Annotated in this window: 185 protein-coding genes and 4 pseudogenes (2 of these 189 only partly in view); 115 read left to right on the top strand and 74 right to left on the bottom strand. The window is 41.3% G+C overall.

From position 1 onward, the window contains the following. Positions 1–31, top strand: partial view of a cysteine hydrolase family protein gene (locus DZ860_RS03345; protein WP_120029474.1) — the 3' portion only. 503 nt of this gene lie to the left of the window's left edge; only the last 31 of its 534 coding nucleotides appear in the window; its start codon lies beyond the left edge, outside the window; its stop codon occupies positions 29–31. A gap of 424 nt (positions 32–455) precedes the next feature. Here DZ860_RS03345 and DZ860_RS03340 read toward each other — a convergent pair whose 3' ends face one another. Continuing rightward, positions 456–2,735, bottom strand: a complete 2,280-nt coding sequence (locus tag DZ860_RS03340; protein ID WP_120029473.1) for an nSTAND3 domain-containing NTPase — start codon at positions 2,733–2,735, stop codon at positions 456–458. 296 nt (positions 2,736–3,031) lie between these two features. On the opposite strand from DZ860_RS03340, the gene DZ860_RS03335 reads away from it, so the two are divergent. After that, entirely contained in the window at positions 3,032–5,206 is a 2,175-nt protein-coding gene (locus tag DZ860_RS03335; RefSeq protein ID WP_120029472.1) for an AAA family ATPase, read from the top strand. 392 nt (positions 5,207–5,598) lie between these two features. Here DZ860_RS03335 and DZ860_RS03330 read toward each other — a convergent pair whose 3' ends face one another. Further along, the gene (locus DZ860_RS03330) at positions 5,599–6,870 is read right to left on the bottom strand and encodes a ComEC/Rec2 family competence protein (protein WP_120029471.1); all 1,272 of its coding nucleotides are present in this window, start codon (positions 6,868–6,870) and stop codon (positions 5,599–5,601) included. Between the two features lie 494 nt (positions 6,871–7,364). Further along, positions 7,365–11,402, bottom strand: a complete 4,038-nt coding sequence (locus DZ860_RS03325) for an NACHT domain-containing protein (protein ID WP_120029470.1) — start codon at positions 11,400–11,402, stop codon at positions 7,365–7,367. Between the two features lie 398 nt (positions 11,403–11,800). Here DZ860_RS03325 and DZ860_RS03320 point away from each other — a divergent pair, with 398 nt between their 5' ends. After that, on the top strand, positions 11,801–16,282 hold the full coding sequence (locus tag DZ860_RS03320) for an NACHT domain-containing protein (RefSeq protein WP_120029469.1): 4,482 nt from the start codon (positions 11,801–11,803) through the stop codon (positions 16,280–16,282). A gap of 421 nt (positions 16,283–16,703) precedes the next feature. Here DZ860_RS03320 and DZ860_RS03315 read toward each other — a convergent pair whose 3' ends face one another. From DZ860_RS03315 to DZ860_RS03305, 3 genes are all read right to left on the bottom strand, one after another. Next, positions 16,704–17,534, bottom strand: a complete 831-nt coding sequence (locus tag DZ860_RS03315; RefSeq protein WP_120029468.1) for a hypothetical protein — start codon at positions 17,532–17,534, stop codon at positions 16,704–16,706. A gap of 217 nt (positions 17,535–17,751) precedes the next feature. Further along, positions 17,752–19,086, bottom strand: a complete 1,335-nt coding sequence (locus DZ860_RS03310) for a relaxase/mobilization nuclease domain-containing protein (protein WP_165862836.1) — start codon at positions 19,084–19,086, stop codon at positions 17,752–17,754. Beyond that, complete coding sequence (locus DZ860_RS03305; protein ID WP_120029466.1) at positions 19,076–19,822, bottom strand: chromosome segregation ATPase; 747 nt, start codon at positions 19,820–19,822, stop codon at positions 19,076–19,078. The genes DZ860_RS03310 and DZ860_RS03305 overlap by 11 nt, the downstream gene beginning before the upstream one ends. Positions 19,823–20,365: 543 nt before the next feature. Between DZ860_RS03305 and DZ860_RS03300 the strand changes: the two genes are divergently transcribed. Beyond that, positions 20,366–20,668 carry a helix-turn-helix transcriptional regulator gene (locus tag DZ860_RS03300; RefSeq protein WP_120029465.1) on the top strand — a complete coding sequence of 101 codons (303 nt, stop codon included), beginning with the start codon at positions 20,366–20,368 and terminating at the stop codon, positions 20,666–20,668. 171 nt (positions 20,669–20,839) lie between these two features. Here the strand turns inward: DZ860_RS03300 and DZ860_RS03295 are convergent, their stop codons facing one another. Continuing rightward, positions 20,840–21,859 (bottom strand): hypothetical protein, encoded by a 1,020-nt coding sequence (locus tag DZ860_RS03295; RefSeq protein ID WP_120029464.1) that lies wholly within the window; start codon positions 21,857–21,859, stop codon positions 20,840–20,842. 155 nt (positions 21,860–22,014) lie between these two features. Here DZ860_RS03295 and DZ860_RS03290 point away from each other — a divergent pair, with 155 nt between their 5' ends. The 4 genes from DZ860_RS03290 (at position 22,015) to DZ860_RS03275 (ending at position 26,468) form a co-directional block, all read left to right on the top strand. Then, a complete protein-coding gene (locus DZ860_RS03290) occupies positions 22,015–23,034 on the top strand; it encodes a hypothetical protein (RefSeq protein WP_120029463.1) in 1,020 nt (339 codons plus the stop codon). A gap of 831 nt (positions 23,035–23,865) precedes the next feature. Further along, a complete protein-coding gene (locus tag DZ860_RS03285; RefSeq protein ID WP_120029462.1) occupies positions 23,866–24,255 on the top strand; it encodes a LexA family protein in 390 nt (129 codons plus the stop codon). Next, positions 24,252–25,520, top strand: coding sequence for a Y-family DNA polymerase (locus tag DZ860_RS03280; protein WP_120029461.1), 1,269 nt, complete (start codon positions 24,252–24,254; stop codon positions 25,518–25,520). Before DZ860_RS03285 ends, DZ860_RS03280 begins: the two co-directional genes overlap by 4 nt. 300 nt (positions 25,521–25,820) lie before the next feature. Next, positions 25,821–26,468, top strand: a complete 648-nt coding sequence (locus DZ860_RS03275) for a hypothetical protein (RefSeq protein ID WP_120029460.1) — start codon at positions 25,821–25,823, stop codon at positions 26,466–26,468. Positions 26,469–26,655: 187 nt separating this feature from the next. Here the strand turns inward: DZ860_RS03275 and DZ860_RS03270 are convergent, their stop codons facing one another. From DZ860_RS03270 to DZ860_RS03240, 6 genes are all read right to left on the bottom strand, one after another. Next, positions 26,656–27,723, bottom strand: a complete 1,068-nt coding sequence (locus DZ860_RS03270) for a hypothetical protein (RefSeq protein ID WP_133305435.1) — start codon at positions 27,721–27,723, stop codon at positions 26,656–26,658. A 46-nt stretch (positions 27,724–27,769) separates the two neighbouring features. Next, positions 27,770–28,687: a hypothetical protein gene (locus DZ860_RS03265; RefSeq protein ID WP_120029458.1), complete on the bottom strand. Its 918-nt coding sequence runs from the start codon at positions 28,685–28,687 to the stop codon at positions 27,770–27,772. Positions 28,688–28,978: 291 nt separating this feature from the next. Next, entirely contained in the window at positions 28,979–29,740 is a 762-nt protein-coding gene (locus tag DZ860_RS03260; protein WP_069447767.1) for a hypothetical protein, read from the bottom strand. A 10-nt stretch (positions 29,741–29,750) separates the two neighbouring features. Next, a complete protein-coding gene (locus DZ860_RS03255; protein ID WP_069447768.1) occupies positions 29,751–30,281 on the bottom strand; it encodes a site-specific integrase in 531 nt (176 codons plus the stop codon). A 71-nt stretch (positions 30,282–30,352) separates the two neighbouring features. Continuing rightward, the gene (locus tag DZ860_RS03250; RefSeq protein ID WP_069447769.1) at positions 30,353–31,684 is read right to left on the bottom strand and encodes a tyrosine-type recombinase/integrase; all 1,332 of its coding nucleotides are present in this window, start codon (positions 31,682–31,684) and stop codon (positions 30,353–30,355) included. A 361-nt stretch (positions 31,685–32,045) separates the two neighbouring features. Then, positions 32,046–32,195 (bottom strand): hypothetical protein, encoded by a 150-nt coding sequence (locus tag DZ860_RS03240; protein ID WP_086459347.1) that lies wholly within the window; start codon positions 32,193–32,195, stop codon positions 32,046–32,048. A 293-nt stretch (positions 32,196–32,488) separates the two neighbouring features. Between DZ860_RS03240 and DZ860_RS03230 the strand changes: the two genes are divergently transcribed. The 6 genes from DZ860_RS03230 (at position 32,489) to DZ860_RS03200 (ending at position 37,730) form a co-directional block, all read left to right on the top strand. Beyond that, entirely contained in the window at positions 32,489–33,118 is a 630-nt protein-coding gene (locus DZ860_RS03230) for a LysE family translocator (RefSeq protein ID WP_120029457.1), read from the top strand. Positions 33,119–33,860: 742 nt separating this feature from the next. Continuing rightward, positions 33,861–34,436 carry a class I SAM-dependent methyltransferase gene (locus tag DZ860_RS03225; RefSeq protein ID WP_120029456.1) on the top strand — a complete coding sequence of 192 codons (576 nt, stop codon included), beginning with the start codon at positions 33,861–33,863 and terminating at the stop codon, positions 34,434–34,436. Between the two features lie 135 nt (positions 34,437–34,571). Continuing rightward, positions 34,572–35,111, top strand: coding sequence for a hypothetical protein (locus tag DZ860_RS03220; RefSeq protein ID WP_120029455.1), 540 nt, complete (start codon positions 34,572–34,574; stop codon positions 35,109–35,111). Continuing rightward, positions 35,101–35,574 carry a hypothetical protein gene (locus tag DZ860_RS03215; protein ID WP_120029454.1) on the top strand — a complete coding sequence of 158 codons (474 nt, stop codon included), beginning with the start codon at positions 35,101–35,103 and terminating at the stop codon, positions 35,572–35,574. The genes DZ860_RS03220 and DZ860_RS03215 overlap by 11 nt, the downstream gene beginning before the upstream one ends. 863 nt (positions 35,575–36,437) lie before the next feature. Next, a complete protein-coding gene (locus DZ860_RS03210) occupies positions 36,438–37,082 on the top strand; it encodes a hypothetical protein (protein WP_120029453.1) in 645 nt (214 codons plus the stop codon). Positions 37,083–37,226: 144 nt separating this feature from the next. Then, on the top strand, positions 37,227–37,730 hold the full coding sequence (locus tag DZ860_RS03200; RefSeq protein WP_120029451.1) for a hypothetical protein: 504 nt from the start codon (positions 37,227–37,229) through the stop codon (positions 37,728–37,730). Between the two features lie 22 nt (positions 37,731–37,752). On the opposite strand, the gene DZ860_RS24610 is transcribed toward DZ860_RS03200, so the two are convergent. Further along, on the bottom strand, positions 37,753–38,709 hold the full coding sequence (locus DZ860_RS24610; protein WP_207890583.1) for an IS110 family RNA-guided transposase: 957 nt from the start codon (positions 38,707–38,709) through the stop codon (positions 37,753–37,755). Between the two features lie 403 nt (positions 38,710–39,112). On the opposite strand from DZ860_RS24610, the gene DZ860_RS03185 reads away from it, so the two are divergent. Further along, positions 39,113–39,394: a type II toxin-antitoxin system Phd/YefM family antitoxin gene (locus DZ860_RS03185; protein WP_000086647.1), complete on the top strand. Its 282-nt coding sequence runs from the start codon at positions 39,113–39,115 to the stop codon at positions 39,392–39,394. Beyond that, a complete protein-coding gene (locus DZ860_RS03180) occupies positions 39,391–39,678 on the top strand; it encodes a type II toxin-antitoxin system RelE/ParE family toxin (protein ID WP_120029449.1) in 288 nt (95 codons plus the stop codon). Before DZ860_RS03185 ends, DZ860_RS03180 begins: the two co-directional genes overlap by 4 nt. A gap of 141 nt (positions 39,679–39,819) precedes the next feature. Here the strand turns inward: DZ860_RS03180 and DZ860_RS03175 are convergent. Further along, positions 39,820–40,109 (bottom strand): annotated as a pseudogene (locus tag DZ860_RS03175) (type II toxin-antitoxin system RelE family toxin). Then, entirely contained in the window at positions 40,099–40,347 is a 249-nt protein-coding gene (locus tag DZ860_RS03170) for a type II toxin-antitoxin system Phd/YefM family antitoxin (RefSeq protein ID WP_120029448.1), read from the bottom strand. Before DZ860_RS03170 ends, DZ860_RS03175 begins: the two are co-directional and overlap by 11 nt. Before the next feature lie 200 nt (positions 40,348–40,547). Here DZ860_RS03170 and DZ860_RS03165 point away from each other — a divergent pair, with 200 nt between their 5' ends. From DZ860_RS03165 to DZ860_RS03105, 13 genes are all read left to right on the top strand, one after another. Then, positions 40,548–40,871 carry a VOC family protein gene (locus tag DZ860_RS03165; protein ID WP_120029447.1) on the top strand — a complete coding sequence of 108 codons (324 nt, stop codon included), beginning with the start codon at positions 40,548–40,550 and terminating at the stop codon, positions 40,869–40,871. A 139-nt stretch (positions 40,872–41,010) separates the two neighbouring features. Continuing rightward, positions 41,011–41,397, top strand: coding sequence for a VOC family protein (locus DZ860_RS03160; protein ID WP_120029446.1), 387 nt, complete (start codon positions 41,011–41,013; stop codon positions 41,395–41,397). A 208-nt stretch (positions 41,398–41,605) separates the two neighbouring features. Further along, positions 41,606–43,309, top strand: a complete 1,704-nt coding sequence (locus DZ860_RS03155) for a protein adenylyltransferase SelO (RefSeq protein WP_120029445.1) — start codon at positions 41,606–41,608, stop codon at positions 43,307–43,309. 588 nt (positions 43,310–43,897) lie between these two features. Beyond that, positions 43,898–44,776, top strand: coding sequence for an N-acetylneuraminate lyase (locus tag DZ860_RS03150; RefSeq protein WP_120029444.1), 879 nt, complete (start codon positions 43,898–43,900; stop codon positions 44,774–44,776). After that, complete coding sequence (locus DZ860_RS03145; RefSeq protein ID WP_120029443.1) at positions 44,770–45,681, top strand: ROK family protein; 912 nt, start codon at positions 44,770–44,772, stop codon at positions 45,679–45,681. Before DZ860_RS03150 ends, DZ860_RS03145 begins: the two co-directional genes overlap by 7 nt. Next, positions 45,681–46,898 (top strand): enolase C-terminal domain-like protein, encoded by a 1,218-nt coding sequence (locus tag DZ860_RS03140; protein WP_120029442.1) that lies wholly within the window; start codon positions 45,681–45,683, stop codon positions 46,896–46,898. The genes DZ860_RS03145 and DZ860_RS03140 overlap by 1 nt, the downstream gene beginning before the upstream one ends. Next, positions 46,898–47,818, top strand: a complete 921-nt coding sequence (locus DZ860_RS03135; RefSeq protein WP_120029441.1) for an NAD(P)-dependent oxidoreductase — start codon at positions 46,898–46,900, stop codon at positions 47,816–47,818. The genes DZ860_RS03140 and DZ860_RS03135 overlap by 1 nt, the downstream gene beginning before the upstream one ends. 16 nt (positions 47,819–47,834) lie before the next feature. After that, positions 47,835–48,806 (top strand): sialic acid TRAP transporter substrate-binding protein SiaP, encoded by a 972-nt coding sequence (locus tag DZ860_RS03130; RefSeq protein WP_120029440.1) that lies wholly within the window; start codon positions 47,835–47,837, stop codon positions 48,804–48,806. Between the two features lie 53 nt (positions 48,807–48,859). After that, complete coding sequence (locus DZ860_RS03125; RefSeq protein ID WP_120029439.1) at positions 48,860–49,372, top strand: TRAP transporter small permease; 513 nt, start codon at positions 48,860–48,862, stop codon at positions 49,370–49,372. Positions 49,373–49,382: 10 nt separating this feature from the next. Then, positions 49,383–50,648 (top strand): TRAP transporter large permease, encoded by a 1,266-nt coding sequence (locus tag DZ860_RS03120; protein ID WP_120029438.1) that lies wholly within the window; start codon positions 49,383–49,385, stop codon positions 50,646–50,648. A gap of 39 nt (positions 50,649–50,687) precedes the next feature. Beyond that, positions 50,688–51,146, top strand: a complete 459-nt coding sequence (locus DZ860_RS03115; RefSeq protein WP_120029437.1) for a NanQ anomerase/TabA/YiaL family protein — start codon at positions 50,688–50,690, stop codon at positions 51,144–51,146. Continuing rightward, the gene (locus tag DZ860_RS03110; RefSeq protein WP_120029436.1) at positions 51,143–52,060 is read left to right on the top strand and encodes a dihydrodipicolinate synthase family protein; all 918 of its coding nucleotides are present in this window, start codon (positions 51,143–51,145) and stop codon (positions 52,058–52,060) included. Before DZ860_RS03115 ends, DZ860_RS03110 begins: the two co-directional genes overlap by 4 nt. Positions 52,061–52,170: 110 nt before the next feature. Further along, positions 52,171–52,875 (top strand): FCD domain-containing protein, encoded by a 705-nt coding sequence (locus DZ860_RS03105; RefSeq protein WP_120029435.1) that lies wholly within the window; start codon positions 52,171–52,173, stop codon positions 52,873–52,875. A 329-nt stretch (positions 52,876–53,204) separates the two neighbouring features. Here DZ860_RS03105 and DZ860_RS03100 read toward each other — a convergent pair whose 3' ends face one another. Then, positions 53,205–54,032 carry a hypothetical protein gene (locus DZ860_RS03100; RefSeq protein ID WP_133305433.1) on the bottom strand — a complete coding sequence of 276 codons (828 nt, stop codon included), beginning with the start codon at positions 54,030–54,032 and terminating at the stop codon, positions 53,205–53,207. Between the two features lie 612 nt (positions 54,033–54,644). On the opposite strand from DZ860_RS03100, the gene DZ860_RS03095 reads away from it, so the two are divergent. Both DZ860_RS03095 and DZ860_RS03090 read left to right on the top strand, forming a co-directional pair. Then, on the top strand, positions 54,645–55,670 hold the full coding sequence (locus tag DZ860_RS03095) for an LLM class flavin-dependent oxidoreductase (RefSeq protein WP_120029433.1): 1,026 nt from the start codon (positions 54,645–54,647) through the stop codon (positions 55,668–55,670). A gap of 94 nt (positions 55,671–55,764) precedes the next feature. Continuing rightward, on the top strand, positions 55,765–56,028 hold the full coding sequence (locus DZ860_RS03090; protein ID WP_120029432.1) for a YgjV family protein: 264 nt from the start codon (positions 55,765–55,767) through the stop codon (positions 56,026–56,028). Between the two features lie 84 nt (positions 56,029–56,112). Here the strand turns inward: DZ860_RS03090 and xylB are convergent, their stop codons facing one another. After that, positions 56,113–57,579: a xylulokinase gene (gene xylB / locus DZ860_RS03085; RefSeq protein WP_120029431.1), complete on the bottom strand. Its 1,467-nt coding sequence runs from the start codon at positions 57,577–57,579 to the stop codon at positions 56,113–56,115. 176 nt (positions 57,580–57,755) lie between these two features. Between xylB and DZ860_RS03080 the strand changes: the two genes are divergently transcribed. Further along, entirely contained in the window at positions 57,756–58,952 is a 1,197-nt protein-coding gene (locus DZ860_RS03080; RefSeq protein ID WP_120029430.1) for a XylR family transcriptional regulator, read from the top strand. Positions 58,953–59,007: 55 nt separating this feature from the next. Here the strand turns inward: DZ860_RS03080 and DZ860_RS03075 are convergent, their stop codons facing one another. Next, a complete protein-coding gene (locus DZ860_RS03075; RefSeq protein ID WP_120029429.1) occupies positions 59,008–60,180 on the bottom strand; it encodes a MalY/PatB family protein in 1,173 nt (390 codons plus the stop codon). A gap of 177 nt (positions 60,181–60,357) precedes the next feature. Between DZ860_RS03075 and xylA the strand changes: the two genes are divergently transcribed. The 10 genes from xylA (at position 60,358) to DZ860_RS03020 (ending at position 72,401) form a co-directional block, all read left to right on the top strand. Then, a complete protein-coding gene (gene xylA, locus DZ860_RS03070) occupies positions 60,358–61,677 on the top strand; it encodes a xylose isomerase (protein ID WP_120029428.1) in 1,320 nt (439 codons plus the stop codon). A gap of 198 nt (positions 61,678–61,875) precedes the next feature. Then, a complete protein-coding gene (locus tag DZ860_RS03065) occupies positions 61,876–63,879 on the top strand; it encodes a glycoside hydrolase family 31 protein (protein ID WP_120029427.1) in 2,004 nt (667 codons plus the stop codon). Positions 63,880–63,899: 20 nt separating this feature from the next. Then, positions 63,900–65,117 (top strand): ABC transporter substrate-binding protein, encoded by a 1,218-nt coding sequence (locus DZ860_RS03060; protein ID WP_120029426.1) that lies wholly within the window; start codon positions 63,900–63,902, stop codon positions 65,115–65,117. Between the two features lie 53 nt (positions 65,118–65,170). Beyond that, positions 65,171–66,070, top strand: coding sequence for a carbohydrate ABC transporter permease (locus DZ860_RS03055; protein ID WP_120029425.1), 900 nt, complete (start codon positions 65,171–65,173; stop codon positions 66,068–66,070). 7 nt (positions 66,071–66,077) lie between these two features. After that, positions 66,078–66,896: a carbohydrate ABC transporter permease gene (locus DZ860_RS03050; protein WP_120029424.1), complete on the top strand. Its 819-nt coding sequence runs from the start codon at positions 66,078–66,080 to the stop codon at positions 66,894–66,896. Positions 66,897–66,903: 7 nt separating this feature from the next. Next, on the top strand, positions 66,904–67,995 hold the full coding sequence (locus tag DZ860_RS03045) for an ABC transporter ATP-binding protein (protein WP_120029423.1): 1,092 nt from the start codon (positions 66,904–66,906) through the stop codon (positions 67,993–67,995). A gap of 639 nt (positions 67,996–68,634) precedes the next feature. Further along, a complete protein-coding gene (locus tag DZ860_RS03035; RefSeq protein WP_165862834.1) occupies positions 68,635–69,369 on the top strand; it encodes an IclR family transcriptional regulator domain-containing protein in 735 nt (244 codons plus the stop codon). Between the two features lie 5 nt (positions 69,370–69,374). Then, positions 69,375–70,298: a DUF1177 domain-containing protein gene (locus DZ860_RS03030; RefSeq protein ID WP_120029420.1), complete on the top strand. Its 924-nt coding sequence runs from the start codon at positions 69,375–69,377 to the stop codon at positions 70,296–70,298. Positions 70,299–70,343: 45 nt separating this feature from the next. Further along, entirely contained in the window at positions 70,344–71,591 is a 1,248-nt protein-coding gene (locus DZ860_RS03025) for a cytosine permease (RefSeq protein WP_120029419.1), read from the top strand. Between the two features lie 9 nt (positions 71,592–71,600). Next, positions 71,601–72,401: a nitrilase-related carbon-nitrogen hydrolase gene (locus tag DZ860_RS03020; RefSeq protein ID WP_120029418.1), complete on the top strand. Its 801-nt coding sequence runs from the start codon at positions 71,601–71,603 to the stop codon at positions 72,399–72,401. A 73-nt stretch (positions 72,402–72,474) separates the two neighbouring features. Here DZ860_RS03020 and DZ860_RS03015 read toward each other — a convergent pair whose 3' ends face one another. Beyond that, positions 72,475–74,430: an alkyl/aryl-sulfatase gene (locus DZ860_RS03015; RefSeq protein WP_120029417.1), complete on the bottom strand. Its 1,956-nt coding sequence runs from the start codon at positions 74,428–74,430 to the stop codon at positions 72,475–72,477. 767 nt (positions 74,431–75,197) lie between these two features. On the opposite strand from DZ860_RS03015, the gene DZ860_RS03010 reads away from it, so the two are divergent. The 17 genes from DZ860_RS03010 (at position 75,198) to DZ860_RS02930 (ending at position 98,943) form a co-directional block, all read left to right on the top strand. Continuing rightward, positions 75,198–76,217: an SEL1-like repeat protein gene (locus tag DZ860_RS03010; RefSeq protein WP_120029416.1), complete on the top strand. Its 1,020-nt coding sequence runs from the start codon at positions 75,198–75,200 to the stop codon at positions 76,215–76,217. A 333-nt stretch (positions 76,218–76,550) separates the two neighbouring features. Beyond that, on the top strand, positions 76,551–77,057 hold the full coding sequence (gene tssB / locus DZ860_RS03005) for a type VI secretion system contractile sheath small subunit (protein WP_120029415.1): 507 nt from the start codon (positions 76,551–76,553) through the stop codon (positions 77,055–77,057). Between the two features lie 41 nt (positions 77,058–77,098). Further along, positions 77,099–78,574 carry a type VI secretion system contractile sheath large subunit gene (gene tssC / locus DZ860_RS03000; protein ID WP_165862833.1) on the top strand — a complete coding sequence of 492 codons (1,476 nt, stop codon included), beginning with the start codon at positions 77,099–77,101 and terminating at the stop codon, positions 78,572–78,574. 2 nt (positions 78,575–78,576) lie between these two features. After that, on the top strand, positions 78,577–79,014 hold the full coding sequence (gene tssE / locus DZ860_RS02995) for a type VI secretion system baseplate subunit TssE (protein ID WP_120029413.1): 438 nt from the start codon (positions 78,577–78,579) through the stop codon (positions 79,012–79,014). Between the two features lie 5 nt (positions 79,015–79,019). Then, complete coding sequence (gene tssF / locus DZ860_RS02990) at positions 79,020–80,789, top strand: type VI secretion system baseplate subunit TssF (RefSeq protein WP_120029412.1); 1,770 nt, start codon at positions 79,020–79,022, stop codon at positions 80,787–80,789. After that, complete coding sequence (gene tssG, locus DZ860_RS02985) at positions 80,753–81,769, top strand: type VI secretion system baseplate subunit TssG (protein ID WP_120029411.1); 1,017 nt, start codon at positions 80,753–80,755, stop codon at positions 81,767–81,769. The genes tssF and tssG overlap by 37 nt, the downstream gene beginning before the upstream one ends. A 3-nt stretch (positions 81,770–81,772) precedes the next feature. Next, complete coding sequence (tagH, locus tag DZ860_RS02980) at positions 81,773–83,278, top strand: type VI secretion system-associated FHA domain protein TagH (protein ID WP_120029410.1); 1,506 nt, start codon at positions 81,773–81,775, stop codon at positions 83,276–83,278. 2 nt (positions 83,279–83,280) lie between these two features. After that, positions 83,281–83,760, top strand: a complete 480-nt coding sequence (tssJ, locus tag DZ860_RS02975) for a type VI secretion system lipoprotein TssJ (RefSeq protein WP_120029409.1) — start codon at positions 83,281–83,283, stop codon at positions 83,758–83,760. Between the two features lie 4 nt (positions 83,761–83,764). Continuing rightward, positions 83,765–85,099: a type VI secretion system baseplate subunit TssK gene (gene tssK / locus DZ860_RS02970; RefSeq protein ID WP_120029408.1), complete on the top strand. Its 1,335-nt coding sequence runs from the start codon at positions 83,765–83,767 to the stop codon at positions 85,097–85,099. A 2-nt stretch (positions 85,100–85,101) separates the two neighbouring features. Further along, positions 85,102–85,875, top strand: a complete 774-nt coding sequence (gene icmH, locus DZ860_RS02965) for a type IVB secretion system protein IcmH/DotU (protein WP_120029407.1) — start codon at positions 85,102–85,104, stop codon at positions 85,873–85,875. Positions 85,876–85,898: 23 nt separating this feature from the next. Then, positions 85,899–88,517, top strand: a complete 2,619-nt coding sequence (gene tssH / locus DZ860_RS02960; RefSeq protein ID WP_120029406.1) for a type VI secretion system ATPase TssH — start codon at positions 85,899–85,901, stop codon at positions 88,515–88,517. 2 nt (positions 88,518–88,519) lie between these two features. Continuing rightward, entirely contained in the window at positions 88,520–90,085 is a 1,566-nt protein-coding gene (locus tag DZ860_RS02955; protein WP_120029405.1) for a sigma-54 interaction domain-containing protein, read from the top strand. Next, positions 90,082–90,741, top strand: a complete 660-nt coding sequence (vasI, locus tag DZ860_RS02950; RefSeq protein ID WP_120029404.1) for a type VI secretion system-associated protein VasI — start codon at positions 90,082–90,084, stop codon at positions 90,739–90,741. The genes DZ860_RS02955 and vasI overlap by 4 nt, the downstream gene beginning before the upstream one ends. 10 nt (positions 90,742–90,751) lie before the next feature. Beyond that, positions 90,752–92,149: a type VI secretion system protein TssA gene (tssA, locus tag DZ860_RS02945; protein WP_120029403.1), complete on the top strand. Its 1,398-nt coding sequence runs from the start codon at positions 90,752–90,754 to the stop codon at positions 92,147–92,149. A 17-nt stretch (positions 92,150–92,166) separates the two neighbouring features. Next, positions 92,167–95,745 carry a type VI secretion system membrane subunit TssM gene (tssM, locus tag DZ860_RS02940; RefSeq protein WP_120029402.1) on the top strand — a complete coding sequence of 1,193 codons (3,579 nt, stop codon included), beginning with the start codon at positions 92,167–92,169 and terminating at the stop codon, positions 95,743–95,745. Positions 95,746–96,279: 534 nt separating this feature from the next. Continuing rightward, positions 96,280–97,140, top strand: a complete 861-nt coding sequence (locus DZ860_RS02935; protein ID WP_243641791.1) for an endo alpha-1,4 polygalactosaminidase — start codon at positions 96,280–96,282, stop codon at positions 97,138–97,140. A 675-nt stretch (positions 97,141–97,815) separates the two neighbouring features. Then, positions 97,816–98,943, top strand: coding sequence for a porin (locus tag DZ860_RS02930; protein WP_120029401.1), 1,128 nt, complete (start codon positions 97,816–97,818; stop codon positions 98,941–98,943). A 484-nt stretch (positions 98,944–99,427) separates the two neighbouring features. On the opposite strand, the gene DZ860_RS02925 is transcribed toward DZ860_RS02930, so the two are convergent. Then, complete coding sequence (locus DZ860_RS02925) at positions 99,428–101,044, bottom strand: methyl-accepting chemotaxis protein (RefSeq protein WP_120029548.1); 1,617 nt, start codon at positions 101,042–101,044, stop codon at positions 99,428–99,430. A gap of 408 nt (positions 101,045–101,452) precedes the next feature. Here DZ860_RS02925 and uvrB point away from each other — a divergent pair, with 408 nt between their 5' ends. After that, a complete protein-coding gene (gene uvrB / locus DZ860_RS02920) occupies positions 101,453–103,429 on the top strand; it encodes an excinuclease ABC subunit UvrB (RefSeq protein WP_120029400.1) in 1,977 nt (658 codons plus the stop codon). Between the two features lie 54 nt (positions 103,430–103,483). Here uvrB and DZ860_RS02915 read toward each other — a convergent pair whose 3' ends face one another. Continuing rightward, the gene (locus tag DZ860_RS02915; protein ID WP_120029399.1) at positions 103,484–104,353 is read right to left on the bottom strand and encodes a LysR family transcriptional regulator; all 870 of its coding nucleotides are present in this window, start codon (positions 104,351–104,353) and stop codon (positions 103,484–103,486) included. Between the two features lie 206 nt (positions 104,354–104,559). Here DZ860_RS02915 and DZ860_RS02910 point away from each other — a divergent pair, with 206 nt between their 5' ends. Further along, positions 104,560–105,396: a bifunctional allantoicase/(S)-ureidoglycine aminohydrolase gene (locus DZ860_RS02910; protein ID WP_120029398.1), complete on the top strand. Its 837-nt coding sequence runs from the start codon at positions 104,560–104,562 to the stop codon at positions 105,394–105,396. A gap of 125 nt (positions 105,397–105,521) precedes the next feature. Here DZ860_RS02910 and DZ860_RS02905 read toward each other — a convergent pair whose 3' ends face one another. Continuing rightward, positions 105,522–106,523, bottom strand: coding sequence for a substrate-binding domain-containing protein (locus DZ860_RS02905; RefSeq protein WP_120029397.1), 1,002 nt, complete (start codon positions 106,521–106,523; stop codon positions 105,522–105,524). Positions 106,524–106,745: 222 nt separating this feature from the next. Between DZ860_RS02905 and DZ860_RS02900 the strand changes: the two genes are divergently transcribed. From DZ860_RS02900 to fucO, 9 genes are all read left to right on the top strand, one after another. Further along, a complete protein-coding gene (locus DZ860_RS02900) occupies positions 106,746–108,335 on the top strand; it encodes an FGGY-family carbohydrate kinase (RefSeq protein WP_120029396.1) in 1,590 nt (529 codons plus the stop codon). 172 nt (positions 108,336–108,507) lie between these two features. Continuing rightward, positions 108,508–110,007, top strand: coding sequence for a sugar ABC transporter ATP-binding protein (locus DZ860_RS02895; RefSeq protein WP_120029395.1), 1,500 nt, complete (start codon positions 108,508–108,510; stop codon positions 110,005–110,007). A gap of 4 nt (positions 110,008–110,011) precedes the next feature. Next, positions 110,012–111,007, top strand: a complete 996-nt coding sequence (locus tag DZ860_RS02890) for an ABC transporter permease (RefSeq protein ID WP_120029394.1) — start codon at positions 110,012–110,014, stop codon at positions 111,005–111,007. 88 nt (positions 111,008–111,095) lie between these two features. Continuing rightward, the gene (locus DZ860_RS02885; RefSeq protein ID WP_120029393.1) at positions 111,096–112,046 is read left to right on the top strand and encodes an ABC transporter substrate-binding protein; all 951 of its coding nucleotides are present in this window, start codon (positions 111,096–111,098) and stop codon (positions 112,044–112,046) included. Positions 112,047–112,401: 355 nt separating this feature from the next. Then, positions 112,402–114,150, top strand: coding sequence for an L-fucose isomerase (fucI, locus tag DZ860_RS02880; protein WP_120029392.1), 1,749 nt, complete (start codon positions 112,402–112,404; stop codon positions 114,148–114,150). A gap of 46 nt (positions 114,151–114,196) precedes the next feature. Beyond that, positions 114,197–115,642 carry an L-fuculokinase gene (fucK, locus tag DZ860_RS02875; protein ID WP_120029391.1) on the top strand — a complete coding sequence of 482 codons (1,446 nt, stop codon included), beginning with the start codon at positions 114,197–114,199 and terminating at the stop codon, positions 115,640–115,642. Beyond that, complete coding sequence (gene fucU, locus DZ860_RS02870; protein WP_120029390.1) at positions 115,635–116,066, top strand: L-fucose mutarotase; 432 nt, start codon at positions 115,635–115,637, stop codon at positions 116,064–116,066. The genes fucK and fucU overlap by 8 nt, the downstream gene beginning before the upstream one ends. A 27-nt stretch (positions 116,067–116,093) precedes the next feature. Further along, on the top strand, positions 116,094–116,741 hold the full coding sequence (fucA, locus tag DZ860_RS02865; protein ID WP_120029389.1) for an L-fuculose-phosphate aldolase: 648 nt from the start codon (positions 116,094–116,096) through the stop codon (positions 116,739–116,741). A gap of 13 nt (positions 116,742–116,754) precedes the next feature. After that, positions 116,755–117,903, top strand: a complete 1,149-nt coding sequence (gene fucO / locus DZ860_RS02860; RefSeq protein WP_120029388.1) for a lactaldehyde reductase — start codon at positions 116,755–116,757, stop codon at positions 117,901–117,903. Between the two features lie 367 nt (positions 117,904–118,270). On the opposite strand, the gene DZ860_RS02855 is transcribed toward fucO, so the two are convergent. Genes DZ860_RS02855 through DZ860_RS02835 form a run of 5 tightly spaced genes read right to left on the bottom strand, consistent with a single transcriptional unit; the run spans position 118,271 to position 123,309 of the window. Next, positions 118,271–119,317 (bottom strand): sialidase family protein, encoded by a 1,047-nt coding sequence (locus DZ860_RS02855; protein WP_120029387.1) that lies wholly within the window; start codon positions 119,315–119,317, stop codon positions 118,271–118,273. Continuing rightward, on the bottom strand, positions 119,310–120,827 hold the full coding sequence (locus DZ860_RS02850; protein ID WP_120029386.1) for a tripartite tricarboxylate transporter permease: 1,518 nt from the start codon (positions 120,825–120,827) through the stop codon (positions 119,310–119,312). Before DZ860_RS02850 ends, DZ860_RS02855 begins: the two co-directional genes overlap by 8 nt. Continuing rightward, positions 120,827–121,306 carry a tripartite tricarboxylate transporter TctB family protein gene (locus DZ860_RS02845; RefSeq protein ID WP_120029385.1) on the bottom strand — a complete coding sequence of 160 codons (480 nt, stop codon included), beginning with the start codon at positions 121,304–121,306 and terminating at the stop codon, positions 120,827–120,829. Before DZ860_RS02845 ends, DZ860_RS02850 begins: the two co-directional genes overlap by 1 nt. A 58-nt stretch (positions 121,307–121,364) precedes the next feature. After that, on the bottom strand, positions 121,365–122,318 hold the full coding sequence (locus DZ860_RS02840; RefSeq protein WP_165862832.1) for a Bug family tripartite tricarboxylate transporter substrate binding protein: 954 nt from the start codon (positions 122,316–122,318) through the stop codon (positions 121,365–121,367). Between the two features lie 46 nt (positions 122,319–122,364). After that, positions 122,365–123,309 (bottom strand): dihydrodipicolinate synthase family protein, encoded by a 945-nt coding sequence (locus tag DZ860_RS02835; protein WP_120029383.1) that lies wholly within the window; start codon positions 123,307–123,309, stop codon positions 122,365–122,367. A gap of 786 nt (positions 123,310–124,095) precedes the next feature. On the opposite strand from DZ860_RS02835, the gene DZ860_RS02830 reads away from it, so the two are divergent. Further along, entirely contained in the window at positions 124,096–124,476 is a 381-nt protein-coding gene (locus tag DZ860_RS02830) for a VOC family protein (RefSeq protein WP_120029382.1), read from the top strand. Between the two features lie 108 nt (positions 124,477–124,584). On the opposite strand, the gene DZ860_RS02825 is transcribed toward DZ860_RS02830, so the two are convergent. Then, positions 124,585–125,076: a peptidylprolyl isomerase gene (locus DZ860_RS02825; RefSeq protein ID WP_120029381.1), complete on the bottom strand. Its 492-nt coding sequence runs from the start codon at positions 125,074–125,076 to the stop codon at positions 124,585–124,587. A 655-nt stretch (positions 125,077–125,731) separates the two neighbouring features. Here DZ860_RS02825 and DZ860_RS02820 point away from each other — a divergent pair. Beyond that, on the top strand, positions 125,732–126,388 hold the full coding sequence (locus DZ860_RS02820) for a LuxR C-terminal-related transcriptional regulator (RefSeq protein ID WP_120029380.1): 657 nt from the start codon (positions 125,732–125,734) through the stop codon (positions 126,386–126,388). A 142-nt stretch (positions 126,389–126,530) separates the two neighbouring features. Here DZ860_RS02820 and DZ860_RS02815 read toward each other — a convergent pair whose 3' ends face one another. The 13 genes from DZ860_RS02815 to pedF all read right to left on the bottom strand — a co-directional run bounded on the left by DZ860_RS02815 (position 126,531) and on the right by pedF (position 143,247). After that, positions 126,531–129,089, bottom strand: coding sequence for a hybrid sensor histidine kinase/response regulator (locus tag DZ860_RS02815; RefSeq protein ID WP_120029379.1), 2,559 nt, complete (start codon positions 129,087–129,089; stop codon positions 126,531–126,533). Then, positions 129,082–130,302, bottom strand: a complete 1,221-nt coding sequence (gene nosP, locus DZ860_RS02810; protein WP_120029378.1) for a nitric oxide-sensing protein NosP — start codon at positions 130,300–130,302, stop codon at positions 129,082–129,084. The genes DZ860_RS02815 and nosP overlap by 8 nt, the downstream gene beginning before the upstream one ends. A gap of 23 nt (positions 130,303–130,325) precedes the next feature. After that, positions 130,326–132,416: an insulinase family protein gene (locus tag DZ860_RS02805; protein WP_133305432.1), complete on the bottom strand. Its 2,091-nt coding sequence runs from the start codon at positions 132,414–132,416 to the stop codon at positions 130,326–130,328. 104 nt (positions 132,417–132,520) lie between these two features. Next, positions 132,521–133,636, bottom strand: coding sequence for a pyrroloquinoline quinone biosynthesis protein PqqE (gene pqqE, locus DZ860_RS02800; protein WP_120029376.1), 1,116 nt, complete (start codon positions 133,634–133,636; stop codon positions 132,521–132,523). Then, positions 133,629–133,901, bottom strand: a complete 273-nt coding sequence (gene pqqD / locus DZ860_RS02795) for a pyrroloquinoline quinone biosynthesis peptide chaperone PqqD (protein ID WP_120029375.1) — start codon at positions 133,899–133,901, stop codon at positions 133,629–133,631. The genes pqqE and pqqD overlap by 8 nt, the downstream gene beginning before the upstream one ends. Beyond that, positions 133,901–134,650 (bottom strand): pyrroloquinoline-quinone synthase PqqC, encoded by a 750-nt coding sequence (gene pqqC, locus DZ860_RS02790; protein WP_207890582.1) that lies wholly within the window; start codon positions 134,648–134,650, stop codon positions 133,901–133,903. The genes pqqD and pqqC overlap by 1 nt, the downstream gene beginning before the upstream one ends. An 8-nt stretch (positions 134,651–134,658) precedes the next feature. Further along, positions 134,659–135,576 (bottom strand): pyrroloquinoline quinone biosynthesis protein PqqB, encoded by a 918-nt coding sequence (gene pqqB, locus DZ860_RS02785; RefSeq protein WP_120029373.1) that lies wholly within the window; start codon positions 135,574–135,576, stop codon positions 134,659–134,661. Positions 135,577–135,666: 90 nt separating this feature from the next. Next, positions 135,667–135,738, bottom strand: coding sequence for a pyrroloquinoline quinone precursor peptide PqqA (gene pqqA / locus DZ860_RS02780; protein ID WP_082930703.1), 72 nt, complete (start codon positions 135,736–135,738; stop codon positions 135,667–135,669). Positions 135,739–135,848: 110 nt separating this feature from the next. Then, positions 135,849–137,999, bottom strand: a complete 2,151-nt coding sequence (locus DZ860_RS02775) for a 4Fe-4S binding protein (protein WP_120029372.1) — start codon at positions 137,997–137,999, stop codon at positions 135,849–135,851. An 83-nt stretch (positions 138,000–138,082) separates the two neighbouring features. Next, a complete protein-coding gene (exaC, locus tag DZ860_RS02770; RefSeq protein ID WP_120029371.1) occupies positions 138,083–139,603 on the bottom strand; it encodes an acetaldehyde dehydrogenase ExaC in 1,521 nt (506 codons plus the stop codon). Positions 139,604–139,895: 292 nt separating this feature from the next. Further along, the gene (locus tag DZ860_RS02765) at positions 139,896–141,662 is read right to left on the bottom strand and encodes a PQQ-dependent methanol/ethanol family dehydrogenase (protein WP_120029370.1); all 1,767 of its coding nucleotides are present in this window, start codon (positions 141,660–141,662) and stop codon (positions 139,896–139,898) included. A gap of 276 nt (positions 141,663–141,938) precedes the next feature. Then, positions 141,939–142,817, bottom strand: coding sequence for a substrate-binding periplasmic protein (locus tag DZ860_RS02760; RefSeq protein WP_120029369.1), 879 nt, complete (start codon positions 142,815–142,817; stop codon positions 141,939–141,941). Next, the gene (gene pedF, locus DZ860_RS02755; RefSeq protein WP_120029368.1) at positions 142,804–143,247 is read right to left on the bottom strand and encodes a cytochrome c-550 PedF; all 444 of its coding nucleotides are present in this window, start codon (positions 143,245–143,247) and stop codon (positions 142,804–142,806) included. Before pedF ends, DZ860_RS02760 begins: the two co-directional genes overlap by 14 nt. Positions 143,248–143,553: 306 nt before the next feature. On the opposite strand from pedF, the gene DZ860_RS02750 reads away from it, so the two are divergent. Genes DZ860_RS02750 through pip form a run of 5 tightly spaced genes read left to right on the top strand, consistent with a single transcriptional unit; the run spans position 143,554 to position 148,201 of the window. Then, a complete protein-coding gene (locus DZ860_RS02750) occupies positions 143,554–144,723 on the top strand; it encodes an ABC transporter substrate-binding protein (RefSeq protein ID WP_243641790.1) in 1,170 nt (389 codons plus the stop codon). After that, the gene (locus tag DZ860_RS02745) at positions 144,720–145,703 is read left to right on the top strand and encodes a PQQ-dependent catabolism-associated beta-propeller protein (RefSeq protein WP_207890581.1); all 984 of its coding nucleotides are present in this window, start codon (positions 144,720–144,722) and stop codon (positions 145,701–145,703) included. The genes DZ860_RS02750 and DZ860_RS02745 overlap by 4 nt, the downstream gene beginning before the upstream one ends. Continuing rightward, positions 145,700–146,428 carry an ABC transporter ATP-binding protein gene (locus DZ860_RS02740; protein WP_120029366.1) on the top strand — a complete coding sequence of 243 codons (729 nt, stop codon included), beginning with the start codon at positions 145,700–145,702 and terminating at the stop codon, positions 146,426–146,428. Before DZ860_RS02745 ends, DZ860_RS02740 begins: the two co-directional genes overlap by 4 nt. Continuing rightward, positions 146,425–147,216 carry an ABC transporter permease gene (locus DZ860_RS02735; protein WP_120029365.1) on the top strand — a complete coding sequence of 264 codons (792 nt, stop codon included), beginning with the start codon at positions 146,425–146,427 and terminating at the stop codon, positions 147,214–147,216. The genes DZ860_RS02740 and DZ860_RS02735 overlap by 4 nt, the downstream gene beginning before the upstream one ends. 1 nt (position 147,217) lies before the next feature. After that, positions 147,218–148,201 (top strand): prolyl aminopeptidase, encoded by a 984-nt coding sequence (gene pip, locus DZ860_RS02730; RefSeq protein WP_120029364.1) that lies wholly within the window; start codon positions 147,218–147,220, stop codon positions 148,199–148,201. Positions 148,202–148,291: 90 nt separating this feature from the next. Here pip and DZ860_RS02725 read toward each other — a convergent pair whose 3' ends face one another. The 9 genes from DZ860_RS02725 to DZ860_RS02685 all read right to left on the bottom strand — a co-directional run bounded on the left by DZ860_RS02725 (position 148,292) and on the right by DZ860_RS02685 (position 159,582). Further along, positions 148,292–150,349 carry an acetoacetate--CoA ligase gene (locus DZ860_RS02725; protein ID WP_120029363.1) on the bottom strand — a complete coding sequence of 686 codons (2,058 nt, stop codon included), beginning with the start codon at positions 150,347–150,349 and terminating at the stop codon, positions 148,292–148,294. 105 nt (positions 150,350–150,454) lie between these two features. Then, complete coding sequence (locus DZ860_RS02720; RefSeq protein WP_120029362.1) at positions 150,455–151,408, bottom strand: electron transfer flavoprotein subunit alpha/FixB family protein; 954 nt, start codon at positions 151,406–151,408, stop codon at positions 150,455–150,457. Next, positions 151,405–152,157, bottom strand: a complete 753-nt coding sequence (locus DZ860_RS02715) for an electron transfer flavoprotein subunit beta/FixA family protein (RefSeq protein ID WP_120029361.1) — start codon at positions 152,155–152,157, stop codon at positions 151,405–151,407. The genes DZ860_RS02720 and DZ860_RS02715 overlap by 4 nt, the downstream gene beginning before the upstream one ends. Before the next feature lie 307 nt (positions 152,158–152,464). Next, positions 152,465–153,373, bottom strand: coding sequence for a hydroxymethylglutaryl-CoA lyase (locus tag DZ860_RS02710; RefSeq protein ID WP_120029360.1), 909 nt, complete (start codon positions 153,371–153,373; stop codon positions 152,465–152,467). Between the two features lies 1 nt (position 153,374). Further along, positions 153,375–155,402, bottom strand: coding sequence for an acetyl/propionyl/methylcrotonyl-CoA carboxylase subunit alpha (locus DZ860_RS02705; protein WP_120029359.1), 2,028 nt, complete (start codon positions 155,400–155,402; stop codon positions 153,375–153,377). Continuing rightward, positions 155,395–156,177 (bottom strand): enoyl-CoA hydratase-related protein, encoded by a 783-nt coding sequence (locus DZ860_RS02700; RefSeq protein ID WP_165862831.1) that lies wholly within the window; start codon positions 156,175–156,177, stop codon positions 155,395–155,397. The genes DZ860_RS02705 and DZ860_RS02700 overlap by 8 nt, the downstream gene beginning before the upstream one ends. A 123-nt stretch (positions 156,178–156,300) precedes the next feature. After that, positions 156,301–157,908: a carboxyl transferase domain-containing protein gene (locus tag DZ860_RS02695; RefSeq protein ID WP_120029357.1), complete on the bottom strand. Its 1,608-nt coding sequence runs from the start codon at positions 157,906–157,908 to the stop codon at positions 156,301–156,303. A 44-nt stretch (positions 157,909–157,952) separates the two neighbouring features. Further along, entirely contained in the window at positions 157,953–159,122 is a 1,170-nt protein-coding gene (locus DZ860_RS02690) for an isovaleryl-CoA dehydrogenase (RefSeq protein WP_120029356.1), read from the bottom strand. 73 nt (positions 159,123–159,195) lie between these two features. Further along, positions 159,196–159,582, bottom strand: a complete 387-nt coding sequence (locus DZ860_RS02685) for a MerR family transcriptional regulator (protein ID WP_120029355.1) — start codon at positions 159,580–159,582, stop codon at positions 159,196–159,198. Positions 159,583–159,791: 209 nt separating this feature from the next. Between DZ860_RS02685 and DZ860_RS02680 the strand changes: the two genes are divergently transcribed. The 7 genes from DZ860_RS02680 to DZ860_RS02650 all read left to right on the top strand — a co-directional run bounded on the left by DZ860_RS02680 (position 159,792) and on the right by DZ860_RS02650 (position 168,255). Further along, positions 159,792–160,970 carry a thiolase family protein gene (locus DZ860_RS02680; RefSeq protein ID WP_120029354.1) on the top strand — a complete coding sequence of 393 codons (1,179 nt, stop codon included), beginning with the start codon at positions 159,792–159,794 and terminating at the stop codon, positions 160,968–160,970. A 151-nt stretch (positions 160,971–161,121) separates the two neighbouring features. Beyond that, complete coding sequence (locus DZ860_RS02675) at positions 161,122–162,615, top strand: CoA-acylating methylmalonate-semialdehyde dehydrogenase (protein WP_120029353.1); 1,494 nt, start codon at positions 161,122–161,124, stop codon at positions 162,613–162,615. Between the two features lie 68 nt (positions 162,616–162,683). Continuing rightward, positions 162,684–163,838: an acyl-CoA dehydrogenase family protein gene (locus tag DZ860_RS02670; RefSeq protein ID WP_120029352.1), complete on the top strand. Its 1,155-nt coding sequence runs from the start codon at positions 162,684–162,686 to the stop codon at positions 163,836–163,838. 48 nt (positions 163,839–163,886) lie between these two features. Continuing rightward, positions 163,887–164,663 carry an enoyl-CoA hydratase gene (locus tag DZ860_RS02665; RefSeq protein ID WP_120029351.1) on the top strand — a complete coding sequence of 259 codons (777 nt, stop codon included), beginning with the start codon at positions 163,887–163,889 and terminating at the stop codon, positions 164,661–164,663. Between the two features lie 11 nt (positions 164,664–164,674). Continuing rightward, on the top strand, positions 164,675–165,820 hold the full coding sequence (locus tag DZ860_RS02660) for an enoyl-CoA hydratase/isomerase family protein (RefSeq protein WP_120029350.1): 1,146 nt from the start codon (positions 164,675–164,677) through the stop codon (positions 165,818–165,820). Between the two features lie 16 nt (positions 165,821–165,836). Further along, positions 165,837–166,724, top strand: a complete 888-nt coding sequence (mmsB, locus tag DZ860_RS02655; protein ID WP_165862830.1) for a 3-hydroxyisobutyrate dehydrogenase — start codon at positions 165,837–165,839, stop codon at positions 166,722–166,724. Positions 166,725–166,974: 250 nt separating this feature from the next. Beyond that, positions 166,975–168,255 carry a DEAD/DEAH box helicase gene (locus DZ860_RS02650; protein ID WP_120029348.1) on the top strand — a complete coding sequence of 427 codons (1,281 nt, stop codon included), beginning with the start codon at positions 166,975–166,977 and terminating at the stop codon, positions 168,253–168,255. A gap of 133 nt (positions 168,256–168,388) precedes the next feature. Here the strand turns inward: DZ860_RS02650 and DZ860_RS02645 are convergent, their stop codons facing one another. Further along, on the bottom strand, positions 168,389–169,222 hold the full coding sequence (locus DZ860_RS02645; protein WP_120029347.1) for a GGDEF domain-containing protein: 834 nt from the start codon (positions 169,220–169,222) through the stop codon (positions 168,389–168,391). 476 nt (positions 169,223–169,698) lie between these two features. Here DZ860_RS02645 and DZ860_RS02640 point away from each other — a divergent pair, with 476 nt between their 5' ends. From DZ860_RS02640 to DZ860_RS02620, 5 genes are all read left to right on the top strand, one after another. Further along, positions 169,699–170,340 carry a helix-turn-helix transcriptional regulator gene (locus DZ860_RS02640; RefSeq protein WP_120029346.1) on the top strand — a complete coding sequence of 214 codons (642 nt, stop codon included), beginning with the start codon at positions 169,699–169,701 and terminating at the stop codon, positions 170,338–170,340. Between the two features lie 172 nt (positions 170,341–170,512). Further along, positions 170,513–171,016, top strand: a complete 504-nt coding sequence (locus DZ860_RS02635) for a hypothetical protein (protein ID WP_120029345.1) — start codon at positions 170,513–170,515, stop codon at positions 171,014–171,016. Between the two features lie 55 nt (positions 171,017–171,071). Then, positions 171,072–171,731 (top strand): fimbria/pilus periplasmic chaperone, encoded by a 660-nt coding sequence (locus DZ860_RS02630; protein WP_120029344.1) that lies wholly within the window; start codon positions 171,072–171,074, stop codon positions 171,729–171,731. A 29-nt stretch (positions 171,732–171,760) separates the two neighbouring features. Continuing rightward, positions 171,761–174,211: a fimbria/pilus outer membrane usher protein gene (locus DZ860_RS02625; RefSeq protein ID WP_120029546.1), complete on the top strand. Its 2,451-nt coding sequence runs from the start codon at positions 171,761–171,763 to the stop codon at positions 174,209–174,211. Then, positions 174,201–175,091, top strand: a complete 891-nt coding sequence (locus tag DZ860_RS02620; RefSeq protein WP_120029343.1) for a hypothetical protein — start codon at positions 174,201–174,203, stop codon at positions 175,089–175,091. The genes DZ860_RS02625 and DZ860_RS02620 overlap by 11 nt, the downstream gene beginning before the upstream one ends. 175 nt (positions 175,092–175,266) lie before the next feature. Here DZ860_RS02620 and DZ860_RS02615 read toward each other — a convergent pair whose 3' ends face one another. The 3 genes from DZ860_RS02615 to DZ860_RS02605 all read right to left on the bottom strand — a co-directional run bounded on the left by DZ860_RS02615 (position 175,267) and on the right by DZ860_RS02605 (position 178,542). Next, positions 175,267–175,692 carry a VF530 family protein gene (locus DZ860_RS02615; RefSeq protein WP_120029545.1) on the bottom strand — a complete coding sequence of 142 codons (426 nt, stop codon included), beginning with the start codon at positions 175,690–175,692 and terminating at the stop codon, positions 175,267–175,269. Between the two features lie 121 nt (positions 175,693–175,813). Continuing rightward, positions 175,814–177,418, bottom strand: a complete 1,605-nt coding sequence (locus DZ860_RS02610) for an ABC-F family ATPase (RefSeq protein WP_120029342.1) — start codon at positions 177,416–177,418, stop codon at positions 175,814–175,816. Between the two features lie 233 nt (positions 177,419–177,651). Next, positions 177,652–178,542, bottom strand: coding sequence for a DMT family transporter (locus tag DZ860_RS02605; protein WP_120029341.1), 891 nt, complete (start codon positions 178,540–178,542; stop codon positions 177,652–177,654). Between the two features lie 123 nt (positions 178,543–178,665). Between DZ860_RS02605 and DZ860_RS02600 the strand changes: the two genes are divergently transcribed. Further along, complete coding sequence (locus tag DZ860_RS02600; protein ID WP_120029340.1) at positions 178,666–179,148, top strand: MarR family winged helix-turn-helix transcriptional regulator; 483 nt, start codon at positions 178,666–178,668, stop codon at positions 179,146–179,148. Between the two features lie 131 nt (positions 179,149–179,279). Here DZ860_RS02600 and DZ860_RS02595 read toward each other — a convergent pair whose 3' ends face one another. After that, on the bottom strand, positions 179,280–179,720 hold the full coding sequence (locus DZ860_RS02595; protein ID WP_120029339.1) for a GlcG/HbpS family heme-binding protein: 441 nt from the start codon (positions 179,718–179,720) through the stop codon (positions 179,280–179,282). Positions 179,721–179,940: 220 nt separating this feature from the next. Continuing rightward, complete coding sequence (gene aceB / locus DZ860_RS02590; RefSeq protein ID WP_120029338.1) at positions 179,941–181,572, bottom strand: malate synthase A; 1,632 nt, start codon at positions 181,570–181,572, stop codon at positions 179,941–179,943. Between the two features lie 314 nt (positions 181,573–181,886). On the opposite strand from aceB, the gene gcl reads away from it, so the two are divergent. From gcl to DZ860_RS02565, 5 genes are all read left to right on the top strand, one after another. Further along, positions 181,887–183,659: a glyoxylate carboligase gene (gcl, locus tag DZ860_RS02585; protein ID WP_120029337.1), complete on the top strand. Its 1,773-nt coding sequence runs from the start codon at positions 181,887–181,889 to the stop codon at positions 183,657–183,659. Between the two features lie 130 nt (positions 183,660–183,789). Then, a complete protein-coding gene (gene hyi, locus DZ860_RS02580) occupies positions 183,790–184,566 on the top strand; it encodes a hydroxypyruvate isomerase (RefSeq protein WP_120029336.1) in 777 nt (258 codons plus the stop codon). A gap of 38 nt (positions 184,567–184,604) precedes the next feature. Next, on the top strand, positions 184,605–185,501 hold the full coding sequence (locus DZ860_RS02575; RefSeq protein ID WP_120029335.1) for a 2-hydroxy-3-oxopropionate reductase: 897 nt from the start codon (positions 184,605–184,607) through the stop codon (positions 185,499–185,501). 260 nt (positions 185,502–185,761) lie between these two features. Further along, positions 185,762–187,072: a glycerate kinase type-2 family protein gene (locus DZ860_RS02570; protein WP_120029334.1), complete on the top strand. Its 1,311-nt coding sequence runs from the start codon at positions 185,762–185,764 to the stop codon at positions 187,070–187,072. Positions 187,073–187,288: 216 nt separating this feature from the next. Continuing rightward, positions 187,289–187,897, top strand: a complete 609-nt coding sequence (locus tag DZ860_RS02565; RefSeq protein ID WP_120029333.1) for a TetR/AcrR family transcriptional regulator — start codon at positions 187,289–187,291, stop codon at positions 187,895–187,897. A 187-nt stretch (positions 187,898–188,084) separates the two neighbouring features. On the opposite strand, the gene DZ860_RS02560 is transcribed toward DZ860_RS02565, so the two are convergent. Then, positions 188,085–189,428, bottom strand: a complete 1,344-nt coding sequence (locus tag DZ860_RS02560) for an NCS2 family permease (protein ID WP_120029332.1) — start codon at positions 189,426–189,428, stop codon at positions 188,085–188,087. Between the two features lie 114 nt (positions 189,429–189,542). Then, on the bottom strand, positions 189,543–189,896 hold the full coding sequence (gene uraH, locus DZ860_RS02555) for a hydroxyisourate hydrolase (protein ID WP_120029544.1): 354 nt from the start codon (positions 189,894–189,896) through the stop codon (positions 189,543–189,545). A gap of 345 nt (positions 189,897–190,241) precedes the next feature. On the opposite strand from uraH, the gene puuE reads away from it, so the two are divergent. From puuE to DZ860_RS02520, 8 genes and pseudogenes are all read left to right on the top strand, one after another. Next, on the top strand, positions 190,242–191,174 hold the full coding sequence (puuE, locus tag DZ860_RS02550) for an allantoinase PuuE (protein ID WP_120029331.1): 933 nt from the start codon (positions 190,242–190,244) through the stop codon (positions 191,172–191,174). 112 nt (positions 191,175–191,286) lie between these two features. Continuing rightward, the gene (gene uraD / locus DZ860_RS02545; protein ID WP_120029330.1) at positions 191,287–191,802 is read left to right on the top strand and encodes a 2-oxo-4-hydroxy-4-carboxy-5-ureidoimidazoline decarboxylase; all 516 of its coding nucleotides are present in this window, start codon (positions 191,287–191,289) and stop codon (positions 191,800–191,802) included. Between the two features lie 196 nt (positions 191,803–191,998). Next, positions 191,999–192,586 carry an ureidoglycolate lyase gene (locus DZ860_RS02540; RefSeq protein WP_120029329.1) on the top strand — a complete coding sequence of 196 codons (588 nt, stop codon included), beginning with the start codon at positions 191,999–192,001 and terminating at the stop codon, positions 192,584–192,586. A 21-nt stretch (positions 192,587–192,607) separates the two neighbouring features. Further along, positions 192,608–193,544: pseudogene (locus DZ860_RS02535) on the top strand (urate hydroxylase PuuD); the annotation flags it as partial. 62 nt (positions 193,545–193,606) lie between these two features. Next, positions 193,607–193,951: pseudogene (locus DZ860_RS24940) on the top strand (urate hydroxylase PuuD); the annotation flags it as partial. A 711-nt stretch (positions 193,952–194,662) separates the two neighbouring features. Continuing rightward, positions 194,663–195,466 (top strand): helix-turn-helix domain-containing protein, encoded by an 804-nt coding sequence (locus DZ860_RS02530; RefSeq protein ID WP_120029327.1) that lies wholly within the window; start codon positions 194,663–194,665, stop codon positions 195,464–195,466. 179 nt (positions 195,467–195,645) lie between these two features. Beyond that, positions 195,646–197,379 carry a GGDEF domain-containing protein gene (locus DZ860_RS02525; protein WP_133305431.1) on the top strand — a complete coding sequence of 578 codons (1,734 nt, stop codon included), beginning with the start codon at positions 195,646–195,648 and terminating at the stop codon, positions 197,377–197,379. Positions 197,380–197,462: 83 nt separating this feature from the next. Beyond that, the gene (locus DZ860_RS02520; protein WP_120029325.1) at positions 197,463–198,797 is read left to right on the top strand and encodes a GGDEF domain-containing protein; all 1,335 of its coding nucleotides are present in this window, start codon (positions 197,463–197,465) and stop codon (positions 198,795–198,797) included. Between the two features lie 249 nt (positions 198,798–199,046). On the opposite strand, the gene DZ860_RS02515 is transcribed toward DZ860_RS02520, so the two are convergent. Continuing rightward, positions 199,047–199,730 (bottom strand): DUF3047 domain-containing protein, encoded by a 684-nt coding sequence (locus tag DZ860_RS02515; RefSeq protein WP_120029324.1) that lies wholly within the window; start codon positions 199,728–199,730, stop codon positions 199,047–199,049. Between the two features lie 321 nt (positions 199,731–200,051). On the opposite strand from DZ860_RS02515, the gene DZ860_RS02510 reads away from it, so the two are divergent. After that, positions 200,052–200,537: a VOC family protein gene (locus tag DZ860_RS02510; protein ID WP_120029323.1), complete on the top strand. Its 486-nt coding sequence runs from the start codon at positions 200,052–200,054 to the stop codon at positions 200,535–200,537. Positions 200,538–200,589: 52 nt separating this feature from the next. Here the strand turns inward: DZ860_RS02510 and DZ860_RS02505 are convergent, their stop codons facing one another. Continuing rightward, on the bottom strand, positions 200,590–201,033 hold the full coding sequence (locus DZ860_RS02505) for a GNAT family N-acetyltransferase (RefSeq protein WP_120029322.1): 444 nt from the start codon (positions 201,031–201,033) through the stop codon (positions 200,590–200,592). Positions 201,034–201,071: 38 nt separating this feature from the next. Then, on the bottom strand, positions 201,072–201,725 hold the full coding sequence (locus tag DZ860_RS02500; RefSeq protein ID WP_120029321.1) for a cold-shock protein: 654 nt from the start codon (positions 201,723–201,725) through the stop codon (positions 201,072–201,074). A 218-nt stretch (positions 201,726–201,943) separates the two neighbouring features. Here DZ860_RS02500 and DZ860_RS02495 point away from each other — a divergent pair, with 218 nt between their 5' ends. Then, positions 201,944–202,465, top strand: coding sequence for a prepilin-type N-terminal cleavage/methylation domain-containing protein (locus DZ860_RS02495; RefSeq protein WP_120029320.1), 522 nt, complete (start codon positions 201,944–201,946; stop codon positions 202,463–202,465). A 67-nt stretch (positions 202,466–202,532) separates the two neighbouring features. Here the strand turns inward: DZ860_RS02495 and DZ860_RS02490 are convergent, their stop codons facing one another. Further along, positions 202,533–203,603 carry a bifunctional transcriptional activator/DNA repair enzyme AdaA gene (locus DZ860_RS02490; RefSeq protein ID WP_120029319.1) on the bottom strand — a complete coding sequence of 357 codons (1,071 nt, stop codon included), beginning with the start codon at positions 203,601–203,603 and terminating at the stop codon, positions 202,533–202,535. Between the two features lie 299 nt (positions 203,604–203,902). Here DZ860_RS02490 and DZ860_RS02485 point away from each other — a divergent pair, with 299 nt between their 5' ends. Then, entirely contained in the window at positions 203,903–204,781 is an 879-nt protein-coding gene (locus DZ860_RS02485) for a DMT family transporter (RefSeq protein ID WP_439333094.1), read from the top strand. A 603-nt stretch (positions 204,782–205,384) separates the two neighbouring features. Then, on the top strand, positions 205,385–206,752 hold the full coding sequence (locus DZ860_RS02480) for a hypothetical protein (protein ID WP_120029318.1): 1,368 nt from the start codon (positions 205,385–205,387) through the stop codon (positions 206,750–206,752). 304 nt (positions 206,753–207,056) lie between these two features. Here DZ860_RS02480 and DZ860_RS02475 read toward each other — a convergent pair whose 3' ends face one another. Beyond that, positions 207,057–207,332 carry a hypothetical protein gene (locus tag DZ860_RS02475; protein ID WP_207890579.1) on the bottom strand — a complete coding sequence of 92 codons (276 nt, stop codon included), beginning with the start codon at positions 207,330–207,332 and terminating at the stop codon, positions 207,057–207,059. A 638-nt stretch (positions 207,333–207,970) separates the two neighbouring features. On the opposite strand from DZ860_RS02475, the gene DZ860_RS02470 reads away from it, so the two are divergent. Beyond that, positions 207,971–208,213: a type II toxin-antitoxin system Phd/YefM family antitoxin gene (locus DZ860_RS02470; protein ID WP_120029317.1), complete on the top strand. Its 243-nt coding sequence runs from the start codon at positions 207,971–207,973 to the stop codon at positions 208,211–208,213. A 7-nt stretch (positions 208,214–208,220) separates the two neighbouring features. Then, a pseudogene (locus DZ860_RS02465) lies at positions 208,221–208,520 on the top strand (type II toxin-antitoxin system RelE/ParE family toxin). 287 nt (positions 208,521–208,807) lie between these two features. Here DZ860_RS02465 and DZ860_RS02460 read toward each other — a convergent pair. Beyond that, positions 208,808–210,151 (bottom strand): TolC family protein, encoded by a 1,344-nt coding sequence (locus DZ860_RS02460; RefSeq protein WP_120029316.1) that lies wholly within the window; start codon positions 210,149–210,151, stop codon positions 208,808–208,810. A 121-nt stretch (positions 210,152–210,272) separates the two neighbouring features. Beyond that, entirely contained in the window at positions 210,273–211,271 is a 999-nt protein-coding gene (locus DZ860_RS02455; RefSeq protein WP_120029315.1) for a metal-dependent hydrolase, read from the bottom strand. Positions 211,272–211,584: 313 nt separating this feature from the next. Between DZ860_RS02455 and DZ860_RS02450 the strand changes: the two genes are divergently transcribed. Together DZ860_RS02450 and DZ860_RS02445 are read left to right on the top strand one after the other, a co-directional pair. Beyond that, entirely contained in the window at positions 211,585–212,343 is a 759-nt protein-coding gene (locus tag DZ860_RS02450) for an RluA family pseudouridine synthase (RefSeq protein WP_120029314.1), read from the top strand. A gap of 550 nt (positions 212,344–212,893) precedes the next feature. Continuing rightward, positions 212,894–214,084 (top strand): MFS transporter, encoded by a 1,191-nt coding sequence (locus tag DZ860_RS02445; protein WP_120029313.1) that lies wholly within the window; start codon positions 212,894–212,896, stop codon positions 214,082–214,084. Between the two features lie 70 nt (positions 214,085–214,154). Here the strand turns inward: DZ860_RS02445 and DZ860_RS02440 are convergent, their stop codons facing one another. Further along, positions 214,155–215,000, bottom strand: coding sequence for a delta-class carbonic anhydrase (locus DZ860_RS02440; protein ID WP_120029312.1), 846 nt, complete (start codon positions 214,998–215,000; stop codon positions 214,155–214,157). Between the two features lie 261 nt (positions 215,001–215,261). Next, positions 215,262–216,647, bottom strand: coding sequence for a GTPase HflX (hflX, locus tag DZ860_RS02435; protein ID WP_120029311.1), 1,386 nt, complete (start codon positions 216,645–216,647; stop codon positions 215,262–215,264). A 284-nt stretch (positions 216,648–216,931) separates the two neighbouring features. Here hflX and DZ860_RS02430 point away from each other — a divergent pair, with 284 nt between their 5' ends. After that, a complete protein-coding gene (locus tag DZ860_RS02430; RefSeq protein WP_120029310.1) occupies positions 216,932–217,435 on the top strand; it encodes an HPP family protein in 504 nt (167 codons plus the stop codon). A 111-nt stretch (positions 217,436–217,546) separates the two neighbouring features. Here the strand turns inward: DZ860_RS02430 and guaD are convergent, their stop codons facing one another. The 5 genes from guaD to DZ860_RS02405 all read right to left on the bottom strand — a co-directional run bounded on the left by guaD (position 217,547) and on the right by DZ860_RS02405 (position 224,847). Continuing rightward, a complete protein-coding gene (guaD, locus tag DZ860_RS02425) occupies positions 217,547–218,881 on the bottom strand; it encodes a guanine deaminase (RefSeq protein ID WP_120029309.1) in 1,335 nt (444 codons plus the stop codon). 46 nt (positions 218,882–218,927) lie between these two features. Then, on the bottom strand, positions 218,928–219,815 hold the full coding sequence (gene xdhC / locus DZ860_RS02420; RefSeq protein ID WP_120029308.1) for a xanthine dehydrogenase accessory protein XdhC: 888 nt from the start codon (positions 219,813–219,815) through the stop codon (positions 218,928–218,930). Positions 219,816–219,910: 95 nt separating this feature from the next. Then, the gene (gene xdhB / locus DZ860_RS02415; RefSeq protein ID WP_120029307.1) at positions 219,911–222,301 is read right to left on the bottom strand and encodes a xanthine dehydrogenase molybdopterin binding subunit; all 2,391 of its coding nucleotides are present in this window, start codon (positions 222,299–222,301) and stop codon (positions 219,911–219,913) included. Continuing rightward, on the bottom strand, positions 222,294–223,736 hold the full coding sequence (gene xdhA, locus DZ860_RS02410; RefSeq protein WP_120029306.1) for a xanthine dehydrogenase small subunit: 1,443 nt from the start codon (positions 223,734–223,736) through the stop codon (positions 222,294–222,296). Before xdhA ends, xdhB begins: the two co-directional genes overlap by 8 nt. 382 nt (positions 223,737–224,118) lie before the next feature. Further along, positions 224,119–224,847 carry a GntR family transcriptional regulator gene (locus DZ860_RS02405; protein WP_120029305.1) on the bottom strand — a complete coding sequence of 243 codons (729 nt, stop codon included), beginning with the start codon at positions 224,845–224,847 and terminating at the stop codon, positions 224,119–224,121. 444 nt (positions 224,848–225,291) lie between these two features. On the opposite strand from DZ860_RS02405, the gene DZ860_RS02400 reads away from it, so the two are divergent. From DZ860_RS02400 to DZ860_RS02390, 3 genes are all read left to right on the top strand, one after another. Next, entirely contained in the window at positions 225,292–226,317 is a 1,026-nt protein-coding gene (locus tag DZ860_RS02400) for an HlyD family secretion protein (RefSeq protein ID WP_120029304.1), read from the top strand. After that, complete coding sequence (locus DZ860_RS02395; RefSeq protein ID WP_120029303.1) at positions 226,314–227,804, top strand: MDR family MFS transporter; 1,491 nt, start codon at positions 226,314–226,316, stop codon at positions 227,802–227,804. The genes DZ860_RS02400 and DZ860_RS02395 overlap by 4 nt, the downstream gene beginning before the upstream one ends. Positions 227,805–227,997: 193 nt before the next feature. Beyond that, entirely contained in the window at positions 227,998–228,381 is a 384-nt protein-coding gene (locus tag DZ860_RS02390) for a DUF2541 family protein (protein ID WP_120029542.1), read from the top strand. Positions 228,382–228,505: 124 nt separating this feature from the next. On the opposite strand, the gene DZ860_RS02385 is transcribed toward DZ860_RS02390, so the two are convergent. Continuing rightward, positions 228,506–230,686: the 3' portion of a carboxypeptidase-like regulatory domain-containing protein gene (locus DZ860_RS02385; RefSeq protein ID WP_120029302.1), read on the bottom strand. It continues 318 nt past the right edge of the window; only the last 2,181 of its 2,499 coding nucleotides appear in the window; the start codon falls outside the window, past its right edge; the stop codon is at positions 228,506–228,508.

Below are 230,686 nucleotides of genomic sequence, written 5' to 3'. Positions count from 1 at the left end.
CGCAATTGAAGTTGGTAGCCTTTTGGCATAGGGCTAACAAAGCGTTTAAGAGGGATTTTGAAAATTGACTTATCTATCTGATTTTAATTGTTATTTTATGATAATTTGAGTTGAGGGGTAACATTCAGGGGAACGGCAGAAATAAATTCACAATAAGTGATTAATATCATTTATTTATGCAATAATTTCAATCTCATACAATATTTCGTTTCGTAAACTAAAGGCTAATAGCTAACGTTTTTCATCGTGTTGAGTGCGACAGAATCGCTTGGTGATCACACTGAGCTAGCCATGATCGCTAGCTCATTGTTGGACAAAAGCTTGTCAGTGGTTTTGCTAAATTAGCATTTAACGGATTAGATGAAGTAGAGCAAAACCTTAACTATCACCCCTGACGAATCCAGCAGTGATAGAGTGGATTGAGCGTAAGGGTGGTTTTAAAGGCTAGCTTTACCCTATTTCAGAAGATTGGCAAATAGACTCTTGATATCTTCGTCACTGAAAATATCGCCTTTTTCACTTTCCTTTGCGAGGGGAGATATTGATTCAGAAAAAGCCTCTTCATGTTCATCTAATTCACTAATTCGGTCATATACCGTATTCTTTGCGTCTTCTACATCACGATTCGTGAGTTTAGATAATTCCTCTAAAAACACAATGTGATCTGACAACTCGCTTTCTAAATCAAGCTGAGCGATGGAGTCTGATGTACAAGAGAGCTCAAAATCCACCCAATAATCGATAAGTTTCTGGATACCAAGTTCTTTTTTGTTAGGTATGTAGGTATCCACACTATCAATTATCATATTCAAATCTTCAATATGAACTCCTTGTTTCAATATCTCTCGAATTTTTTCTTCTATTGCTCTTAATAGTCGATTTGATATTGAAGAGCTTTCTTCGACATGTTCACACACCCAACAATGAAGCTCTGGTAAGTCTCGTCCATCTCTACCTCCATCAATGTCCAAGTTAGAAGACTCCAGCAACTCTAATGCCTTATCAAGAAAAGGCGTATAATTACTGTAAGTCCATAAATCGAACAAAAATTCAACTCTTACCGACAAAGATAGGTCGGTAAAACGGATTGTATATCGTTCAAATAAACTTGCGTGCGGCGTTTTTGACTGAGTTGGCGAACTATCTATTTTTGTGGCAAAGTCAGAAAACTTATGAGCGCAATATTTCAAATCTTCTTGCTCTTTAAAAACAGTTTTCATATGTTCCCAAAGATTTTTCGCCCACATAGCTTTTATTGCCACGGTTGGTAGAAGTCCTAAGAACTCTTTATCGTTAAGGTATGACTTTAAAAAGTCTTGAACTGAAGGGTTAACAAAATCAACGCTACCACCTGAAATCGAAATAAATCCAGATTCAAGACTTCTAAGTGATGAATTGAAGTCTTCCAGAGATGTAGGTTGGCCATGAAAATCACAAACATTTCTATGTAACCTTGAAAACTGACTCCTTAGTTCTTCTATCTTTACCCCAAAAATGGTCTTTTGAAAAAACAGTGTTATTAGTAAATGTTTTGAGCTAGAACTCAAAGAATTGAAAGGTTTACTCCAAATCATTTCAGGATGATCTAACGCATCCAATATATAGCTAGGGTAATCAATGGGAGAAATGTCTTGATTAAACTCACTGGAGACAAAAGCTATCACACGAGGGTTGTAGTTTCGGTGATCGATAATATCGCTTAGTGAATCACTTTCAATAAGGGACTCTATGTATTGCCCTTCCAAAGTCGAAGTAAATAAGTGATTAAATAAAATCTCTGCTCGAACTTTCCGTGTATATTGACCAACATCTAACAGGTATTTAGCAAGATGAAACTTCGTACTATCCACACGATCAGAGATCAACTTTGCTTCTTCAAATATATGGGCACGAGTAGTTAGGATGAACCTCGCGTTGGGAGCTCTAACAACCCTCTTTACAAAAAGTGATAGAGCATTGTCTTTCTGAAGGAGCGTTTGTCGATCTAACTCAATTCTTCCTAAAAAATCATCAAAGAAAAACACTGTTTTCTGCTCATTGTTAAGCTTAGAAAAGCCATCTTCTAAAGAATTAATTGAAACAAATTGCCAATCTTCTTTTAGATAATGATAAGAAACCATTTTTGCTAGTGTTGTCTTCCCAACACCAGGTTGGCCCGATATAACAAGGACTTTTTCCTTTTCTAGTTGCTCAATTGCTTGATGTAAGCTCGGGTTAAGCACATAAACGGCCAACTCTTCTAGAATTTCTTCCTTAGTCGCATGAGTATAGGCTTCAAGCCCAGACAGTAAAATTCGTTCTAATACAGCAGTACTTGAGAGCCACAGCTTCATATGCTTCTTTTCTATATTAGGAAAATCTCGGAGTGCAGCTTCAATATCTTCTTTGCCTAGGATATCGTTGGTACTAAAAACATGAGGGGACAGTACTTGCTCCAATTGAGCGCTTTTCTTTGGAGTAAGTGATTGAGATGTAAAGAACAGATATTGTTTGGGTTTTAGTATATCTAACTTATCTTTCTCTTTTTCCACACTTCTTTTTAAACCCGAAAAGGGTGTGCTCGAGTAGTGCTTGCACTGCAAAATAATATCACCCTCCGCTGTCGAATGACGCCCATCAATCCCACCATCAGGACCAGGGCCAAATGCAGAGAAACTGAGTCCCATTTTTTGTGAGGCAATATCTCGACACAATTCTTCGAAGTCAAGAGGTGATAAGTTATCTAAGTTACTCATGATTAGTTTATTCCATGCCTGTAAGACTGACGATTCGATGTTAACACGAGCTTACTGGGACAGTCTTGCTTCTTGCTGTGTAGCTCAACATGGAGCACTTTCAAGGTGGAAAGTGCCGACTGTAACTGCTCTGTACATATATTTATATCACCGATGTCGATGACATAGATATGTAAAATGTAGCTGTGCCAAAGAGCGCATACAAATGGGATGATATGTTGTAAGATGATGGTGATGTAAGTTTGGTGTTTGCGAATTTTAGAGTTATAGGCATGGCTTAATTTGAGGATGATTCAGTGAATAAATTGATGGTCAATTTGACTAATTGTTATGGCATTAGCAGTTTGTCTCAAGAGTTTGATTTTACTAGAGCTCGTGCCAACCTGCTTTATGCGCCAAATGGGATAATGAAGACGTCTTTGTCTAACACGTTTTCAAAACTCTCTGAGGGGCAGGAACCGGAAGAGAAAATTTACAATCGAGAACCTGCATATGAGGTCACGATTGACGGAGAGCCAATCAAGCAAGATGAGATTTTAGTTATTGAACCATTTAATCCTTCATTTGATGCAAAAAACCTATCCACGCTACTAGTAAATACAGATAAAAAGCAACGTTACGATTTACTATACAAGTCAATCTTCGATGCAAAAAAATCCTTGTTAGTTGAGTTAAACAAGCTTTCTAAAATAAAGAAAGATGACATTGAGTCATTACTTTGCAGCGATGTTGGATGTGAGAACATTTTTGAATCTGTTAGGTGGTTGCAGTCGAGTAACTTAGCAAATGAAGATTATAAAACATTACAGTACAAACAGTTATTTGACGAAAAAGTAATAGCACTACTTAATGAAGAAAACGTCTTAGAGAGCGTCGCTGACTATATTGGTAGGTATAACGAGTTAGTTTCCAATTCAACCTTGTTTAAGGTTGGGGTATTTAACCCTTCAAAGGCTAGCACAATCTCATCATCACTAAAAAAAGAAAGCTTCTTTGAAGCTGACCATAAAGTTATTCTGAATGGTAGAGAGGGGGTGGTCGACAGTCATCAAGAGTTTAACGAAATATTCGAAGTCGAAAAAACAGAGCTTTTATCTGACGAACGGCTACGCAATATTAACCAGAAGCTGTTGAACGGTGTTGCTTCCGTAAAAATCTTTCAAGCAATATTAGAAGAACATCCTGATCTAGCCGTTGAGCTGGCAGATATCGCTCTCTTTAAAAAGATAATGTGGTGTACCTATTACTCAGAAAAGAAAGAGCAGTTTGATAACTTATTGTCTTTATTTGATGCAAACAAAGAAGAATTAGAAAGTATAGAAAATGAAGCCAAACTAGAAGAAACCATATGGTATGAAGCTGCAGATACTTTTAAGGAAAGGTTTCACGTACCATTTTCTTTAGATATTGAAGATCACACCAATACGATATTGGGAACTAAAGCTCCTAACATTGTTTTTAAGTTCGTTAATGAAGAGGGCGAATACGTACAGTTTAACAGGGGGCAGCTTACATCGCTCGATGTATTATCAATAGGCGAAAGAAGGGCGATGTATCTTCTCTACGTGATTTTTGAGTTCAAGGCTAGGCAGTCTAGAGGTCAAAGGACGGTTATAATCGTAGATGATATTGCTGATTCATTTGATTATAAAAACAAATATGCAATTATTGAGTACCTTAAAGAAATAGCTGAGGAAGAGATATTTCGCATGTTGGTGTTAACACACAATTTCGACTTTTATAGAACATTTCAAAGCAGAGTCTTAACAGAGAGATCAAAGCGTTTTACGTCATACATAGCTCAAAAAGAGCCTGATAAATCTATTTCCTTGTTAAATGGTGGGGACAACTACGTATCAAATCCTTTTGATGTATGGCGAAGAAACTTTTCAGGAAATCCAGCAATCATCGTATCAATGATACCTTTTGTAAGAAATTTGATTGAGTACAAAGAAGGTACATCTTCTGAGGATTACATGTTGCTCACGTCGCTCTTACATATTAAAGACAACACTAGGGATCTACGTCTTTCGAACCTAGAAACAGTAATAGCGTCATCTATAAATAACACATCATTCAACTCTGATATTGATAAAGACAAGCTGGTCATTGATTTTATTTATGAAACTGCAGATAGTCTCTGTACTACGACTGTAATTGATGAAATCAGGTTAGAAAATAAGGTAGCATTATCTGTTGGTATTCGACTTAAAGCGGAAGAGTTTCTATGGTCAAAGATCTCTGATAAATCACCTATTCGCGGTGTGCAAACTGGTGTGCTTTATGATCGTTATGTTACTGAATTTAGCGGTTCTACCGATGCCAAAATTAAAGAAATAAAGAGTATTTTAGGGCAAGTCATTTTGATGACACCAGAGAATATCCATATAAATTCGTTTATGTATGAACCATTAATGGATCTTTCTGTACACCATTTAGTCGGCTTATACAGAACTGTCAGTGAACTATAGGGATTGTTACAGCAAAACTTGAAAAAGCTGTCATTAGAACGTTGTAACGATGCCGAACTTACCCCGTGATACATCACGGGGATTGACAGCGAACAGCATGAGAAGAATGAATAACTTTTAGTATGGCAAAAGCCCATGAACAGGGTGTGAATGAGTAAAAAGACTAGCCAATAATGGGGCACTTCTGAGCTAGAAGCGCCTCCATGAAAGTTCTGGACAGGAATCAGTTAGGTCTATTGCTCTAAAGTGTTAACTTCGGATAACTGCAGGTTGGGAAAAACGAAGTAGACGGCTTTGTTGTTCGAGAGCATTGGCTGCTGACGCAGCCAAAAGAAGGCTATTGCCTATTGACCGGAGAAGGGCTCATATGTGTTATATGCCGCATTTAAATCCTATTTAATAGCTTTATTAGCTTTATATGTTGGATAGGACGTTATGCGTTTAATATCTCTACTGTTATTAAACGTAATTGTATTAAAACCCTTACTTTTATGTTCTGAAACAGATTCTGGATTGGGATGATTCCAGCGAATATGATTACCAGCAGAAAAATACACCACACTAGAATCACTAGATGGAGATGGAATCAGATATTGACTCTCTTTATCTCCGTGGTGAGGTGCACATATAAATTCATAATCATTTTTCGACAGCATTGAAACATTATTATTATTGTCTTTACCAATACTACTGTACACATAATCACCTGGATATAAAATATTCTCACCATTAAGTTCAATACAGGTTATTAATTCATTATCATTCTTCTTTACAGACGCTAATGGATGTTCAGTCCGGTAACAATTCAGCGCCATATTTTTAGATTTAACTATCAATTCTTTAATTGGTCGCACTTTTTTATTAATTGACTTTTCTTTTGAATCCAACCAACTTAAACCAAAAGGAATATATATTTCTTTAATCTTTCCTAAAATATTGCTATCCCATCTTATTAATCTAAAATGATCAGAATCCAAATGTGATATAATCAAATATATTTCATCAAGTTTACTAATATCATTTATTAAATCATTTGTTATAATTGAGTTAATGTAGTCTTTCCTTAGTACAGGCTTTCCAGCACCTGCATCTAAAAGATATCCAATTTTTCCATTGTGTAATAATGAACACATGCCTTGTCCGACAGAATATGGAATGATACGAAAATCATCTTCATACTTATGACAAATAACATTTTTGTTACTTACAATATTATCTGTTATAAATGGCAATGCAATTTTACTATTATTAAATTTCGGCTTTCTAAATGACTGAAAAGAAATAGATTCCACAACTATCCGTTTAGGCTCATCAATGCCATAAGACGGATAGACATAACTAGGGCTATCCTCATCATATCTTGCCGTAAGAATTGCAAAAGACTTACCATCTATAAACTTTTGTATAAATCTTCTAACATACGGGAATCTATTTTGATACTTTACATTATCTAATGTTGAATTAGCAATTTCAAAACTTAATAAGTTAACATATTTATCATTTTCATCTAAATCATCAAACTCAAACCCTATAAAACTTACCCCATTAATTATATCTTCTCGATTATAATTATTATCTTGTGGTCTCCAATCTTCATTATAATCTAGAGAATATACTCCTTTATCGACTATACATATAACACGAAATATCTTATCTTCTTTCATATACACCAATTTATAATTTTTCACCTAAGGCATATAACAGCTTATTAGCGGGCAACTTGCCCGTTTAGTACAAACCCGGGACGCCCGATTAGTCCGCGTACACTTGTGCCAGCTTACCATATATCCGAGTAAAATCAGTGATTTGAGTTTCATGATTGCAACTTGAATGGGAGAAAACGGGCGTCCCGCACTAAAAACCAGCTAATTTTTACTATATTCATCTCACTGTGTATTTACACAGATGAAATGCATGAGAAAAATTTAGACCTTGTGGGATGATTCGAGCAGTCGGATGGTCGAAGCGCTAACTCACGTTGGGGCATTTTCGTGTTACTTGCCCCGTCAGTACTGTTCTGGACAATTTCGAGTTAAGGTTTGGGGTTAAAGTCGCCTGCCTCGGATAACCTGAGTTTGGGGAAAGTAAAGTAGACGACTTTGATGTTAGTGAGCGTTGGCTGCTAAAGTAGTAAAAAGCAGGCGAAACTTTACGCAACTTAGTGTTTGGAGCGTTTCTCTTCGGGTACTGAAACATCAATTACAATGGACTCTATTAAACCTAATGATCTTTCTGGTATCACTAAATCAACAGCTTTCTTTAAGTCTTTGGCATTTTTAGGCTTTTCTATACCCTTAGGTGGCTTAGCCATCCCTTTACCATCAAACCAAAATAGTAGATAGATTCCATTGCCTTCAGATGCTGGATCACGAGCATATTGTTTTTCTAACTGTTTCTCAGCTGCCGACCAAATCTTACTATGGTCATCCCTCTTAATTTCAATAGGAAGCTTCATGTGCTTGTAATAGATAGCAATATCTGCTCTTTTCTCATCCACATACATTGCTTCTGGCTCCGCAACAATATCTAGATGTTTCAACTTTGCTCTGAGTAGCTCCAGCAATACATCCCTAGAGGCATTTTCATTTATATGTTGAGAACTAGCTTTTCCATCTGTTTCTTTGTTCCAGAACCATTTATATATATCGGTGTTAGAGTTCCTGATTTCACTTTTTAGTTCATTTAGAATATCAATAATGAGAGCTTTTAGATCTGATGTATTCGCTGGTTCTGAGTTTGCTAAAGTAGAAACAACGCTATGTGTACTAGGATATGAAAATCTAGCCTCTCGTGCTTTTCTGATATGCTCCGCAGTTGCATAGTTTATTTCTGACTGCCATTGTTCTAACTTTTTATGTAATTTTAAGGACTCAAGACATAAAGTGGCTTCATTACTTGTGTCATCTGAGAAAGTTCTAATTAAGCTTCGAATTTGTCGAGCAGTTTCTGTTTCATCATGTTCACCAATGGCTCTGAATCCTTCACTAAATTCTTCTATAATATTATCAAAGTGTTGTGCTAGGAGTATAACGACATCTTTCCTATATCCCGCACTACGGGTGTAGAGCCCATTATCGCATCGTGAAAACACATCAGAGAATAGTAATTTTTTTACATACCATTTTGAGTCAGTATTTCGTGCCAATTCATCAGATAGTCCCTTCACGTAAGAGGCTCTATCGCACATAAAGCCAACCGATAACCACATTGCTCTGGTGAAATTTCTCCTCAAATGGCGCTTTTTCAATGAGTATTCGACTAAAGAGATTAATATCTTAGGTTTTACATTGCCTACGATGTTTTCTAGCATAGTCATTAAAAGCTTGGGATGAATATTACTGTAATCTCTTAATAAGTTGGGGATTATAGTTATTGCAGCTAAGAATATATCTTCATCACCACGAAAACTATAGAGTCCAGACAAAGAGGTTGCTTTTTTATCTAGTTGAATCCTCCAAAATTTATCAACGACCAATTGATAAAGATTGAATTTCTTATCTTTTAACCAATTAAACCAATTGATCGAGTATTCTGTAGGTCTAGTCAACTGATAGGAGAATATCAGTATTATTATATTATCTGGTAGCAATAATAGTGATTTTTTTCCTTTTATTTCTGAAATTATCGATATAGCGGCAAGAAGTAGTGATGCTCGATAATAGACTCTTCCGTCGACGTGGGATTCCGCTATATCTTTTATTGAATTGAATACATCTTTATATATTACACTGCTAAATCCTTCATATAAAACTGGAATGTTTTCACTTCCAACTTCATCTGACAGCCTTTTAATTGGTGCTGCTTTCCGATCTACATCAGAATATTGACCTAACCAAACCTTTGCGTAGTGCTGTAATAGTTCAACCTCATCACCTTTTTTAATTTCACTGGATAACTTTACAATCTCTTTTTTATTTTCTTCTAGTCGCCTTTGATTCTTCTCAAGTAGTTTGCTTTTACGTTGTGCATCTTCTAACCTCCATTCCTGATGTTTTAGATCACAGTAGTTTTGGTTAACGAGAGTTTCTTTAAGAGACTTGTGTTGAAGTGATATTTTTTCTATATCTTCTAAGGTAAAACTAAAGTTACTCAATCCTCGATTGAAGTATATGATACAAAATATTTCAAAGACTATTTTTCGCTTGTGTTCATTTCCAGTTGATATAACGTATTGATACGCTTCTTCTATAAATACTTGTTCACTTAGGGAGTTTGCTGTTAAATCATCAAAGCGCCACATAAAACTATATGCAGAACTGTTCTTCTCAGTTGATACATCAATATGATGAAGAAAAACTTCAAAAAGTTTTTTTTCATTACTGTTCAGTAAGACTCTTAACTTATCTTTATCTGAGTGATCGAACGTATTTTTACTATATTCACCAGTGTTAATACCTAACCAACTGTATATATCTTCAATTTTTGCAGATTCATAAAACTCGGAGAGCAATCTTAATGTCAATGAATTTAGAAAATCGAACTGACGCTGAGATATTTGAGACGTTTCTTTCCACTTTATAGCCGATTTTGCTAGAGCTTTTAAACAACTAGAAGGTGTTTTTTCCACTAGTCTATACACCAGTAGCATATAATAAGAACCGATAAATCCAGAGCAAGGTTCAACTAAATACTTTGTTATATTTCTTGGAGTAACTACAGTTGGATATAGATATTCTAGTAGTGCGCCAAGAAGATATTGCTTTTCATCCTTTATTTCTTTTTCATCGATTTTTTGTAGTATATTTAGATATGTTTTATCTAAGTTTAAGCTGACGCCACAAATAGCTTGAAGAGCATCTTCCCTAAGATGATCTGGATTCTTCTCGTTCTCTACATAGTTTATGAGTATCTGCTCAAGCTCTGGAGAGTTTATGCCTTTTGATGACTCCAATGCACCAAAAAGAACAGTTAAGAAATGAGAATTACCATCGTCGTTGGTTATATGCTCTATGAAGGAACTGACGTTAGATTGCTCAGCAAGTCCTCCCAGCTCTTTTACAGAATAATCGCCTTGCCTAAACCAAGGGTCTAGCAAGGAAAGTTTTTTTAACGCGTTTATTGCGACTACTTTTGTGTGCGGAGTCCAAGAGTATGTATCACCATAAATAATGGCACCATAAGGATCGTGATGTATAACTTTTTCAGCAGAACCTGCCAACAAGGTTACTAGCCAAGCATAAACTCCCCTTAAATCTGGTGCCGTTTTTCCATCAAAACCAGTCAACAGAGTCATCAATCGGCGTAATGATAGTCCTTCCCTAATTCGCCTAGCAAGGTATTTTGCCGTCAGGTATTCTGCTATTTTTCGATGTCTTGGAGTAATACGTTCGTTTTCTAGAGGCAAGAACAATCGGCGTCTAGATGCAACTCGCAGGCTAAACAAGTCACCATCAAGCTCGTGAATTGATGGAAAATTTTTTCTAGCAGCTTTCCTGTTTGTTGAAATGCCTTCTATGTTGGAAAGCATCATGATGGAAGCTAGATACTCGGATGATTTTTGCAAAGTTAAGTCGTTTAACTGTTCATCAAGTGCTTCATTGTGCTCGTCGTTCAATTCCTTCAGCAGAGATCTGCACGCACCATCCATGAGCTCTGCCCTTGTGCTAGGCCACTCTCCCATATCTTTATAAAATTGATAAAGGAGCATAAAATCTCCTGGATTGTTTAGAAAAACCTGGAGGTCGTGAGCTGTTGCTCCTTCTATAAAATCATGAATGTCTTCGCCTTCGATGAGCTTTGGCCAATCTTTTTCAGTTAGTGGTTGTAACGTTAGTTGCACTATTTGGCTGTCAGATATCGAGTACTCAAGTGCTTTCAGGTCTTGTTCTGAATGCCATTCGGCTGTTCGACATGCGATTCTTATCTTGGAGGCTTCTGCTTGCTTGATTTGAGCAACCAAAGCATCCATAACGCCTCGCCCCCGATGTTTGCTCCTTTGTTCATCCAAGCCATCAAGGTACAGAACTTTTTCTTTGTACTGAGAGGGATTTGAGCAGGATAAAAACTCCCCAATGGGAATAAATAAGGCACTTGGCTCGTCTTTCGAGGCTTGTAGAAACGATGTTGTTTTACCCAAGCCAGGCTCACCAACGATTACCAATACTTTATGTTTGAAAAAAAAATTTATTGTTTGATGGTCAATAGAATCTGAAGGTTTCGGATAAGTTTGAGAGAAAAGGCGATTAATTTGAACCATATGCATATCAATTGATTTTATATTATTTAGGCATTATACGATTTTTCGTCGTTGCAGTAAGTTTCACGCCTCACAAAACTATGAGTTTGAAAAGAGGTTGTGTGAATAGCTACCGATTTGATAGTCACATTATCTCATACTAGGTGTATTAGATTAATTAAATCAAAAAGAAGTTTGTGGAACTGTTAAAAGTGCCAGCTCTAGCAAATTTTGGGGCATAAACGAGCCAAGACGGTTAGACCTGAGTTTTACTCCTATTAATGAGGTGTAAGTCATTGATTGGATGTTTGAATTACGTCAACAAAGTATTCTAGTTGTTTGATATATTATTCTTTCCTAGTTGTTATCTTTCAAACCCCAATTTCGCAACCTTCCAGACAGGAAAAGGACATACAAACTTGATTGATTTTTCTTCTATAAATGCGTTCAACAAAGGGCCTAGAGAGTCCTTTGAAGATCTAATTTGTGTGCTTGCTCGTCGAGAGAACCCTAAAAATGGTCTTGAATTCCAACCGAATGATGGTTGTGGAGGAGATGGAGGTGTAGAGGCTCTTTGGATTCTAAACAATGGAAGGAAAATTGGTTATCAAGCAAAGTATTTCACTTCGATTGGTGACTCCCAATGGAGTCAAATGGATGAGTCGGTAGAACAAGCGTTAAAGGTACACCCTGAACTTCAAACTTATATTTTCGCAATACCAAAAGACTTAACTCCACCTAGAGGGACGAAAGGTAAATCTCAGCGAGAAAAGTGGGATGAGCGAGTAAATAAGTGGAAAGGTTGGGCGGAAGAAAAGTCAATTGACATCGAATTCGAGCTTTGGTCCGAAACTACTCTAAAAGAAATGCTCCTTCGAAAAGAGAATGCCGCATTGTTCAAGTTTTGGTTTGGAGGTGATGTACTAAACGATTCTTGGTTTGAAGACCAAGTTAATACTGCGAAACGAGCGTTAGATGACCGTTTCAATCCTCACGATCACGTAGAAGTCTCGGTTGAATCTTTGTTTGACACCATAGCTCGAGGTCCAAGCACGACTGAGCAGTTGATAGGCGCATTCAATGAGCTTGAGGAATCAAGAGTTCCCACTATAGAGTTCTCTTCTGCAGATCTTGCATCAGATGCCGACACACTTTTAATTGCAAATGAGACATGGCAGGAACTTGTTCAGCTTAAAGGTTCGTTTACACACGACTTAAATGAAGAATGGAACATTGAGGTAGCAACGAGTATTTTAGATCGGCTTCAAGACGCTGTTTGGAAACTTGAAAGACAGTACGCTTCGGTAGATAAAGGTATATTGATAGAGGATGATAAAAGCAAACTTGAAAATGTGCGTATACGTCTCCAAGAGCTTTCATCCTCTTGCTTTTCATTAAGAGAAATTCTAAGAAATTCTAACTTTATAGCAGAGTCATTACGCTGCGCTCTAATTTATGGACCTGCAGGTGCGGGAAAGTCTCATATTCTAGGGCAAGTTGCAGAGCAGCGAACTAGTGCAGGATTACCAACAGTCCTAGTGTTAGGCCAGAGTTTCTCGACGTCAGTATTTTGGGAGCAATTCGGCGGAATTTGTGGTCTAGAGGGTAGAACAGTCGATGATGTTTTGGGCCCCCTGAATACAGCTGGCGAACGTAAAGGTGAGCGGACCATTCTGCTCTTTGACGCAATCAACGAGGGTGTTGGTGCACATTACTGGAAGTGTAATCTCCCGGAAATAGTTAACGCGATTCAAAAATACCCTTATCTATCAGCAGTTTTCTCTTGTCGTGATGAGTATCTTCCTTATGCGGTTCCGGATAGTTTGCTCGAAAAACTTCCTAAATATCGGATAAATGGGTTTTCCACTCCGGAGGAGATGGAACGTGCAGCAATTCGATACCTTGATACCAAAGGCATAGCTCGGCCCAATACACCATGGTTATCGCCAGAATTCAACAATCCATTATTCCTAAAAACGACTAGTGAGGCTTTACATGCTAAAGGACTTACGGAATTTCCTCGTGGGTTGAACGGAATATCACAAACTATGGCCCTGTATCTCGATGCGTTGAGTTGGCGCACTGGGATACAAACAGCAAACTCAGCTACCATTTCAAATTCCATTAAAAAATGTGTTGTTCAAGTCGCTAGTATGATGGCTATGAATGGTTGCGATTTCATAGAAGTCGAAGATGCGATAGCAATTGCAGACGAGAGCTTTAAGGGTAGAACTGCGCCAGAAGGAAAAACTTGGCTACAGGTGTTAATAGAAACAAGTTTATTCAGACGCGACCCGCCTCCTTATTCGGAACGTTATGATCCCTTTAATCCCCCATCAGAACTAGTGCGCTTCTCATTTCAGAGGTTCCAAGATCACCTCATGGCGACATCCTTGCTTTCGAAAGTGTCTAGGGAACAGTTAAATACGGCTTTCGATGCGGGCTTTCCTCTGAATTTCCTATTTTATGATGGGAAGCCAGACCATGGTCTTCACTATCAATATACAGGATTGATTAGCGCTCTATCCACAATCTACCCAGAGAAACTCGGGGTAGAATTTGCTAAAACTCTACCCGATTGGGAATTACATTGGGAAAGAGAACAGTCACTGCAGGAGAGCTTTGCGGAAAGCTTCAAGTGGAGGAGTGCAGATGCCTTTTCGAATGACTCGCGAGAATTACTGAACCGATTAGATGGCTACAATGTTGAGCCTCTAGGGTTACTCTTGGAAGTTTCAATGACTATTGACCATCCTTTTAACGCTCTTCGCCTTCATGAACGTCTGAAGCAATGGCAAATGCCAGAAAGAGATAGTCATTGGACACGTTGGATTAATTGGGCGTCGCGAGAAGAACTCAATCAAGTTGAGAGAATTGTCTCATGGGCGTTATCAAAGCATAGTCGCACTGCAGATTTAAAACATTTGGAGTTAGCGTCATTAGTTTTGGTATGGTCCTTATCTTCGTCTAACCAGACATTGCGTGACCAAGCGACCAAAGCACTAACGACGCTATTTTTAGTAAACTCAAACATATTTACCTTCCTGCTCGAAAAGTTGCACGATTGCGATGATCCGTATGTTATAGAGCGACTCTATGCAGCAGCCTTTGGAGCTTGTTGCATCGATCAAAGCTCTGAACGTCTAAATGTTTACTCGCATGAAGTCTTCGGCAAAGTTTTTGCAGACAAACAGCCACCGGTAGCACTACTTACTAGAGACTATGCATTGGGGATAATTGAACTTGCAAATAGCAAGCACGCATTGAGTGAAGGTATTAACTTAGAAGACTGCTATCACCCTCTAGGCTCTGAACCTCCAATATTTGGTCTGACTGAAGATGAAGTAGAGAAAATTGCTGAAGAAAGAGGAGGCAAAGAAATATTTAGTTCTGCTTCAAGTGAGTGGGGGGACTATGGGAAATACAGTATCCCAGGTCGTGTGCGAAATTTTTTAACTACTCCCCTTAGTAGTCCAAAACCAGTTTCGAAGAAAGAACTAAAGCGAGTTTTTTTAGAGGAAGTGGTACATCCCTTCACTGAGCGCGTCGACGCTCTAGAGGAGTTTGAAAAAGCATCCAGTCCCAATTATTTTCAAGCTATATTTTTTGCTCAACCAGAGAATGAGGCTGTCAAAGCGGAAGCTACAGCTCTAGAAGAAGCAATAGTTAATGCTCGCTACCGCTTAGAAAGCTTATTAAGTGAAGACGAGAGGAAAAGACTTTCGTTGGACTATCTTCGTGATGGTGGCTACGAGGAGTTTGATTCGGTTGATATACAACAATGCAGATTATGGATCACTAAAAGAGCCTATGAACTTGGTTGGAACTCAGATCTTTTTCCTAGAGATGGATATGGTACTAGTAACTCAAGACATGAAAATGACCTAGAGCGGATAGGTAAAAAATACCAAAGAATTGCTTTAGACGAAATTCAAGCCCGATTAGCTGACAACTACTGGTTTCTTGAAGGCGGATGGGGAGCTGAAAAGCCGTGTATTTATCGATATAGCCATCATGACTTTCGACGAAATATTGAACCAACTATATTACCTCCCGTAAAACAAGACCTCCACCTTGAAAAATGGATGGTAGAGCCAATTATCGAGCTTCCCGAAGTTACAGAAGAGAATTTGAAGCAGTGGCCTTTTGAAGAAGATCCGACGCTGACGATGATTGAGAAGCTCTCTAGAATTGATGAAAATAATAAGGCGTGGAGTGTGCTGTATGAATTCAATTGTTCTAGCGAAAAATATCAAGGTCGTAGAGTCGGCATGCATGGAATGCGATATGAAGAATTCAGATTCCTTTATTGCGTATTTCTTAAAAAAGGAAGTGTGAGAAAGCTAGCCGAGTTTCTTAGAGAGAATGAAAGTATTGATGTTGACTCTTTTAAACCGAGGGAGTTTACTGACGGTCCGTACCTTCGCGAAGCATATTGGCGCAATACGTGGGAATCTGAAAAGTTTTCAAACTCTCTTTGGAACGGGCCTGAAGAATGTACATTTGCAATACCTACAGTTAACTACCATTGGGAGAGTCATTTAGACAAATCTCTTCCTGATGGTTTTTCGAATTATATGCCACAAAAATGGTTTGCCGATGAACTTGAACTTTCGTTGTCTCAAAATGAACCAAGCAAATGGTTAAACATACATGGTGATGTTGTAATACAAGCTCAAGAGCCTTTTGAGCATCAAACTGCAGTAGTTATTGATGATGAAGCTCTTCATGACTATGTTAGCAAGTTTGACATAGAACCAATGTGGGTAATGATTGCGGAGCGAAACACGTGGCCTAACGGAAACAATGATGAGTCTTGTTGGCGTCGTTCTGAGGGGATTGTGTGGCGTGAGGGAGGAGCTTGGCAAAAAGTCGCTTGGTACAAAGATACAAAACGATAGCCAGACCTAATGCTAAAGACGCCAACTATTACAAGTCAGGTGTATTTCGAACCACAATACTACGGCAAAGCCAGTGAGAATTTTCCTTTCACTGGCTTCTGTTTTTAAACGCTCGAACCGACCATCCAGATTAGTTTTCGTAGGGAAAATCTAATTAACAGTATTTGAACGGTTTTTTCTCTAAGAAGGAATGGGGCAAAATCGTGCCAGATGATGAAGCTGACACGAAGTTGGACAAATGGGGGTTACGCTTTTTGTTGATTGGACAGCTTTCAGATAATTACAGGTATGGAAAACAAACCACTCAGGCCAGAGCCCAGTGGTCCACCATCGCACAATTTCGGTAGATAAGTGGCTTGGGGCTTGTCCAACACTTGAGTATTAGCGCTGGCTGCGCAGCGTCTAAACCATATTGTTATGTTCAAATTTTCGGTCCACGATCTTTTAATTGATTCTCTATCACACGCACAAAGTTCCAACTCTGCTCAAGAAGTTCGTTGACGGTTTCTTCATAAATGCGTACTGGGTTGCCATTTTTGTCATAACCAGCTCTATGTACACAATCATGACGGAGGGAAACTGCTTTAAATAGCCAAGAAACATTTCCAAAATCAATATTCAATACCTCTTTAAACATTGGTTTCACTTTTTTGATGTCATGGAAGATCATGTCTTGCAGATAGCTAGCAACTACCTGCTCAATTGCATTTTGTTTTTGAAATAATTGTTGAAGAGAAAATTTTTGATTCCCAAAGTAAGGAGATGTTTCTACTAACTTTTTAGTTAAAGCCCTACTATTTGTAACGTGATGAATAAAGGTTGAAGCCAGATAAGACTCAGTTGCTGCAACAATGTGTCCATACAACATGATATGTAAGCCAAACAAATGATCTTCGGTGATGTTCTCAGCTAGAAGCCCTTTAACGTGATCAATTTGCATTTCAAATATGCAAAACTGCCTAGAATGACCAATTAACCAATCTAAGTCGGTTTCTGATTCATTATCTGTAGGTGCCATTGTGAAACTAACTTCAATATCATCGTCATTGATACAACAGGTGATACCGGCAAAAGAGTTAGAGCTATACACTTCATGCTCCGCCTCACACTCAAAGCAATAAACTTGTTCAAGCGACTCATTAAGGCTGTCTTTTGTTTTTACTGCAGCATAGTCAGGGGGCGGTACTTGTATCAGTGAAGTAACTGTATGACCACAAGTACAAACAAACTCAATATCAATAAATGAAGACAAATTTTTCTCCTCGAACTGGTCCCCCAATTAACTAGACAATAAACAGATAAGAAAAAATAGGTCAAACCACTTGAAAGTGATTTGTGAGATTGAACATCACTGGCACGGAAAGGGGCACAAACGCGCTAGCAGTGATCATGCCTCGTAATCATTGCTATTTTTTCATTGTTATTTTTGTGGTCATGCCGCGTCATTTCAAATGTAAGAGAATAGGGCGCTATCTCGTCAGTCCTGAATGGTCATTTTGTTTACCATACTTCAGTTCTCGATGTTTTTCAGTTGGGTCATTAGTGACAACGACACGTAGTTCCCATTTGTTTCTCAAGGATTCTTCGAATAGCGTAAGTAAAATGTGGAAGAAAAAGTCACTCAAAAAATTCGCGGCTTTGTATAGTCCTTTCTCGGATTCATATAAGCAGTGTACAAAAGCTCTTTCCCACAAATCGCGAAGAAATTTGCTGTGGTACAGCCAGTAATCAGCTTGTGTTTGCATGGCTTTAGCGTGCCCACGAGCACAAGTTAGGATGAGATACCTAAATTGGTCTTCTTGGTGTGATTTCAGTTGTATTTTAAACTCGTTAGCCAATTCTATTGATTGTCGCCTTATGCTTTCAAACTTAGCCTGAGCAGATCGAACTTGAAAATTATCTGGGTCGTAAAAACGAGTATCTAACGCGTTTTCATTCAAGATACCGTTCTTTACCAACTTACCGAGTGTATATTTATTGCCACTTCGCAATGAGGACGCAGCAAATCTAAACTTATGAAATCGATATGCGAGCCCTTTAAACTTACTTCCATCACTATTTGCTACAAGCTCGATTTCAATTCCTTCGCGTAGTAGAGCAGTCGAAAACTGAATCAAAGAAGCGTGTGGAGGCAACCTCTTTATGGCTTGTTCAACTTTTCGACGCATCATACGCTTGATTGTTTGTTCTTTGCCGTTCTTAGCATCATTTCCATAGCAAGTGTTGAGCTCGTTTGAGCTCAACACTTGCTGTAACCCCAGCTCAATTTCAAGCTCTCTCATGATTGGTTGAGCGTTTAAGTGTGATTGCCAGTTAGAAATAATCTTCCCAGTAAGCAAATTAGTTGTAGAGACGACAATGTGTACATGCTCATTATTCGTATCAGAGTGTTTATAAGCAATGTAACGAGCGTTTTCATAGCCGAGGTGTTTCATGAGTTTGCTTATGGATGCCTTCCATTGCTGGTGGGGTAACTGTTCCCCCTCTGCTAGGGAAACGACAAAGTGTCGGTATGGCTGCTTGGTGTTGTTATTTGTTAGGTGGGCGCTCTGTAGCTCAGCAATCGCGGAGCTCCAATTAATGTTTCTTGCGTCTTGATTACTAGCGTCGAGGGGAATAGAGGCAATTTCGTTTGAACAAATGAATTGCGATGTTCCCCTAGAGAGAGCGCTTTTAGATTGGCTTGATGAGTACTTTATAAGCTGTGTGACGTCATCACTTTGCTTCGCACCATATAGAACTAATTGAGTAGCATCATGTATGGTCTGTTGGGCATTTTTACACTTCAGCTCTTCAAATATCATTACTCGCATCCTCTAACTCAAGTTTGCTTCTGTAGAGTTCACGAAGTACATTGCTGTCGAGGTATTGTATTGCGAGGATTTCCGCAGTTTGAACGTTGTGCGAATCAATAGCTAGATTACGTGTAGTTAGAAGATTTTGTTTCAATGAATGTAGAGCTTCACCTAATTGAATAGCTGTCTCATTGTTACGTAGTGGGTCCTCTTCAAGTAAAGATTCTAAAAGGTTTGCGATGCGTTTTGTCTCGTAAAAGTACTCTGTTATACATCCGCTTTGCTGTGGTTTTATAGTCAACTTTTGAGTGATGACATCTCGAAGAAATTGACTGGCCGATTTGTAGTTATAACTTGCCATGACCTCCAGTAGATGTTGATATTCATCTTGGGTGAGGTTGGTTTTTACCGCTCGACGGTAGAGATCTTTTTCTGCTTTGCGTGGTTTTTTGAAGTTCGCTCGCACTGTGCTTATCAAATCATGAGCCTCAGCCCACTCAACTTGATTGGTGTTTTCTGTTTGCTGATAGAGGCAAAGGGCATGAGCAAGTGCAGTTACAAATGCTTGTTGCTCAGCGATACTCACGCCTGACTCTATAGGCGAAGGAAGAATTCCAGGCAATAGAGTAACCAACTCAAGCTCAGAATAGTTGTGTTCTTTTATTAACCCAGAAATGAATTGCTTCTGTTTTCTTGTTGTGCAGCGAATGACAGTTGCTGCGACTGTGTTTATATTTATATTCATTTTTAACTCTTATTATTGTTGTAATTATTTGGAGTGCTTTGTTTTTTTTAGCGATAACGCCGTAAGGCTGTTAGCGCAACCTCGTATCGCGAGGCATGCTTTCGTGGGTTTTATTTGGAACAAATAATAACTCACGATATCAGCTTGTTACTTTATTTATATTTAAAGCACGTTTTCAATTTGAAGTAAATATAAATATTTTCAATTGATGATATGTTATTTTCATTATTCCTTATGGTGATTTTTGAAAGGCTATTGCGCATAGAAGCAGAGCATTTGCTGTTACAGGCAGAGCCGTTGTCTATATGAGCAGAGCATTTGCGCTGGTGTCATATGTCGTGTCAATTCGGGTTATGTCGATTCACCTTGTTTTAATTAGTTCTAAATTGCTCGGTTATACATATATGAATAAATAAGTAATGTGTATTTATTTTATTGCGGTTGTTTTATTTAAATATGTTGAAAGTGGCTTGATCTTTCGTGGTTTTGATGATTATTATGTATGTAGATTAACTAAAAATAATAATAATAAAGGTTGTTTAAATGAAAGATGGTAATAAAGAAATCGCAATGGAAGTTGGATTAAAAATAGAAACTCGAGAGCAAGTGATTCAACGAGTACAGTTATCAAGAGCGACAGTATACCGTTATGAAGGCGAAGGGAAATTCCCCCCTAGGTTGAAATTTGGTGATAAAACGGGGGGGTATCTATCTCACGAAATTGATTATTTCATTCTCGCTTGTGCACGGGGGGAAGACTTAAAGCGAGTTGTAAAAGAGTTGCGTTATGCTAGGGAAAAAATGATCGAAAACACGCTACTGTTCCAGTGGATGAGATACAGCTAAGTGACCGTGTAACTTAGGGTGGTTGAACTATCCCGCACATAACAATAGTGACTGTCTTAATAAAGAAAATCCGTAGAGCTGGAGTCATAATGCTCTACGGTTTTTTTGAATTTTCATTTGGGTATTGGATTTAAGAAAGTTGCTCCGCTATGTTCAGGACTACGGATACGTTTAACTCAACTTAGTTCCTTGTTGTGTCGTAAAATCAAAGGTATAGCGGTGCTCTATAGGGTTGTTGTTGCAGACTCCGATTAGCCTTGTTCGAAAAGGCAATCCTACAGATTTAATGTCAACACGATAACCGCATATTGGGCATTTTGCCGCAAAAACTTTAATTGTTAGCTGTTTTATTCTGCCATTATCACTACCAGGCTCATTCAGTTCGTACTGTAAGACTGCTGAGCGTAAGTTCAAAGGAAGCATCATTTCGGGCAAGGTCGTAATGTTATTGTTCAGAGCGTCGATAAGATAACGGAAGCATAATAAAAATAAACCGACATACCACATTGTGAAGACAGTTAGATACGTTAAGATTTGTGGTTCAATGAGCTTGAACGAGGATAGCTGGAAAATAATAGCGCAAATGATAATGAGGACGATTGGACTCATAGTAAATAGTACCATTTTCCATCGATGTTTTGTCATGTTGATGTTTTGTAGCCATCGAGTCCAAACTGGCAGCTTAGGCAAGGATTCGATGTAGTAGCTGATTTTGTTTGGATCTGAGGAGGCGCTTTGTTCTTCAGCGGAGCTCTTAATATTGAGCTCTGAGGTATTCACTTTTGTTGCGAGTAGTCGGTAAATAGATTGCTTCCCCTGACCTCCAGCGTTTGCTTCTTTATGGATAACTGGTATCACGTCTAAACCAAGTTTTTTTGCAGCTTGCTCAAGAGATGGTTGGAGTGCATCCAATCTTTCTAGTAATAATTTATATTCTTGGTTCAGTCTACCACTGTTATAAGTCGCAGGTTTTGCATTGGCTAAGAACGCAACTTTGTCAGCCAGTTCACTAGACGTTACATAGCATTCGTCGAGCTGCTGAGCTTCGAAGGCTGCGCTGCCGTTTACAAGTTCAATTATCGCTCTAAATAGATGAAAACGTGCCGTGGTTTTATCACCATTGGTGTAGTGATTCCAAAATTCATCAGCGACTCTAATTGCTGCCGCTAACTCTTCGATGCTTTTTGCCATTACGTCACCTTAACGTTATCCATTAACTTGATATTACCTAGTAATGATGGGTAATGCTCTGTTTGAATTGGTTTTTTTATCTGACTATGTTTGTGTTCTCCGAGGGAGTTCCCCTTATTAAACGTTAAGATAATACCCAAATATTGGAGTGAATAATGAATAAGACAGAAACAAACACGAGTGCATTTGGCCTTTTTGATACTCAACTAATGCATATCGATGATGTCATGAGTGGGCTAGGGTGCAATTGTAATTGCATTAGCTGCGGAGATAAGTTGGTGGCTAAAAAAGGAGATGTTAAACGTCATCACTTCGCGCATCACTCAATGGACGCTAGCGAATGCAGTGAGAGTGTTCTTCATAGGTTGTGTAAACACATTTTAGAACGCGAGAGGCGTATTCTCGCCCCCGAATTCCATCCGATGTGCTCGAAGTCGGACTTGGCTGGCATCGAACACCATAAGGAAGAAATATTCGAATCAGAAGAGTTGAGTTTTAACGAGGTGTTATTGGAACAAGCAGAAGCCGATTTTATTCCCGATGTCACTGCTGTGTATGATGATAGACAGCGTATATTTATCGAGATTGTTGTGACCAATGATGTCTCAGAAGAAAAGTTAGAGAAGGTTAAGCGTTTAGGTGTACCCATGATGGCGGTCTATGTAAACGAGCTTGATATCATGGATGATTTAGACTCGTTAACATTGGGAGTGATTGAGCAGGCTCCTAGAAAATGGATATATCATCCTGTTATTGAGCAAATTCAATCACGGTTGCAGAATGAATTAGATTTCGACATTTCCCTTCTTAATGAACGCATGAGGCTGGCTGTTATTAAGGAGCAAGGGGAAAAAACTTGTCATGAAAACATCTCTTTCAAGCAACATCAGATGCTCTTGCTAGGTTATAACTCGGCTTATGGTTACTCGCGTAAAAAAGCAAGAAACTTCGATTTCTCTGTATTGTATGTGACGAAGCCTTTGCGCTCATCATGCTCAGCTAATTATACCGTTAGAGCTAACGGAGGGCATGAAGCAGAAACAGTCAATTTTGACGATAGTTTGTTACCGCAATTATCGAAGATGAACTTTCCATGCATAGTAGAGCTCGGAATAAAGCCAGTGTTTGTGGCAGGGCGACCCGTAACAATGGTTGATTCGATTACGGTTTGTTAGCTTTTTATAATACGGGGAAGGAATCGTACCTGATGACTAAATTTGGGAAACAAGCCGTTTCCCAAATTAACGATTTAGACATGTTACTCTAAATTATTTGTGTCCAATAGCTTGCTGGCTGGGCGTGTAACACAGAAATGCCCCAAAATAACTTTCGGATAAAAGTGGTAAACGTATGAGTTATTTTCTATTTAACTTACATACCGCCTTATAGTATTATATTCTGACTTCCCTAAGTGTACTTAGGCTGATTGGGAAGATAGGTCAAGGTTCAATTCCTTGGACGTTTGTTGGCTCCGTAGCTCTTATTCTTGTGCTTTTACGTTACTTAAGTATCCAGTTGGCTTCAACTACCACAGTAGACAAAAATCAGGAGGTTCCTATGGGACAAACATTTATAGCTCGTGCTCGTATTTTCTTTAGTTCATTGTTCGAAACAACGTGGGCTATTGGAGTTGGCTGCGTTAGCGGTTACCTATCAACCTAAGTACATTTGCAAATAAAATGGTTATTGAGTGGGTTATTGTAACGCTCTAGCCTTTAGCTATTAGATAGAGCGCTCTCGTAATCTTAGCCGATATGCACGTAGCAAACGTGTTATGTAGGCGTTACCGTAAATCCACTTTCCATACTTATCCCTAATAAGAACCATCATTTTAAGAGCATTGACTCTAACTGATTAATGTCCAATTCTGAGCTTCAAGGGCTGCTGATTGCCTGTGATGCTGGTGGCCTTGGTTAACTTTGCAGCTATCAATCTCGATTAGATTGACAGTATATGATGATTCGCGATAATTGCTGTATATAAAAACAGTAATCATTGGAGTTTTCATGTCACTTGTCAGCGCCAGTGCGGGGATCAGTCAATTTGAAAGTCCTGCCGCAGAATATAAAGCCCTAAAGTCACTAAGTTTAGACGACCTCATTGTTGGTGAGCGTAAGTCTTCGACCTACTTTGTACGCGCACAGGGTGACAGTATGACGGGAGTCGGGATCTATGACGGCGATTTGTTAGTGATAGATCGAGCCTGCATACCGCGTCATGGTGATGTAGTGGTCGCTACTCATGATGGGCTTTTCGTGGTTAAGCTTTTAGATTTACACCAGAAACGCTTGATTAGTGCTAATGAAGAATATGCTCCCGTTGCCATTACCTCAGCCTCACTGATTGAGGGAGTGGTAGTACAGTCTATTCGTTGCCATCGCCCTCTAGCCTCATGATTTTTCTATGTGATGTTCACTCTATGTACTGCTCCGTTGAGGCGGTATTTCGTCCAGACCTACGTGATAAACCCATTGTCGTACTGAGCAATGGTGATGGAATGATCGTTGCGTCCAATAATAAAGCTAAAGCCGTAGGTGTCAAAAAGTTTGCTCCATATTTTCAGCAAAAAGCTTTGCTTGAAGCGGCTGGAGTGGCAGTGTTTAGCTCGAACTATGAGCTTTATGCAGACATGTCTAACAGACTGCATTGCACGCTTGAAGACTCACAGATCTTCACACACTACCATCGCTACAGTATCGACGAAGCTTTCGCTGCCGTTGATAACGTCTCACTTAGTGATGAAGAATGGATAGCCACAGCAAGACAGATTCGTCGCCTGGCATGGACGAATACACGACTGCCTATTGGTTGCGGGCTAGGAAGAACGTTTACTTTAGCTAAGGTCGCTAGCCATGTTGGCAAAACCTTTGAAGGTTACCGTGGTATTGCACTGTTAACGCCAAAGAATGAAAGCCAAATATTACAGCAGTTTCCTGTAAGTGACGTCTGGGGTGTTGGGCGTCGAACAGCAGCTATGCTGATGGCTAGGGGGATCAGAACAGCGGCAGAATTAGCGCAGATGCCTCTTAAGCTTGCCAAACAAGCAGGTTCAGTAAATTTAGAGCGGATTGTTCGTGAGCTTAATGGCGAGTTGGTTTATAACTTCCGTAGTTTTCCCGATATCCAAAGCAAGCAAGAAATAGGGGCAAGTTTAAGCCTCACAGTGCGGGCAGAAACGTATGATGATCTTCATCAAGCTCTCAGCGCCCGAGTAGCAGTAGCTGCGGTTAAAATGCGTAAAGCTGGACTTGGCACTCGGTGTGTGCAATTTCATGTCTCCTCGGGTCAGCATGCCGTGGAGTCTTTTTCTCGCAGTGAAACAGTTAGATTCGTAACAGCCATTGATGACACGCGATTGCTGACACAAGCGATGACAGAGGTACTGAACAATGGTTTATTTCGGGAAGGAGAACGTTACTACAAGATAGGTTGCCGCTGCCTTGAACTGTGTGACATGCAACAGGCTCAAGGAGACATGTTCGCCCCACAGCAAGACTCGCGCCTGATGACTGCAATGGATATCATTAATAGCCATGCAGGTAAGCGAATCGTGCGTTTGGGCTCTGAAGGTTTTGACGCAAAGGCAAAGATGACTCAAGACCGACTTTCCCCTGCCTACTTAACGAAATGGGCTGAGCTACCAACAGTACATTGCCAGTAGAGGGAAACAACGTTGCTCTGATAGATACGTTGGGGCTTAGTTGTAACAGCGTTTTTGCCCCTTTTCGCGTTAGACCTTTGACTCATTCACACCCTGCTAATACGAGCTTGCCTTACTAAAAGTTATCCGAATTCATAACATCAAAAAATTAAACGTCACTGAGCCATCTAAGCTCACAATATGGGTGCTAACTTATTGATTATAAATTGAAATGATAAATGATAGACGGCACCATATGAACATTAAAGGCGACGGTTAGTCGCCTAAGTAGCGTTAGGCAATTATTTAGGTAGGTTTCGAGTGGGTTTTCATAGCGATTACGAAGAAGTTTTGTCAGTGTTGCATAAGGTAGGACCGCTTCAAAAAGTGTTGCTGGTGTTGTTCCTTTTTATGCAAATCAGCGCTATTGCATCACTTTCAGAAACTTTTTTTAAGTGGAAAGGGTTTATCTTAGATGCGGTATCGACCTATCAAGATTATTTAGTTTCGCCATTAATAATGTATAGCGAATTGATTGGTCTGCATTATCAAGAACATGAAGTTCATAGTGCGGTAATTTTGTCGACGATGGTTGTTTTAGGCATGCGTCTTTTAATGCTAGGACAACTGTCCGCCTTTAAGAAGATAAGCGAAGATAGTGGGAATGAAATTCAGCCTCAACTGACGTACTTTAAATTTATGTCCATCTTTTTCCCCGTAAGTTTATGGTTAGCATATGGATTAACCGATAGCGAAATAAGACTCATGCCTCAGGTAGGAATGTTGCTCATATATCCAGTGTTTTTGGTTGGGCCTAAAGTTATCTTGCATTTATTTGGTAGTGAGAATAGTTATTTGGAAAAAGGGCGCTTTAGTTACTTTAAAACTTACTATGCATACTTATTAGCTATTGCTGTTGTTATAGGGATTTTAGGGGCAATTAATTCGGGGTTAACAAGAATTACCTAACACAAGCATTTAAGGTAGCAAGATACTTTTTCTACTCTCACTTCGGCTGGTTGAGACGGTTCTCTTAGCTCGCTTCTGTCCAGTTCCAAGCTGGAACTTTCAGTAATGACAGCCGATCGCCCCGAACTTCAACAAAGCATAATATAACATTACTTAAGTAATGGCATAGTGAGTTCAATTCAAAAGACTATCTAACGCGTTTGCGTATGATTTCTTGAATAATCTTTTGCGCATCATTTTTCATGGGGTCTTCTTTATCTAGCCTGTGAAAAATGGCTTCCCGTATATGTAATTGTGCGGTTGTGAAAATATCCACTGCCTCGTCAATAGTATCGATAGTCAAGTTTATTGACAAATGATACTTTCCAGATGAGGTTTTTTGTATTTTAGTTTCGCGATTTAGTGCTTTATTATCCGCCTCCGGGATCATTACGCAGGTGTCAGGGCCATACCTTTTGCCATGACCGCCACACAATAAATCCTTATCAAGTTGCATCCCTTTCCAGTTTTGAGCGTAATACCACTCGGCAAAATTTTGAAAATTATGCCATTCTTCATCCACGACTACCCCTATGTATGAGGGTTGGCGTAGTTGGTTTGCTTTGCTATAACACCGAGTGAGCATATTGCTCCATGCAAAGTACGCTCGACATTTAACTCTACCCGGCTCAAACGGGTTGTCTCGGTTGGAATAAGTTGATTTATACGGGCCGGTACCATGATACCCAACCCCATGTATAACGGGTTTTAGCTTATCCCATACCTCACCATGTCTAATGTCATGAGCCGCAGCGGTGGTCTCAAATCCTGTTTGGATAAATTTCACCTTCACCAGTTTTGCATGATGGTATTTAACGACTTTCAAGTCCCCATAATTTTTTGTGGTATGTCGGAAGTCAACTTGCATATCTGAAGGGATAACGATTTCGGGCTTGCCTGGAGGACTACCTGGGGGCTTTACGACCCCCTCATTAATTCTTGTAATGGATGTTTCAACTAGGTCATTGGTCTTAATAAACCTGACTGTTACTTCATTGGCAGACACATAATTTACAACCTCAATATCACCATGATAATTCGTGGTAAATATATCCCCTTTTTTTACTGAGGGTTTTTTAGATGGGAGGCGGGGTAGAGAAGGGTCATGAACATTGCCTTTTCTTAAACAGCTACTGAATGTCCACTTCTTTTCATCGGTATTGTCAAAAATCACTAAAATTTTTTTTGAATTGACTACTTCTGAGACTTCAACCATTCCGCAATTCGTGGTCCGAAACCGATCACCGACTTTTATTGGACTCCTACTCATGGCTATCACCCTCTTTCAATCTGCTAATGAGTCGTGCCTTGATGGTCCCATAGGCATCCTTTAACGGATCTACCTTGTTTATTTTTTTTAATATCTCAGCTCTTAATGCCAGTTCGTTTTGAACGGCGAAATCAATAGCGTCATCAAGTTCGTCAAAAGTTTTAGATACCACAATCCGGCACTTTCCAAAGGGTTCCTTATCGTCCAATAGTTTGATGTAACCTAGCGTATTGAGCTTGGAATTTTCACTCTTTGTTAGCAGCACGCAGCGATCCGGTGAATAGACTTTGCTCCTTCCTAATGCGAGTAGGTCTTTATCTACTGCTTTTCCTTTCCAGTCTAGATTTTCGAACCACTCTGCGAAATTTTGGAAATTGTGCCAAACCTCTGCAACTTTCACATCCTTATAGCTGGGATATTTATCTGAATAGCAGCGACTTAAAATGCCTCGCCAAACCTGGTGCGCTGGGGAGTTTGTGTTGTATTTGCCAATTCCCATAAAACCAACACCATATGTATTTTTTGCCATCGGATCATAAGCTGCTCCCTTTCTTATGTTTGAAGCGGAAAATGAATCAATATGGCCTGTATCAATAAATTTGACCTTTACATCATGCACGTGAGTATACTTTTGAATGATTAATCGTCCGCAGAGGTTGGACTCATAGACCGTTCCGGCTTGCATGTCGTCAGGGACGGGTTTCTTTTCAATTCCGTAGGGTTGCATTGGATCACGAATCCCCATTCCAGATCTAATGTATGCAGCAGTTGTGACCGTTTCAAATCCAGTTTTTTCAAATTTAACTAACACCTCTTTTGCATTTTTGTACTGAACGACGGTTATGTTGCCATAATGCTTGGTTGGGTAAATTTGCCCCTCTGTTACGGATCGCTTTGCTCTTGCATTCATGCTTTCTCCCTCATTTAGCAAAAGAATAGATCTCTTTGTCTATGGAGTGTGTGTCGCTAAATAATTATTTTGAGAGTAGATAATAAAATATAGAACGCAAGTTGATGATGAATGCACGTCTGACTTCAAGAATAGCTTCTCAAGACATGAGATAATCCGTTAAATCCTAATTTAGTTATATCTCTGACACATTTATGTCCAAAAGTGTGTTGGTGATCTTCACTACTGATGTGATCACCAAATGGTGCGTTGTAAGGACTTGGAGACAACGCACTTATGGCATATTTTTCGCTATTGATTATGAACTCGTTCGAACAGTTGCTTTAGACTCATGATCTTTTCTTTGAGCTTATGGTTCTTTATCGCTAACGAATCATCGACTACACATACACCTGAGTTTGTTTTGGCTTTGAACTGAGATGAGAAACACCGTACTTCAATATCGACGGTTTGATCCCGACATTTAGGTTTTAAAGTCAGTATTGAGGTCGCTTCATCATAATTGACAAAATGATAGTCGTTTAACAGTAGCCCAACAGTGACTATCATCATTTCCTTATCTGTTGCAGGAATCTGAGTAGCAAGTCCACCCAAGATTGGAATTGTGCTGAGCTTAAAGCCTGGCTCAATTTCAATATTCAACGTTGATATAAGTTGCGGGGGATTGTCAGTGGAAACACAGTCTTTACGAATGTCCGCAGAGAATGTTTGATAGATGAAATACGGAATAGTGATGTCTGAGTTGAGATCTAGATTGTGGTCTTTAAGATAGTCAGAGAAGCAATACTCTTCAAGTCCTAGTAGCGATTTAAAGTGCTCGATACCGCCAAGGATTTTTTTAATGTGCTTTCTACTGATGCCGTGATCAATTAAGTCGTGCTCTTGTAGATAGGGTTCAGATCTTAATAATGAAGAGGCGGTTTCAATCAAACCAATATCTACAGCGGTTAGCCCGCGTACTAGATAACGTGAAATGTCCGCCTGACTCGCGTATGAGCTAGCGTCGTCTAGTGTTTGAATAATGTCTAGACGTAAGTTATCTGTAATTAACATAACGTATCTCCTAGTAAGCAGTTTTTAGGTTTAAGCGGCGAATAGGGTTGTGGCTTGAAATGCCATGACGGCATAGTTGACGAAAGAAAAAGCGAACTGCGGAGATGTGCATTTTTCTTTCAAGGTTGTTTTTGATATTACTGTTTAAGTAAGCGTTATATCTACGGATTGCGTCTTTTGTTATACCACGAGTGGAGCACAGTGATTGCTGCTTGCCTACAATCGATAGAAAGTAATGAATACGGTAGTACAGTACGCTGAGCGTGGGATCGTTATGGCGTTCGATACGCAAGAGAGTAAAGAGTTGCTCACAGTCATTTAGATGCCTCGTCACCATTCCAACATCACCTTTCGTGCTTTCAGCAATGTTGAAGGTACTAAACTTGGCATTTCTTAACCTAACTAGAGATGGTTTAATTGCACACTCGCCTTGGCTAGATTTCTTCGCTGGTGGATTTAAGTTGAGAAAGCGGGAGAAATCACCATTCCTGATGAGGCTGCGAATTGGCGTTGAGATTGTAGGACGGTTGTTCATTTTCATAACGATTACCTTTATTAAATGACGTGCGAAATAAGCCCATTTCTGAGCTCAAAAAATGAAATTTGTGTGAACTAAATGGGCTTGTACTGACTGGCGATGGAATAGTGGTGGCCTGTAGCATCGACAATGTATTGACTCCAAAATGTTAGAATTTCAATACGCTGTTCGAGATATTTAGCGCTGTTATAAGCGGCTCGCGTCTGGTTTTTGTCGAGATGCGCTAAACACATTTCAATCGCATCCGAATTAAACCCTTTCTCATTAAATAGAGTGCTCGCAATGCCTCTAAAGCCATGACTCACCAGTCGACCTTTTAGTGGGGTATTCCCAAGCGCTGAGTTAACTGCTGATGGACTGATATGCGGATATTTTGTATTAGGTTTGTCTGAAGGGAAAACAAACTTGTTGTGACCTGAAATTGGGTGGATGAATTTTAAGATCCAAATCGTGTAGTCGTTGAGTGGCACAATGTGCTCTCGTTTGCTCTTAGTGAAGAACGCAGGAATAGTCCAAAGACGTTTTTCTAGATCAATATCGCACCAGCGCATCGCTGCTAATTCGTCCGCTCGAGAAATGGTGTGAAGTTGCATTTCAAATGCACAACGAGTGACAAACTTCATCTGTGTATTCGACATCGTTTCCATTACATGGCTCAGTTCTTCTGGAACTATTGATGGCATATGTGACGGTATTGCCTTAGCAAATACTTCACGGATATCAGCAAGGCAATTGCTATGAATGAAACCGCAGTTAATAGCGAACTTCATAACTTGATTCGCAAGGGTGCAAGCACGTTTTACATTCTCGAGATTTCCCCTTCTTTGCATAGGACGAATAGCCTCAATGACTTGTAAAGCAGTGATATCCGAGATGGCAACATCGGCCAAATATGGATAAAGGTTGCGTTTGAAAAATAGACGCTTTCGATAAGATGTTCTGACCTTGTGGGTAATTCGTTCAATATCTTGCTTGTCAAAAACTGTACCATTGATGCGCGCAATTTTTTGCTCTTCTTCAATGAGCTTTTGGCGCTTGGTGGATTCATTGACTTCTTGTGTTGCCAACATCTCTTCCGCTACGCTTTTGAACGTTCGATAGTATTTTTGTGTTCGTTCTATACTAACTTGATCGCGACATAGTCGAGGGTCAATGCCATTCGCTAGGTTAGCTCGGTATTCGTCTGCAATCTTTCGAGATTGTGCAAGTGTGAGATTAGGGTAAGCACCCAGTCCGAGTTTGACGCGTTTTTTTGTAATAAGATGGGTATAGATAAATAGCCAGTTCTTACTGCCGTTCGGGCGTATTCTGATGTAGAGGTTTCCCCCATCCGAAAGGGTGTATTCTTTGTCTTTTGGTTTTGCATTTTTGATAGTCTGATTAGACAATAATTCGATTCCCGCCATGTTGTTGTCTCCGTTGATTTCTCTCTGTTCCCCTCAACTTAGCAACCTGAAATAGGGGAACGCAAGGGGGCATTGGAGCTCTGATATTGTCTGAGACGAAATGATATTGCGTGAGGTGTATTTCTTTTTATATCAATAATTTAGATTTGATAGTGAGACGAAATGATGTCATGCTAAACATGTAACGAAGCCCTTAATAGTGATTCGCAACGCGTGGCATTTTTACTATGCGTTGCGTTTAGTGTTTCAGGTGGTATACGGGAGCTTCGGTATGCGTTGCTCACACCTTAACAGGGCGTTATGCGGCAGAGGGGCATAAGGGGCTAGAGCTTGAGTTCTAGCCCAATTAAACAACTACTACTTAGTTCTTACAGCCGTTTTTGTCACATGTGATCTTACTGTGTGAGTCACTCCAATGAGATGCTTCTTTCTTGGTGTCAAAGCCACAACCAGTAGTACCTCCTTTTTTGCCTTTATGAACGACTCCAGTGGGTGTATGTTTTACTGCCATAAACGTACTTCCTATCTATCACCAGTATTGGTGCCCGTATTTTACTTCTGAGAGTAGTTTTAAAGTGTGTGCTTGGTTGCTTATTTCATCTCAAAGTAAGGTAAAATTAAACTTTGCGAGCAACCGCATAACAAACTGTTTAAGAGTGATTCGCAACGCGTGGCATTTTTACTATGCGTTGCGTTTAGTGTTTAAGGTGGTATGCGGTAGCTTCGTTATTGCGTTGCTCACACCTTAACAGGGCGTTATATGCTTTTTTAAGCTCACAGCTTAATTTATTGGAATGGTAGGTAATGGAATATTTATTGGTTCTTCTTCATGCGGCTTTAATTTGGATGTTAGCTGTTGCGACTCCTGGTGCTAATGTACTTTTAACGATCAACACTGCACTTAATTACGACCGAAAAATTGCGGCTTTTTCTGCTTTCGGTGTTAGTTGTGCGACGTTACTGTGGTCGTTTTTTGGTGGTTCCGGCTTAGTTATTCTCTTTTCTCATTTCCCCCAATTATTTGGTTTAATGAAAGTGGTAGGTGGCAGTTATTTATTGTATTTGGGAATACGTCAGATTTATCTAACTCGAAAAATAAAGAGGTTAGGTGAGTTAACAGAAATCAATCAAACGATATCACCATCGAAAAGAAAGGTTTTCATTTCAGCTTTTATCACCAGTATTTTAAATCCGAAAACGGGTTTCTTCGTTGTCAGTTTATTCAGTGTATCTATGCCTGAAAACATGAGTGCAACGATGATATTAGTAATAATGTTAACAATGTCCTCAATTACGCTTAGTTGGCATTTATTTTTAGCTACAGCGTTTTCTCATGAATCAGCTAAAAGTGTTTATGCTCGTATTTCTGGGGTTATGGATTATGTCACCGGTGGATTGTTTACCATTTTTGGCATCAAAGTAATGACCTTATAGTAAGAATGGTTGTTTGCATATAACAAATGCATCAACACGATTTACTACACTCGGCAATCTCAGTTTGCCTTTAGTTTCAGTGATTAAGGCAGTAAAATTCAGCTAGGTCTGCATGGTAGCAAACGTGTTATGCAGGCGTTATGTTTTAATGGAATTTCAATGGCTTAAATGCCTTTGAGTCGTTCTTTTCTCCTTTGGCTATTCGTTGGGAGTAGACTCAGCAAATCGCTATTGTCTGCCCCAATTCTTGAAACACTTGACCCGTAAAACATGCCAAGGTTCGTGGGTTGCTTCATTGGATTTTCCGGGTGGTTTGGTCGTCTTGTTTCTCTGGCTCAAAGTCGCTTTGGGCGTATTTCCCAATAAGCTAATAACCTTGGCAGTTGCCTCGGCAAATAACCATTGTTTTGCGCTGTTTATGCTAAGAAAGGGCGCTTGTTGAAAACGTATCGAGTTGCCTCATTAGCAGGGAAGTGGGTTTACTCGTTTCCGGTTTGGCGCATCTGCCGGTCAAGTGAGTTCGAGCTTGTGATTTGGTTCAGAAATCTAGGTCTGTATCTCAGTTCTTTGCCATGTAAATCAACGAATTGTGCTAAAACATAACAAAGCATTTAAGACGGATTCTCAACGCTTGGCAATTTCAGCCTAGGTCAGCTTCAGTGCTAAATGTGGCAAGGTTTAAGGTTGGGTGGTCGCGTTGTTCACCACTTAATGCGGCGTTATATGATTTAAGGAGAAATCTTTGAGTAATTGGGATGATGTTGCTGGAAAAGTTGAGTTTAATCTTCAATTAATCAGCGAGTTACTTATTAATACCGTTCCATATTCTAGCCAAGTTCTTGATTTTGGTTGTGGGTATGGAAGAGTAACTAATGAGCTTTATGACTTAGGTTATAAAAGTATTTGTGGTGTTGATTCTTCATTGGAAATGATTAATCGTGGGAACAATGAATTCCCGCATCTAGAGCTGAACTACTCAAAAGGTTCACTGCTTCCTTTTTCTGATTCTTCCTTTGATGCCATTGTTACGTGTGCTGTTTTTACGTGCATTCCAGAAGTGCAAGCTAGGGTAAATGTTGTTTCTGAGCTACTAAGAATTTTAAAGCCAAATGGAGTTATTTATTTAGCTGAATTTTGCTCTGATGAAAGTATTTTTTTTACTTCTGGTGTTGGGGTTCCAATGTGGCACGGAACTCAAGCTGAAATTGAAAACATAGTTGATGGGTTTGTACTAGAAAAGTCTATCGTTGTTAATAATCAAACGATGACAGGGCATAATAGTAAGGCTTGTCACGTAGTGGCTAGAAAAATCATATAACAAAGCAATCAACACGATGCTTATTACACTCGGCATTCGTGGTTTAGAGTATAATTGGTTTGGTAATTAAGGCGTTCAGCACGTGTTATTGCGGCGTTATACAACGATTTTAAAAGTTAATTCTGGAGAAATATTTTGGATACAAGTGATTATATTGCTGCAGGAGCTTTAATAGTGGCTCTTTTTTCTGCAGTTTTCGCGTTGTTTAGTTATAGCGTAGCAAATGAAGCCCTAAAAATATCAAAACAACAACATAAAGAACGTTATAAAACGGTAGAGCCTTACCTTATGGAAGCTTATAAGTGGTATAAAGAAGAAGATACATATATATCTTTTGCTTTACGTTTTATTAATAAAGCCACAATAACCAATTCAATTGTTAATGTTGAATTACATTTAGAGTATTTCGATAAAAGTCAGGTTTTTGGTAAAGCTAAAATCGAACCATGCTTTGATGTTAACCCGTTAAACATAGCTGATAATAAGAAAACATTAGAACTGCCTCTAATACTCTCAGAGAAATCTGCTGAGTCTGGGTGGATAACATTTAAACTACCTGATATTTTTAAAAAAAACTTAAACGTTGATCTTTATAAGATTCACGCAACTACCACTAATGGTGAAGTTGTATCAATTGATACACATATAATTAATACGGTTCAAAATGAAAAATAAAATCTCAGTTTCAAATCAGAATAGCCTTGATGTAGTTGCTGATGGAGCTATAGCCAATCAATTTACAGCCGATGGAAGAATTATTCCTGTGATCATTTTAAATACAGAAAAGGATAGACGGTTATGTGATTTGGCAAGTATACACAAGGATTCTGCATTTGGAGATGTTGAGTCTAGATGGGCGCTTAAGCGTTTTAGTAAAAAGTTTGTTTATCTGGTTCTAAGATTCGAAAAGCCCGTTGAGCTTGAAGTTGTTGTTAAATTTGATGTATATACACAAATGAGTTTAATTGACGGTATTATTCAATCTAGAGCTGTATATGTTCAACCTGGTAAAAATGGTGATCGAGTAGGCAATACTATTGATGTTCCTAAAATTCTTGTTGAAATACCGACTAGAACTACATTTGATGATTGGGAATCAATAATGACTAAAACTATTGAGAAAAGATTAAAAAGATAGGGGGTTGGTCGCAAAGAGCTTAAATCTGCTGTTAAAGAATGCATTGCTACAACACGTGATTTATGGGTTCATCGATTAAAATAGTTGTATAACAAATGCATCAACACGATTTACTACACTCGGCATCTCAGGTTGTCGGGTGTTTCTCGTTTTAAGGCGTCAATTTTAAGTATAATTGCATAGTAGTAAACGTGTTATGCAGGCGTTATGTTTTAATGATATTTCAATGGCTTAAATGCCTTTGAGTCGTTCTTTGTCCCTTTAGCCATTCGCTGGGAGTAGACTCAGCAAATTACGATTGTCGCTCAGTTCTTAAATCTCTCAGCCCGTAAAACATGCCAAAGTTCGTGGGTTGCTTCATTCGAGTTTTAGGGTGGTTTGGTCGTCTTGTTTCTCTGGCTCAAAGTCGCTTTGTGCGTATTTCCCAATAAGCTAATAACCTTGGCAGTTGCCTCGGCAAATATCCATTGTTCTGCGCTGCTTTTGCTAAGAAAGGGCACTTGTTGAAAGAGTATCGAGTTGCCTCATTATCAGGCAAGTGGGCTTACTCGTTGTTGGTTTGGCGCATCTGGCAGTCAAGTTAGTTCGAGCTTGTGATTTGGTTCAGAAAACTAGGTCTACACTTCAGTTCTTTGCCAAGTAAATCAACGAATTGTGCTAAAACATAACAAAGCATTTAAGACGGATTCTCAACGCTTGGCAATTTCAGTTCAGGTCATCTTCAGTGCTAAATGTGGCAAGGTTTAAGGTTGGGTGGTCGCGTTGTTCACCACTTAATGCGGCGTTATGCCTATCGACGCTTGAGAACTCTTAATTAGTCCCCATATAATATGTGCATATAGTTTTAGTGGGATAGTGCACTTATGAAATCTCGTGATCTAAACACAATACATGACTTGATCGTTTCAAATTATAGAATTGAAGCGATTGGCGGCGGTAAATTCCTTCATTCTTTTACTCCAGCAACAACACCAACGGTATATAAGTTTATTGCTAATGGGGCTCCCGAAGTAGAAGAGGGGCAGCGTTACAATATTGGTTACTTCGTAGACGAAGAGGACAACCGTATTGTAGATTTATCCGCATTATCAAAGAATACAGAAGTTAACTCAATCATTAGCCTGTTGTTTGCTAAAGAAGAATCTAAAGGTAAGCATGCAATCAATAAAGCTAAAAATGATGAGCGTGTAAAGCATGATGCTGAAGACGGTTACTACTGGGGTAAGAAATACGCATGGCGTGAATATGGGCTTGTAGTCCCAAAACAAGTCTTCTACGACTACCTAAAAGAAATTGAACACCCACATATTGAATGCGAAACAATTAATCCTGATTTGCCTTTTACAGCAAATGAAAAGTCAATTGCATATTTAGACGATGGGCTTGCTGAAGCTATCGAGGCACTAATTGATAGTGCGGAGAAAGTAACTAAAACGCTCTACAAATCTCCTTTATTTTCTCGTCGATTTACTATTCGTGGTATTGCAGCGATTACCGACAAAAAATAGGCATAACAATCTGTTTAAGAGTGATTCGCAACGCGTGGCATTTTTGCTATGCGTTGCGTTTAGTGTTTAAGGTGGTATGCAGGGGCTTCGGTATTGCGTTGCTCACACCTTAACAGGGCGTTATGTAGCAAATGGAGTAATTAGATGGGAAGAGAGATGGCTCCCCAAGAGTTGAGCTACTTCTACCAGAAAACTGGAGAAGCAATATGGCATCTTCAACATGTCGAGGAAGAGTTGATCATGTTGTATGTTATTGGTTCTATTCACCTAAACATTAATGGCATATCCGGCAAAAATGCAGATTTAAAAACCAAACAATATGGTAAAAAAACATTAGGGCAGCTTATAGGTTTGCTTGATGGCACGCCCATTGTCACGTCAGAGTTCATAGAAAAGCTTCGAAGCTACAACGAAATAAGAAAATGGATTGTTCATAACTCGATGCGAGAAACAGGAAACTGCCTATATTCTCAAATTGATCGTGATTTTTTTATAAGTCGTACTGTTGAGTTTACTGATTTATCCGTTGAAATTCAGGATGATATCGTCGATAGATTGTGGGAATTAACACATGCAGCAGGTATCGCAACTGAAGAAGTTATGGCTCGAGCAAATGCTACTGTAGAGCAGTGGAAAAATGCTACATAACAAGAGACTATGGCGTCAATAGTTAATTTTTGGCGCTATCTTTATCCCACATTACACCGTCTCTTAGCATTGAATTTAGTATCACAACCATCTTTCTCATGCAGGCAACGATAGCCACTTTTTTAGGTTTTCCTACCGCCAGTAATCGTTCATATGTGGCTTTAAAAATGGGATTACACTGGATAGCCGACATCATCGCCATGTATAAAACGGTTCTCACTTGAGCTCGTCCGCCTTGGATCATTCGCTTACCTTTGAGGCGACCACTTTCTCTTGTTATTGGAGCAACGCCAATGAGAGAAGACGCTTGTTTATTGGTGATATAACCGAGTTCAGGTACGTTACTGATGATAGAAGCGGCGACTATTTTTCCCACTCCAGGCATGCTTTGTAGTAGCTCATTTTTGGTTTGGTACTCAGGGCAGGTATCGATGAGTTTTGTTATCTTTTCTTCTATTTTGGTTATCTGGTTTTTGAGTGCAGTTAAGATCGGTTTTATAGAAGAAGCAAGAGATTGGGGTAGAACTTGTATTCTGTTTTTCTCCATGGTCTGCATCGAGAGTAATTGATTGCGCCTAGTTACTAAGTCACTCATTAAGCGTATGTTTTCGCTTTTTAACTGAGTGAGTTTCGGTTGAATGGCTTCGGCATAGTGTGCAATAAGCGCCGCGTCTAATCGGTCGTTCTTAGCTCTTTGACCTATAGCGCCAGCGAACCTTTTTACATGCAAAGGGTTGGCGATAACATAAGGCAAATTGGCTTTGTCACAGGCTAGAATAAATGGCATTTCTAGTCGACCAGTCGCTTCGATAACGACTCGTTGAGGTCGATGTTTTTGAATGGTTTTTATTGCCTCGATGATGCCTTTCTCAGTGTTTGGAACCGTGAAGTAAATATCGAGCGGGTGGATGTAAATGTCTAATTGTGACTTGCCAGTATCAACACCGACATTAATATTTTGAAGTGTGTTTGTATTCATAATAAGCTAACTCTTGCTTGCAAATGCGGGCTCGAGACCCAGAAGACTATTCGAGTGTGGTGCTTGGAGTTCTATCAGGCGTTCGTACTTGTTATCGGTCTCTCAATTGAGGAGCCAACATTTAATCGAACTACCAGATAGAAGAACTTTAGTTGCAGCTAAAGTCTGGGTCTCACCTTACCCGATTTGAGTGGTTATTATCCATACAAGCGTTTAAGACGGTTCCCAACGCTCGTCATTCTCGTCTTTCTTCATTTTAAGTGTTTATGTCACAATGGTTTAGGCAAGGTGGTTGGCGTTGCTCACTACTTAACGCGGCGTTATAACACAGAATCAACTTCTTGCTCAAAAGGATTAGTTGAACTATTATTTGTACGTTATTCCGTACTAATGGGAGTTCAATATGAGTCGTATTCATTTCGATCAAGATATTCAGCCTTTGTCTGAGTTTCGTGCCGGTGTAGCTTCATACATCAAACAAATCAATGAGACTCGTCGTCCATTGGTTATTACGCAACGTGGCAAAGGCGTTGCTGTTGTTCTCGATGTTGCTGAGTATGAAGCAATGCAAGAGAAAATCGAATTACTGGAAGAAATGCGCACAGCAGAAGCTCAGTTAGCTTCTGGTCTCGGTGTTTCCAATGATGATGCGCGTGCTCAAGTACTTGGGCGCATTAAGAAATGAAAGTTGTCTGGTCTCCATTAGCACTTCAGAAACTAGGTGATGCAGCGGAGTTTATTTCTTTGGATAATCCACCTGCGGCAGAGAAGTGGGTAAACGAAGTTTTTGATAAAACTGAACTTCTTGTAAGTATGCCTGAAATGGGGCGGTTTGTTTCTGAAATACCCCATACAAATTATCGTGAAATCATCTTTGGTCACTATCGTATTATCTACAGTTTAAGTCACGAAATTCGCATACTAACAGTTCGTAATTGTCGTCAAATTTTATCGGAAGATGACGTGTAAAACTGTGTTATAACAAAGCGTTTAAGACAGATTCCCAATGCTCGGCATTTTCAGTTTGGGTCAGCTTTAGTGTTTAAGGTGGCAAGGTTTTAGGTTCGGTGGTGGCGTTGCTCACCACTTAATGCAGGTATTATACCGCAATCAGTCGTTGAGCCTTGTCATCGCTTTTCTGTACACATCGCTACGTTCGCGCTGCCTACGGCTAAAACGGTAACAATAACTATATCGTCTTGCACTTTGTATACTAAGCGATAGCCAGATTGGCGTAATTTGATCTTATACATGTTGTTTGCGCCGGATAATTTGGAAGCCGGAACGTGTGGATTAGCTAAGCGCTCAATCAGTTTCTTCTTAAATTGCTGTTGCAAAGTAGCGCCGAGTTTTTTCCACTCTTTAAGTGCGCTACTTTTAAATTCAAGATTATAAGTCATCGATACTCACCGAAATGCTTGCTTCAGATTCTCGCTCTTTAGCTAAAGCAAGTAGCTCAATATCTTCAAGTTTGTCCATCATCATTTCGTATGCAGCAGCAGGTACACAGTAAAATACAGGTTCATTTCGGTTTAGTACGGCGACAGGATCACCATAAGCGCTTGAAGCAACCTTCATTGGGTTCGCTTTAAACTCAGTAATACTTGCAGCAACATCAGCTAATATTTTAGAGGTCATTTAAAAGCTCCTTAAAGTGGTCTTTAATGTGGTCATTTTGGTTGCAAACAAGCGGTATAACAAGGTGTTTAAGACGGGTACGCAACGCTCGGCGGTTTCAGTTCAAAGTTTTGCATATGTGTTTATGGCACAATGTCGTGAGTTTTGGTGGTAGCGCCGCTCACCACTTAACACGGCGTTAGAACAATCAAGGAAGATCTATGAATAAATTACATATAGCTATTGCTACAGATTCAATCGAAAAATCTATCAAAGACTACAGTAAACGCTTAGGGGCTGAACCATGCTCTTTTGTCGCAAATGAATATGCTTTATGGAGAACTGAATCACTGAACTTTTCTATTCGACAAGACTCTACGTGCCAGCCTGGTGAATTAAGGCACTTAGGGTGGGAAGATGCATCAGCTAAAGATTTTAGTGAAGAAAAAGATGTAAATGGTATTGTCTGGGAACGATTCAGTGCTGAACAGCAAGCCGATGAAATCAATGAAATTTGGTCACAAGCGAATTACACGCCTAAGTAAATTGTTCTAACAAACAATTTAGAGTGATTCGGCACGCGTGGCATTTGTACTATGCGTCGGTTTAAGAGATTAAGGTAGTAGCGCTACTCACCACTTATTGCGGCGTTAGACGAAATGGATATTCGACAAAGGAAAGTACATGAATTTGAATCAAGTGACTCTAGCGGTAAGCGATATTAATTTGGCTGTGGAGTTTTACAAGAAGCTGGGACTGATACATATAGTTGCCGATGAACATTATGCACGATTTGCGTTTCCGGATGGAGATGCGTCGTTCTCAATTTATCTTGATCCTGATAAAGAGGGGTTGGATAGTCGAGGTGTTATTTATTTTGAGCATCAAAATCTTGATGAAATAGTTGCCGAGCTAAAGTCTAAAGGCATTAGCTTTGATCATGAACCTACAGATCAACCATACCTTTGGCGTGAAGCTAGTTTAAGTGACCCGTCAGGTAATAAAATAAAGCTATATTGGGCTGGTGAGAATCGGCTTAATCCCCCATGGAAACTTGAGCAAAGCGCCTAACACATATGAGCTTTCTGCCCGGCAATAGACATTAGCATCCTGTTGCTGTCTTTTGTTGTTCGCATACTGCGTTAACGATTTTTGATTTAGATCCACTAGATCTTCAAATCGTTGCCTTATCTTCAAACCAAACAATTCTCGCTGAACCAAGCACCTAGAGGTTACTTGAGTATATTGAGCTAGAACAAACAAATGGAGTATTGAGACAATGAGTAACTCACTAGACAAAGAAGCGTCTGCAACGATTTTTACCCTCACTGATTTGGCTAAAGTGGCAGAGTATTCTTTACTCGATACTCTTAATTGCGATCCAGATGCAACGGAAAGCGGTGATGATTACCGCCCAAGACAGGTCTTTTCAGGGCATTATGTTCTGGTTAAACCAACGCCAATCGCAGACTCTATCTATGTCAGCCACAGCCGTGCATTTTTCCAAGAGTTAGGATTAGATGACAGTTTGGCGCAGAGTGAAGGCTTTGCTCAGTTGTTCTCGGGGAATATGAGTAACGTGCCTAAGCCGATGCGTAAGATGGGGTGGGCAACAGGATACGCGCTTTCGATTTTCGGCAATGAGTATATCGACAACTGTCCATTTAAAACGGGCAATGGTTATGGTGACGGTCGTGCAATGTCTGTTTTTGAAGGTGTATTAAACGGCAAACGCTGGGAGATGCAGCTTAAAGGCGGTGGGCCAACGCCGTATTGCCGAGGTGCAGATGGTCGTGCGGTGCTGCGCTCAAGCGTAAGAGAGTTTCTTGCGCAAGAACATATGCATGCACTCGGGGTTCCAACTTCACGCTCGCTGAGTTTATTTGCTTCGCAATCTGAAACCGTTGAGCGCCCTTGGTACAGCGATGGTTCGCAATCGGAGAATCCGGACATTATGGTGTCTAATCCAGTCGCAATAACCACACGCGTCGCGCCTTCGTTTTTGCGGGTAGGGCAGTTGGAGTTGTTTGCTCGTCGAGCACGAGTAAATGAACACTCTAACGCGATGGCCGAGTTAGAGATGCTGGCTCGCTACATTATTGAGCGTGAATATAAAGAGCAGGTTGATAGTTCGCTTCCTTTCGCAGAGCAGTTGCTTGTTTTGGCATCGGAGTTTCGTGGCAGGTTAACTTCATTGGTCACTAATTGGCTGCGTGTCGGTTATTGTCAGGGGAACTTTAATAGTGATAATTGTGCGATTGGCGGGTTTACACTTGATTACGGCCCATTTGGCTTTTGCGAATATTTCGAACCTTTCTTCCAGCCTTGGACGGGGGGCGGTCGTCACTTCGCCTTTTTTAATCAGCCTATAGCTGCCGAAAAGAACTTTGAAAGTTTTTGTTCTGCGTTAAAACCTTTGTTGCAACCTTTCCCTGAAGCCTTGGCAAAACTTGAGAACATCGCAGATGGTTTCTCTGCAGTGATGCAAAGTAAGGTCAGCCGCATGTGGGCAGATAAACTTGGTGTAGAAAGCTTGCCCCCTGAGCTATTTAATCAATGGTTGAAGTTGATGATGAAAAGCCATGTCGATTACACCATCTTTTTCCGTGAGCTTTCAAACATACCGGAGAAAGTGGCTGATATCTCAGAGTGTTTTTACGCGCAATTACCGCCAGAGCTTGAACAAGAGTGGGATGTGTGGCTCAAGGCTTGGCGTAGCTCACTTAACGCAAGTTTAAGCCGAGAAGATATTTCACTTCAGATGAAACGTATTAACCCAAAATATACATGGCGTGAGTGGTTGATCGTGCCGGCTTATGAGCAAGCCGAACTTGGCGATTTTACACTGATTAAAGAGCTTCAAGAGGTGTTAGCTAATCCATATGGAGAGCAATCTCAGCAAGCTGATGATAAGTACTATCAGCTAAGGCCACTTGAGTTTTTTGCTGCTGGTGGTGTTTCTCACTATAGTTGTTCTTCTTAACCAGAACCGTCAGATTAGTGCCAGTGAGAGCCAAGCTATAAGCTTATCACTGGCTAACCACACTTGGACATTTTTAAGGTCTAGTCATACGTGTGGGTTGTGACCTTCATTTCTATCATCTCAATTTTTGTGGTCGAGTCCGCGAGATTTGTCAGCGGCTTCTCCTGCCAAGGCGTTAAGCGAATTACCACCCAACATAAATTAGTTTTTAAGGCTCTGATCGAAGCTAATTAAGCGTTATCTGCTTATGAGTTGGTCGACTATAGCAAGCCACATTTCGACGAAGCTATTCAAACTAATCAAACGACACAAGCTATTCAAACGACTCAAGCTATGTCCGCTTCCTTACTGATCTTGGCTCTCAGTTTTCACTCGGGAGTCATTGGATAAACATAAACAGCAGATTATCAGCGCAGTGGATCTGCAAAACTTTGACCGATCCACTTCTTCTGTGACCAAAATTTGCAAGCGCGATCAAAATTCACACGCATTGTTTACTTGTTGACCATTAAGTGTGATCGCTGTCTAACACTATACTGGTATAACAGGTATAGTGAAACCATCAAAACGAACAATTAGGATATATCGATGGATTTCTCTGGTTTTTATGCGGCGACACTTACTCCATTTAACAAAGATGAGAGTATCAATTACGAAGACTTACAAAAGTTGGTTCAGTTCAACTGTGAGTCGGGTCTTAAAGGGCTATATGTGGGTGGTTCAACGGCAGAAGCCTTTCTTTGTAATACTGAAGAAAGAATTGAGTTGTTGAAAGCTACTGCTGAAGTAACCACAGGTTCAAACATGACCTTAATCGCGCATGTTGGTGATATCTCGACTAAGAAGAGTGAAATCTTAGCAAAAGCCGCGGGTAATCTTCCTTATGACGCCATCTCTGCAGTGACGCCATTTTACTACCCAGTCGGTTTTGAGCAGTTGAAAAAACACTACTCTGATATCGTACAAGCGGCTGGTAAGCCAATGATTGTTTATAACTTCCCTGCATTTTCTGGGATGAGCTTAAGCCGTGATCAAATCAATGAGTTGATTAATCTTGATGGCGTTGTCGCGCTGAAACAGACTTCAGCAGATTTGTATCAGATGGAACAATTAACTCGAGCGAACCCAGAAAAAACCATTTTCAACGGCTTCGATGAGATTTTAGCTTCTGGTTTGGTTGCAGGAGCTAAGGGTGGTATCGGTTCAACTTACAATATTCAAGCGCAGCGCATTTTAGATATTAATACAGCGATTGAAGCGGGTGACGTTGTTAAAGCAACAGCATTGCAGCGTGAAGCTAACCAAGTTATTGACGCGTTAGTTGCGGCAGGTGTTATCCCTGGTTTGAAGTATGTTCTTAAGCTAAAAGGGATTCTATCTTCAGAAATATGCCGTCGCCCAATGAATCAAGTAACGCCAGAAAACCAAGCGAGATTAGCTCAACTGGTTGAGGCTGGCCTATGCTAATTGGTCTTGATATCGGCGGGACCAAAGTGGAGGGGGTAATTGTATCCCCTCACGATGCCCAAGTGGTTCATCGCTTGCGTATTGATACGCCAAAAACAAGCTACATCGAGTTTTTGGCAGCAGTAAAAGAAGTCATCGACGCATTAATGGCGAAAGCTGAGATTCAATCGATTGGTGTTGGGTGTTGTGGTTCGATTAATCGAGCCACAGGTAAGATGCAAGGCGCGAATATTCTTTACCTTAATGGAGAGGATTTCTTAGACGACTTACGTTCAAGCTATTTGATTCCTGTTGCGTTAACCAATGATGCAAATTGCTTAGCTATTTCAGAATTCAAATCGGGCGCGGCAAAAGAAGCAACAGATTCCTGCTTGGCAGTCATCATAGGCACTGGATGCGGTGGTGGTGTGGTTATCCATGGCGATATTGTTGATGGTCAACATGGTCTAGGTGGTGAAATTGGTCATAACCCATTACCGGGGTTTGACCCCGAGATTGATGGGCCCGCTGTGAAGTGTTATTGCGGATCGTTCAATTGTAATGAATCTTTTGTTTCGGGAACGGGGTTTGAACGGACATGGGCGATAAAGCATGCGCCCTTATCTGCCAAAGAAATTTTTGCGGCTTATGTTGCTGGTGACGCCAATGCGGTGGCACATGTTGACTACTATGCGGATTGCTTAGCGCGAGTCCTTGGCACCATAGTGAATATTATTGATCCTGAAGTGATTGTGCTTGGTGGCGGCGTTTCAAATCAAGATGCGATATATCCATTAGTAGAGCAAAAGCTGGCAGCTAATACCTTTAGCAAAAGTGTGACAACGCCAGTTCGTAAAGCCCAACATGGTGATTCAAGTGGTGTACTTGGTGCGGCATATTTACCGATGATGAAAGGACTTATCTAATGGTTACGGTGAAGAATATTCGTCCGGTGATTCTTACTGGGCAGTATGGATTTGATGGGTGTGCTGAGAATGCTCTGCATTTACCTCATGGTCTACGCTGCTGTTCGATGGTTGAAGTGACATTAAGTAATGGCATAAAAGGCATAGGAGAGGGCTACTTAGGTGTATTCGCACCGGATGTATTTCGCTCTATCGTGGAATTGATTGCACCAACGATAGCGGGGAGTGATATTTCTTCTGGTTACCAAACTATTTTGACTAAAGCAAAGAATATGACGGCGTATTGGTCACTGCAAGGTGCAGCTCAACATGTTATTTCCGCCGTTGAAATTGCTTTGGTGGATGCCTACGCCAAGCTTCAAGATAAATCGGCTATCGAGTTATTCGGCGGATCGAAGGTCAATTCAATTGCGATGTATGGTTCAGGTGGCGATTCTTTTCATCCTCGTTACATGGAGCAAGAACTTAAGCAGTTAGCGCAACGTGGTATTCGAACCATCAAGATACGGGCGCGTCATAATCAAATTGATAAAACGGTTTGGACCATCAATGCCGCTAAGCAGTATGGTATTCGAGTTGCCGTGGATATGACCCAAAACCTTGCCGTTAATGGACAAACTCCGATTCAGATCAGTGAGTTTTGCCAACAAGTTAAGCAACAAACGGGCGAGGAGCTGGTGTTTGTTGAAGAGTGCTTGGGTTTAGACAAGCTTGCGCAGTTGCCTTTGTTGGCTCAACAACCGGGTATACATATCGCAGGTGGTGAAATAGTCACGACTAAAGAAGAGTTGTTTGAACGTCTTGACCGTCATTACTACAACATTGTTCAACCCGATGCTTCAGTGCTTGGTGGTATTCAAAACACCATCGAAGTTTGTCGTTATGCGCAAAACCTTGGTGTTGATGCTGTGGTGCATTCTTGGGGCGGAGCAGTAGCCATGATGGCCAACTATATCGCCGCTTTTGCTTCTGGTTGTTCGCTAATTGAGTATCCAATGCCAAGCTTTGCGCTTCGCCCGGCTTTGTTCAATTTTGACCAGTTTATTGAAAATGGACACCTTCGTTTACCGGATTCGCCAGGCATTGGCATTGAACTGAACTCAGATATAGAGCAAGAGTTTAGCTTTAAACCTGAAGCTATTTATCACTGTTCACCGCTGGAAAGTGGCTTAAAAGCTTTGGATAAAAGCCATCAAGATTGGAAGGATGAATCGTAATGAAAGTTTATATTCACCCAGTTTTAAATGAAGCAGAGAAAGATTATTTCCTGACTCATGTTAGCAATACGCTCGAGCTGACATTTAATGATGGCAGTCATCAATTTGAATTATGTAAAGACGCTGACATTGCGATAGGCAATTTCAACACCGATTGGATTGAAAACATGGGCAATCTTCGTACGATTTTGCTCGATTCTGTTGGTATCGATAACTTTAATGGTTATCAGTGGAAAGAGTCTAACCTTGTCTCTGTTCATAATTTGAATGACTTTTTCTCCACGCCAGTCGCGGAAGAAGTAGTCGCTAGCTTGTTGTCTGTCTATCGTCAGCTTCCATCGTTAAAGCAAGCACAACAGCAAAGCGAATGGGTCAAAGATAGCGTTAGACCGACCAAACGTTTACTTGCTGAAGCCAAAGTTTTATTAGTGGGTTACGGCAATATTGGCAAACGAATTGAACAATTGTTAATTCCTTTTGGTTGCCAAATTGCAACGTTCGATCAAGCAGAAATGCAGCAAGGTGGTAAGCAGCGATTGATTGAAACCGTTGCAGAGCACGATGTGATTATCTCCACCATTCCTGCGAATGCAGCAACTGAGAGTATTTTTGACCAAGCATTATTTGTGGCAATGCGCCCAGACGCAACATTCATCAATGTTGGCCGAGGGCAAGTTGTTGACGAAGTCGCACTTGGCGAAAAAGCAGCAGCAGATACCACCTTTAATGCGTGTTTGGATGTGACCATTCAAGAACCATTAAATCCAGCTTCTATATTGTGGCAGTTAAACAATGTTCATCTGACTCAGCACACCGGTGGCGGGTCGACCAACGAAAATTATAAGAAAATTGACATCTATATAAGTCAAATCAACCGATTGTTAAGTGGACAGGCACTTATCAATAAAATCCAATTCTAATAAGGACTATTAGACCATGACGATGAAAACAATCCTAAAAATGAGTGTTATTGCTTCAGCTTTACTTGCTGCGAACGTTTACGCTCAAACAGAACTCAAAGTTGGCTTCAATGAAGCGTACAACAGCCCTATCTACCATGGAATGGTAAAAGCCTCTCAAGAGTTGGAAAAACAATCCGGTGGTGAGTTGACAATGCGTATCTATGAAGGCGGTCAGTTAGGTAGCGTACATGAAATGCTCGAGCAGGTATCTCTGGGTGAGATTGATATGTCGATGCAGGTATTCGGTGGCTACGCACAGTATGTTCCTGAGTTAGGCGCACTAGAGACCGCTTATATCGTTAATGATTTTGACCACCTTAAGAAAATTTTGGCAAGTGAGTGGGGGATGAAAGTTCGTGGTGAGTTAGAAGATAACTTCCAACTTAAGCCTATCGATAGCTGGTACTTCGGTGTGCGCCAAACGACATCTAACCGAGCGATTAACTCAATTGATGATATGAAAGGGTTAAAACTTCGTACGCCAAACGCGAAAGCATTGATTGATTACGCGAAAGCAACCAGCGCCATCCCATCACCCATTGCCTATGCAGAAGTTTACCTTGCGCTACAGACTAACGCGGTAGATGGTCAAGAAAACCCAATTCCATCGATTGAAGCAATGAAGTTTTACGAAGTACAAAAATACCTTGCGATGACTAATCACGTGGTTCAAGACCAAACTATTTCCATTAACTCTGACAGTTGGAATGACCTTTCTGAACAAGAGCAACAATGGTTGGTAGCGGCCCTTAAGGCGGGTGGTGATGAAGCAGAGCGTCTCATTAATGCCGACACAGAAAAGCACCTTGCGCTATTTAAAGAGGCAGGTGTAACAGTGACTTATCCAGATCTAGAACCGTTTCGCGCGGCAATGAAACCATACTACGCAGCATTAGATAAGCAATATGGCGAAAACTTCACACAAACCTTAATTGACGCGAAGTAATTCTGCTTAAGGCGGGGCACGGGACGTGCTCCGCTACTCAATAGGAACTAACTATGTACAAGATAATTACTAAGATGGAGTTGATAGAAAAATATCTGTCTATCTTTCTATTTTTGCTCATGTTGTCGGTGATCGCCATCCAGATCCTGAGTCGCTATTTCTTTAGTTTTGCTATCCCATGGACAGAGGAACTATCTCGTTGGCTATATATTTATATCGTATTTATTGGGGCCAGTGAGGCGATTTCTCGCCGTGACCATATCGCCATTGATATGTTGCCAAATAGATTGGGTGATAAGGCGGGCTTACTTCTCGATATCTTTATTCATGGTGTGTTTGCTGTGATTGCAGTGATTATTGTCCACTACGGCTACATCTTCGCTGAAAGGATGGATCGATTGGGCTCAGTAACCATGGATGTTCAGATGTCGGCCCTATATGGCGCTGTACCCGTTGGCTTTCTTTTAGTCTTTATTAAATCATTTTTAAACGCTGCGATTTCTTTCTCTAAGTTGGTTAAACCACAAAGAGGCGATGCCACAGTGAACTCCCATCTATGTAAGTAAGGTATTGGCTATGTTTGGTATTTTTGGTGGTTGGGGTGCGCTGTTAGCAATCGGTATGCCTGTCGCATTTACCCTATATGTTGTTTCAATCATTTATCTTTTAACTAATGGTGGCATTGCGCTCGCTTCGCAAAAAATTATTGCCGGGTTGAACTCATTCCCGTTACTTGCAGTCCCGTTCTTTATCTTCAGTGGTCTATTGATGAACTCAGCAGGCATCACTGACAAAATGTTTAAATTTGCTCGAGACTTAACTGGGCATTTAACAGGCTCACTTGGTCATGTTAACGTTCTTGCCAGTCTTCTATTTTCAGGAATGTCGGGTTCAGCGCACGCTGATGCTGGTGGCTTGGGGCAGCTTGAAATCAAAGCGATGCGTGATGAGGGTTACGATGATGGCTTTGCTGGTGCGATTACCGCTGCGTCGAGTGTTATTGGGCCTTTAATGCCGCCGAGTATTCCTATTGTTATCTACGGTGTTATGTCTGGTGCATCGATTGGCGCGCTGTTTTTAGCAGGCGTTGTACCTGCGTTATTGTGCGCTGTATCTCTGATGGTGATGGTCTACTTTATCGCCAAGAAAAAAGGTTATCCGGTTTACCCGAGGGCGTCATTCAAAACGATTTGTTACTCCTTTAAAGATGCCTCATTAGCGCTAATGACACCGGTTCTTATTATTGGTGGTATTTTCTCTGGCATCGTTACACCAACTGAAGCGGCAGTCGTTGCTTCTCTGTATGCCATGTTCTTAGGCTTTGTGGTGTATCGCGAATTAACAGTTTCACGTTTTCTAGAAGTGGTCCATGAATCGGTGAATACGTCGGCGGTGATTGGATTTTTGATTGGTGGTGTCGGCCTATTTGGTTATGTCATCGTTAAAGAAGATATTCCTCTTAAAGCAGCTGAGCTATTTTTACAAGTTACTGATTCACCTTTGGTTTTCCTTGTGCTTGTCTCGGTGATGCTGTTTATTTTAGGCGCATTTATTGAAACCCTAGCGCTGTTGCTGATTTTGATCCCTATCTTGCTACCTGTAACCATTCAGCTTGGCATCGACCCAGTACACTTTGGTATCGTCGTCGTGATGAACATGATGTTGGGGATATTGACTCCACCAATGGGGGTCTCGCTCTTTGTGGTTGCGAAAGTCGGTAAGATCCCATACGAAGTACTTGCGCGCTCGGTTTTGATCTTCTTAGTACCACTGATTATTGTCTTGGCTATCATCATTCTCTTCCCGCAAATGGTGATGTTCTTACCAAACTACTTCCTTTAATTTATAGCAGGCAGCAGCGAGTAATCGCTGCTGAATATAATGATCATTGCAAAAGTAAGCCGTTTATCGCACGACAAAGAGTTTGGCGACATCATTAGATTGGTTCTTGAGAAAGATCTCGAGCAAATGCCTAGTGGAATTAATAAAATCAAAGGTGATGATGTTTTTGTTAATCGAATTAGAGGGGTAGCGCGGTCACTGGCAGACTCACAAGCTGAGATACATCGTGAGTATGTCGATATTCATCTGGCGTTAACAACGAAAGAGACACTCGGTTTTGCAGTTGAACCCGCATCGTCTCTGTTTATGACTGAGCAATGTTTTGACAATGATTGTGAGCTTAAAACCAATATAGGTCATGAGCAATTTATTACCCTCGAACCGCATCAATATTGCGTTTTCTACCCTAGTGAATGGCATCGTCCAATGATTCAGGTTGGAAGTGAAGAAGAGTGGGTGGATAAAGTTGTGATAAAAGTAAGGGCATCAATCCTATGACTTTGAGTAAGAGTGAAATTTCTGGAAATTGGGCGACACTGTTGCTCCCGATTAAAAATGAAGTCATTGATTTTGAGCGACTTGAACAACAAATTGACTGTTATATTGCTGCGGGTGTGGATGGGATTTATTCTAACGGTACGGCAGGCGAGTTTTATACTCAGTCCGCAGAAGAATTCCAACAAATCAGTAACTTGTTGGCTCAAAAATGTCATCAGGCAGGTATGGCGTTTCAAATTGGTGCGAGCCATTGTCATCCTCAAGCGGCGTTAGAACGGGTAAAGTTTGCGGCGATGCTTAGTCCAACCGCCATTCAGGTTATTTTACCCGATTGGTTTCCGTGTTCATTGGCTGTTGCGAAAGTCTTTATGCATAAAGTAGAGCAAGTTGCACTGGGAGTTGATCTTGTGCTCTATAATCCACCACATGCTAAAGTTAATCTAACAGCGAATGAACTAGATGAATTGTACGAAGCTATTCCTACGTTGGTGGGGTTTAAATTACCAAGGATCACCGCTGAGATTGAACAGACTGGTTTAGCCGCGAAAGCATCCATTTTTGTCGCTGGGCATTTTCTTGCGACTGATGCATATAAAGGAGCAAAAGGTGCCTATTCCAATGTGTGTTGCTTAAACCCTAAAGCGACCCAAGAATGGACAGAAGAGTGCTTATCACTTAAGCCATCAGCGTTGGAACTAGAGGCTCGTATTCAACAATTTATGGCAGAAGAAATTGCGCCATATATTACCGAGCAGGGTTACTGTAATGCGGCAGTAGACAAATTTATGGCCGCAATGGGAGGTTGGTCGAGTATTGAATCAACAATGCGCTTTCCGTTTGCCTCTATCCCTATGCAAGACATAGAGTTCAAAGCAAAGGTAAAGAATGAATACCTACCCGAATTTAAGATTTAAATAGACGCCGATTATATTACACTAGATAGAATTCTAACGTCATGGTTCAGCCAGGTATCAAAACTATCTGGTGAGATAACAATAATTAAGTATTTAAAGAGGGAACTCTTATGGAGTTAACTTCGTTTCCATTGAAGCCAATGAAAAAAACCAAGCTTTCAGACAGCGTGGCTGAAGAGCTGGAAAAAATGATCATTAATAATACGTTAAAAGAGGGCGATACCTTACCCTCTGAGCGGGACTTGATGGCGGCATTTGATGTAGGCAGGCCTTCTGTGCGAGAAGCGTTGATGAAGCTATCGCAAAAAGGGTTAGTGGAAATTAAAAGTGGCGAAAAAACCCGTGTAACCAAACCTTGCACTGCAACTTTAATAAATAACGTCTCTGGACTTGCTATTGGCTTATTGTCTCAAAAAGATGAAAAACGCCAGTTCGAGCATTTAAGACAGTTGTTTGAAATCGCGATTGTTAGAGAAGCTGCATTAGTTCGTACTGATGAAGATCTAGCGAGACTGAAACAAGAGTTAGATCAGAACAAAGCACATTGCGAAGATTATGATGCCTTTGTTCGATCTGATATTGCGTTTCATCGTTGTATCATTGATATGATTAAAAACCCAATGGTCTCTTCTTTATACGAATCGTTAATTTCTTGGTTAATTATGACGCGTAACCCATCAGAGTACACGCCGTATCACAAGCAAAACTATCAAGAACATGTGATGATTTTCGATGCTATTGAAGCGGGAGATGCCAACCGGGCTGAGCAGTGTATGCGTGAGCATTTAGATAACGTCATGCGAATCGAGAAGTAACCAGAACTTGTTTGGTTGGAGCTCAGATCCTATAAGTGAATAAATCTCTTCTAGAATACATTCGTTCCAATGAGCTAAATGGCTTCCTTTCGTTAAGATGGAAGCCATTTTTAATCACTAATCACTAATCACTAATCACTAATCATTAATCATTAATCATTAATGATTGAGCGCTAACCGCTAAATAAAAATGCAATTAGGGTATAGTGCTCTGTATCGAAACGGTTCATTTTCGATCAAATACAAAGTTGCTCTATTCAACTGTATGTTCAATTAGATGTTTAAGCGTCGTTAAAGTGTACGTTCAAGCGTATGTTTAGTTGTGTGTTTTAGCTATGTTTAAGCATAGCAGCCCAGTCTAAGTTAACTTGTTGTGGTTCGATTCGATTACGCGAACTCTGGCCATGAAAGCCAGTGTGGGCTTGTGCGAATACATAACTGCATTGCCCATTTTTAAAGACTAATAGAAATGGTGCTTGAATTGCATCATTCAAACACTTGTAACGTATCCCTCCGGCGGCAACAGAAAGCGCATTAAATACATTAAGACCAAGGCAGATTGTCACCTTAGGATTAATGATTTCAATTTGTGGCAGAGCGTACTGTTTTGCACAATCTAATAAACTTCGCCATGTCATTGCGGCAGATAACGTCCCCTGTTTAATGAAAGGGTAAAGGTTGGTGGCAAAGGTCTCTTTCAACGTTAAATTGAAATGATGGCTAAGTAATGTATTTAATTGTCGAGAGGTTGGGAGCTTTGGATCTAATCCAAGCGAAACAAGTTCAGGCTTAAAGCCTCGACAGAGATAATCTTTAGAAGCCCAATCTTGCAAAATGATCATAACTTCTGAATTTAAATTTGAAGCCGATTTTGTATAGGGTGACACCCAATCACACTCATAGGCCCCACAAAAAAAATCAGCGATTGAGTACGCATTCTCAGGAGTATTTTGTTTACGTTTTTGGGTTAATTCATAAAGAAGCTTGTATTTATGGGCACTAGTCAGTGCGTGTGAAACCTTGGTAGCAACACTATTCATCGAATGGGCTCTTGCTGATACTTGGTTTTTATTAACGCTAGTTTTAGTGTGAACTGCGGCATACTTAGGTGCAGTGAATAATTTAGGTGTAGTGAGTAAGGATGTAAAGTCGAACATTAAGTGCCGTGCCTTTAGATTTTTGCGATGAAGTGTTTCGACTACCATTTATTGTCGTATTAACATTTTAACGTGTTCTCATCCTGTCCACCTTTGCAAATTACGCAAAACTGATTTCATTTCAAGGGATATTCCCATTCTCGCGATCTGAGCGCATTATTTCCCCATTGGTTAGACATCACCATCATTAAACAGTGACGCGATAACTCAGCAAATTGAGTTTGTAATGACTCGTTTTATTTAGCCAATGGCATGTTAGATAAGAAGATTAACTTTTTATGGTATCGCCCATAGCAGGGATGAAAGTCAGCATTAAGTTGAGGCAGAGCTAATTGCATTAGCTGTTTGTTGCTTTGAATTACACGCCTATGACACCTTGATACTTAGGGGTGGTGAACAAAATATTTTTGCATTATGAGCATGGAGTAAATCATCTATGTTTGTGGAAAATATCAACGCCATTGTCATTCCCACTAACCTCATATGCTTTGAAAAACGTGAAGACCTAAAAATGTAGAAACATGATGTCGTCACTATGATTAATGTATGGGATCGAGTCGCTTTACTAACAAAAAACACCAATGATAGACATTTATGTAAAAAGGTACCGCTATGAAAATATCACTTTGTTTGCACACAGAAAGAACCAGTGTCGACACTGATTACCAACAAGCTTATGAAAACTTTATACAATTGTGTAAGCAAGGAGATCGTGGCGGGTTTTACACCATCTGGACTGGTGAGCATCATGCCATGGATTTCGCTATTTCGCCCAATCCATTATTAACGGTTGCTGCGTTGGCCCCACAGATCCACAACGCGCGACTTGGTACGGCAACGATCGTTGCGCCATTCTGGCATCCAATCCGACTTGCTGGTGAAATTGCATTCACTAATCAAGTCACCCATGGACGTCTCGAAGTTGGTCTGTCAAAAGGCGCATTCCAATACGAATATGATCGATTGACGGAGGGAATGACGAACCTAAAAGCAGGAGAAATGTTACGTGAACATGTCGTGGCGTTACGGAATTTGTGGCATGGGAATTATGCCCATGATGGTGATAATTGGACATTTCCGAGTACCTCAGTCACGCCACAATTTAGCTTAAAAGGTCAGCCACCTCTTTGGATTGCAGCTCAAAGCCCTGAAACCGTAAGTTTCGCTATTGAACATGGCTGTCATGTGCAGATGACACCATTATGGCTGGGTTTAGAGAAAGTGAAAGAAAGTGTCTCTGTATTTAAACACGCAACCCAAGTGGCCAAATCGGATGCGAAACTGATGTTGTTACAACATGCTTATATTGTTGAAAGTGAAGAGGAAAAACAGCAGGTCTTGAAGCACTTTAGTCATTATTATCGTGAGTTTTATGCATGGTTTAGCCAAGCGAATACGGTATCTCATGGCCGATTGCTGGGTGAGTTAGCCACCCCTGAGGGTTTTTCACCCGCTGATTTAGAAAATAACTTGCTGATAGGGACAGCAGATGAGGTGTTGGAAACCTTGCAATATTATCAGAAGTTAGGCGTGAGTGAGTTTGCTCTTTGGTTGGCAAATGGACTAAGTCATGAACAAAATAGTCGCTGTTTAGAAGCGTTCGTTCAACATATCTTACCTAAGTTTCAAAAGAACTAATGTTCATTGAGTGCTCCACCTCGAAGCATCCATCTTGAACGTTCACTTCAAGGATGTAACGACGTTATTTTAAGTTAACTTCAGGACTAGAAAAATGACTACTGCAGAAATATTAGGCTATGCCGCATCTATTATGGTGGCGTTATCTTTAATGATGAAAGACATCGTCAAATTACGAGTATTAAATTTCTTGGGTTGTGCATTATTCACACTATATGCAGTCATGATTGGTGCTTGGCCCGTTGCGGCAACCAATGGCTTTATCGCTTGTGTTAATGTTTACTATTTGATTAAGTTGTATAACGAAAAGCATTCGATGGCTAGCAATGTTGGCCAAAAAAACGAATCAACTTTGTGATGTAAGAGAGTGCATCAAATGACAATATCCGCCCACCTAGACTTTAAATCCTAGGTGAACGGGCATTGTAGTTGCGGCTTAGCCTTAAATTAAACTTGAGTTAAAGACCGGTTTTAAACATGAGTACAGTTGTTTATATAACTGATGTTTTTCTCGATATTTCGCTTGATGGGTTAAACAAGGTTGATGAGTTTGAATTAATGCTGGTTTTAGGCAGATATCACTAATATTGATTTGAGGATTCACCCCTAATTGTGCGAGACGGGCTGCACCTAAAGCAGGCCCGACATCACCACCTTCGCGATAACTTAAGGTTTGTCCGGTTATATCAGCTAACATCTGACGCCAGAACTCACTTCGAGCACCACCTCCAATCAAAGTGACGTCACTGGATTTTAATTCACACGCGTTCATCGCCTCTAAACCATCGGCGAAAGCAAAACCTACCCCCTCAAGAACGGCGAGAGCCAGATCGGCGCGATTGGTTTCATGGGTCATACCAAAAAAGACGCCTTTCGCATTTGGATCGTTATGCGGTGTACGCTCTCCTGACAAATAGGGTAGGAAAACAAGATTGCGGTTATATATCGCTGATTGCTCTACATCTTCTAGCATTTCTGGGACAGATTGATAGTGAGTGAGTTTAGCAACCCAATCTAAACAAGCAGCAGCGCTTAGAATCACCGACATTAAGTGCCAAGTATTAGGTAAAGCATGACAAAAACTATGAACGGCAGACTCTGGGTTGGATGTATAGCTTGCACCTACAGCAAAATAGACTCCAGAGGTACCTAAAGAGAGCATCGCTTGCTCTGGTTCGGTAATTCCCATACCGATAGCACCAGCCGCATTATCACCCGCACCAGCAACAATCGGAACGCAATCCATACCCCAACTGGATGCGACAGTTTCAGATAGCAACCCGGTAATTTCATTCCCCTCAAACAATTGCGGCATGTGTTCTCTTGTCAATGAGCATGCCGCAAGCAGTTCATCACTCCAATCACGCTTAGCAACATCTAGCCACAATGTTCCGGCAGAATCGGACAAATCTGAAGCAAATATCCCACTCATACGGTAGCGAAGATAATCTTTTGGCAGGAGTACCTTGTCAATTAGAGCAAAATTGTAAGGTTCATTTTTTTGTAGCCATTTTAATTTTGGTGCAGTAAAACCAGGCATCATGATATTGCCGGCTATGTGGCGACTGTTTGGAACCAATTGCTCCAACTCAATGCATTCCGCTGCACTGCGGCCATCATTCCACAATATCGCAGGACGGATTACACTTCCTTGTTTATCTAGTGTGACAGCGCCATGCATTTGTCCAGATAGACCGATGGCTTTAACTTGGTTTAATTGAATAACGTCTCCCAATTGCTTAATCGCAGCATTGGTCGTTTGCCACCAATCTTCAGGATTTTGTTCAGACCAAAGTTCATGAGGTCGAGATACTGTCAAACTGGCTACTTCACTGGCAATGATCTCACCTTGCTCATTGAGTAAAATCGCTTTGATACCAGAGGTACCTAAATCTATTCCAAGATACATGATTACTTCCTAAATCGGCGTGAATGCTAATTGTCATCATCGTCCTCAAATTTCATAATCACAATTACGTTTTTTCACAGTTGGATTTGTGGATTTCATCATTGTGTTAAATGTCACATAGAGATTTTCGGGCAAATGATAGTATGCTTTTCTGTTGATTTTAGTGTGGTTATTTGATGTTTCAGAATGTAGAAAAGCGATACAGGATTACTTTGTTATTTAATGCCAATAAGGTCTATGACAGAGAGGTCATCAAAGGTATTGGTGAGTATCTACAGGCAACGCAGTGCAATTGGGATATTTTCCTAGAAGAAGACTTCCTTACTCGTCTTGAAAACATCAAACATTGGATGGGCGATGGCGTCATCGCTGATATGGATAACCCTGAAATAGAGGCTTTTTTGAGTCAGTTGGATATTCCGATTATTGGCGTCGGAGGATCGTACAAAGAGAGTAATGACTACCCAAGCTTCCCTTATGTCGCTACCGACAACTACCTATTAATTCAGCAAGCTTTTGAACATTTAAAAAACAAAGGCATAGAGAGCTTTGCTTTTTATGGTTTACCTAAAACAACGGAAAAACGTTGGGCAAATGAAAGAGAAATGGCATTTAACGATATTGTGAGCGCTGCGGGTTACACTGGTATCGTTTATCGTGGTAATGAAACATCGCCTCAATCATGGCAATACGATATGAACCGTTTAGCGGACTGGTTGCAAAAACTGCCATCTGCGACTGGCATTATCGCGGTGACGGATTCAAGAGCGAGACATATCTTACAAGTTTGTGAGCATTTGAATTTACTCGTGCCTGATAATATCTCAGTTATTGGGATCGATAATGAAGAGTTAACCCAATATTTCAGTCGGGTTTCTTTAAGTTCAGTAGGTCAAGGTTGTAAGAAAATGGGTTATGAAGCGGCTAAGTTGCTGCATAAAATGCTCACTCAACCTAGTGATAATCTAGCAAGAATTATTGTGCCACCATCAGGTATTCATGAAAGACAAAGTAGCGATTATCACGCTTTGAGAGATCCCTATGTGATTCAAGCAATGCATTATATTCGACAAAATGCATGCCGTGGGATCAAGGTGGATCAGGTGCTGAATGCGGTTGGTATTTCACGTTCAAATCTAGAGTTTCGTTTTAAAGAGGAGCGTGGTCACTCAATTCATCATGAAATCCACAATTCAAAACTAGATAAAGCTTGCCAGTTACTTTCTTCGACCTCATTACCAATCGCAGAGATTGCTGAGCTTTGCGGCTATCCGTCACTGCAGTATATGTACACTGTTTTTAAGAAAAAGTTCGAATCAACACCAAAAGAGTATCGAAACGAAAAATTAGTTGAGAAAGAGCCGACAGCCTAAGTTTTTCTTGATAAGAAAGCCTCGTTTGGTAATCCGACGAGGCCTTTTTGTACCACTAGAGAGCGAGTGCTAATGCTAATCGAATGCAGGCTTTTTCCAGCGTATCTCTAGGGCAACCTAAGTTCAGTCGAATATAGCCAGAGCCTCCTTGAATAAAGGTATACCCCATTGAGGGAACAATACCGGCTTTGGTGCATCGGTGTTGTAATTCATCATCACTGATGTTGAGTGAGTGACAATCTAACCAGACAAGATAACCCGCTTTTGGCATGTTAAATGTAATGTGGGGTAGGGTCTGTGTGAGGAAATCATTTAAGTAGTTTAGGTTGTTTTGCACATAAGTCATTAACTCAGCTAACCATATTTCGCCATTTTTGTATGCCTCAGTGGCTGCGCACATTGCAAGGGAATTATAGACGTCTAGGCCTAATGAGCTCATCTTCCGCAGGAATAAATGATGTATTTTAGCATTGGGAATAACGAAATTAGAGATTCGCAGTGAAGACAAACCAAAGGTTTTACTCGATGCGGTGGCGACAATGAGTCGCGAATGAAAACGTGTTGGTAAGCGTAGTGCGGAGCAATAATGATAGTTAGGGAGAGTTAAATCACCCCAGATTTCATCGCTAATTAACCAAGCGTCATAACGTTCACAGAGTATCGCGATTTGCTCAATTTCATCATAATTCCAAATTCTACCTATTGGGTTATGAGGGTTACAAAGTAGCACCGCTTTTGCCCCTTGTTGTAGGCAACTGTCGAGATGTTCAAGATTAAGCGTGTAGCCATTGTCATCATGTTGTAATGGGTTTTCAATCACCTTACGTTCGTTAAGTTGAATGATGTTAGCAAAAGAACCGTAGCCAGGTGTTTGCAAAATAATACCATCGCCTTGGGAAGTTAGGATTTGTAAGGCGAGGGCAATCCCTGGTAACACACCATGAATTGTCGCGATTGAATCTCTCTCAATGGTGACGTTATGTTTATTCTTATACCAATGGATGAATGCGTCAAAGTACTCATCATTGCGTTCAGAATAACCAAAGATACCATGTTCGATTCTGTGTGAGAGTGCGTTGAGGACTTGTGGTGGTGTTTGAAAGTCGTAATCAGAGACCCACATAGGTAAAAGATCATCGCCATCAATGCCCAGTTTTTCTGTCATGAAATCCCATTTTACTGAGCTGGTATTTTTTCTATTATGAGTGGTGTTGAATACATTTTCCATTTAATGACTCTCTCTAATTTGTTATGTCTAGAATAGTTGAGCCAAAAATTAAATATGAGATATAAATAACATAAACCAAATTAGTGAAACTTAAACTCAAATATCATAATTGCACATAATGCCTCAAAAAATGAATAGTGTATGCGAACTAAAATATTAACGTGAAGGCAAAGAATTATGAACGAGTATTTTAAAGGCATTAGCAAAATTCAATTTGAGGGGATGGAATCAGAAAATCCACTTGCTTTTAAAACCTACAACCCAGACAAAATAATTTTGGGTAAATCAATGAAAGAGCATCTTCGTTTTGCCGCTTGTTATTGGCATAACTTTAGATGGCCAGGTTCTGATGTTTTTGGTGAAGGCACTTTTGCTCACTCGTGGCTAAAGCCTGGTAATGAAATGGAGATGGCTAAACTAAAAGCCGACGCTGCATTTGAGTTTTTTACTAAGCTAAATGTCCCGTTTTATTGCTTCCACGATACTGATATTGCGCCTGAGGGGAATTCTCTCAAAGAGTACAGCAATAATCTTGCGCAAATGATTGATGTCTTCGAACGTAAGCAAGAAGAGACAGGGCTAAAACTGTTATGGGGTACTGCTAACGTATTCTCTCATCGCCGTTATTTAAGTGGTGCAGCAAGTAACCCTAACCCTGAAGTGTTTGCTTACGCGGCGACGCAGGTTTTCCATGCGATGAATGCGACAAAACGATTGGGCGGTGAGAACTATGTGCTTTGGGGTGGTCGCGAGGGTTATGAGACGTTACTGAACACGGATTTACGTCAAGAGCGCGCACAGCTAGGTCGTTTCATGCAAATGGTCGTTGAGTATAAGCACAAAATTGGATTCCGTGGTGCGATTTTAATTGAGCCAAAACCACAGGAGCCAACAAAGCATCAATACGATTACGATACCGCCACTGTTTATGGATTCTTAAAGCAATATGGCCTAGAGAATGAAATTAAGGTCAATATTGAAGCAAACCATGCAACATTGGCAGGCCATAGCTTCCATCATGAAATAGCGACAGCAACGTCGCTTGGTATTTTCGGTTCTGTCGACGCTAACCGTGGTGATGCCCAGCTTGGTTGGGATACTGACCAGTTCCCAAATAGCATTGAAGAAAATACGTTGGTTATGTATGAAATCCTTAAAGCGGGTGGGTTTACTACGGGTGGTCTAAACTTTGATGCGCGTTTGCGTCGTCCATCTATTGATATCGAAGACTTCTTTTATGGCCATATTGGCGGTATGGATACCATGGCACTTGCATTAGAAAAAGCAGCTTTGATGCTCGAAACGGATATGCTGGCGAAAAATGTAGCAAAACGTTATGAAGCATGGAGTGGCCCTCTAGGTAATCGCATTATGCAAGGTGAATTTAATCTATCAACTCTTGCCGATCATGCAATGACGTCAGAGATAGATCCGCAACCTGTTTCAGGAAAACAAGAATACCTAGAAAATATTGTTAATAATTACATTTATAAATAACTACATTTATAAAAATATTTTTTCGACAATAAACCTTATTGTATTTCGCCATTTGTGCTCGATTTGAAAATTTAATTAGTGTGATCGTGTTCTTGTATGTGGAATTTGATTCTAGTTAAAACAAAAAACATAAATGGCGAGTAAATACTATTTTGATAGCTTTATTATTAACAATCATTATTCGATCGGAGTACTCTAATGGGTATTATTTTTGACAATGAAATCTCGTTGCTGTGGCGTGGAAATAAACAAGAACTCAAAATTGAGCCGTGGGGAGCAGATAGTTTTAGAGTTCGAACTGGTTTTAATCAGGTTAAGGATGGTTTTCCTGGCGCTCTTGAAGAGCAACCAGAGCAATGCACTGTACAAATTAATCACTACGAGACCTATTCGGAAATTATTAATGGTGACATCAAAGCAACAGTCAGCCTTGGTGGTTTAATCCATTATTATCGCGTTTCTGACGGTGAGCTATTAGTCAAAGAAGTCGCATACTTAGGTGTCGATTTACCAGGACTTCATCGTGTTTTACGCCCTGCTGCTGGTGGATTGGTCTCAATCAATCAATACTTCTCAACCGATGATGACGAAAAAATATTTGGATTAGGGCAGCATATGAATGGCTGTTTTGATCAAAAAGGTTTGGTACTCGATCTTTCGCAAGAAAACAGTGCGGTTTCTATTCCTTTCTACTACTCAACCAAAGGGTATGCTTTCTTATGGAACAACCCTGCAGTAGGTCGCGTTGAACTCGCTCGTGATCGAATTCGCTGGGTTGCTGATGCCTGTCATCAAGGAGATTATTGGATTTCTGCTTGTTCTGAGCCAGCGTTAGCGATGAAGCGCTACTTTGACGTGACAGGCACACCGCCAGTATTCCCTGACTGGGCGAGTGGTTTCTGGCAATGTCGTTTACGTTACACCACCCAAGAGCAAGTGCTGAGCGTTGCTACTCGCTATCACGAAATGGGTGTTCCACTATCGGTGATTGTGATTGATTACTTTGCTTGGAGTACGCAAGGTGATTGGCGATTTGACGAGACTTGTTTCCCTGATCCTACAGCAATGGTTAAACAGCTTAACGAGATGGGTGTTAAAGTCATGGTTTCAATCTGGCCATCTATTCATCCAGGTAGTGAAAACTACAAAGAGATGCGTGATCAGGGCATGTTGTTAGAAAAAGTCAGTGGGCTGCCAATTGGCATGACATTTGAAGAAAACAATATGCGTGATGGCAAACCGATGCCAGTCTTCGTCACGTACTATGATGCGACAAATCCAGAAGCTCGTGATTATGTTTGGCAGAAAGCTAAGCAGCATTACTACGATCATGGTATCGAGATTTTCTGGTTGGACGCGAATGAACCAGAATGTTATCCAAACGATAAGTCTGACATTGTATTTCATCAAGGCATGGGCTCTGCGGTAGCAAACTTATACCCACGTGAACATGAAAAAGCTTTCTACGATGGTATGAGAGCTGCGGGACAAGAGCAGGTTCTCAATCTATGTCGCTCGGCATGGGCAGGTTCACAAAAATATGGTGCAGCAGTATGGTCTGGTGATGTGCCATCCACTTTCCAAGCCCTTAAAAATCATATTCCTGCTGGGCTGAATATGATCATGAGTGGGATTCCTTGGTGGAGTCACGACATTGGTGGTTTCCATAGTGGAAATATCGACGATCCGATTTTCAGAGAGCTGATGGTTCGCTGGTTCCAGTTTGGTGCGTTCTCACCAATCTTCCGTCTACACGGCTTCCGTTTGTCTGACTCTATGGTTTCCCATGGAGTGACCGGTGGTGCGGAGAATGAAATATGGTCATTTGGTGAGCAAGCACAGACGATTTTGACTGATTACATCCAGTTACGTGAAAAATTCCGTCCTTATATTCATCAATACATGGAACAAACAGCAAGCACAGGTATGCCTTTAATGCGTCCAGTGTTTATGGATTTCCCGAATGATGCAGAAACTTATCAGCATGCGATGAGCTTTATGTTTGGGCCAGATTATTTGGTTTCGCCAGTCAGCGATTATCAAGCGAGAGAATGGCATGTTTATTTACCCCAAGGTTCGAGCTGGCGTAATGCTTGGAGCGAGGAAGTTTTTGAGGGTGGACAAACAGTAGTTGTTGACGCTCCTCTTGAACAAATTCCATTGTTCGTGCGAGGCAATGCCATAAACCTTGTAAGTCAATAATCATAATAAGAGAAATTAAAATGAAAAAATTCAATAACGTGAAACAAAAATGCATCCTTGCAACACTTATTAGTGCAACTTCATTCTCTTTCAATGCTTACGCCGAGACTGAACTTAATGTGTGGTGGATTGAGCGAGAGCAAAAGCCGTTGTTAGAGAAGTTGGATGAAGAAAATCCCAATATTAAACTAAACGTGCGACTTTTCTCTATTGATGAACTTAACAATGAATTGCTAAAAGCGGCATCGACAGGCCGTAATATTCCAGACATCGTCCAGATTGATAACCCATATCATCAGTACTTTGCCAGTCTAGGTGTGTTGGCTGACCTTAATCCATATATCGCGAAGTCAGACACGATCAAAATGGAAGAATATTTCCCTGGGCCAAAAGCGACGGTGATGCTGGATGGCAAAGCTTATGGTCTACCAAGTACGACTAACTCTTTGTATTTGTATTACAACAAAGACGCATTTAAAGAAGTGGGCTTAGATCCTGAACAACCGCCGCAAACATGGACTCAACTACGTGAGTATGCAGAGAAGTTAACTGATCATAGCAAGATGCGTTACGGTTTACGTTTTTCATTCCCACAATCTGAAGAGGGGGTTTTCCAATCACTGCCATGGTTACAAATGGTAGGAGCTGATTGGAATAACTTAGAGCCTAAGGCCGTTGAGGAGTCTTTAGGTTTCTTAAAAGGGATGATCGACGATCGCATCGTTTCTAGAGACAGTTTGTCGACAGGTCAAACTGCAGCTCCATTTATGTCTCAAACCACGGCTATCTTAGTCGGCGGACCTTGGATGATTGGAGAGATCTCTCAAGTTGATTTTGAGTGGGGCGCTGCGGTTCTTCCATACAACGAAAAATACAATATCCGCTCTTCTGCTTTAGGTGGGATCAATACCGCTATTCCAGCAAAAGCAGAAAATATTCAGGCGGCTTTTGAATTACTAGAAGATATTCGTAAGCACCAAGATGTACTTTGGAATGATTATGGCAATATGTCACCAGTTGCTACGATTTCTTCAAATAACAAGAATCACCAAGAGGTTTTTGAAGTATTGAGTGCGCAGCTAGAATCAGCAAAACCGCGAGGTCCACATCCTGAATGGAGTAAGATTTCTCCAATTCTATCTGATATGACTCAAAGAATCTTAACCGGTCGTACTACTGCGGAACAAGCAGCTGTAAATGCGGAAAAACGCATCGAGAAGATTGTAGATAAGAGCTAAGAAATAAGGCTGGCACTCGTCTGAGTGCCAGCTATCGTACAAAGGATAGAGTTATGAATATTATCCGGAAAAAACTGCTAGATTCGAAATACTTTGATGTCGCCTTAATTGCGATTCCAGTTGTATTCTTATTGTGTTTTTCAGGTCTCCCTCTTTTATATAATATAATAATCAGTTTTCAAGAAGTGAGCCCATTATCGCTTGGTGATATATCTCGACCATTTGTTGGTTTAGATAATTTTTTTATCGTTTTTGAAGATCCTGATTTTTTGTTAATTTTAAAAAATACACTGGTTTTTGTTCTAGCATCAGTGTTTTTTCAGTTTGTTATTGCTTTTACTATTGCAATGATTTTCTTTAAGGGTTTTCCTGGCAGTGATGCCATAAGAGGATTGTTCTTAGTTCCTTGGATAATGCCTCAATTAGTTATAGGTGCTGTTTGGGGATGGATGTTTGCGGGTGATTCCGGAATTATTAACTACTTGTTAATGACTGTGGGGATTATAGATCAACCAATATTTTGGTTGTCTGATTTTGATAACTCACTAACGAGTGTCATTATCGCTAATATCTGGTTGGGTATCCCATTTAACATGATTATGTTAAGTGTCGCTCTCAATGATATATCAAAAGAAACACTGGAAGCTGCTCATGTCGATGGTGCTAACCCATTCCAACAGTTCTTTTATATAATTGTTCCTCTGATAAAAGTGCCAATTATTTCAGTGATATCCCTTGGGATCATTTTCACATTGCAACAGTTCGACTTATTCATGGCATTGACGCAGGGGGGGCCCTCTAACAGTAGTAATGTATTGCAATTGTGGTCTTGGACAGCTTCGTTCAATGAGTTCGAATTTGGTAAAGGTGCAGCAATTTCGGTCATAATCCTTCTTATTATGCTGATTTCATGTGTGGCTTATGTGCTTTGTTCACGAAACGAAATTGAGTAGGTAACTGATGAAGGCAAGTAGATATAGTTTAACGATCATAGCGGTAATGACGCTATTGGTGTATTTATTTCCATTGTATTGGTTATATATATCTTCATTTAAAGGCATGGCGGAGCTATTTTCATTTCCACCAACATTTTTTCCGGCAAATCCACAGTTTAATTTTATTGATGTGTTTCTGGATTATGAGCTTCATCGTCACTTTATAAATAGTCTAATCATAGCATCTGGTATGACTGTGATTGTTTTATTGTTTAGTGTTGGGCCAGCATATGTCTTATCAAGATATAATAATATTATGGTTGATATCGCATTGTTTGTGATCTTGTTAATGCAAGTTCTTCCTCCTGCGATTATGTCGACACCTATGTATATGATGTTTTTACCGCTAGGCTTAAATGATACCTATCTCGGGGTTATTATTGCTGGCGCGAGTAAAGGTATACCTTACAGCATAATATTATTTAGATTTGGTTTTATGAATATCCCCAAGGTACTAGAAGATGCTGGAAAAGTGGATGGTTGTACAAGAGCAGGGGTGTTTTTCAGAATAGTACTTCCTCTTTGCAGAAATCATATTTTAGTTATTTCGATGCTTAACTTCTTGCAAGGGATGGGTGAGTACGTTTACTCAAAATCATTGCTATCATCGACCGATACACTTCCAGTAACCGTGATTATCAGTAACTTTGTCGGGCCGAACAGTGTGGATTGGACATCTGCACTTTCAATGTCGGTGATGTACGTTACTCCAATTATTATTGTTTTCGTATTTATGCAGAAAAAGATCGTTGCTGGTCTTACTTCAGGCAGCGTGAAAGGATAGGCACACTATGGCTAAATTAGAATTAAAACAGATCAATAAGAAATTTGGGCAAGTCCATGTTCTGCATGATATTGACCTTGAGATTGACGATGGAGAGTTTGTTGTTTTCGTAGGGCCGTCAGGGTGTGGTAAATCCACTTTGTTACGTTCAATCGCTGGGCTAGAAGATATAACTAGTGGTGAATTACTAATCAATAATGAACTAGTGAATGATAAAACGCCTGCTGAACGTGGTATTGGCATGGTGTTCCAAAGTTACGCGCTCTATCCGCATATGTCCGTAAGAGACAATATGACATTTAGTTTGCGTCTGGCAGGTAAGTCTAAAGCGGAACGCAATGAAGTTGCGGAAAGAATTGGTAAGATTCTGGAACTTGATCACCTGCTTGATCGCAAGCCCAAAGCATTGTCAGGCGGTCAGCGTCAACGTGTTGCGATTGGCCGTGCAATTGCGAAAGAGCCGCAAGTATTCTTGTTTGATGAACCATTATCAAACCTTGATGCGAAACTGCGCGTTCAGATGCGAATGGAAATTTCAAAGCTTCATGAACGTTTACGTTCCACGATGATTTATGTCACTCATGATCAAGTTGAAGCGATGACATTAGCAGACAAGATTGTGGTATTGAATAAAGGGCATATAGAACAGATTGGCGAACCGATGGAGCTATATCATCATCCGGCGAATTTGTTTGTGGCTGGCTTTATTGGCTCTCCTAAGATGAACTTTATTCCTTGTGAAGTTATTAACGTTCAAGAAAATGGATACCGAGTTTCTACGACAACAGGTTACCAGTTTAATGTAGGCGGAACCTTATCACCTCTAGAAGTCGGCGAACAAATCACAGTCGGAGTTCGACCTGAGCATATGTCGATGAATAATCCTGATGGGCTGATGGTGAACGTACAGTTTGTTGAAGAATTGGGCAACGAAAGCTTGATTTATACTGAGCTAACAGGACTCGATGAGTGTTTAGTGGCCAGAACGGATCAACCTTTGCTAGATAAAACAAAACAAGTCAGTTTAACGTTTGAAGCGGATGCCTGTTATATATTTGATTCAAAAGGGCTTAATTGTAGCTTACGAAAGAGTGACTAAGCGAAAGTGGAGCTAATGCCTAATACAGTAGAAGCCTAAAAATAAACTAAGCGGTTGTGCTCAAACCGCTTAGTTACTTTTTTATTAAAGGAAGTCATCGGAATCAAAGGAAGTAATCCGTTAACTTTTAGTCAGTTCAATCATGTTTCCTCATCTTTTCCCCAAAAGTGCAGATTCAACCAATGCTTTTCGCCATCATGTTTGGACAAACGAATTCTAACTAAAAAATAAGAGCAAGAAATCATAAAAAGCGAGTTGCTGTGTACTTTTTATCGCTTTTATTATCTGTATACCCTCTCGTTCCATGTTCGAATTGATCACAAATAAAACCGAAATAAATACACTACCTAAGCTTGTTTTTTTGTTTTTGAAAGCTGTTCAAGCGAGATTTTATATAAACTAATACGATCTAATTATCGTCATTGTGAGGAGAATGCTACCAGTTGAGTTGAACTTGTTAAGCAACTTGGTTCGCAGTGTTGCGTTTGTTGGTCTTCGTTATATGGCGAAAAATCAACCTGAGTTAGTATTCTCACAAGATAAGAATTTCATTGCCAATTTAATTGACGAAATTATCACCTGTCTATTATGTAATGAATATGGAAGTGGAACTACTAGTTCCGTTAAATGGAACAAGGAATGTTAACTAAAATAGCTTTAGTTATTTCTCAGTATCAATTACAGGGAAGTTATAGCGGATTTTCATATACAGAATTATTATCGCATACGCGATTGCCTAAAAGTACTTTGTCACGATTGTTGGCTAATTTGGTAGCAGCTGGTTTTCTTGAAAAAGATAAACAAGGAAAGTTTGTACTTGGTAATTTAATTATTAATTCTGCAACTAATGTTTTATCGAATAATTTAATTGATATAACTTCAGAAGTGATGGGGAATTTATCAAGAGAGACTGGGTTAGCAGGTTATATATCGGTTCTTTCAGGTCATAGCGTTATTGTAACACGTTCATATTCAGGTCATCGGTTACAGCAACAATTAGTTTCACCTGTTGGTTGTCGAGTGTGTGCGGCCAAGACAGCAGTAGGACGTTCCATCTTATCTCGCATGGATAAAGCTGTCGTTCTAGGTGTGTTAGGTGAATATTACTCTGAGTACGATTCTTTCCAGCTCGCAGCGCAAATAAAAATGGTTAATAGCAAAAGTTGCATTAGGGCGGAAGGGGAATCTGTTGCTGGGGTTGGTGCTATGGCGACGAATGTTCGCCACCCAATGACAGGGGATGTTATTGGTCTGTGTTTATCTTATCCACTCGACCAATTAGATAGAGATGTATTAATTAATGCAGAGCAGTCATTACTTGCTGTGGCAAAACAAATTGGTATTCAAGTAAAAGACAAATATTGGATAGAGTAATAAATATGATTTTAAAACAAACGTTAGTTGCAATGGAATTATTAGATTGCCCTCATGTTAATGGAGCTGTAATTAAAGATCACTTTGAACAGTATCAAGGGATTTATTGTGAAGTTAATACAGTTCATGGAGAAAAAGGTAAAACAGATTTTGTTCAAATTATTATTCCAGGGCTGTCTGGAAAGTTGAACCGTGGTTCTTCTCCAACACTCGGAGTAATAGGTCGTTTAGGTGGTATTGGTGCACGGCCATCGCATGTTGGCTTAGTTTCTGATGCTGATGGAGCGGTCGCTGCGATAGCTACGGCATTAAAGCTCGCAGATATGTATAAACGTGGTGACCGTATTCAATCGGATGTAATTATTACGACTCATATTTGTCCGGATGCGCCTACATTCCCTCATAAACCAGTGGATTTTATGGATTCTCCCGTCTCAATGGCAGAAATGAATCACTACGAAGTAGACCAATCTTGTGATGCAATTATTTCGATTGATACAACCAAAGGGAATCGCATCATTAATCACAAGGGTATTGCACTTTCCCCAACGGTTCTTAAGGGCGCTATTTTGCATGTGTCTGATGACTTAATTCGAATCGTAGAAACTTGCACTGGTCATCCAGCAGTGACATTCCCTCTATCTATGCTAGACATTACACCATATGGCAATGGTCTTTATCATATTAACAGTATTTTACAGCCCGCGGTTGCAGCCCAGTGCCCTGTCGTCGGGTTGGCCATCACATCAGCGGTTACAGTTCCTGGCTGTGCTACCGGTGCTAGTCATGCCTCGGATATCGCATTAGCAGCGTCTGTGTGTGTAGAAACAGCAAAACAGATGAGCGCAGGCAACTGTAAATTTTTCTGCACTGAACAGTTTGAAATCTTCAGTAGTTTATATGGCAGCATGCAGCACTTACAAGGCTGATACGAACGTCATTCCACAAAATAAAACTAGTTAAAGGAACCAACTATGAAAGAGAATGAAAATCTCATTAACCATCCTGTACCTAAGGATCAACGTATCGGATGGAAAGCCCCATTAATCAACTTTTTAGGATGTAATATTGCGTTGAGTGAGTTGATGGTTGGTGGCGCTCTAATTACGGGAATGAGTGTGTCTGGCTTAATATCCGCCGCGATTATTGGAAATTTAATTCTTATCGTTGTCGCCACAATTCAGGGCAATATCGCCGCTCGTGAGGGGTTGAATACTTATGTATTAGCGACAGGAGCCTTTGGTAAAAAAGGCGGTGTATGGATGATCTCATTATTGCTCGGCTTTACGAGTTTTGGCTGGTTTGGTATTCAAGCGGGAGTGGCAGGTCTTTCAATTCAACAAATTTTCCCATCGGTAAATTTGACTCTGGCAATCATCGTTCTTGGTTTATTGATGATGATAGTTGCTGTGTATGGTTTTTCATTGATGGCAAAGTTTAATGCGATAGCTTTGCCTCCTTTGATCTTGTTGATGGTTTATGGTTTATACAAGGCATTTTCAGTCGACAACAGTATTGCTATTTCCGATTATCAACCATTGGCTGAGAACGCAATTTCATTGCTCGACGGTATAAATCTAGTTGTTGGAGTGGTGATCGTTGGTGCTGTTATCTCACCAGACTATTTACGTTATACCCGCAATGTTAAAGATGTCGCGATTATCGCTGTTGTTGGAATTGGTTTTATTTCATTCGTTCAACAGTTGTCGGCCGGTATCATGGCAATCAATTCTCCTACTTGGGATATTACCGCTGTTATGGCAAACCTTGGTATGGGTTGGGGGGCGTTTCTCATTTTGTTATTGGCAGCGTGGTCAACCAACTTAAGTAATGCCTATTCAGGTGGGCTGGCGTTAAAAAATATCTTCCCTAGCGTGAGTCGTTCTACATTAACTTTGGTTGCCGGCTTGATTGGTACCGCGCTGGCGGCATCTGGTTTGATCTTTAAATTTCAAATGTTTCTTTCTGTATTGAGTATTGCAGTACCTGCTGTCGCGGGTGTGATGTGGGCAGAGTACTATCTCATTCAAGGTAAAACATTTGTACAACGAGAGGGTTTTAACTGGTATGCGATTGCGGCTTGGGTACTTGGTTTTATCGTTTCAATGCTTTCTAACAAGTTTAACCTAGGCTTACCGCCAGTAAATGCAATTATTGTTTCAGGTTTGGCTTATTGGTTGATCATGACTCGAGTACCAACTGCGAAAGTACAGCCTCAATAGGAGAAGTAAATGAAACACGTTATTCAACTAGCAATGATTCAGCCCGGTGGTGTTCCTGGAAACGTTGAAGAAAATATTGCTCTTGCAATTAAACAATGCCGAGCTGCAGCAGTAGATGGTGCTAATTTTCTTTGTTTACCAGAATTGTTTAATACAGGTTACCACTTACAATATTTGGCTGGAGATACCGTATCACTTGGTGAGCAGTGGCATTCGAGTACATTCTCGCTATTTTCGTCTTTAGCGAAGGAGCTAGGTGTTTATATATTGTGCCCAATTGTCGAGCCAACTCCAATCCCAGGAGTGGTATATAACAGTGCGTTACTTTTTGATGATGAAGGTAATCAGCTAACGAGTTATGCAAAGACGCACTTATGGGCTTTGGAAGCTTCGTATTTTCGCGCTGGGGATGCGATTGAAGCTGTTGAAACCAAATTCGGGCGAGTTGGAATATTGATCTGTTACGATATTGGCTTTCCAGAAGCGGCAAGGACTTTATGCAAAGATGGCGTTGAGTTGTTGCTTGTTCCTGCGGCTTGGCGAATTCAAGATAAAGACATGTGGGACATCAATTTACGTCAGCGTGCATTGGAAAATAACTTTTTTGTTGCGGGTATCAATGCAACGATGGACTTTGACGGGCTAAATTTATTTGGTCATAGCTATGCTTGTAATCCTCGAGGTACGGTCATTGCTCAAATGGATGATAAGCCGGGTTACCAGATAGTGGAAATAGCACTTAATGAGGTGAAAAGATATCGCCAAGAGATCCCTTACTTGAAAGATCGAAGACCTACTCTCTATCGTTAATTTTTCCAATACACTAGGCACCAAAATCTTGGTGCCTTATGCTGAGTGGAATGGTGTATACTTTTATGCCATTTTAAGGCGTAACAATATTAAACCAGAAGTTGAATGAATCGAGCATACCGATAAAATCATTGAACACTTTTTTATCGCCATCAATTTTAATATCACCATCCGCAATTGCTTGCTCAAAGGTAATATTGCCTAGCTGAACATCATCTAAAACTTCTTTGGTTAAAGTTAAAGAGACATCAGGTTCTTCACTTTGCTTTTTAGTGTGGTTTAACACTGAGTTTTCAACGTAGAGCGTATATTTTTCATCTAGATCGGTGAAGTTGAGGTTGATCGCAAAGTTTGGTCCTGCTGCTTTTTCTGGCAATAAGCGGACCGCTAAATAATCAAATAGCATCTCTGGTGGCATATTTTTAATGATGTCAGGGGAGGCGGTGTTTGTACCACCTGCACTAGGCGTTCCATTTCTCAGTTCATAAGCACCTTGTAAATAGACAGAACGCCATGGGCCAGACTCAGCTTGGTAGCCTAATTGCTCGTAGGTATCCGCTAGCAGTTGTTTACCTTGTTCACTGTTTGGGTTTGCAAATACGACATGTTTTAATGCTTCTGCTACCCAGCGGTATTCACCTGCATCAAAATCCATCTTGGCTTTTTTGAGTAGCTCTTGTTCACCACCCATATATTCGACGTACTTAATCGCAGCATCAGATGGAGGAAGGTTATTTAGGTCAGAGGGGTTACCGTTATACCAACCCATATAACGTTGATAAACAGCACGGCTATTGTGGCGTAGCGTGCCATAGTAGCCACGAGTACTCCAGTTTTTGTCAATCTCATCTGGGAATTGAATAACTTCCGAAATTTCTTCACCAATGTAACCCTGATTCATCAAGCGAACAGTTTGATCGTGAGTGTATTTATACATATCACGCTGCTTCTTGAAGTAATCAACAATCTTTTCTTGCTCCCACATTGGCCAATGGTGACTTTGAAACTTCACATCAACATTATCTCCCCACATCTCGATGGTTTCTTGTAAGTAGCTAGACCACTTCAACGCATCACGAACTTGAGCGCCACGTAAGGTTAAGATGTTATGCATGGTATTGGTCGCGTTTTCTGCCATCCATAATGCTTTTTTGTCCGGGAAATAGGTGTTGATTTCTGTGGGGGCTTCAGATCCTGGAGTGAACTGAAATACCATTTTAACGCCATCGATTGTGCGTTTTTCACCAGTCTCTTTAATGATATCGGTAGGTTTTATTAACGTGGCAAGCCCAGTAGATGTTGTTTGACCTAAACCGCCATTGACGCCACCGCGTTCATTTCTTGGCAGCAGAGCTCCATACATATAAACAGCACGTCGGCCCATGGCATTTCCTGCAATGACGTTTTCAGACACGGCATGTTCAGTAAAACCATCTGAGGCAATGATAGTCACATCACCAGAGATCACGTCTTTTTCATCGACAATACCACGTACGCCGCCAAAGTGATCGATATGACTGTGGCTGTAAATCACAGCAACGACAGGTCTTTCTCCTAATTCATCATTAATAAAGTCGAGGGCAGCTCGCGCTGTTTCTTGAGAGATCAGCGGATCGAACACGATCCAACCGGTATTGCCTTTAATAAAAGTGATGTTAGATAAGTCATAGCCACGAACTTGATATATTCCATCTGTGACTTCGAAAAGGCCGTTGATCATATTCAGTTGAGCATTGCGCCATAAGCTGGGGTTTACGCTATCCGGAGATGGGTTTTCAGAGGTAATGTATTTTTTGTACGCCTCTAAATCCCAAACAACGTCGCCGTTGGCATTTTTGATCGTGACAACATCTTGCTTAGCGATTAAGCCTCGTTGTGCGTTGGCAAAATCCTGTTTATCGTTAAAGGGTAATGTTTGTTTTACTTTGTTGTTCTCAGCAATAGTAGCTTCTGTTGCCGGCTTTGAGTCATCGGCACTTAATCCCGATGAGGCAAACAATGCTATTATTATCGCCACTCTTAGCGTCATACTTCACTCCATGAAATCTATCGTTATAGTCACTCTTTAGCTTAGAGGGGGTTATTCATCTCCTTTATCCTAATGTACGAAAACAAGATGCCAATCTAAAATACAGATGAGAATAATGATATTTTTATAATTAATTACATTGAAATACTAGATTAATTAAGTCAACACTCGATTAGACTACCGAGGATTCACTCGCTTGTCGTATACGCCAACGTGCTTGGAGATATTACAGTATGGTGAATTTATTATATTTAAACTTATTTATAAAATAAATATGTTCGCTTTGATATTGTGGTTAACGAAATATGTTTATTATTAGTTTTTCATCCAAATTTTATTAATATACCCTAGTTGTGAATTTTTATTATTTGAGAATTTGTTTCATGAAATTACATTTAAATTTGGTTCGAATTGAGAAAATAAAAATTTGAAAAATATTAGTAGTTACTTAGATTAAAAGAAATTATGTTTGTCATGAATTTATTAGGATTGAGTAAAGATAACGTCTTATTGTTTTGTTTGTTATTTTATAAATACCTTAGATATTATAAATGACGTTATTATGCGACTGCTATATGTTGAATTTTATGTGTGTGTCGGTAAGGTTATAGCTAGTTTAATAATGAAAACGTTTGCGTGTTTATCTTAAATAGACATTTGTAGTTGGCATCACTCTAAATATGGTTAAAGGCGAATCTCGCTTAAAAAGTTGGTGTTGTTTTAACAAGTGGAAATCGTATCTATGCGTGTCAAAAAGGTGTGTCAAAATGTGGGTTAAAATCATCTCAATTTGTTCATTGTTGTTCGTTTCAATGGCTTCAATATCTTCCCCACTAGCTATGAATGAAGAGATCCAATATGAGGTGAATAACCTCTCTCCAGAGAATGCTTATAAAAAAGGTCGCCTACTGCGCGCGCAGTATAAAAATATGGAATCGCGAGTCTATCTAAAGCATGCAGCAGATAATGATCATGGGGCGGCTGCCTATCTTTATGCGATGGAGTTGTCTGACGATAGGGCGACAGTTAGGTCGCCTTTAAAAGCGCGAAAGTACCTATTGAAAGCAGGACAACTTGGCCATCGCAACGCGATGTATGAATTGTACATGAACGCTAACTGGTTGATGGATAGAGAGATTGAGTATTGGAAGACTCTATATTATACAAATGTTATTTTACTTGGGCGTGAGAATCCATCCCAAGCCATGTATGAGTTATCTCGCTTTTATCAGCAATCAGATCAAGTGCTTGCTGCTTATTATCTTAATGTTGCCTCTAATTTGAACCATCCATTAGCTTTGATGGAACAGGCCAAAGTTATAGATGAGACTGGTGGTAATGTTCTGGTATCGCTGAGTCGAGAGGCTAAAGTCAATGGACTGTATTTAGCTGCTGCGAAGACTAATTACATACCTGCAATGAAAAACTATATTGAAATCTTAGAAAGCAAAGGTCAGTTTAAACAAGCCTACCAATGGCGTATGGCGACATTGGAAAAAGGAGATATTACATCACTAGCAGCGGTCGCAAAAATACTAATGGGTGAAAGTCATACTTATCAATTTGTACCTCACGATAGGGTGAAGGCCAGGGCTTATTTAGAGCTATATCTTACTTCCTCTGGTAATGAGCGAATGCAAAAACTTTATAATTCCTTAGCGATTAATCGAGACGGAATAGAGTTAGAGATGAGCGCCGAAGAAAAAGAAAAATCCGACGAGATGTATCTCAAATATAAGAATAGCCATTATTTTTATAATCATGACAAATTATGGGATGTTCAATAATATTGAATGCCTATATTGTGTAATGCATAATTTTTAGGAGTGGTTTTCCGTCTTTCTATTCTATTGTGATTTATATAGTGAGCGGATGGTTTGTTAGAACCAATAGTTAGACTTGGGTTGTTTGTTTTTTGTGCGCCAAAAAGTGATTATTTAGTTTGTCTAAAATTATTTTTTGGCTTGATCAATAATGATACTAGTGTAATTAACAAATAATAATCATAACAGTTATTTAAATTTATAAAGTCATAGCAATATCGAATTGGCAAATTGTTGTCGTTTATCACGATTCGATTCGAGTATTTGCACGGTTGGTATAGGTATTGGAGACGTAAAATGTCTAAAGAAGGAAGTGTTGCTCCTAAAGAGCGCGTAAATATTAAGTATATCCCATCGACAGGGGACACGCAGGCAGAAGTCGAGTTGCCATTAAAAACCCTTGTTGTCGGTGATTTCAAAGGTCATGGCGAGGAAACGCCAATTGAAGAAAGAGAATCAGTATCGGTCGATAAACATAATTTTGAAGCGGTAATGCGTGAGAGCGATCTTAAATTATCCGCGACGGTACCAAACAAGTTAAGTGATGAGGAGGGGACTGAACTCCCCATTGAACTGAGTTTCAAATCGTTAGCAGATTTCTCTCCTGACGCTGTAGCTGCTCAAGTTCCTGAATTAAATAAGTTGGTTGAACTGCGTGAGGCTTTAGTGGCATTGAAAGGCCCATTAGGCAACATTCCTGCATTTAGAGAGCGCTTGCAAACGCTACTGAGCTCTGAGGAATCGCGAGAGAAATTGTTGGCTGAACTGAGCTTAGTTGGTGACCAAGAAGAGCCCAAAGCTTAAGTCGTCATTATTGTAATCAATCAAATTTAGGAACGAAATTGATGTCTACTACAGAAGTCGTCTCAGAAAAACAAAGTGTTCAACAGGGAAGCCTACTTGATGAGATCATGGCTCAGACTCGCATTGCACCGAGTGATGAAGGCTACAACGTCGCAAAAAAAGGGATCGCTGCATTTGTTGAAAACTTAATTGGCTCAAATCACGCTGAAGACCAAGTTAATAAGTCACTTGTCGACCAGATGCTTGTTGAGTTGGATAAAAAGATCAGTGCTCAAATGGATGAAATTCTTCACCAAGAGAGTTATCAACAAATGGAATCGTCATGGCGAGGCCTCAAGCTTTTTATTGACCGTACCGACTTTCGTGAAAACAACAAAGTGGATTTGCTGCATGCGACTAAAGCTGAGCTATTAGAAGACTTTGAATTTGCTCCAGAGACAACACAAACTGGCTTGTATAAACACGTTTATTCTTCAGGTTATGGACAATTTGGTGGTGAACCTACAGGTGCCATCATTGGTAACTTTGCATTTACGCCGTCATCCTCAGACATGAAATTACTTCAGTTCATGGGTGCTTTGGGTGCGATGGCGCATGCTCCATTCATTTCTAGTGTTGGTCCTGAATTTTTCGGTATTGATTCGTTTGAAGAATTACCAAACATTAAAGATTTGAAATCAACATTTGAGGGGCCAAAGTACACCAAATGGCGTGCTCTGCGTGAATCTGAAGATGCACGTTACTTAGGTTTAACCGCGCCTCGTTTTCTACTTCGTGTTCCTTACGACCCAATTGATAACCCAATCAAATCATTTAATTATGAGGAAAATGTTAGTTCATCACACGAACATTACCTTTGGGGTAACACGGCGTTTGCATTTGCAACACGCTTAACTGATAGCTTTGCCAAATACCGTTGGTGTCCAAATATCATCGGCCCTCAAAGTGGTGGTGCAGTTGATGATCTTCCTGTGCATGTTTTTGAGTCGATGGGCGCGTTGCAAAGTAAGATCCCGACAGAAGTTCTTGTGACTGACCGTAAAGAATTTGAATTGGCTGAAGAGGGCTTTATTGCGCTAACCATGCGTAAAGGGAGCGATAACGCCGCATTCTTCTCGGCAAATTCGATTCAAAAGCCTCGCGTATTCCCTAATACGAAAGAGGGTAAAGAAGCGGAAACTAACTACAAGTTAGGAACTCAGCTACCTTACATGATGATTATTAACCGTCTCGCACACTACGTTAAAGTACTTCAGCGTGAACAAATTGGTTCATGGAAAGAACGTCAAGATCTTGAGCGAGAGCTGAATGGTTGGATTAAACAATATGTAGCGGATCAGGAAAACCCACCAGCAGATGTTCGTAGCCGCCGTCCGCTTCGTGCTGCGAAGATCGAAGTGATGAATGTCGAAGGTGAACCTGGTTGGTACCAAGTCTCGCTTTCAGTTCGCCCTCATTTTAAATACATGGGTGCCAACTTTGAACTATCCCTAGTGGGTCGATTAGATCAAGCATAACGATGACATATATCGCACCTGAAGAGAGCGCATTTGGTGTCGGATTTCTAGAACGTCTAGAAACTGGCACCAAACCGATGTCCTTAACACAAGGGCCAAATGCCATGGATGTACTTCAATCAATAAAGCGTAATGTTTCCAACATATTAAACACTCGTCTAGGGGAGGCGCAAAGCGCACCAATGCTAGGCTTAGTGGATTTTAATGATGCAACTTTAGAAACATTAGATTTATCGCTACGAATCAAGTTAGCGATACAAGATTGTTTAGTCACCTACGAACCGCGTTTACGCAATATTGAAATCAGAGCGGAATCAGATGCATTTAGTCCTTTGATGCTGCGCTTCAATATTGTCGCTGAAATTAACAGCGAAGCGTTACATGACCGAGTTCAACTCAGTTTGTTACTGGACCAAAACCGTAAGTATCAAGTGTATTAAACATTATGACTCAAGATAAGTACTTCAGAGAAGAGCTTGCTTTCCTTAAAGAACAGGGAAAGCAGTTCACTGAAATTCACCCTCAACTCTCTCGTTTTTTACACGGGAGAAACACCGATCCGGATGTAGAACGTTTGTTGGAAGGTTTTGCTTTTTTGACAGCACGTTTACGCGAGAAAGTGGAAGATGAATTTCCGGAGTTAACCCATTCCATTATCAATATGCTTTGGCCGAATTATCTTCGCCCGGTACCAAGTATGAGTATTGTGGCATTTGCGCCGGATAAAAGTGTTAGTGATAAACATCAGGTTTCTCGCGGCGCTCAAATTGATAGTAAACCAGTGTTTGGTACTCAGTGCCATTTTAGAACCTGCAGGGATGTGAATGTTTATCCTATTCGATGTAACGATGTGACTTCTTACCATACACGGGAGGCGAGCGTAATTGATATCTCGCTGAACATGTTAGGTGAGAATAGTGTCGGCGATGCTAATCTTGATGATCTTCGTTTCTATTTAGGCGGAGACAAATACAGCTCACAGATGCTTTATTTATGGCTCAATCATTATCTTGATAATGTTTGGCTTGAAGTCGATGGAACTCGTTTTTCATTACCTAGAAATACCGTCAAGATGGTTGGATTTGAGAGCGAGCAAGCATTACTCCCATACCCAGAAAATGTCTATGAGGGTTATCGAATCTTACAGGAATACTTGTCTTTTCCTGAGGCATTTCACTTTTTTGATGTTACTCGATTGGCGAGTGCGCTACCAAAATCGGTGACTGGTGAATTTAAGCTAAAAATCAGTTTTTCAAAAACACTACCCACTGACGTCAGAGTGAGAAAAGACAATTTCCAGCTCTACTGTACGCCGGTTATCAATTTGTTTAAACATGATGCTGACCCAATTGACTTAAGTGGTAAGCGTTCAGAATATCGCATTGTTCCTTCTAGTCGTTATCCGGCACATTATGAGGTGTTTAGTGTCGATGGTGTATTTGGCTGGCAAGATAAGACACAAGCAAGTCAACGAGTACGAGGCGAAAAACGGGTTTATTCGGCGTTTGAAAGCTTTCAGCATGAAGTGGAACGAGTGCGGAATCGTGAAGCTTTATATTATCGCACTCGTGTGAAAGACAGTATTCGTGGCGATGGTTTTGATAATTTTATCGCGTTCATTCGCGGAGATGAAACTCAGTCGATGCAAGTAGATGAAGCGGTATCACTTAAACTGACGTGTACCAATCGCCTATTACCATTGGAGTTAGGGGTAGGGGACATCTGTGAACCGACCGATACATCTCCACCATTTGCTACTTTTAGTAACATTACTGTTCCCTCTCAATCTTTACGTCCGGTTCTTGACGGTAGTTTACTGTGGATGCTGATTTCAAACCTCTCTTTGAATTATCTCTCGTTATTATCGAAAGATGCATTAAGCAGCGTACTGCGAGCTTATGACTTCAGAGCTCTTGTGGATCGCCAAGCTGAGCGAGTCGCACAACTGCGCTTGGACGGGATACAGAAAATAGAGTCTCAACCCGTGGATAAAATTCTCCGAGGTCTACCAGTGAGAGGTTTGCAATCCACTATTTATATCGATCAAAACTGCTTTGGGTCGGAAGGTGAATTGTATCTGTTTGGTACCGTTTTGAGCCATTTCTTTGCCCTTTATGCCAGCATCAATTCCTTTCATGAGTTGGTGGTTATTAATGCATCCAATCAAGAGAAGTATACATGGGGAACACAGGCAGGAATGCAGCCATTGATCTAGAGATAGCTGCTTTGCAGGAGTCTTTGATTGATTTACCAAGTGATGTGCGCAATTACAATTTCTATCAATTGGTTGAGTTGTTGCAAAAACTTCATGGATTAAATCCGGAATCGGAAGATTGGGAAAGAGTATGCCAATTGGTATTTAGTGCCAATCCAAGTTTGGGTTTTGCGCCAGCAGATGTGATTGACCTAGAAAAGAGAGAAGACGAACGCCTTGTTTTACAAACTAATTTTTTTGGTTTAGCTGGCGCTCAGTCACCTTTGCCCGGATTTATTTTACAGCAGTTGGTTGAAGAGGACCGAGGTGGATTTAAACGTCCATTTTTAGATTTTTTTAATAACCGATTGATTAATTTAGTGTATCGAATTTGGCGAAAGTATCGTTACTACGTTCGCTTTCAACCTGATGCACAAGATCAACTCTCTTCACAGTTGTTTGCCTTAGTTGGGCTTGGAGATGCGGATCTGCGGGGAGAAACCCCAATCAACTGGTGCAAGATGCTTGCGTACTCAGGCATGTTGGCAGGGAGAAGCCGATCTCCTCAAGTCGTATCAGGGATCATTGCTCACTGTTTTGATTTGCCGGATGTAACGATCAAGCAATGGGTAAGAAGAAAAGTGGCGATACAAGCATACCAGCAACTCAGTTTAGGCAAACAAAACGGTGAACTTGGTGTGAACACGTTGCTTGGTGATTCTGTTATGGACTGTAATGGGAAATTTACCATATGTATCAATGGATTATCTCAAGAACGGTTCGCGGACTTTTTACCATCGGGCAAGGAATATCAACCTTTGTGTAAATTGGTGGAGTTTATTTTGCGTGAGCAAATGGCTTATGACTTAGAGCTTACGATGCGTGAAAAGGAAGTGCCTGAGATGAGCCTGAACCGCGGAAATGATGTGGCTTTGGGTTGGACTTCTTTCTTAGGTGGGGACATGTCAGACAAGCACGTATTGATACAAGTGAGACAGTAGGGTATGCAGAAAAATCAAGTACTTTCAATGGTAGTAAGTAATGCTCAGCGACTTCGTTCGGGTTTATCGGCTCAGCATGTTTTTACTCAAGATGGTGGCGTAATTGGTGCCGCTGATGGCGTTGCATGGCAGTTAAGCGATGCACAAGGAAGTATCCAGCATCGACATTGTGAAGTCGCAATCATTGACGGGGAGTTCTGCGTTAAAGATCTTTGCGGCGCTACGTATGTGAATGGTTCACATATGCCATTAGGTAAAGGGCTGTCAGCACGACTTGAACATAACAATGAAGTGGGAATCGGCCCTTATCGAATCAGAGTGACATTTTCTCAAGTAGGTGATGAGTCGTCACAAGTTTCAGCATCAATCAATACATTGTTTGATGGAGATCGATTTGATTTGCTCAAAGATGGTGATGTTGAACTGCTGGATACAGGAGAGAGAATAGCAACTCAAACTATTGATCCTCTTACTGCATTGAATGATTTGTTCACGAAAACATCGAAACAAGATAGGCCACAGAGTACTCACCAAGATTCGTTACTTGAAGAGATTAAATCCGCTTCATTTGAACAAGAGGGCATTGTACCGGGAAGTAATGTTGTACTGGAAAGCAATATTGGCCTAGCGCAGCCTCAATTTACCCAACAAGCAGATAGTGAATACGAAATGACATCATCAATTCGTTTAAAGAAGATTCTCGGTTTTCACCGAAATAAAACAGACAGTGAATCAGTTGTAACTAAGCAATACGAGACAAAGGTAATGCCAACTGATTCAAAAAAAAATCATGACACGTTACACGCACCAGAGGGCTTAGGGATGAACGATAAGGTATTAGATCTATTGGAAGAAGAAATGGCGCGAAGCTATCAGCCAACTAGTGATACGCAGAATGCGTCTTCAATGAATGCAAACCACTTACTAACCGGGCCAATGTTATCTGGGCTAGGTGTTGATGTGGGTGATACGCATGATATGGACAAAATGCACATGTTATCGGAAGAGCTTGGAGAATCGCTTAAAGCATGCGTACAAGGTCTTTTAGAGCTGAACCAGCAAGTGTGTGAGGGCCGATTTGGTGTGATGAATCGAAATCTACAACCGATAGAAGACAACCCGCTGCGCTTGGGACTTTCATACCCAGAAACAATTCGAACCTTATATGATGCGGACAAAAGTCTAGTCCACCTTTCTGCTCCTGCTGCGATTTCAGAAAGCTTAAAGAATGTTCGTGATCATAATGAAGCAATGCAGCATGCGACAGGGGAAGCACTCAGCCAAATTCTCAATGCTTTTTCACCACAAGTTTTACTGCGTCGTTTCCAACATTACAAACGTAACGGTGATTTGCAAAATCAGACGCCAGAGTCGTGGGCTTGGGAGATGTATTGTCATTACTACAAAGAGCTGACGTCTGACCGTCAAAAAGGCTTTGAGAAGCTGTTTTGGGAGATCTTTGAGCAATCTTACGATAAGAAAATTCGTGAAAAACAGTTGGAGTTATAAAGGTGAATATACGCTCTTTTGCTCTGCTGATACTACTGGTAACGATAACGGCATGTAGTTCATCAGAATCGTATCAACCAGCTGAGCAACCTACCAAGGTGACGTTTAGCCTTGTCAGTGATGATGGCACCAACCCTAATATTTGGGGAGAAGCGGCTCCAATTGCCGTTCAGGTATTTGAATTGGTTGATGATTCAATGTTCATGTCGGCTGATTATGATCAGATGAAAGATGATTATGAAGGTGAGCTTCGCAGTAACTTCATTAAGAACTACGACTACGTACTGACGCCCGGTCAATTTAAGTTCGTCAATGCATTTGAGATTGATGAGGAAACCAATTACATCGGTGTGATGGCGCACTTTTCAGAACCCGACTTAAGTGAATGGAAAAAAGCGGTGAAAGTACTGAATAAAGGTAGGGAATACCATCTGCTGATGTATTTCAAAGACTACGATGTGAAACTTGAAAGGGTGGAATAACAAGATGTTTACGCGTAATCGTGTAATTTGGAACGAAGGCTTATTTATAAAGCCCCAACATTTTCAACAGCAACAACGTTACTTTGAACATGTGCTTGATGAACGAATGGCTGCAGTGAATCGTAATCTATTCGGTGTATCCGAATTGGTGTTAAACCCCGAGTATCTTTCGTTTGGCCGTATTTCTATTGAGAGAGCGGTTGGGATTATGCCTGATGGTACCGTTTTTCGTATTCCACAAGAAGATATGTTGCCCGATGCCCTTGAAGTAGAAGATTCGTCATTAGCTCATCAATTGGTGTATTTGGCGATTCCGCTGCGCAGTGAATCACTGATGGAAATTGATTGGCCGGAAGAACGCGGAACAGGCCGTTATGCTAGCCAGAGAGTAGAAGTGAGAGACGTTCACAGTGTTCGTGGGGATACGACGACATTAGATGTTTCTCCAGTGCGCATGCAACTGATGTTAGAAAAAGAGGATCGCAGTGCATACGCATCGATTGCAATTGCACGTATTTTAGAAAAAAGGCCAGATGGTAGTGTCGTGTTAGATCAGGAGTTTATTCCTTGTCATTTGAATGTGGCAACGAATGCCCCGTTACAACGTTTCATTAATGAAATTGCTGGCTTGATGGGAGAGCGAGCAAAAAATATTGCGCAGCGTATTTCTTCGCCATCACAAGGCGGTGTCGCAGATGTTTCCGATTTTATGTTGCTTCAGTCGCTAAACCGTCTACAACCACAGCTACATCATTTGGCTCATTTACGTAGTTTGCATCCAGAGCGTTTGTTTGAGTCTCTTGCTTGTGTCTGTGGAGAATTAGCGACGTTTACGGATGAAAGTCGTTTACCTCCAACATTACCCAATTATAACCACGATATGCCCAGTGATTCGTTTTGGCCTCTGATACGGAATTTAAGACAGAGCCTTAGTATTGTTCTTGAGCCTAGAGCGGTATCAATCCAGTTGGACAAACGCAAATATGGATTAATGGTTGCGCCGATACAAGATCCGAATTTGATAGAAAATGCAGAATTTATCATTGCGGTGAAAGCGCGCATGCCTTTGGCGGAACTACGAGGGCTCTTTATCCAGCAAACGAAAATATCAACCGTTGAAAAAATACGTGAGCTTATTTCTTTGCAATTACCTGGTATTCCAATTACGCCACTGCCTGTCGCTCCAAGACAACTGCCTTATCACGCTGGTTACGCATATTACCAATTGGATAAGACCAGTGCGGCTTGGGCAACACTTGGTCATTCAAGTGGATTTGCTTTCCATGTGGCAGGTGCATTTGAAGATCTTGATCTTCAGTTCTGGGCAATTAGGAGTTGATTATGGACATCGATAAAAAGAATACACAGTACAGTAGTTTGTTGTTCGACAACGTTGAACAAATTAATAATGACCAAGATTATTGGTTTCAGCTACGCGGTGAAAACCATAATCTTCTGATTGATGCAGCTACGCCTTTATTTGGATTGTCACTGCGCGTTCGAAGCTTAAGTGACTGTGACAATATTGAACAAATCTATAAGCAGACGGTTGAAGAAATCAAAGCAATTGAAATTGAACTGACCGAGCAAGGTTATGAGCACGCAATTTTGATGGCTTATCGTTACATTCTTTGTGCATTTCTCGATGAAGCGGTAATGGGTACCGACTGGGGCGCATCAAGCGTATGGGCAGAATATTCAATGCTCTCGCGATTCCACAACGAAACTTGGGGTGGGGAGAAAGTGTTTACTATTTTGGGCCGTTTAGAAGGTGAGCCTAAGCGTTACCGTTCTTTGCTCGAGTTTATCTACCAATGTTTGATCTTAGGTTTTGAGGGTAAATATCGTGTTATGGAAGGGGGGCATAATGAACGTCAGAATGTGATTACCCGCCTAAATACTACGATTAGTACTTTGAATGAACGAGAGTTACCTGAGCTCACATCGTCGACTGATCATGTGGTGAAAACGAAGTACAACTTAGGGCAACAGTTACCCGTTTGGTCCATCTTGCTTGGATTCTTGTTGTTGTGGGTTGGCGTCTATTTAGGCTACACCAATGCACTTAACGTCAAATCGGCTGACGTAATAAATCAATTAAATCAAATACTCTAATTATAAAAGGCTAGGTGATTGTTGTGATCCGAATTGAATTACCAACATTGATTTCAAAACTGAATGAGCAAAGCAAACTGGCTCTCGAACAGGCTGCTTCGTTATGTATTGAACGTCAGCATCCAGAAGTGACCTATGAGCACTTACTTTTTGTTTTGTTTGAAAATCCGCTGTCAGACATGAGAACTATCGTTAAGCAAGCGGACTTGGACGTAGAAACAATCAAACAATCAATTAGCGCGAACTTTGCGCGAGAGCAAGCATTGGATACTTATCCTGCATTTTCTCCATTGTTGGTTGAGTTGCTGCAAGAAGCTTGGCTTCTGTCAACGACAGAATTGAATTATGAGCAGTTACGGTCCGGAGTGATATTTTTAACGGCTCTGATGAGGGCAGATCGCTATTTACCACTTAATTTGATTCAGCAATTTGAATGCATCAATAAAGAGAGTTTGAAAAATAGCTTCGACGAATTACTTCAAGATTCAGCTGAGTCATTGGTTGAGTCTAAAGAAAAAATTGATGTGAAACACTCGGCAATAACGCAAGCAATTTCGACACTGTTAGATAAGTATTGTACCAATGTGACAGAGCAGGCTCGTCGTGGCGAATTAGACCCAGTATTGTGCCGTGAAGATGAACTAAATTTAATGATTGATATCCTGTGCCGTCGTCGCAAAAACAACCCTATCGTGGTTGGAGATGCGGGTGTTGGTAAAAGTGCGATGATTGAGGGGCTCGCATTACGCGTCGTCGCTGGCAATGTTCCCAATCAATTGCAGAATGTCGATTTGTGCTCTCTAGATCTTGGTCTTCTACAAGCGGGGGCATCGGTAAAAGGTGAATTTGAAAAGCGCTTAAAAGGGGTCATCGATGCAATCAAGAATGCACCAAAACCGATAATCCTTTTCATCGATGAAGCGCACACTCTGATCGGTTCTGGAAATCAGGAAGGGGGGAGTGATGCGGCGAACTTGCTTAAGCCAGCTCTTGCTCGTGGTGAACTGAGTACCGTGGCGGCAACAACATGGAAAGAATACAAAAAATATTTTGAGAAAGATCCAGCCCTAACGCGACGTTTTCAGTTAGTAAAACTTGAAGAACCGACTATTGGTCAGGCGGTTGATATCTTGCGTGGGCTTAATCACGCGTATGAAACAGCACATAATGTCCTGATAACTGATGATGCATTGAAAGCTGCAGCCGAGCTTTCTGCTCGCTATATTTCGGGGCGTCAACTGCCAGACAAGGCTATCGATGTATTAGATACAGCCTGCGCCCGTATTGCGATTAATATCACTACGCCACCTAAGCGGTTGGCTCAGTTAGAAACGTTATGTCATCAGCGTCAATTGGAAATAGCGATGCTCGAACGATCGTTGTATTTGGGTCAAGAAGTCGATACTCATCGTTTAGATAGATTGTGCAGTGACGAGATGGCTGATGAAGAAGAAAAAGCAGCTCTGACTCAAAAGTGGCATGGGCAGAAAAGCATTATCGAATCCATTATTTCCCTACGAAATAAGCTCTTATCTAAAACCTCTCCGAGTGAAGAGGAAGAGCAGCAAAGCCGGGAAGAGCTATTGGTTGAACTCAAAGCATACTATCAAGCTTTAGATGATATTCCTCATGCCGAGTTGCTCATGCATCCTCAGGTCGATGCACAACAAATCGCTGAGGTGATCGCCGATTGGACAGGAGTTCCTGTTGACCAAATGAACAGCGATGAGTTGCATAAAATTACTAATTTGACGACATTGCTTGGTGAGAATATCAAAGGTCAAGATGTGGCGATTGAACGTATCCATCGTCACTTGCTCACTGCTCGCGCTGACTTACGTCGTCCGGGGCGTCCCAAAGGTGCATTTCTGCTAGTGGGGCCAAGTGGTGTCGGTAAAACGGAAACAGTTGTTCAACTGGCCCAGCAACTCTATGGTGGGAAACAGTTCCTAACCACAATTAATATGTCTGAGTATCAAGAAAAACATACGGTATCTCGTTTGATTGGGTCACCACCAGGCTATGTCGGCTATGGAGAGGGGGGGATTTTAACAGAAGCTATTCGTAAAAAGCCGTATTCAGTCGTTTTGCTTGATGAGGTTGAAAAAGCACATCCTGAAGTACTCAATATTTTCTATCAAGCTTTTGATAAAGGCGAGTTAGCTGATGGTGAGGGACGCTTAATCGATTGTCAAAATATCGTATTTTTCCTGACTTCTAATTTGGGTTACCAAACCATCGTTGACCATGCAAAAACGCCAGAAAAATTGGATGAGGCACTCTATGCTGAATTGGCGGCATTCTTTAAGCCTGCACTGTTGGCTCGAATGGAAACTGTTTTCTATCTTCCATTGGCAAGAGAGGTGTTAGAACAGATTGTTCGTGGAAAACTGGCCAATCTTGAAGCGTTATTCAAGCAACGTTATGCCGCTGCTGTGACCATTGAAGATAGTCTAATTGATGAAATTCTAAATCGAGCGACACGATCAGAAAATGGCGCACGAATGTTAGAAGCGATTATTGAGGGGCAACTCTTGCCGCCAATTTCTCGGTCTCTATTGAACAAACTTGCGAATAAGCAGCCTGTAAATCGAATTTACTTGGCGGCTGATAATGGTGAGTTTATTGGAGAGGTTGAGTGAGTATGAGTCAGTGGTTAGTTCATGTTACAGAGCTTGCTATGGCCAGACAACCCAATCAATTGGCGGGTCGATTTGCCGACACTATTCGTGATGAATTAGGACTAAAAAACAGTTTATTACTGGTTCCAAGTTCAGATGGACGCACGTTAGTTTCTCATGGAGAACCGCATCAATTGAGTTGGTCTGTCACCGATTTTGATTGCCCAGTTGCTCATGTATTACAGTCAGCAAAGCCTATTTATTTAGGCTCTGATGAGCTCGTTTTTTGGCGCTCTAATCGCTCATTTCGGCAACTGACTAGTTGCGTGAGTTTCATGGATACAGTGGCGATTCTTCCTTTACCCGTTGGAGGTGAACAAGTCCAATCTGTGTTGCTTATGATAGGGGAAAGCCGCCTCATGGAGGGCTTAGTTGATCAAGGTGAGTTTGCGAAATACCTTGAGGTGTTTACGCATCAATGGGCTTTGCTCAATAAAATGCAAAAGGAACACCAAGACCGCCAAGTATTGTCTGAATCATTGTCAGACGCGCAGCGTGACAGCGATCGTCGCTGTGTAATGAGCCAACTCTCAACAACGTTAATTGGAAATAGCAGCGCGATGCAAAAGTTGCGTGAGCAAATTATCAATGCGGCATCGTCGAAACTATCGGTAATGATTCAAGGGGAAACAGGAACAGGAAAAGAGCTTGTTGCGCAGGCGGTTCACGATGTTTCGTCTAGGAGTAAAGGACCTTTTGTCGCCATAAACTGTGCGGCAATTCCTGAAAATTTGTTGGAGAGTGAGCTCTTCGGCTATAGCAAAGGCGCCTTCTCAGGTGCAGATAAAGACAAGTTAGGTTTAATTGCACAAGCCGACGGAGGCACGTTATTTCTTGATGAGATCGGAGATATGCCATTGAGCTTACAGGCTAAATTATTACGAGTACTTGAATCTCGAGTTTTTCGACCTGTAGGAGGAAAAAAAGAGCTGACATCAGATTTTCGTTTAGTCTCAGCAACTCACGTTAACCTGTTAGCACAAGTGCGTCAGCGACAATTTCGTCAAGATTTGTACTACCGCTTATTGCAGTACCCGATTTCGTTACCTCGCCTCAGCGATAAAATCGAAGATATAGAGTTTTTGAGTCATCACTTCGTCAGCATATTCAATCAGCACAATGAAACTTATATACGAGGTTTAGCGTATACGGCGATTGATCGCCTTAAGCAGTATGACTTTCCTGGTAATGTTCGAGAGCTAAAGCACTTGATTGAATTTGCGTGTGCGCAAACGCTTGATGGAACGGAAGTAACCGTCGATTGTTTTGAGCATCGTTTGTCCCCCAGTCATTTATTCACACCGGAATTGGGACATATTTCAACTCATAATTTGGCGGCATCGGAAGCGACGTTTACCTCCGGAGGTGTGAAAGACTTGAAACAAACCTTGAATGAATTTGAGCTGCATATTATCCGAGAGCGTTTACAACTGTTTGAGGGAGATCGGGCTAAAACTGCGGAAAGCTTAGGTATACCTAAGCGAACATTGGCGTATAAATGTCAGAAGTTGGAGATTAAAACGTCATGATTGCACGATGTTGTCATATTTCGATGATGGTGTTTTTTATGCTTGGTGGTAGTGGGGCGAACGCTGAAAGTTTCATTTTAGATCGAGCACAAAGTTGTACCAAGATTGGTTCTCGATTAGATCGCCTTACTTGTTTTGATTCACTGTTTAAAACACCTGCTCAGGTAGATGTAGCGCAGATTAAAAACGAGGATGTTCCCGATTCTTGGCAACGCGCTTTTGATAGCTTTAGCCAATATAAAGTAGGGGATGTGAGTCATTTAACTGCGTTGGGTGAGGAAGAAAGAGGCGATGCTTGGGTTACCTTGGTTGCTCTAAACGAGAAAACCGCTTTCGCTAATAATGTGAAACCGATATTGCTGATGAGCTGTATTGATAATCTTAGTCGAGTGGAGTTGGCATTTCCCACTGCGATTGATGATCCCCAAGTCAACATATCCATTATTGGTCTACCGTCGCAATCGTGGAGAAGCGATGATGTTGGTGTGTTGTTTTCGTCAGGGAGAGGGATCCCAGCGATTGATATGATGAAAGCGATGGAAAAACAACAACGCCTTGTTCTACGTTCCAATTCACGAATAGTCGATGGTTTATGGTTCGATGCTAGGCAGCTATCGCAATCCTTAACATCCCTACGAACACGCTGCGGCTGGTAAGGAGAAAAGAATGGATATTACCCATTATCGCCAGTGCATCGTTCAACCGATTAAAGGTGAAAACCCGGCTGGTAGCCGTTTAGTTGACGATCCTTTGTTTGATTTCGTTGAAAACCAAATGATGAAAGTAGGATCGCTCTCTCATACCAGTGTGCAATGGTCCGAAGTTGAACAAACAGCGGTTCAGTTGCTACATGAGAAAAGCAAAGATCTTAAGTTGCTTATTATTTTGTTGCAATGCCTACATCACAATGTGACGCCGTCACGTTTCATTGTGTCATTACAATTGTTGGCGGATTTCATCCCACTCTACTGGGACACGTGTTTTCCTGCGCCAGGCAAAAAAGGCATGGTTCATCGCGGACGCTTTTTTAGCCAAACGGTGCAGAGGTTTACGCAGGTTGTCGATAAGTTGGACTTTGAACGTTTTTCACCTCAGCAAAGAGAGTCGTTAAAAGACCTTCTAGTGTCGTGGCAAAAATCAGTGACTGACATCGGTTTGATGACCGGTATGGCTGAAACTCTTGTAGCCAAAATTAACAGTTCACTGAGTCGCTCTATCGAGCGAGAACGGATTGAAAAGACAGAACCGCCATCCGAAGTTAGTCGACCTAAAACGTCAGTAGTCACTTTAGCCTCAATCGATAACTCAAGTGATAAAGCTATCAAAGAGTCGTTGCTCAACGTTGCAGAGGTACTTTCACAGCAAGATTTTGGGATTGCTTTGGCTATCCGAGTTCGTCGTTACGCAGTGTGGTCGAGCATCGCTTCGTTACCAGAACATGATCTGAATGGAGAGACGCAACTACGTGGAATGATGCAAGAGCGAGTTAAAGAGTATCAAGACCATATGCGTAGTCCTGATATCGATTTATGGCGCAAGGTTGAACAAAGTTTAACCATGGCACCTTTTTGGTTTGATGGGCAATTGATGAGTTATGAGATTGCAAAAAGCTTAGGTAATAGGGGCTGGTGTGATGCCATTTTAAGCGAGTGCGTTCAGTTTGCATCTCGAATGCCCGATCTGCTTAAGCTTAAATTCAAAGGTGGGGAGCCGTTTGTCAGCGAACGTGCGAAAGAATGGCTACTTAGTTATCAAAGCAGTGGTGGTCAACCATCAGCGGTAGGTGATTGGAAAGAGAAAGGCGAGGAGGCGACGACACTTGCTAAAGAAGCGGGTATCGCAGTGGCTCTTTCGATGCTTAATGATGGCTTGATAGCTGCTATAGAGCCTCGTGATAAATTTTATTGGCGCCTCTTATCTGCAGATCTACTAAACGTAAACAACCTCGAGGCGATGGCAAAGGAACAATATCAAACATTGCACTCACAAATTATCACAATGAGCGTCAACGATTGGGAACCCTCATTAGTTGAACAGTTAGAAAAAAACACGACGTCAGAATAAACGAAGGATAAAAATCCATGTGGAAATATTTATTTAGGATCGCGAGAATGCTAAAACCTAGCCTCGCAGCAGCGATGCCTATTTTACTGCTTAGTCTCTTCATTATTGTGAACGTGGCTATTTGGTGGGCAGGCCCATGGCTAGATATAAAGGGCAATTTACCATTAGATTCTATGATGGAACGGGCCATTGCCAGTAGTCTGTTTTCTTTGAGCACTCTCGCTCTTTGGGGCGTTTGGCAATGGCGAAAACTGCAAGCTTTTCAAGCTGAACGAAAATATGAAGAGCGCTTACGTCAAGACCCAATTAAAGCCTACGAAGATCGTCAAGAAGTAGAGCTTAACCAAATCATGGTTAGCATGAAAGAGAATCTCCCTCAGCGAGACTACTTATATGCATTACCTTGGTATCTTGTACTTGGATTAGAAAATGCGGGCAAAACCAGTTTGATTAACCGTAGTGGGCAAAATTATGTCTTTTCTTCGGTGATGCGCGCTTCTGGTCAAAAAAGTGAAAACCCATATTCATTTGATTGGTGGATTGGTGATGAGTCAGTGATGATAGATCCTGACGGTGAATTACTTACCCAAGGCAACTATGCCAATTATGACCATGAACATATTAGCCGTGGGAATGAAAATGATGGTGCAATGGAACGACGCTTATGGATGCATTTCGTTCATTGGTTAGAAAAAACGCGTAGTCGTCGACCATTAAACGGTATTGTTTTAACAATAGATGTTTCGCGCTTAGCAACAGCAACGGCAACAGAGCGTAAGGCTTATGCTAATTTACTTCGAGCGCGCTTACGTGAGCTAATGGAAACTTTATCGACTCGATTACCGGTCTACATTACGTTGACAAAACTCGATTTATTACAAGGTTTTGAACCATTCTTTAAACACTACTCTCGTCGTCAACGTGAAGAGGTACTTGGTTTTACTTTCTCACTAGACTCTGTTGACGATTTGGATCATTGGCTGAAAGAATTTTCATCAGAATATAGTAACTTTATCGCCCGTATCAATGATGTCCTACCTCATTCTGTTTCTGGGCCTATGTCGCTGGAAGATCGTAATGCGATTTATAGTTTTACGCGTCAAGTTTCTGGTTTAAAAGAGATTTTGGCGAATTTTTTATCCGAAGCTTTGGCAAGTGACCAGTTTTCTACCTCAGCGTTGGTGCGTGGTGTTTATTTCACATCTGTATATCAACAAGGCGTACCAACTAATGCGTTTGATGATGCTGCATCACGCCGTTATGGCCTCGATCATGCTATCAATAAAGCACAGCATGCTAAAAATTCGACCGTTTATTTTACTCAGAAGCTATTTAATAATGTAATTTACCCGGAAGCGGGCTTGGCTTCTGATAATGTAAGAGTTACTAGGCACAACCGCCGAGTGATGGGCTTAACAATAATAGCATGTTCGATTGTGACGGTATTATTTGTTGGTACGTGGCATCGTTATTATCTCACCAACGTGCAGCAATCGGATGCCGTTCTGACCAAGGTTAATGAGTATCAAAGCGAGCTTAGCTCCACGCTAAATGCCTCCTCACAACAAGAGATCTTAGAACCATTAAACAAGATTCGTGAAGCAACGTTGGAGTTCGGCTTTTTCAGAGAAAAACCGAAGTATATTTCGGATTTTGGTTTGTATCAGGGACACACCATTGGTCCTATGGTCGAAGATACCTACTTGAATTTATTAGAAAATCGCTTCCTGCCGTTGTTGATGGCTGATTTGGTTGTTCAATTGAATCAAGTTCGAACTGATGAGGAAAAACTCGCAGTTTTACGTGTTTATAGAATGATGGTCGACAAAAGTGGTCGATATAAGAACTATGTATTGGAATATTTCGTTCAATATTGGCAACGTGAGTTTGATGGTCAGCGTGATATTCAAGTTGCGTTACAAGGGCACCTAGAATATGCAATGAAACATACTGACTTAACCGCGAATCGAGTCAATGGCGATACAGATGCAGAACGAGTAATGAAACCTTATGATCGAGTGATTGCAAAGGTTCAAGCTCAACTGAGTACGATTCCTAATGATCAACGAGTATATCGTAATCTAAAACTTAACTCACAAACGGCACTCGGTCCTGCCATTAATCTACGTAACCTTGTAGGGCCTGTGTTTGATATGGTTTTTGAAGAGCAGGTGATTAATCGTAGTGAGATCTATATCCCTCAAATGTTAACCAAAAAAGGGTTTGAAGACTATTTCATGCCTCAATCAGAATCGATTTCTGAATTGGCGTTAATAGATAGCTGGGTTTTAGGTCTATCAAATAGTGCGCAGTTTAGCGAAGCAGACAAAGTCGCATTGCGCGAAAAAGTACGCAAATTGTACGTCGCAGATTACACCAATACTTGGCGTTTAGCGTTAAATGAAATCAACGTTAAGTACTTTAGCGATATTAATCACGCGGCGTTAGTACTTGAAAATTTAACGGGTAACATTGAACCTATCCAACGTTTACTGCGTGTACTGGAAAGCAATACTAAAATGTACACCAATGTACCGGAGGACAAGGCTGCACAAGAAGCGTTGTTGCATAGTTCTAAATATAATGTTGCTTCACAGATCGATACGCCATTTTCCGAACTCAACAATATGCTTTCACCAGTAGGAGAGAAGCCTGCGTATATTAACGAAGTTTTAGCGGCGGTAGAGGGATTACATAGTTACGTTAAGGCGATCCAAGAGGCTCCAGATGTGGGTATGGCAGCATTGGACGCAACGAAAGCACGAGTTAAATTGGTTAACGCAGACCCAATTTATACAGTGAGACGAGTCGCGTCTGGCTTACCTAAACCACTAAATATTATGCTGGAAAAACTGGCGGATGAAAGCTGGTATGTTGTGAAACAAGAAGCGATCAGGCATTTAGAAGTCCGTTGGTATAACGATGTTTATAAGACATTCCAAAGTAAATTAGCGGGGCGTTACCCTTTTAACCCTACCTCGAGAAAAGACAGTTCTTTTGTTGATTTTGAAGCTTTCTTTGCACCTGATGGGACACTCGATAATTTTTACAACAGTCAGTTAAAGATGTTCGTAGAGGAAAATGTAGCTTTGAGCGATGAGAACAGTAATGGTAATTCCGTTATTAGTCGAGAAGTACTAGGGCAATTGAAGCAGGCGAAGAGAATTCAACAAGCGTTCTTCAATCGTAAAGGTGTGCTCGACGTTAGCTTCTCAGTTGAACCTTTATTGCTGACTAGTGACAAGCGTCGTAGTGTGCTCAATGTTGATGGTCAATACCTTGCCTATAACCATGGTCCTAGAGATACGGTTGAATTTATTTGGCCAAACACTTTCCGTAAATCAGCGGTTTCTAAAGTTACCTTGGTACCTGCGAAAAACAACATGTCTCCACGAAGTATTAACATTCGGGGGCCGTGGGCATTCTTTCGTTTATTAGAACAAGGTGATGTCGTCGGTGCGAGTGCGACATCGGTTGATTTTAAATTCTCAGTAGACGGTGGACAGATGATCTATCGCTTGAATTCTGAGGCGGATATCAATCCGTTTACTGAACGACTATTTAAATCATTTAAGCTATCAAAAACACTATATTGATGAGATAAAAATAGGTTCCATATTGTTTTTATTGAGAATTCATTGTTGATGAATTAGTCGTGTTTACAAAAATCCTCCAAAAGATTGGGGGATTTTTTGCTTTCTTATCGTCATTAATGAATTTAGTTGATGTTAATTCCGAGCTGGTTGAACTTTTATGTTAAATATCATTACAGGAAAAACAGATAGGTTTTAGCCGTCTATTGTTTGTTTTGCGTAAAAGAACTTGTTTTATAAGATATTTGTTCTTACATCATGCTATGGTAGCCTTTGTTAAACTTATTGCATATATCGCCATTTGTTCTATAAAACGCCAATGTTGCATGTTCGAAACTGTCAAAACCGATGGCTCTTGCCTAAGATCATACTGTCGACAGGATTGATCATTCCAACAATCATGAAATAAATGTAATGCCCAGAGCGAATGCATAATAACGGTTGAAGTCTAGGAGGAATGTACATGAGTTCTCGTTGTTATCATGCGGCTTAAACTAGCGTTGAATAAAGTGATATTGCTGAAATAGGATGTTGGAAATGAACAAAGTAGCAAACATTTTTATAGCTCAAATGCTGGGGGGCATTCTACTTGTAGGGTGTGGTGGAGAAAAATCATCGAGTATACAAGAAGATGAAAATATAGATTTTGATAAGGAACCAGTCACTGGAGGGAGTTGGTATCAGCCTCCAGTTTTAGCGACCTGGCAATGGCAATTAACAGGTGAAATTAACAAGACATACAGTGTCAATGTCTATGATATTGACTTGTTTGATTCAACTGAATCCCTCATTCAAGAGCTGCAATCAGATAATACCAAAGTTATTTGTTATTTTTCTGCGGGATCGTATGAGGAGTGGCGTTCTGACGCCAGTCAATTTAAGCCAAGCGATAGAGGTAATAGCCTTGATGGTTGGCCTGGGGAGGCGTGGTTAGATATCCGCTCTGAGAATGTGATATCAATTATGAAAGCTAGACTAGATTTGGCAGCAAAAAAGGGGTGTGACGGAGTTGAACCCGACAATGTGGATGGTTATCAGAATGATTCAGGGTTTAATTTAACAGCTCGAGATCAGCTTGATTTTAATCGTACGCTTGCCAATGAAGCTCATATAAGAAACTTGTCGGTGGGTCTAAAAAATGACTTGGACCAAGTAAAAGAACTTGTTGATTACTTTGACTTTGCGGTCAATGAGCAGTGCTTCCAGTATAAGGAATGTGATTTATTAACCCCTTTTATTGATAACGGGAAAGCGGTATTCAACGTCGAATATGAAAAAAAATACCTTACTGATGAAAGTGCCAAAGAAGCCCTTTGTGCAGAATCGTTAAGGTTACAATTTAGTACGCTGATTTTACCCGCCGATTTGGATGATGAGTTTAGGATCAGTTGCTTGTAATGCTTCCTTACTTAAGAAAATTAAAGAAGTAGGAACGAGTGGCTGTTCTTAAAGATTGATTCAACTAGATATAAAGCGTCGTTTCTGATTCTACGAAATAACGTTATCATTGACTAAATGTTAATGTTATTTCCTTTATTTTAACATCTAAGCGGTATTTTTTAATATGGCTACAATTTAGTGAGTTCTGGTTGCATATCACCGTGTTGTTTTTTGTGATACTTAGAATGATTTATTATATTGCGTGTCGTTTGAGATCACATTTAGCTATTTGTTTTATTCCATTAAATTAAAATTTGTACAATTATTGCCGTGTTCTAATTTAACTGAATCTAACTATGAGAAATTTTGTGATTATCAAGAGCAATATGAAAGAAAGCTTATGTTTAAGCTTTTTGGCTTGGTATACACAGGATTTTAAAATATCGATTCTTCCAGCGTTGCCCTCTAACATCTAATCTTTGCTTAACGCTTATATCTAAGTGTGAGCTCAAATCAGTTTTTATAAAATTACTCATATCAGCAAGTGAATTTTATTTCTCTTGTTGTAGGGGCTTTTTTATATCAAAAAATCATAATAATTATTTAGTGTGTAGTCTAATTTAATTAGCTATGCGCGTTATTTATGTGATTTAAAATTAATAATAAAAAACTAATCCAATATTGGAGCGTGAAATGAAATTGAACAGTAAAAGTATTATTATACTTTCAAGTGTGCTTGCGTCTAGCCAAGCCTTAGCGATGACCGTCTATGAAACTGAAACTCATAAAGTAGACATCTCTGGTGCATTTTTGATGGATTATTTCCAACCAGTGCATTTTCTTGACCACTTTTTTAATACTAGCCGTAGTACATTAGGAATTAGTATTGCCAGCCAGTTTGGCCAAGGTTGGTCTGGTGATGCAAAATTTGAATGGGATTCATTTATTAATGCACCATCGAATACAGTTAATTCATATGATTCATCTAAGGGGCCTGAGTCACTTGAATTTCAATACGGAGAAAGTGGCATACGTAGTCGTTTGGGATATTTCACTATCACCAATGATGATCTGGGCAGCATTCGAGTAGGTAAGCAATACTCAGTGTATCATGATGTTGCGGGCTACATGGACAACCTTATTGTATTTGATCCAGATGCAACACCACTATTCAGCGATGGTAAAGATGGTGGCTTCTTAGGTACTGCACGTGGCGATAACCTTGTCACGTATCGTAAAAGCTTTGAGAACTTGAACTTATCTGCTCAGTATGGTTTTAATAACGTACAAAACCAGCCTAAAACTTTAGATAGAGACAACAATTTTGCCGTTGCTGCGAGCTATGATTTTGATTTTGGTTTAAGTGTGGGCGCAACACATTTACAAAATAACGTCGATATCAAAGCCGGGGTTACAGATTCTGGTTTAGAACCTGGTCAAGCTCAAAAAATTACCACGATTGCCGCAAAATATACATACCAAGCTTTTAAAGTCGCTACGGCATTCACTGACGGTACTAAAGCTCATGAAACAGGTTTATTTGGCTATAGTCCAAACTTATATGCCGATGCGACTGGTGTAGATTTGTATGCAGAGTACTATTTTGAAATCGGCTTACGTCCTTATGTTTATTTATCTAACGTTGATTTCGATGATGTAAATGTCAATGGCGATCGTAGTGTTTATTCTATGGGCCTAAGCTATCACGCGACACCTCAGTTAATCATTTCTGGTGAAGTTAGAAAGACAGAAGAAGATAATTTAGGTGCGGGTAAACAAGATGATACACTATCAGGCTTAACTATTATTTACGCATTTTAACAATTAGAGTAAGTTAACTAATTGTAGTTGCTTTGTCCAAATTAAGTTATAAAATAATGGTTTTGTATATTATTTAATATCTGCTATTTATTGTGGGTAATTAATACACACACGTCATATCTTAATTTTGATGATAGTAACGTACGCAATGAAGAGGATAATCGACAATGTTGCTTATCCTCTTTTTTATGTCAGTGATATGGCAGATTATGGTATTGATGATGGGAGTATTGAATAACTATTTTTAGTGATTAGTGATTAGTGATTAGTGATTAGTGATTAGTGATTAGTGATTAGTGATTAGTGATTAGTGAACGGTACAACTTGAAATAAGGTGACAGTTTAGAATGTAAAGAATAGGCGATTCTAGAAGCTTGGTTAATATAACTCAGAACGAAGAGTCGATTAGATGGTTATTAAAAATCGCCACTCTAAAAAAGAGTGACGATTTAAGTGTATTACGTAGTAATTTCTATGAATGAAATTACACTTTGAAGTGTTTTAGTTGTTCGTTGAGTAATTGTGACGTCGTTGCAAGGTTTTGGCTCTCTTTTGCAAGCATTTGAGAAGCGTCTTTCACTTCATTAGCCGCGAGATGAATTGCCATAACATTCTGGGTCATTTCATTGGCTACCAACCCCTGTTGCTCCGACGCTGCTGCAATTTGCGCGGCCATGTCATTAGATCGGGATAACTCTTCAACCATGGTTGTTAGTTGAGATTGGGTTGATTGAGAAATAGTAACACTTTGCTCTACCTTTAGGTTACTTTGCTCCATTGCTTCAACAGTACGAAGAGTACGTTTGACCAAAGAATCGATTGTTTGCTGAACTTCGTCGGTTGATTGTTGGGTGCGACCAGCTAGGTTACGTACTTCATCTGCAACCACGGCAAAACCACGCCCTTGATCTCCAGCACGAGCAGCTTCAATCGCAGCATTGAGTGCTAATAAATTTGTTTGTTCCGAAACATCGCGAATAACACTGACCACAGCACTGATTTCGTTCACACCCGCTTGTAGTTCGACCACCATCTGGTTAGCAGAAGCGATATTGTGTGATACATCTGAAATGGTTTTTGTCGTTTTTTCCATTTCGCAGCCGCTTTGTTCTGCGTATCCAGTCACTAGAGCGGTGCTCTGGGCTGTGCTTTCAGCATTGCTAGCAACATCAGAGATCGTAGTACTCATTTCTGCCATTGCTGTCGAAATCACTTCTAACTGTGAATGTTGGTTATTCACGCTGGTAGCAACTTCTTCACTTGCTTGAGCAATACTATAAGCAAGATTGGAAGATTGCTGTGCAGATTCGTGAGCCATCGTGAGAGTATCTCTTAGCTTTTCTAGCATACGGTCAATTTCGTTGCTCATTTCACCAAGTTCATCTGTTCGGCTTACGTTCATTCTTACAGTCAGGTCACCATCCGCAATTTTATGGATATTTTTAACTAGTTTGCGCAAAGGCTCGACAATATTATTTGAAATTAGATAACCGAGAACAGAAAGAGCGGCAATAAGGATTGTCGCAACGATCGCTTCTTTAACCGCGTCTTCATAAAACGTTTCTTGGATATCGGCGACTAGGATTCCAGAACCAACAATCCACTCCCATTCAGGGTAAAGTTGAACGTATGAGATTTTATCTTTTAGGTCGCCCTCCGGACTAAGCCATCGGTAATCGATGAAACCCGAACCTGATTTTTGCGCAATTTGAACCATTTCTTGCCAATGAAATTTACCGGCACCATCTTTGAAACTCTTGGCATCCACGCCGTTGAGTTCAGGTTTTGCTGGGTGCAATATAACTTTAGAGTTTGGAGTTAGGATCCAAAAATAGTTGTCCCCATCATAGCGAATGGTTTGAATAGCTTTCATTGCTTCTAGTTTTGCGTTTTCTATCCCTATGTCATTACGCAATTGATAGAAGTGATCGAGTAAGCTAACAACCACTTCTACTTGGGAGCGGAGCTTACTTTCGCGTTCATGAAGAGCGCTTTTCTTTTGTTCGTTCAAATTGTAGAGACAAGCAGAAATCAAAAGTACAGATGAGAACGCGACCAGTGAAAAAAGTTTGTTGCGAACAGAGATATTACTGAGTTTCATAAAATGAGCCATTTTCCATATGTTAGGATCGCATTATCTATTTGAAATGACAGGATTATTTATGATGCACATCAAGAAATATCAGTGTTTGTTATTGTCCTTTTTGTAAATTATGACGCATATCTAAGATTTCTAGTAACTAACAATGAGCCGTAGGTAATGTCTCTATATATCATTGTTTATAAAAGAGTTATTAGATAATGCCTTGTATTGATCGTCATTATCATTAGTTGCTTATTTAATAGAGGGGCTGTATATGGCCTTTTTATGGTTGGTTTGGATTTCGAGATAAAAATGTTTGCAGTGAGAGTGAGTTGACCGTCATTCGTATAACACAATTAACGATTAGAGCAGACTTACAGATGTAGACATATACTTGAAGTCTCTATTATCAAGGAGATGACGAAGATGTCTAAGAATACCTTTATTCTCCACTCGGATTATCCACCATCGGGGGATCAACCAGAAGCCATTGCGAGATTAATTGCTGGTATTAATAACGGAGCTAGCCACCAAACGCTAAAAGGGGTCACTGGTTCAGGTAAAACATTCACCATGGCAAATGTGATCCATCGGTTACAGCGGCCAACTTTGATATTGGCGCATAATAAAACATTAGCATCTCAACTTTACAGTGAGATGCAGCGGTTCTTCCCTGAAAATGCGGTAGAGTATTTTGTTTCTTATTATGATTATTTTCAGCCAGAAATTTACATTCCTAGTACAGGACGGTTTATTCGTAAGGATTCGGCGATTAATGAACAGTTAGAGCGCCAGCGCTTGTCAGCAACTAAGTCCTTGATAGAACGTCGAGACGTTGTAGTAATAGCCTCAGTTTCCTCTGTGTATGGATTAGGGGACCCACAAGCTTATCGAGATTTACAAATCCCCTTTGTCTTAGGACAGAAATTAGATAAGAACTGGTTAATTGAGCGTTTGGATCAATTGCACTACACACATACGGAACTACGATTAAAGCGCGCAGGGTTCCGCATACAAGGTAACACCATCGATATATTTCCTGCAGACTCTGCTCAAGAAGCGATCCGTATTGAATTGAAAGATGGAATAGTAATACGTATAAGCTGGACTGATTCTGTAACAGAGCAGGTGTTACGCCAGTGTGATGAATATAGGTTATCCCCAAAAACACTTTATGGTTCTTCGATAGAAAAGGTACGGAAAGCGAGTGAATTAATTCGACTTGAGATGGAAGAGCGAGTTGCCGAGTTGAATGCAGAAAATCGATTGACCGAAGCTGCAAGGCTTTACGAACGTTGTATGAATGATATTGAGATGATGCAGCAGTTTGGCTACTGCTCAGGAATCGAAAATTATGCTTGTTACTTAAATGATAGAGACCTAGCGTTACCCCCGACGACATTGATGGATTATTTACCTAAAGATGGTTTAGTTTTTATTGATGAATCCCATGCCATGGTGCCGCAAATCACAGCTATGTCGAAGTCAGATCGAAGTCGTAAAGATACATTAATTGAGTACGGATTTCGTTTGCCCTCAGCGCGTAATAATCGTCCGTTAAACTTTGCTGAGTTTGAACAGGTTAAACCTCAGACCATTTTTGTTTCAGCGACACCGGGTAAGTATGAAGTCCAGCGCTCAAATGGTGTGGTTGTAGAGCAAATTATTCGTCCAACCGGTCTATTAGACCCAGAGGTTGAAGTGCGTCCTTCAAGCAATAATATGGAAGATTTATTAGAGGAAATCCATCAGCGAACTGCAAGAAACGAGAGGATTTTAGTCACTACATTAACGAAACGTAGTGCTGAAGAGTTACATGATTTTATGGCGGATAAAGGCATTCGTGTACGCTATTTACACTCGGATATTAAAACATCAGATAGAGTCGCGATTATTAATGGCTTAAGGGCTGGGGATTTTGATGTACTCATCGGTATTAACCTTTTACGAGAAGGACTAGACATACCTGAAGCCTCTTTGGTTGCTATTTTAGACGCGGACCATGCTGGTTTTTTACGTTCGGTAGAAGCTTTAATTCAAATTATTGGCCGTGCAGCACGTAATGCGAACGGGAAAGCGATTCTTTATGCAGACAAAATCACTGTTGCTATGAAGCAAGCGATAGACGAATCAAGAGAACGACGCGAACGACAAATCATTTATAATCAGGCTAATGGCATAGCTCCTAAATCTTCTAGTCGAAAAATTGCATCAAGCATAGAAATCGCTCAGCAGCAAGCCAGTCATAGTGTTGCCTTCTGTGATGGGTTGCCTCGTTTATGCAAGGAAATTAATGAGCGCGAAAAATATCTGCTTGTCGCTGTAACCGAAAAAAATGTGAGTGACATTAAACGGATTAGAGCAGAGCTTGATTGTTTATATCGTCAGTTTATTTTTATGTAGAGCCATGCTTAACGGCACTAAAGAAAATTCTGCGAGAACAAAACAGAACAGTCGCTATGAAATGGACTTGAAAATATTATTACAGGCTTCAATCAGGTGCTCAGCAAGTAATGTAGCTTGGTGTGATGGCTGTGTACATACATGCAATAATAGTTCTAAAGGATCAACCTCAGGTAAGCCATGCGTTTTATCAAGAATACGATGTGACTTGGTAACAAGACGTTGAGGCAATAAAGAAATACCTAAGCCAGCTTCGACGGCACAACCGACGCCCGACAAGCTGGTTGTTATGTATGCCATACGCCATTTTCTTTCTAGCAACTCAAAAGTATGCGCCATTTCACTACGGTATAGCCCTGTGCTCGGTAGACCAACTAAAGGGACAGTAACCTGACTTAAGTTATCACTCTCTTTTGCATCAATCCAACAGAGAGGTTCAGACCAACGGGCTGTACCTTGCGCGGTACCTAATCGGTGTTTGACAAGAGCAAGATCTAAATCTTGATTCTGAAACTGTGCCCAAATGTCACTACACAGCCCACTCTTAACTTCCAAACGAACATCCGGAAACATTTTCGCGAAGCGAGTGAGTGTTGGCATCAGTTCGTGAGTCGCAAAATCTTCGGGTACTCCTAATCGAATAGGCCTTTGCTCTGCCGTGATTGCCGTCTGTGCGATAGCATCTTCCATCATAGCTAAAATTCGACGAGCGTAAGTGACGATTCTTTCGCCTTCGGGGGTGGCGATGGTGTAACGTTTTTTGCGCGTTAACAGTTGGCAACCGAGTTGAGCTTCCAGTTTTTTAATCTGCTGACTGATGGTTGACTGAGTTAAATGAGTACTTTCTGCAGCACGAGTAAAGTTGCCATTGTCTACGACGGCAACCAAACTGCGCAATAAAATTGGGTCTAACGTATGCTGCATATTTGCTCTTATTAACTAGTGGTATATCCACTGATAATAATTAAATTATTTAAATTATCAATCATAGATGTTTAGGGCATACTGGTCTTAGTCGTTAAATCCACCATCGCGCGGAGCTGTCGAATGTGGACTAACCTGATTTGAATAGGGGAGTTAACCTATTCAAACAGTATGGATTACTACTCTTGTATGAAGGACCACAAGATATGACGAATAAACATCAATATTATTCACCGCAAGGTGGATTGCCTCCACAAACTCAACTCTTGTCAGATCGTGCTGTATTAACAGACGCTTATGCGATTATTCCTAAACGTGTAATGACAGATATAGTCACTAGTTTTTTACCATTTTGGGATAACATGCGCATGTGGGTGATTGCTCGCCCATTAAGTGGTTTTTCTGAGACGTTTTCGCAATACATTGTTGAAATAGAACAAAAAGGTGGCTCAGAACGCCCAGAGCTCGATCCCAATGCTGAGGGGGTTATATTTGTGGTTGCGGGTGAAATGGATATCACTATTGAAGGCATCCCACATCATATGACAGAAGGGGGCTACGCGTTTTTACCTCCAGGTTGTCAGTGGACCGTGCGTAATCATAGCGATCAACCAGCACGATTCCATTGGGTACGAAAAGCGTATCAATTTGTTGAGGGACTTGAGATGCCCGAAGCATTTGTGACGAATGAGAACGATTTGTCCCCAATCTCGATGCCAGATACCGATGATGGGTGGGCCACTACGCGCTTTGTTGATCCAACAGATATGCGTCATGATATGCATGTCAATATAGTCACTTTCCAACCAGGCACGGTGATTCCATTTGACGAAACACATGTTATGGAACATGGCTTGTATGTCCTACAAGGCAAAGCTGTCTATCACCTCAATCAAGATTGGGTAGAAGTGGAAGCGGGTGACTTTATGTGGTTACGCGCATTTTGCCCCCAATCTTGTTACGCGGGTGGTCCAGGTCCATTCCGTTATCTTCTGTATAAAGACGTCAACCGTCATATGCCATTTATCCGTCCGAAGAATTAGAGTTCTTACCTTACAATTCTATAAGTAAAATAAAAAACCGATATCTAGCTTAGATATCGGTTTTTTACTTGCCATAACGTTTTTATTTACCAGAACATAGTTGAAACGAACATAGTTGAAACGGCTCAATTTCGACTAATAAGCGTTGCCGGAATGATGAGTTTTGCGTGTGTCTTTTCCTTGCTATTGATCTTTTTCTCAATCAAAGCACATGCATTTTTCGCGATACCTACAGCATCCTGTTTTGCTGAGATTACTGAGTTCGGCAAAAACTCCAGCATAGTATGATCATCGAACGTACCGATGATCACAGATGTGGGGATCGTCCCTTTTTGCGATTTTATGAAATGAAGCGCCCCTTCTAAGATTGGCAAAGAAGAAAACACAATGGATTCTGGTATACGTTTCAATTCATCAAATAGCGATTGCATACCATTGTAACCATCTTCAAATGTACTGTTCGTTACGGCATGTAGCCAGTTTGGTACCGGTTCTAGATTGTGATTTTTATAACTGTCAGTAAAGCCTTGAAGACGGGATCGGATACTAGGTAGGTGGCAATCACCACTCATTACATAGATTTCAGAAACTTGCTTTGCCAAAATTTGGTCAGTGATCTCTAAGAAACCTTGGTAGTTATCGGTGATAATCGTGGATTGGTTTTCTATCTGGAAATCACGATCCAAGAAAATGATCGGTTTATTCGCGTATTTCTTGATAGTGTCTTTTTGTTGTTTCTTAGAATTGGGGACAATAAATAAACCGTCGACACCGCGTTCAATCAGATTACGAGTTGCTTCCATTTCTTTATCGTCACGACTGTAAGAAGAAGCTGTAACCAGTTGGAAACCTGATTTATTACACTCTTTTTCTAAACATTCGATTAATGAGGAGAAAAATATATTGGTTATTCTTGGTATTACTAATCCAAGCGTGTTGGTTTTTTTTAGTTTTAAGTTTCTAGCCGTTTGATTTACCGTAATTCCATGTTCTTCTATAAAATCCAATACTCTAGATTGAGTTTTTTTGGAAATACGATATTTATCGGCTTTCCCATTATAAACCAGCTTCACTGTCGTAATAGAAACGCCTAAGTTGTTGGCGATTTGTTCAATTGTCATAGCCATTTTTATTATATTCGCTTCTTATAGTTCTACTTAATATTTAACTTTCGTAAGAAAGTATAGTGTGCATTAACGCAAATTTTCTTTGGCATGCACTGAGCTTATCAAGCGTTATATCACATTTCATCGATCTGTACATTGTGTGTTCAACTCTCCGTTGCTATAAATTTGCTAACACGAGTTAGCAGGCTAAGTTTTGAGCATCTATCAAAGGAAATTGATAAAATGAGTAACTATCTGGTCGGTGTAGATGTAGGTTCTGGGAGTGCTAGAGCTGGCATTTTTGATGAAGCAGGACGTAAGTTGGGTATGGCTGTTTACCCGATAATGCAATTTAGACCTAAAAAAGATCATGTAGAACAATCTTCTGATGATATTTGGTCACAAGTTTGTAATGCAGTTAAAGATGCTTTAAGAGAGAGTGGTGTTAATCCTGAGGATATATCCGGTATTGGTTTTGATGCAACGTGTTCACTTGTCGCTTTAGATGATAATAATATGCCTACCACGGTTTCTATAACCAATGATAATAATAAAAATATCATAATGTGGATGGACCATAGAGCAATTAAAGAAGCACGTGAAATAAACGCAACGGCTGATGATGCATTGAAATTTGTTGGGGGCGAAGTTAGCCCTGAAATGGAATTACCCAAAATACTATGGCTAAAAAAACACGCACCAGAGCAATATAAGAAAATAGATAAGTTATTCGATTTAGCTGATTTTCTGGTTTTTAAAGCGACTAATAATCCTATACGTAGCGTTTGTACCAAAAGCTGTAAATGGAACTATCTTGCGCATCAAAAAGAGTGGGCACACTCTTTATTAGAGAAAACTAACTTAACCGATGTTATTACCGACAATAAAGTGGCTGGCTCAATTGCGGATCTCGGTGTGAGCGCTGGTAATCTTAGTGAAAAGGCAGCGTTTGAACTGGGTCTCACTACAAATACAGTAGTATCAACTGGCATTATTGATGCGCATGCTGGTGGGTTAGCCATTATTGGTGATGAGCCTGAATCAACTCTTGCCATTATTGGTGGCACTTCATCTTGTCATATGGCTGTGACAAAAAAAGAAACGTATGTCCCCGGTGTTTGGGGCCCTTATTGGGGAGCAATGCTGCCCGATTACTGGCTGCTTGAAGGCGGGCAAAGTGCTGCTGGAGCATTAGTTGATCATGTAATTCGCAGTTCTGCTGAATACCAGTCATTGAGACAACGCGCTGAAGTTGAAAAACGTAGTGTGTACGAAATTCTGAACCAAAAAGTCATTGAACTTGAAACTGATAACCCTCGCCTAATGGCTGAATTCCATATGTTGGGATATCACCATGGTAACCGTTCACCGCGAGCCAATCCGACCCTTAAAGGAATGGTAACAGGGCTGAGCCTTGACGAAACCCTAGACACATTAGCAGTAGAGTATTTAGCCGCGATCCAATCGGTGTCTTATGGAACCCGTCATATTATTGAAGCGATGCGTAAAAATGGTCATGAGATTACCAAAATAACCATGTGTGGTGGTGGTACGAAAAATCCTATTTGGTTAAGAGAACACGCCAATATTACTGGCTGTGATGTTGTACTTTCTGAAGAGCCGGAAGCGGTAATTCTCGGAGCTGCGATGCTAGGGGCCGCAGCTAGCAGAGTCTACCCAAGTTTGATGGACGCGGTAAAAAATATGGGACGTGAGGGTGAGCGCGTCAGTCCCGACATGACCCATCAAGATTTTCATAACGCCAAATATAAAGTTTTCTTGGAAATGTATGAGGATCAAATGAAATACAAGGCCATGATGGCAGAGGCATAAATATCTAATTGATATCGGTCATTAGATTACATATTGCTCTAAATCTTACGTAATTCATTTGAGGCCATTCATCTTTGACAAGAGCATTTGGGCTAATGAGTTACAGCGTTTATCGTTAAGCGATGACTCAAAACATGAAAGTGTTCCTAGCTAAAAATTAGGAGGCGGGTATATGGATACGACAATTATACAAATGACGGGAATTACTAAGCGGTTCCCAGGAGTGTTAGCACTTGATGGTGTGAGCTTCAATTTAAAAAAAGGTGAAGTTCATGCGCTACTTGGAGAAAACGGGGCGGGTAAATCAACGCTAATGAAAGTGCTTTCTGGAGTGCACATTCCAGATGAAGGACACATTGTTTATGAGGGAAAAAATGTCACGTTTAATAGCCCGATTTCTGCGTTAGAAAAAGGCATAGCTATTATCCACCAAGAATTCAATCTGTTTCCTGAATTGACGGTCGCTGAAAATATCTTTATTGGTCGAGAGTTTACCGGTCGTAATAAGTGGATTCTCGATGATCAATCACAAGATACCGCCGCTAAGGCTTTATTGGATAAATTAAATCTAGGTATCGAACCAAACACACTTGTTGAAAGTTTGACTGTGGCGCAGCAACAAATGGTGGAAATTGCCAAAGCTCTATCGGTTAATGCCAAAGTGTTGATCATGGATGAACCAACGGCTGCGTTGACTGAGTCTGAAATTGAAAGTTTGTTTGAAGTGACCAACATGTTGAAGTCTCAAGGTGTGGGTATTGTATATATTTCTCATCGCCTTGAAGAACTGGCTTTGATAGCAGATCGAGCAACAGTAATGCGCGATGGTACCTTTATTGGAACAGTTGATTATCACACTGTCCGGATTGATGATTTGATAGCGATGATGGTAGGGCGAGATCTTGGCGATATTTACCCTAATCGAGCTAATGAACCCTCTGATGAAATCGTGCTAGAGGTGAACAATCTCAACCGCAAAGGTGTCATAAAGGATGTTAGCTTCAAGCTTAAACGTGGAGAGATATTAGGATTCTCTGGGCTCATGGGGGCGGGGCGCTCTGAAGTTGCCCGTGCTATTTTTGGGGCAGATCCAATCGATAGCGGAGAAATTAAATTATTTGGTAAGCCAGTTAAAATCAACAATGTTCATGAAGCAATTGAGCTTGGTGTCGCTTACCTAACGGAAGATAGAAAAAAAGATGGCTTAGCATTAGGGATGTCGGTTAAAGACAATATTATGTTGAGTAGTTTTGATGATTATTCCAATGCCGCTGGAATTATTGATGAGCTATCGTCCACCAACATTTCTCAAGAACTTAAAGATAAATTGAGAATTAAAGCCCCGAACTTAGATCAATTGGCCGGTAACTTAAGTGGCGGTAATCAACAAAAAATTATTATTGCGAAATGGATTTGTAAGAATACTGAAATTTTAATATTTGATGAACCGACACGAGGTATTGATGTTGGCGCTAAATTAGAAATTTATGAATTAATTAATCAGCTAACTAAGCAAGGCAAATCAGTAATAGTGATTTCTTCTGAACTTCCTGAAGTACTAGGTATGTGTGATCGAATTTTAGTCATGCGTAACGGTACGATTACCGGAGAACTTCAAGCAGAAGAAGCAAGTCAAGAAAATATCATGAAATATGCAACTTTAGAGGGATAATGAAATGAGTAGTGATACTAGTGCTGTGAATAAACCTGTTACGCCAGGCGAAAAGAAAAATCTAATTGATAAAGAGTTGATAATGAAACTCGCACCATTAATTAGTCTTGTTTTATTAATGATATTTTTTAGCCTTGGTACTCCTTACTTTTTAAACTTTGACAACCTACTAACGGTAGCACTGCAAACTTCGGTTATTGGTATCATCGCGATTGGTGCCACGTATGTCATCATCACATCAGGTATCGACTTATCTGTTGGTTCAGTGATGGCATTTTCTGGTGTTGCAGTGGGGTTAGCTGCTTCAGTAGGCCTACCTCTACCCGTGTGTGTGGTTGTCGGTGCATTAGCTGGCGCAGCATGTGGTATGGTCAACGGTACCTTGATTACTCGATTAGCCATCCCGCCCTTTATTGCCACATTGGGTCTGATGATGTCGATTCGTGGTATTAACTTAGTTTTAACGGATGGGCGAGCACTTTATTTCACAGAATATCCAACATTCAAACTAATCGCACAAGGTAAGCTCTTTGATATTATTCCTTACCCAGTTATTTACTTTGGTATTCTAGCATTCATCGCTGCATATATTCTAAAAAGAACTATTATAGGTCGTTATATTTATGCAGTCGGAAGCAGTGAAGATGCTGCACATTTGTCGGGAATTAAAGTTGACCGTGTAAAAATGTTTGTTTACGCATTCTGTGGCTTCATGACAGGTATTGCTGGTGTCATTATCACGGCGCGATTGAATTCAGGTCAACCAACAGCGGGTGTAGGTTATGAGTTAGAAGCGATAGCGGCCGTAATTATTGGTGGTACAAGTTTAATGGGGGGCATTGGTACGATTGGTGGCACAATTATTGGTGCGTTCATCATGAGTATCTTAAAAAATGGTTTGAACCTAATGGGGGTTTCTCAATTTTGGCAAATGGTTGCAATGGGCGCAGTCGTTATTGCAGCGGTTTACCTTGATACACTAAGAAAGAAAATAAAATAACTACATAGCTTCACATATACATTCAATTCAATAACAGATTCTATTAATTAGAAGATAGACCCTACAATATAATATTGGAGAATTTATAATGAAATCAATCAAACTCACTTTACTTGCTACATTAGCAATGGTTGGGATGGGTACCGCACAAGCAAAAGATGACATTTATATTCCGGTCGTTAGTAAAGGTTATCAACATGAATTTTGGCAAACCGTTAAATTAGGTTCCGATACCGCAGCGAAAGAGCTAGGAGTGAAAACGAGCTTTGTTGGGCCTGCTGCAGAAACGCAAGTTTCAGAGCAGATTCAATTGATGGAAGACATGATGGCTCGTCGTCCTGATGCCATTTTGTTGGCAGCACTAGATTCGAATGCGTTAGTGGTTCCGGCTGAAGAAGCGAAAGCGCGCGGTATTGAAATTGCTACGTTCGACTCTGGTATTAACTCCGATATTCCTAAGAGTTTTATTGCTACCAATAATATTAAAGCTGGCGCAGACGCGGCGATGACATTAGCAAATATGATTGATGGTAAAGGCAAGGTGGGTATTATTGCGCACGTTGCGGGAACTCAGAGTGCTGTTGAGCGTTCACAAGGCTTCATTGATGCAATGGCAGAAAAATTCCCAAATATTGAAGTACTTGAAGTTCAATATAGTGATGGTGACCCTCAAAAAGCGATGGATAAGACCATCGATATGGTGCGAGCAAATCCAGATCTAGCCGCTGTCTATGCAACGAACGAGGGAGCAACTCTGGGGGTGGGCAACGCTATAGATAGTTTAGGTTTAGCTGGAAAACTTAAAGTAATGGGCTTTGACAATACAGAAGGTATTATTGCATTCCTTAAAGCTGGCACGATTCAAGGTTTTGTTGTTCAAGATGCTTATCAAATCGGTTATCAAGGTTTGACCACACTTTATAATGTATTGGAAGGCAAAAAAGTATCTAACGTTATTGATATTCCAGTAAAAGTGGTCACATCAGATAATATTAATGATCCAGAGATGCATACGCTGCTATATCCATTTGGTAAGTAGCCTTAATAACGTTTGATGAGGGTAAAAAACACCCTCATCAATCTAATGAGTATATGAAATAGGCTTAGTGCTATTATTTGTTGTTTTATATATCAATGCCTCTATATAAATTATATATAAAATAAATGCAAATAATATTAATACCTGGCTAATAACTGTGTAATTATTTGTATTGTCTAATTTTTGATTTGTTTTATCTCAAGAAAAAATAGCTGTTTTTTTGATTGCTTTTCCAAGGTCATTATATGAAATGGCAGTCATCTAATGTAATTAATTGTCTTTGATTTTTCCATAATGACTTAGCTTAAGAATGAAATCAAAGTTATTAAATTTAACGTAATGAGAGAATATTAAAATGAGCAACTTAGTGAAAATCGGTATTCGCCCTACTATTGATGGTCGTCGTCTTGGTGTTCGTGAGTCTCTTGAAGAGCAAACAATGAACATGGCTAAGAATCTTGCCAACTTTATTAACGAGAACGTTAAACACGCAAATGGTGCGACAGTAGAATGCGTAATAGCAGACTCTACCATTGGTGGTGTTGCAGAAGCGGCTGCATGTGCTGAGCAATTTAAACGAGAAAATGTAGGGCTATCTATTACTGTGACACCTTGTTGGTGTTACGGAACGTCAACAATTGATATGGACCCACATATGCCTAAGGCGATTTGGGGTTTTAACGGAACTGAACGCCCAGGAGCTGTGTACTTAGCTGCGGCGATGGCTGGCCATTCTCAAGTCGGTTTACCAGCTTTCTCTATTTATGGCGAAGAAGTTCAAGACAAAGATGACACGTCTATTCCAAGTGATGTTCAAGATAAGATTCTGCGCTTTTGTCGTGCAGGTCTGACAGTGGCAAGTATTCGTGGTAAGTCTTATTTATCAATGGGTTCAGTGTCGATGGGTATCGCAGGTTCAATTGTGGATCAGCCGTTCTTCCAACATTATCTCGGTATGCGCAATGAGTACGTCGATATGACGGAAATCAAACGTCGTCTTGATCGTGAAATCTTTGACAAAGAAGAGTTTGAGTTAGCCCTAGGTTGGACAAAAGAGCATTGTCATGAAGGAAAAGATTACAACAAAGTTGTAATGACGGAAGAACGTAAAGAACAAGATTGGGAAACTGTGGTTAAGATGACCATGATCATGCGCGACATGATGCAAGGGAATCCTAAATTAGCGGAAATGGGCTTCGGCGAAGAAGCGATGGGTTATAACGCGGTTGCTGGTGGTTTCCAAGGGCAGCGTCATTGGACAGATCATCTACCAAACGGTGACTTTAGTGAAGCTCTTCTTAACTCTTCGTTTGACTGGAATGGTATTCGTGAACCATTTGTTATAGCGACAGAAAATGACTGCTTGAATGGCGTTAATATGTTGTTTGGCAAGATGTTGACAGGGCAGGCTCAAATTTTCTGCGACGTACGTACATATTGGTCACAAGATTCGGTTGAGCGCGTAAGCGGCTACCGTCCTGAATCTGGCTTCATTCATTTGGTCAACTCAGGTTCAGCAGCTCTTGATGGTTGTGGTGAATCTCGAGATGAGAATGGTGAATCTGTGATCAAACCTCATTGGGATATGACAGCGCAAGATGCGGAGGCGTGCTTAAGCGCAACTAAATGGCCACCAGCGGACGTTGAATATTTCCGTGGCGGCGGTTTCTCTTCAAATTTCCTAACACATGGCGGTATGCCCTTTACCATGCATCGCATCAATATCATCAAAGGTGTCGGTCCAGTTCTACAGATCGCTGAAGGTCACTCAGTATCATTACCACAGGGTGTGTATGAAACCTTGAATGAAAGAACCAACCCGACGTGGCCTACGACTTGGTTTGTTCCTCGCTTAAATGGTGAGGGTGCGTTCAAAGATGTTTATTCAGTGATGGCAAATTGGGGAGCGAACCACTGTGTTATCTCTTCGGGCCATATTGGCGCTGATCTTATTACTCTAGCGTCAATGCTGCGCATTCCTGTCGCTATGCATAACGTGGAAAGTAAAGAAGTGTTCCGCCCTCACACATGGAGTGCATTTGGTCAGGACAAAGAAGGGCAAGATTACCGAGCTTGCGCGAACTTCGGTCCTTTATATAAATAAGTAACCATAATGGGCGGGCAAGTTTCCCGCCCAACTAGGAGTCTCTATGTCAGTAGTGATTGTTTTAGATTGTGGTGCGACCAACCTCCGTGCCATCGCCATTGACCCAGAGGGAAATATCGTTGCTTCCCATTTCATTAAAAATGCAACTAAACACGATGAGAACAATCTTGATTTTCATGTGTGGGATTTTGAAGAAATTTGGCAAAAGCTTACTGAGTGCACTCAAAGAGTTATCACTCAAGTCGGTGCTGAGAATGTTGTCGCATTTACAGTAACCACATTTGGTGTAGATGGTGCACCGTTTGATAGCAACGGACAGCAGATTTACCCAATAATCTCCTGGAAATGCCCTCGGACGATACCCATGATGATGCGTGTAGAGGAAGAGTTGGATCGCCTTGACTTATATCGTATCAATGGCATTGGTGATTACAGCTTCAACACCTTATACAAATTACGCTGGCTTAAAGAGTTCCAACCAGAGACGTACAAAAAAATGGATAAGTTTGTGTTCATTTCATCAATGATTACGCACAAGCTAACTCAAGTTTTGAGTACGGATTATACCATGGCGGGGACCTCCATGATGACCAGTCTCGATGCTGGCGGATGGAACTTGCAAGTACTCGATTATTTGAATCTTACAGCAACAAGTTTTCCACCTTTAATTATGGCAGGTGAGCAAGTTGGCATTATTCATTCTGATATTGCTCAATTGTTTGGCGTGCATAGTGACATACCTGTGATATCCGCAGGTCATGATACTCAATTCGCCTTAGTAGGTTCGGGGGCTGAAGAAAACCAAGCTTTTTTAAGTTCCGGGACATGGGAAATATTAATGGCGCGTAGTCAACGGCCAACATTGAATAAACAAGCGCTTGAGCATGGTGTTACTGTCGAATTGGATTCTGTTCGAGGTTTGTATAACCCAGCGACTCAATGGCTATCCAGTGCGGTGGTTGAGTGGGTAGCGAATCAGTTCTACACAGTTGAACAAGCGAGTGGAACGCTATATGCAACGATGATCCATGAAGCTCAAGAGGCTGGTGAGGGAGCTGGTGGAGTCGTCTTTACTCCTAACTTTAACACTGACTCTCACGGTATTGGTCAAGGTAGCATTGAAGGGCTATCGATCCATACAACTCGTGGCCAGATAGTTAGAGCGGTCTTTGAGGGGTTAAGTCACCAACTTAAGCAGCGTTTCGATTATTTAAATCAACTTTGTCAACTCAACGACGGGCCTGTTGTCGTTGTTGGTGGCGGTACAAAAAATCCGTTATGGAATCAATTAAGAGCAGAAGTATTGCAACGTCCTCTGCATATTGTTGAACAGACTGAAGCCACCGTTATTGGAGCCGCAATGTTCGGGTTCTATGGGGCGGGTTATTACCCAAGTATTCAAGTCGCACAACAAAACATGAAGCCGTCACTGCGCGTTGTTCTTCCGTTATCGATGACGGAATCAGAAAAGGAGATCACTCATGCTTAAAGGTATTCATCCCGCACTCTCACCAAAGCTACTAGCCACCTTATCTGAGATGGGACATGGCGATGAAATTTTGTTTGCCGATGCACACTTTCCAGCCCATACGTTTAGCTGCAATGTTATACGTTGTGATGGAGTAGGAGTTGATACTTTATTGCTAGGTGTCACTCCCTTATTTGAATTAGATCAATACGTACCGCAGCCACTCATTATGATGCAAGCCGTCCCAGGTGATGAGCTAGACCCATCGGTCGAAGAAAAATACCTCCAGTCGATGTCACAAGCAAACGTAACTGTAGAGCATGTAGAGAGAGTTGAACGTTTCGCTTTTTACGAACGCGTTAAACAATGCTATGCCGTAGTGCTGACGGGAGAAACAGCAAAATATGGCAACATCATCCTCAAAAAAGGCGTGACAACTTCTTAATAAATAGTCTGTTTAAGGAATATCAAAATGAATCGAGTAGAGCTTTCACAACAAATTATCGACACTTGCCTAGAAATGACACGCCTAGGCCTCAATCAAGGAACTGCTGGTAACGTGAGTGTACGTTTTGATAACGGGATGCTCATTACACCCACGGGGATCCCTTACGAGAAACTAACGCCAGACCATATTGTTTATGTGGCAGAAGATGGCAGCTTTGAAGAGGGTAAGTTACCGTCTTCTGAGTGGTTATTTCACCTGACTTGCTATAAACAGCGTGATGATATAAACGCCGTAGTCCATAACCATGCGATTAACTGTGCTGCAGTTTCTATCTTAAACAAATCAATTCCAGCGATCCATTATATGGTTGCCGCTTCTGGAACCACTGAAATTCCATGTGTTCCTTATGCGACATTTGGCAGTACAAAACTGGCTGAATATGTGGAGGAGGGAATCACTAAGAGTAAAGCGATACTACTACAGCATCATGGTTTAATTGCCGGCGAAGTGAATTTAGAAAAAGCATTGTGGCTTGCGCATGAAGTTGAAGTATTGGCAGATCTTTATTTGAAAATCCTCGCGGTGACACCTGATGCCCCGACATTGGATGATGAATCAATGCAAGTCGTGCTTGAAAAATTCAAGTCTTACGGTTTGCGCGTAGAAAAATAAGGGAGTTATTATCATGGCATTTGCATTAAATTTACCCAAATTGAGTTATTCAGGTGTTGGCGCAGTTGATGATGCAATCACTTCGTTAACTCAGCAACCCGTTAAGCGTGTGTTGGTTGTGACAGATAAAAACCTCGTCGAGCTGGGGATTTTGGAACACTTATTTGAACTGCTTGAACAAACAGATCTAGATTACGTTTTGTTTGATAAGGTGACACCTAATCCAACAGCGACATTGGTACGTGAAGGATTGGCAGTTTACACTGAATCTGGATGTGATTGTCTTATCGCGGTTGGTGGTGGTAGCCCTGTTGATTGTGCCAAAGCGATTCGCATCGTAGCGTCAAACCCAGGCGATATTGTGGACTATGATGGCGTTGGTAAGGTGAAGAATGCAGGTGATTTCTTTATCGCTATCAATACTACAGCCGGCACTGCCGCTGAGATGACATCAAACTCTGTAATTACTGATGAGTTACGACAAGTGAAAATGGTTATCATTGACGCGAAACAAATTCCTGACATCGCGGTTAACGATCCTACTTTGATGGTAAATTTACCTCCTCATGTGACGGCGGCAACCGGGATGGATGCGCTAACGCATGCCGTTGAAGCTTACGTGACTCCTGGCGCACATGCACTGACTAAGCCCACAGCATTAGAAGCGATTAAGCTGATTACTCAATGGCTACCTGTTGCGGTAGAAAATGGTCAAAATATTGAAGCTCGAGAACAGTTAGCTAATGCGCAGTTCTTAGCAGGAATGGCGTTTAACAGTGCAGGTTTGGGGTTAGTTCACGCAATGGCGCACCAACCAGGCGCGACACATAACTTACCACATGGTGTGTGTAACGCGATTTTGCTTCCTCAAGTATGTGCGTTTAACGCAGAGAAATTCCCAGAACGCTTCCGCGATATCGCCCAAGTCATGGGTGGAGATACCTTGGATCTAGACAACAAACAAGCGGCAGATTTGGCAGTTGCACTGATTCGTAACTTGTCCGCCCGTGTCGGTATTCCAACAGGTCTTGCGACCTTAGGAATTAATAAAGAAGACTGCCATAACTGGATTGATAAAGTGTTAGCTGACCCATGTTTGGGCGGTAACCCTCGTCAGCCAACACCTGAAGAAATCGAAGAGTTGTATTGCGCTTGCTTATAACCTTTAAGGCTCTTTAGTTAAATAGCCTCCACCATCATAAACGGTAGAGGCTCTTTAGTTAAATAGCCTCTACCGTTTATGATGGTGGAGGCTATTTTTATTATTACAGAACATTTGATGTCTGAATATTTTTAACCACTCGTCAAAAGCTACTCTAGCCGATATCTAAGCCACTTCAAACCCTCACGGAACATCCTAAAAGCCGAATGAACGCCCTTAAGAGCGAACGATAAACACAACTGAACATGTCAGAAATAGCAACATGGAAAGAAGAATGGGGGGGGATAGCCAGCAGAAGATTCAACTGGCTTATGCATTAAGCGGTAAAAACACTAAAAGCATCGTGGGAAAAGAGACAGTTTAACCGCTATACATTGATTTTAATTCGCTGATAAACAATCGTTTTTCGTTTGTCAGTGTAAGTAATGTGTAAGCAGTTTTCTTGATAGATAATAGCAGGATAGGAGTATTCACCTTGCTCAGTTTCGAGGTGAATAGGGGGACACCAAGTTGTTCCGTTGTCTTGTGAAAAGCTAAGAGAGAGCGGAGTTCGAGGAGCCCAGTTACCTGATACTGGGTTGTATATTAGGGCCAATATATCATCGAATTTAATAACGTCGATTCCGCTATTATTGTTGGGTAGTTGCGTTGCATACGCCTCACACCAGTTTTTTCCATAATCAGCCGAATCACTGCGATAAATCCTACCCCGTGTACTGCGCATTAGCATATGAACGTTTGCTGGTGTCGACTCCCATATGCAGGGCTGTATGACGCCATCCCAAGTGAAAATTTTCTCAGGTTCAGTCTCCCACAATGCTCCGTCTGCCAACCCTTGCCATTTACCATCAGAGTTGGTTGTCTCTGGTGGATAGTGTTTCAGAGGGATTGGGACTAAGTCCCAGCTCTTGCCTTGATCTGCTGAACGATCACAAAAAGCATCCCAGTGATGGCTATTTTCTATTGAATTAGGAGCGAGCCAGTATCCATTACTTAACCGAGTTAACTTGTTTTTTACCGGCCCTCGTGGTGTTAGGCTGTGCTCTACCAAGGGGAGTGGAGCAGACCAAGTTTGCCCATAGTCTTTGGAAATGACAAATTCAGTGGTCCATTGCTGTACATCAGAGCCGGATTTGAAAAAAAGCCAAATAGTTCCTGATTCAATATGCAATACAGGATTCCAATTTGCGGTATCAGGGGAGTCCACGATTTTTATTGGCTCTAGCCAATGGCCCATCCTTTGTCTTGATAGCCAGATACCGACATCATTTTCACCCTCTTTAGTGCCAGCAAAATAAGCGACGAGGATTTCATTGTTTGGTAAAACGAGTAGTGTTGATGCATGGCATTGAGCAAAGGGCACTTGATGTGATTCAAACACTATCTGTTTTTCTATGTTATTCAAATTAACCATGAGAACTGTCCGCCGATTGATTGTTGTGACGCGAATTTAACCATCGCTTAACCAGTGGAGTCGTGAGGGATAGAAGAGTTAATATCAACAAGATACATGCAATCGGTCTTTCAATGAAAACCCCATAGCTTCCATCGGATAATATGAGTGCTCGGCGTAAATTGCTTTCAAGCATAGGGCCCAAAATGATGCCAAGAATTATCGGTGCAACACCAAACTTTTCGCGTATTAAGAAGTAACCGACAAACCCAGAGAAAATCATCACAAACACATCAAGAGCATTGTTATTGATACTGTATGAACCGATAACACACAGCACGAGAATTAAAGTATTTAGGAGAGGTCGTGGTACGGTCGTAATTTTGGTGAAATAGCGAACGCCAAAAATGCCGAGCGTGAACATCATGATATTGACCAGAAATAGACCGGCAAAAATCATATACATATCACTTGCATTCTCTACGAATAACAATGGGCCTGGCTGTAAGCCCTGAATCATAAATGCGCCGAGAATAATAGCAGCGACAGCATCACCAGGAATGCCGAGTGTAAGTAAAGGAACCATAGCACCACCGGTGACGGCATTGTTTGCACTTTCAGGAGAAACCAATCCTCTTAGGTTGCCGTTTTCGAATGTTTCTCCCTTTTTAGCTGAGCGGCGCGTTTCATTATAGGAAATAAACGCGGCAACATCGCCTCCAGTTCCAGGAATCGCACCAATAAACGTACCAATGAGGCTCGATCTGGCAAGGGTTGCTTTTAGTTTAGTGAGCAGTTTTAAATGAGAAAGCGTTTTGCGAAATGACGTATTTACATCCACTTTATCGCTCGCATTCATATTACCATCGAGGGTATTAATTATTATTTGAGAGAACGCAAATAGTCCGATTAAGATAGGGACAAAGCTAATACCACTCATTAAAAACATGGTATCGAATGTAAAACGAGTATATCCAGTAAAGCTGTCCACCCCTACGGTTGCAATAAATAGGCCTAATACACCGCCAATTAAACCTTTCGTTAGGTTCTCAGAGCTGATCGAGATTATCACACTAAGCCCAAACGCGGCTAACATGAAATATTCAGGTGCAGAGAATTTTAGCGCGAATTTGGCTAATGCAGGCGAGAGAAAGGTTAATACGACAGCACTGACTATTCCCCCAATAAAAGAGGCTCCCGTAGAGAGAGCTAAAGCTTTGTCTCCTTCTCCTCGTTGCGTAAGAGGGTAGCCTTCCATGGTGGTAACCATCGAGGCAGGAGTGCCAGGAGTGTTTAAAAGTATGGCCGAAATAGACCCACCGTAGACTGCACCAACATAAATGCCGAGTAGCATCATGATGCCGCCATTTCCCGTAAACATAAGTGTAAGAGGGAAAAGTACAGCAACCCCCATAGTAACGGAAAATCCAGGCAAGGCTCCTATCGCAATGCCGACAACCACACCAAACAGGGCCGGCAATAGGTTTGAGAGAGAACAAGCTGCAATAAATGCATCAATAATCACGTCCATTATGCTTCACCCCATAGTGGTAACGGAATATAGAGGAATTGAATGAACACTCCCCATACGAGAACAAATAAAAATAACAATAACGCGTAGATGCTTGGTCGACGTAGCCAAGTTCGAACCTCAGTCGCATAAACACTCAGGGAAAACTGCGTCGCATGACAAAAATAAGGTGTGATTAGTAAAACAAAAAGTAAGGTGCTTAATATAAACCCGAACTTAAATAAGGCGGCGACATAGATTGCGCTGAGCAATGGTAATGTAACAACACAAACTTGCACATGGTCTTTTAATTGGCCTTCTCTTATGCGCTGTACAATGACAATCACTGATAGACAGATAAGTGCCCATGCCAATGCTTGTGGGAAAAACATCGGCCCTAAAGGATCTCCTCCCATAGACGAATATTCGAATTGGTTGGCGTATAGTAAAACGGCTATTCCGAGTGAAATAAAAACGATAGCGAGAATCAGACTAATCATAAGCACACCTGACTTGCAATGAAAACGGTAGCCGCAAAGCGACTACCGTAAGGACAATTTAAAGGGTGATTTGCTTAATCAGCTCTTTATAGTATTCGTTATCTTCAGCCACCATTTTGTTGACTTGTTCAACATTCATGTCGTTGACTTCGATACCTTGGTTGTTCATGAATTCGACAAATCCCGGCTCTGCCATCGCATTGGTGAAAATGGTTGAAAGAGTTTTATAGTGTTCATCGGAAACTTTCACTGGAACGGCTAATGCTGCCCATGCGCGAACAATAAAATCGTTACCCAGTTCTTTAAATGTTGGGACATTTGGGAACATAGGTAGGCGTTCTTCACCCATAATGCCGAGAAGTTTTAATTCGCCTGCTTGTAGTTGGCTGTTAGCATTACCAGGTCCAACGGTGATTGCATCTAAGTGTTGCCCCATCAATGCCGCGACGGCTTCCGAACTCCCCCCTGCGTAAGGGACGTCAACAAATTGAATGTCGTATTGTTGCTTAATTGCGATTGACGCAAGATGCCAAATTGAACCGACACCTGCGTTGCCCACACGTAGTTTGCCTGGGTTTGCTTTCGCATGAGCAACAAACTCTTCGACGCTATTAAATGGGCTGTCTTTTGGCACGATAAGACCTGCTGGCTCAGCGATTGGAGCGACGATGTATTTGAATGCCGTGTAATCGATTGGAGAGCGATTCATGTGTGGCAAAATATCAAGCTCAACCGTTGTCATCACAAGAGTGTAGCCATTTGGTTTTGAGTTTGCTGCTTGTACCATGCCTGTAACGCCGCCAGCTCCAGGACGATTTACAGCGATAATATTGTGATCTACATGTTCTTTGGCAAATTGAATCAACCCTCGAGTTGTAATGTCAGTGCCGCCACCTGGCGATTTTGGAACAATGATAGTGATGTCCTTGTCCGGAAAATCCGCCAAAGCAGCAGCCGGGGCCATTAAGCAGCTGAAACTGAACAGAGCGGTCAATAAACTCTTAGTTTTCATGTTTGTATACTCCATTTACATATTTGTAGGTTACAGGCACGTTAGATTAGTTTTGTTCTATTTTATTGTGGTAAGTTTGTGCTAAACGTTGCAGGTGTTCGATGACCGCAATGTTGGCACTGTGGTAAAAAATATTGTCATCAAGCGTACGGCTGCGAGTCGTATTAAAAACACCAAGTTGTTTTTGGGCGTACTTAGCGGAAACAGGATAAGCGACAGTTTCACTGAGTGAAGTAATCGAGAGAAAATCGCCAACTTCGGTGACTAGAGCAGACTCTTCTTGGTAGTGTTGACACAACCATGCGTACAATTCGCAGTGATAATTCGCCATCACTCCGCTATAGCCAGCCGCGCCCATTTTTAGTGACTCTAATAACGTAGGACCATTGGCATTGTAAATTTTAAATGGTGTATGACGAGTAATATTTAGGCGTTGAGCCAAGATTTCAGTTGAGCAGCATGTGTCTTTTAGGAAAGTAAAACGGCCAGAATCGACACACCATTGTAGAAGATCATTACTGAGTAATCTTTTCCAAGGTGATGGACATTCATACAATCCCATCGGAATGCTGGAAGGTAGTGCGACTAGGAGTTTCTCCATATATTCAATTACATCATTGTCGCTTGCCGATTGCGGGCCTAAGCGGTTAGTAATAAGCACTAGACCATCAACTCCTGCATCAACCATCCCCTGTAATTGCTGTATTTGATCTTCCAAGCTATCAGCGGTATGCCCTGAAGCGATGACTGGAACTCGACCTGCGGTTTTTTCTACAATAAAAGCAACGAGTTGTTGCATTTCACTATCGCTTAAATGCATGATTTCGCTTGATTGGCATGCCGCAAATAGCCCTTTTGCACCGTTATATATGTACCATTCGATCAGCCGTTCTAAGCTTGGGTAGTCAATCTGGAGGTCGTCTGTAAAAGGCGTCAGCATGACAGGGACTACACCATCTTGCAGTGATTTTAATTGGGTTGAGTTATACATAATGACTCCTTACCTTCCTATTGGCATGACGTGCCACGCTTGCGTCATCGTTTTACGAAAATGAGTATTAGTGAAGTGTTTGGTTTATTGGGATGATATAGCGATAGCACTGCTTGATATTTTGCCTGAACACGAATAGTAAAAAGGTCGCTATTATTCATACAAAATCAGTAGTGGTAAGGTTCTATCAACATACATCACAACAAGCTAACACGAGTTAGCTTGTTTATATCCGTAGCTGATTGGTTAAACAATGACCACGTTCGTGAAGTGTGACTATTCTCAACTCAATGATAATAAAATAGATATGTGAATGTTACCTTGATCACTATAAATATAATGAAAACAACGTTTTCCAATATATTAGAGAATGCTGTTAATTAGAGTTTGATCATATTTAAACTCTATTGTTAATAAGATATTTTCTTTGTGTTTATAGTTGTTAGTTTTAATTCTAGCACGATTAAATTGGTGATTACTGTACATGTTATAATTTTTACTATCAGTTTGTTGCCTGTTGTTTTTATTTAATGACTTATGAGTGAAATAATTAATCTATGGAATTTTTATTTTGAATATGTGTGGTGATTCTGCTTTTTATAAAATTAATTATATTAATAAGTAGAAGATTATTATATAAAATAAACATTCAACATGCTACAGCATGAGTTTATCATCACGTAAGAGCTGATTAACCGTGCGAAAATCTAACTATGAGACAATAAGAGTGATTATTTGCACTATGCTCAATTAGATCAGACAAAATTGAGAAAAAAGAGGTGGGTAATGAACGGGAATCCGGTATGTTGGTTTGAAATTTACGTTGATGATATGGATAGGGCGAGAACTTTCTATGAGGCATTGCTTGATGTCACTTTAGATAAGCTCGAAAGCCCAGCGAAAATGGACATAGAAATGTGGACATTTCCTAGCAACATGGAGGGGTATGGAGCCACAGGAGCTTTGGCTAAAATGGATGGTGTGAAAGCGGGAGGGAACAGTACATTAGTCTACTTCTCTTGTGCTGACTGTCGTGTTGAAGAGTCCAGAGCAGAAGCGATTGGTGGTGTAGTGCATGTACCCAAAATGGCGATTGGGGAATTTGGTTTCATCAGCGTGGTTGGTGATACGGAAGGTAATGTTATTGGCTTACATTCAGAAAACTGAGTCTCACTGTTAATGAACGTGTCACCGTATTCAGTAAGAAGAACGCCCAAAGCTTGTGCTTGGGCGTTTTGTATTATCAAATATTTGTCATATCCGTGGATAAATGACTTATTTGATCGTGACTTTGCTAATAGTAATGGTGTCTAGAGGTACATCATCATGACCACGCGTTGAAGTCGTGTGAACTTTCGCAATGTTGTTGACTACGTCCATACCAGCGGAGACTTTTCCGAATACTGCGTATCCCCAACCTTGATTTGTCGTTGCGGTGTGATCAAGAAAATCATTGTCATCTAAGTTGATGAAAAATTGTGCCGTTGCTGAGTGAGGTGCATCTGTACGCGCCATGGCAATAGTACCGATGGTGTTTTTAAGACCACGGTTTGCTTCATTGACGATTGGTGCACGAGTCGGCTTTTCTTTCATATCTTTGGTATGACCACCACCTTGAATCATAAAACCGTCGATAACTCGATGAAAAATGGTACCCTCATAGAAGCCTTCTTCACAGTATTGGAGAAAGTTCTTTGAACTTACAGGAGCACGTTCCACATTAAGTTCAATCTCGATGTCACCAAAGTTAGTTGTAAAAATAATCATGCAGTGTAGCTCTATAGATGTATGTTTAAGTTATATAACAGAGAGTATACGCTAATCTATCGATAAGCCGTGAATTTTTGAGGCTAAGTCAGTTAAGAATGCATGTAACTGAAGATAGATTGAGGGGAAGTGATCCGTGGTTCATCATCCACTCAGTTATATCCAAACACCTAGAGGTTACTTGAACTACTCCGTACTACATGAAATTGCAGCGGTGTGACCTCCGTTCGTCCAATTCAATTACAGACTTCACCCATGCTCAGATGGCTTTCATGTTTGCCGTCTACCTGAAATTTAAAAGCTATTGTGCATAGCGTGATTTTCAATCAGGAAACTGAAGATGTTCTAATGTTCTAATGTTCTAATGTTCTTTTGAAGAAAATGCTGCCATTCAATTGGAATTTAAATAATACGATCATAGCGATTAGGTCGTTATTTAATTATTACAAATATACCTTGTGGTTTGACCAGATAGCGTGTTTATTAAGTTGCTAGTGAGAAGATAAATTACGTGAAATTTGATAGATGTTGAAATTTAACATATATATGCGATTAATTTAGCCTTTTCTACGACTAATGGATGAAGAGATGCGCTTGTATTGAAAGCTTATTCAGTTAAGCTGACTAATAGGTCTAACAATAGAGAGGCAGTCTCATGTACAAGGTCTTGATCGCGGATGATCATCCGCTGTTTAGGGATGCGATAGTGCATATTTTCGCGAGTAAGTTTCCTACCAGCACTACCTATGAAACGGAAGATATTGCATCTACTTTATTATTTGCTAAAAGCCATGATGATATCGATCTTATTTTACTTGATCTGAATATGCCGGGGATGTCCGGGCTCAATGGTTTGCTGGATCTGATCAATGAGTGCCCAACTACGCCTGTTGTTGTCGTATCTGCAGAGAACAAAAAACAGGTGATTTTACAAACCATTGCGTATGGCGCCGTTGGATTTATTGCTAAGTCATCATCTAAAGAAATGATAGCAGATGCCATTGCGACAGTATTAGAGGGCAATATCTATCTACCCGCAGATATTATCCGTAATCAAGCAGCACCTACGTCTAAGCAAGAATCGCCACTTCTCCCTGAGATGCTATCTTCGTTAACACGACGCCAATTAATGGTTTTGAAGTGTATGACGAAAGGGGAGGCTAACAAGCAAATTGCCTATAATTTGAATGTGTCGGAAACCACGGTAAAGTCCCATGTCTCTTCCATTTTGAAAAAGCTTGGTGTTTCCAATCGTGTCCAAGCTGTTCTCGGTTGTAGTGATATTGATTTTAGCCAATACCTAAAACGCTAAAACGCAATTCATTGTGACTAAAAAGTTAGGATAGCAATATGTCTATCCTAGTTTTGCTTGACAATATTGTTCTGTACGATGAATAAATATACTTATTGTGAATTTTTAACTTAATCTCAATAAATTGTTAGATAGAAAAAATTTACTTAAGTAAGTAGAGCATAGTTGTTTTCAATTTCATTGGCTTGACCGGTTTGTTTAATACCAAAATATTATTAATTTTTGCTTGGTTTTTTAATTCTTCACTGTAGTTTGCTGTGATCATGAGTGTAGGCAACGGCTTGTTTCTCATTTTATTTATTTCATTGGCAACATCAAGTCCGTTAATATCATCATTTAAGTGATAGTCGGTGATTAATATATCTACGTGTTCGTCAAAAATATCGGTTTTTCTACGCAGTTCTTCAAGGCTAATTGCTGTCACTACATCACATTGCCAGCCCCCTAATAATCGAGACATAGCTTCACAGATACTGGTTTCGTTATCGATAAACCAGATTTTGCGACCAGCTAAATCCGTATTAGCGAGTATTCGATTGGTAATATCATTGCTTACTGGCGTTTGGCTCATTTTTCCAAGCGGGACAGTAACGGAAAACATGGAACCTTTGCCTTCGGTTGAGTTAACTTGAATGGGATGTTCGAGTACTTTTGCGACTTTATCGACGATAGCAAGACCAAGCCCTAGACCGTTACTAAAAGCTTTAGGTGAGGATTTTAGTCGTTTAAATTCTTTGAATATCTCATCGAGTTGATCTTTGGCAATCCCAGCACCGTTGTCCCACACTTGAATTGAAATCGAATCACCTTGTCGTCTACAACCTAATAAAACTTTACCGTTGTCAGTATATCGAAATGCGTTCGAAAGGAAGTTGCGCAAAATGCGAGCTAATAAAACGCTATCAGAGTGCACGATGACATCGCAAGAAATATGGTGCAGCGTAACACCAAACTGGTCGGTAATATGTTGATATTCATTAGCTAGATTATTGAGTAATTCGCCTAGGTTAAAAGCGCTCTTATCCGCTTTTACAACGCCAGCATCTAATTTAGATATATCTACTAAAGTACAGATCAGGTTTTCTAAGTCGTCTAGCGAATTGGTAATGGACCCCAGCAAAGAGGTGGCCTCTCTATCTGAAAGTTGTTCAGTTAGGGAACTGGTAAATAACTGTGCAGCATTGAGCGGTTGTAATAAGTCATGGCTGACAGCTGCTAGAAATTTTGTTTTGGATATGTTTGCTAGTTCCGCTTCGCTTTTTGCAGCGACTAGGTTGAATTGTGCTTGGCGACGTTCTTCTACTTCGTCTATTAACCTATCGTTGAGTTCTTGTAGCTGTGAAGTTCGTTCTTTTACTCTGATTTCGAGAAGATCGTGAGCTTTTTGCAATGCCAACGCATTGTTTCTTCTCGCGGTAATATCGCGAACTAAAACAAAAAAACCTAGAACGGCGTCGTTACTGTCTCTGTTCGGTACATAAGATTTAAGTAAGTGAGCAGGTTGTCCTGAACGGTTTATAGACTCTATTTCAAAGCTAACACTTTCCCCTTGTAATGCTCGATCGACGTAGGGTTGAAGTTGGGTAAAATCTTCATGGATACTGCTTTTTTCAAGATTGAGGCCGTACAGATCGCCTTTGGCTAAGCCGTACCAGTCAACATAAACTTGGTTAGTAAATTGGAACTTCAGATCGGCGCCCACATAGGCGATCATCGCCGGCACATTATCGGTAATGAGTCGAAGCCAGCGTTCGTTTTTCTTTAGTGTCTCAGCATATCGGTGTGAAGTCGTGATATCGGTAAAGGTTTTGACTAACTTGCCATTTTTAAGGCGGTGATCCCGTATCTCCAGAACAGTACCGTTGGTTAGTGTTTGTACGTAAGAGTCATTTTCAAACTTTGGTTCAAGATCAAGCTCTGTCGAATTTTGTAAGTTCGAGAAGTAGGGCATTGATCGCAACATATTAGGCGAAAGCTTACTCATTTCTATGAAACGTTTATTCCAAACTTCAATTTGGTTATGGCTGCTGATCAGAACAACACCCTGAGAAAGGTTATCGACCAAATTTTGCAGTAGCTTTGACTTGTTCGCCATCGCTTCTTCATAACGTTCACTTTCAGCTGCTTTTAATGCCGTGATATCAGTGTATAGCATTACCCAACCACCCTCACGAGTGCGGCGTTCACTTAGTTGAAACCATCGGTTGTCGGAAAGTTTATAGACGGGATTATGATGGGCATCCCCCGGATATGCTTGGGAGATGATGCCTCGAGTTTTAGCCAACGCTTTAAAATCTTTGAGATTAGCTCCTTCTTCAATTCTTAATCCTGATTTTTTCCAATAGTTAACGAAATTGCTATTTTGTAAAATGATACGCCCATCGCTATCGAGTAGAACAAACGCATCAGAAATACTCTCAATAGCATCAATAAATCGTTGTTTAAAAATGTTGGCTTGTTCATTGGCTTTTTTCAATGCGCGATTACTTCGTTCGAGTTGAGCTAAGGTCTCGTTCAGTATTTGGGTTTTCTCTTTTACTTGTTCGGCGAGATGTATTGAATGCTCAAATGCGGCATAGGGTTCATTTAGATTTCCACCGCCTTCTTCAACGCGTTCCATTAGGACTCGGTTGATTTTTTCTAGTTTGCTATTTTTAAGCTTAAGTCGTTCTATCTCCTGGGTTAACGTCTGGTCACACATTGCTTTCTCCAGAAGTATAGTTTCCTGCAGAAGTATAGTTTTCTCCGGAAGCATTGCTTTCTCGAGAAGTATTGCTTCCAGCAGATAGATAAACACCAGTAAAAGTTTGGTTTAGATGCATGCCATTAATGTGTTCACCATAAGTATTAAAACCAAAAATTCGATATTGCTTCTGCAAGGGTTCAATACCAGAAATTAAATTCTTCTGCTCTATTTCGAGGCGACGTAAAAAGCAGTCACAGGTAAGAACAAGTTCAGGTTGCTGTAATTTTTCTTCTAACGACGCCAACTTTGTTGACAAAGAATCGATGATATTACCCATAGTAACGGAACTTAGTACGATGCCGGTATCTACGGCACAATAGAACGTTAGGCTGTAATCGGTGGTATTTACTTTTTGTATCGCTCGAATATAGTATTTTCCGCCAACTTTTACCGCCAATGGATGTAGTGAGAAAACATCAGGATTGAGGTCACTAAGATCCATTCCTAAAATGCGAGCGTATTCGAGAGCCGCTGGTTCTGAGTTGAGTTCAAACACGGTTCGGCTCTGTGCATCTACAGCAGTGACAACGAGTTTCTCTTTTGACGATTGAATATGATCACAATTGAACACTTCAAATTGGCAAGTAGTATTCACCATGACCACAACGGCTGCTTGTTGGATAAACTGACCTTGGTGGTAAACATGAGTGTTGGCTAAGTTAATATCATCACCAGCAGAGCCGCCAAAGTGGGGAATACCGTTTGCAGCGGAATTGAGGATACTGAGAAGTTGCTCTTCTTTGGTCGATAGACCATCAATGAGTGTCAATATAAACGTATTATTCTCAATGGAGGTGAGATCTTTGGCATTACACTTTTCGGTTAATTGATTGATTTTTGTCTGTGCAGTGATGAGATCAAAGCAATCAATAGATTCAATGAGTTCTGTACTAATGGCAAAATATTCTGGTGAAAACCACATCGCAATAATTGAACCTTGCTCATAGCCATCGTTAGTGATTTCTCCAGCGGTTGTACAACCTGCGAGTTCGACATCACCAAATTGATTGCTCATCGCACCGGCCAGTTGTTCAAGAGGATAGGCGGCAGAACAGTAAAAAAGAACAAAACCATTGTAAGGTCGATCTAAAAGATCAAAGACTTCTTGGCTTGCCAATATTGGACTTTGGTTTCGACTGACTGCATATTTTGTTTTTATTTTAGTCATATTTTATCCTGTTGATGCCGAATTTATTCAGATGCTAATACGCTTATTTGGCGCAAAAATTGGGCTAGTGTATGGTGAGAAATCTCATTTAAGCGATATTCAAGATCATGAAGTTGATAAAGGTCTGTCACAATTAGACTCAGATCTTTCAATTGTTCGTGGCTGAGTATTTGATACTTCCCTTGATAAAAACGTCGTACTTTCTGTTTGGCTAAAATCAATGCGTTAGATAGAAATGCATCATCTTTCGCTAGCAGAGTCAGTGATAGTAAAGTAGAGTTTTTACGCTGATTTGTATTGATGTCGAAAGCGCTATAAAACACCAGTTCATCCGAATCATCACAATATAGAGCCGCAATGCTGTAACACTCCCCAGATATCCTTGGCTGTAAAAAAGTAGCAGACGCACCAATTACAAAACTGGCAATCCTAGCAATTAGGCGTAGTTCGCGTTCTATCCTTATCCGAGCTAACCAATTATTGAAATTACAAGTATGTAACAATGTGGTTACATTATCTCTGATCTGATTTGCATGCTTGCTTTGTTTTAAATCTGTTGAGTTTATTATCCGAAAACTTGAGGGAGTTTGGCTTTTTGACACAAAGGGTTGACCTAACTCTGAATGCAGATTATGCAAAATGCTCGGTATATTGGGTTGTTGGCATTGGGTACTTTTTTCAATAACAGAGATGAGGTCTGGTATTACAACTGAGCAAGGTAAGTGTTCAGAGGTATTGATAAGTAGGCGGCTTCCTAGTGGTAGAGCTTCAATGGCGTATTGCCGATCTAAAATGCTACATAGCGCACTGATATTAACGGGTATATCAAATTCAATCAGACTGAATGTCGACCAATTACGTTTTCTTGCGTTATGGGGAGGGATACAGACGTGCACGCTATTTTCTATTAGTGGCTTACATAAAGTGTTTTTTCTGCTGGGCAAAGAATTGGAAGAGCCGTTACTTTGTGTTTGAAGCTTATTAATGGGATTGGCTATTTGAGCAAATCCACTTACCGAAGGTGACAGGGACAGTTGTTGTCTTAAATATGCCGTTTCATCCGTGAAATCTGTTCTTTCTTTTTCTTTTTCTTTTTCTTTTTCTCTTGTTCGGCGAGAGTGCAACTGCATGAGTTGTTTGATACCTAGTGGATATTTACTATTGAGTGGAACATGAGTATTCACTGATTCGACGTCTTTGATAGAAGCAGGGACAAGGTCATACAACATTCTGTGTATTCTATCGATTTGTTGTTCTGAGCAGATCACTCTTAATGCAAATTGATTGAGGGCGTTTGTATCCGATGAAATGGGATTAAGTTTGCCACCATATTTACTTACCATAGATGATAAATCATTAACTTGATTCAAAAACAAAGGATGGAATTTGAAGTCTAACCACCAAGTATAGACCGAATGTTTGGTTTGCTCATTGTGTGGGTTTGAATCCTGATTAAGCATATGTTTCGCGCAAGAAAACGGTTTATTTATCGCGTTACTATCAGCGCACGATTGATATTCGAACAGTAAAGGAGCGATGCATTTTTGTAGTTCATCGGGATGATCTGAAATGGTGAATAACTCAATATTGTCACTTCGATAATATTGATTGTGATATTGAGTCACTGAATCTACGGTTAGTTGTTGTAAGCAATCTGTCACACCGCCATGACAATAAATTTTGTGCTTAGAATGATCGCCGCGAAGAATCTGAACTTGCGTCAAATAATCCGCATTAGATTGGTAACCAAGTAGTTCTCTATAGATGACTCCTCGACCATCACCAGAGTATATTTCTTGTTCAAGTTGTTGTTGAGTAATGATAGGAAAGAGAATGCCGGAGATTAGATAGTGTAAGGCTGTCTCTAAACCATGTTGATCTTGGCTCGTACAGTGGAAGCAAGTTAAGCCATCCCATGTTGAGGCATTGATTTTAATATCGGTTAGAGAGGTTAGCTGAAATAGTGTACTTGTCTCAGGGGAGTGGAGGCTTTTGCGAAAGATGAGATGCTCAACCGCGTGTGCTAATCCAGAGTCATCGACAACGGGGGTTTTAACAAAAATTACCGCGCAGTATCGTTCGTTGGCACTTTTATCATTATCGATGTTACGCATGGAATCTGGATGGATATTAACATGTACAAGCCCTGATTCATGCTCAAATTGATTAGCATGAATATCAGGGCTTATGAGGTTGTTTTGGACTACGAAACCCGTGGTCATAACTTTAATGTCGCGATGTCCGCAATGCGTTTACGTTGCTTAATCGGTTTTGTGGGTTGATTGGCTTGTTCAATAGCTTGAGCTATTAAGTGGTGGTCCTCTGACTTGCTACAAACAGGGTCGGTACGGTTCATGTCTCCGGTCAACATGTAAGCCTGGCAACGACAGCCACCGAAGTCTTTTTCTTTTTCATCACATCCTTGGCAAGGTTGTGGCATCCAATCATCACCTCGAAAGTGATTGAACGAGAAGTCTTTATGCCAAATATCATCAAGTGTTTTTTGTGTCACATTGGGAAACGTTAATGGAAGAATCTTGGCGCTATGGCAAGGGAGGGCACTGCCATCAGGTGTGACGGTTAAAAATGTACTTCCCCATCCGTTCATACAAGCTTTGGGGCGATCTTCATAATAATCGGGTGTAACAAAAATAAAATGAGGATCGCTATCAGTTTGCTTTGCTCGAACTTCATTTACCACAGACTCTGCCCATTCCAGCTGATCTTTGCTGGGTAATAAGTGGTCTCGATTATCGAACGCCCATCCGTAATATTGAGCAGTCGCTAGCTCGACATAGTCGGCTTTTAGTTCACGGCTTAACGCGAGGATTTGCGGAATTTCGCTGATGTTTTGTTTTGAGATGACAAAGTTAAGTACCATCGGGTAGCCCTCAGCCTTAACGATTTCCGCCATCTTTTGCTTTTGTTTGAATGCATTACCACGCCCTGCAATTGCGTCATTAAGTTCAGGATCCGCTGCTTGAAAGCTGATTTGAATATGGTCTAAACCAGCAGTTTTGAGTTGTTTGATACGTTTCTCGGTTAAACCAATTCCAGAGGTAATGAGATTGGTATAAAAACCAAGATTTCGACCATGCTCAACGAGTTGCTCTAGGTCTTTTCTCAGCAGCGGTTCACCACCGGAAAAACCGAGTTGTACCGAGCCCATTTTTCGAGCCTGAGTCAATACATCTAACCATGCTTCTGTAGAGAGTTCTTGCTCTCGGCTACCTAAGTCAGTCGGATTTGAGCAATAAGAACAGTGGAGTGGACACTCGTAGGTTAACTCAGCGAGTAGCCAAAAAGGTGGGCCAACGGAAGCTTGTTTAGACATAGCGAATCCATTTCTTTTGTTGAGCAACACTTAAAAATTCTTCGATATCATCACGAATGTCACCCACCTGTGGGAATTGCCGCTGCAATAAGACAAGGATCTGATCAATGGTGTTGTTACCATCAATCTTCTTGAGTATTTCTGCGGCGCTATCGTTGAGTTTTACCATGCCCTCAGGATAAAGCAGTACGTAACAACTTTGCGCCTGTTCGAACTGCAAACGAAATAAAGGATTCATCTGTGGTGCTGCTTGTGATGTGGTCATTAGAATATCCCTTTGTGATAGTTTGGCCGATCATCAACATGCGAATAGGGTGGACGTTCGTACTGGTAAGCCATCGTCATGGCATCAAGCATTGACCATAAAATATCGAGTTTGAATTGAAGAATATTAAGTGCATGCTCTTGCTGTTCGCGGGTGGTGAAATGATCTAAGGTGATAGCCAACCCATGACTGACATCTCGTCTCGCCTGTGAGAGTCGCATTTGAAAATACTCGAGACCCTCAGGTTTTATCCAAGGGTAATTACTCGGCCAGCTATTGAGTCTGCTTTGATGGATCTCTGGCGCAAACATTTCGGTGAGAGATGAACATGCAGCTTCTTGCCACGTGGCGCGGCGTGCGAAGTTTACATAGGCATCAACGGCAAACCGTACTCCTGGTAGAATGTACTTTTCATCTAACATATCTTGGCGTGTGAGGCCGACGGCTTCACCAAGGTTCAGCCATGCTTCAATTCCGCCCAATGTCTCTTCTTGGATAGATCCATCGTGATCTAAAATACGCTGAATCCATTCACGGCGAGTTTTAATATCACGACAGTTTGCTAGAATTGCTGCGTCTTTGACTGGAATATTGATTTGATAGTAAAAGCGGTTGGCGACCCAACCACGGATTTGTTCAACACTACACTCACCATTGTGCATCATGATGTGGAAAGGGTGATGGATATGATAAAGTGCACTTTTTTCCCTAAGTTTTTGTTCAAACTCTTCTTTTGTCCAAGGCTGCATTGTCACCTCTAAATTGTTATTTCCATGCCATCTGTTGCGATTTCTACACCGCTATCAAGGACATATTGGTGGGCCGATGATTCTTCATTCAAGATAGGGTTGGTATTGTTAATATGAATCAGAATCTTTCTTTTAATATCAAATCGTTTTAGAAGAGCGACAGAACCATGTTCACCATTCACGGGCATATGCCCCATATCAGCTCCGGTTTTCTGACTAAAACCATTTTGAATCATCTCGTCATCTAGCCACAGTGTCCCATCAATCAACGCACACTCTGCATCCGCTAACATAGATTCGACTAGAGCGTTTGTTTTGACGATGCCGGGAGCATAAAACAGCGATTTGCGGGAAGAGGTATCGACTATTTTTAGGCCAATATTATTTCCTGGAACGATATCGTCACGATAAGGGGAGTATGGCGGCGCATTAGATTCCAAAGGAACAGGATAAAAGATAAGGCCAGAGACTTGCTCTACTTCAAATGGAGCTTGATAGTCCGCACTAATTAAATGGTGCTGAAGACCACCATGCCAATGACTTAATAGGTTAAAAAGTGGGTAGGCGGTGGTTAAATCTTCATGAACAACTTGAGTACAGTAAACAGGAAGTGGTAAGCCCTCTCTTAACGTAAGTAAGCCAGTTGTGTGATCGACTTGACTGTCAGTAAGAATAGCGGCTTTAAGTTTGGTTCCTCTTTTAGCGTCATTTGGCCAAAGCTGTGGTGATTGATTAAGTTGTTGGCGAATGTCAGGAGATGCGTTAATTAAAACCCAGTGTTCTCCATCTGAACTAACAGCAATTGAGGATTGAGTGCGAGGCTGAGCTTTGATTTTCCCGTTTCGTACACCGGCACAGTTGTCACAATGGCAGTTCCATTGTGGAAAACCTCCGCCTGCTGCCGAGCCTAGAATAAGAATATGCATGGCGTAAGTGTCCTAATAAATAGATGGGGCTGAAGTTATCTATAGTTTGGGATAAAAATCCCCACAATCTGAGATTACGGGGATTCGACTTTAGCGGTTACTGATGTAAAGCGTAACTTCAAAACCTAGACGCATATCTTCAAATTTTGGTTTGGTCCACATAGCTTGTTCCTCCGTTGTTGTGTTTTGTGTCACTGATTCCAATATAAGAGTTGGCAAACAATTAAAACATTATACTTTGGGTGGAAAAACGGACGACAATGGTCCTAAACTTAATCACTTACCTCACATTTTATTGCTAATTCGTCAGTACGTTTTTCTATTGAACGTGATGTTTTTCGCTTTTTACCATACTTGTTAACCACGCATTGGCTAGGGCTTTCAATGGTGACTAAGCACTCGAAACATTGAATACACTCACCATAGTGAATCGTGCCATCTTGCTGGATCGCATCAATACCACATTTTTTAGTGCGACAAAGGTGGCAAGGGTTTCCACACTCCTTTCGTCTAATAAGCCCTTTGATTAAAGGGTATCGTCCGAGAATTGCGAGACCAGCGCCTAAAGGGCATAGATAGCGACAATAGAACTTATGAATTTTTAAGCTAATCAGCAATAGAGCAACGGCATAAAGGGTGAACGGCCAATAGCGAACGAAATTGAGTGTAATAGCGGTTTTAAATGGTTCGACTTCAGCCATGTTCTCTGCCCAGCGAAGTGAATAAAACGCGGTGGCAACGAGTGTGAATAAAATCAGGTATTTTAGTTTGCGGCCTAATTGATGGATACGAGGTGAAAGTTTGATCTGTTTTATTTTTAGTTTGTTGGCGAATAGTCCCATAAATTCTTGCAGCGCGCCAAATGGGCATAGCCAGCCACAAAATAATCCACGTCCCCACAAAAATAGAGAGATAAAAACAAACACCCAGAGAATGAAAATAATGGGGTCTAGTAAAAAGACTTCTACCTGAAACCCTTTCACTATTGAAAGCAATAGGGTGTAAATATTAACGACAGATAATTGTCCTTGGCTATAAAAACCAATGAAGAAGACAATAAATAGCAGTGATAAATTTCGGATAATATGAGTAAGGTTAGCGTAAGACGCCAATGTTTTTTGCTTAATGAATATAACAGTGAGTAAGCATAGATAGAGGGTTAAAATGATAATTTCGGTTTGGCGGCCTTGCCAAATAGTTAGCCATAAAGGCTGACGTTCTTCCGTATCTGCATGTTGTCGTTGTTTCTTAAATAATGCGTTAGGTAGGTCAACTATAAACTCGAATTTATGTTGATTTTGAGTTAAGAAAGATTGGTTATAATAAAGAGATAGGCTGATATCAAACGGCCTATGGAGTTCAAAACCAGATTGAGACTTCACAGAGAATATTTTTATATCATCAAACTCAGGAGTAGCGAGATTAAATGTAGGCTCGCTAAAACTGTAAAAGTCGATATCTCGAATCTCGACAGGAAAATCATCTTGCGAGGCGCTCAGGCGACTTGATATGGTTTGAGGAATAAAGTCGTCACTAATGAATGAGTATTGACCTCGATTAAGTAATACTAATGCGTGTTCTCCCGGCTTCATGTTTTCTAATAAACGTTGATATTCTTGTTCGCTAAATAGATTTCTACCTACGATAGGTATATTGGCAAAACCGAAATAGAGATCAACAAACGGGCGCTCGTCTTGGGTGAGTTGATCGATCTCATCAATCACTTCATCAGACAAGTTATTTTTAAAGTCGGGGGATGTTTGCCAGTGTTTGAGGTAACCATTTTTTATTAGTTCATCAAAGCTAAGAGGGCGAAATAAGTCTTGGCGAATTTCATATGGAGCGCTTGCCACGAAGCCCTCTAACTTAGCTCTCGCCACTTTTAATGCCGAGGCTATGATGGTGTCGTTGATAACCAATACCGAAACGGTTGCTCTAGTGACGCCATCAAAATAGGTGGCTTGCTTCGAAATCTTATCTTTGCCGTCAATAATGAAGCGTTCTTTAACTGAGTGTCCTGGGTATTGTTCAATAAATTGCAGCATCGCTTGTTCACCTAAGCCATGCAAAAAAATAGGTTCATGATGCTTTAACATCTTTACGCCGTTTATAACACCATCAGTATCTAGACCAATTAGTAGGTTGATAGACTCACCAGAAAAACCAATAAAGTCAGTCAGTGGGTCGGTTTCAAATACGTAACCGAGTAGTTCATTAAGCTGATAAACGGGGATGACGGGAAATTGTTGATCAATGGCACCAATACGTGTGGCACTAGGAAAGAGTTGCGCGACACCGCTAGGAATTTCAGTTGTATCATTATCCGCTAAGGTAAAAAAAGGGATGAGGAATAGAAGAAGAAAGCGAAAGTTGAAATTAGGAGAGTGCCAAACCGTTATCCATATCCATTTTAAAATGCTCATGTTAACGCCCTAATCATTGACAATAACGCTTAGAAGCAAAAAAGGCTCCCAAACCAAAGTTTGAGAGCCCAGCTCTTGGTAATTTAGAAGAAGCCTAGTGGGCTAGTGCTGTAGCTCACGAGTAGGTTTTTCGTTTGTTGGTAGTGATCTAGCATCATTTTGTGCGTTTCACGACCGATACCTGACTTCTTATAGCCACCGAAAGCAGCGTGTGCAGGGTAGAGGTGGTAACAGTTAGTCCAAACACGACCAGCTTGGATGCCACGACCCATACGATAAGCTAGGTTTGAATCACGAGTCCAAACGCCAGCACCTAAGCCGTATGCTGAGTCATTAGCAATCGCAAGGGCTTCTGCCTCATCTTTAAATGTTGTTACCGCGATAACTGGACCAAAAATTTCTTCTTGGAAAATACGCATTGAGTTATCACCTTGTAGGATAGTTGGCTGAATGTAGTAGCCGTTGCCTAGCGAATCGCCCAATGTTTCTTGGTCACCACCAGTGAGTACTTTTGCACCTTCCTGGCGACCGATGTTCAAGTAACCCATGATTTTGTCGAACTGTTCTTGAGAAGCCTGAGCACCGACCATGGTTGTTGTATCTAACGGGTTGCCACGGACAATTGCGTTGGCTTTCTGAAGTACTTTTTCCATAAATTGGTCAAAAATATCTTCTTGGATTAAAGCGCGAGATGGGCAGGTACAAACCTCGCCTTGGTTGAAGAAACCAAGAACAAAACCCTCTGCACATTTTTCTAGATAGTCATCTTCGTGTTGAGTGACATCACTGAAATAGATATTTGGTGATTTACCGCCTAGTTCAACCGTTGATGGGATCATATTCTCAGCAGCACATTTTAAGATGTGTTCACCAACAGCAGTTGAACCCGTGAACGCAATTTTCGCGATACGTGTGCTGGTGGCTAGAGCTTCACCCGCTTCTCTACCAAAACCATTTACGACGTTAAGAACGCCCGCTGGCAGGAGATCTTCGATTAGTTCGATTAATAGGAGAATACTTGCAGGTGTTTGCTCTGCTGGTTTAAGAACAATACAGTTACCCGCAGCTAGTGCTGGAGCGATTTTCCACGCTGCCATTAGCAGAGGGAAGTTCCATGGAATAATCTGACCGACGACGCCTAGCGGCTCATGGTAGTGGTATGCAACAGTGTCTTTATCGATTTCAGACAGCGTACCCTCTTGAGAACGAATACAGCCTGCGTAGTAACGGAAATGGTCCGAGCTAAGTGGCACATCGGCCGCGAGAGTTTCACGTACAGCTTTGCCGTTATCCCAAGTTTCAGCGACTGCAAGCGCTTCTAGGTTTGCATCAATACGATCTGCAATTTTCAAAAGGATGTTAGAGCGCTCTTGTACAGAAGTGCTTCCCCATGCATCTTTCGCAGCGTGAGCTGCGTCTAGTGCAAGTTCGATATCTTGTGAACATGAACGAGGAATCTTACAAAACTCTTCACCAGTTACCGGAGTGGTGTTACCAAAATAAGCACCTTTTACCGGTGGAACCCATTTGCCACCAATAAAGTTTTCATACTGTGCTTTAAAAGAAACGACAGAGTTGTCGCTACCCGGATATGCATAAATCATATGTCACCTCGAATCTAGACCCACTAGAGTTTGACTCTTTCCATGGTCTGTTTTTATTCGCTCTGGGTTGTCCAAAGCACCTGATAGACTCATAGTAGTCTGGAGAAACGAGACACAACATGCTTCCTTGGCACAAAAAAACTCATACTTTAGGAGGGGGGAAGTATTCTCAAAATAGTATTGGATTTAAGTTTGGTTTAGCCAAACTAAAAAAGGACCGCAGAGTGCAGTCCTTATGGTTAAATCTATTAATTGAGTACGCCTATTAAGGGAACTTACTCAAAATAACCGACTAACTTTTAGGTAGTTTGAATGTCCATACTGTACCACCTTGGTTGAAATGCTTAACTCGTTTTGCAACTTCACCCCCCCAAAGTGGAACTGCGCCACCCCAGCCAGAAAGTACAGAAACATATTGTTCACCGTCCATTTCCCATGTGACAGGTGAACCTACGATTCCTGAACCCGTATTAAATTTGTATTGAACTTCACCGGTTTTAGCATCGAATGCGAGTAGGTAGCCCTCAGGATTACCCATGAATACGAGGTTGCCTGCGGTAGTTAAAACACCACCCCAAAGAGGAGCGTAGTTTTTATAACGCCATACTTCTTTGCCTGACTTAGGATCGATAGCACGGAGTACACCAATATAATCTTCATTAATCGCTTTGATGGTGAAACCCGCACCTATGTAGGCCGCACCTTTTTTGTACGCTACAGGTTCATTCCAAACGTCCATTTCCCATTCATTGGTTGGTACGTAGAATAGTTCAGTATCTTTGCTGTATGCCATTGGCATCCAGTTCTTACCGCCGAGGAAAGAAGGAGCGGTAACGACAGTGTTCCCTTTTTTACCATCAGCGGAATCTGCAGGGTTACCCGGACGATTTTCATCGACAAAAATAGGACGTCCATTGTCATCGAGGCCTGACGCCCAAGTGATCTTGTCGGCAAATGGGAACCCACGGATAAAGTCGCCATTTTCACGGTTTAGTACGTAGAAGAAGCCATTACGGTCAGCCGTTGCTGCTGCTTTAACGGTTTTACCGTTGTCTTGGTAGTTGAAAGAGACTAGCTCATTCACCCCATCATAATCCCAGCCATCATTTGGTGTGGTCTGGAAGTGCCATTCGATTTTACCGGTATCTGGGTCGATACCTAAACGGGAAGAAGAAAAGTAGTTATCGCCTGGACGTAAGTGGGAGTTCCATGGGGCAGGGTTACCTGTGCCAAAGAAGAGCAAATCAACCTCTTCATCATAGGTACCACCATTCCATGGTGCTGCACCACCAGACTTCCACAAGTCACCAGGCCAAGTTTGTCCGGCTTTACCGCCTGAAATGCCATTCTCGATTTTTTTGCCATCTTTCCAGATATAGCCCATATGGCCTTCAACGGTCGGACGTTCCCAGACGAGTTGACCATTCGTCGCATCATAAGCGGTAATTTTGCCGACGATACCAAATTCACCACCAGAAACACCGGTAATGATTTTACCTTTTACGATAATTGGTGCTGCAGTGATTGAGTAACCTGCTTTATAGTCGGCAACTTTCTTTTTCCATACGGTTTTGCCCGTATCTTTGTTGAGTGCAACAATTTTTGCATCCAGAGTGCCAAAAATGACTAAATCACCGTACAGTGCCGCGCCACGGTTGATGACGTCACAACAAGGCATAATGCCATCAGGTAAACGAGCATCGTATTGCCACAGCTCTTCACCAGTGCGAGCATCGATAGCGTACATGCGTGAATAAGAACCCGTAATATACATCACGCCATCTTTGATCAGAGGTTGAGATTCTTGTCCACGTTGTTTTTCACCACCTAATGAAAAAGCCCAAACTGGGCGCATTTCTTTAACAGTCTCACCGTTAATTTTTGTCAGTGGGCTATAGCGCTGGCCTTTAAGTCCTAAGCCATAAGAAACCACATCATCAGTAGTGGCTTGGTCATTTGATATATCTTTATCAGTTACATTAGCGTTGGCGGTTCCGCACAATGCTAACGCAATACAAAGGGATAATGATAATTTTGTACTTTTATAGGCATTTATCATTCTTGCTTCCTCAAGGGATCGTTATTTAAATCGAAATTTGTTGAGCACGGTTGGTAGCCAAACAATATTGTTAAGGGGGGAATATTGTTTGGCTACCGTATCCTATGAAGAAACCATACGGGCTCGATGCATGGTTTCCTCGCAGGATAGAACAAGACTAAATTCAATCTACTTTTACGGCTATTGCACTCCAGTAGAGTTTTTTATCATCACTTAGTAGGAAAATAAGGAGGACTTTATCTTCCAGTATCAATCCATGACGTGGGTATAGATGATCTAATAGAAAGTAGGTACCTGATAAACAGCGTTATATTTGGCAAATATTTTTTCCATTTCACCTTGCTTAATCATACTTTCAACGATGTCACCGACGGCATAACCAAGTTGTCGATAGTTTGTTTTTACGGCCATTCCAATATCCCATTGTTGCTGTCCAAGCATAGGAAAAGCATTTTCAGCGAGCTTGTATTGGTTTGGGTCCATAGTTCCTTGTAAGTGAGTTATTTGACTGCGAAGCCCCATCGCTGCATCTACTTCGCCTTTTTGTACCGCTTCAACTGCAAGTACTGTAGAGGGATAGTGGTGAGAACTATTGCGCATTTGGCCACCAAATGCAGAGGAGAGATAAAACTGAGGGATTGAATCAACCTCTACACCAATTTTGTGGTACTGGAATATGGCCATTGTCGGCACAGATTCAAGCTTTTCGGCGTCGTAAATGATTTGCCAAGATTCGATATGGTAAGGAGCAAACATGTGCACTTGTTCATGGACAAGTTCACCGATGTCATCCCGAGCGATGGCGTAGTTTTTATCGTAAGGTACTCGAAGCATTAAGTCCGCGACAGTCCGCTTTAGATAGTGTCCTTTCCAGAGGTTATTGCGTAAATCGTCTTCGACGTTCTCATCGGCAGTCATCCATCTTAAATGGAGCTCCACGTCCATTTCTTTAGCGATATGTTTGGCAATTTCGATATCAATGCCAAGGGCCACGCCATCTTGTTGATAAGAAAAAGGAGGGTAGTCACGGTAGATTGCTACCGTGATTTCGTTACTTTCGATAATGTCATCATAGGATCGAGCATGGATCGCCGGGCTTAATAAAGTGCTAGCAATCACTCCGATACTGGTGACTAAACAATTAAATATCTTCACTGATAGACTCTAACCACGTTTTAATTGACCAAAGAGCTTCTTGGGAAAGGTGTTCTGTCATCTTCGGCATGTAGACCGCACCGTTTCGAACTGCGCCGTTTTGAACTCGGTAGCCATACCATTCATCGCCATCGAAATCTGGAGTCAATAAACGTAAATCCGGGGCAATACCACCAGAAATTCCCTCTAAGCCATGGCAACGTGCACAATTTTGGTTATAAGCGGAGGCGCCTAGATCAATAATATTTTTCATTGTTGCACCAGTTTCTTGGCGATAAGGGTTTTCATCCAGCCACTCTTCGCCAAGTTGGGGTAATTCAGAAGTATCAATTGACTGCGGGGTAACAGCTCCGTGGGCATAAAGATTAAAAGAGCTCGCTAATAATAATGAAGCTAACAGGCAGTTACCTTTAGTGAGAGTTCCTTTCATTGCTTATTCCTTATGATAATTTTTCTAGATTAATTTAATTACATACTAGCCAGCTAAGTTTCCAATTCTAATTACACTTTGGCCTAGTTCCTTCTCATCCTTTAGTATGTAATACATTTATTTTTATAGGCTAAAGTTTAAATAAATTCTTTTTTATCAGTTATTTATAATTCATAGTGTTTATTTTGTTGGTATTTTAAGTTTGAGAATCTTTCCTATATGATGTTGGTAAGCAATGGTTTTAAATAGATTTTTACCAGAGAGGTTAGCATGAGGAATATAAGGGCCTTAATATTAGGTGTTTGTATGTTGCCAATAGTTTATATAGATAGTTCTTTTGCAGCGTCAGATAAAAATCAACAGATAGAAACACAGTTTAATTACTTAAAATTGAATGTAAAAAAGCCACCTGCTTTATCTAACGTTATTGAAACGCCAAAAGATAGCGGTTTTCAAGGAGCAAAATTAGGTATTGCTGACTCAAACAGTACTGGCAAATTCCTTAAGCAGCACTTTGTGTTGGATTATTCAGAATTTGAACAGAGTGCTGATTTAATTGAACATCTGTCACTGGATTATTCTCAAGGACAGCGCGTTTTTATTCTTGATGCACCCATGGAATCATTGATTAGAGCCAACGCGTGGGCAAAAGGCAAAGAAGCACTGATCTTTAACGTGAGTGAGTCAGCAGATGGACTGCGATATCAACAATGCCTCACGTCTGTTCTGCACACGACTCCTAGTGATGCGATGCGTTCAGATGCGATTGCCCAGTGGTTACTCAGTCGACGTTTGAATAAAGTGTTATTGGTGAGCGGGAGTAAGGATGAAGATATTGCGTTGAATGATTCATTCAAACGTTCAGCTAAGCGCTTTGGTTTAGATATCGTCGCAGAGAAAACGTGGAGTTTTGATTCTGACCTTAGACGTAGTGCACAGCAAGAAGTCCCTTTATTTACACAAACAATGGATGACTATGATGTTGTTTATGTCGCCGATAAATCTAAAGATTTCGCAGAATACATTCCTTTTAATACTTATATTCCTCGACCTGTTGTCGGCTCTGCTGGGTTAGAAGCATTAACTTGGCATTCCGTGATTGAGCAATGGGGCGCTGCACAATTACAAAAACGTTTCCGCTTGCAAGCAAAACGACAGATGAACGAGCTTGACTTTAGTGCTTACCTTGCCGTGCGAAGTGTTGCACAAGCAGTACATCAACAAAAAACCAATAACCATCTAGAAATACAGACATTTATTAAGTCTGACGACTTCGAATTGGCCGCTTACAAAGGAAGAAAACTCAGCTTTAGATCTTGGAGTGGTCAGTTGAGAATACCCATGGCGTTAATTCAGCCAAATAGCCTAGTATCGCTCTCGCCTCAAGCGGGCGTGCTTCATCCAAGAACGGAACTTGATACGTTAGGTTTTGATATTGAGGAATCTCAATGCATCACACAAAAGGAGCAATTATGAAACAATCACTTTTATACTCTTTGTTAATTGGAGCCGCAATTAACTTGTCGCCAACGCTGGTTAGCGCGTCTGAACAAGCTTACGTTACTAATGAGAAAGATGATGATATTTCAGTCATTGACATGGATAGCTTGGAAGTTGTTAAGCAAATTCCAGTAGGACAACGCCCAAGAGGGATCATTTTTAATAACGATCACACACAAGCTTATATCTGTGCCAGTGATTCTGATACGATTCAAATTCTAGATCTCAAAACAGAACAAGTGATTGGTGAGTTACCATCTGGTGAAGATCCAGAAACCATTGCTCTTCACCCTAATGGTAAAACGATTTATACCGCTAATGAAGATGATGCGTTATTAACGGTTATCGATATCGAAACTCGCGCGGTCAAAACTCAGATTGATGTGGGTGTAGAGCCTGAGGGCCTAGCTGTAAGCCCTGATGGTAAAATTGTTGTTGTGACATCAGAAACAACCAATATGGTTCACTGGATTGATACAGAGACACATGAAAATATTGACAATACACTTGTGGCAGATAGACCGCGTTCCGCGATGTTTTCAAAAGATAGTAAGCGTCTTTGGGTAAGTTCTGAGATTGGTGGCGAAGTTGTTGTGATCGATGTACCTACTCGTAAAATTATTAAGACATTTAAGTTTGAATTGGATGGGATTCATAGCGATCGCGTTCAACCTGTTGGTGTTGAGTTAAGTGATGATGGTAAATATGCGTTTGTTGCTTTAGGCCCAGCGAACCATGTTGCGGTTATCAAGCGTGACGATCTAACAATTGACGAATACCTATTGGTTGGGCGTCGTGTTTGGCAGTTAGGTTTTAACAAAGATCAGAGTTTATTGCTGACAACAAATGGTGTGAGCGGAGATGTTTCTGTCATTGATGTCAAAAAAATGAAAGTGGTTAAGTCTGTGAAAGTAGGTCGTTACCCGTGGGGAGTCGCTATCAAGGACGTTCTATGAGTATCACAGTGAAAAATTTGTCATACAGTTACGGTCGTAAAGACGTACTTAAAGATCTCAATTTTTCACTGGGCGCTGGGTTCAATATTTTACTTGGACCCAATGGCGCAGGAAAAAGTACGCTCTTTTCATTACTGACTGGGTTATCTGAAAGTTCGCACAGTTCTATCAAACTTTGTGAACTTTCGATGAAAGAACAGAAACGAAAAGCACTGGCAAAAGTAGGGGTAGTATTTCAACAAAGCACGTTGGATCTTGATTTGTCAGTGAAACAAAACCTACTTTATCATGCGTCATTACATGGGCTTTCTTCTATGGAAGCCTTGCATAATATAGAAGATATTCTTGTCCGGTTACGCTTGTCTGAACGTTTGAACGAACGTGTTCGTTCATTAAATGGCGGTCACCGTCGAAGACTCGAGATTGCACGCGCTCTTATGCATAAACCAGAGGTGCTTCTACTGGATGAACCGACGGTGGGTTTAGACAGTGATAGCCGCATACTAATTATTGAACACATTAGACAACTTGCCGATGAGCGCGGAATATGTATTTTGTGGGCGACGCATTTGATGGACGAAGTGGCGAAGGACGATGCTCTGATTTTACTGGATAAAGGGCAAATTAGGGCCGTAGGTCGAAGTGAGCAACTCTGTGAGCAAAATGGTGTATCAGATGTTTTTCAGTTGTACCATAAACTGACAAAAAATCCGGAGATTATGTGAATATTCAACAATATCGCTACTGTTTTTCTGGAGTGCTAAAACGTGAGTTTTTACGTTTTTTGCAGCAACGAACCCGTTTATTGAGTGCTTTGATTCGTCCACTACTTTGGCTTGTGGTTTTTGCCGCTGGCTTTAGAAGTGCATTAGGCGTTTCCATTATGGAACCCTATGGGACGTATATTACTTATCAGCAATATATTACCCCAGGCCTGTGTTGTATGATCGTACTTTTCAATGGAATGCAAAGCTCACTTTCAATGGTTTATGATCGTGAGATGGGAAGTATGAAATCGCTGTTAATGAGCCCGCTACCGAGGCCATTCTTGTTAATGTGTAAGCTCACTGCAACTGCGATCCTTTCTTTATTACAGGTCTGTATTTTCCTTATCATTGTTCAGCTTGTCGGTGTGGATACACCATTGCTAGGGTATCTTTCTGCTGTGCCAGCAATTTTTTTAATTTCATTTTTCTTAGGAGCGCTGGGGTTACTTCTATCGAACCAAATAAAGCAGCTAGAGAATTTTGCAGGTGTTATGAATTTCGTGATATTCCCGATGTTTTTCCTTTCTAGTGCTCTCTATCCGCTTTGGAAGATGAAAGAAGCCAGTATCTGGCTTTTTTGGATATGTGACTTTAATCCTTTTAGTTACTGTGTGGAGTTACTAAGGTTTGCCTTATATCAGCAATTAAACTTCGAAGCGTTTATGGTTATTTTAGTCGCGACAATGATTGTATCAGTATTGGCTATCTTTAGTTTTTCGCCCAAACAAGTGAGTAGGAAAGGATAGCATGCGATCTCCGTATCCAGATATTGAGCCATATCAGGTACATTTATTTGATATGCGAGCCAACGAGGGGGAAACCGTTCATCAGATTTACGTTGAAGAGTGCGGCAACCCCAATGGTATTCCAATCGTATTTCTTCACGGCGGGCCAGGTTCAGGCTGTCGACCATCTCATCGTTGCTTGTTTGATCCACATTCTTATCGAATCATATTGTTTGACCAGCGAGGCTGTGGTCGCTCTCAACCTTATGGCTGCTTAGAGAACAATAGAACCGAATATTTGATTAATGATTTAGAGCAAATTCGAGAGACGTTAGCGATTAGGCAATGGATCGTTTTTGGTGGTTCTTGGGGAGCGGCGTTGGCGCTTACGTACGCACAGCAACACTCAGAACGGGTGACGGCATTAGTGTTAAGAGGTGTGTTTTTAGGACGAAAATCCGATGTGGGTTGGGTTTATGACCATGGTGGCGCAGCAAAAATATTTCCTGAAGCGTGGCAAAATTTGATGTCTACCTTAACACCTTGTGAACGAGAAACGCCGCTACGTAGTTTCTATACGATATTGCTTGATAGTGATACACAACGAAGTGGTGAGGTGAGTGAAGCTTTGAATCAATGGGAGCGACATCTTGTTAGATTAGTTTCGCCGGCTCATATCACGTTGAAAGATGCTACAAGTTGTCGAGGTGGTGACGCTAAAGATGCTGCTAAAATTATCCAGCTTCACTACAGCTTGAATGAGTTTTTTATTTCTCATCGTCCGATTTTAGCCAACATGAAAACGATAAATGCCATCCCAACTTTCGTCATTCATGGTCGCTATGACATGGTGTGTCCACTAGAGCAGGCGTGGCAACTTTACCAAAAGAATCAAAACATCGAATTGGATGTGATGCCTTTGTCTGGTCATGTAGCTGAAGAGCCAGAGATCCTTGAGGCGATTCTAAACCTAACCGATCGACTGGCTCGACGCTTTTCTGGTTAAATTAGTACTTACGTTACCGTAATAGTTTTTCTTTATGGATTTAGTCTTTGCTTTAACAAGCAATATTTTGACCTAGTGGCTGTGTAATCGTTATACGGACGTTCTCGCTGTAAGTTTGGCTATTTCTTCTAATATCTCTGGGTTGGCAATTGCCCCTAGGTTCTTGACTTCCTGACCATTAATAACTTGTTTAACTGCAAGCTCAACCAATTTACCTGAACGAGTTTTTGGGATGTCGCTAATGGCGAAAATCTCTTTTGGCACATGTCTTGGGGAGCATTTTTGTTTCAATGTTTGACGAATTACACCGGTCAGTTCGGGTGTTAACTGAGTTCTCTCCTCAAGTTTCACCATTAGCCAAATTTCTTCAGATTGCTGCTGTAGCTTCCCAACCGCGATGGAGTCAACAATACCGGGGAGATTGTTTACTTGTTGATAGATTTCAGCAGTACCAATACGAATGCCTCCGGGATTTAAGGTGGTGTCGCTGCGACCAAAGAAAACATACCCTTGTTGAGCTGTGAGCATGACATCGTCGCCATGGTGCCAAACATCAGCAAATTTATTCCAATATGCATTGTGGTAACGCTCGCCATTGTCTTTCCAAAAACCTATTGGGAAGTTCGGTAGGGAGTTGTTGCAAACCAACTCGCCTCGCTGTTCGACAACTGCATTACCCGCGTCATTGAATACTTGCACATCGACCCCTAAACCAGAGAATTGGCATTCGCCTTTGTAAACCGGAGAAATGGGATTACCTAATACAAAGCAGCCACAAATATCAGTTCCACCGGAAATGGAGGCTAAATGGACATCAGTCTTAATGTTTTGATATACAAAGCTAAACTGCTCTGGATAGAGTGCAGAGCCTGTAGAGCAGATCGTTTGTAGTGAAGTTAAGTTGTGGTTATTTTTAGGGTGATAGTTAGCGTGTTCAAGAGCTTCTAAATATTTTGCTGAAGTCCCAAACAGCGAGACTGAGTCATGTTCTGCCAGTGTCCATAATACAGAAGCATCAGGATAAACAGGGCTACCATCATAGATGACTAACGTTGCGCCGCTGGCCAGAGCCGATACATGCCAATTCCACATCATCCAACCACATGTGGTGTAATAAAAGACATTATCGAACGGTTTAATGTCGCAGTGGAGTTGATGTTCTTTTAAGTGATTGAGTAATGTCCCACCCACTGAATGCGTGATGCATTTAGGCTGACCGGTGGTGCCGGAGGAGTAGAGGATAAATAAGGGGTGATTGAAAGGCACTCTTTGATACGCCACATCAGCGTCGTGGTATTTTTCGAGTAGTGATTGCCAGTTAATGTATGTGTTTTGATTATTTTCTATGTTCGAATCATATTTCGTTGCATCATCCTTACTCGGTTCACCGTGAGCTTGTGAGTGATTGAAAGCAATATCGTCGATTTCGCACACAGCTAAATCATGGTGACCCAACATAACATTTAGTTGTGCAGTAATTTGATGGTTTTTGTCTCTCATATCAAAATATTTGCCACCGAACTGATATCCATTGCAGCAAAAAAGCACTTTAGGTTCAACTTGGCCAAACCGTTCCAGAACACTATCTATGCCAAAATCTGGCGATGTTGATGTCCATATTGCACCTAAACTGGTTGTCGCAAGCATCGCGATAACGGTTTGCGGTAGGTAGGGTAGGTAACCCGCAACGACATCGCCTTTTTTTACACCGCAATTAACAAGCCATTGCTGCACAATTGAGACTTGATTGAGTAGCTGTTGACCTGTGATTTGTTGGTGTTCACCACGCTCATTGCTAAAACGTATAACATATTCGTTAGGGTTTTTTCTACTATGATCAAGGAGGTTTTCTGCGTAATTTAAGTTGGCTTGTGGAAACCAGATCTTATCTCTGTTGATACAAGGGGCTTGCCACTTCTCTAATCCAATTTGATGGGTTTCATTACCCATATCGCCAATAATCTGGCTAAAGTGCCACGTCTGTTGCCAAAATTCGTCACTATGTTCAATCGACCATTGATGGAGCTGTGAGTAGTCATCGATAGGAACATAAAGTGAAAGAGCATTAATGCTCTGGATAAATGCATGGAGATTGCTATTTGCAATTCGTTCGGTGGACGGCGCCCAGATTGGTGTTTTGTGCGACATGTTTTCCTCTAATCTTGCAAATGGCTGACGTTTATATGAGTGACTGGATAATGCGTATAACGATGAGAAAGAGCATGAGAAATAGACTCTGCCCTAAACCTTAAGTTAAAGCTGTTCCACTAATTGAGGTAGAACGTCAAAAAGGTCGCCGACTAAACCGTAATCGGCGATTTCAAAAATTGGTGCATCGGGATCTTTGTTTATCGCGACAATGACTTTGGACTCTTTCATTCCGGCTAGATGCTGTATAGCGCCAGAAATACCAACAGCGATATACAGTTTTGGTGCGACGATTTTACCGGTTTGACCGACTTGTAAGTCATTCGCGACAAATCCTGCATCAACCGCCGCACGTGAAGCACCAATTGCGGCTCCTAACTTATCGGCGAGTTGCTCTATCAAGGCGAAGTTTTCTTTACTTCCTACTCCTCGACCACCAGAGATGACGACTTCCGCTGCGGTTAATTCTGGGCGAGAACTTTCCGTTTTGGACTCGGAGACAAAGGCTATTTGCAGATTGGTATGAGCTAGAGATGATGAATCTATGGATTGCTGAACAATCTCTACGTCATTCTCATGATTATTTGAAACTGTTGTCGCTTCGAAAGCGGAAGTCCGAACTGTGATGACTTTTAGCGCATCCTTGGTCGTGACTTTGGCAAGAGCGTTACCAGCATAAATAGGGCGGATAAACGTTGCTTCATCAATGACTTGAATGATATCCGATACTTGTCCTACACCGCATTTTGCTGCGATTCGTGGAGTAAGATCTTTTCCTTTGGAAGATGAACTGGCGAGTATGGTTTGATAGTTATTGGCTAACTGCGCGATCACGGGAGCCAAGTGTTCAGAGAAATGATGTTGATAGATGGGCGCATCAATGCACAATACTTGTTTGATGCCATCCACTTGGCTCGCTTGGTTCGCGACAGATTCACATTGATAGCCAATAACCAAAATGGTGTTGTCAGAACTGATTTGGTGTGCCGCACTAACGACTTTCAATGTATCAGCATGAAGGTCTTGATTATCATGCTCAGCAATAATTAGGTTTTTCATACAATCACCTTTGCTTCGTTTTTAAGTTTATCGACCAGTTCTGTGACCGACTCTACTCTTATACCTCCTTTTTTCTGCGCTGGTGGCATGACTTCAATAACCGTTTGGCTAAATATGATCTCGACACCAAGGCTTTCAGGAGTAACGATAGACATGGGTTTTCGTTTCGCTTTCATGATATTAGGTAAAGAGGCAAAGCGAGGTTCATTTAAGCGAAGATCGGTACTAACTACCGCCGGTAGTGCCATTGAGACAGTCATTAAACCGCCATCGACTTCTCTCTCTACCTCTATGTTTTTCTCATTGATTTCAATATTTGAAGCAAACGTCGCTTGAGGCCAGTCGAGCAGCGCCGCTAACATTTGTGCGACTTGGTTGTTGTCCGTATCAATAGATTGCTTACCTGTAATCACTAAATCGGCTTGTTCTTGATGGACGATTGCTTGCAGTAATTTAGCAACAGTTAAAGGCTCAAGTTTGTCCACCGTTTCGATGTGGATTGCTCGATCAGCACCCAATGCTAGGGCAGTACGCAGTTGCTCTTGGCTTTGTTGTCCACCCGCAGTGACGACAATGACTTCGTCAGCATGATTGGCTTCTTTTAGTCGGATTGCTTCTTCAACGGCAATTTCACAAAATGGATTAATGGTCATCTTAACGTTATTGGTTTCGACATCAGTATGGTCTGATTTGACACGAACTTTGATGTAGGGATCGATAACCCTTTTGATTGGCACTAATATTTTCACGTTAGATTCCTTTTTAAAGTGAAGTCTATTTTATGCTGTTGTTAAAATGATGTTAATTTACGTTTACGTGTACGTCAATGTAGCTCAGTCGATATGATAGTATTTTATTAACATAATGATAACGCTAAAAATGCAATATCCTTGAGTCAAATCGAGACGCATAGAGATGTGTGATTTGCCGTGAATTTCCATATCACGCTGTGTATCGTATTGCTTACGAAGTACTTTAAGATCTGTCTAATTATGTTTTCTTTGAGCAACGCTTAAATGCGCGACTTGTTTTGAAGTACATTGGTTTTGAATTACATCAGTTTTTAAGTGCATAGGGGTCGCCTAACGCTAATGCCACTTTTGAAATAGGTCTTTTTGCAAGTGAGCGACAAATTTCCCAGCCAGCTTGATTGATTGTTGCTAATTCGACCCCGGTTTCTATGCCTAGGTTTTCACACAAGTAGATGACATCTTCCGTCGCGACATTTCCACTTGCACCTTGTGCATAGGGACAACCACCTAAGCCTGCAACTGCAGAATCTATGGTGTTAATCCCCATCGTCAAAGCTTGATAAATATTGGCTAATGCTTGCCCCCAGGTATCATGAAAGTGAACAGCAACGGCCTTTTTCGGCAAATGTTGGAGCGTTTGATTGAGTAGTGATTCGACTCTATTTGGTGTCGCTTTCCCTACAGTGTCACCGAGTGATATCTCATAACAGCCCATATCAAACAGTTTCTTAGCGACGTTTACGGCTTGTACTGGCGTTATGACGCCCTCATAAGGGCATACCATGGTACAAGAGAGGTAGCCTCTGACATTCATACCATGTTGTTTTGCTAGTGCGATGACAGACTCAAAGCGAGTGAGGCTTTGTGAGATGCTGCAATTGATGTTTTTTTGACAGAATGTTTCAGATGCGGAGCCAAATACCGCAATTTGTTTAACACCACATTCTATTGCCCTTTCTAAACCGGCTAGGTTAGGTGTTAGGGCGCTATAAATAACATCGTTATTTGAGTTAATTTGTTTGAAAACCTGATCCGATTCTGCCATTTGAGGGACCCATTTGGGGGAAACAAATGCGCCAGCCTCAATATGTTTAAGGCCACTTTGGCTTAGCCGATTGATGAGTCGAATTTTATCTTCAAGAGTGACAGCGTTTTCATTTTGTAGTCCATCTCTTGGTCCAACTTCAACTAAATTGACGTTATTTGGAAGCATTTCATCCCTCCGTATTCATCGGAGAATCTTTAGATTCAGCTAATAGTTGCACCAACACCGCACCATGTTGAACTTGGTCACCAATTTGATACAGAATGGATTCAATCATTGCTGGTTGTGGGGCAAAGATGGTGTATTCCATTTTCATTGCTTCTAACACTAACAAGGGTTGCCCGCTTTCAACGCTATCGCCCTCGTTGACAAGAATGGCTGATATGAGTCCGTTTAACGGTGCACTAGGGCTGAGATCTTCCGTCGTATCATCAATCGGTTGATAGCTTGCATGATGAGCGAATGTACGCTGTTGCCCTAAAAAGAAAATTGTCGTGTCATGCTGATCAATCAATGCAGAATAACAATATCGTACGCCATTTAGTTCAATGGTAATTTGTTTTGACTGGTCTATGTTTATGTCTATGTCGACGACGAAAGCATGGGAGATATCCGAATCAATAGTGACCTTGAAACTATCAAATGAATATTGATTGTTATCGGTTAATAGAACTTCGCTATTTTCACTACCGCGGGTGAAATTGAAACGGAATTGGTTATTTTGTGACAGTCTAAACCCTTGTGAGCTTGGTGCGGGAGAGGCTTCACTCTTGGCTGATACTAAGTGGAGCCTGCGAGCAACAGCCGCAAAGGTTAACCAAATTGACGGAGCTATATTTTGCAGCTGCGCTATTGAATCTTGATGCTCAACGAGGAAGTCAGTATTGAGTTTTGAATCAGCAAAGGCGGCTTGATCGATGATACTGTACAAATAACCGATATTGGTAGTGACGCCACAAATCTGATATTGCTTTAACGCTTGCTTAAGTTGCGTCAATGCTATGTCTCTTGTTTCTCCCCATGTAATCAATTTACTGATCATCGGATCATAGAATTCGCTAATTTGATTGCCTTGCTCTATACCGCTATCAAGACGAATGTGATGGTTTGATGGTGGTGTCATCATGTAATCGATACGGCCAGTCGATGGCATAAAGTTGTTGTTCGTGTCTTCAGCATAAACCCGAAGTTCTATTGCATGACCGTAGTGTGTGATTTGGTGTTGAGTAATAGGTAACGCGTTACCTGAAGCGATGTTGAATTGCCATTCGACTAAATCAATGTTTGTTATTAATTCAGTGACAGGGTGCTCGACTTGAAGACGAGTATTCATCTCCATGAAATAAAACTGCTCATCTTCATCAAGTAAAAACTCAACCGTCCCTGCGCCGACATAATTGATGGCTTTAGCTGCAAGAACAGCAGCCTGACCCATCTTCTGACGCAGTGGCTCCGATAAGCCGGGAGCTGGAGCTTCTTCCACGACTTTTTGATGGCGACGTTGAATAGAGCAATCGCGATCCGAGAGATAGAGGCAATGGCCATGAGCATCAGCAAAAACTTGAATTTCGACGTGACGAGGCTTCAAAATACATTTTTCAATTAGTAACTGATCATCGCCAAAACTTGAAAGAGATTCGCGCTGAGCGCCATCAATAGCCAATGGCATTTCAGAAGCGTTGTGGACCACTCGCATGCCCTTACCACCACCACCTTGTGTCGCTTTAAGCATGACGGGATAGCCAATTTTTTCCGCCTCAGCAAGTAGATGCGAAACACTGTTATCAGCACCGTGATAACCGGGTACGAGAGGTACTTTTGCGTTAGCCATAATCGTTTTTGCTTGGGATTTCGAGCCCATTTGCTCAATCGCCCGACTTGATGGACCGATGAAAACGATGTCATTATCACAGCAAGCTTGCGCCAATAACGCATTTTCAGAGAGAAAACCATAGCCTGGATGGATTGCATCCGCTTGCCATTTTTTTGCGGCTACGATGATGGCATCAATATTAAGATAGGACTCACTTGCGGGAGAGGGACCAATATGCTCTGCGTAGTCAGCTTGTTTGACGTGCAAGCTGTGTTTATCCGCATCGGAATATACCGCAACGGTCTCTATCGCCATTCGTTTTGCTGTTTTGATTATTCGACAAGCGATCTCACCACGGTTAGCAATCAATACTCTTTTAATCATCGCTCCTCCAACTGGCTTCGCGTTTCTCAAAAAATGCAGTCAGCCCTTCTTGGCCCTCAGCGGAGACGCGAGCCGTTGCAATAGCATGACTGGTGTACTCAATGATTGATTCATCGATGGGGTGATTATGGCATTGTAAACAGAGTTCTTTTGCTGCTTTAAGAGCTTGGGGTCCATTGTTGCGCAGTTGACCTAAAATACGCTCTACAGTCTCTTCTGGTTGATAAGATATTTGATGTAAGATCTCCAAAGATAATGCCGTTTCAGCTTTTATTAATTCAGCGGTGAGGAAATAACGACGACTTTGACGTTGACCTATGGTCCGAATGACATAGGGGCTAATTGTTGCTGGGATGAGCCCGAGTTTTACTTCACTTAAGCAGAAACGGCAGTTTGGGGTCCCGATAGCTATATCACAACAACAGATAAGACCTAAAGCCCCGCCAAATGCGGCACCATGAACTAAAGCAATGGTTGGTTTGTTGAAATTATCTAGCGCGTATAGAAGTTTGGCGAGTTGTCGAGCATCCTGCAAATTCTGTTTCTCGGTTTTATTTGCCATGGATTGCATCCAGTGAAGATCTGCTCCGGATGAGAAGTGTTTACCTTGAGCAGTGAGCACAAGCGCAGTTAGCGAATCGTCTTGGCTGAGTTGCTCCAGCACCGTCAAAAACGAGGCGATGAGTTTGTCATCAAAAGCATTGTGTTTTTCTGGGCGATTTAAGCTCAGCCATGCAACTCCATTCTCGTCCCGAGTAAGTAGTAATCGATTCATGCGACTTCCTATGTCAGTAATTGAAACCTTGATTCACAGTAAGCAGTGAAGCTTAATACGCCAACTTGTTGATACTGAGACTTAACCTCTTGTTAAGTATAGTCAGAATGTTCGATTCGACGATTACATTCGAAATATACCAAATTTACTTTCTGGAATTGGAGCATTGAGCGCAGCAGAAAGGGCTAACCCAACCACATCTCGTGTTTTTGCTGGATCAATGATGCCATCATCCCAGAGTCGGGCACTGGCATAATAAGCATGGCTTTGCTGTTGATATTGCTCAATGATAGGGCGCTTAAATTCGCTTTCTTGTTCGTCGCTCCAACTTTCGCCTTTGCGAGTTTTTATATCTCGGGTGACCTGTGCCATTACACCAGCAGCTTGATCGCCACCCATGACAGAGATTCGTGCATTTGGCCACATCCACATCATGGTTGGATCATAAGCTCGACCGCACATACCATAATTGCCGGCACCATATGAGCCCCCAATGATCACGGTAAATTTCGGCACATCGGCACAAGCGACAGCTGTCACCATTTTCGCGCCATGTTTTGCGATACCTTGTGCCTCATATTTTTGGCCAACCATAAAGCCGGTGATGTTTTGTAAAAACAGCAGTGGGATTTTTCGTTGAGCGCACAGTTCAACAAAGTGGGCGCCTTTTTGTGCGGACTCAGAAAATAAAATACCGTTGTTCGCAACAATACCTATCGGATAGCCATGTAAATGGGCAAAGCCACACACTAAGGTTTCACCGAACAAGGCTTTGAATTCATCAAAGTGCGAATCGTCAACCATGCGGGCAATGACCTCTCTTACATCGACAGGCTTTTTAAGATCGGTTCCAACAATGCCGTAAATTTCTTGCGCGGAAAAGCGAGGGGGTTGGGCGTTTTTTTTTCGTAATTGTGACGGTTTAACATGATTAATTTGAGCTACGGCTTGCCGAGCTAATTGTAAAGCGTGGTGATCGTTCTCGGCGCAATAATCGGCAACCCCTGAAGTGCGGCAATGGACATCAGCGCCACCTAAATCCTCGGCGCTGACTTCTTCACCGGTAGCGGCTTTTACTAGAGGAGGTCCTGCTAAGAAGATGGTCCCTTGATCTTTGACAATGATAGACACATCACACATGGCAGGGACGTAAGCCCCGCCAGCGGTACATAGTCCCATGACGACCGCAATTTGGGCGATGCCTTTTGCTGACATGCGAGCTTGATTATAAAATATGCGCCCAAAATGGTCTTTGTCGGGAAAAACTTCATCTTGACGGGGGAGATTAGCACCACCAGAATCGACAAGATAGACACAAGGTAAGCGACATTTTTCAGCAATTTCTTGAGCACGGAGATGTTTTTTTACGGTCAAAGGGTAATAACTGCCTCCTTTTACCGTAGCGTCATTGGCGACTATCATGCATTCGATGCCGTCGATAAATCCGATCCCAGCAACAACTCCGGCGCAAGGCACATAGTCAGCATAAACTTCCCATGCGGCGAATTGACCCACTTCTAGAAAGGAAGAACCGGGATCAACTAACGCCAAAACACGCTCTCGAACGGATAGTTTTCCTTTGTTTTTTTGATGGTTTCGAGCCGCTTCACCACCGCCATCTTCAATTTTGTTTGTTACGCTATAAAGTTCATCAACTAATGTTGCCATCGCGCGATAGTTCTCTTTATATTGCTCAGATTGAGTATTAATTTTGCTCGATAACAAAGCCATAAATCTTTTCTCCCCTGGCATTGTAAAATGGGTATCGTTAACCGTTATCGGCTTTCGTCAAATAGCTCACGACCAATTAACATTCGGCGTATTTCAGAAGTTCCCGCGCCAATTTCGTATAACTTGGCGTCACGCAATAAACGTCCCGCGGAGAATTCGTTGATATACCCATTACCACCAAGCAATTGAATAGTATCAAGGGCCATTCTAGTCGCAACTTCCGCGCTATATAGAATCGCGCCGGCAGCATCTTTTCGGGTGGTTTCACCTCGGTCACAAGCACCAGCGACGGTGTAGACATAGGCTTTAGCCGCATTCATTTGGGTGTACATATCTGCGATTTTTCCTTGCACCAGTTGAAACTGACCAATAGCTTGCCCAAATTGCTTGCGGTCATGTATGTACGGAACGACCAAATCCATGCAAGCTTGCATAATACCTAGTGGGCCGCCGGCCAAAACGACTCGCTCATAATCCAAACCACTCATGAGAACTTTAACGCCCTGATTTTCAAACCCGAGCACATTCTCTGCGGGTACGTGACAATCATTAAAAACCAACTCACAGGTATTGGAGCCGCGCATGCCCAGTTTGTCGAGTTTTTGCGCTTGTGAAAACCCAGAAAAACCACGCTCGACAATGAATGCGGTAATTCCGTTCGCATTTAAGTCAGGGGCGGTTTTTGCGTACACGACATAGGTATGAGCATCCGGCCCATTGGTGATCCACATTTTATTGCCGTTAAGGATATAAACATCACCATTTCGCTCAGCTTTAAGCTGCATTGCAATGACATCAGAACCTGCGCCGGGCTCGCTCATTGCGAGAGCGCCAACGTGTTCACCTGAGACCAGTTTAGGTAAATACTTTTCTTTCTGGGATTGGGTTCCGTTTCGATGGATTTGATTCACGCATAAGTTGGAGTGAGCGCCATAACTGAGTCCGACGGATGCAGAAGCGCGACTAATTTCTTCCATGGCGACAACATGAGCGAGGTAGCCCATTTCGGCTCCCCCGTAAGATTCTGATACCGTGACCCCGAGTAAGCCCATTTCGCCGAGTTTGGCCCAGAGGTGATTTGGGAACTCATTGGATTGATCGATAGAGTGGGCCAGAGGTGCGATTTCATTGGTGGCAAAGCTGTTGATTTGGTCTCGTAGTAAATCAATAGTCTCATCATAACCAAAGTGGAGGGGAATATAGGTCGATTTCATTGCATTTCCTTGCTTTACCCCACCCAAGTTCCTAGAAGATAAGAACCCTTAAGACGAGCTTTCTAGAAAGTGCTCAGGTGGTAGTATCACCATTTATGGATTTTAGAGTGTTTTCACATCGCGATTTAGCGGCATTCAACTCCATCATTACTGCGTTGATATCGTCACTTTGCTGTTGCAATGTGGCTTTCTTCTCTTCGATTAGCTGGATCATATAAGCTAATTGTTCAGTACTTTGATCAGTATCATAGAGCTCAAACAACTCTTTAATATCTGCCAGAGAGAACCCCAAACGTTTCCCTCTCAGAATGAGCTTTAATCTAATCTTATCGCGCCCATTGTAGATTCGAGTACTGCCTTTTCGAGCGGGTGCAATTAACCCTACATCTTCATAAAAGCGAATACTTCTGGTCGTAATATCGAACTCTTTTGCGAGTTCGCTAATCTTAAATGTATTCATTACCAAACCTGCGATTTTCGTATAATTCTTGCGCGAATATACAACTCGTTAACGTTAAAGGAAATGAATTGCAATGTATTGTTATTTTCTTTAATTACAATGGTTTACCTTTTACATTTCGTTGAACTTTGCTGTGTTTCTGGCTTAATTTGACGTTTACGTAAATGTTAGTATAGTTATTACGTAAACGTCAATAAAAGGTAAATGAAATGATCATCGAGACATGGATTCTTGCCGCAAAACGTACTCCGATAGGATCATTTCAAGGAGTGTTTTCAAACATTGAAGTTACCGATTTAGGCTCACAAGCAATAAAGGGAGCTTTAGCAGAAAGTGGCCTCAATGCCGAAAAAATCAGTGAAGTATTGATGGGATGTGTTCTGCCCGCAGGGGTAGGGCAAGCGCCAGCTCGTCAAGCTAGCCTTGGTGCAAAAATCCCAGAATCCGTCGGATGCACGACAATTAACAAAGTGTGCGGTTCTGGAATGAAAACCGTTATGTTGGCACATGACATGATCCAAGCAGGAAGTGCGCGAGCAATCGTAGCTGGTGGAATGGAAAATATGTCAGCGTCGCCCTATATCATGAAAAAAGCACGCCAAGGATTACGTTTGGGTCATGATCAAGTCCTCGATCATATGTTCTATGATGGTTTACAAGACGCCTACCAAGGCGAGTTGATGGGCGTGTACGCAGAGCGCATGGCTGAAAAGTATCAATATAGCCGCGAATCTATGGATAACTGGGCACAAGACTCGGTGATGAGAGCTCGAAATGCGATAGAAAATGGAATGTTTATCGACGAAATTGCTCCAGTTACCGTTGCAAATCACCACTCTACAATTCATGTGACTAATGATGAGCATCCTCATCAGGTTGATGTGAGCAAGATGGTGACATTACGCTCTGCGTTTGCCAAACATGGATCTGTGACGGCGGCCAATTCAAGTTCGATTTCCGATGGAGCGTCAGCTTTAATCTTAGTGAATAGCGAGTTTGCGATAGAACAAAACCTCCGACCTATAGCAAAAATCGTCGCTCATACGACACATGCTCGCAAACCCGAAGAGTTCACTATTTCCCCTGTCTACGCCATTGAACAACTACTAGAAAAAACGGGCTGGGATAAGGAGGATGTAGATTTATGGGAAATCAATGAAGCGTTTGCTGTGGTAACTCAGCATGCGATTCAATCACTTAATCTTGACCCTGAGAAAGTCAATTCACGCGGTGGCGCTTGTGCTCTCGGACATCCAATCGGTGCAAGTGGCAACCGAATTATCGTCACGCTTATTCATGCCTTAAAGCAAACTCATGGCAAACGTGGAATCGCATCATTATGTATTGGCGGTGGCGAAGCGACGGCAATCGCTATCGAAATGTTTTGATTATAAAGCGTAAATGCAGGTTGATCTGCCGGTTGATTATCAGTCATCTGCCATGATTAACGCCCCCATAGCGAACTTATTCTTTGCAGCTAGACTTTAGCTACAACCATGACGACAACTGAACCAGAATAAAACTCACAAGGACGTGCACATGACACATAAAGTACAACAATATATCGGTGGTGAATTTGTTGATTCAAGTTCAACACACTGGTTAGAGGTGACCAACCCCGCCACTAACGAAGTTATCGCCCAAGTACCTTGTGCTACTGAGTCTGAAATGAATGCGGCGATTACCGATGCTTCCCAAACATTCAAACAATGGAAAGAAGTTGCTGCGCCAGAGCGCGCGCGTTTGATGTTGCGTTACCAACATTTGCTTAAAGAACATCATGACGATATTGCGATTTTACTCTCTAGTGAAACGGGCAAAACCCTAGCGGATGCCAAAGGGGATGTTTGGCGAGGCATCGAAGTTGTTGAGCAGGCGGCCAACATTTGCAGCTCAATGATGGGTGAAACCGTTGAAAATGTAGCAACCAATATTGATGGTTATTCATATATTCAGCCGCTTGGTGTTTGTGCTGGCATCACACCGTTCAATTTTCCAGCAATGATTCCTTTGTGGATGTTTCCTATGGCCATCGCCTGTGGCAATACCTTTATATTAAAGCCCTCAGAGCAAGTGCCTTTGACTGCGATGAAGCTAGCACAATTGTTTGAAAAAGCGGGTGCGCCGAAAGGGGTATTACAAATTGTGCATGGGAAGAAAGAGCAAGTCGATAGGATTCTGACAGAACCGAGTGTGCGAGCTATCTCATTCGTTGGTTCGGTTTCTGTAGGGGAGTACATCTACAAAACCGGTACAGACAACCTTAAACGGGTACAGTCATTTGCAGGGGCAAAGAATCATATGGTTATCATGCCTGATGCGAATAAAAACCAAGTGATTAGTAACTTGGTTGGTGCCTCTGTAGGGGCTGCTGGCCAGCGTTGTATGGCTATTTCTGTGGCGGTTTTTATTGGTGAATCCAAGCAATGGATCCCTGAACTTCAAGAGCAATTATCTCATATTCACCCGGGGGCTTGGGATGATGAGCGGGCAGGTTATGGCCCCTTGATTAGTGCACAAGCTAAGCAACGGGTGTTAGATTTAATTGATGAAGGAAAAGCTTCTGGAGCACATTGTTTGCTTGATGGCTCAGCCTGTGAGGTGGAAGGGCATCCCAATGGTAACTGGGTCGGCCCGACACTATTTAGTCAAGTCACAACCAAAATGTCGATTTATCAGCAAGAGATTTTTGGACCCGTATTGTTGACGATAGAGGTAGACAGTTTGGATGAAGCTATCGAACTGGTAAATGCTAATCCTTATGGGAATGGAACCTCAATTTTCACAGCCAGTGGCGCTGCAGCAAGAAAGTACCAACACAATATTGAAGTGGGCAACGTGGGGATTAATGTTTCTATCCCTGTTCCTTTACCATTTTTCTCATTTACCGGCTGGAAAGGCAGTTTTTATGGCGATTTGCATGCTTATGGTAAACAAGCCGTGCGTTTTTACACAGAAACGAAAACAGTAACAGCGCGTTGGTTCGATGACGATATTCCAAGCGGTCCGAATATGACTATTCAGTTTAGATAATCACTTTAGCCCAAGTGTTAATGTTGACTTAAGCTGCAATAAAAAGCGATAGAACTTAGGAGCTCAAGATGGATTTTGAATTAAATGAAGAACAACTGGCTTTCGCTGAAGCCGCAAAACAGTTTTCTGATCAAATGCTTGCTCCTAATGCATCGGAGTGGGATCAGCAAGCTCACTTCCCGAAAGATGTGATTCAACAAGCGGGTGAGTTGGGTTTCTTAAGTATTTATACGCCCGTGGAACATGGAGGACTTGGGCTTTCACGTCTTGATGCAGCGATTATATTTGAGCAGCTCGCCATGGGGTGTACCGCTACCACCGCTTTTATGACCATTCACAATATGGCGACTTGGATGATTGCTAGCTTTGCCCAACCTGAGATAGCAGAACAATTTAGTAGCCAGTTAGTCACCGGTGAAAAGCTCGCGTCATATTGTTTGACTGAGCCAAATGCGGGGTCAGATGCGGCGTCTCTAACGACGAGTGCAGTGCGAGATGATGAAGAGTATGTACTGAATGGTTCGAAAGTGTTTATTTCTGGAGCGGGTGATACTGATGTACTCGTTGTTATGGCACGTAGTGGTGGTGAGGGAGCCGCGGGCATTTCTGCTTTTATCGTGCCAGCAGACAGTGAGGGGATCAGTTATGGCAAAAAAGAAGCCAAAATGGGATGGAACTGTCAGGCCACTCGAATGATTACGTTTGAAAATGTTCGAATTCCAGCCTCGTATCTACTTGGTGAAGAGGGTGAGGGTTTTAAATTTGCCATGCTCGGTCTTGATGGCGGGCGAATTAATATCGCGACCTGTTCAGTCGGTACCGCGCAACAAGCGCTCAACGAAGCAAAGCGCTACATGACAGAACGAAAACAGTTTGGTCGCCATCTCGCTCAGTTTCAAGCCCTACAATTTAAGCTCGCAGATATGTCGACCGAACTGGTTGCAGCAAGACAAATGGTGCGACTCGCAGCGGCGAAACTGGATTCCAAACATAGTGAAAAGAGCGCGTATTGCGCGATGGCGAAATGTTTCGCAACCGATGTAGGATTTAAAGTGTGCGACCAAGCCCTTCAAATACATGGTGGTTATGGATACATCAAAGAGTATCCGGTAGAGCGCCATTTTAGAGATGTGCGTGTCCATCAAATACTGGAAGGAACCAACGAAATCATGCGCCTAATTATCGCAAGGCGTCTACTTACAGAAGGTGTTGAGTTGCTTTAGAACGGCGACTTACAAACAAGCTAACGTAACGGTAAGGAGTCAGTATTTATGTCGGCAGAAATTCGATTAGAAAGAGACGGGCACATTGCCAAACTAACCATGTGTAATCCTCCGGCGAACACATGGACGCTTGAATCACTACGGCAACTAAAAGCGTTGGTTAATGAGCTAAGTCAAGATCGTGCAGTTTATGCGTTGGTACTGACTGGCGACGGTGAAAAATTCTTTTCGGCGGGGGCAGACCTAAATACATTTGCTTCAGGTGACAAATCCCAAGCAGCTGATATGGCGTTTGCATTTGCGGAAGCGTTTGAAGCGTTATCGGCTTTCGATGGTGTTTCTATTGCTGCAATTAATGGTTATGCCATGGGCGGAGGTTTGGAAGCCGCACTGGCTTGTGATATTCGCATTGCAGAGCAACAGGCCCAAGTGGCTCTGCCTGAGCCGTCTGTCGGGTTACTTCCTTGTGCAGGTGGTACACAAAACTTAACGGCATTGGTTGGAGAGGGATGGGCGAAACGCATAATTCTATGTGGAGAACGTATTAGCGCGGAACAAGGGCATAAGATAGGTTTAATTGAAGAAGTAACAGCAAGCGGTCTCGCAGCTGAATGTGCGATGAAGTTAGCACAACGTGTTGCAGGGCAATCACCTAAAGCGGTCTCAGCGTGTAAAACTCTGATCCAGAATCAGCGTAGCCAAACCCATGCTTCGGGCTTGCTGCTTGAGCGAGAGTTATTTCTAAAGTTATTTGATTCGCAAGATCAAACCGAAGGAGTTAACGCTTTCTTGCAGAAGCGTAAGCCAAATTGGACCAACAGCTAAAAGGAACGAGCATGACGGGCAAAATAAATGTGTCACACATAAAGTGTGCTGATGGTGCGTTAGTTGGTATCCTTGAACTGGATAACCCAACGGCTTTGAATGCATTAACATTTAATATGATTGAGCAGCTCCATAAGCAGCTACTGCAATGGCAACAGGACGAAAGTATTGTTGCTGTATTTTTGCATGCGAATGGAGAAAAAGCATTTTGCGCTGGTGGCTATATTCAAGCGATTTATCGTGCTCTAGAAAATAAAGAGCAAGAACCACAGGCCGCTCAGCAAGCAATGGCGACATTTTTTACCCTTGAATACCAGTGTGATTACTTAATTCATACCTACTCCAAACCCATTATTGCTTGGGGGCATGGGTATTTAATGGGAGGCGGCGTTGGCTTGTATATGGGAGCTAGCCATCGTGTAGCTGCAAATAATACTCGATTTGCGATGCCAGAAAGCAAAATTGGCTTATATCCAGATGTTGGCGCAACCTATTTTCTCAATCAATTGCCCCAGCATCAGGCGTTATTTCTTGGTTTAACGGCCGCGCAGATTAATGCGATAGACATGAAAAACTTAGGCTTATGTCAATGGATCGTTGAACCTCAAGCCAAAGAAATCGTATTGGCAATGTTGGCCTCGACACATTGGAATACCTCAACTGATATCCACCACACCATCGCGTCAATATTGGAATCGGTAGAATGCCCATTGCAAGGTGTTGGATTGATAACCCCACTCTCAGAGGCGATTCAGACTTTCTGCTTTGATGAACATCTTGTCACGGCATCACTCGCTCAGATTGTTCAACGAATCAACCATGCTCAAATTGACGATGAGTGGTTTAAAAATGCCCAGCGAGCATTGAAATATGGTAGTCCACTTTCTCAGCATATTTGCTACCAGCAGTTAACCCAGAATCGAGGATTATCTTTGGAAGCGTGTTTTAGCCTTGAATTTGGCCTTACATTACGTTGTGGGCTTGAGGGGGATTTCAGAGAGGGAGTTAGAGCCTTAGTCATTGACAAATCACATGAACCATCATGGTTATATCCAGATGTATCATCGGTTCCTGCGCAATTATTGGAATACTTTTTCTCGTCAGTAAACACCACGTGCCATCCACAATATGAGCTTAAGCCGGAATCAACAATCTAACAGGGAGAGAAAATCAATGAATAAGATAGCGTTTATTGGGCTTGGTAATATGGGCGCGCCGATGGCGAAGAATTTACTTAAAGTAGGCCTTACCGTTGAGGTGTTCGATCTCAATCGTGACACTGTGACGGAGTTGGCCTCTTTAGGGGCGATTGCAGCAGACAGTATTCAGAGCGCAGTCGCAAAAGCGAATGTGGTGATCACCATGCTGCCAGCTAGTCATCATGTCAAAAGCGTCTACCTTGACGATAATGGGGTCCTAAATCATGTATCAAAAGGTACCTTGTTGATTGATTCTTCCACCATAGATCCTGAAACCGCACGTAGTGTAGCGGCTCAAGCACAAGTTAAAGGCCTAAATTTCGTCGATGCACCGGTGTCTGGTGGCGTCTCGGGAGCGGCGGCAGGGACATTAACGTTTATCGTTGGTGGAACCGTTGAAAACTACTCAGATGCGAAAGAGGTATTGAGCCATATGGGCAAGAATATCTTTCACGCAGGCGAAGCGGGTTCTGGGCAAATGGCCAAGATTTGTAACAACATGATGCTTGGTATTTTAATGAGTGGAACGTGTGAAGCGCTTAATCTTGGGATTGAAAATGGCTTAGATCCTAAAGTATTGTCACAAATAATGCTGCAGAGTTCTGGACGAAATTGGGCACTTGAACTTTATAACCCTTGTCCAGACGTTATGGAAAACGTGCCATCGAGCAATGGTTACCAAGGCGGCTTTATGAGTCAATTGATGGCTAAAGATCTCGGGCTTGCTATGGAAGCCTCTGTTCAGAGCCAGACCTCAACACCCATGGGGAGTTTAGCTCGGAATCTGTTTAATTTGCACAATGGGCAAGGGAATGGAGAGCGTGATTTCTCGAGCTTGTTTGAATTTTATCGTAAAAAATAGTAGCGGTTTTAGATTAGCGACTCAAAACGAATATCAGCATAAAAGCGGTTTTCATCTTATGAGATCAAATAATCAGGCCTAATCTGTTAAGATTGGGTTGGAATTTTACTCAGATAAGGGGAAATCAGCGATTATATTGAGTGATCTTCTAAAATAAGTCTCCCACTTGGGAGTTCTTGCATTATAATCTGCCACCGTATTTTTGGTTATGCTTATGTTTGGCAGTAGCCGTTAGTTTTAGGAACAAGATATGTCATTTGCATCACAAAATTTTTCTCCAGAAATCGTAAAAGCTCTTACTGAATGTGGCTACACTAAGTTAACCCCAGTTCAGCAACAGGCGATTCCTATGGCTCGTCGTGGCCATGACATTCTTGCTAATGCTCAAACGGGTACCGGTAAAACAGCGGCATTTGCCTTACCAATTATCCAAAATATTTTGGACAAACAGAAATCTCGCAACCGTCATCAAGCTCGTGCTGTGATTTTGGCTCCAACTCGCGAGTTAGTGGCTCAAATTGCCCAAAACATTACTGACTACACCAAATACACCGAATTAAAGAGCGTTGCTATTTATGGTGGCGAGAAAATGGCTTCTCAACAAAAAGCACTTGAGCAAGGTGTTGATATTCTTGTTGCGACACCAGGTCGTTTGATTGAGCACTTAGAACTGAAAAACGTATCGCTAGTGAACTTAGAATTCTTAGTTTTTGATGAAGCAGACCGTATGCTAGATATGGGCTTTATCTCTGCGATTGAAAAAATCATGCAAGGCGTTGCAACCAAGCCACAAACCATGCTTTTCTCTGCGACGTTCTCAGCGCAAATGAACAAACTAGCGGGTGAAATTTTACGTGCGCCAAAACGTATTGCTGTGACTCGTGAAAATGTAACAGCAGAAACAGTAGCACACGTGGTTTACCCTGTTGAGCAAGAACGTAAACGTGAGCTGTTGTCTGAGCTGATTGGTCGTAAGAACTGGAAACAAGTACTGGTTTTCGTTAACTACAAAGAAACCGCTAACGAGCTAGTGAAAGAGCTTAAACTTGATGGTATCAAAGCAGTATTGTGTCATGGTGATAAAGCGCAAAGTGCTCGTCGTCGTGCTTTAGAAGAGTTTAAAGAGGGTAAAGCTCGTGTAATGATCGCAACAGATGTTGCGGCTCGCGGCCTTGATATTCAAAACCTACCTCACGTTGTTAACTTTGATATGCCTTTCCTAGCAGAAGATTACGTGCACCGTATTGGTCGTACTGGTCGTGCTGGACAACGAGGTCATGCGATTTCATTTGTAAACCGTGAAGAAGAGCTAACACTACAGCAGGTAGAAACGCTGATTCGTCAACGTATTTATCGCAAAGAGCAAGAAGGCTATGAGCCAAAAAACCGTGATGCATTGATTGAAAAAATGCAGACTAAACCAGCATTTAAAAACCGCAGAACACGTACAAATAACCCAAGTGACTCAAGTCAAGGTGATGCAGAGCGTCGTATGCGTTTACGCAATATGATTCGTAATAAAAACAAGTAATCAGCCGGTTTTGTTCTAAAATGTAAAAGGCGATGCTTATCAAAAGCGTCGCCTTTTTTGTTCCCATTAATTTGTGTGGAATAAGCTATTAGCAGTTTGTTTTCACGGCTAGATAAGTATTCATTATTTGAAGTTAATAGTCCGATTCGAAACTCTGATCGGAGAAAGACTTTTTACACTGTTTCATTTCATACAAGTTTTCATCGGCTTCAGAAATCGCAATTTTGAAGTTGTTATCAAAACAAGCGGAAGTGCCGTAGCTAACTTTAATTTCTTCGAGATCACACGCTTTAGTGAAAACATCAATAAAGTGTACAGCTTTATCGACATCAACAATTGCTAGAAACTCGTCTCCTCCAAGGCGAAAGGCGTAGCCTGTATCGTCACAAGAGCGAATCAACATACGTGAAAAAGTGGTGAGCACCTTGTCTCCCACATTGTGACCTCTAGTATCATTGATGATTTTGAAGTCATCTAGGTCAAAATAGAACAGTTGGTAGCCGCCAATCGGAATGAGATTTAGCGCTGAACGCGTGTAACATTGCGTTAGGTTATCTGTCAGTGTCAGTCTGTTGATTTGCATAAAGTGTTGATAGAGCCCGCTGATAATACAACCATAACCAGCAATAAGTAGTGCTTCATCAAGTAAGGCATCCACGAACGGAAATGGTGATACTAGCATTTGCTGAAGAATGACAATTTCAGTGACTGAATCATAAACGCCATTGATGATGGCTAATATGAGGCCAAATCTGATCATTTTTGAATTGACCAGTTTACCGAGTAACGATGTTAATAAAATAACGCTATAAAGCCGAGTGACCTCCAATAGATAGTCGTATATAGAGTCAACTTCTATCTGGAACACGAATACGGGAACAATGTAAAGAAATGGCACAATCGAAAACTTAAACGCACAGCTTAAAAGCTCATACGATAGTTCACGATTGTTAAATAACGTTCTCATGTATAGACATATCCAGTAAAAATGAAGCGCAGCGTAAGGGGAAACAGAGTCACTTAGAACAGTATATTCGCGTGGTATCAGAGTCAAAACTAGGAGATTTATTCACCTAGATAAATTATTACTGAGATACTCCTGCGCACTTTGCCTTTCCCTGCAATTATAATCAACTTATATGTATCATAATAACGACAATTGGAAAAAGTGGATTCGATATCATATCAATCTTGAATATCCTTGCGTTCTGTTTTCAGTCTTTAGTGATCACTTAACGGAATTGAGTCTATTAACGAGCCTACAAATTGGTTATTGAAAGGCGTCTCAAGTGAGTTATTTAGAAGAAAGCCGTGGTGATGAATTAAGAAAAGTTAAGATTGTGACATTAATCGACATAACATTCTGTTAATTGAGTAAAATGGTTATTTATTCACCAGCTGAATTTATTAAGCTTTTGTTGATACATAACAAAAAGGGACTCAATGCGTACAAAGTTTGTGTATATCGTCTCTTCCGATACTCAGTGGTCGTCATTGATCACGGCTAGTTTATCGCTTTCGTTTCAATCTTATACTTTCCGTTGTGAGTGTTCAGTAGATAACCTATGGAATTTAACGGATGACACTGTGATTGTGTATGACAGAACGACATTAGGTAACCCATCTGCATTATTGATATCACCACTTTCTCGTGGTGGGGCTTGGATTATTGTTAACGCGATACGAGTAGATTTAGAGGGCGTACTTGGACTTATTGCCTTAGGTTATTGTGGCGTTATTGAGAGAGAACAAACGCTTGAATCATTGCATAAAGCGCTTCGCACCGTCATTGGGGGGCAATTATGGTTCAGTCGCGAAGCGATGTCATCATCACTGCGTTCATCAATGAAAAAGAGTGTAACAACAACCAGTTCGTTTGAAGTTGTTTGCGCGAAATACGGCCTTTCGTCAAAAGAGCAAAAAGTTTTTTTGTATGTTGTACAGGGTTACACAAATAAAGAAATCGCCACTGAATTGAACTTAGGTTTGAGCACAGTCAAAACACACGTATCTAATATTTTAATGAAAACAGGAAAGCACAGTCGCAGTCAACTCAATACACTTTTGGCGGAACCAGAAGTATAAAACTTGTTTTAAATCAATTTACCGCAAATAGTAGCCATTCTTCATCCTTTTATTCGTCTTGATTAGTCATCTGACCGATATCAAATATATCGGCTTAGTCGTACTTTTATACCAACAGATTTATCAAGGCTGCGTGAATAAACGCAAGAATCGAATGTAAAGGAGAACACAAATGAAACGATTAGTGAGTTGTATTGCTATAGCGCTACTTTACTCAGCAGGTGCAGCGGCAAGTACACTGTCAGATGATACCGCTGAAGGACAAGCGAATTTTCACGTTGACTTTTCTGGTTATGTACCAAAAAGTTGTGAGATAACATCAAAAAATTCAGAACTTCGCTTTGATTTAACTAAAGGTGAAGAGCATGAACGAAAGTTTGCTTTTACCACGTGGTGTAATTCCTATGGAACTAAAGCGACAATCCTTATTACCCCTTATGCTTTTGAAAACGAAAATGCTGATGTAATTCCAATGGAATACAGTTTTAAAGGACAGAACCAAACCTTACAAGACAAAGATACAGTGGTCCGGTTTGAACGCCAAATTAATGTCAGTAATGACATTGATAAAAGCGACCTTAAGAAACATAAATTAACCATGACCTCAAAACCTCAAGCCGGTGCGCGTTGGGGTGAGTACAACGGTGAAATGTGGGTATCGCTCTACCACAACTAGATAATATATAAGGGGGAGGTAATTTATCCCCCTTTTTATTCTGTAAGGGATTGTTATGAAGAATCTCAAAATCGTATTTTTAGCTCTTGTTGCTATGCCAATCAATGTATTGGCATTTGAACTTTTTCCTATGGTTCAATTTAGTGCTGATTCAGGAAATCGTGCGACAACTTTTTTTAAGGTGACCAATACTTCTTTAGTTCCATTACCGATAGAAGTGACGGCAGTAAAACGACATGTGGTATTTAATAATGAAGAGACTTTGAATGAAACTGATGACCTATTGGTATTTCCGCCCCAAGTCTTAATCGCTCCAGGTAAGTCCCAATCGATCAAAGTGCAGTACATTGGCAATGTTAAACAAAGTGCGGAATCCTATCGAGTCATCGTTAGTCAATTGCCATTAAAATCGGATTCCGATAACGATAGTGTTCAAATGCTATTCCGTATCGGTGCGCTGCTTTTTATTTCACCACCTAACGTACAAGAGCAATATGTGAGTGAAATTATTCTTGATAAATCGAGTGTGCCTAATTTACGTATTACTAACACGGGTAGTAGTGTTATTGAATTAGACAAGCAAAGTTACAATGTCACATGGGGTGGGGAGGCAATGAGTTGGAATTGGCAACAAGTTGAGCCGTTATTGCCGATGCAATACTTAGTACCTAATCAAAGCGCACAAGTTAATGCACAACCTTTACTTACACAGTAACAGTAAACATAAATGGAAGTGGAATGTTTATGTGGCGGTCGATATTAGCACTCATTGCTGTGGCAATGTTCACGGCCTCGGTATCAGCAGGGACCTACCGTTTATCATTGCCTTTGGTGTATGGTGAAAAGGCGTTAGGAGACTTGCCTATAGAAGTTGATGGTATGACATTGACCTCTATTGCTTTTGCTCCACTTATTGAGTTACTCGGTAATCGTATTTCAAAGCAATGGGTTGAGAATCATTTCCCTACTGAGAGAGCCAGTTATATTTCGATGCATGAACTCAAAGAGAAAGGAATTGACGTCGCCCTTGACGGTGAATCTTTACTCCTTTACGTCACGCTAGAGCCAGCATTACTTAATGAGCAAAATGTTGAGCTGGCATCCCAATATCCTAACTTTGAAGCATCGCCAAGTGGTACGGTGAGTTGGCTGAACAGTTTCAATTTCGCGTACAACAATGATTGGAATGATGACAGCCAAACGTGGTCCTCTTCTATTGATTGGTTATCTCAAATGAATCTTGGCGGAGCAGAGGGAATTAACGTTCAACTCGCCAATTATTTTGAATCTGATAATGAAACATCAGAATTTGTACGTGGTGAATGGACAGCGTTTCATGACCGGCCCAATTTGCCTCTACGATTTTCCATTGGTGATGTGTTAACGGGGGAGTCTGGACATATTTATGGAATGTCTCTTGGTGGATTTTCCTTTGAAAGCAGCTACGAACAGCTTCAGCCTGATAGGGAGATCAGCCCTCAGAGTAGCCAGCAACTTGTCTTGTTAGAATCAGCTGAAGTAGAAATTTACGTCAACGGAGAAAGAGTTTCCGGAGGCCGTTTAGAGCCAGGTCGTTATAACTTACAAAACCTCATTTTAGACAATGGCGCGAATGACATCACCGTGGTTGTTAATTATGTTTCCGGCAACCAAGAAGTGCTGCGCTTTACTCAATTCTATAATGCCAAACTGCTTGAAGAGGGTTTGCTTGATTATGCTTTTTCTTTAGGTCGACCAATTAAATATGGCAATCAAGGCGTTGATTATGAAGATGTCTGGTTGGCGACAGGCTTTGCAGAATATGGTTTAACGGACTGGTTGACCGTTGGCGCGAATGGTCTTGTTGCTCAAGATGGGGGGATCCTCGGTGCGTTGGCAACGTTTAAAAGTCCGGTGGGAAATATTACTGCGCGGTATTCTGTGAGTCATAATGAGCGCGACAACTCAAATAATCCAATAGTCAAAGGAAATCAAGGCTGGATAGGCTCAATTGACTATGAAAATAGCGTGATTGGTAGTGGTGACAGTCAGTCTCCGAACCTAAGACTTGCCGTTGAACAGTCAGATAAGTTCAACAATGCACCATGGAAAAGTGGGGATAATATCTATGCGAACACTAGTGACTATACCCAATATTTGGCCAATTACTTTTGGCAAATAAATAATGAGTTAGATTTGAGCTTCGCAGCACGCTATTCACAGTATGCGGTTGAGGGAGATGACATATTAAGTTCGGTATTGCTCAATTGGCGCAGAGGTGGATTAACGTTAGGGGTAGGAACTGAATATGAGGATTCATATCGTTATTCCGAGCCAGACTCGAGATGGCTGATCAATTTTGAATACAATTGGTATTCGCGTGAAAGTGCCAATCAGTTGGGGATCTCTTACAACAGCAATAATGAACGTAGTCGTGTGTTTTTCAATAATGAAGGACGCAATTATGTCGGTGATATTGGCGTACGTATTGAAGCCGAACAAGATAAGTATCAACAAAAGCAAAAAGCGGAGCTGAGTTACACTGCAAACCGATTTCGAACCGAATCGGAAGTGATACGTCATGTTAATCGCCATGATGATAGCGAGTCTTATCATGGCGCGTTGCGTCTAGCAACCGCCATCGGGATGGTTGATGGACATTGGGGGTGGGGAAGAACATCGACAGGGCCCTTTGTGGTAGCTGCGCTACACCCGACACTACAAGGTGCGACGGCGAACCTCGATGTTAATACAGAGGGGAAAGCTCTAGCATTGGCATCGCCCAATATAAATGGTTTGTTCTCGGTTTCGCAGCCTTTTAGTAGTAACTCGATGGATTACACTGTGATTGATGCACCATTAGGTTATGACTGGGGGGATGGAACTCTTGATATATCTCCGGGTGCGGCGACTGGACACTATCTTTTGATGGGTTCCGATGCGTCACTATCTGCAAATGGGTATTTGTATTTTGCAGATGGAAAGCCGATTGCTTATCGCCAAGGGCGAATTATCGGAGATGAAAATGCAGTGGAGTTTTTTACTAACAAGCAAGGTCGTTTTTATATTCAAGGGGTTGGTGATGGTGTGTATTCAATAGAGCTCTATGGTTTAGATGTTTTCCCTGTGGCTATCGAAATACCATCCACTAGCTCAAGTTTGGTTGATTTAGGGCAAATTAAGGTTGAATGCCGAGGTGAGTGCGATGAAGAATAATCAGCGCGTTAATGTATTACGTATCCTCTGTTTTTGTTTATGGTTCGGGCTGTCAATCCGTACGTTCGCGCAACCAACACAACAAGAGCAGTGTGCTGGTCAGTTTACTGTGCAGTTTGCTAATACAGCGAATTCTGCGCTAGTGACTCAGCCAAATGCTTTGTGGTTTCAAGGAACAGTGCAGCTCGATCGCCAATTAGCTTCGTGTGTTAACGCGATTGAGATTAAGCCTACCAATGGTTGGCAGCATGTTGTTCAAGGCCCGACGGGGAAAATTACTTCGTCAATACTCAGTACTCAAAGAAAAAGTGTCACACGTAACCCACAAGGCGCATTTATACTGCCGACATTGGGTCAGCGACAAATCGATTTTTGGGTTCATATTCCCAATGGAAAAGAGAGTACGCCCGGTCATTATCACGGTGATTTTACCGTGAGCGTCGTGACGCCTCATAGTCATATTACCCCAGTGTATGCATCACTAAACTTTGCAATTAAGCCTTTTGTTCGTGCCCGCATAGAAGCGAAGAATAAGCAGTGGGTGACAGTCTCAGGTACCAATGTGAGGGTGAATATGGGCAATCTGACTCAAAAAAATAAGAGGGATTTGGATATTATAGTCACCAGCAATGCATCGGTTAAGTTGGAGGTTCGTTCGCAAAATGACGGTTACTTGGTCAATGTTGCAAGATCACGTTATAAAATTCCTTACGCCGTGAGTTTGCAAGGACGTCAACTTGAACACGGGGCTCCAATCTTTTTGAATACTGGAAAAAATAGCCAATCTCGTTTCACGATGGGATTTGAAAACACCGCTGTACCGGGTGCAGCCCATGGCCGATATGAAGATAAGATGACTGTAAGTTTAATTGCCTATTAGTGTCGATAAATGACAACTTTGGGGAGTAGGCTAGGTTTGACGGAATAAAGCCACAAAAAAGCCAAACTTAATAGTTTGGCTTTTGGGTATAAATCTATCCAATAATAGAAGCACGCATCAGATCGATAAAACCAGCGTTATAGGCCTGAAGTGATAGATGCATACCAGATTAGAATTAACGGCGATGAAAACGAGAGCGTTCAGCGCGTTGTCTTGATGCTCTCTCTTTATGCGCTGATGCCGCTTTAGCTTGAGACGCTAAAATAGATTCAACCGTTAGTACCATTGGTTCGCGAGGCTCTAAACCATGTGGAAAAGTACGCGCACGTGGTGGCATTGTGTATTCAAGATCCGACGCTTTAGGCATACGCTTAAAACGGTAAAGATAGAAGTTTTCTACACGTTCACGAGCCCATTCGGTTTTCTTTAAATATTTCACGCTACTTGCGATAGTTGGCTTTGTGTTAAAGCAGTTCATACGCATAGCTGTGTCAAGAATCTCCCAGCCGTAATGATCAACAAGCTGTTGCAACATGTCTTCAAGTTTTAGACCGTGCAATGGGTTATTCTGCTGTAGTTCAATTCTTTCTTCGTCAGTCATGAAGTGATCAGTCATGAAAAGCTCCTTCATTATTAGTGGCCTATCGCTATACGATATGCGCCACTAATATGTAATTCTAATGACCGGGTTACGGCCTTGATAAATAATGCTTGTTCGTTCGTTATGCTACGCTTAGCACTTTAGTTTGGTGAGCTAGGTATTCATCAAATGTACCTTGGAAGTTCACCAGTTTCTTATCTTTAACATCAATAATAGAGGTAGCAAGAGAAGAAACAAATTCACGGTCATGGCTAACGAAGATCAAAGTGCCTTGATAATGCTTTAGCGCATTATTTAGTGCTTCAATCGCTTCCATATCCATGTGGTTAGTCGGTTCATCCATAACAAGAACGTTGATGTCTTGCATCATTAATTTACCAAACAACAAACGGTTTTTCTCACCACCAGAACAGTTTTTTGCTTTTTTGTTCGCATCGTCAGCGGTGAATAGCAAGCGGCCTAAAATACCACGAACCATTAAATCGTTATGCTTCACAGTACGCCATTGTGAAATCCACTCAAAAATAGTCAGATCATTATCGAAATCAGCGGTGCTGTCTTGTGGACAGTAGCCGATAGATGCATTTTCTGACCATTTTACGACGCCTTGAGTTTGCACAAGTTCATTCACTAAGCAACGTAGCAGCGTCGTTTTACCAACACCGTTTTCACCAATGATCGCAAGACGAGTGCCCGCTTCAAGCAGCAAGTTACCTTTTTCAAATAACAGCTCATCACCAAAAGCATGACCAAGATCTTGCAGCTCTAACGCTAGGCGGTGAAGTTTTTTACCCTCACCAAAGTCGATTGATGGGCTCATACGACTACTTGACTTCACTTCATCAAGTGTAATTTTGTCCATCTTTTTAGCGCGAGAACTTGCTTGTTTAGCTTTCGATGCGTTCGCACCAAATCGGTTAACGAAATCCTGAAGCTCACTGATTTCAGCTGCTTTCTTTGCGTTGCTCGCTAATAGCTGATCGCGAATTAGGCCTGATGCTTCAAGGAAGTACTCGTAGTTACCAGGGTAAATGCGCAGTTCGCCGTAATCGATGTCAGCCATGTGAGTACATACTGAATTTAGGAAGTGACGGTCATGGGAAATAATGATCATCGTACACTTACGTTGGTTCAGTTCTTCAGCCAACCAGTTGATTGTATGAATGTCCAAGTTGTTGGTTGGTTCGTCAAGCAACAGAATATCTGGATTGGCGAATAGGGCTTGAGCCAATAGCACGCGGAGTTTCCAACCTGGAGCAACTTGTTGCATTAGACCGAAGTGGAACTCTTCTTCAATACCAGCTTGAAGTAATATATCACCAGCGCGACTTTCCGCAGTGTAGCCGTCCATCTCTGCGAATTCGCTTTCAAGTTCCGCTACTTTCATACCATCTTCTTCGCTCATTTCAGGCAGAGAATAGATACGTTCACGTTCTTGTTTTACTTCCCAAAGTTTACGATCGCCCATGATAACAACGTCAATAACGTTGTATTGCTCAAACGCAAATTGGTCTTGGCTTAATACGCCAAGTTTTAGTCCAGGAGTGATTGAAACATTACCAGAACTAGGCGTTAACGCACCGCTAAGAATCTTCATGAACGTTGATTTACCACATCCATTGGCTCCGATTAAGCCGTAACGGTTACCGTTACCGAACTTAGCAGAAATGTTTTCAAATAAAGGCTCGGCACCAAATTGCATGGTGATGTTAGCGGTAGATATCAAAGAAGTATTCCTAGGTATATAAAGATTGGATAGCCACTGAACATCAGAAAACGCCAATCAAGAGAAGTTAAAGAAAAATTGCTAGCGGCGAATTATACAGACTTATTGAATAAAAAACAGATGTGAGATGTTAGTCACAGAAGCAAATTGCGTTAAGTGATGAATGATAAATTGACTTCGTCACTGAATTCTCGCCCTCAAACGAATTGAGAGAGCGAGATAATCGTCAAGTCTCACTCAACAACGAGTTTAGTTTTCTGTTGTCGAATAGCCATAATTGCTTGTGGGAGCAGAGAAAGAATGATCATTCCCGCCATGAGAGAGTGTTGAAACGGGGTAAAAGATTCACCCAGTAAAATTAGTCCTGACGTAATACCTGCGATAGGGTTTGCGATGCCACCAAAAGTGAAATCAACGACAGACATTCGCTGTAATAGCCAAACATACATGCCATAGCCTAAAGCGGTATTGAGGCCAATAATCCATAATAACCCAAAGAGATTTTTTGAATCAAAACCAGTCAATACATCAATATACGGTTGAAAGTTAATTGCAGCATGGATAGTGGTCGCGACAGTAAGGATTACGCCGCCTAATATCAATTGCCAAGTTAGTACAGTCCACCAGTGCATTCGATTACCCAATGCTTTGGTGATGCTACTACCAATAATAATGCACATGATGGCGCTAAACATCGCAATTAAACCGACAGGATTAAGCGAAATTTGGCTTGGATCGAATAACATCCACGCGAGAACAATAAGACCAACGCCAGAGATAGCTTGTATCAAATGTGGGCGCTGTTTTTTAACTATCCAATGGAAAACAATGGCAAAAACCGGTACCGAAATCATCCCAACCCCTGAAATCGCAGAGGGTAGCGTTAAAGCCATAACAAAAATTAAGCTGAAAAACGTGGCGATATTAATAAGGCCAAGGCTGAAAATCACTGGCCACTGATCTTTTTTAGGGAGCGTTGGTTTTATGGCGAGTAGTATCAAGCCTGCTGGTAGTGCACGTAGAGCGCCCAGCAATAAAGGTGGCCAATCCGTTAGCGTAAATTGCGTCACTGCATAAGTAGTACCCCAGAAAAATGCGGGGATCATTGCAAGCAATATATTCACAAAAGTATCTTCACGTTAAGATAAGTAGTTATGTGAACTCTATACCGATAATATGTGATTGTAAAGTATCTTTATGTTAAACTAAATTTACTTAGTCAAATCAATAATGGACCGGGATTGTAGATGGATGCAATTGATCGCGTAGTAGAGCAGTGGGCTCAAGAAAAACCAGATTTAGAAACCGAACCAATGGCAATGATCGGCAGAGTGGCTCGTATTTCAAAATATATTGAAACAGAGATTGCCGCGCTTCATAAAAAATATGATTTGAAACTTGGTGAATTCGATGTGCTCGCGACGCTGCGACGTTCAGGTAAGCCTTATCGTTTGACACCATCAGGTTTGATTGAATCCATGATGCTAACTTCTGGTGCGATGACGAATCGCTTAGATAAGCTCGAAGCCAAAAACTTGATTTTACGTTCGCATAGCAAAGAAGATCGTCGAAGTGTTGAAGTTCAATTGACGAAACAAGGCTTGGTTTTGATTGATCAAATGATCATCGAACATGTAGAGATTCAAAAGAAATTGGTTAAGTCTTTAACGGCGACACAGAAAAAAAACATTAACCAATTACTAAAATCTTGGTTGAACGCTTACGAGTAATTCGTTGAACTTTGAGTAAAAACCGAAGCTAAGCTTCGGTTTTTTATGACCACTACAAACTAAGTTGAAGAAAGTGCTAGATAAGAAACGCCTTGAAATTTCAATAACTAAGAGGATAGCTAAGGGCATGACTAGGCTTGCATTATTTCATCACTAAAAAGAGCTGCGCTGTCGATGCCATCCAAGGCGCAACTTTCATCAATATCTGAGATATCACCACTTACCCCAATAGCACCCAACACAGTTTTGTGTTCATCACGGATCAGTAATCCACCGGGGACAGGAACCATATTACCGTGAGCAAGGACATTGACTGCCGAGATAAATGCAGGTCGACTGTCCGCGTCTTGGGCTAGTTTCCGAGAAGAGCAACCAAGAGCGAGAGCTCCCCAAGCTTTGGCGATCGCAATATCAGGCCGCATCATGCTTGAACCGTCTTGACGCTGCAAAGAAATTAGTTTGCCACCGCTATCTAGAATTGCGACTGTTAAAGGCGCTGTGCGGCCATGTTTAGCTGCTTTTAAGGTGCCATCAATGATGGTTAGTGCTTGTTGAAGAGTTAAACTTCCCATGTTATCTCCTAGGTTTAGAGGATTACAACACACCTATACCCATCTCACTTGAAATACTCGTTGCGTTCACTTAACTCCCTCTAACCAAGCGATGTTACGATCTGATTAGAGGGGGATTGGCGTAAAACTACGCGGTCTTGAACGGCACGGCTTATGTTGTCACCTAGTGTGATGACTTTGGACAATATAGCCTACCGATATCGTTTGAATATTAAGTAATTTAGGTATTTGGCTGCTGTAATAGCTCGTAGCTTGGTACAGTTAAGAAAGCCGGAAACTCGCTCGCCGTAGACAATTTATAGAAAAGATCTGCGGTCTCTTCAAATCGTCCGGCGTTAAAGCGTGCATCACCGACTTCGCGTTTTATTGTTTCAATTTCTTGGTACAGCCATGTGTGGAACAACTGATCGGTGAACGTTTGTCCGTCGTCAAGCTGCACACCATGGTGAATCCATTGCCAGATGCTGGCGCGAGAGATCTCTGCTGTTGCTGCATCTTCCATCAAGCCGTAAATAGGTACACAGCCGAAACCTTGAATCCATGCTTCAATGTAATAAAGCGCAATACGTATGTTCTTGCGTACGCCCGCCTCATCACGGATCCCTTGGCAAGGTTTCAACAATAACTCAGCGTTAATTTCGTGATTAGGACTTTGGTAGTCGAGCTGATTTATCTTTCCGTCAAGGTGAGAGTTAAATACCGTCATCGCAAGTTCAACTAGCGCTGGGTGCGCGACCCAAGTTCCATCGTGACCGTTTTGGGATTCACGCTGTTTGTCTTCAATCACTTTAGTTGTGACACGTTTCATTTCTTGTGGATCTTTGCTCGGAATAAAGGCTGACATTCCACCCATTGCCAAAGCGCCACGCTGATGGCAAGTACGTATCAGAAGTTGGCTATAAGCATTGAGGAACTCTTGGTCCATCCCGATACCGTGTCGGTCAGGTAAAATACGATCTTTATGGTTCTTCAGTGTCTTGATATAGCTAAATATGTAGTCCCAGCGTCCACAATTCATGGCTACGATATGGTCACGCATAACGAAAAGAATTTCATCCATTTGGAAAACTGCAGGTAAAGTCTCAATGAGAACTGTCGCTCTGATTGTGCCTTTTGGCGTGTTGAAATAGTCTTCTGTAAAAGAGAAAACATCATTCCACCATTGAGCTTCTTCCATCGATTCTAGCTTAGGAATGTAGTAGTAAACGCCTAAACCTTTTTGAGTTCGAGTTTGGTAGTTATGGAAAAAATAGAGCGCAAAATCCATCAAACAGCCGGCAATAGGTTGGCCATTAAACTCAATCGAACGCTCGGGTAGGTGGAGACCGCGTGGACGTGCGATTAAAAGCGATGGGTCATCATTTAGCGAATAAAGTTTATCTTTGGCTTCATCGTAATAGCTGATGGTACCTAGGTTTGCGTCGCGTAGATTAATTTGTCCATCGACCATGTTTTTCCACGTCGGTGAAGAGGCATCTTCAAAGCAGCACATAAATACCTTGGCGCCGGAATTGAGAGCATTGATCACCATTTTACGTTCTATTGGACCTGTAATTTCGACACGTCTATCAAGCAGTTCTGGTGGCGGTGGTGTTACTTGCCAACTTTTATCTTCGCGTATCGCGAGCGTATCTTCTCTAAAAGTTGGGAGTTCACCGTTATCAAAGCGTGCCTGTGTTGCTTCGCGTGTTTTAAGCAGTTGATTTCTACGATCACCAAACTGGTTAACGACCGCTTCCAAAAATGTTAGAGCCTCGTCGGAGAGTATTTGTTTATATTCTGGTGCATCCACATTCCCGCGTACTTGAATACATCCAGTTTTATTTCTTTCCTTAACGTTATCTAAGCTCATTGCTTGTCTCCTTTAAACAATAACATTCGATTTTGTATACAAATCTGTATTTTTATATGTACTTATATTGTAAATAGCGCAATTAAGCAAAGGTTAATTAACATCTGGTTATCATTTTTATTTCAAAGAAATTAATTTTACGTAAAGATATTCTATATAAAGTAATGATTGCTAAGGTTTTAGCATGATTGAAAGTTATGTTTGCCTAATATTAATGTTAAATAAATGTTGATTTTATGGTTGATAAAATCGAAATATAAGTCATAGTACACAAAAGAAAGATTGATTGTATACAATATGAACTGGAGGTTCGAATGGCAAGAATGAAAGCAATTGAAGCTGCGATTGAAGTACTTAAGCGTGAGGGAGTTGATATCGCATTTGGTGTTCCAGGGGCAGCTATCAACCCTATGTATGCAGCAATGAAAAAGATTGGCGGTATCGATCATGTGCTGGCGCGACATGTTGAGGGCGCATCTCATATGGCTGAGGGCTACACTCGAACTCATCAGGGTAACATTGGGGTATGTATAGGTACCTCAGGTCCTGCTGGAACAGATATGATCACCGGTCTTTATTCTGCATCAGCGGATTCAATCCCTATTTTGTGTATTACTGGTCAAGCGCCTCGAGCTCGCCTACATAAAGAAGACTTTCAGGCGGTTGATATCGAATCAATTGCGAAACCTGTTGCGAAATGGGCAACGACGGTACTAGAACCGGCTCAGGTACCACGCGCATTTCAAAAAGCATTCCATCTTATGCGTTCAGGTCGTCCTGGGCCTGTATTAATCGATTTACCCATTGATGTTCAATTAGCTGAAATTGAATTTGATATTGATACGTATCAGCCTCTAGAAGCCTATAAACCTCAAGCTACACGTGAGCAAGTCGAAAAAGCGATGGCGATGATGGCTGAATCAACTCATCCGCTGATCGTTTCTGGTGGTGGCGTGATCAATGCTGGTGCTTCTGAGCTACTACAGCAGTTTGCAGAAATTACGGGTGTACCCGTAATTCCAACTTTGATGGGGTGGGGAAGTATACCCGATGACCATGAACTGATGGCAGGTATGGTTGGCTTACAAACCGCACATCGTTATGGCAATGAAACCATGATGAATTCCGATTTTGTGTTTGGTGTAGGTAACCGCTGGGCTAATCGACATACGGGTTCGTTGGAGGTTTACACAGAGGGCAAAAAGTTTGTTCATGTTGATATCGAGCCGACGCAAATTGGCCGTGTATTTTGTCCAGACCTTGGTATCGTTTCTGACGCCAAAGCAGCGTTAGAGTTGATGGTTGAAGTCGCACTTGAGTGGCGAGATGCGGGCAAATTACCAAGCCGTGAGCATTGGGTAAACGAATGCCAACACCGTAAAGCAACCATGTTACGTAAAACGCATTTCGAAGAAGCGCCAATGAAACCGATGCGTGTTTATGAAGAGATGAATAAAGCATTTGGTCGCGACACTTGTTATGTCAGCACTATCGGGCTTTCCCAGATTGCGGCAGCGCAGTTCCTACATGTGTATAAACCTCGTCATTGGATCAACTGTGGTCAAGCTGGCCCACTAGGATGGACGACTCCTGCGGCTCTTGGCGTACGTGCAGCGAATCCGGATCGTAACATTGTCGCTATTTCTGGCGACTACGATTTCCAATTTATGATTGAAGAACTTGCCGTTGGCGCTCAATTTAATCTGCCTTATATCCATGTCTTGGTTAATAACTCTTATCTTGGTTTGATTCGCCAAGCTCAACGTCAATTTGATATCGACTACTGCGTGCAATTGGCGTTCGACAATCAAAATGCCCCGGAACTTGAGGGATATGGCGTTGATCACGTCGCAGTCGTTGAAGGTTTAGGTTGTAAAGCGATTCGAGTTCGTGAGCCTGAGCAAATAGGCGCAGCGTTCGAGCAAGCAAAAGAATTGATGAATAAGCACAAAGTACCAGTGGTCGTGGAATTGATCCTAGAACGAGTGACGAACATTTCAATGGGGGTTGAGATTAACGCTATTAATGAATTCGAACCCTTGGCTGAAAGCAGTGCTGATGCTCCGACGGCGCTTGCTTATAAATAGCTCAACCGAACACTCTTATAAAGATAGCGGCTCTTACACATTGAGCCGATATCGAAATTTTTGAAATTAACTAGTGAGTGATTGCTGTGAGTTTATAAGGCAATCACAAACCAAATATAAGGATATATTCATGGCTAAATTTGCAGCGAATTTGTCAATGTTGTTTACCGAGGTCGATTTTATCGACCGCTTTGAAGCCGCGGGAGAAGCGGGTTTTCAAGGTGTTGAATACCTATTCCCATACGCATTTGATGCTAATGAAATCAAAGCAAAATTACAGGCGAATGATCTGGAGCAGGTATTGTTCAATTTACCAGCCGGTGATTGGGAAGCGGGTGATCGAGGTATTGCCGTTGACCCATCACGCGTTGCAGAGTTTCAATCAGGCGTATTAATCGCCATTGAATACGCTAAGGTTTTGGGCTGTAACCAATTGAACTGTTTAGCAGGTATTGTTCCTACAGGTGTCACGGCAACAGAAGCATATTCTACATTTGTTCTGAACCTAAAGTATGCAGCGAACGCATTAGCGGCAGAGGGAATTTCCCTTGTTATTGAAGCAATCAATACGCGAGATATTCCCGGCTTTTTCTTAAATACTACAGAGCAGGCAAAACGCGTTATCCAAGATGTTGGCAGCGACAACCTATCTATCCAATACGATATCTATCACATGCAAATCATGGAAGGGGATTTGGCGCTAACAATGCAAAGCAACATCGCGCAAATTGCTCACGTGCAACTTGCGGATAATCCTGGCCGTCATGAACCGGGTACAGGCGAAATCAATTACCCATTTGTCCTTAAATACCTAGATGACATTGGTTATCAAGGATGGGTTGGGTGCGAATACAAACCACAAACAACAACGTTAGATGGCCTTGGCTGGCTTAAGCAATATCGTTAATCACAACGGGCAGTTAATCAAAAGTTAAGGAGAACAAAATGGCTAAAATTGCATTTATTGGTACGGGCATCATGGGTAAGCCGATGGCTAAAAACTTACAAAAAGCTGGGCATGCTCTCATTTTATCAGACCACTTTAACCCAGCACCTGCGGATTTAGTTGCTGAGGGTGCGACAGTTTGTCATTCCCCTGAAGAGGCGACAAAACTGGCAGATGTTGTGATTATTATGGTGCCAAATACACCACAAGTAGAAGAGGTTCTATTTGGTGACTCAGGCGTAGAAAGAGGTCTTATTAGTGGCGGTAGTAATGGCAAGTTAGTGATTGATATGAGTTCAATTTCGCCAATTGCGACTAAAGCCATTGCAGCACGTATCAATGAAAGTGGCGCATCGTATCTTGATGCCCCTGTATCAGGTGGTGAGGTTGGGGCAATTAACGCAGCATTAACCATCATGGTCGGCGGGGAACAAAATGCGTTCGATAAAGCTCGACCACTGTTCGAAGCGATGGGTAAAAACATCACTTTAGTGGGCGAAAATGGGGCAGGGCAAACGTGTAAAGTGGCTAACCAAATTATCGTGGCATTAAATATTGAAGCGGTATCTGAAGCATTAGTTTTTGCTGCAAAAGCGGGCGCTGACCCTGCGCGTGTTCGTCAAGCTCTGATGGGTGGTTTTGCTAATTCGAAAATATTAGAAGTACATGGCGAACGCATGATTGAAGGTACTTTTGATCCGGGCTTTAGAATTGCACTGCATCAAAAGGACTTGTCACTGGCATTAACGGGAGCACAAGAGCTGGGAGTTTCTTTACCGAACACAGCTAACGCGCAAGAGTTGTTTGAAGAATGTGCTGCAATGGGTGGCGATGGGTGGGATCACTCAGCTCTAATTAAGGCCATTGAAAAACGCTCGGACTTTTCGATTCGTTAAACGATGAGAATGGAGATACATGGCATTCAATCCAGAGTGGATGAGGTGTATCTCCGGATAATTGAGCATCCTTGTATGCTTGTAATTCATACATTTCTATTCAGTTTGTAACTAAATCGCGCTGTTTCGTCTCCTTTTCGTGCGCGTTCCCAATATAGGGTTGGAAGTTATAGTTGTTCCTTTCCAACTTGTTTTAGCAGGCGCTTCTTAGCCTTATATTGGGATTCTTTTTATTCTATCTGTCAACTAAGGAGTAGCTGATGGACTTTGATGCTAAACAGTTTTTACACACCCTTTTCTCTACCGCTGTTAATGAAGCACTACCTAAAAATCATATTGAACCATTTCTATCTAAAGATGTTTATTCCCGTTCAGCCAACTTAGGTGGACGAACTGTCGTGATCGGGGCAGGGAAAGCAGCAGCATCAATGGCCGCAGAACTCGAATCTGTTTGGCAAAAAAATACAGAACAAGATCTTGCAATGGGAGAGCTTGAAGGGGTTGTCGTGACTCGTTACGGACATACACAGGCGTGTCAGTTTATTCAAGTCATTGAGGCCGCACATCCCGTTCCAGATGAAATGGGTTTAGAAGTGGGGCAACAAATTTTAGATATGGTCACTGGACTCACTGAAGATGATACAGTGATTTGTCTTTTGTCAGGAGGCGGTTCGGCGTTGCTGAGCTTACCCGGTGGCGATATCAGCTTAAAAGAGAAACAAGCGATTAATAAAGCATTGCTCAAATCAGGAGCTGCAATTGATGAGATGAACTGTGTTCGCAAACATCTTTCTGCGATTAAAGGCGGTCGACTCGCGCAAGCTGCGTTTCCAGCTCAAGTGATTTCACTGGCAATTTCTGATGTACCTGGCGATGACATTAGCGTCATTGCTTCTGGGCCGACTGTGGCAGATAAAACCACGCGCTTTGACGCTCTGTCGATTCTAAAACGCTACGAAATTGACTTACCAAACTCAGCTTTTGAGTGGCTAAATCGTGAAGAATCAGAGACAGTAAAAGCCGATGCTCCATGTTGGGTGCGCAGTAGTGCAAAGATCATTGCTACGCCGCAATCTGCGTTGGAAGCTGCTGCGGCGCAATCAGAGAAGTTAGGGGTTTCAGCTTATATATTGAGTGATTGTATCGAGGGTGAGGCGAGGGATGTCGCTAAAGTTCATGCGGCCTTAGCGAAACAAATTGCGGACAAAGGCCAGCCGTTTAAGAAACCCTGTGTTCTATTGTCAGGCGGTGAAACAACAGTGACGGTAAAAGGGCATGGACGAGGTGGTCGTAACTGTGAGTTTCTATTGAGTTTGTACAACGAACTCAAAGGACATCCTGAGATTTATGCATTAGCGGCTGATACCGATGGTATTGATGGCGTCGAAGATAACGCCGGGGCATGGATTACACCGAAATCTTGGCATGACGCCAATCAGCTTCGTTTGAAAGCAAGTGATTTTCTTGATAATAATAATAGCTATGCGTTTTTCCAACAGACAAAAACCTTACTCACGACTGGGCCAACGTTGACTAACGTGAACGACTTTCGAGCTATTTTGATTTTGTAGTTCAGTTTAGGCCAACATCAGCATCGCATATATGCGAGCACAATATACGGTCACTTGCTAATGCTGGTGACCGTTTTGTTTTAAGTAAGACCAAATTAAATACGACGGCTGTAATCTTAAACAGTGTCGCAAGCTCAAATATCGTTACCTTTATATACTGGACATATCAGAGTTGTTGATTAGTATGAGGGGTGCATAAGTAGTAAAGGATTCTCTATGTCTCGGATAAGACAAAAAAATCAAGACTTGATCATTGAGGTCGCGAGTAAGCAGTTCGCTACCCATGGCTATGCAGCAACAAAGATGATTGATATCGCAGCCGCAGCCGACATTCCCAAAGCGAACGTGTTTTACTATTTTAGCTCAAAAGATAAATTGTATAACGCCGTGTTAGAAACCGTTGTTCAACCCTTACTTGAAGCCTCTAAACCTATAGAGGAACTCAGTGACCCGGTTGAAGCACTTTCACAATATATTCAAACGAAACTGATGATTTCACGAGATCATCCTAATGCCTCTAAAGTGTTTGCCAATGAGGTCATGTCAGGGGCAAATGAACTGCCTGAGCCGATTGCTAAAGAGTTGTATAAACAATCGCAAATGATCATGGAGAAATTTGCCAAATGGTCTGAGCTGGGTTTGATGGATGATGTACCTCCTCACCATTTAATGTTTACCATCTGGGCTGCCACACAGACTTATGCTGATTTTAGCTGGCAGATCTGCGGCGTAATGAAAAAGAAAACCTTAGACGACGGCGATTATGCTGAAGCAGCTAGTTTCATTACTCAGCTTGTGATCAAAGGGTGTGGCGTAAAGGTGTGAGTTAAAGACTTTTATTGAAAGGTCAGATAGAAGGCGGGATAAAAAGAAAAGGCTCATCCATCATGTATGAGCCTTTTTAGCACTTAACGTATTTTAGGACGAAATACAGCTTTTAACTACCGTCTAGAGCTGTGGTTATTTTTTGCTGTCCAGTTACAAAGCGGGGTTGTCTAAATTTAACTTAGGCTTAACCCATGAAGACTAATTTTGCGACAAATATGACGGTTAAAATGTACATCGAAATGGATACATCTTTAGTTTTGCCCGTCGCAACTTTTAATACAGTGTAAGTAATAAAACCAAGAGCGATACCATTAGCAATCGAAAAAGTTAGAGGCATCATTAACGCTGTGATTGCCGCAGGTGCTCCATTAGTAAAGTCTTTCCAGTCAATATGTTGCATGCTGCTCATCATCACAAATGCAACGTAAATTAGAGCGCCAGAAGTTGCATAGGCTGGGATCATTCCTGCTAAAGGTGAGAGAAAAATGGCGGCGATGAATAATAGACCCACGACAATAGCGGATAAGCCCGTTCTTGCACCTGCTGAAACCCCCGCAGCACTTTCAACATAACTGGTTACAGGAGGACAACCAACACAAGCACCAGCAACACTTGAGATACTATCGGCTTTTAATGCCTTGCTAAGCCCCTCAATTTTTCCTGTCTTTTTGTCAATCAAGTGGGCACGTTCTGCAACGCCCATCAAAGTACCGGCAGTATCGAACATGTTCACAAACAAGAACGCTAGGATGACACTGATCATCGATATGTTAAGAGCACCAGCAATGTCCATAGCCATAAATGTTGGAGCAAGGCTTGGTGGAGCACTAAAGAAACCATTGTACTCAACAATCCCTAAACCCATACCAATCATGGTGACGCTTAAAATCCCAATTAATACTGCGCCAAATACTTTACGTTCGCTGAGTACGGCAATAATAAGGAAAGCAATAGCGGCTAAGATTGCATCTGGTTTGGTAAAATCACCCAGGGAAACAAGAGTTGCTGGATTTTCAACAACAATACCTGCGGTTTTAAGACCGATCAGTCCAAGAAACAGACCGACACCGGCGGTCATCGAATAGCGTAGACTTTCAGGAATACTTTCAATAATCCATTGTCGAATCTTATAAAAACTCATCCCAACAAATAGAATACCTGAGATGAATACCGCACCCAGTGCCACTTCCCAGCTGTAGCCCATTTCACTAACAACGGTGAATGAGAAGAACGCGTTCAGACCCATTCCCGGAGCGAGACCCACTGGCCAGTTAGCGAACAAACCCATCAAAATACAACCAATTGCTGCGCCGACACAGGTCGCGACAAAAACCGCGCCCATATCCATCCCTGATGCTGCCATGATCTGAGGATTGACGAAAATTATATACGCCATAGTTGCAAATGTTGTGATGCCCCCAATGAGCTCATTTTTAACATTGCTGCCGTGTTGCTTTAGTTTAAAGAGACGTTCTAGGATTCCATCATTGGCATCTTGGTTGAGTATCTCAGTTTTACTCTCACTCATTTCTGCAATTCCTTTTATGTTGTGTCCTTTGATTGAATACAACTCAATTTCAATTTGGTGATTTGAACGGGTTACACCGGTAATGGTTAATGTGACTTATTTTGTTAGCCTAACTTAACTGCCTCTATACGTTGAAAAACTGTAAGGGGAGACAAGTAGAGGAACATGGTAGTGAGCATCCTCTTCGTTTAAACCAAAACGAATAACGACATCATCAAGGAAAGGGACGTTGTCTAATGTCACTCCTTTGGTTTTGAAGTAATCTGCAACATGAAATACAAGCTGATATTTTCCAGCTTTGAAGTTGTTTCCTGCTAAAACAGGAGCATCAGTTCTTCCATCGGAGTTGGTATACACAGTAGAGATTTTTTTTACAGAGTCTTCCGTTACTTCGAACAGTTCTACTTTGATCTCTGCTCCCGGGAATCCATGCATTGTATCCAATACGTGAGTGGTCAATCTGCCCATAATCATATTAACGCTTATGCGTTCCTCGTTTTAGTGGCTGTATCGCTCTTTTATGACGGTTAGCCGTGTCTGTTGAAACTAACTATGAACGAAATGTACACAATTAGTAAAGTCCAATGTTGCACTTTTGTTAACCTTATGGCTGATTTTTCCAAATAATTAATCTGTGACATCGATCGTTTAAACCGTTTGTAAAATCTTAAAGTATTGTTTTTATATATCTTTTATTGATTAATTTAATTTAAATAACAAAATCTTTACATTAAGATAAATTATTGTATACAATGAATTCAACAAGGCTAAGTTGATGCGGTAATTAGCGAGTAAGATATTTAGGAGTACTTTGTGGAAAAGGATTATTCAAGAAACTTAGTCGGTTATGGGGCCACGCCTCCAAACCCTAAATGGCCGGGAAACGCTAGGATTGCGGTTTCTTTTGTGCTGAATTATGAAGAGGGTGGTGAGCGTTGTGTCCTGCATGGAGATAGCGAGTCTGAAGCATTTCTTTCAGAAATCCCATCGGCTCAGCCATTACATGGGGAACGCCATATTAGTATGGAGTCTATTTATGAATATGGCAGTCGTGCGGGTGTTTGGCGAGTACTGCGTCTATTTGATGAGTATGAAATACCTTTAACGATATTTGCGGTAGCGATGGCGATTGAACGTCACCCTGATGTTGCGCATGCGATGGTTGAAGCTGGTCACGAAATCTGTAGTCATGGCTATCGTTGGATTGATTATCAATACATGGATGAGTCTGAAGAACGTGACCATATGATCAAAGCGATAGAGATCATTGAGCAAATCACTGGTAAAAGACCTTTAGGTTGGTATACAGGAAGAACAGGTCCCAATACTCGCCGCTTAGTCGCGGAAGAGGGTGGATTTCTCTATGACTCAGATGCTTATGATGATGACTTACCATATTGGCATACCGAGACTGGGCGTCCACAGTTGGTGATTCCTTATACTCTTGATGTGAATGATATGCGATTTTCTACCGTACAAGGGTTTAACTCAGGGGAGCAGTTTTTCCAATATCTAAAAGATACGTTTGATACCCTGTATTTAGAGGGGAAAGACGCCCCGAAAATGATGTCGGTTGGCCTACATTGTCGTTTAATTGGACGTCCGGGACGAATTGCGGCGCTGAAGCGCTTTCTGGAATATGTGCAGCAACACGACCAAGTTTGGCTTTGCCGTCGTGTCGATATTGCAAATCACTGGCATCAACATCATCCATATCAACAGAGTGTTTCAAAAAGCAGTAATTGAAACGATAAACCATTAATCAGTTTGTAACGATGTGAGTCTATCTCACGACGTTTCATACAAACGCCATCACATACTGTGCGTTTTTGTCATTCAATAAATAAGGAGATTTAGTGTGGCGGAATTTAGATCATGTCAACCGACAACCATGGATAGAGCAGCATTTGTGAATCATTTTGCCGATGTTTATGAGCATAGTCCATGGGTGGCTGAGGCTGTTTTTGACAAAGGCTTAGATGCAGAAGATGACCATATTGAAAATCTTCACTTAAAAATGGCATCAACTTTGATTGAAGCGAATCAAGCAATGCAGTTGGCATTGATCAATGCTCACCCGGATTTAGCGGGTAAGGCTGCCGTTAATGGTGAATTAACGGAATCGTCGAATAAAGAGCAATCAGGCGCTGGCATTGACCAGTGTAACAACGAGGAATTTGAAAAATTTACGTCTTATAACAATAGCTACAAAAGTCGCTTCAACTTCCCTTTCATCATGGCGGTAAAAGGGTCCAATCGTTACCAAATTCTTGAGTCGTTCGAGATGCGATTAGGAAATGATAGTGAAACTGAGTTTGCTACGGCGATACAAGAGATCAATAAGATCGCCTTGTTCCGTCTCCGTGATATGTAAGTCGCCAAAGAAGACAACTATCAACGGAATAGGCTTAACGCGATGAGCATGTTTTTACAGCGCTGAACGTTGAGTTCTCATTTTATTATTAATCGATCAAATGGCGGTAAAAAGGCGTGGTTATTTACGCTGAACAAAGATTTGAAAGGCCGACCATTAATCGACATTCATATATCGGAAGACGAAAGGAAGTGAGATGAATAAGGGGATGCAAACGCTGAAAATAGAACTGTTAACTAAGCAAGGTTTTGCTGAGTTTGGTGATGTGATTGAAGTAGAAAATAGCGAATACTTTATGATCAATAATGGTTCTACACGACGTTACCATAAATTGGCCAAGGCCGATGTGGAAGAGCAAAATGGCCATGCCATTATCAGCATCTTTCAGGCGATGCCGTTAGAGTATCCTTTGACGATAAAGATGTTAGAAAGACATCCTTTAGGCTCTCAAGCTTTCATCCCACTACTTAGTCAACCGTATCTAATTGTAGTTGCTCCCAAAGGAGACGACCCACAGTTGAATCAATGCCGAGCTTTTTACAGTAATGGCAGGCAAGGGGTGAATTATCACAAAGGTGTGTGGCACCACCCTGTTTTAGCACTAACAGAGCAAGACCAGTTCTTGATTGTCGACCGAGCTGGCGAGGGACACAACTGTGATGAAGTGCATTTTGATATCGATTTAGTGAGTTTGTCTCTCGATGATTTGCCTAGCCTCTCACAAGGTGACAGCAAGAGATCAAATGAGGGCATGAAGGATAACACGTCACTCGCCCAAGCGTAGTGATCGGTACAGGAGTTTATGATGGATCCACATATGACAGAGTGGCTGAACTTGGCGATACGCTGGGCTCACATGATTGTAGGTATTGCTTGGATAGGCGCCTCTTTTTATTTCGTTTGGTTGGAGAACAACCTAAATCGAGTTAACCCAAAGACCGGCTTAGCTGGTGACTTATGGGCTATTCATGGTGGCGGTATATATCACTTAGAAAAATACAAATTGGCCCCGCCAGAAATGCCAGAACATTTGCATTGGTTCAAATGGGAAGCTTATTTTACTTGGATCACCGGTGTTTGTTTATTGGCGGTGGTCTATTACTTAAATGCGGAAATTTACCTCATTGCACCAGATTCGGGGATAGACGCAACAACCGCGATTATTATTGGCATTAGTTCCTTGGTTGCGGGTTGGTTTATCTATGATTTGCTATGTGAATCTCCACTTGGTAAAAGCCCAATGCTCCTTGGCTTGGTGTTGTTTATCGCATTAGTCGCAGCGACATATGGACTGTCACAAGTGTTTAGTGGTCGTGGTGCTTATATTCATGTTGGTGCGATTATCGGAACCATCATGGTGGGTAACGTATTTCGTGTGATTATGCCGGCGCAACGTAACCTTGTAAAAGCGATAGAAGAACAGCGTGAACCGGATCCTGCCTTACCTGCGAAAGGTTTACTGCGCTCTCGTCATAATAACTATCTCACGCTACCTGTGCTGTTTATTATGATCAGTAACCACTTTCCAAGCACCTATGGTTCAGAATATAACTGGGCAATTTTAGCGGGTTTAGCGGTATTTAGTATTTTAGTTCGCCATTACTTTAACACCCGTCATGGTAGCCAGAAATACGCATGGACAATGCCTGTCGCCGCACTTGGTATGATTACATTGGCGTTTGTTTCTTCACCGTATGCAAAAAATGCGACCCCAGCGCCAGTAACACCTGTCGTCAGCGCATCCTCTACAACAAATGCGACGACAACAAACGTAACGACGCAAGTTAGTGCTAAGACGGATAACGCGAATACGGCAACGGCGTCCGAAGCCTCAACATCGTCAACAACAGAAAGTGTTGCGATGGCGAATGAAAATCATAGTGACGTTGTCTCGTTTGAAAGCGTCAATCAAATCATTCAAGAGCGTTGTACAGTATGTCACTCAGTTGCGCCAACTCATGCGGCATTCTCAGCAGCACCAGCCGGTGTGGCTTTAGATACAGCGGACGAGATTAAACTGAATGTGCCTAGAATTATGGCTCAATCAGTGCAAACTAGAGTGATGCCGTTAGGCAATATGACCAAAATGACAGACGATGAACGAACCTTGATCGGGACGTGGGTCGAGCAAGGAGCAATGATACAGTAATCGCAACCTTGCCTATATGAAAACGCCTCTGGTTCTAAACCCGAGGCGTTTTTGTTTTTAGAATTGAGAGTTTTGGCTAAGTATTTTTGACTGTATACCAAAACTCATAAGTCTTTGAACATTCTCGATGACTAAAATTATTGAGAATGTTGTTATGCATTTTCGGTAGGAAGCAGTGTAAATAGAATAGCTAGTTGGTAGCAATTCGTGCTTGATTCACACTTATTTTTCTATCGTAAGTTATGACTATATACTTATAGAATTGGTATTATTTAAATACTAATCGTAACACCTATAGTGGCGTTATAATCAAGTAGTCTCTAGATACTTAGTTACATGTAATTGGTTTGGTTGGCTGGTAAGGTTATGATTTTAATAGAAATTATTTTAAAATAAAAGTTGTAACATGGTATGCGGACTCAATAATTCGTTCTTAGGGAGTCCAAACGTACTTGTTACTGATTATAGTTACTTCGTTAGAGATTGTATTCACCTAACGTAATCTCCGAACAAGGAGAGTGAATCAAAGGTTTAAACATCATCATGAACTGACGAAGTTTAGGACAGGCAGGTTTACACCAATTCGGATTTTCGTAATGATTTCTTTATATCTCTAACCACGTCAGAACACGTGCACAAAAAACATATTTTCGTGCGCATTTTCTTCTTTTAAGGTTAGGGTTAAAAAAATAGAATACCGATGGATTTTTTATGAAAGATAGCATGGAAAACATACTAGAAGTATTCACAAGAACGCAACTTAATGGTTCTGATGGTATAAAATCATTGATCAGTTGGTGTTATGCATACATCTCAAATATTGATGGTGTAATTGATTTGGCGAGTATTGTAGACGATAAAGAAACGGTATTGATGTTGCACGTAACGTCTCCTATATCGGTGACACAGGGTAATGATTACTTATCGTTAGGTGCTGGAGTTTATGTTGTTGGTCGGGATGTAATCTCTACCGTGAATATTAACTTTAATAAAGACACTCAGTTTTTATTTGTTGATTTAAATATGTTTAATGATTTTTGTGTCGTACCACATCCATTGGGGATACATCTAGCAAACTATCAAGGTTTTTTGGACTATATATTTAATAGGTTGCGTGACGATATAATTAATGAAAATGAAATTTTCGGTATAATAAACTTGTCATTAGTTCCAGCTAAAGTTATTAAGAATGAAGATTATCAACGTATAGTAAAAAGTATAGAGTTAAATTTTACAAACCCTAATTTTTCACTAGATGACGTGGCTGAATCTGTATATATGTCAAAAAGAAAAGTTCAAAAAGTACTCAGTCAATCAGGCGTTACTTTCATGAAAATTCTTGGACGATTTAGATACAAGCAATTGATTTACCTAATACATACATCTAGCAAAGTTTGTTATGCAGATGAATATATTAGGAACGCTGGCTTCCCAAATTATCATGCTGGAAATGAATACTTTAAAAAAGTACATCATATAACAGTGAAGAAATATATAGATAAGCAAAGAAGTTAATTGTTTAAATTGACAGTTATCATTGGTTATACTGTTTGAGTGACTCATGAAAAACCACCTACTATATTGGTTTTTTTTGCCGCTCACTATTTAAATGATGTGTGTCATATCTAATGGTAAGTAATTAAGCGCAAATGTGTGATGGGATGTCATGTATTTCTTCTCGTTGAACAATATATGTGGATTATATATTAGATTCTAAAGTTAAAAATAGGTTTTCTTTGTCTGATTTTTATATGCTTTATCAACCAAAAATAAAAAACGATATCATAGTTTCTCTTGAAGCATTACTGAGACCTCAAACAGTGACTGTTCCAATTAGTGAATATCTCTCACAGGTTGAAAATGTAACATGTTTAGATTCACTGGTCATAAATGAGTGTATTAAAGATATTGACTTGGTTGGTTTGAACATTCCTGTATCGATAAACATACATCCAAGTAGCATGTTTGATAATGAATTCATATCAAACACAATTAAAAAGTGCCAAGGTAAGAAAATTGTCCTCGAATTGGTTGAATATCAACATGTTGATATTGATGATACATTTTTATCGAATGTAAATAGATTAAAACAACATGGTTTGAAAATATCGGTAGATGATTTTGGAAAAGATTTTGCGAGAGCTGATTTGGCATTGAGTATTGGCGCCAATGAAGTGAAATTTGATCGTTCTTTAGTTAAGGATATAGAGAATAATTATATTAAATTTAAACATTTATCTTTCTTGTGTTCAAAAATTAAATCATTATGTACAAATAACATTGTGTTTGAAGGCGTAGAAAATAAGCGCCAAAAAGAATTGATTGAACTTATGGTAAAAGACCCCATCTTACAAGGGTTTTATTTTTTTCATCCAATGAAATTGGCCGATGTTACCAAGCTTGATCAATATTCAATTGAGAGTGATAGTGATGAAGTAGATGATTCACTACCATTAGGCTTAGATTTAGATTATCAGTTATATAAGTTCCTTGTTGGTAATGATATAAGCACTATTAATGATTCAAGTGTGAATAACTTCATTAGGGGAGCCGATAAGTTAGGTTTGGTCTATAATAATGATGTTAATATTACGTTATGCAATTTGCGAAAAATATATTTCGATGATTCATCGGTTGTTGGAAATGGCGTAATGTCATTATTCAATTCTACGGAAAAATTGGTTGTTTTGAGAAATGAATATGGTGTTGTAGTTTATGATAATACGGCACATCAAAAAGTCGTAGGACGGACTTTAGTAGGTATTGATCCAAAAGAATTAATCGAAATTAATGATACGTATTTTAATTGCATAAAACAGGATCAGTATCTTTTACAAGATGATCAACGATTGTTCCATAAAAGCAAAGAAATATTTGACGATGTTGAATTCACAACTATTCGTGAGAAAATTATTTATAATGGAAATCCATTTGTAATGACCACAATTAGTGAAGTGAATGCATCTTCACTTGATGTAAGTAGGGATGAATTAACTAAATGTTATAACCGTTCTTATTTGAATACAAAGTTTGGTTGTTGTGAAAACAAAGTTATCGCGTTTTTGGATATGAATGGGTTTAAAGCTATTAATGATCAATATGGACACAAATTTGGTGATAATTGTTTAGTCGATTTTATTAATTTACTAAATTCATCTTTAAGATCAAGTGATGTAGTGATTAGGTATGGTGGGGATGAATTTGTAATAATTTTTGATAGTACAAGCGTTATTGATGTAAACAACCGGCTTAACTCTATTAATGCATTGACTAAACGTTATTTTTTAGAGAAAAACTGTTTGTTGTCTTTTTCTTATGGTCTATCGACAGTAGTGGAACATAATATAGAATCTGCGATAGAGAGGGCAGACGAAGAGATGTACATTCAAAAACGAAAAAGAAACTCTAATTTAATTGATTTTATTTAGTGTGGTTTTTAGTATTAAGCGATATTTATATATCGCTTTTGTCCTGCTGTTAATCAATTTTAGAATGAAGTTAAGGTTAAGATGTGATTAATAACTCAAAGAAGCTTGATTTATTAATAATAACAATGTTCGCGTTGTTATTAACATTAGTGATTATTAGGTCAAAATATGAAGATGTAAATAATGAACTAATACAAAATTTTAGATATTTATCTGATTCTATTTATAGATATCAAATAAATACTATGAACTCTATATCAATAGAATCAGATAAATATCACGATATGATAGTTCTAAACACTCCAGGTGAACCTGGCGGTGTAAAAGAAGTTAAAGATGTTGAGAAAGAGCTCCATTATTTAAAGTCTACCTTAGAAAACAATCTAGTTGTGAGTGATAGCTTGTGGACTGTAGCAAATGTCTTCCCTAAATATATGTTCGTAACACCATTTAGGGCGGAGTATGTAGAGCATGTGAATGACAATATAAATAATGACGGGTTAGGTTACTTTAATTATCTTTTGAATTCTGATGGTGTTGAAAGTGAACTGAATTTTGATACAACTATATATGAAACAATATCAGTATTTGGGCCATATCAAGAAATAACAAAGGAAAACATATTTACAATTACGTTTCCTCTTTACATTGATAGGCAGGTAAAGTCTATAATTATTATTGATGTTAAATCTGATTTTATAAGTGTATTTTTGGATAGATACAATTTTAAGAATTTTAGCTTCTTCAAATTGAGTGAAAATAAAAGTGAAATTGGTAGATTTGTTTTTAATACATTAGCTATGCAGAATATAAACTCTGGTTACAAATCGATTATCGATATTTCAAGTTTATATATTATTCTAGTGTTTACATTTTTCTTTATATTGTTTTTATGTGTTAGCTATATAATAAGCAATGTAAATAGTTACGTAAGAAATAACTCAATTGATCAGCTTACAGGAATGTATAAACGGGACAAATACAAGTTATCGGAAAATAGTCGTCGTGTAAATTGTATGGCAATTGTAGATATAGATTTTTTTAAAAAGATCAATGACTCTTTTGGTCATGCTAAAGGAGATGATGTTATTACTGAGGTTTGTGCCAGAATTACCAAAGTAATTGGCCCATCAGATGTTGCAATCCGTTGGGGAGGTGAGGAATTCGTTATTATTTATAATAATGTGTTAGATGTAATTGAATTCACTAGTAATCTTGAAGAATTACTATTTTCTGTCAACAGAGAGTATATTGTAGAATTGCCGGTAACAGTATCTATAGGTGGTGTGTTCTCAAAAGAAAAGTTGGCATTTACCGAGGCGTTCATACATGCTGATAAAGCATTATACGATTCAAAAAACTCCGGGAGAAACAGAAAGACGATAATTAAGTATGGTTTTGATAATTACAAAGATTAGTTGTAAATAATGCATATATAAAGAGTTTTCTAAGTTTAGGTTTTAATTGTATGCAATTTTAATAGTTGTGATGGTTACGTTTGTTGTTACAGATAATTTAACGCTTGTTCTATTAAGATTGAAAATGCACGAGGTCAAACAAGGCCTCTTGCATTAATTTTTCCTTACATTTAAATACGGTGATTACAAGAGATGGTATAAGTATTTGTATTTTTATACCTATATTCGTATTAAGTTTCCGAGGTAGTACTATTCCGCTGTAACCACAATATCACCGTAATAAGATTGGGAAGTTAGACCACTGTTGTCGGTGTCTGTCATGATGGCAACAATGTCTATGTATCGGTAGGCTTCTTGGTTCGCTTTGTCACTGCCTTTATCACCAAAGTAGTGAATCATATCTTGGTAGACATTACGTTTCTCTTCCATCCATAGATTGGTTTTTGCCGTTTTACCTTGAACAGCGACCATTTTGACACTTGACCCAGCGTAGGCATTATTCCATACCGTACCCTCGGTTTGCGAGCTAGACCATACGTAATTAAGCGCTTTGGTATTGAGCCCCATAAAGCCAGATTTGCGTAACAGATAAATGCGTGCCACATAATCATCGCCATTTTTGGTTTGTTCTTTTAAAGGTGGTAGCGCGTTAGTGACTTTCCAGCGCCAATTTAGAAAAGGAGTGCGCAGCAAATCGATCTGTTGTTCTAGCATCAAACCTGAAGCAGAAGCTTCGCTGGTGGCCTGAATGACATTTTGGCCATCAATGGAGATGACTTTGTAAGTGGTTTGACCGGAGAACTCATGCTGCTGCCATCTTTTAATTCCATCGTTATTAAGGTCGGTGAGATTATTGAGATCATTGGAGTTGTTAGTAGCGGCATAGCCACTAAAGCTCAGTGTTATCGCGAGTATAGTGAAAGCTCTATTCATAGGTTCAGGCATCCTTAGCCACTATTTTGATAAACCGCTATTTTTGCAAAGTGATTTGGTTTTAACCCAACCATTGCATGACGGTTATCATCATACGATTTTGTTAGCCATGGCGATATTGATAATAATATAATGATGATAACGGAAAATTATTATTTAAATAAAATACGATAATTTTTATTGATGTTCATGATTCCATATACTCTCCTCATCGAAACGAACCACCCTCACAAAACGCATTTAATGAAGCATAAATTAGCTAAGAAAATGCGCATTGAATGAAAGAACGACAAAACAGTTTATTAGAGATTGGAGCAAGTTATGAAAATGAATCACGTAGGCATCATGGTTGGCGATATGGACAAAGCGGTTGAGTTTTATACTAAAGCGTTGGGTCTTAAAATTGTAATGAATAACACGAAAGTTATTGAAGAGCGCGAAACCGCTATTGGCCGTATGTGTATCGCTGTTTTTGGTGAAGGCTTCAAAGGCTTTAACATCGCACACCTAGTGACTTCTGACGGTATTGGTATTGAGATGTTTGAAATGAAAGAACGTCAAGAACGTCATGAAGTGGACTTTTCACGCTTAGGTATTTTCCATTTCTGTCTGCAAACGGATGACTTTGAAGGTGCAATTGCGCGCACAGAACAATATGGTGGTAAAGTCCGTATGGATATTATGCGTTACCACCCAGAAGATGATAGCAAGCCAGCTCAAATGGTTTACCTAGAAGACCCGTTTGGTAACCTATTTGAACTGTATTCACATACTTATGAAGAAACTTACGCGTCAGATTACGAGTAATCATCTCACATAAAAAGGATTGGCATTGGCCAATCCTTTTTTGTGTCGTTTTCTACACTTCAAAATGGGGCGGTACTAAAGTCTTTCTTAAGCCTATTCGACTGTGTCCGGTCGGGAAATTATCGAAGCGAGTAAATTCCTCAAATCCCATCTGTTTGTAAAACCCTTCTGCTTGCCAACTTTGTGTCCATAACCATAAACCAGAAAGATGGTTATCGCGGGCATATTGTTCGACTTTGGCAATCAATTTTCGGCCCATACCGCTTCCTCGGCAACGGTCATCGACCCAAAGTTCGTCGATGTATATCCATTCCCACAATAAATCGGCAGTTAATGCGGCGATGAGTTTTCCGTTTTCATCTTGAACTGTCCAATTCATTTTTTCTTTGTGATAAGGCGGTGCTGATTGGGTCTCGCTATGAGATTCAAATCCCTCAGATAACTCTTGCTGTTTTTGGGTATCAAGGGCGCCGTGAGCAAAATTAATGGTTAGCATCTTCAGTCCTTAATTCTTAAGTTTCTATGTTCAAATCGTTATAGATATATGGCAAAGAATAGGGCAGCGACTGCAGCAAAAACAACCAACCCCCAAGGAAACTTCTGCCAAAAACGTTTGGATTGGTATTCCTTTGCTAATTGTTCTGCAGCAGATTTCAATTGCGTTGCTTGATTTTCGAGTTGCATTGTCAAAGCTTGCTGTTCGTGTTTATCGCATGGCTGCGACTCGACAACAAGACATAGGTCGGCACTTGCCGAGTGCATCGTGTATTTATAGTTACCGCGTGACCACGTATTTCGATCTACCTTAAGTCCTAATACCGCATTACAGCCAATGCGCTTCGCACCATCAATCAGGGCATCACGACATTGTTGAGGATCGCGATAAAAAGGGCTATCAACCGGAACTCTAAAATGTACATCGCCATATCGTGGTGTTCTTTCACGTCTAACGATGTGACCGCTACAAGGATGAAGTGCGGTGATCTGCTCGACCTTTACCAACTTTTTAGCCTGCATTCCCTTTGGACTTGGAACATCGTCAAAATTAAACGTCATACCGCGCTTGACCTGATTGGCTGACATATTCTTCGGCAGATCGGAAACGTGAAAAAAATAGGAGTCATTATCGTCCGTTATGAAGCCGTAACCTTTTTGTGCGCTAAAAGATTTTACTTGTCCTACTGGCATTGTGGCCTTCTAAATTGAATCTGAGGTGGGGAGTTAATTTGGCGAGATTATAGATAAACTGATTTTAAACAGCAGGTTATATTGCTATCAATCTCGCTGTCATCACAAAATAGTTGGATGTTATGAGTTGTGTGGCGAATTAGCAATCGTTAAAACTAATTTTGTCATTAGTAAAACTGTGAACTTGATGCATAATATCGACGTTAAGAGGAAAAATAATGAAAAATCGCGGTTTTACACTCATTGAGCTCGTTGTTGTCATCGTTATTATCGGAATTTTGGCAGTTATCGCTGTACCTAAATTTCTTAATTTAACAACCGACTCACATATTGCTGTCGTCAAAAATACGGGTGCTTCGTTTAAAGCGGGGGTAGATCTTGCTCACTCGAAAGTTATCGCTGCACATGGTGGTGGGCCAGCAACAAATGTCCCTGTATATGGTGACGGCTTAGAACACCAACTGGATTTCAATCAGTGGGGCTATCCGGCGCAGCAGTGGCATTTAGAAGAAGATTCACCAAAGCTAGACAATAAAGAAGATTGTATGTCGTTATGGAATGCAATGCTTGTTGAACCACCCACTGTTTCAGAATCGAGTGATGTTAACGAATCTGACTATCGTGTTGAGTACATTTATGATGATCAATGTCGCTTCTATTACAACGCATTGCCTGAGCTATCTATTTACTACAATTCAGTCAATGGTGATGTTACCGTAGACAGCGATCCGAATAGTTAATCAATCGTCATAACGGTTATCTTTTTTACACATAGTAAAGATAGATAACCCGATGAGGTGAGCGGTATCAGCGACTATTTCGTAAGCGAACTTTTTCCTTAGCAAGAAGGGTTCGCTTACGATCAAGCCCCCAACGATAACCACCTAAACTCCCATCACTTCGTAGCACTCGATGACAGGGGATCAGTACACTAATTGGATTCTTGCCACACGCAGTGCCGACTGCTCGAACCGCTTTTGGATTATCGATATAAGCAGCAATTTCACCATAGCTCATGACATCGCCCTCTTTGATACTGAGCAAAAAGTTCCAGACTTTAATTTGAAATGCAGTTCCTCTGATATCTAGGGGAATATTGGGCCGAGGCGCGCCTTGGCTAATATGGTTATCTAAAGCAATCATCCAGTTATCCAATTCAGGTGCTTCTTGAGCAGCAGAACGCATCAGGTTAGCATTGGGAAATTCATTGGATAAAAGTGAAACTAGAGTGTCAGGATCCTCTCCGAATTGTACGCAGCAAACCCCTTTGTTTGTCGCAGCCATGATTATGTGGCCCAACGCGCTCTCACGGCAGGCATAATAGATAGTCTCACCATAACCACCGTCTCGGTAGGCTTTTGGCGTCATGCCTATATTTCTCGTAGCTTCTCCGTATACTCGGCTGATTGAGCCAAATCCCGATGAATAAATTGCATCCGTTACCGCGTTTCCCTCTTTAAGTGAATCCTTGAAAGTTTGCATTCGTATCGCATCTTGATAGTGCTTAGGAGAGATGCCAAAAACATCTTTGAATATCCGCTGTAAGCGAGAGGGGGAAAGTTGTGCAATGTGCCCTAACGTAGTTAGTGTTATTTTGTCTTCCACGTTATTTACAATATAGCGAGCGACATCGATAAGCTGACTAATCCGCTTATCATCGCCCAATGGGCAGCAACGTTTACAGGGGCGAAATCCTAATTGCATTGCCGATTCAACATTAGAGAAAAATCGCAGATTTTCTGGGTTAGCCGCTTTAGTTGAACAAGAGGGATTGCAAAACACACCCGTTGTAATGACGCCATAATAGAACCGTCCGTCATAGTGCCCATCACGGTGTTTAACAGCTTTAACCATTTCATGTTTAGATAAAGTTGACATGAATTCCCTCGCTTTCAATTAGGTAATTGCAGTATCTCAGCACATTTGGTCGGGCGATAATATCTGATTCTTGCTAGGTAATTTTTAATCGTCTTGATTATAGGGCTGTCATAATGATTTTGAATATGACGCAAAATTCGGATGTTTTAAAGCGCCAATGATCGTTAAGCTAATTGCATCACTTAATCATATGGATTGACTTTGTTATGCCAAAGCCTATACCAAGAGCAACACTAGAACCAATAACAACACCAGAAACCACAGAGATCAGTGGCGCTATGGATTCGAAAATATGGGTAATGCTTGGTTTGCTTTCGATGCTTTGGGGTGGTTCTTTCTTTTTCGTTGGTGTTGCGGTTAATGAGTTGCCACCACTCACCATAGTGACATTAAGAGTCGCTCTGGCGGCATTAACTTTGTGGGGGATTGCATTTGCGATAGGTTTACGTCCGCCTCAAAGTATCAATGTGTGGGGGGCATTTTTTGGTATGGGGCTATTAAATAATGTCGTCCCTTTCATTCTTATTGTCTGGGGGCAAACACAGATTGCCTCAGGACTGGCTTCCATTCTTAATGCGGCGACACCCATATTTGCCGTGGTTGTTGCTGGGCTTTTACTTCCCGATGAAAGGCCAACGCCATTAAAGTTGTTTGGCGTTATTCTTGGCTTTATTGGTGTCGTGGTCATGATTGGCGTTCCGGCGTTAGATGGAGAAAGCAAATTGCTGGCACAACTTGCAATTATTATGGCCACCATTTCTTACGCGTTTGCTGGAGTCTATGGACGTCGATTCAGAACACTTGGTATTAATCCAGTTATAACTGCCGCAGGGCAAGTGACAGCATCTACGGTGATATTAATCCCGATTACGTTTTATGCAGAGGGCGTGATCGATGTGAGTAGCATCAGTTCGATCACTTGGGCGGCGATTGCTGCACTGGCAATCGTTTCAACGGCGGTTGCTTATGTACTCTATTTCAAAATATTGGAGCGGGCAGGAGCAACCAACGTATTGCTAGTCACTCTTTTAGTTCCTGTTTCAGCTGTTTTGCTTGGCTTACTGTTTTTAAATGAATCTTTGCAGTTGATACATTTGATTGGAATGGGGTTAATCGCACTCGGGCTATTGGCCATTGATGGTCGCCTTTGGCTGCGATTAAAATCTGCGTTGGTTTGAGTTGGGCTTATTAAGCCCAGTAACTTTGCATCATTCAGAGTGTTTACTGAGTAACACTAATTAAATCAATAGTATAATTAGAGGGTCACTAGAGTATAAATTCTGATTTGGGTTTTATTTATTATATATGCTATAGATGTTAGTTAGAATAAATTGATGGTTTTATAAATATATTATTGTGTGACATCATTCCAAGGAAAGTTAATATATTTACTATTGTATGGTTTGTTGCATTTTGTCTGTGATGATATCCACGCAAATTCGTAATGGTTTTGATAATTAAATTCTGAATTCTAAACTATTTATGAACGCCACCATGGATAGGTTAATACAATGGAAATAATTAGATAAATAGTCTTAACAGGTTGTGCTGTCGCTTTAATCGGTTGTGGAACAAAGGAACCGATTGGGAACACACCAGTTACAAAAGAGTCAAATACGAATGAGCGCCCCGTTGGGTTTGGCATCATAGCTAAAAACAGTAATGCTACTGTTCAATTTACACCCTCTGCTGGTTCTTATTACGGTAAACTCAAAGTAACAACAGAACTCACTTCTGAGGCGATTGAAGGGCCAGAGGCCCAAACGCTAAAAGATAGCCTAATGTCATTATTTGACAGTGAAACCAACGGTTTTGTTGTAACTCTAGATGCTCAAGTTGGAGATATTAAGTTTCCATCAGGGATTCTATTTGCGTATCAATATGATGGAGCGAACAAGAAGTGGTCTTCTAAGCTTGATAGTAAATATGTCTCTCCGTTCTTCAATATATCCAGCCACCAAGAAGTCGACTATGTGCTGAGCATTAAATCTAGCAAAGGGAAAAATGTCACCCTCTTTACCAGCATAACCGAGATCAATGCTGTGTTATCAAAGCTATCACCCGGTGCTTGGGTTGTGAATGAGTTAGCAGAACCCGTCGTTTTCATGGCGGCGAACAAAGCCGATCAATTAATCAGTAAATCACTATCACATAGCTCTGATTCAGAGATTAAAGGAAAGCTGTTTCCTTTAAGTCGCACCGAAACTGGTGCAGGGAGCTACGAGCTAAACAATACGACCGGCAACAAAATAGCCAACATTAATGTAGAGGTTGAATATTACACCTCATTAGTGGCGGGCGCTTCGTTCACTCACGCTGATATTGCGAAACAGAACAGTCGAATACTTCCTGTTATCACTGACTATCCAAGTCCACTTAACGGGATCATAACCAAAAGATACAAACAGCCGAGTAATAAATTGTTTGATGAACTGAATAAAACCCATCCAGGTCTTATTACTAGCGTTAAAACGTCGACAAACAGTCGTAATATGAATAATGCCTGTGGGCAATTAAAGTCAGCGCTAAAATCAAAAATCTATGACATTAACAAAACTGACGTATTACTCGTTATGTATGAGGTGCTTTCAAATTCTAGATACGTAGACAATGGTAATAATTTATCGAGAATAAATCAGTGTGTTAATAGATTCGATCTTGCCAATCTAGAGACGATGAATTTAACTTTGGCATCACCGGTTTATATTACACTTGCCTTACTAAATGAGTTTTCAGGGTATCTTAGAACACCGAATTCCAATCAGGGAACAGTCGATAATCTTGCAACTGTATTTAAAAATCGTGTGACGTTTGTATCTAACGTTGACTATTTCAACGGTGTTGATGATCGATTGATTGATAAACAAGAACTATTCGATCAGATTGGGAAAATTGGTGCTAATCGAGCAGGGCGTTATCATTTTGAAGATGGTAAGAATATCATTTATTACAATCATCATGGCGCACTAGATAAGTTCTATAAAATCATCTTAAATAACTCCGGTTCACCAGATAATCGTGTACATATGGTGAAAATCGATTATGCAACGGAGAGTGAGCTATCAGAAAGTGACAAGCAAAGTTTGAGAAGAGTAAGCGAGTTTGCTTCGGAATCTGTGGTTAAGCCCTTTCCTCCGCTAGACAAGTAACTCAATCAGGTAATTAAAAGCGAGTCAGCATTAGTTGGCTCGCTTTTTTAGTTTAATGGCATAAATAGGTTAGGGTATTGGTTATTCAGCCTTGTTGGTTTGGTACTTATCTTTCGTTTTTTTTGGCTTATTGATAAGTGAGTATAAGCATCCGCAGGCATCTAGCTAGAAATAGCGCAATCCCTGATTTTATCGACATGATCCCTCCTTAGACTTAACGTCTTGCTAAGTAGTAGCTAACGAACTCAGCACATAAGCAAAGCCACGTAATTACTGAACACAACCAAGCCAATAGTGCCAAGCGTTAGCTGTCTGCTTGAGCGATTTGTAAGCACTTGTCAGCCAACGAAGTTTGTAAAAAGTCGTCGCTGACTTCGAGCTTATAAACGGTATTTGATTTAACCAGACACTCACGCATTTGCTTGCGTGAAATCTCGAAGAGTTCATCTGTGAATTGATGGTCTTTTTCCCATTGCTCACGACTTGGCCATTGAGCATAACCTACCATTATATTTGGCTTGTCTGAGCGATGAAGGCGAGAGCCAAAGCTGCCACAATGCTGGTAAATTGACGTTGTCACTTTAAGCCATGCTTAACGAAACTTTAATTCCGCGCCATCACGAATTTCAAACTCATAGACTGCGATAAACATCCTGTTTCTCCTCTGAGTGCTGGCTGGCAACTTGCCCGATTAATCCGTATACATTTTTACCAATTTACCATATTGTTTCATTAAATCAGACAATCAACCTTTGTGGATTGCGACCTGAATGAAAGAAATAGGGCATCCATTACTAAAAATGCCAAACAACATATCAGCTTTAAGCTCATCAAATAATTCCCATCGCATTTTCACACCAAGCCGTACAACCCCCTCCTAATCTCCCTCTTGTTGAGTGTTTAGGCCCATTTTCTATGGTGCAGGGGGAGGGACTAGATACCGAGCGCTGAATGTACGCCTAAAACCGATCGACCAGCATTATTGAAACTCACGACTAAAAGCAAAGCGACATGACTTTGCCCTTGCTGTCAGCATGAAATAATGTGCGTGGGAATTATCCGACCGAGATAGCCAAAAGGTTTCAATAATAAGGATAATGACCATCACGAAGGTGGCGCAGCGCTTAATTTTTATTTGTTAGCTTGCTTTTCATACAAATCGCACATTTAGCGCGATACTCTATAATAATACCGTACTTGCAGACTTGGAGCTTAACCATGTACACATTAACAGCAAATGATGCCAAACGTAATTTTGGTGAACTGCTTCTAAACGCTCAACGCGAACCAATTGAAATTAGTAAAAACAACAAAGATGCCGTTGTTGTGATGTCGATTAGAGACTATGAAGAACTGGAAGCGATGAAAGCCGATTATATAAAACATTGCTTTGAGGCTGCAAAAGCAGACTTAGCCAAAGGCAATGTATTTGACGGTGAAACCTTCTTAAGCACGTTGTAAGTAGAGTATGCACAAGAGCAAATATAAACCAAGTAAATTAGCACAGGCTCATTTACACAAAATCAAAAATTATACAGTTACAAACTTTTCCCTGATGCAGTGGAGCTCATATAAAGACACTCTTCTTACTGGTTTTGAGATGCTCGCTGAAAACCAGTAAGTAGGCAGAAGTTGCAACGACATATATCAAAATGGTTTTTACTTTCCAATCGGCAAGCACACGGCTTACTTTATCAAGAAAGACGGCTTTATCTTGGTCGTTGCAGTTCTTGGTCAATCGCAATTACCGCAAAACCATCTTCGATAATAACCATACCCTAGCATGTTCTGTTAGGATGCAATTCTGATTGGTGAACTAACAGCATATTAGCCGTCAATCTACCCGTTTTAATCCAAAATCTGGATGCACGAGTAGTCTGCATACATTTGTATCAATTTACCTCTGTGTTCACCAAGTGATTCTGTTCTATTTTCACACTGAGCCGAACGTCTCTTTCCTTACGTCTCATTCATTGAGTTTTTAGGCCCATTTTCTATGGTGTAGGAGAGGAACGAAATACCCAACGTTGAAAGTACGTAGACAATCTTATGCGATTAATTCTCTCGATATAAACGAGCATCAATGTAAAGCACATCTTGCTCACTTAACGTGCCCGTTAGGTATTTAACCGCGACAGAAGTAATAATGTTGGAATATTGATCGCTGATTAATGCGTTTTGCACCTGATAGTATTGCGTTAGCGCGCTAATCACATCAGCCGTATTCCGCTGCCCTTGTTGGGCACTCTGTTTGGTTGCATCTAACGTTTCTTGTGCCATGCTGGCTGTTTTTTGAAAGAGACCAATCGTATCGGCAGTTGAGTTTAACGTGTAGTAAGCATCTGATGCTGCTTTTGATATTTCTCGGTTTATTAAAGCAGCTTGCTGACTCGCAATAACATATTGATGCTCGGCAATTTTCACGCCGCTAGAAGTGGCACCACCCGTGTAAACCGGAAGATTGATTGACACCCCTCCGTTTATACCGTGTCCAGTAGCCTCACTATCAGGGGAATCACTAAAGGTTTGAGCTTCATTATAACCATAACTTAGCGATCCACTGAGGGTTGGTAAGTGGCCTGATTGAGCACTTCGAATGGACTCTTTCGCGATCTCAACGGACATAAGAGCCGTAGCCAATGAAATGTTACCTTGCTGAACCTGAGTCAAATAAGTGGGTAGTGCTTGGTCTAATGTTATTGGATTGAAGTTAGAAAGATCAAAAGAATCCACTGAACGATGCGGTTGACCAGTGAATATACTCAGCGTAGATAAGTTACGTTGCCAATCTAACTCTAGCAACTTGCGTAGAGTCGTCAGTTGGTAGGATCTTGTTGTCAGTTCTAAATATGAGGTCGAATTTGGTGTCGTTACTTTAATCACCTTTTCGAGTTCAGCATACTCCCGTTGGTTTAAATCCAATAGTGACCGCAGGCGTAAAATATCCAAATAAGCTCGAGTAACATTCAGTACTAAGTCTTGCTCTGCGAGAGCGTATGTAAATATCGCTTGAGTAGCTCGTTTTTCGCTGATATCCAATGCTGCCCAGCTCGCATAGTTAAAAATAGAGATATTTAAGTTAGCACCAGCGCTCATGCCTTGCCCTCGGATTTTAAGCCATTGCCCGTCAAATGGATTGCTTGTCGGTAAGTCACTAGTTTGTTCGTTTTTTCCTCGGTTATAGGATTGGTTATAACCAGCAAATAGTCCTATGTTCGGCAATAGTTGCGCTCTAGCTACCTTGATTGTCTCTTGCGCGATGTTTGCTTCAATCTTTGAGATTGACAATTTAACGTCGTGATCTTTTGCGAGTAAGTAGATTTCTTTTAGCGATTCTGCCTGAATAGGTGCTGATAAAATAAGACCCGAAATCACACATTGGCTTAACAGCTTCATCATTCATCCTTGAACATTTAAATGGCAATAATATTAATTGCCAATGATAGGCTTGGGTGGTTAAACATTAATCAATTTATGTGTGCATTTTTATCAGGAACTGAGAAAGAGATAGGGCGGGTCGTTACTCAAACAACATATTTAAAAACACATGACGGTTCTCTGGGGAATCATCACGATGAACCGTGTACTCGACGTGTGCATCCACACTTGCTGTTGGCGACAGTTTAATGCTCCATAACGCGTTAATCTGGTTTGGTACAGTTGAAAATCGTACGTCGATGATACTCAGTTGATTACTTGGGTCTTGTGCTAAAAAGCCATTTGAAAACAATCTAAATCGCTCAATATCGCGGGCTTGTTGCGAGTTTTGGTCGAGCCACGGGAAATCTTGGTTAACGTCTAATTTGGCGATGGATTCGCCGGGGTATTTTTTTACTGATATCCCGACTTTTACTGCATCAACGTAGAACCGTTCTTTGGTTTCATAAATCACTTTCCATAGCAAAATATTCGCAAAACTCGGTTTGGCTTCTAACTGAATGGGCTCATGTTGTCGTTCTTTTGCTAGTTGCCATCCCACAGTTTCAGCTCTCTCTTTTTGTATCATGCCCAAAGTTGTATAGGTCAGTGCCCAAACAAAGGCAAAACGCGCAAACCAAGGGTTGCGTTTCCAGGTTCCAAGCACGACCAATATCAATATAGGAAGAGTGAATAGTGGGTCGATGATGGATACTGTTTTCCATGCGTAACGCTCGTTGGTTAGGGGCCAGAACAGTTGAGTACCATAAGATGTACAGGCATCGAGCAGTGCGTGGGTGCTGTAACCCAAGGCACAATAAAACCAACTTTGTTTAAATGTGAACCCGTGTTTTTTTGCGAACAGTTGATATAGAACCAGAGCGCAAATGAAGCTACCAATGGGGATAAATAAGAGCGAATGGGTGAATTGGCGATGGTATTCCAAAAACAGCAGTGGATCGCTCTGTGATTGAATGAGTACATCGAGATCAGGCGTCATAGCGGCGAGCAGGCCTAACACTCCGGCGATAACCAGGTTTTGTTTTTTACTCATAGATTGAGATAAAGAAGCGCCCAATACACCCTGCGTTAATGGATCCATAATTAACTCATTGATAGTTTTCGATTAAATAGTCCATGATCTTAGCGTAGACCCATTTCGGTCAGTTGGCATAGATTGGTGACGTCGGCTTGGGGATACTTAAGTAAATGCTCTTGCTTCTAACTGAGTGAACAGTGAGCGTGAAACTAACTTGAAGTGGACTGAGTTATGTCGTTAGTTTTTAACAGAGGAATAAATTATTGGATAAAATCGGCGAATTGAAAGCGTTCTAATTCGTGAGAAAGTAGTAGTCAGTTAAGCGAATGACACTATAATTTGAATATTCTCGCTTTTATCCCATCAGGCTTTTTAAATGTCTAAATCTGACGCTGTTGCTACTTCTACAGCTAGTGAAATCATTGATAATTTTGTCGCACCAGAGTGTCTGGGCAGGGTAGAAATCCTTTATCAAGATGATGATATTTTATTGATTAATAAGCCGAGTGGCTTGTTAAGTTTATCGGGTAAAAACCGACTCAATTGGGATTCAGTGCACTATCGTTTAGTTAACGGTCAAGTTGCCACTGAGACTCAGCAAGCAACCCCTGCTTTTGCCGATGCGAAATTGCCACATCGGTTGGACTTAGGGACTTCTGGCGTCATGGTGGTGGGGCTTAACAGTGCTGCATCTAAGAGTCTGAATAAACAGTTTCAGGAACGGTCAGTTCAAAAACGCTATCTTGCTATGTTATCGGGTTGGGTCGAAGCGAATAATGGTCAAATATCGGCCCCTATTGCGAAAGATAAGGTTTTGTTTCCACGAGTGAAAATTTGTCACAGTACTGGGAAAAGTGCCATTAGTGACTTCCAAGTCATGAATCGCTTGAATAATCCGCCTAGAACTTTAATCCAATACACTCCGATAACAGGTCGTACCCATCAATTACGTATCCATAGTCTTGAATTTGGTCATCCCATTTTAGGTTGTGATCTTTATAACAATAAAGAACCAAGTGATAACCTTGAAGTTAATGACATTTCGCAACGTTTAATGCTCCATGCTAGCGATATTTATTTTACTCACCCCGCCACAGGTGAGCCTTTCCATGGTCATAGTCCCAGTACATTTTGAATCGAAGCTAAACTTTAACGGGGCTTTAACTAGGCTTTAGATATATCAGCCGAGGCAGCAACGCGGAGCTCGCTAACTCGGTTGAATTCTTCATTTGTTGCAGGCTCATCTAATACGGCTAAACTCGCTAAAACCATTTATTCTTTGACCGTGGTTCTTTGGCGAAAGCTCTACGTCTAATTATTTGAGCGCAGAGGCTATTGCGCCTCTTACTCGGTTTACACGACGCCGAGTCACTATGCTTTGACTCCATCATATTCATGTAACCTGTATATAGCACTGACTTTTAACTCGTACTGATGAATCGTAGTCTTTTTGGACGATGGGGCTTGTTTTCGTGCTGCGTAAGCTGAATTGCTTATCTTTCTAAGTAGGCAATAGGAGCACTCTGGTGTCTGTCCTTTTTCCGTCACGTCAACCTGTACATTTATCTCTAACGGTTGACGGCGACGATTCAACAGCAAACTCAATAATGATCTCGGCCACACGTAAAGACTTAGCTGTGTTAAGTGTTGGTGCCACTCATTTTAATTATTAGTGAGAACTTACTATGACGAAGACAGTTCAATATTCCATCACCGTGATGTTGGCAGCTAGTTTTGCCTCAACGATTGGTGGTTTACCTTTTAACGCGTTGCCTATTTTGCTCGGTTCGCTCGCGGATGATTTTGGTATTAGTGCACAACAAACAGGGTTGCTTGGAAGCATCTGCTTTAGTGGCTACTTTGCGGGTACTTTAAGTTCTGTCCTTATTTTGAATCTGCTGTGTTGGAGAAAAATGACTGGGCTGATTGCCATTGTGGCAGCGAGTACCTTATTGCTCTCAGCGATCGCGCCTGTGGAATGGCAACAACCGTTATGGGCATTACTAGGGTTTTGTGCAGCACTAATGACCTGTTTAGGTCTGCGGATCATGGGCGATATGCACAATAAAGAGCGGGCTCTTGGATTACGCCAAGGTATTGAGTTGGGTGTGACGGCTCTAGTATTGTTCATCATTCCAGCTTACGTGACCACGGTTTACGGTTACAAAGGGGCCGCGATTTTGCTGGCGGTTATTATCTTGATATTAAGTTTAAGCGCTTTTGGTTTACCGAGTAAGAACAACACAACTGAAAGCAAAATCCCCCTTAGTCAGCAATTAAAAATTCCCGCTACCGCTTGGGCTGCTTTATTCACTTTCTTTGTTTTTGGTGCCGGCAATATTGGTTTATGGGCTTTTTTAGAACGCATGGGAACCACTTTAGAATTACTTCCGACTGAATTAGGTACCGTATTTGCAGTGTTGAAATTACTTGGGGGCGGATCTGCGTTGTTATTGGCGGTGGTTGGCGATCGTCTGGGGTTACGCTTGCCTTATATCGTAGTACTGGCGGTAATCACGGTCGGTTTGGCCATATTGTGGTACGCGAATGATTTTATCAGCTTTGCACTTGGTGCTTGGATCTGGGAAGTCGGCTTTACTTGGGGTTGTGTTTATCAAACTGCGACGATTGCGAGATTAGATCCACAAGGGCGAGCGATTATGTTGATTCCGGCAGCGTTCGGTTTAAGCTCGATGGCAGGGCCTGGTATCGCGGGTATGCTGGTAGGAATGGGTGCCCAACAGGCTAACTATGCTCCATTACTTAGCTTTGCTTTCGCAACGAGCGTATTTGCCGTCGTCATTTGTACAACGGTACTGGCCGTGAATATTGCTAGAGCTAAGCAGAACCTCGATATTGTAACTTCTCGCTCTTAAAACGAGAGGTTACATAGTGTTTAACCTAGAACTAGTTTGGCTGACTCGCTGAGTCTTTTTTACGGCGAGTTTAGTGTCCCGAAGAAAGCAGTTCTGGGTTAATGACTAGGTTGCGTACGCCGTGAGCGTGGTGTTCGTTAAAGTCATTATTAGTTAACCACTTATCGACTGAGGTGATATCTACTTTGGCTACTTTTGGTCGAACACTCCAAGTGACTTGCAACGGTGAACCTTGCTCGTTATAACTCGGGCCTGTTGTAGAACCAGCGTATTGAATTGGTGTGCCGGTGTTATTCGGAATGTTGGTGGCTTGGTATTCACCATCGACTTGCGCATATCGAGTTAGCTGGGCGAAGTTTAGTGCAGTACTATCGTTTACTAATACATAGACTTGTGTTTCTACACGCAGTTGCGGGTTACCAATGGAATCAGCCAAGCACGCTCCTAATGTTGGCCCCGGTTTTACTTTTGCAGTGGAATGGACATAGTGGACCTCAATTGTGTCACCAGCTTGCAAAGAACCATCATTACCAGCAAAGAGTTCCAATTCTGTCTTGGTGAGCGTGCCACTGTAAACATAACCTGAATTTTGTCCCTCACCATCGCCATTTCCAGCGTAGATATTAAATTCACCACCTTTATGTTCGGCATTTTTATGGAAGTGAATATTGCACAAGTTCATTTCTGTGTAGTCGGGTGCTAACCCAAAGATACGTTGGTTTGTTCCACTAAGGTTATCGATATCTCGAGGAGACTGAGGTCCAAATCCTTTGCCTGCAGTATTTTCGGCTAGAGCCATTCGCTGTGCGGCAATGACGTTATCTTCTACTTGGGCATTCTGATTTGAGTTCTCAGCCGAACTGGCACTAGTGAAGCAGAGTAGAGCAACAGACATTAAAAGGGTTTTTGCTTTCATACTGTTTGTAACCTTATTTTTATGATGACCGAGCAGTCATGATATAACAGGCTAATTATTTGAAATATCAAAGCTAAATGTCTTATCGCGAGAGGTCTAAAATAAGATTTCTACGTTACATTCTTGCTTTAAAAAGTGATTTTAGTTGTGAATCAATAATGAGGGAGGGGTAATAGATAGAACTAAAGGTTGAATAAAAAAGAAACAACGATGCAACGAGATATGGGGGATAACTCGCTACATCGTATCGTATTGTTGAAATTAAGAATTCAGCATGCGTTTTTTCAAGCGAGCTAATTCAATCGCGTTTGAGCGTACTGTCAGCTTAATGTGTTCATATTCATATTCTTCAGATACGACGCTCATTGTTGAACGAATCTCACCGACGATACCTTTTGCGGTATAAGGAATAATGAACTCTTCTTCAATCATTTCTTCTTGAGAAGTATTAACGATGTATTTGTGCAGCTTAGCGACATCTAATGGGTTACGCGTAGAAGTCATCAGCGCATCAGGGAATTCTTCCATTAACGCTTGTTGCTGCTCAGGACTCAGTTGATCGGATTTGTTCAGCACGAGCAACTTTTTAATGTCATCAACACCCACTTCATTAAGCACTTCATGCACGACGTCGAGTTGTGTACGGAAAGAGGCATCAGAAGCATCAACGACATACAACAGCAAAGAGGCATCGTGTGCTTCTGCTAGTGTCGAGTGGAAAGATGCCACAAGATCGTGAGGCAGCTTTTTAATAAAACCAACGGTATCTGAAACCAAAATTCTCGGTTGAGTTGTTGGGTAAAGCGCACGAACAGTCGTATCGAGTGTAGCGAACAACTTGTTCTCAACTAATACTTCGCTACCGGTAAGGGCGCGCATCATTGAGGACTTACCTGCGTTGGTATAGCCAACCAATGCAACGCAGAAAAGTTCTGAACGCTGTGTACGTCGGCCTTTCATTTCATGCTGAACGCTGACTAATTCACGGCGCAGTTCTGCCAGTTGATCGCGAACTTTACGGCGGTCAAGCTCTAGCGCAGTTTCACCTGCACCTTTACCCATTTGGCGCTCTTTATTACCGCTGGTGGACTCTCGTAAACGTGGTGCTAAATAATTCAGGCGAGCAATTTCAACTTGCAGGCGCGCAGTACGTGTACGAGCGTGACGACTGAATATTTCAATGATGATACCTGTGCGGTCGAAGACTTCGACACCCAGTTGGTTTTCAACATTGCGAAGTTGAGAAGGGGTTAAGTCACAGTCAAAAACCACCACATCGGCACAACATAGCGGTAAATTTTCTGATGGTAGATCTTCGAAACGCATTTCGTCATAGATAGGCGCATCATAAGGCATGTCGTCAAATGATAGATCATCGAATAGATCTTCTGTGTCGAGATCTTCTTCCAACTCACCTTGGTTGCCAGTAAGACGGGCGATTTCAGCCATTTTACCTGCACCTAACACATTCATTTTTTGTGTTGAGCTGAGTTTTTGTGACTGAGTGCCTACAACATTAAAGCCGAGAGTCGTCACGAGGCGAGCCAACTCTGCGAGAGATTCGGTCGCTTCGGCACCTTTAAATTGTGGGGTGCAAATAGAGATAAGTAATGCGTTATTTTGTAATGGTTTTGCGGTTAGCTGCATAATTTTAGTGTTCGTGCACTGATGTGCTATCTGAGTCTTTATTCGATAATTGCCGCCATCCTACGCTGTTCTTAGTGCGCTTTATAGGCCAATAGAAGACTATTTATAAAAATATTTCTGAACAACATTAACCTAATGAAAAATAAGACCTTTTAAATGAGCCATTCTAAGTGTTGTCGTTGATAGAAAGAGGGAGGGGAGAAACGCAACGTGGAAATCTTGACCTATTGGTTTGTGAAAACCAAGCTTAACCATCAATACCTCATCATGGAAAATCATTTCTTATGAAAGAACATGTCATTACTTTATTTCGTGACAATAGGCTTTTGACTGCAACAGTTTCCGCTATTGGCGCGACATTATGTATCTGGACTCTCGCAGCCATCGATAGCAGTATTGAAACGCCTTATGTCCTGATCGCACCATTTGGGGCCACGATGGTGCTTATCTTTGGGGTGCATCGTAGCCCACTTGCTCAACCAAAAAATGTGATCCTAGGTCATCTTATTACCGCATTCGTTGGCCTTGTCTTCATCAATTATTTGCCCGTAAACCCATTAACGTTAGGGCTCGCTGTGGGGACAGGGTTGTTTTTGATGTTGCTTTTAGATGTCACTCATCCGCCTGCTGGGGGAAACCCGTTACTGATTATGATTGGTGGACACGCGAGTTGGAGTTTCCTATTGCATCCAATTTTGCTCGGTACGTTGGGAATCGTCGCATTGGCGGTGCTTTATCATAAATTTATTCCAGGTCATGTTTATCCATTTTCAGATAAGGATAAATAGCTTTCATCCTCGTTATACTTGAAAGGGTAGAGGGCAGCGTACTGACTGCCAGAGGTGGTGAAAGCAATAAAGCGAAACCCGGCTGGATTTCGCTTAAATATTTTGAACTATTTAGCTGACTAATTTAGTTACATCTTTGAAATGAGCATCATAAGCTTGTTCGCCGTAGATGTAAGTTTCGCTTACTGTTCTATCATCACCTAGACTCATCAGTACAAACAGTTTCTCCTCTAGGGTTGTTGCTTGTTGCATTCTAAAGCGCATCAGCTGTGTTGCGTGAGTGTCGAGTACCACAAAGTCAGCTTCTTTGCCTATGGCTAGGTTACCAATCTTATCATCAAGGTGAAGAGATCGAGCGCCGCCAAGTGTGGCTAGGAATAGGGATTTTACTGGGTGAAGCTTTTCTTGTTGAAGCTGCATAATTTTGTACGCTTCACTCATGGTTTGTAAGATTGAAAAGCTAGTCCCTGCACCGACATCAGTGCCCATTCCGACACGAACACCATGTTGTTCTAATTTCGGTAATTTGAATAAACCAGAACCTAAAAACAGGTTCGAGGTTGGGCAAAAAGCAATGGCTGAATCTGTCTCAGCTAAGCGTTGACACTCACAGTCTGACAAGTGAATACCATGGGCAAAAACGGAACGTTTGTGGAGTAAGCCATAATGGTCATACACATCTAAATAGCTGTCGCGTTCAGGGAAAAGATCCAATACCCATTCGATTTCTTTTTTGTTTTCCGAAAGGTGAGTATGCATATACACATCTGGGTATTCTTCAAGCAGTCTACCGACCGTACTTAGCTGTTCTTGTGTACTTGTTGGGGCAAAACGGGGGGTGACGGCGTAGTGTAATCGACCACGGTTGTGCCATTTTTCGATAAGTTCCTTGGAATCTTGATAGCCAGATTCAGGCGTATCGGTGAGGTAATCTGGTGCGTTGCGATCCATCAACACTTTACCCGCAATCATTCGCATGTTGCGCTTTTCCGCTTCTTCAAAAAAGACATTGACCGATTCTTTATGCACGGTACCAAAGACCAAGGCGGTTGTTGTGCCGTTGCTGGTCAGTTCATCTAAGAATAACTTAGCCACTTTGTGGGCATAAACTGGATTTTTAAAACGTCTTTCTTCTGGAAACGTATAGTTTTCAAGCCAATCAAGTAATTGTTCGCCATACGAAGCGATCATTCCTGTTTGAGGGTAGTGAATATGAGTATCAATGAATCCAGAGGTGATCACTTTGTCTTTGTATTCTCTAACATCGAGGTTTTGCGGTTGGCGTTGAAGTACCTCTTCTGCGTGACCGATATCAACGATATGACCATTTTCAACGACAAGTATACCGTCTTCATAGTATTCATATGATTCTTCTAAATTGACGTCCTTTGGATCAGCTACGCTATGAACAATACTGGCGCGATAAGCTTTACGTTGCGTTGTCATCTTTACTTCCTTTTATTTCCTCTAACGGCATTATGGCCGTTAAAAGTTAAGCTATTTTCTCTTCCAATTGTGGGGTGCTTAACTCATTCAGTGTACTCGTTATTGAATTTGAATCTTGTTCTTTCAACGGAAAGTGTTTGGTTGGACGTTTTTGCTCTAATGCCTGACCTTGATAATGGGCGATAAGTTCACCAGCAACCGACACAGCGATTTCCGCAGGGTGTTTCCCCGTCACACTGCTAATGCCAATAGGGCAGATCATGGTATCGATTTGCTCTTGGCTATAGCCCCTTTGTTCTAAGCGTGAATCAAATTTCTTGCGTTTAGTGAGTGAACCAATCATGCCGAAATAGCAGCTATCAGCGCGTTTGATGATGGCTTTAGCTAGGTCAAAATCGAGTTGGTGATTGTGCGTCATCACGAGGTAGTAACTATTGGCGGGCATGTGTTTAACTTCACCCACCGGATCGTCAGTAACGATTTTTCGAACGCCGTGAGGCAACTCGTCTGGGAAGATATCGTCACGCTCATCAATCCACGTGACACGAAACGGTAGAGTAGCAACAACATGCAGTAGTGCTTTGGCAACATGGCCTGCACCAAATAAGACTAAGTGTTTCTGTTGGGTTCCAATCGGTTCAAAGCTCAATGTTGCCATTCCTCCACAGCATTGCCCTAGACGGGCACCAAGGTTAAAGCGTTCAACTTTCAGTTGTTTTGCGCCATCATTGAGCATTTCGCGCGCCATTTTTGTCGCAACGTGCTCAAGATGACCGCCGCCTATGGTGGCGATAATTCGATCTCCGGTGACTAGCATTTTGGTGCCAGCATCACGAGGAACTGATCCCTTGTCTTCCAGTACAGTGACCATCACACAAGGTTCATAGTTATCTTCAAGTTTTGCCAGCTCTTGAATCCAATTGTCCTTAAACATACTTCCTCCCTGAGACCGAATTATCGACGATTTAGCCCTTATTTATCGTCGTGTTATCGTACTATCTTCTGTTACGTTCGTTAAGTCGATGAGCTTTAAACGGTTTCACCTGATTCAGCTGGTGTATTTTGGCTCGTTTTAGTAACTTGTTGCACGGCCATTAGTACTCGTTCTGGCGTTGCTGGTGTATCGAGTTTTGGTATTGCTCCGTCAATCGCAACAGAAGCAATGGCATCTTTTAACGCGCTCCATACCGACATCCCCAACATAAATGGTGGTTCGCCGACGGCTTTTGAGTTGAAAACCGTATCTTCAGGGTTACTGCGGTTTTCAAGTAGGTGGGTTCTAAAGTCAATCGGCATATCCGCGATGGCAGGGATTTTGTAGCTCGCAGGGCCGTTGGTCATTAGGCGACCTTGTTCGTTCCACACCAATTCCTCAGTCGTTAACCAACCTACACCTTGAATGAAACCACCTTCGATTTGGCCGATATCGATTGCTGGGTTTAGTGATGCACCCACATCATGCAAAATATCAGCTCGTAAGATTTTGTATTCGCCAGTAAGCGTGTCAATGATCACTTCTGAACAGGATGCTCCGTAGGCGTAGTAGTAGAACGGGCGACCTCGTGCTTTTTCATGATCGTAATAGATTTTGGGTGTGCGGTAGAAACCAGTACTCGAGAGGGAGATTTGGTTAAACCATGCCAATTCAGCAAAGGCATTGAAAGTCATGATTTCATCGCGAATTTGTACCATGCCATTTTTGAAAACCACTTCTTCACGGGAAACTTTGAAGTGGGCAGAAGCAAAGTCAATCAAACGATTTTTTATCGTGATTGCGGCGTTTTGTGCGGCTTTACCGTTGAGGTCGGTGCCCGATGAGGCCGCGGTTGGTGATGTGTTCGGCACTTTGTCTGTGTTTGTCGCGGTGATCTGGATACGGTCAACATCAACTTGGAACTCCTCTGCAACAATTTGGGCGACTTTAATATTCAAACCTTGGCCCATTTCCGTACCACCATGGTTCAGATGAATACTGCCATCGGTATAGATATGGATAAGCGCGCCTGCTTGGTTTAAAAATGTCGCGGTAAAAGAGATCCCAAATTTAACCGGAGTAATCGCTAGGCCTTTTTTCAAAATAGGACTTTGCTTATTAAACTCGGCAATGGCTTTACGGCGTTCGTGATAATCACTGCTGCGCTCAAGCTCTTCGGTGATCTCCGGAAGAAAGTTATCTTCAACGGTTTGATAGTAGTGGGTTACGTTACGGCCTTCTTCGCCGTAATAGTTTGCCTTACGTACTTCTAGTGGATCTTTTTTCAGATAACGAGCAATCTCATCCATGATGTGTTCAATCGTCATCATGCCTTGAGGTCCACCAAACCCACGATAAGCGGTGTTAGATGCCGTGTTGGTTTTACATCGATGACCAGTTACCGTAGCATCACCAAGATAGTATGCGTTGTCTGAGTGGAACATGGCTCGGTCAACAATGGAGCTCGAAAGGTCAGGGGAGTAACCACAGTTACCTGACACGGTAATGTCAGCCCCTTGAATCACACCATTGTCATCAAAGCCAACTGTGTATTGGTTATAAAAAGGATGACGCTTACCGGTTTGCTGCATATCTTCATTTCGCAGCAAACGCATTTTAGTTGGACGACCTGTGAGTCGAGCAATAACCGCAGCCATACAGGCTGGAGAAGCAGCTTGTGTCTCTTTGCCACCAAAGCCACCACCCATTCGACGCATATCAATCACGACTTTGTGCATCGGGACGCCAATGACTTCAGACACCAACTTTTGCACTTCGGTTGGGTTTTGTGTCGAGGTATAGACAATCATGCCGCCATCTTCTGTTGGTATAACGCTACTGACTTGGGTTTCCAAGTAAAAGTGTTCTTGTCCACCAATCTCTAAGTCGCCAGAAATAACATGTTTGGCTTTGCTTAGTGCGGCTTTAGAATCACCCCGTTGTTGAGTATGACTTTCCGTGACGAAACTCTTTTTTTCCAATGCTTCTTTAACACAAAGAATGGCTGGTAGGGGGGCATATTCAATGATGGCTGCGTGAGCGGCTTTACGAGCCGTTTCGAGATCGTTCGCTGCAACAGCAATCACAGGTTGACCATAGTATTCGACTTTACCATCAGCCAATAATGGATCGCCAGGTAGAATTGCACCGATATCCAATTGTCCGGGTACATCTTTAGCTTGAATCGCAATCGCAACGCCATCAAATTCATAACAAGGTGAGAGGTCAATCTTGGTGATGTTTGCGTGCGCTTGCGTGCTCAATCGAGCATATACGTGCAGTTGATTGGGAAACTCTAAACGGTCGTCAATATAAACAGCTTCGCCCGTTACTTGTTTGGCGGCACTGTCGTGTTTAACGCTCTTACCAACACCAGTTTTGAGTCCTTGTTTTGCAATGGCAACCATCTCTTCGTGGGTCATTGCTGCCGAGTGTGGATTAGACATAAGATGTTACCCTTGTTTCGATTGGATTATTTTTGTTCTGTTGTTCTATGAAATAACGACGGAGCATATTAGCTGCTGTGAGTGAGCGATATTCTTGGCTGGCACGAAAATCCGACAAAGGCTCAAACTCATCGTGTAAAATGTCCATGGCTTCTTTGACGTTTGCGTCTGTCCATGGTTTACCTAACAAGGCATTTTCACACCGTATGGCACGTTTTGGCGTTGCCGCCATGCCGCCAAATGCAATGCGTGCTTTTAGAACTTTTCCATCTTTTACTTGGATATCAAATGCGCCGCACACGGCTGAAATGTCATCATCCAATCGTTTAGATAATTTGTATGCACGAAAACTTGCTGTTGTTGGTTTAGGGATGATGATCTCTTCAATAAACTCGCTGGTTTGTTGCGCTGTCACTTTGTAACTGATGAAGTAATCTTCAATAGGCATGATGCGTGTTTCACTGCCACAACGAAGTTTAATACGCGCGTTAAGTGCAATCAGTAATGGTGGCGTATCACCAATTGGCGATGCATTGGCGACATTACCGCCGATGGTGCCCTGATTACGTACTTGAAGAGAGGCAAAGCGGTGGAGTAGTTCACCAAAATCAGGGTAGTGTTTTTTAAGTAACTGGTAAGCATCGCTGATTGGTAAATTGCCACCAATGATTAAATCGGTATCCGTTTCTTCACAGCGCTTCATCTCTTCCACTAGATTAACGCTGATAAGAGTTTCGATTTCACGGTGAAATTGCGTCACTTCTAATGCCAAATCCGTACCGCCTGCAACAAGTTTTGCTTGTGGATGAGCTTGATAAAGAGTGGCAAGCTCATCAATCGTTTTTGGTGAAAATGCGCTTAAGTTGCCAAGTGCCAATGTTGCTTCGGTATCTTGTATTTCAGTCAATTTAGCGATGGTTTCGCGCTCAAGTTGTGCAAACTGATCGATCAAAGGTTGGTCTGTTGATAGGGACAATGCAGCATCAACAATAGGTCGATATCCGGTGCAACGGCATAGATTGCCGGCTAAAGATTCCATCACGTCTTCCTTATCGGCATTCGGCTTATTTTTACCTAATGCAAACATTGACATGATGAAACCGGGGGTGCAGTAACCACATTGTGAACCGTGGAAATCAACTAGCGCTTTTTGTACTGGGTGCAATGAATCATTGTTTTGCAAATCTTCTACGGTAATCAACTGCTTACCATGGAGTGCTGAAATAAATGTTAGGCAAGAGTTCACTGAGCGATATTGTAGAGCGCCATCGACGACTTCTCCGAGCACAACCGTACATGCACCGCAATCTCCTGAACCACAGCCTTCCTTGGTTCCTTTTTTGGTGACTTGGTTACGTAAGTAATTTAACACCGTCATGTTGGGTGACAGGTTATCTTCATGTCTAATTTCTTGATTGAGTAGAAAAGTAATCAAGAGACCTCCTTGTATATCGACACATTATTTTAGTGATGATCTATCTGACCTATGGGTCAATAATTAGCTAACTTGACCTGTTGGTCAACTATTTATTTACAAAAGCGCAACATAAATTGTATAAGCATGAATTCTAGTTGAGGCCTTGTTTGGTCTAGTGCGTTGTTTATATAGATATTTTTATAAGGATTGGTGGCAGGGTAAATGTAATGAAAAAAGTTATAGTAGCGATGGTAATGGCTAAAAACGGATAGGCGGGTAATAGAGTAGATAATGGTTATTTGAGCAAAATAGGAAGATTAATCGTTGAATTAACCCACCTATCGGCGTTAATCGATCACGGGTAGAAGCGAAATTCGGAGCTAAGCTAAAGAGATAGCACTTACTTTTTCAATAAGTTTGAAAAAACGACATGTAAGTCATTAGATGCGGTACTGCTATCTAAATTAAGCTTCGAGCGAATATGACCTAAATGGTCTTTCATCAATTCGATAGCTCGGTCCTGATTCCCCGCTTCGATAGCATCAATCAATATAGAGTGTTCATCTAACGAACAGTTGGAATGATTGCCTGTTTCATATTGGGCGATGAGTAGAGAGGTTTGTGACACTAGGCTACGTTGAAATGCTAATAAAGGCGTGTTACCAGCCATCTCTGCCAATTTAATATGGAACTCTCCGGATAAACGAAGCCCCGAACCATAATCACCTAAATCAAAGGCGGCATTTTCTTTTGCGACGAGTTTTCGACATTCGTCGATTTGTGCTTTGGTTGCGTTTTCAACTGCCAGTTCGGTAATCGCAATTTCCATCACTTCCCGTGCTTTAAAGATTTGTTTGGCTTCTTCCACGGTTGGAGCTGCGACCATTGCACCTCGATTTGGACGAATAACAACCACTTGTTCTAAAGATAGGCGCAGTAGTGCTCTACGGATGATAGTACGGCTAACGCCAAAGATCTCAGCGAGCGCTTCTTCGTTTAGTTTCGTCGCTGGTGGGAGTCTTTGTTCTAATATGGCGTCGAAAATATGGCAGTAAACAACATCATCTTGAGTCTGACCAGCCACTTTTGTATTGACGCCTTTAGTGACTGAGTTTTTTAGCGTTGTCATAGAAATATGAGTCTTTAGATAATGATACGTAGTTCAACAACTATAGCGTACTTTGTATACATTTAGCTATACAATGCTACATCCCCTTTAGTATAGGGCGATAAAATCCGATGTTATCGAGCTTAAAACCATGTCAGTTATTTCACTGTTTCATTGATGTGTGATGTGATAACGAGGTGATGAGCGACTAAGGCTGAAATTGATGTTTTCGATGGTTTAAATGCTAATTTGAATCGCAAACCACTATATTGATAAATACGAATGCTGTGATTAATTTTTTAAGGTGCGTATTAGTTGAATAGTGTCACGTGTATTCAGTGACTTGCGCATTGTTTTCTTTGTTTCGCAATTGACAAAATTGGATCATTAACTTTCACGACGCTTAGTTGTTCATTCGGTAAAATATCCTACACTGATCACATAATTAAGCTGTTGGGTATAATAATGAGCGACGAAGTAGAACAAAAGAATAAATCAAAAAGTAAACTGACCAAGATTATCTTTCTGGTCGTGTGCGCTATCGCATTTGCTGCAATGTATTGGTCTTGGCAATATTCAGACGCTCACCCAAGTACAGAAGATGCCTATGTCCGAGCTAAAATTCTTTCTGTTGCTCCTCAAGTAAAAGGTCAAGTTGTAGAAGTTAATGTCGTCGATTTTCAGCAAGTTAATCGCGGCGACTTGTTGCTAAAGATAGATCAACGACCTTATTTGCTCGCTGTTAAACAAGCTAAAGCGAGCTACCAATTGGCAGTGCAACAACATGATGTTGCGGATAAGCAAGTAACAGAAGCATTAGCAGGATTAGACGCGGCGCGTTCTAATTTGGCGGAAGCTCAAATTGAATACAAACGAACCTCTGCGTTGGTTAAACGTAAGTTATCTTCAGCGCAAGATTTAGATATTGCTAAAAATAAACTGGCTAATGCTCAAGCTGGTTTAGAGCAAGCGCGAGCCAGTGTGGAACAAGCCGTAGCAAATCGTGGTGAAGAGGGCGTTGAAGCTGCAATTGTGCAACAAGCGGCCGCTCAACTCGCAGAGGCTGAGTTAAACTTAAGTTATACAGACGTGACTTCTCCTGTTGATGGCGTGGCTGGAGAGATCAATACCCATAAAGGTTCTATCGTTTCAGTAGGACAAACTCTATTTCCAATCATTATTAAAGACAGCTACTGGATTCGCGCGAATTTTAAAGAAACGGATTTAAGCTCACTCAAGCCCGGTCTACCCGCAGACGTGAAAATTGATATGTACCCTGGTGTTGTTTGGAAAGCGACAGTAGATAAGCTTTCGCCTGCAAGTGGTACGTCTTTCTCACTAATGCCACCTGAAAATGCAACCGGTAACTGGGTAAAAATCAAGCAACGTTTTCCTGTTCGCTTAACACTAGAAGTACCTAAAGATGCACCTCAATTGCGAGTGGGTGCAAGTGTTGAGGTGACAGTTGACTTGCAAAGTAGCGCGAAATGAGTAACGAAATTACCGCAGATAAACGGGGTATAGCGACGGTTGCTGTCATGCTCTCAGCCATTATGGTGTTGATTGATATGACAGTAGCGAATGTCTCTTTGTCCCATATGATGGGGGCGCTGGGTGCAACGGCGGACCAGATCACCTGGGTGCTGACTGGTTATAGTATGGCGGAAGCTATATTTATTCCGATGACAAGTTTTTGGGTTTCCCGTTTTGGTGAACGCAAAGTGATGTTGGTATCTGTGATTGGTTTCGTTGCTGCGAGTGCGCTTTGTGGGCAAGCTGAGTCTCTAACGGAAATGGTGATATTTCGTATCATCCAAGGTGCTTTTGGCGCGTCCGTAATACCTTTGGCACAATCAACACTGGTACAGATTTATCCCTCAACGCAGAAAGGCAAGGCGATGGCGATTTTTTCCATCGGTATTTTGCTCGGCCCGATACTTGGGCCTGTCGTGGGTGGTCTAATTACAGAAAATATTGATTGGCGTTGGATTTTCTACGTTAATCTACCTTTCGGTTTAGTGTGTACCACATTAATTTATCGCTACATTCATATTTCTAATAAATCTAAGCCAAATTTCGACTGGTGGATCATCGGCTATATGGCGATGGGGATTGGTGCGCTTCAATTCGTGTTAGATAAAGGCAATGACGAAGATTGGTTCAACTCACGTTTGATTCAGACGGCTGCATTTTTGGCGGTGATGGGACTGATCATGTGGATTTATCGCAGTTGGAAAACGAAAAGCCCAATCGCGCCACTGTGGCTCTTGAAAGATAAGAACCTAATGGTCTCTTCACTGATGATGGCAGTGGTTTCAATGGCGATGTTTGGTTTAACTACCCAACAACCGATGCTACTAGAGACGCTGCTACATTATCCAGTTTCAACCACGGGTATGATGATGGCGCCACGAGGATTAGCTTCAGCTGCTATGTTGATATTGGTTATCAAGCTCAATCCGCAATTTGATCCTCGCTTAAAAATTGTGTTTGGTTTGACATGTATCGGTATTGGTAGTTATTTAATGACGCTCTATTCATTAGATATCGACACGTATTGGATTGTGATGCCGAGTATGATTCAAGGGATGGGACTGGGTTTAACTTTCTCTACCTTGTCAACATTAGCGTATATGACATTGCCATCAGACCAATCTGTTGCCGGTGCGAGTATTTTCAACTTATTTCGTACTATCGGTAGTTCGTTTGGTATTTCAATTGCGACGACTTACCAATATCGAGATAGTCAGCAACAATGGCACTCATTAAGTGAGGGTATTAATCCGTATAATCCTAATTTACATCATTGGGCAGCGAATCAAGGATTGTCCATCACAGATCCAGCGGCGCTAGAACAATATCAGCAAATGCTTCACCAACAATCTCAAATGATAGCCTTTGTGCATACGTTTCAGTTGGTTGGGGTGATGTTTGTAGTCATGATGCCGATGCTGCTGCTTATTCGGTCACGCGCATAGGTAAATTGAGTCTATTATGCAGCTTTGATAAGGTTGGTTGCTTAAAGATTGATACAGAGGGCGTTGCGTTTCCCCTAGTTGAGGTAATTTACTTCATTCAAGCAGAAAATTGACATGGCGCTAGCTTTAGGGGCGAGTTCTGCCGCTATTCTTCGCGGCGACGGTGAAGTGCCGTATTTTTGAGATTGATTTTGTGAATTCAAAGAAACTATTAGCCAGTTTTTGCCTATTCTTAGGTTTTCTTGGTGCTGCGCCAGCGGTTCAAGCTGATGATGACATTACATTGGGTCGCACTATCTTGTTAGGCGATAACGACAATGGTGCCAAAATCCCGTTGATTATGTGCCGTCGAGTGGATGCTATTCAAGTAAGAGCAGATCGCGATTTGTACCTTAAAAAGGTCGAAGTGACGTTCAAAAATGGTGATACCAAAAAGATTAATTTCTATCGTTCTCTGAGAGAAGATGAACGCACGGATTGGCGCAAATTTGCGTACAAGCGTTGCGTTAAAAAGATTGAAGTATTTGGTCGCAGTAAAAACTCTTCTGCAGGCGTTCGCGTCTACGGTCGTAAGTAATATTTTTCCCCTCGCAGATAAAACTCAATTTGCGAGGGGAAGTGATACTGTTAAACCCTTTTATTTGCTATCACCTTTCCCCGATATACTCAACAAGTCGTTGTTCATACACTTTATCTATTCATTAATACAGCCGCTCAAAATCTTGAATATTAAAATTCATTCCCCCAATCCAGTAGTCGCTTTTAAGAAACGTTCCTAACACGTATTCTTGCCTAACGACTTCTTGAGACGTTCTTGCTTGAGTGGCGTTTGATTGAATCGCATTTTTATGAGCAGCAGAATCTAAAGTGTCTATTTCCAGAGTGATCAGATAGTTGCCTGATATCAGCCCCTCGACCATATAAAAGCCATCACGTTCAATTTGACTAGAGTACTCGCTATCTTTCTCCATATGTTTGAAGTGAATGTAGCTATTTTTCCCTATGTCGCCAATCACTAAACCATCGACACCAAACGAAGATTCAAGTTCGATCGTCACTTCCGTCATGCCAATTTGTCGCGTGTTAATCAATATTGGGTTGTAAATTGGTGTCAAGTTAAGTTCCAATGCGCTTTCATCAATATGAATTGATAGACTCTCTTGTGCGGGAACACTTGGGAAAGTGAACTCACCGCTTTCGTCGCTCACTGTATGGTGATGAAAAACTTGTAACGGTACACCACCAATTGGGCGACCGAGTTGATCGACTACTTTGCCTTGAAGAGATGAGTAATTATAGTGCTCCCATGCAATCAGTGTTGTACTTGCATTGGTGAAATTCGTTTTTGCAGCAAATTCAGTGGTTACTTCTATATCATATTGGTCTTCATCCGCTTCAAGGCGGACTTTTAAGTGAGGTGTAACCTGGGTTTCGAGTCCGATAAAATAGCTAAATTGATCCTGTTTTTGATTCGCCTGAAAATCGAATGAGGTTTCCTCTAGTAAACCATTTAATGTTAACCAGCAGTTTTGACAAGCGTAGCGTAAATTGACAGCAGAAGATTGGAACTGACCAGAGTCGTCCCATTCACCGTTGGCTGACCATGAAAAATCAGAGAATGCACTTTTAGTTATCTCGATCTTGTGTCGATAGTCATCATCATGTTTTTCGAAGTCGTGGTGATACATACCTTGATAAGATAGAAACAGGTTACGATGTATTCTGGCGCTGATTCGTGGTTCGATTTCGACGCCACTTTCTTGGTGGGTTAAGTCGAAATTGAATGTGTAACTAGGCTGCGAAAAGGTGTACTGAGCACTATGATAGAGAGAATCGTCGTTAATAAGTGAATCGGATTGGTTGAGCCTTAAAGATAGCGCCTGTGTTTGAGTAAATAAGGCATCTACTTCAATGGGAAAACGGTCAAAGTCAGGTAGCCAACCTATGTGGCCTGCTAACCAGGGAGTAGGTAGGTACCGAGCTTGTAAACCAATGATCCCCTGCGAATCAACGTGGAAATAGCTTCCTCCTGCTGTAAAGTAATCAGCGATACCATATTCAATGGAGGCGGCAGCGACTTTGTCTCGCTGAGTACTTGCGACAAATTGCGTGGACCACTCTCCCGGTGGTAAGAAAGCATCGTCTAATCCGGCAACGGTAATTTGTTCCTCATCCCACACGCCTTGACCAAGAAAATAGCGAAATGTGACGGTGTCACCGGCTTGTATGTCGCTTTCCTCTATAACAAACCGGCCGAACGCATCTGAGCGATAAGAGTTTCGATAAATACCGTTAACCAAGAGATCAATGTTGATGTTCGGTTGAGTGGTATTCTCTATTTGTAACGTGCCAAATTCAGGTTTTCTTTTGCGATTAGTATAATAAAAGCCATCCTCTAGTGCTTGATTTTGGGTAAATACACCACTATTGAGTAACACATGCCCGATCTCTAGTAACCCGTCACTATTATCAGTTTCGATAGCGATGTTGTAGTAAACAATCGGCATTGACGCCTGACTATCGAGTGATAATTTTGCTGTTGTACTCTCGGAAGTAAACAGCGTGTCCGATAACGCGGAATAATCGACATTACGCTCTTGGTCAACACCGTAAATCAGGGATAGGCGCGATGCGAGTCCCATCTGCGCAGACGGTGATTGAATAGGCTGCGTTTTCATTCGCTTGATTTCATTAGCCTGCTTGCGTGAATTTTCCTTGAGTTTAACAATTCGTTGCTCTAATTCTTTGCGAGTATCAAAATGCCGTTCTATGTTGATTTGATAGAGATCCATATACCAATCTATGGACACAGGAAAGCATTGCTCCATTTCCCCCCAGTTTAGATAAACGGTTTGTTTAATCCAGATTGGTGTAATGGGATG

This window comes from Vibrio sinensis, from assembly GCF_003605645.1.
GTDB lineage: Bacteria > Pseudomonadota > Gammaproteobacteria > Enterobacterales > Vibrionaceae > Vibrio > Vibrio sinensis.
The sequence above is the reverse complement of the archived record's forward strand: the minus strand, read 5'-3'. Positions and strand labels throughout refer to the sequence as shown.

Excerpts from the sequence above, each read along its gene's own strand:
- DZ860_RS03290 (WP_120029463.1), top strand. The coding sequence starts at position 22,015 with ATGAATAAGACAGAAACAAACACGAGTGCATTTGGCCTTTTTGATACT.
- DZ860_RS02720 (WP_120029362.1), bottom strand. The coding sequence starts at position 151,408 with ATGAAAAACCTAATTATTGCTGAGCATGATAATCAAGACCTTCATGCT.
- fucU (WP_120029390.1), top strand. The coding sequence starts at position 115,635 with ATGCTTAAAGGTATTCATCCCGCACTCTCACCAAAGCTACTAGCCACC.
- tagH (WP_120029410.1), top strand. The coding sequence starts at position 81,773 with ATGCAGAAAAATCAAGTACTTTCAATGGTAGTAAGTAATGCTCAGCGA.
- DZ860_RS03185 (WP_000086647.1), top strand. The coding sequence starts at position 39,113 with ATGAGTCGTATTCATTTCGATCAAGATATTCAGCCTTTGTCTGAGTTT.
- DZ860_RS02600 (WP_120029340.1), top strand. The coding sequence starts at position 178,666 with ATGGATGCAATTGATCGCGTAGTAGAGCAGTGGGCTCAAGAAAAACCA.
- DZ860_RS03265 (WP_120029458.1), bottom strand. The coding sequence starts at position 28,687 with ATGAATGCAAGAGCAAAGCGATCCGTAACAGAGGGGCAAATTTACCCA.
- DZ860_RS02805 (WP_133305432.1), bottom strand. The coding sequence starts at position 132,416 with ATGCGTAACATCGATAATGATAAAAGTGCCAACGAACGATACTGCGCG.
- DZ860_RS03150 (WP_120029444.1), top strand. The coding sequence starts at position 43,898 with ATGGATTTCTCTGGTTTTTATGCGGCGACACTTACTCCATTTAACAAA.
- DZ860_RS02515 (WP_120029324.1), bottom strand. The coding sequence starts at position 199,730 with ATGAATAGAGCTTTCACTATACTCGCGATAACACTGAGCTTTAGTGGC.
- DZ860_RS02430 (WP_120029310.1), top strand. The coding sequence starts at position 216,932 with ATGAAAGAACATGTCATTACTTTATTTCGTGACAATAGGCTTTTGACT.
- DZ860_RS02485 (WP_439333094.1), top strand. The coding sequence starts at position 203,903 with ATGCTTGGTTTGCTTTCGATGCTTTGGGGTGGTTCTTTCTTTTTCGTT.
- tssE (WP_120029413.1), top strand. The coding sequence starts at position 78,577 with ATGACATATATCGCACCTGAAGAGAGCGCATTTGGTGTCGGATTTCTA.
- DZ860_RS02695 (WP_120029357.1), bottom strand. The coding sequence starts at position 157,908 with ATGGCTTTGTTATCGAGCAAAATTAATACTCAATCTGAGCAATATAAA.
- DZ860_RS03095 (WP_120029433.1), top strand. The coding sequence starts at position 54,645 with ATGAAAATATCACTTTGTTTGCACACAGAAAGAACCAGTGTCGACACT.
- DZ860_RS02935 (WP_243641791.1), top strand. The coding sequence starts at position 96,280 with ATGAACAAAGTAGCAAACATTTTTATAGCTCAAATGCTGGGGGGCATT.
- DZ860_RS02660 (WP_120029350.1), top strand. The coding sequence starts at position 164,675 with ATGACGGGCAAAATAAATGTGTCACACATAAAGTGTGCTGATGGTGCG.
- DZ860_RS02745 (WP_207890581.1), top strand. The coding sequence starts at position 144,720 with ATGAAACAATCACTTTTATACTCTTTGTTAATTGGAGCCGCAATTAAC.
- DZ860_RS02835 (WP_120029383.1), bottom strand. The coding sequence starts at position 123,309 with ATGTATAACTCAACCCAATTAAAATCACTGCAAGATGGTGTAGTCCCT.
- aceB (WP_120029338.1), bottom strand. The coding sequence starts at position 181,572 with ATGAGCTTAGATAACGTTAAGGAAAGAAATAAAACTGGATGTATTCAA.
- DZ860_RS02490 (WP_120029319.1), bottom strand. The coding sequence starts at position 203,603 with ATGTCAACTTTATCTAAACATGAAATGGTTAAAGCTGTTAAACACCGT.
- tssC (WP_165862833.1), top strand. The coding sequence starts at position 77,099 with ATGTCTACTACAGAAGTCGTCTCAGAAAAACAAAGTGTTCAACAGGGA.
- DZ860_RS02890 (WP_120029394.1), top strand. The coding sequence starts at position 110,012 with ATGAGTAGTGATACTAGTGCTGTGAATAAACCTGTTACGCCAGGCGAA.
- DZ860_RS02405 (WP_120029305.1), bottom strand. The coding sequence starts at position 224,847 with ATGACAACGCTAAAAAACTCAGTCACTAAAGGCGTCAATACAAAAGTG.
- uraH (WP_120029544.1), bottom strand. The coding sequence starts at position 189,896 with ATGGGCAGATTGACCACTCACGTATTGGATACAATGCATGGATTCCCG.
- DZ860_RS02480 (WP_120029318.1), top strand. The coding sequence starts at position 205,385 with ATGTCATTATTTGACAGTGAAACCAACGGTTTTGTTGTAACTCTAGAT.
- DZ860_RS03130 (WP_120029440.1), top strand. The coding sequence starts at position 47,835 with ATGACGATGAAAACAATCCTAAAAATGAGTGTTATTGCTTCAGCTTTA.
- hyi (WP_120029336.1), top strand. The coding sequence starts at position 183,790 with ATGGCTAAATTTGCAGCGAATTTGTCAATGTTGTTTACCGAGGTCGAT.
- DZ860_RS03065 (WP_120029427.1), top strand. The coding sequence starts at position 61,876 with ATGGGTATTATTTTTGACAATGAAATCTCGTTGCTGTGGCGTGGAAAT.
- DZ860_RS02455 (WP_120029315.1), bottom strand. The coding sequence starts at position 211,271 with ATGGATCCATTAACGCAGGGTGTATTGGGCGCTTCTTTATCTCAATCT.
- DZ860_RS03330 (WP_120029471.1), bottom strand. The coding sequence starts at position 6,870 with ATGAAAGAAGATAAGATATTTCGTGTTATATGTATAGTCGATAAAGGA.
- DZ860_RS02710 (WP_120029360.1), bottom strand. The coding sequence starts at position 153,373 with ATGCTTCCAAATAACGTCAATTTAGTTGAAGTTGGACCAAGAGATGGA.
- DZ860_RS02930 (WP_120029401.1), top strand. The coding sequence starts at position 97,816 with ATGAAATTGAACAGTAAAAGTATTATTATACTTTCAAGTGTGCTTGCG.
- DZ860_RS02675 (WP_120029353.1), top strand. The coding sequence starts at position 161,122 with ATGACACATAAAGTACAACAATATATCGGTGGTGAATTTGTTGATTCA.
- DZ860_RS03110 (WP_120029436.1), top strand. The coding sequence starts at position 51,143 with ATGACTTTGAGTAAGAGTGAAATTTCTGGAAATTGGGCGACACTGTTG.
- DZ860_RS03310 (WP_165862836.1), bottom strand. The coding sequence starts at position 19,086 with ATGATATTTGAAGAGCTGAAGTGTAAAAATGCCCAACAGACCATACAT.
- DZ860_RS03115 (WP_120029437.1), top strand. The coding sequence starts at position 50,688 with ATGATCATTGCAAAAGTAAGCCGTTTATCGCACGACAAAGAGTTTGGC.
- vasI (WP_120029404.1), top strand. The coding sequence starts at position 90,082 with ATGATTGCACGATGTTGTCATATTTCGATGATGGTGTTTTTTATGCTT.
- DZ860_RS03240 (WP_086459347.1), bottom strand. The coding sequence starts at position 32,195 with ATGGCAGTAAAACATACACCCACTGGAGTCGTTCATAAAGGCAAAAAA.
- DZ860_RS02700 (WP_165862831.1), bottom strand. The coding sequence starts at position 156,177 with ATGAATCGATTACTACTTACTCGGGACGAGAATGGAGTTGCATGGCTG.
- DZ860_RS02505 (WP_120029322.1), bottom strand. The coding sequence starts at position 201,033 with ATGCTAACCATTAATTTTGCTCACGGCGCCCTTGATACCCAAAAACAG.
- DZ860_RS02445 (WP_120029313.1), top strand. The coding sequence starts at position 212,894 with ATGACGAAGACAGTTCAATATTCCATCACCGTGATGTTGGCAGCTAGT.
- pqqD (WP_120029375.1), bottom strand. The coding sequence starts at position 133,901 with ATGACCACATCACAAGCAGCACCACAGATGAATCCTTTATTTCGTTTG.
- nosP (WP_120029378.1), bottom strand. The coding sequence starts at position 130,302 with ATGACTAAAATAAAAACAAAATATGCAGTCAGTCGAAACCAAAGTCCA.
- DZ860_RS03260 (WP_069447767.1), bottom strand. The coding sequence starts at position 29,740 with ATGTTAATTACAGATAACTTACGTCTAGACATTATTCAAACACTAGAC.
- DZ860_RS02650 (WP_120029348.1), top strand. The coding sequence starts at position 166,975 with ATGTCATTTGCATCACAAAATTTTTCTCCAGAAATCGTAAAAGCTCTT.
- DZ860_RS02775 (WP_120029372.1), bottom strand. The coding sequence starts at position 137,999 with ATGAGCATTTTAAAATGGATATGGATAACGGTTTGGCACTCTCCTAAT.
- xdhC (WP_120029308.1), bottom strand. The coding sequence starts at position 219,815 with ATGTTTAAGGACAATTGGATTCAAGAGCTGGCAAAACTTGAAGATAAC.
- tssM (WP_120029402.1), top strand. The coding sequence starts at position 92,167 with ATGTGGAAATATTTATTTAGGATCGCGAGAATGCTAAAACCTAGCCTC.
- DZ860_RS02470 (WP_120029317.1), top strand. The coding sequence starts at position 207,971 with ATGTACACATTAACAGCAAATGATGCCAAACGTAATTTTGGTGAACTG.
- tssG (WP_120029411.1), top strand. The coding sequence starts at position 80,753 with ATGGGGAACACAGGCAGGAATGCAGCCATTGATCTAGAGATAGCTGCT.
- DZ860_RS02440 (WP_120029312.1), bottom strand. The coding sequence starts at position 215,000 with ATGAAAGCAAAAACCCTTTTAATGTCTGTTGCTCTACTCTGCTTCACT.
- DZ860_RS03295 (WP_120029464.1), bottom strand. The coding sequence starts at position 21,859 with ATGGCAAAAAGCATCGAAGAGTTAGCGGCAGCAATTAGAGTCGCTGAT.
- DZ860_RS02910 (WP_120029398.1), top strand. The coding sequence starts at position 104,560 with ATGACGAATAAACATCAATATTATTCACCGCAAGGTGGATTGCCTCCA.
- DZ860_RS03165 (WP_120029447.1), top strand. The coding sequence starts at position 40,548 with ATGAATAAATTACATATAGCTATTGCTACAGATTCAATCGAAAAATCT.
- DZ860_RS02620 (WP_120029343.1), top strand. The coding sequence starts at position 174,201 with ATGAAGAATAATCAGCGCGTTAATGTATTACGTATCCTCTGTTTTTGT.
- DZ860_RS02395 (WP_120029303.1), top strand. The coding sequence starts at position 226,314 with ATGAGTAACGAAATTACCGCAGATAAACGGGGTATAGCGACGGTTGCT.
- DZ860_RS03075 (WP_120029429.1), bottom strand. The coding sequence starts at position 60,180 with ATGGAAAATGTATTCAACACCACTCATAATAGAAAAAATACCAGCTCA.
- tssK (WP_120029408.1), top strand. The coding sequence starts at position 83,765 with ATGTTTACGCGTAATCGTGTAATTTGGAACGAAGGCTTATTTATAAAG.
- DZ860_RS03305 (WP_120029466.1), bottom strand. The coding sequence starts at position 19,822 with ATGAATATAAATATAAACACAGTCGCAGCAACTGTCATTCGCTGCACA.
- guaD (WP_120029309.1), bottom strand. The coding sequence starts at position 218,881 with ATGACAACGCAACGTAAAGCTTATCGCGCCAGTATTGTTCATAGCGTA.
- DZ860_RS02690 (WP_120029356.1), bottom strand. The coding sequence starts at position 159,122 with ATGAAATCGACCTATATTCCCCTCCACTTTGGTTATGATGAGACTATT.
- DZ860_RS02595 (WP_120029339.1), bottom strand. The coding sequence starts at position 179,720 with ATGGGAAGTTTAACTCTTCAACAAGCACTAACCATCATTGATGGCACC.
- xdhB (WP_120029307.1), bottom strand. The coding sequence starts at position 222,301 with ATGTCTAATCCACACTCGGCAGCAATGACCCACGAAGAGATGGTTGCC.
- DZ860_RS03025 (WP_120029419.1), top strand. The coding sequence starts at position 70,344 with ATGAAAGAGAATGAAAATCTCATTAACCATCCTGTACCTAAGGATCAA.
- fucI (WP_120029392.1), top strand. The coding sequence starts at position 112,402 with ATGAGCAACTTAGTGAAAATCGGTATTCGCCCTACTATTGATGGTCGT.
- pqqC (WP_207890582.1), bottom strand. The coding sequence starts at position 134,650 with ATGCAGCCTTGGACAAAAGAAGAGTTTGAACAAAAACTTAGGGAAAAA.
- DZ860_RS03160 (WP_120029446.1), top strand. The coding sequence starts at position 41,011 with ATGAATTTGAATCAAGTGACTCTAGCGGTAAGCGATATTAATTTGGCT.
- DZ860_RS02895 (WP_120029395.1), top strand. The coding sequence starts at position 108,508 with ATGGATACGACAATTATACAAATGACGGGAATTACTAAGCGGTTCCCA.
- DZ860_RS24610 (WP_207890583.1), bottom strand. The coding sequence starts at position 38,709 with ATGAATACAAACACACTTCAAAATATTAATGTCGGTGTTGATACTGGC.
- DZ860_RS03090 (WP_120029432.1), top strand. The coding sequence starts at position 55,765 with ATGACTACTGCAGAAATATTAGGCTATGCCGCATCTATTATGGTGGCG.
- DZ860_RS03030 (WP_120029420.1), top strand. The coding sequence starts at position 69,375 with ATGATTTTAAAACAAACGTTAGTTGCAATGGAATTATTAGATTGCCCT.
- mmsB (WP_165862830.1), top strand. The coding sequence starts at position 165,837 with ATGAATAAGATAGCGTTTATTGGGCTTGGTAATATGGGCGCGCCGATG.
- DZ860_RS02565 (WP_120029333.1), top strand. The coding sequence starts at position 187,289 with ATGTCTCGGATAAGACAAAAAAATCAAGACTTGATCATTGAGGTCGCG.
- xylA (WP_120029428.1), top strand. The coding sequence starts at position 60,358 with ATGAACGAGTATTTTAAAGGCATTAGCAAAATTCAATTTGAGGGGATG.
- DZ860_RS02855 (WP_120029387.1), bottom strand. The coding sequence starts at position 119,317 with ATGGTTAATTTGAATAACATAGAAAAACAGATAGTGTTTGAATCACAT.
- DZ860_RS03180 (WP_120029449.1), top strand. The coding sequence starts at position 39,391 with ATGAAAGTTGTCTGGTCTCCATTAGCACTTCAGAAACTAGGTGATGCA.
- DZ860_RS03230 (WP_120029457.1), top strand. The coding sequence starts at position 32,489 with ATGGAATATTTATTGGTTCTTCTTCATGCGGCTTTAATTTGGATGTTA.
- DZ860_RS03215 (WP_120029454.1), top strand. The coding sequence starts at position 35,101 with ATGAAAAATAAAATCTCAGTTTCAAATCAGAATAGCCTTGATGTAGTT.
- DZ860_RS02825 (WP_120029381.1), bottom strand. The coding sequence starts at position 125,076 with ATGATTATTTTTACAACTAACTTTGGTGACATCGAGATTGAACTTAAT.
- DZ860_RS02645 (WP_120029347.1), bottom strand. The coding sequence starts at position 169,222 with ATGAGAACGTTATTTAACAATCGTGAACTATCGTATGAGCTTTTAAGC.
- DZ860_RS02925 (WP_120029548.1), bottom strand. The coding sequence starts at position 101,044 with ATGAAACTCAGTAATATCTCTGTTCGCAACAAACTTTTTTCACTGGTC.
- DZ860_RS03145 (WP_120029443.1), top strand. The coding sequence starts at position 44,770 with ATGCTAATTGGTCTTGATATCGGCGGGACCAAAGTGGAGGGGGTAATT.
- DZ860_RS03200 (WP_120029451.1), top strand. The coding sequence starts at position 37,227 with ATGGGAAGAGAGATGGCTCCCCAAGAGTTGAGCTACTTCTACCAGAAA.
- DZ860_RS03055 (WP_120029425.1), top strand. The coding sequence starts at position 65,171 with ATGAATATTATCCGGAAAAAACTGCTAGATTCGAAATACTTTGATGTC.
- DZ860_RS03325 (WP_120029470.1), bottom strand. The coding sequence starts at position 11,402 with ATGGTTCAAATTAATCGCCTTTTCTCTCAAACTTATCCGAAACCTTCA.
- DZ860_RS02665 (WP_120029351.1), top strand. The coding sequence starts at position 163,887 with ATGTCGGCAGAAATTCGATTAGAAAGAGACGGGCACATTGCCAAACTA.
- DZ860_RS03255 (WP_069447768.1), bottom strand. The coding sequence starts at position 30,281 with ATGAAAATGAACAACCGTCCTACAATCTCAACGCCAATTCGCAGCCTC.
- DZ860_RS03340 (WP_120029473.1), bottom strand. The coding sequence starts at position 2,735 with ATGAGTAACTTAGATAACTTATCACCTCTTGACTTCGAAGAATTGTGT.
- DZ860_RS02510 (WP_120029323.1), top strand. The coding sequence starts at position 200,052 with ATGAAAATGAATCACGTAGGCATCATGGTTGGCGATATGGACAAAGCG.
- tssF (WP_120029412.1), top strand. The coding sequence starts at position 79,020 with ATGACTCAAGATAAGTACTTCAGAGAAGAGCTTGCTTTCCTTAAAGAA.
- pip (WP_120029364.1), top strand. The coding sequence starts at position 147,218 with ATGCGATCTCCGTATCCAGATATTGAGCCATATCAGGTACATTTATTT.
- DZ860_RS02615 (WP_120029545.1), bottom strand. The coding sequence starts at position 175,692 with ATGACTGACGAAGAAAGAATTGAACTACAGCAGAATAACCCATTGCAC.
- DZ860_RS03050 (WP_120029424.1), top strand. The coding sequence starts at position 66,078 with ATGAAGGCAAGTAGATATAGTTTAACGATCATAGCGGTAATGACGCTA.
- DZ860_RS02815 (WP_120029379.1), bottom strand. The coding sequence starts at position 129,089 with ATGTGTGACCAGACGTTAACCCAGGAGATAGAACGACTTAAGCTTAAA.
- DZ860_RS02500 (WP_120029321.1), bottom strand. The coding sequence starts at position 201,725 with ATGCCAGTAGGACAAGTAAAATCTTTTAGCGCACAAAAAGGTTACGGC.
- tssA (WP_120029403.1), top strand. The coding sequence starts at position 90,752 with ATGGATATTACCCATTATCGCCAGTGCATCGTTCAACCGATTAAAGGT.
- pqqB (WP_120029373.1), bottom strand. The coding sequence starts at position 135,576 with ATGCATATTCTTATTCTAGGCTCGGCAGCAGGCGGAGGTTTTCCACAA.
- DZ860_RS02725 (WP_120029363.1), bottom strand. The coding sequence starts at position 150,349 with ATGTCGCACAAAACACCAATCTGGGCGCCGTCCACCGAACGAATTGCA.
- DZ860_RS03020 (WP_120029418.1), top strand. The coding sequence starts at position 71,601 with ATGAAACACGTTATTCAACTAGCAATGATTCAGCCCGGTGGTGTTCCT.
- DZ860_RS03250 (WP_069447769.1), bottom strand. The coding sequence starts at position 31,684 with ATGGCGGGAATCGAATTATTGTCTAATCAGACTATCAAAAATGCAAAA.
- DZ860_RS02905 (WP_120029397.1), bottom strand. The coding sequence starts at position 106,523 with ATGGCTATGACAATTGAACAAATCGCCAACAACTTAGGCGTTTCTATT.
- xylB (WP_120029431.1), bottom strand. The coding sequence starts at position 57,579 with ATGTATCTTGGAATAGATTTAGGTACCTCTGGTATCAAAGCGATTTTA.
- DZ860_RS03170 (WP_120029448.1), bottom strand. The coding sequence starts at position 40,347 with ATGACCTCTAAAATATTAGCTGATGTTGCTGCAAGTATTACTGAGTTT.
- pedF (WP_120029368.1), bottom strand. The coding sequence starts at position 143,247 with ATGAAAGGAACTCTCACTAAAGGTAACTGCCTGTTAGCTTCATTATTA.
- DZ860_RS02850 (WP_120029386.1), bottom strand. The coding sequence starts at position 120,827 with ATGGACGTGATTATTGATGCATTTATTGCAGCTTGTTCTCTCTCAAAC.
- DZ860_RS02640 (WP_120029346.1), top strand. The coding sequence starts at position 169,699 with ATGCGTACAAAGTTTGTGTATATCGTCTCTTCCGATACTCAGTGGTCG.
- DZ860_RS02830 (WP_120029382.1), top strand. The coding sequence starts at position 124,096 with ATGAACGGGAATCCGGTATGTTGGTTTGAAATTTACGTTGATGATATG.
- DZ860_RS02705 (WP_120029359.1), bottom strand. The coding sequence starts at position 155,402 with ATGATTAAAAGAGTATTGATTGCTAACCGTGGTGAGATCGCTTGTCGA.
- DZ860_RS02560 (WP_120029332.1), bottom strand. The coding sequence starts at position 189,428 with ATGAGTGAGAGTAAAACTGAGATACTCAACCAAGATGCCAATGATGGA.
- DZ860_RS02885 (WP_120029393.1), top strand. The coding sequence starts at position 111,096 with ATGAAATCAATCAAACTCACTTTACTTGCTACATTAGCAATGGTTGGG.
- DZ860_RS02915 (WP_120029399.1), bottom strand. The coding sequence starts at position 104,353 with ATGCAGCATACGTTAGACCCAATTTTATTGCGCAGTTTGGTTGCCGTC.
- DZ860_RS03035 (WP_165862834.1), top strand. The coding sequence starts at position 68,635 with ATGTTAACTAAAATAGCTTTAGTTATTTCTCAGTATCAATTACAGGGA.
- DZ860_RS03120 (WP_120029438.1), top strand. The coding sequence starts at position 49,383 with ATGTTTGGTATTTTTGGTGGTTGGGGTGCGCTGTTAGCAATCGGTATG.
- tssB (WP_120029415.1), top strand. The coding sequence starts at position 76,551 with ATGTCTAAAGAAGGAAGTGTTGCTCCTAAAGAGCGCGTAAATATTAAG.
- DZ860_RS02670 (WP_120029352.1), top strand. The coding sequence starts at position 162,684 with ATGGATTTTGAATTAAATGAAGAACAACTGGCTTTCGCTGAAGCCGCA.
- fucA (WP_120029389.1), top strand. The coding sequence starts at position 116,094 with ATGAATCGAGTAGAGCTTTCACAACAAATTATCGACACTTGCCTAGAA.
- DZ860_RS02900 (WP_120029396.1), top strand. The coding sequence starts at position 106,746 with ATGAGTAACTATCTGGTCGGTGTAGATGTAGGTTCTGGGAGTGCTAGA.
- DZ860_RS02450 (WP_120029314.1), top strand. The coding sequence starts at position 211,585 with ATGTCTAAATCTGACGCTGTTGCTACTTCTACAGCTAGTGAAATCATT.
- DZ860_RS02540 (WP_120029329.1), top strand. The coding sequence starts at position 191,999 with ATGAATAAGGGGATGCAAACGCTGAAAATAGAACTGTTAACTAAGCAA.
- DZ860_RS02680 (WP_120029354.1), top strand. The coding sequence starts at position 159,792 with ATGATCATCGAGACATGGATTCTTGCCGCAAAACGTACTCCGATAGGA.
- DZ860_RS02530 (WP_120029327.1), top strand. The coding sequence starts at position 194,663 with ATGAAAGATAGCATGGAAAACATACTAGAAGTATTCACAAGAACGCAA.
- gcl (WP_120029337.1), top strand. The coding sequence starts at position 181,887 with ATGGCAAGAATGAAAGCAATTGAAGCTGCGATTGAAGTACTTAAGCGT.
- DZ860_RS03135 (WP_120029441.1), top strand. The coding sequence starts at position 46,898 with ATGAAAGTTTATATTCACCCAGTTTTAAATGAAGCAGAGAAAGATTAT.
- DZ860_RS02765 (WP_120029370.1), bottom strand. The coding sequence starts at position 141,662 with ATGATAAATGCCTATAAAAGTACAAAATTATCATTATCCCTTTGTATT.
- DZ860_RS03280 (WP_120029461.1), top strand. The coding sequence starts at position 24,252 with ATGATTTTTCTATGTGATGTTCACTCTATGTACTGCTCCGTTGAGGCG.
- DZ860_RS03060 (WP_120029426.1), top strand. The coding sequence starts at position 63,900 with ATGAAAAAATTCAATAACGTGAAACAAAAATGCATCCTTGCAACACTT.
- DZ860_RS03300 (WP_120029465.1), top strand. The coding sequence starts at position 20,366 with ATGAAAGATGGTAATAAAGAAATCGCAATGGAAGTTGGATTAAAAATA.
- exaC (WP_120029371.1), bottom strand. The coding sequence starts at position 139,603 with ATGATTTATGCATATCCGGGTAGCGACAACTCTGTCGTTTCTTTTAAA.
- DZ860_RS03045 (WP_120029423.1), top strand. The coding sequence starts at position 66,904 with ATGGCTAAATTAGAATTAAAACAGATCAATAAGAAATTTGGGCAAGTC.
- DZ860_RS02750 (WP_243641790.1), top strand. The coding sequence starts at position 143,554 with ATGTTGCCAATAGTTTATATAGATAGTTCTTTTGCAGCGTCAGATAAA.
- DZ860_RS03080 (WP_120029430.1), top strand. The coding sequence starts at position 57,756 with ATGTTTCAGAATGTAGAAAAGCGATACAGGATTACTTTGTTATTTAAT.
- pqqE (WP_120029376.1), bottom strand. The coding sequence starts at position 133,636 with ATGTCTAAACAAGCTTCCGTTGGCCCACCTTTTTGGCTACTCGCTGAG.
- DZ860_RS02570 (WP_120029334.1), top strand. The coding sequence starts at position 185,762 with ATGGACTTTGATGCTAAACAGTTTTTACACACCCTTTTCTCTACCGCT.
- DZ860_RS03105 (WP_120029435.1), top strand. The coding sequence starts at position 52,171 with ATGGAGTTAACTTCGTTTCCATTGAAGCCAATGAAAAAAACCAAGCTT.
- DZ860_RS02460 (WP_120029316.1), bottom strand. The coding sequence starts at position 210,151 with ATGATGAAGCTGTTAAGCCAATGTGTGATTTCGGGTCTTATTTTATCA.
- DZ860_RS02820 (WP_120029380.1), top strand. The coding sequence starts at position 125,732 with ATGTACAAGGTCTTGATCGCGGATGATCATCCGCTGTTTAGGGATGCG.
- DZ860_RS02495 (WP_120029320.1), top strand. The coding sequence starts at position 201,944 with ATGAAAAATCGCGGTTTTACACTCATTGAGCTCGTTGTTGTCATCGTT.
- hflX (WP_120029311.1), bottom strand. The coding sequence starts at position 216,647 with ATGCAGCTAACCGCAAAACCATTACAAAATAACGCATTACTTATCTCT.
- DZ860_RS02635 (WP_120029345.1), top strand. The coding sequence starts at position 170,513 with ATGAAACGATTAGTGAGTTGTATTGCTATAGCGCTACTTTACTCAGCA.
- DZ860_RS03140 (WP_120029442.1), top strand. The coding sequence starts at position 45,681 with ATGGTTACGGTGAAGAATATTCGTCCGGTGATTCTTACTGGGCAGTAT.
- DZ860_RS02840 (WP_165862832.1), bottom strand. The coding sequence starts at position 122,318 with ATGAAAACTAAGAGTTTATTGACCGCTCTGTTCAGTTTCAGCTGCTTA.
- DZ860_RS02400 (WP_120029304.1), top strand. The coding sequence starts at position 225,292 with ATGAGCGACGAAGTAGAACAAAAGAATAAATCAAAAAGTAAACTGACC.
- DZ860_RS03285 (WP_120029462.1), top strand. The coding sequence starts at position 23,866 with ATGTCACTTGTCAGCGCCAGTGCGGGGATCAGTCAATTTGAAAGTCCT.
- DZ860_RS02630 (WP_120029344.1), top strand. The coding sequence starts at position 171,072 with ATGAAGAATCTCAAAATCGTATTTTTAGCTCTTGTTGCTATGCCAATC.
- DZ860_RS03015 (WP_120029417.1), bottom strand. The coding sequence starts at position 74,430 with ATGACGCTAAGAGTGGCGATAATAATAGCATTGTTTGCCTCATCGGGA.
- DZ860_RS03270 (WP_133305435.1), bottom strand. The coding sequence starts at position 27,723 with ATGGTTGAAGTCTCAGAAGTAGTCAATTCAAAAAAAATTTTAGTGATT.
- DZ860_RS02625 (WP_120029546.1), top strand. The coding sequence starts at position 171,761 with ATGTGGCGGTCGATATTAGCACTCATTGCTGTGGCAATGTTCACGGCC.
- DZ860_RS03010 (WP_120029416.1), top strand. The coding sequence starts at position 75,198 with ATGTGGGTTAAAATCATCTCAATTTGTTCATTGTTGTTCGTTTCAATG.
- DZ860_RS02685 (WP_120029355.1), bottom strand. The coding sequence starts at position 159,582 with ATGAATACATTTAAGATTAGCGAACTCGCAAAAGAGTTCGATATTACG.
- DZ860_RS03155 (WP_120029445.1), top strand. The coding sequence starts at position 41,606 with ATGAGTAACTCACTAGACAAAGAAGCGTCTGCAACGATTTTTACCCTC.
- DZ860_RS02740 (WP_120029366.1), top strand. The coding sequence starts at position 145,700 with ATGAGTATCACAGTGAAAAATTTGTCATACAGTTACGGTCGTAAAGAC.
- fucO (WP_120029388.1), top strand. The coding sequence starts at position 116,755 with ATGGCATTTGCATTAAATTTACCCAAATTGAGTTATTCAGGTGTTGGC.
- DZ860_RS02575 (WP_120029335.1), top strand. The coding sequence starts at position 184,605 with ATGGCTAAAATTGCATTTATTGGTACGGGCATCATGGGTAAGCCGATG.
- DZ860_RS02845 (WP_120029385.1), bottom strand. The coding sequence starts at position 121,306 with ATGATTAGTCTGATTCTCGCTATCGTTTTTATTTCACTCGGAATAGCC.
- uvrB (WP_120029400.1), top strand. The coding sequence starts at position 101,453 with ATGTCTAAGAATACCTTTATTCTCCACTCGGATTATCCACCATCGGGG.
- DZ860_RS02955 (WP_120029405.1), top strand. The coding sequence starts at position 88,520 with ATGAGTCAGTGGTTAGTTCATGTTACAGAGCTTGCTATGGCCAGACAA.
- icmH (WP_120029407.1), top strand. The coding sequence starts at position 85,102 with ATGGACATCGATAAAAAGAATACACAGTACAGTAGTTTGTTGTTCGAC.
- DZ860_RS03100 (WP_133305433.1), bottom strand. The coding sequence starts at position 54,032 with ATGTTCGACTTTACATCCTTACTCACTACACCTAAATTATTCACTGCA.
- DZ860_RS03125 (WP_120029439.1), top strand. The coding sequence starts at position 48,860 with ATGTACAAGATAATTACTAAGATGGAGTTGATAGAAAAATATCTGTCT.
- fucK (WP_120029391.1), top strand. The coding sequence starts at position 114,197 with ATGTCAGTAGTGATTGTTTTAGATTGTGGTGCGACCAACCTCCGTGCC.
- DZ860_RS03210 (WP_120029453.1), top strand. The coding sequence starts at position 36,438 with ATGAAATCTCGTGATCTAAACACAATACATGACTTGATCGTTTCAAAT.